Below are 203982 nucleotides of genomic sequence, written 5' to 3'. Positions count from 1 at the left end.
GGACCAGCCCCGTACTCCCAGTAACGTCCGCTACACACTCAAAGCCACCAAGCACCCCACCTGACCTGCACTGACGCGCTAACTCACCGGCATTGCAGGTCAAGTGCGGTTTTCTGGTCCGGCGACGTGCGCGAGCGTCCGTGGTTGTGCGGGGTTGTTGCCGTCGCTACTGCCGTCAGACGGTTCAGCCCAGGTACGGCTTCTGGCGCTGTTCCAGGAAGTGCTGGAGCCTGAGTCGTTGGGTGTGGTGCATCGACAACTCCTCGATCTCTTCCGGCGGTACAAACCAGAGTTCGGTGGACTCGTCGGAGATTGCCAGTTGGCCGCCGGTGATGCGGGCGGTGAAGCAGACGTTGAACTGGCGGCGGACCTCGCCGTCGGTGTAGGCGATGATGTGTTTCGGGTCGGTGTAGGTGCCGACCAGGCCGGTGATCTCTACGTCGAGGCCGGTCTCTTCCTTGACTTCACGGACGGCCGTGCCTGGCAGGGAATCGGTGAGGTCCATACCGCCTCCGGGCAGGGCCCATAGGTCGTTGTCGCGGCGGCGCTGGAGGAGGATGCGCCCGTGGTCGTCGGTGACGACGGCGGACGCGGCGACGACCATGCTGTTCGGCTTGGGCGCGTTCGGCTCGTCGTAGTACTCGGTGCGGGCCACGGTCAGCCTTCCTCTCGTACGGGGGTTGCCGTCGTCCACACCGCGTCGAAGCTCTCGGCGTAGGTGTCGAACATGCCGCCTGCCTCGTGTCGGCGAAGATGCCACACGGGGGCGGCGTACGCGTTGACGCCCCAGACATGGGCGTTGACGAGTTGCTGGTCGTCGGCTCGGTAGAGGGAGTTGTAGAGCGTGGTTTGGTGGGTGCGGACTTGGATGCCCGGGGTGCTGGCGAGCGGCCTGTAGTGCATGAGTGCGAGGCGGCAGCGGGATTCGATGCCGTGGCCGAACCGCTCCTCTCGGCCGCGGGCTTGGACGTTGTCGCTGTCAGGGTCCCCGATCGCGATACGGACGGTGCAGCCTTCGGCGGCGCGTTCGGTGAGGAGTTCGTTCAGTCGCGGGTACGCCTCGTGGAGGAAGACTGCCGCGTAGACGAGGATGTCGATCCGTTCCCGGGCCTGGGCCGTCAGGCCGGTGAACGTCGAAACGGGGAGGTCGGCCCGCTGCTCGTAGAGCGCCACCAGTTCAGGGCTGATGGCGCGGGCGGGGCGGGCCTGGCGGAGCGCCGGCCAGAGTGCGTGCACGTCTTCTCCCAGGACCTTGGCCGCCTGGAGGGCGGTGGCACGACGTGGGATACGCCCGAGGTTCACCCAGCGCTCGACCGACTTGGGGTCGACCTCAACCTGCTGAGCGAGTGCGGCGTACGTCCAGCCTCCCGCCGCCATGACGGCTCGTAGTCTCTCGTTCGGCACGAGTCTCCCCCTTCGTCTCAGGACGGCACCAGGGACGTTCTACACGGTGCGGGACGTCCCGGAGTGGGGTTTGGTGGAGGTTCCTTCGTCCCGGTGACCGGCGTGAGGATCGGTGCCGACCCTGCGGCACCGACAGGCCCAGGGGCCCGCATCAACGCCGCCGAGGAGCGTCAACGTGCGAATGAGCGCCACCCCATGTGTTCCCGCCCTGCGACTGGACGCCCGGTCGCGCGCCGCCTCGCCGGGGTGGTCACGATGACGGTCCCCACCCCTGATGCCGACGGGCACACCGCCTCGCCCGACGCCGGCGCCCTGGTGGTCGACCGGCGGAGCGGCAAGGTGGGCGTGGTGATGGGGCATGTGGGACCGTACGTGCAGCTTCGGCCGCCGCGCGGCGGCCGGGAGTGGGACGTGCCGCCCGAGGACGTACGTATGCCGACTCCGACGGAGGAGCTGAGCGCGAAGGTGGCCGTGGCCAACCGGAGGTGGGGACGGTGACCCCTCGCTCGGTCCTGCGCTACGAGACCTGGACGCTCCAGCCCGACCGCGAGCCGGACGCGGAGCCGGTCCTTTACGCGATGCAGTGCGCCGTGGACGGAGAGACCTCGCCGACAAGCGAGGACTTCGCCGAACCGCAGGACTGGGTCCTGCGGCACTGCGGCCAGAACCCGTCCCACCACACCTATCGGGAGATCATCACCCGCCCCTGGCGGACCTGGCGCCAGACGTGACCCGCCTCGCTCGCCCAGGCGCCGCACCGCGCTGACCACCCGACTCCCGTCCCTGCCGGGCGCAGCCGAACAAGGCTCCCCCGCACTCGTCAGCCCCGGCAGGGATGGGCCCTCCGTGCGTGCCGTGCCCAGGGCTGTGGGGGTTCTGGCCTCTGCCACAGAAAGTCAGCCCCGACGGCGGGCGCGCCGACCGACCACCCGCCACGTGTGTCTCGCTCAACCCCGCACCGGCATCAGCCCAGTTATCTCCATCGTCACGGCCCCCAGCCAGCCGGCAAGCATGGGCGTCCGGGGCGGCGCGAGCTCGCCGGGTGCTTCTCAGGCGCCAGGCCAGGCTGCTGCTGAGCGGTCGGACCGGGGCTTCCGATTGGTAGTCCGGCCCACGCTGCCGGGCTCTGCGCGCCGAGTGGTCGGCGGCCGTCGCCAGCGGGGCGGCAGACAGGAGCGGGCGGCGGTCACCGACCGCCGGCGCGCGGCGGCCCGCGCCAGCGGACCGCCTTGATCAAGTAAAGAAACTCTGAACAGCTCACCCGCTGGTCAAGCTGCCCGGGCGATGGTCAGGGCCGCTGTTGCCGGCGCTTCTTCGATTCGGCCAGCGCGGACGCCGTCGGAGAGCTGACCGTTGAAGATCCGCGCCCACGGCGTGGCGAACAGCTCCACCGGCCGCACCATCGCACCCGGCTTGAGCCCGGCCGCCAGGCCTGCCGGAATTCACCAATCTCAAGCTTTGGAAGTGGGCGCACATGCTCGGCTTCCGGGGCCACTTCTCCACCAAGTCCCGCAGCTACTCGACCACCTTGGGCGCGCTGCGCGACGCTCGCCGCGCCTGGCGCACCGAACAGGTCCGCGCCCACGCCGGCCTGCCCGAACCGGATCCGACGACCACGCTCGTCGTCGGCCACTGGGACTACCTCGGCTCGGGCTACAGCCCCGGCGCGAGCCTCCTCGCCGCCCACGTCTGGCACCGCAAGGAACAGGAATGACAGTTCACGGCCGAAGGGGGCTGCTGATGACCTCGCCCCCGCTCGCCGTCCTTCGCACAGAGGTGGCCCCGGCGCTGGAGCTGCTCACCGTGCCCCAGGTCATGGCCCGCCTCCAGCTCGGCCGCTCCGCCGTCTACGACCTACTCCGCACGGGGCAACTCGCCTCGATCACCCTCGGCCGCGCCCGCCGCATCCCCACCCACGCCCTCACCGACTTCATCCGTATTCGCCTCGAACAGGACGCCGCCTGATGACCACGCCCCGCGACACCCCTGCCTCCCGCCGCGTCCGAGCCAACGGCGACGGGACTGTCTACCAGCGCAAGGACAGCCGCTGGGAAGCGGCCGGATACGTGCTGGCCCCCGGCAACACCCGCAAGCGCATCCGCGTTTACGGCACCACCAGGAAGGAGGCCCTGGCCAAGCTCACGGAGAAGATCGCCGCCAGCAACCGCGGCCTCCCTATCCCGTCCGCGCAGGGCAGCGTGTCCGCGTACCTGACGTACTGGCTCGACGCTGTCGCCGTCCACCAGCTCCGCGAGAACACCCACACCCGCTACACCGCCGTCGCCCGGCTCTACCTGATCCCCGGCATCGGGCGGAAGAAGCTCGCCAAGCTCACCGCCAAGGACGTCCGCACTTGGCTCAATCAGCTCCGCACCACCTGCCAGTGCTGCACCCGCGGCCTCGACGCCGCCCGTGAACACCCCCGCTGCTGCGCCGCCGGAAAGTGCTGCTCCAAGCAGCTCTCGCCCCTGACCCTGGCCTACGTTCACTCCGTGCTCAAGTCCGCCCTGGAGCACGCCGTGCGTGAGGAGGAGATCCCGCGCAACGTCGCCCGCAACGTCCGTACCGGCACTCCACGGCCCCGGCGCTTCGAACCACTCACCGCCGATGAAGCCCGCCAGTTCCTCTCGCCCACGCGCGGACACCGGCTGCACGCACTGTTCGAACTCGCCCTCCACACCGGACTCCGCAAGGGCGAACTCCTCGGCCTGCGCTGGGAGGACCTCGACTTCGACGCGGGCACCGCCGCCATCCGCCGCACACTCCAGCGCACCAGCACCGGCGGGCTCACCACGCTGCCAACCAAAACGCGCGCCTCCGAACGCCGCATCGCCCTCCCCACCCGCTGCCTCCACTCGCTGAAGCACCACCACGAGCAGCAGCAGCGCGAACGGCACGCGGCAGGAACTGAGTGGCAGCACAACGGGTACGTGTTCACCACTCCCCAGGGCAGGCCGATCGACCCGCCCAACCTCACCCGCGCCTTCACCACGCTCCTCCGCAAGGCCGGCCTCCGTCGCATCCGCTTCCACGACCTCCGCCATTCGACCGCGACCCTGCTTCTGGAGCAGGGCGTCGAACTCGTCGTGATCAAGGAACTCCTCGGCCATGCCCACATCGGCGTCACCGCCACCGTCTATGCCCACGTGAGGCTCCGCCTCCAGCGAGACGCTATCGACGCCCTCTGCAGCGCGCTCGACGGCCCGACGAACACCGGGACAGGTAACGCCGACGGCGACGAACCGCCGCCCTGCGCCGCGCTCGTCCGCTGACGTTGCCGTCAACTACTGCCGTCACCCCACGCAGAAGCCCCGCCAGGACTCGCCTGACGGGGCTTCAACTTTGCTACCGATAACCAGTGCGACGGTTGCGGGATCGAGCGAAGAGGTTACGCCTCACCTCCCGCTGATCAGTCTTCATCGAGAAGACCAATGGCTTCCGGAAGCCCCAGAATTACCCTCTTGCGCTCCGGGTTCTCTTCCAGTTCGGCGCACTCAAGGACCAGGGAAGTAACTTCCCGACGCCCCTCTTCCGAGAGATCACGAAACAGGGCGGCAGCAGGTTCGAGAATGTCCGTCGCGATATCCGGATCAATATCTTCATCGTCCGTCAAGTCGATCGATACGACGAGGCTTACGAATGCGCGAACCAGGACCTTGTTGACATCCATCAGGGCACGACCCTCACTCGAATGTTGGTGATCAGGAGGCCGCCGAGGACTTTTCGAGCCCGCGCGGCCTCAGCCGCAGTGGGGACTTCCCACCGGCCGCTGTAACCGTTCTGCTCAAGCGCCAGAGATTGATTCATGGCTTGTCGGTATGTCTTGTTGAAGGTTGTGACGCTCACCTTTCGGTCGATCATCACGCCGTTGGCCGCATCAAACCCATCGAATTTGATCTGAGACAGGCGATTCCCGCCAGCCTTGTAGTACTGCAACGCCGGGGCCACGCCAGCCCTGGAACCCGCCGCCCCAGCATCATAAGCCCGCGCTGCGGAACTCATATTTGCGTTCTCGTTGACCCAATCGACGCCGCCATCGCAGTTGTGAACGAGGATCGGCGTAGCCCCCGCCAGCACATAGTACGTGTGGAGGTCATTGACGGTGAGGTTGTGGACAGTCGCATCCGGGGCCGTCCATCGTTCAATTGCCGTGATCCGGACGTAAGTGCCGGCGCTGGTCCGGAGCCATTCGCCGGACTTCAGGTCGGTGGCGTCGACCCACTCCCCCACGGCCTCCACCCAAAACGGGTGGTTGTCGGTCGCCGTGACGGAAGCGGTCTTGTCGCCCTTCTCACCGTCCGTGTCGATGGTGACCTTGACGAGGTACTTGAAGCCTTCACCGGTGATTTCTGCGGTGACGACCTCGGTCGTCGTCTCACCGGTTTCAGGATCAGTGGCCAGAACCTCGTCGCCGTTCTTGACCTTTTCGATCGGCTTCGTGGAACCGTCGGCCATCACCACCAGCGTGCCCGGCACGAAACTGTTCGGCTGGTCGATCGGACAGCTGGCGCCGCTGGACCCGCCCTCGGCGTCTCCTGCCTTGCCGTTCTCCTTCTTCCCCTTGCCCGTGACCTTCTGGGCGACGCTCTTGACCTTCTCGTTGCCCTTGGCCACCGCCTTCTTGGTCTTCTGGAGCGCGTTCCCGGTCTTCTCCGCGCCCTTCTTGGCAGCTCTGACCGCTGCCTGCTTGGCCTTCTTAGCTGCCGCCTGCGCGGCCTTCTTGGCTGCCGCCTTGGCCGCCGCCGCAGCCGCCTTGGCAGCCTCACGAGCTGCCTTCGCAGCGGCAATGATCTTTCGGGCCTTCTCCTGGGCCTTGCGCCAGGCACTGATCGCGCTGAAGGTCTTCTCGACCGCGCGCCAGATCTTCTTGCCCTTGCTGAAGACCGCGGACCACGGGATGGCGTCGATGATCAGAGAGCCGCAGGCCCATACATCGCCGCGGGAGAAGCAGTTGACGACGTCGTTCCAGCCGACGAACTCCTTGAACACGGCCCAGCCGACGTTCACGATGATCTGGGCCATCGAGGTGTGCAGCTGCTGGTTGGCCCAGGCCTCTTCGGCTGTTTCGGCGCCGCCTCCGCTGACTCCACCGCCGCCGACGGAGTCCATCATCATGCCGCTCGGGTCGGCGAAGGTGACGGGGTTGTTCTCGCAGTAGACGTACCCGTTCATCTGGACCGGGTCGGCCAGGTCGAGCATCGGGTCGGCGGATATGAAGCGCCCGGTCTCGGCGTCGTACTCACGCGCACCCAGGTGGACCAGACCGGTGGAGTTGTCGTCGTCGCCGCCGATGTAGCCCTTGTGGGAGAGCCAGTTGGCGTTCTCCTTGCGGGCCACTCCGAACGGGTCCGTCTTCTCGAACTTCACCGCGTTGCCCGCGTCGAGCTTGACGTTGATGTAGGCGGTGCCGTTCTGGTCGGTCACCTGCATCGACAACTGCTCGCCGCCACTGCCCTGCTTGAGTCGCATCACCACCGGGCCGCCGGCCTGCTGGTAGTAGCGCTCCGCGTAGTTCGGCGTCCCGTCCACGTTCACCGAGACCGTGGCCTCGCCGAGGTAGAGGGTCCGGGTGCTGGCGGTGATCGCCATCAGACGCTCGCCGGAGGGTCCGTAGACGTACTTCGTCTCGTCGGCCGGCGCCCAGGACTGGGCGGCCCCGCTCGCGTCGCACGTACCGAGCGTCAGGTCCGTACCCGCGGCCGAGTTGGCCCCGGGGACGACCAGGCACTTGCCGGACGCCATGTGCTTGAGCTTGTGACCGGACTCGACCACCGCCCACTGCTGCGCCGCGGCACCGGTGCACTTGCCGATCACGACGGCCGTACCGTCAGCCGTCGCACCGCCCTTGGGCTCCGCGCACTGCTGGAGGACCTTCAGCGCGCCCTTGGAGGAGTCCGTCGGCGAGGCGCCCTCGATCCTCAGCTGCTGGGCACGTGTGCCGTTGCAGCTGTAGAGCTGGAGCGCGGTCCCCGCGACCGTCGAGGACGACGACAGGTCGATGCACTTGCCCGACAAGCCCATCCAGGCGCCCGCACCACTTTCGCCGAAGCCGGTGACCGTCTCCAGGTTGCCGTCCCAGGTCCAGGTCAGGCCCTGCTGGTCGCCGCCGTCCGTGCGGGTCTCGGTGTTGCCCGCCTTGTCGTACGTCCGGCTGGAGGCCTCGGTGACCTTGGCCCCGGCGTCGGTCAGGTAGGTGGAGGACATCCCGGTCAGGGTGTGCGGCTGGGTGCCGTCCGCCTTTCCGTAGGTGTACTCGGTGGTGGCGTCCTTCGCCGGGTCCAGCACCGTGGTGGTCGTGCCGACGGTGCCGAGGTAGTGGTCGACCTCCTTCTTGCGGTTGCCCATCGCGTCGTACGTGTACGACTTGTGGTAACCGTCGCCGTCCGCGCCTATGGTCGGCGCGCTCGGAATACCGGCCGACGTCACCGCGCACGCGGTGTCGGACGCCGTCCACGCTTCGGTGAGCTGGCCGATCGCGTCGTAGCTGAAGCACTGGCGGTCGGTCTTGGAGTCGACCGCGTCCTCGATCCTGGTGACGTTGCCCGCCGCGTCGTACCCGTACGAACGGACGTTGACGCGGTGTCCCAGGACAGTGGTGGTGTCACTGGTGGACTCGCGGTCGGTGTACGCCTTCGTCAGCTCACCGGTGCGCTCGTCGTACAGGTTGGTCGTCCACACCCGGTTCGGGTTCTCACCCGTGACCGCGCGCAGGACCTGGCCGTAGACGCTGTAGTCGGTGTCCGCGTTGTACCAGTCGATCCCCGACGTGGAGACCGGCAGACCGTCCTCGTTGTACCGGGTGACGATCTTCTCCGGGGAGAGACCGCCCGCCGCCGGCAGCGAAGCCGACTGCAGCTGACCGGACTTGCTGTACTCGTACGCGTAGGCGTACGTCTCCTGCAGGCCGTACTGCGCCGCGATCGTCGCCGGCAGCGTCAGCTTGGTCCCGGTCGGGTCGTACTCCGGGGTGTAGCCGGTGACCGTGCTGGTGTAGGGCAGCCCGTCCGTGTAACGGGTGGTCGTGGCCGGCAGGCCGAGTCCGCCGATGACGGTGTCGTACGTGGCCGAGGTCAGCAACTCGCCCGAGGACGAGTCCTTCCGCTGCTCGGTCACCCGGCCCAGCTCGTCGTACTTCGACCAGACCTTGTTCTGCTTGCTGTCCGTGGTCGTCTCGGGCCGCCCGAGCACGTCGTACGTGGTGCTGCTCGTGCCCGTGTCCGGGTCGGTGGACGTGAGCTGCTCGCCGAGCGCGTCGTAGGTCCAGGACCAGACGTTCTTGGACGAGTCCTCGGCCTTGGTCTGGTCGCCGCGCGCGTCGAAGGAGTACGTGGTCGACCGGTACGCGGTGCGGGCCGCGTCCGTGAAGGTGTCGACCCGGACCGTCCGTCCCAGCGCGTCGCTCCAACTCCGCTGTGCCGCTCCGCCGGTGGGCGGGATGACCGTGGACCAGTCGTAGCCGTAGTCGTAGCGCGTCGCCTTGGTGGGCACGGTGGCGCCCGCCATGTACGGGGTCTCGGCAAGGATGCGGCCTTGGCCGTCGTACGTGTAGAGGGTCGCGTTCGGGATCTTGAAGTCGGAGTCGACCTCGTACATCACCGGCTGCGGCTCGCCCTCGGCGTAGTAGCCGTTGTTGGTGCGGGCGATGGTGCCGTTGGCGCTGTAGATGGTGTCGGTGATCAGGCGTCCGTCACCGACCGCCGGGTCCTGGCGCTGGCGTTCACGGCCGAGACCGTCGTACAGAACGATGGAGTTGTCGTAGCCACTGCCGTCGTCCTTCAGCGTGGAGCTGGTGACACTGACGGGCTGCCCCTCCTCGGTGCTGTACTCGAACTTCACCGAGGGGTCTTCGGTTGCGGCCTGCGAGGTTGCCCATCCGGCGGTGGTGCGGCCCAGCGCGTCGTACTGGTAGAGGGTCGTGCGCCCGTTGGCGTCGACCTCCTTCAAGGTGGTGCCGCGGCCCGGCTCCAGGTAGGTGGTGGAGGTGTGGTGCTTCGCGTTCTCCTCGGTGATCGAGTAGACCTGGCCGGTGGTCGGCGTGTAGGTGGTCTTCTCGGTCTCGTTCTTCGCGTTGGTCGTGGTCAGGACACGGCCGAGGGAGTCGTAGGTGAGCTTGGCGGTCTGCTGCCAGGCGTCACCCGTCCCGTTCAGCGACCAGGTGGTGGTCGCCGCACCCGTGGTGGGGGTGGCACCGAAGGCCAGGTCGTCGTAGGCGACCCGGGAACCGGCGACACGGGCGGAGACCGGAGCGGTCGCGGCGGCGGCGCAGGTGCCGGCCGTCGTGAGCGTCTCCTTGTCCAGGCCGATCAGGTTCTTCGCCGTGTTGTGGACGTAACTGAGCACCGAGCACGACTCGTCGCCGGTTTTGCCGGTGTCACCCAAGGATTCCACGGTGAGCGGGAGACCGTAGGTGTCGTCGTACGTGGTGTTGGTGCGCAGCGACCGCCATTGCCGCGTCTCGTTGACGTCGTAGGTGCCCGAGGAGCGGGTGGTGGTGATGGTGTGGTCGTCCAGCACCCGGTACGCCTTCAGGGCCGGGATGCCGCCGTCACGGGTCCGGCTCGCCAGCTCCACAACCTTCGGGTAGTCCACCGACCGGGAGACCAGGGTGCCGTTGTTCGCGGTGTAGTCGAGCTCCTCCGCCGTGCGGCCCTGGAGGGCGAGGTCGTCGTCGGCGATCTTGGCGCCGTCGTTGTCGTTGACGACCACCGAGCGCTTGCCGCCACCGGGGAGCGGGTCCCCGTTCATGCCACGGAAGAAGCGGACCTCGGACATCGACTGCTTACTGCCCTCGTACGTGTCCGAGGAGTCGGCGCCGCTGACCGTGCGGACCCGGCTGAAGCCGCGCCACTGGTCGTAGGTGCGGGTCTTCTTCTTGGAGAACTCGGCCTGGTTCAGGGCCCAGGCGCCCTTGGCGTCACCGTTGTCGCCGTAGACGTACGAGGTGGTGACGGGCTCGACGCCCTTGACGGCAGGAAGCTCTTCGACGTGGTCGACGACGTACTTGTTGAACCACTCGATCGACTCGTCGACCTTGTCCGGGTCCGGGTGCCAGTACGCCGGGTAGCAGAGGCCGGTGTTGGACTCGACCGCCGGGAACCCGGAGCCGCTCTTGCAGGCGCCGGTGGGCTCGCGGTAGTCGACGAAGGTCTCGCCGCCGTACTCGCTGATGATCCGCTCGACGCGCAGCCGGTCGAACGTCGGGTTCGGGTCCTTCTCACCTCGCCGTACCCGGTTCGGCATGGGCTGGGTGTTGGGGACGAAGGTGACCGGGTTCAGCGGCTCGGTTTCACCGTCGGTGCCATAGCCGGCGCGGGTGATCGAGTCCAGCCAGAGGGCGGTGCCCTCGTCCGTGCGCTCGGACGGCAGTGACTGCTGGAGGGTCCAGGAGTCGACCTTCGACAGAGCGGTGGAGCCCTGGGTGCGCTGGGTGGAGGTGGTGACCTGCGCCAGGCGCTTGCGGGTCCAGAAGGTCGGGACCGGGACGTAGCAGTCCTTGCCCGATTGGCAGAGGAGGTCGGCGGGGGTGTCGTACCAGATGTGGTTCTTCGCGAAGTCGCCCGAGGTGAAGTTCGCCTCGGAGCACGCGATGCCGTCCTCGACGAAGCAGCGCTCGTCCACCGAGAAGTCGACGCGGGCGAGCGGCGCGGCGCTGTAGAGGGTGCTGGCGCGCTGGCCGTAGTCGATGCGCTTGAGGTAGCCGCCCCGGTCGTAGGAGACCGGGGTCTTGAACTTCATGTTCTTGGCGTAGAGGGACTTCTCCTTCTCCCACCACAGGGACATGGCGCTGCCGGAGGTGTCGACGACGTAGTCGAGGTTCCAGCGCCAGCCGCGGGTGCAGAAGGACTTGGCGAAGTCGGCGTCGTAGCAGTCCTCGCCGGGCTGGTTGCCCGAGACGGGGACGGTCAGGACGGAGTTGGTGACCGGGTCGTCGGCGGCGGTGCCGTTGTCGCTCCATCCGGGGAGCTTGTGCTTGCCGAAGTAGTAGACGGTGCCGTCGCGGGTGGTGACCTCCCAGTACTCGCCGAGGGAGTCGCCGTTGCCCAGCGAGGTGTCCTTCAGCAGCCGCACCCGCGAGCCGTCACCGTTGGCGGTGACCCACTCGTTGCCCGTCTCGTCGTCGTCCTTGACCAGCTCGGTCGTGGTGCCGCCGAGGGTCAGGGTCGCGTTCTCCGAGCCCTCGCACAGGTCGCTCGTCTTGCGCTTGGTGTTGTTGCCACCCTCGGTGTCGTCCCGGCACGTCTTGTACGTCCGCGTGATCGAACCCGGGTTGTAGTCCCAGCCGTCACCGATCCACGACGCCTGGTTGTTGGTCGCCGACGTACGCCCGTCCACACCCTGCGAGCTGTACCCGAAGGACAGGCTCGGGGCCGGGCCGCCGGGGACGCTCGGCGCCTGGAGGTTGTACGTGTACGAGAACCCGCCCGAGTTGCCTCCGGCCGACCAGGAACCGGCGCTGGCCAGCGGGGTCGCGGAGAAGTCGCCCTTCGCACCGCCGCCCGCCGAGGTCGCCATGAAGACCGAGGAACCGGAGTTGGACGCGGCGCTCAGCGCCGCGATCCGGGTCAGCGGGGCCGAACCGGAGGTCGGCTTGACGTACAGGGCCTGCGAGATCGTCCCGGTCGAGGTCGCCTCGGCCGTCGTCGTCACAGGACCGGTGTCCGCCAGGTCGGCGACGTCGAGGGTCGCCTCGATGCGCCGCTCACCGTCGAGGACACCGTCGCCCTCGACATCGGTGGCCTGCGGCGCGACGACGTTGGTGGTGTCCACCTCGGTCGGCTCCGCACAGCCCTCGACGTCCGGAGTCGTCAGGAAGCACTCGGGGAACTTGACCAACTGGAGCCGGTCCGCCCAGTTCGCGCCGTACAACTCGGCGAACTCGGTGTAGTCCAGGGCCACCACCGCGTCACCCGTGGCAGCCGCGGGCGGGGTCACGGTGAAGACCAGACCCTCGACGTCGGCGGCCGAGGACTCCGCCTGGCTGGCCAACGCGACCTGCCAGTCGCCCTCCAGCGCCGTCGTCTCCTCGGCGGTCGCCGTGGCCGGGGCGCCGATCCCGATCGGCAGCGTACTGATCGGCTGCGTCTCACCCGGCGCCAGCGCGTCCACCGTCCCGGTGGCCGGCGTCGTGATGCCGGTCCCCACCGGAGCGGTGATCTTCTTCGGCTCGTAGTCCTCCGTCGGAGGCACCTCGGGCGTCGTCAGTTCGGCGAGACCGCCGCCGTCCTCACCCTCGGCCAGCTCGGCCGCGGGGAGGTCGACGAGGTCGACGCCCGCGCGGTCGTTCGGGGGCGGTGCGGCGTACGAGGCCGGCAGCATGCCGATCGTCACGGCGGTGGCGACCACCGTGATGACGCCAACTCTTGCGCGCCTGCGTCGGCGCCTCAGCGCTTGGGTGCCGGGGAGATACCCCCGGCCACTCCATGAAAGCGATCCCCACACGACGGCCGCGGCCCCCCACAGTCGATCCCGACCACCGGCCGATCCATGCGGAAGCACACGGCGCCGAAGGCTAATTGATTCGCCGAATATTCACTCACGCCTTCACAACTCGTCAAACACTTTTTGCTTCGAGTGACTTCACTCACGCATTATTTACGTTCAATTTACACTTAGCTAACCAATCGGTGACCAGAAGGGAATTCGGATTGTTTACATCAAAGTTCTACGGAGATCACCCATGGACCCCCATCCACTCACAAAAGGCGCAACTCGGCGGATGAATCGTCCCCACCTGCAGCATTTTGCTCCGATCACCGAACCAACAGGTCAAGCCAGTGCGAGCCCAACAGGTGATCCGCGTCGTCGAGCGCAACCTTGACGTGCACCCAACAGCCACTCTCACAAGGTGGGCACACCTATGGATGTCGTGTGTCTCTTCCGGCATGCTCTTGTTCCGCCCTTCTCCGTCGGGGCTGAATTCATTCCCCCTGGACTATTTCCGGGGGGAGACGGGGGCCAACAGGAAATTTTTGCGGCAGGCGTGAGCTACGGAACGCCCGGCAAACGGCTGTGCCGTTTGCCGGTGTTCTCGCGGTTGGGCGCCCGCCGTTTTTCGGGGGAGGGAATCCAGCACCGTGGAACGTCGTCGTCCCAGCCGGGCAACCGTCCGGCGCACTGCGGCGGGGGTGGCGGCACTCGTCGCGGCCGGCCTCGGTTTCGCCATGCTCGGGCCCGCCCCCGATGACCCGGTGCGCCAGTCCGCCACACCCGTGTCGCCCGCCACCGCCCCGCTCGACGAGAACGCCGCTCAGAAGCAGGCCGTCCGCACCGGGAAGCGCGTCGAGGTGACCGCCCTACGCAACGCCACTTCCACGACGTTCGCGCTGCCGAACGGCAGCTTCGAACTCACCGCGAGTGCGGCCCCCGTACGCGCCGAGGTGGACGGGGCCTGGAAGCCACTGGACTCCACCCTGGCCCGTACGAAGAACGGCTGGGCCCCTCGCGTCGCGTCGGACCCGGTGGTGTTCTCGGACGGCAGCGGCAGCACCGGCGGCAAGAGCGCCGGCACCGGCAAGGGCGCGGTGCGCACCGCATCGTTCACGGTCCCCCACAGCACGGGCACACGCGCGCTGACCGCCTCCGACGAGGAGGTGACCTACCACGATCTGGTCACCCTGATCTCCGGCGGGCACACCGTCACCATGGGGTGGCCGGGCGACCTCCCGGAGCCGGAGATCGACGGAGCCACTGCGCTCTACCGTGGGGTCCTCGACGGTGTGGACCTGCTGCTGACCGCCCGGGACAGTGGCTTCACCCACGTCCTGGTGGTCCGTGACGCCGCCGCCGCGGCAGGCCTGCGGGAGGCTGGGCTCTCCTACCGCCTGACGTCGCCGGATCTCTCCTTCCACCTCGACCCGGTGACGCAGGCCGTCACCGCCCTGGACGACACGGGGGCGGAGATCGCGGTGTCGCCGACCCCCTACCTCTGGGACTCGGCCGGTCACCCCGCCGTCACCCAGGGTGCGGACCCGCAGGCGCCCGAGCCCACCGAGGAACCGGCTCCGGCCTACTCCGAGGAGCCCGGCGAGGAACTGACCGAAGCTCCGGCCGACTCCGAGGCGCCGGACACCGACGACACCGCGGCCCCCGTGGACGACGGCCCGGCCGCCGAGGACGAGACCGCGACACCCACTCCCTCCGCCACGCCGGATCCTCAGGAGACCCTGGACGGGGGTTCCCCGGAGAGCGGCACCGCCCAGCAGTCCGCGTATCACCGTTCCGGGACGGTCACCCGGGCCGCACTGCGCGACGCCGTGCCGGCCGCCGAGTCCACGGACGTGTTCGCCCTGCCCGGTCTCGCCGGGCCGCAGATCGGTGCGAAGACCGCTCTGGGGAAGGCCGCGCTGGCGGGTGAGGGCAGCAGCTCCGCCACGCTGGACATCGTGCCGGACGAGTCGTTGCTGACCGACCCGGACACGGTCTGGCCGGTCTTCATCGACCCGTCGATCACCGGCAAGACGAAGAACTGGACGACGACGTACAAGAAGTACCCGACGTCCAGCTTCTACGACGGCGCGAACTACAACACCGGTACCACCGAAGGCCGTGTCGGCTACGAGTCGACCACCGGCGGTCTGTCCCGCTCGTTCTTCCGGCTCGGCTGGACCTCCAGCATCAAGGGCGCCACCGTCACCAAGGCCGAGATCAGGCTCTACGAGACCTACGCCTGGTCGTGCACGGCGCGCGAGATGCAGATCTGGCACACCGGCGGCATCTCCTCCAAGACCACCTGGAACAACCAGCCGTCCTGGAGCACCAAGATCGGCGCCAAGTCCTTCGCCAACGGCTGGAGTTCGGCCTGCCCGGACGCGTACGTGGTGTACGACGGCAAGTCGGTCGCCCAGACCCAGGCGAACAGCGGCGCCACCGAGCTGACCATCGGCCTCCAGGCGACCAACGAGGACTCGTCGACGTCCTGGAAGAAGTTCAAGGCCGAGGGCGAGGGCGCGCCGAAGATCGTCATGACGTACAACCGGAAGCCCGCCGAGCCCACCAAGCTCGACATCACCCCCGGCACCGGCTGCGACACCGTCAGCCCCTACCCGTCGATCGGTCTCAGCGACGTGACGCTGTCCGCCAAGTCGAGTGACCCCGACGGCGACCTGAAGTACCTCAACTTCGCGGTGTGGCAGTCCGGCAGCAGCACCCGGCTGTACGACGGCAACCGCACCGTGGACTCGACCGGCGCCGCCAGCGTGACCATCGACGGCGCGGACGGCACCGCGAGCGAGTTCACCAACGGCAAGACCTACTTCTGGGCGGTCCGGGCCCTCGACTCCTCGGGGTCCTCGTCCACGTACGGACCGCCGTCGACGGCCAACTGCGGCTTCGTCTACGACTCATCGGCGCCGAACTCCCCCGACGTCACCTCCACCGACTTCCCCGAGGACGACGGGAACGCCTCCACCTGGAGCAAGGTCCTCTTCGGCACGGCCGGCAACTTCACCTTCAGCCCGGCCGGCTCGCCCGACACGGTCAAGTACCTCTACTCGTTCAACAGCACCGCCCTGAACAACTCGGTCACCGTCGCCGCCGGCGCCTCGGCCACCGTGGCGCTCAAGCCGCTGACGGCGGGCCCTTCGGTCCTCTACGTGAAGGCCGTCGACAGCGCGGGCAACACCTCGTCCTCACCGACGATGTACGTCCACTACGTCACCCCGCGGGACAGCAAGGACGCGGCCGGAGACGTCACGGGCGACAAGGCCGCCGACCTGTATCTGCTGGACGGCACCGGCGACCTGCGGCTCTACCCCGCGACCTTCTCCGGTGACATCCACACCTCGCTCGTCGGTGCGTACAAGAACGGCGTCAGCCTGGAGGACGACCTCGACGAGGACGGCGTCTCCGACTACGGCACCTACTGGCTGGACAAGGACGGTAAGCCCGCGCTGATCACGCACAACGGTGACTTCGTGCCCGGCGACGGTGTGCAGGACCTCGTCGCGCGGATGCCCGACGGCAAGGTCTACATCTACCGGGGGGACGGCTACGGCAGCGTCGACATCGACCGGCGCACCGAGGTCAGGTTCCCGTCGAACGCCCCCGACCCGTCGACGTTCACCCAGATCCTCGCGGCCGGGGACATCACCGGCGACGGCCGGCCGGACATGCTGGCGACCGCCGGTGACGCTGTGTGGGCCTTCACCGGCTACACCGGAGGCATCTTCCAGACCGCGACCACCCTGTCCGGGGCCTCCTGGACCTCCCGCGACCTCGTCAACATCGGGGACGTGAACAAGGACGGAGCGGCGGACCTGATCTACCGCACCTTCGGTTCGGACCGTCTGCTCCTGCGCCTCGGCAAGACGGACGCGGCGGGCGGCACCAGCCTGGCCTCCCTGGGCAGCGCGGCCGCCTCCCTCTCGGGTGCCGACATCGAGTACGCCACGGGCTGGGGCGCGACCGCCTACCCGGTGATGACCGGAACCGCGGACGTCAGCCAGGACGGCATCCCCGACATCTGGGCGCTGGCCGCCGACGGCACGGTGAAGTTCTTCAAGGGCGGCGCCACCACGCTGGGCGCCCCCGTCACGGTGATCAGCGGTGGCTGGTCCGGCAAGAAGGCCATGGGATGACCCGCCGCACCTCCGTCTCCGGGCGGTACGCGCACGGCGCCGCCGTCCGCAGGATCACCGCCTGCGCGGTGTCGGCCTCGACCCTGGTCCTCGTGTCGGCCTGCTCCGTCGCCGGAAGCGGCGGCGGGGGCGGCAACGGCGGTCTGCAGCGCATGGGGGCCGCCAGCCCCGCCCCCACCGACGCCGCCGGTCTCACCGCGAAGGCCCTGAAGACCGGCAGCATCCCCGGGGCGACCGTCACCACCCCGACCGGCGCCCAGGCCCCCCGGCCCAAGGACGTCGCGGCGGACAAGCCGTGCGGGCCGCTGGCCCGCGCGGTCGCCGGCACCGCCCTCGGCTCCCCCGAGGACACCGTCTTCCGCCGGGTCACCGGCGACGGCCTCACCACCACCGTCACCCTCACCGTCTACGAGGACGAGGAGAAGGCCACCACCGCCATGACCGCGCTCTCCGACGCGGCCGACGCCTGCGCCCACGGCTTCACCCTCACGCTCTCCGGCACGGAGCACCGGGTCACCGCCGCCGCCCGGGAGCTCGCGCCCCAGGGCGCCGACCAGGCGATGGGCTTCGGTATCACGCAACGCGTCGGCGGGGCGGAGGGTACGGACAGGCCCGAGAAGATCGCCGTCATGCGCCGGGGCACCACCATCGCCCTCTTCACCACCACGGCCTCCGAGGGGACTGCGGGGACCGAAGCGACCAAGGCGGCCAAGGCCTCCGAGGGCCTCGCCGTACCGCCCGCGGTGGTCGAGGCGCAGTCCGTGGCCCTGGCCTGAACCGGCCCACCGGCTTCCTCTGCGGGCCCGCACCCCACCCGGGGTACGGGCCCGCAGCCGCGTCCGGGCGAGGCCCGCACAGCGCGACCCCACGCCCCGTCGAACCTCCCGCCCCGCGCGACCCCACGCCGCGCAACCCCGCGCCGCGCAATCCCGCCCCGCGCAACCCCACGCCCGCGTGAGGGACCCCACCCCCCGCTCCGTTCAAACTCCCGTAACAATGAATACGTGATCACAACGCCGCCCCGTGGCAGCCAGCGTCGCACCGAGCACGGGCCGACGCCCTATGTCGACCTCTCGCGCGCCGAGTGGAGTGCCCTCCGGGACAAGACCCCCCTGCCGCTGACCGCCGAGGAGGTGGAGCGGCTGCGCGGGCTCGGTGACGTCATCGACCTCGACGAGGTGCGCGAGGTCTACCTCCCGCTCTCCCGGCTGCTCAACCTGTACGTCCAGGCCACCTCGGGCCTGCGCGGCGCCCTGAACACCTTCCTCGGGGACGCGGGCAACGGCCACGGGGCGCAGCGCGGTACCCCGTTCGTCATAGGGGTCGCGGGGAGCGTGGCGGTCGGCAAGTCGACCAGCGCCCGGCTGCTCCAGGCGCTGCTGGCGCGGTGGCCCGAGCACCCCCGGGTGGAGCTGGTGACCACGGACGGGTTCCTGCTGCCGATGAAGGATCTGCGGGCGCGGGGGCTGACCTCGCGGAAGGGGTTCCCGGAGTCGTACGACCGGCGGGCGCTGACCCGGTTCGTCGCGGACATCAAGTCGGGGAAGGAGGAGGTCACCGCCCCCGTCTACTCGCACCTGATCTACGACATCGTGCCCGGCGAGCGCCTCACGGTGCGGCGCCCGGACATCCTGATCGTGGAGGGGCTGAACGTCCTCCAGCCCGCGCTGCCCGGCAGCGACGGCAGGACCAGGGTGGGGCTCGCGGACTACTTCGACTTCAGCGTGTACGTGGACGCGCGCGCGGAGGACATCGAGAGCTGGTACCTCGACCGGTTCCGCAAGCTCCGCGAGACGGCGTTCCAGGACCCGTCCTCGTACTTCACGAAGTACACCCAGGTCTCCGAGGAGGAGGCCATGGAGTACGCGCGCACCACCTGGCGGACCATCAACAAGCCGAACCTGCTGGAGAACGTGGCGCCCACCCGCAGCCGCGCCACGCTGGTGCTGCGCAAGGGCCCGGACCACAAGGTCCAGCGGCTCTCTTTGCGGAAGCTGTAGAAGGGACAGAAAAGCGGGGCGGTTCCGCAAGGAACCGCCCCGCCACGACGTGCCGTCAGAAGCCTCAGCCCAGAGCCGACTTCACCACGTCGGCCAGCCGGCCCGCGATGGCCTGGGCCTGGCCGAAGTCGGCGGCCTCCACCATGACGCGTACCAGCGGCTCGGTGCCGGACTTGCGGAGCAGCACCCGTCCGGTGGCGCCGAGTTCGCGCTCGGCATCGGCGACGGCGGCCGCCAGTTCGGCGGAGGTGGAGACGCGGGACTTGTCGACGTCGGGGACGTTGACGAGGACCTGCGGGAGACGCCGCATGACGCCCGCCAGCTCGGCGAGGGTGCGGCCGGTGGCGGCGACGCGGGCCGCCAGCATCAGGCCGGTCAGGGTGCCGTCGCCGGTGGTGGCGTGGTCCAGCACGATGACGTGGCCGGACTGCTCGCCGCCGAGCGCGTACCCCTCGGCCTTCATGGACTCCAGGACGTACCGGTCACCGACCGCGGTCTGGACGAGCTCGATGCCCTCGCGCTCCATGGCCATCTTGAAGCCGAGGTTCGACATGACGGTGCCGACGACGGTGTTGCCGCGCAGCTGTCCGGCGTCGCGCATCGCGAGGGCGAGGACGGCGAGGATCTGGTCGCCGTCGACCTCGTTGCCCTGGGCGTCGACGGCGAGGCAGCGGTCGGCGTCGCCGTCGTGCGCGATGCCGAAGTCGGCACCGTTCTCGACCACGGCGGCCTGGAGGAGGGAGAGGTGGGTGGAGCCGCAGCCGTCGTTGATGTTGAGGCCGTCGGGGTCGGCGCCGATGGTGACGACCTCCGCGCCGGCCCGGGCGAACGCCTCCGGGGAGACGTAGGCGGCGGCGCCGTGCGCCTCGTCGAGCACCACCTTGAGGCCGTCGAGCCGGTTCGGCAGGACGCCGATGAGGTGGGCGACGTACCGCTCGAAGCCCTCGGTGTAGTCGGTGACGCGACCCACTCCGGCGCCGGTGGGGCGGGCCCAGGGCGCGCCGGTGCGGTGCTGGTCGTAGACGGTCTCGATGCGGTCCTCCAGCTCGTCGGCGAGCTTGTGGCCGCCGCGCGCGAAGAACTTGATGCCGTTGTCGGGCATGGCGTTGTGGCTGGCGGAGAGCATCACGCCGATGTCGGCGCCGAGCACGCCGGTGAGGTACGCCACGGCCGGCGTGGGCAGCACACCGACCCGCAGGACGTCGACGCCCGCGCTGGCGAGACCCGCCACCACGGCGGCTTCGAGGAACTCTCCGGAGGCCCGGGGGTCGCGGCCGACCACGGCCGTGGGACGGTGCCCCTCGAAGGTGCCCGCTTCGGCGAGTACGTGCGCCGCCGCGACCGACAGACCGAGCGCCAGCTCGGCCGTGAGATCCGCGTTGGCGACCCCGCGCACGCCGTCCGTACCGAAGAGTCGTCCCACTGGTGTCCTCCGAAATGCTCCGACAACCGCAAAAGCACAACAATTAACAACAGGCAGAAGAGCGCCAACCGTCACACTTCGCCCGTATCGAGGCGCGAAGGGCCCGGATGTGCCGATGAACGTCTTATGCCGTTATACGCCCGTGAGAGGCGATAAACGAACGCCCCGACAGCACGGTGTGTGCCGCCGGGGCGAACGTGTGAAGCAGACGAGCAGGCGGGATTTAGCGCTTGCTGTACTGCGGGGCCTTGCGGGCCTTCTTGAGACCGGCCTTCTTGCGCTCGACCGCACGGTCGTCGCGGGAGAGGAAGCCGGCCTTCTTCAGCGTGGCGCGGTTGTTGTCCACGTCAGCCTCGTTCAGCGCACGGGCGACGCCGAGGCGCAGGGCGCCGGCCTGACCCGAGACGCCGCCACCCGAGATGCGGGCGATGACGTCGTAGCGGTTGTCGAGCTCGAGCACCTTGAAGGGCTCGTTGACTTCCTGCTGGTGCACCTTGTTGGGGAAGTAGTCCTCAAGGGTGCGACCGTTGATCTTCCACTTGCCGGTGCCCGGAACGATCCGGACGCGGGCGATGGCGTTCTTGCGACGGCCAAGGCCGGCGGCGGGCTGCGGGTCGCCGAAGCGGCCGGCGAGCGACTCGGAGGTGTACTCACCCTCGACGGGGACCTCGGACTCGAAGGTGGTCACCTCGGCGAAGGTCTCCTCGCCCTCGGTGCCCTCGACGGTCTCAACAGTGGTCTCGGCCACGATGCTCCTCAGATCTTTCTTATGGTCTTAGGGGGAGGCCGGAACTACTGCGCGACCTGGGTGATCTCGAACGGGACCGGCTGCTGCGCAGCGTGCGGGTGCTGGTCGCCCGCGTAGACCTTGAGCTTCGACAGCATCTGCCGACCCAGGGTGTTCTTGGGGATCATGCCCTTGATGGCCTTCTCGACGGCCTTCTCCGGGTTCTTGGAGAGCAGCTCGTCGTAGCGGACCGAGCGCAGACCACCCGGGAAGCCGGAGTGGCGGTACGCCATCTTCTGGGTCTTCTTGTTGCCGGACAGGTGAACCTTGTCGGCGTTGATGATGATGACGAAGTCGCCCATGTCCATGTGGGGGGCATAGATCGCCTTGTGCTTGCCTCGGAGGAGGTTCGCGGCCGTGGTGGCCAGACGACCCAGGACGATGTCCTGAGCGTCGATGACGTGCCACTGGCGCGTCACATCTCCGGGCTTGGGGCTGTACGTACGCACGGTCGTAGCCTTCGCTTCTTCAGTGAGTGGAGTCCTGACAAGGCCACCCGGACGATTCCACCAGCCTTGGCGGCGCTGCGGGGACGCAACCCGAGTGCCTGCCGCTGGTCATCGGCCCGGTGGACCGGCGTAAGGGCCCCTCGCGTGAGAACGACCAAGCCAATACGCATAACAAACCAGAAGAATACCCGGGGGCCCCCGCACGGGTCAAAATGGCCCCCGACCGGCCCCGTCGAACCCCCTGATTACGGGGCGGACGGGGCCCCCGGCGGAAGACCGGCGGCCGGCCGGAGACCGACGGCGCCCCGTACGAAGGCCTGCGGCGAGCCGCACGGGGATCGACGCCGCCGGCCGGGCCGGACGGCAGGACGCGGGGCCGACCGCCTACCGCGCCCGCTCGACCCGCCGCTCGTCCCACACCGGCTCGGTCGTCTCGCGCACCACGCCGTCCGAGCCGAAGACGAGGTAGCGGTCGAAGGACTTCGCGAACCAGCGGTCGTGCGTGACGGCCATCACGGTCCCGTCGTACGCCTCCAGGCCGTCCTGGAGGGCCTCCGCCGACTCCAGGTCCAGGTTGTCCGTGGGCTCGTCCAGCAGCAGGGCGGTGGTGCCGGAGAGTTCGAGGAGCAGGATCTGGAAGCGGGCCTGCTGTCCGCCGGAGAGCTTCTCGAAGGGCTGGTCGCCCTGGCGCTCCAGCTCGTACCGGCGCAGTACGCCCATGGCGGCGCCCCGGTCCTTGGCCTGCTCGCTCCAGAGGATCTCCACCAGCGTCCTGCCCAGCAGCTCCGGGTGGGCGTGGGTCTGCGCGAAGTGGCCGGCGACGACCCGGGCGCCGAGCTTGTACTCGCCGGTGTGCGCGACCGGCTCCCCGGCGAGCAGCCGCAGGAAGTGGGACTTCCCGGAGCCGTTGGAGCCGAGGACGGCGACCCGCTCGCCGTAGTAGACCTCCAGGTCGAACGGCTTCATCAGGCCGGTGAGCTCCAGCCCGGTGCAGGTCACCGCACGTACGCCGGTGCGTCCGCCGCGCAGCCGCATCCGGATGTCCTGCTCGCGGGGCGGCTCGGGGGGCGGTCCGGCGTCCTCGAACTTCTTGAAGCGGGTCTGCATGGCGTGGTAGCGGTTGGCCATGTCGGGGCTGATGGCCGCCTGTTGCCGCAACCGCAGGGTGAGGGCGCGCAGCCGGGCGTGCTCCTCCTGCCAGCGGCGCAGCAGCTCCTCGAAGCGGGCGAACCGGTCCTTGCGGGCCTGGTGGTAGGTGTCGAAGCCGCCGCCGTGCACCCAGACGTCGCTGCCGCTCGCTCCGGGCTCGACGCTGACGATCTTCTCGGCGGCCCGGGAGAGCAGCTCGCGGTCGTGGGAGACGAAGAGGACCGTCTTACGGGTCTCCTTGAGCTTCTCCTCCAGCCAGCGCTTGCCGGGGACGTCGAGGTAGTTGTCCGGTTCGTCCAGGAGCAGCACCTCGTCGGGGCCGCGCAGCAGCGCTTCGAGGACCAGGCGCTTCTGCTCGCCGCCGCTGAGGGTGCGCGCCTCGCGGTACTGCGCCTTCTCGTATGGGACGCCGAGCGCGGCCATGGTGCACATGTCCCAGAGGGTCTCCGCCTCGTAGCCGCGCACCTCCGCCCAGTCACTGAGGGCCTGCGCGTACGTCATCTGCGCGGCCTCGTCGTCGACGGTGAGGATCAGTTCCTCGGCGGCGTCCACGGCCGCCGAGGCGACCTTGATCTGCGGCTGCGCCACGGAGACCAGCAGGTCGCGGACGGTCTGTCCGTCGCGTACGGAACCGACGAACTGGCCCATCACGCCGAGCCCGCCGCTCACCGAGACCGTGCCGCCGTGCGGCTGGAGCTCGCCGGAGAGGAGGCGCAGCAGTGTCGTCTTGCCCGCGCCGTTGGCGCCGACGAGGGCCACCACGGCACCGTCGGCGACCCGGAAGGAAGCGTCGCCGAGCAGCACCCGCCCGTCCGGTAGGTAGTACTCCAGGTGGCCCGCTTCGAGATGTCCCATACCCGCATTGTCGGGTGCGCGGGCGCCGCGGCCCAACCGGATTCCCGGAGAGGCCCGCAACCCGGGCCGCTCACTGTCCGAGAACCTCTAGGATGCGCCCCATGAGCTTTGGGCATGGGGGGCCCTCCTGGGGGCCCAGGGACAGTGGGACTCCGGACTGGGCGGCGCTGGCCGAGGAGTCCGCGGCGAAGAGCAGGCGCCGGAAGTGGTTGCTGATCGGGGGCGGTGTGCTGGCGACGGCGGCCGTCGCGGCGATCGTGGCGACCGCGGTGGTGTCGGCCGGCAAGGGTGACCCGGAGGCCGGTGCGAGCGCGAGTCCGCTGCCGGGTCCGGCCGACCTGCCGCCGGAGTCCGCGGATCCGGCTCCGTCCTTCTCCTCGGTGGCCCCGGCTCCCCCGCCGGACCCGATGGACTTCATCACGGACGAGAAGAAGGACAAGCAGCCGATCACGGTGGACGGCTTCTTCCCGGGCAAGAAGCTCACCTCGGGCGACCGGGTCCACCTCAAGGGCCCGACGGCCCGCACCACGCGGTGCGCCGAGGGTACCCAGGGCGCGCTGGGCGCGGTGCTCACCAGGAACGGCTGCGACCAGCTGATCCGCGCCACGTACACCAGGGACGGCGTCGCGGTCACGGTGGGTGTCGCGGTGTTCGGTACGGAGGCACAGGCGAAGAAGGCCGTCGAGGAGTCCGCCGGAGGGGTCGCCTCGCTCAGCGGCGGCGGTGTGCCGGTCTTCTGCCGGGCCGGTGTGGTCTGCCGCCGTACGGCCAACTCCTACGGCCGGTACGCGTACTTCTCGGTGGGCGGCTTCACCGGCGGCACGAACGTCACCAAGGACGACAGGGCCGTTTTCACGGCGGGCGACGACCTGACCAATTTCACCTTCCACCAGATCCGGCACCGGGGCGAGGTCCAGGCGTCGGCCGCCGCGTCGGCCGCCGCGTCGGCCGCCGCGTCGGCCGCCACGGCCTGACCCGTCACCACCCGGCCGTCCCGTGGTCGGCCCGAGGCCGCCACAACGCGGACACCCGCACGCCGCCCCTGTATAGGGTTCAGTTCATCCGCACGGGAAACGGGGCGGGAACGGACAAGTCTGGGGTGGGCTGTGGCAGTCAAGGTGACGGTGGTTGTCCCTACGTACAACTCGGGGAGCCATATCGAGCCGTTGGTCCGCTCGATGCTGGAGCAGACGCTGTCGCCCGACGAGTTCGAGGTGCTGTTCGTCGACGACGGCTCCACCGACGACACCCCGGCGCGGCTGGCCGGGCTCGCCGCCGAGCACGCCCATTTCCGTACCACCTCGATCCCCAACTCGGGCTGGCCGGGCAAGCCGCGCAACATCGGGGTCGAGCAGGCGCGTGGCGAGTACGTCCAGTTCGTGGACCACGACGACCTGATGGCCCCCGAGGCGCTGGAGCGCCTGCACGCGATGGCGGTCCGCAACGGCTCGGACATCGTCATCGGCAAGGTGGCAAGCAACTTCACCAGCCGGGGCGTGCCCTACGGCCTGATGAGCACGACCCGCGAGAAGTGCACCGTGCGCACCGCCTCGCTCATCGACAGCCTCACCCCGCACAAGATGTTCCGGACCGCGTTCCTGCGCGAGCACGGGATCGTGCACCCCGAAGGGCCGTGGATCCTGGAGGACCAGCTCTTCCTCGTGCGTTCGTACCTGAAGGCCGAGGTCGTCTCGGTGCTGGGCGACTACGTCTGCTACACGTACTGGGCGCGCGACGACGCGGCGAACGCCGGTACCCGGGCGATGGACCCGCGCCGGTACTACGCCAATCTGCGCGAGATCATGGGCACGGTGGCCGACGGCACCGAGCCCGGCCCGGACCGCGACCGGCTGCTGCGGCGTTTCTACCGGGGCGAGATGCTCGGCCGGCTGGGCGTGCCGGCGCGCGGCGCGGTCATCGACCCGCACTTCGACGCCGACCCCTTCGAGGCGGTACGGGAGCTGGCCGACACCTTCGTCACCGACGGGATGCACGACTCGCTCGCCGCGAACCAGCGGGTCCGCTCAAGCCTGCTGCGGGCGAACAAGCCCGCCGAACTGACCGAGTACACCCGTCGGCAGACCGATCTGACCGCGCTCACCACGGTCGGAAAGGCCCACTGGGACCGCGACCGGCTGAAGGTCGCGTTCACCGCGCGGTTCGCCGAGCGGCAGGACGGGCCCGGTCTGCTGCTGGCCCGCCGGGGGGACCGGTACGTCCTCGCCCCGGCGCTCACCGACGGTGTCCTCGACGAGCCGGTCGACGTGACCGACGAGCTGAAGTCGTTCCGGGTGGACGTCCTGCTCCGGCACACGGAGACCGCGCACCTGTGGCCGGCGCTCGCCACCGTCCGGCTCACCCTGGAGGAGGAGACGGACGCGGACGGCACCGTGCTGGTGCGGCCCGTGCTGAACGGCTCCGCCTCGCTCGACCCGGTGCGCGGCGCGGGCGGCAGCCCGCTCGCCCCCGGCACCTGGGAGGTGCGGATCCGGGTGATGGGCGCCGGGTTCGACCGTACGGTGCCGCTCGGCAATGCCGGTGGCGACGCGGCGGCGCTGCCCGCCGGGGAGGTCCTGGCCGGCCACCGCACCGGTCCTGTGCTCGCCGCGGACGCCGGTGCGGACACCGGGCTGGCCCTCACGGTCGTCCCCACCACCGACAGCCCGCGTCCCCGGCCGCCGAAGGTCAGCGTCGTCGTGCCGACCGCCGGGGCCACCCCCGACGCGCTCCGCGGGACGCTCGCCTCGCTGACCGCGCAGAGCCTCGCCCAGCAGGAGTTCGAGACCGTGCTCGTCGGTGACGGCGAGGGGGAGATCCGCCCGGCGGCCGGTTCCGATCCGCGCGACGCCGGTGTCGACGCCGCGACCGGCGTCTACGTCCTCTTCATGGAGCCGGGCGACCGCCTGGCCCCGGAGGCGCTGGAGCGGATGTACGCGTACGGCATGGCCAACGACACCGACGTGGTGGTCGGGAAGCTCGCGGGCAAGGGACGTGCGCTGCCCAAGGAGCTGTTCGTCCGCGACCGGCCGCGCGCCAGTCTCGCCAAGGACCCGCTGGCCGACAGCCTCACGGTCAACAAGTTGTACGACCGCGCCTTCCTGCTCCGGCACGGCCTGCGGTTCTCCGCCGAGGGCGGCCCGCTCGCGGACCAGGCCTTCGCCGCGGAGGCGTATCTGCGCGCCGGGCACGCCTCGGTGCTGGGCAGTTACGTCTGCTACCACTACGGCCCCAAGCGGGACGTTCCGGCGCCCGCTCCCGCCGACTTCTACGCGGCGGTCGCCGGGCTGATGAAGACCACCGACAGCCTCTCCGAGCCGGGCCCCGCGCGGGACCGGCTGCACCGCCGCTGGCTCCGCGTCGAGGTACTGGACCGCATCAGCGGGAAGGCGTTCCTGGACATGGCGGAGGAGGACCGGATCTCGCTGGTCCGGGACATCCGGACCGCGCTGGCGGGCAAGGCGTCCAAGGGCGCCGTGGCGGGGCTCCCCCCGGCCCGCCGGGTCGCGGTCGGTCTCATCGAGGACGACCGGCCCGAGGACGTGGTCCGGCTCGCCCGCTGGGACAGCTCCCTCGCCTGCGCTCCCGAGCTGACCGGTTTCGTGCGACGGGAGAACGGCGTCTTCCGGCTCTCGTTCACCGGGACCCCGCGTGCGGCCGACGGGCCGGTGGGTGTGGTCACCGACGCGGACGGTGTCCACACGCTGGCCCCGGCCGGACTGCCGGAGGCCGTGCTGGACCGGTTCGCCCAGGAGCCGCTGACCGGCGGCGCGGTCCCGGAGAAGGCCACCGCCGTGCTGGTCCTGCGGGAGCGCGAGACCGGTGCCGAGTACCGGCTGGCCACCGAGTCCGAGGTACGCCGCACGGTCGAGGGCGGACTCACCGTCGCCGGTACGGCCGAGCTGGACCCCGCCTCGGCCGCCGGCGGGGACCCGCTCGACGACGGCGCCTGGGACCTCTACGTCCGGCTCACCGCGCTCGGCTGGACGAAGACCGCCCGGCTCGGCCGGGACCGGACGGTCGAGGTCTCCGAGGAGCTCACCGCCGCCCCGCACCCCGCCGACCCGGCCCGCACCATCACCCCGTACTGGACCAGGCCGCACCGCGACCTCTCGCTCCGGGTGGAGACCCCGGAACCCGCACCGGCACCGCCCAAGCAGGGCCTGCTGCGCCGGGTCGCCAAGGCCCTCAAGGGCAAGTAGCCGCCGGGACCCGGGCGTCGGGCCGCCTCAGCAGCAGCCGAAGCCGTCCGGGTCCACGCTGCCGTCGGGCAACGACCGTACGTTGCGGGCCTCCTTGGCCCGGGCGGCCAGCAACTCGTCCGCCGGGTAGGCCACTTCCTCCAGGGTGAGGCCGTGCGGCTTCACCACGTGGACGCCGGGGTCCCGCACCCTGGCCGCCAGCACCTCGGCGGGCCAGGGCGCCGGGCGCCGGCCGTCGCCCACGAACAGGGCGGCGCCGATCAGCGCGCGCACCATGTTGTGGCAGAAGGCGTCGGCCTGCACGGTCGCGGTCAGGACGCCCGACTCCTCGTCCCGCGCCCAGCTCAGCCTCTGCAGCGTGCGGATGGTCGTCGCCCCCTCACGCTTCTTGCAGTACGCCGCGAAGTCGTGCTCACCGACCATCGGCGCCGCCGCCTCGTTCATCGCGTCGACGTCCAACGGCCGGTCGTGCCAGAGGACATGGCCACGCGTCAGCGGATCGACGCCGCCGGGCCGGTCGGCCACCCGGTAGGCGTACCGCCGGTGCATCGCGGAGAAGCGCGCATTGAAGCCCGCCGGAGCCTCGACCGCCCGCCAGATCCGTACGTCCAGCGGCAGCCGCCCCGCCATGCGGCGCAGCAGCTTCTCCCGGTGCTCCTCCCACACCTCGGCCGGCAGGTCGACGTGCGCGACCTGCCCCCGGGCGTGCACCCCGGCATCCGTACGCCCCGCCACCGTCAGGTCGTGACGGCGCGAGGAGCGGGTCACCGTGCGCAGCGCGTCCTCGATCTCCCCCTGCACCGTCCGCCGGGAGGTCTGCTTCGCCCAGCCGGAAAAGTCCTTGCCGTCGTAGGACAGGTCCAGCCGTACGCGTACGGAACCGGGCTCTGGCTCGTCGCTCACCCGCGCATCCTCTCAATCCCAGAAATCGCAGAAACGGAACGGGCCCGCACCGCCCCGAAGGGTGATGCGGGCCCGAACAGTGGTGTCAGGACGCTCAGGCGTCCTTGGACTCCGCGTCGGCCTCGGCCGGCTTGGCGTCCTCGGTGGACTCGGCCTTGGCCGCGTCCTCCTTGACCGCACGCTTGGTGGCGGCCTCGGCCTCACCGGTGGCCTGCTGGGCCACGGTCAGGGCCTCGACGAGCTCGATGACGGCCATCGGGGCGTTGTCGCCACGACGGTTGCCGATCTTGGTGATACGGGTGTAACCACCGGGGCGGTTCTCGTACCGGGGAGCGATCTCGGTGAAGAGCGTGTGGACGATGCTCTTGTCCGTGATCGTCTGGAGCACCAGGCGACGGTTGTGGATGTCGCCCTTCTTCGCCTTCGTGACGAGACGCTCGGCGACGGGGCGCAGACGACGGGCCTTGGCCTCGGTCGTCGTGATGCGGCCGTGCTCGAACAGCGACTTCGCGAGGTTCGCGAGCAGCAGACGCTCGTGCGCGGCGCTGCCGCCCAGACGTGCACCCTTGGCGGGACGCGGCATGGTGTTTCTCCTTGTGTGCTGCACCGGCCGTATCAGGTACCGGTGTCAGTTCCCGTGAAGCGGTCGCTCCGCGGAAGTCCGTGGTTCGAGGACCGGGGTCCTCACGGACGGGCCGACGCCGACGCGTCGGCGTCGGCCCGTCCGGGGCGTCCTAGTACTGCTCGGTCTCGACGAAGCCCGCGTCCGCGTCGTCGTCGGCGCCGAAGGCGTCGGCGGCGGCGGTCGGGTCGAATCCGGGCGGGCTGTCCTTGAGGGCCAGGCCCATGCCGGCCAGCTTCGCCTTGACCTCGTCGATCGACTTCGCACCGAAGTTGCGGATGTCGAGCAGGTCGGCCTCGGAACGCGCCACGAGCTCACCCACGGAGTGGATGCCCTCGCGCTTGAGGCAGTTGTACGAGCGGACCGTGAGCTCCAGCTCCTCGATCGGCAGCGCCAGATCGGCGGCGAGCGCGGCGTCCGTGGGCGACGGGCCCATGTCGATGCCCTCGGCGTCGATGTTGAGCTCGCGCGCCAGACCGAACAGCTCGACCAGGGTCTTGCCGGCCGACGCCATGGCGTCACGGGGACGCATGGCCTGCTTGGTCTCGACGTCGACGATCAGCTTGTCGAAGTCGGTGCGCTGCTCGACACGGGTCGCCTCGACCTTGTACGTGACCTTGAGCACCGGCGAGTAGATGGAGTCGACCGGGATACGGCCGATCTCCTGGCCCGCCTGCTTGTTCTGGACGGCGGAGACGTAGCCGCGACCGCGCTCGACGGTCAGCTCCATCTCCAGCTTGCCCTTGCCGTTCAGCGTGGCGAGGACGAGGTCCGGGTTGTGGACCTCGACGCCGGCCGGCGGCGCGATGTCGGCAGCGGTGACCAGACCGGGACCCTGCTTGCGCAGGTACATCACGACCGGCTCGTCGTGCTCCGAGGAGACGACCAGCTGCTTGATGTTGAGGATGAGGTCGGTCACGTCCTCCTTGACGCCCGGCACGGTGGTGAACTCGTGCAGGACACCGTCGATCCGGATGCTGGTGACGGCGGCACCGGGGATCGAGGAGAGGAGGGTACGGCGCAGGGAGTTGCCGAGGGTGTAACCGAAACCGGGCTCGAGCGGCTCGATGACGAACCGGGAGCGGAACTCGTCGACGACCTCTTCGGTCAGCGACGGGCGCTGGGCGATCAGCATGCTGATGTCCTTCAGTCGTGGGCACCCACTATTTGATGCCCGACAGATACAACAAGGGTACGGGCGGTACGCCCCCGAAGGGAGGTACCGCCCGGTCCCACAGGTGTGCGTGAACACAGACGGCCGTCACCGGCCGTCATGCGTCAGACGCGGCGACGCTTCGGCGGACGGCAGCCGTTGTGCGGCGTCGGGGTGACGTCCTGGATCGAACCGACCTCGAGGCCCGTGGCCTGGAGGGAGCGGATCGCGGTCTCGCGGCCGGAGCCCGGACCCTTGACGAAGACGTCGACCTTGCGCATGCCGTGCTCCTGCGCGCGGCGGGCGGCCGACTCGGCGGCCATCTGCGCGGCGAAGGGGGTGGACTTGCGCGAGCCCTTGAAGCCGACGTGGCCGGCGGAGGCCCAGGAGATCACGTTGCCCGAGGGGTCCGTGATCGAGACGATCGTGTTGTTGAACGTGCTCTTGATGTGCGCGTGGCCGTGAGCGACGTTCTTCTTTTCCTTGCGACGCACCTTCTTGGCTGCGCCCTGACGACCCTTGGGGGGCATGTCTTACTCCAGATGGAGAGGGGAGGTGATCGGTCCTACAGCGAAGACCGCTGGTTGCTGCTCGGCCGGAAGTCCGGACCGCGCAGTGCGTCCGCTGAGGACTACTTCTTGCCCGGCTTCTTCTTACCGGCGATGGCGCGACGCGGGCCCTTGCGGGTACGCGCGTTCGTGCTGGTGCGCTGACCGTGCACCGGCAGGCCACGACGGTGGCGAATGCCCTGGTAGCAGCCGATCTCGATCTTGCGGCGGATGTCGCCCTGGATCTCGCGGCGGAGGTCACCCTCGGTGCGCAGGTTGGCGTCGACGAACTCGCGGATCTTGACGAGGTCCTCTTCGGCCAGGTCGCGAACGCGGGTGTTCGGGTTCACGCCGGTCGCGGCGAGGATCTCCTTGGACCGGGTGCGCCCGATGCCGAAGACGTAGGTGAGGGCAACCTCCACGCGCTTTTCGCGCGGGATGTCAACACCTGAAACGCGTGCCATTCAATGGCTCCAGTTGTCATATCGGGGGTCTTCCACAGTGCCGCTCCCGACCGCCGACCGTCGATGGGAGACGGTGGTACGCCCGGGTCCCCGGCCCCCGCCGGAGGTGTCGTCAGCCGTGGCTTGGACGGGCACTGCGTATGTACGTATTACGTGCGTCGCGCGAAGAACTGCGAGATGCAGGGGGTCGTGCGTCAGCCCTGGCGCTGCTTGTGGCGCAGGTTTTCGCAGATGACCATGACCCGACCGTGACGGCGGATCACCTTGCACTTGTCGCAGATCTTCTTGACGCTCGGCTTGACCTTCATGGGATGTCAGGTTCTCCGGGTCAGTGCCATCACCACGCGGAAGCGGGGTGGGGGCAAGATCTACTTGTACCGGTAGACGATCCGGCCACGCGTCAGGTCGTACGGAGAGAGCTCCACCACGACCCGGTCATCGGGGAGGATGCGGATGTAGTGCATCCGCATCTTGCCGCTGATGTGCGCGAGGACCTTGTGACCGTTCTGGAGCTCCACCCGGAACATTGCGTTCGGGAGGGACTCGATCACGGTGCCCTCGATTTCGATGGCACCTTGCTTCTTGGCCACGCTTCGCCTTTCGAATCGGCTACCTTGATCGACTCCCGCTCTGCCCGAGCGGCCACCAAGTGGACACACGGATGCACGAGAGCCGACGAGTCAGTCTACGTCAGCTGACCCCAAAAGACGAATCCGTCAAGTTTGCCCATCGGCCGTGATCCTTACGCCCGAACGGGCGAGGGGATCGGCCGGCACTCAGGCCAGCGGGTCGGGGGCGGCCTCGATGCCGTACTGGGCGAGCTTCTCGCGCCCGCCGTCGGGGGCGGTGAGCACCAGCGGGCCCTGCTCGGTCAGCGCGATGGAGTGCTCCCAGTGGGAGGACCAGCTGCCGTCGGTGGTCAGTACGGTCCAGTCGTCGCTGAGCACCTTCGTCTGCGCGGTGCCGAGCGAGACCATCGGCTCGATCGCCAGGCAGACGCCGGGGACCAGCTTGATGCCCTTGCCGCGCTTGCGGGAGACGTAGTTCAGCAGGTGCGGGTCCATGTGCATCTCGGTGCCGATGCCGTGGCCGCCGTAGTCCTCGACGATCCCGTACTTGCCGGTGGCCGGACGGGGCTGGCGGCGGATGTAGCCCTCGATGGCCTTGGAGATGTCGACGAGCCGGTTGTTCACCTTCATCGCGGCGATACCGGCCCACATCGACTCCTCGGTGACCCGGGAGAGCTCGATCAGCTCCGGAGCGTGTCCGGTGCCCACGAAGGCGGTGTAGGCGGCGTCGCCGTGCCAGCCGTCCACGATCGCGCCGCAGTCGATGGAGATGATGTCGCCGTCCTTGAGGACGGTCTTCTCGTCCGGGATGCCGTGGACGACGACTTCGTTGACCGAGGTGCAGATGGTCGCGGGGAACCCGCCGTACCCGAGGAAGTTCGACTTCGCCCCGTGGTCGGCGATCACCTTGCGCGCGACCTGGTCCAGATCGTGGGTGGAGGCGCCCGGGACGGCGGCCTCGCGGGTGGCGGCGTGAATGGCGGCGACCACGAGGCCCGCCTCACGCATCTTGGCGATCTGCTCCGGGGTCTTGATCTGCACCATTGCTGGGCGCCTCTCTGCGTCTGCGTCTGGGGGACGGGGCCGTCGCGGGGAACGGGGCTGAACCGTCATCCACGATACGGCGACAAACAGCCGGCCGCGGCGCCCTGGGGCACCGCGGCCGGCTGTGGAAGGTACTGCGTGGGTGGTGCTCAGCCCTCGTCGGACTTGAGCGCCGCCATGGCCCGCTCGGTCACTTCGGCCACCTTGCCGAGCGCGGGGACGGTCACGACCAGTCTCTGCTCGCGGTAGTAGTCGATGATCGGCTCGGTCTGCGAGTGGTAGACCTCGAGACGCGTGCGGACGGTCTCCTCGGTGTCGTCGTCCCGCTGGTACAGCTCGCCGCCGCAGACGTCGCAGACGCCCTCGGTCTTCGGCTGGTTGTACACGACGTGGAAGACGTGCGAGCTGTCGTTGCGGCAGATGCGGCGGCCCGCGATCCGCTTGACGACCTCGTCCTCGGGGACCTCCAGGTCGAGTACCGCGTCGAGGGAAAGGCCCTCGCTCTTGAGCATCTCGTCCAGCGCCTCGGCCTGGCCGACGTTGCGCGGGAAGCCATCGAGGAGGAAGCCGCCCACCGCGTCCGGCTGGGACATGCGGTCCTTGGCCATCGCGATGGTCACCTCGTCCGGCACCAGCTGACCCTTGTCCATGTAGGACCGGGCCTGCTTGCCAAGGTCGGTGCCCTGGCTGATGTTGGCGCGGAAGAGGTCGCCCGTGGAGATGTGCGGAATCGACAGGTTCTTGGCAAGGTACGCGGCCTGCGTTCCCTTGCCGGCACCAGGAGGCCCGACGAGGACGATTCGCATCAGCGGAGGAACCCTTCGTAATTGCGCTGCTGGAGCTGACTCTCGATCTGCTTCACGGTTTCCAGACCCACACCCACGATGATGAGGATGCTCGTCCCGCCGAACGGGAAGTTCTGGTTCGCACCGCCGAAGCCTGCCAACGCCATCGTCGGCACCAGAGCGATCAGGCCCAAGTACAGCGAGCCCGGCCAAGTGATCCTGTTGAGCACGTAGCTCAGGTACTCGGCTGTAGGTCGACCTGCCCGGATACCCGGGATGAACCCACCATACTTCTTCATGTTGTCGGCTACTTCTTCGGGGTTGAACGAGATCGCCACGTAGAAGAACGCGAAGAAGACGATCAGGAGGAAGTAGGACGCGATGTAGTACGGGTGGTCGCCCTTGACGAAGTGGTCCTTGATCCAGTTCGCCCAGCCCGCGTTGGAGTTGGAGAACTGGACGATCAGGGCCGGGATGTAGAGGAGCGACGAGGCGAAGATGACGGGGATGACGCCCGCCTGGTTCACCTTGAGCGGGATGTACGTGGACGTACCGCCGTAGGAACGGCGCCCGATCATGCGCTTCGCGTACTGCACCGGGATGCGGCGCTGGGCCTGCTCGACGAAGACGACGAGGCCGACCATCACCATGCCGATGAGGATGACGGTGCCGAACTCGATCCAGCCGTCGGCGAGCTTGCCGCTCTCCTTGATGGCCCACAGGGCACTCGGGAAGCTGGCGGCGATCGAGATGAACATCAGGATCGACATGCCGTTGCCGATGCCGCGGTCGGTGATGAGCTCACCGAGCCACATGACACAGGCGGTGCCGGCCGTCATCGTGACGACCATGACGATCGTGGTGAAGATCGACTGGTTGGGGACGATCTGGTCGCCCACCGAGCAGCTGCTGAACAGCGCGCCGCTGCGGGCGGTCGCCACCAGACCGGTGCCCTGGAGGATGGCCAGCGCGACCGTGAGGTAACGCGTGTACTGGGTGATCTTGGTCTGCCCGGACTGTCCCTCCTTCTTGAGGGCCTCCAGTCGGGGGATGACCACGGTCAGCAGCTGAAGAATGATGCTGGCCGTGATGTACGGCATGATGCCGAGCGCGAAGATCGTGATCTGCAGCAGTGCACCACCGCTGAACATGTTGACCAGACCGAAGAGGCTGTTGTTGCCCTTGCTGGCCTGGTCGATACAGGTCTGGACGTTCTCGTAACTCACTCCCGGTACGGGGATGTGTGCCCCGAGCCGATAGAGAACGATGATGCCGAGCGTGAAGAGCAGCTTCTTGCGCAGGTCGGGCGTCTTGAACGCCCGGGCGAACGCGGTGAGCACGGTGCCTCCTGCGACCCCCGCGCTATGCGTAGAGGTGACGGTCTTGAGGTTCGACGGATACAGAAAAGTCAGAAAGTCCCAGGGCGAGTGCCCGAGGGGTTAGCACACACAACGCACGCCACCTTACCGGCGACCATGCCCCCCTAGGAACGACCGAACGGGGATGCCTCTTGAAGAGGCATCCCCGGTCGGGTGTTCAGTACATCGAGTTGTCCGAGTTGTCTCAGACGAGCTCGGTGACGGTGCCGCCGGCGGCGGCAATCTTCTCCTTGGCGGAGCCGGAGACGGCGTCAACCGAAACCTGCAGCGCAACGGAGATCTCGCCCTGTCCGAGGACCTTGACGAGGTGGTTGTTGCGCACGGCGCCCTTGGCGACCAGGTCGGCCACCGTGACCTCTCCACCCTCGGGGTAGAGCGTCGCGAGCTTGTCCAGGTTCACGACCTGGTACTCCGTGCGGAACGGGTTCTTGAAGCCCTTGAGCTTCGGCAGGCGCATGTGGAGGGGCATCTGGCCACCCTCGAAGCGCTGCGGAACCTGGTAACGAGCCTTCGTTCCCTTGGTACCACGGCCTGCGGTCTTACCCTTGGACGCCTCACCACGACCCACACGGGTCTTGGCGGTCTTGGCGCCCGGGGCAGGCCGGAGGTTGTGGGCCTTCAGCGGGCTGTTCTCCGCCATGTCAGTCAACCTCCTCAACCGTCACGAGGTGGCGGACGGTGTGAACCATTCCGCGGAACTCGGGGCGGTCCTCCTTGACAACCACGTCGTGCAGGCGCTTGAGCCCGAGCGAACGCAGGGTGTCGCGGTGGTTCTGCTTGCTGCCGATGTACGACTTCGTCTGCGTGATCTTGAGGCTGGCCATTACGCACCAGCCCCGGCACGGGCACGAAGCAGAGCCGCGGGGGCGACGTCCTCGAGGGGCAGACCGCGGCGGGCCGCGATCTCCTCGGGACGCTGCAGGCCCTGAAGGGCCGCCACGGTCGCGTGCACGATGTTGATCGCGTTGGAAGAACCGAGCGACTTCGACAGGATGTCGTGGACGCCGGCGCACTCGAGCACGGCACGCACCGGACCACCGGCGATAACGCCGGTACCCGGGGAAGCAGGCTTGAGCAGGACGACGCCCGCAGCCTTCTCGCCCGTGATCGGGTGAGGAATCGTGCCCTGGATGCGCGGAACCTTGAAGAAGGACTTCTTCGCTTCCTCGACACCCTTGGCGATGGCCGCGGGAACTTCCTTGGCCTTGCCGTAACCGACACCGACGGTGCCGTCACCATCGCCCACCACGACCAGCGCGGTGAAGCTGAAGCGACGACCACCCTTCACAACCTTGGCGACGCGGTTGATCGCGACAACGCGCTCAACGTACGCGGTCTTCTCGGCGGCGCTGGGGCCACCGTCACGGCCCTTCCGGTCCCGCCGCTCGCCGCCACCGGCACCGCTTCCGCGGCGCTGGGGTCCAGCCATTGGAATTACCTCTCTCTGTTACGTCCGCTGTGCGTAGGAACCGGGGCTTAGAACTTCAGCCCGGCTTCACGGGCGGCGTCAGCCAGAGCGGCAATCCGCCCGGCGTACTGGTTACCACCGCGGTCAAACACGACGGCCTCGACGCCTGCGGCCTTGGCGCGCTCGGCGACCAGGGCGCCGACCTGCTGGGCCTGAGCGCTCTTGTCACCCTCGCCACCACGGATGGAGACGTCCAGGGTCGACGCCGACGCGAGCGTGTGGCCCGCGATGTCGTCGATGACCTGGGCCACGATGTGACGGTTGGAACGCGTCACGACGAGGCGGGGACGCTCCGGCGAACCGGAGACGTGCTTGCGGACGCGGATGTGGCGCCGCTTGCGGGCAGCGCGCTTGTACGCGTCGCCCTTGGCGATCTTCACGCCGTATGCCATGGCTACTTACCAGCCTTTCCGACCTTGCGGCGGATGACCTCGCCCGCGTACTTGACGCCCTTGGCCTTGTACGGGTCGGGCTTCCGCAGCTTGCGGATGTTGGCGGCTACCTCGCCGACCTTCTGCTTGTCGATGCCCTCGACGCTGAGCTTCGTGGGCGACTCGACCTTGAAGGTGATGCCTTCCGGAGCCTCGATGAGGATCGGGTGGCTGTAGCCCAGGGCGAACTCCAGGTTGGAGCCCTTCGCCTGGACGCGGTAACCGACACCGCTGATTTCGAGCGCCTTGCTGTATCCCTGGGTCACGCCGGTGATCATGTTCGCCACCAGCGTGCGGGACAGGCCGTGAAGGGCCTTGTTCTGACGCTCGTCGTTCGGGCGGACGACGTTCAGGACGCCGTCCTCACCCTTGGTGACCTCGATCGGCGCGGCAACGGTGTGCGTGAGGGAACCCTTGGGGCCCTTCACCGCGACCGTGCGGCCATCGATGGTGACGTCCACACCGGCGGGAACCTGGATGGGGAGCTTGCCGATTCGCGACATGAGCTATTCCTCCGATTCCCGACTACCAGACGTAGGCGAGGACTTCCCCACCTACGCCCTTCTTGCTGGCCTGCTGGCCGGTCAGGAGACCGTGGGACGTGGAGATGATCGCCACGCCCAGGCCGCCGAGGACCTTCGGCAGGTTGGTGGACTTTGCGTATACACGCAGACCCGGCTTCGAGATTCGCTTGATGCCGGCGATCGAGCGCTCGCGGTTCGGACCGAACTTCAGGTCGAGAACGAGGTTCTTGCCAACCTCGGCGTCCTCGACCTTCCAGCCGGTGATGAAGCCCTCCTGCTGGAGGATCTCCGCGATGTGCGACTTGATCTTGCTGTGCGGCATCACGACGGAGTCGTGGTACGCCGAGTTCGCGTTGCGCAGACGCGTGAGCATGTCTGCGATCGGATCAGTCATGGTCATGAGTTGGCCTTCGGCCTCTCTCGCCGGGGTTTCCTGTATGCGCCATCCCTCTCCCCACTCAGTGGCGGGACGGGTGCGGTGCGGGGACCTACGGCGTAGTAAGTCGGTCTTGGGCGGCAGGCGCCCAACCCTTCAAGCCTACGGCATGAAAGGAGGGGCTCCTGCCGACCAGATGCTTACCGAGAGTCTCAAGGTGTTCCCAACGCCCGGAGGGCGAGGGGAAGTTACCAGGAGCTCTTGGTCACGCCCGGCAGCTCGCCACGGTGAGCCATCTCACGAAGGCACACGCGGCACAGGCCGAACTTGCGGTAGACGGAGTGCGGGCGGCCGCAGCGCTGGCAACGCGTGTACGCGCGAACGCCGAACTTCGGCTTGCGGGCAGCCTTAGCGATCAGGGACTTCTTCGCCACGGTCAGTTCTCCTTGAACGGGAAGCCGAGGTGACGAAGGAGGGCACGACCCTCGTCGTCGTTGGTCGCCGTGGTGACCACGGTGATGTCCATGCCCCGGACCCGGTCGATCTTGTCCTGGTCGATCTCGTGGAACATGACCTGCTCCGTGAGACCGAAGGTGTAGTTACCACGGCCGTCGAACTGCTTCGGCGACAGACCACGGAAGTCACGGATACGCGGCAGCGCGAGCGACAGCGTACGGTCCAGGAACTCCCACATCCGGTCACCGCGGAGGGTGACGTGGCAGCCGATCGGCTGGCCCTCGCGCAGCTTGAACTGCGCGATGGACTTGCGGGCCTTGGTAACGGCAGGCTTCTGGCCGGTGATCGTGGTGAGGTCGCGCACGGCGCCGTCGATCAGCTTGGAGTCGCGGGCGGCGTCGCCCACACCCATGTTGACCACGATCTTGACCAGGCCGGGAACCTGCATGACGTTCTCGTACGAGAACTCCTCACGCAGCTTGCCGGCGATTTCCTCGCGGTAGCGCGTCTTGAGACGCGGCGCAGTGGTGGCAGTCATCAGATGTCCTCACCAGTCCGCTTGGCAACGCGGATCTTGTTGCCCTCGTCGTCAAAGCGGTAGCCGACGCGGGTGACGACCTTGTTGCCGTCCTTCTCCACAACCAGCTGAACGTTGCTGACGTGAATCGGGGCCTCGGTGGTGACGATGCCGCCGGTCTGCGAACCGCGAGCCGTCTGACCGGCCTTGGTGTGCTTCTTGACCCGGTTGACACCCTCGACGAGGACGCGGTCCTGAGCGGGGTAGGCCACGATGACCTTGCCCTGCTTGCCCTTGTCCTTACCGGTGATGACCTGAACCAGGTCGCCCTTCTTGATCTTCATGCTTACAGCACCTCCGGCGCGAGCGAGATGATCTTCATGAACTTCTTCTCGCGCAGCTCCCGGCCCACCGGGCCGAAGATGCGGGTGCCGCGGGGGTCGCCGTCGTTCTTCAGAATGACGGCTGCGTTCTCGTCGAAGCGGATGTACGAGCCATCCTGACGACGACGCTCCTTGACGGTGCGAACGATGACGGCCTTGACGACGTCACCCTTCTTCACGTTGCCACCGGGGATCGCGTCCTTGACGGTGGCGACGATGACGTCACCGATGCCCGCGTAGCGGCGACCCGAACCACCGAGAACACGGATGGTGAGGATTTCCTTCGCACCCGTGTTGTCGGCGACACGAAGTCGCGACTCCTGCTGGATCACGTCTGTCTCCTGATCGTCTGCCGGTTCCCGGCGGGGGCCGCTCCGTCTCCGGAACGGACCCCACCGAGCCTGGCGGAACCTGCCTGAGGGGAATCCCCCTCAGGAATTACTTGGCCTTCTCGAGGATCTCGACGATGCGCCACCGCTTCGAGGCGGACAGCGGACGCGTCTCCATGATGATGACGCGGTCGCCGACGCCGGCAGTGTTCTGCTCGTCGTGAGCCTTGAGCTTGTTCGTACGGCGGATGACCTTGCCGTACAGAGCGTGCTTCACGCGGTCCTCGACAGCGACGACGACGGTCTTGTCCATCTTGTCGCTGACGACCAGACCCTCACGGGTCTTGCGGAAACCGCGGTCGGTGTTCGTCTCAGTCACAGTCTTCTCGCTCATCAGGCGCTCTCCACCGTTTCGATGCCCAGCTCGCGCTCACGCATCAGGGTGTAGATCCGCGCGATGTCCTTACGGACGGACTTGAGCCGACCGTGGTTCTCGAGCTGACCAGTTGCCGCCTGGAAGCGGAGGTTGAACAGCTCTTCCTTGGCCTCGCGGAGCTTGTTGAGGAGCTCCTCGTCGCCCAGTTCGCGCAGCTCGGACGCCTTGGTACCGACCGACATCACGACTCACCTGCCTCGCGCCGAACAATCCGGCACTTCATCGGAAGCTTGTGAGCAGCGCGGGTAAGCGCCTCACGAGCAATCTTCTCGTTCGGGTAGGACAGCTCGAACATCACCCGTCCGGGCTTGACGTTCGCGATCCACCACTCGGGAGAACCCTTACCGGAACCCATGCGGGTCTCGGCAGGCTTCTTCGTCAGGGGACGGTCCGGGTAGATGTTGATCCAGACCTTGCCGCCACGCTTGATGTGGCGGGTCATCGCGATACGAGCTGCCTCGATCTGGCGGTTCGTCACGTACGCCGGGGTCAGCGCCTGGATGCCGTACTCGCCGAACGCAACCTGCGTGCCACCCTTGGACATGCCGCTGCGCTTCGGGTGGTGCTGCTTGCGGTGCTTGACCCTACGGGGGATCAGCATTTCGGTCAGGCCTCCGTTCCGGTGCTCTCAGCAGCCGGAGCAGCGGCGGCGGGAGCGTCGGCCTTGGGGGCCTCCGCTGCCGAGCCGGTCTGCTGCGGCTTGCGTCCACGACCGCCACGCTCGCCACCGCGGCCACCACGGCCGGCCGGGCGGTCAGCGCCGCCACGGGCCGGGCGGTTGCCTGCGCGGGCAGCGGCGTTCTCGGCGCGGACCTCGGCGATGTTCTTGACGTCGCCCTTGTAGATCCAGACCTTCACGCCGATGCGGCCGAAGGTCGTCTTGGCCTCGAAGAAGCCGTAGTCGACGTTCGCGCGGAGCGTGTGCAGGGGCACGCGGCCCTCGCGGTAGAACTCCGAGCGGGACATCTCGGCGCCGCCGAGGCGGCCACCGCACTGGATCTTGATGCCCTTGGCGCCGGCCTTCATCGAGCTCTGCATGCTCTTACGCATGGCGCGACGGAAGGAGACGCGGGAGGAGAGCTGCTCGGCGACGGCCTGGGCCACCAGCTGAGCGTCGACCTCGGGGTTCTTGACCTCGAGGATGTTCAGCTGGACCTGCTTGCCGGTCAGCTTCTCCAGCTCGCCGCGGATGCGGTCGGCCTCGGCGCCGCGGCGGCCGATGACGATGCCCGGACGAGCGGTGTGGATGTCGACGCGGACGCGGTCGCGGGTGCGCTCGATCTCAACCTTCGAGATGCCGGCGCGCTCCATGCCCTTCGTCATCATGCGACGAATGGCGACGTCTTCCTTGACGTAGTCCTTGTACAGCTTGTCGGCGTACCAACGGGACTTGAAGTCCGTGGTAATGCCGAGCCGGAACCCGTGCGGGTTTACCTTCTGGCCCATTACCGGGTTCCTTCCTTGCTGCTGACGACCACGGTGATGTGGCTGGTCCGCTTACGGATCCGGTAGGCACGGCCCTGAGCACGCGGACGGAACCGCTTCAGGGTCGGGCCCTCGTCCACGTACGCCTCGCTGATGACCAGCGAAGAGGCGTCGGTGTGGTCGTAGTTGTGTGCAGCGTTGGCGATGGCGCTGTCGAGCACCTTGCCAACCGGCACGCTCGCGGCCTGCGGGGCGAAACGCAGGACCGCCTGAGCCTCCGTGGCATCCATGCCACGGATGAGGTCCACCACTCGGCGGGCCTTCATGGGCGTGACGCGGATGTACCGCGCCTGGGCCCTGGCTTCCATGGTTGTCCCTTCGGTGTGAGTCATAGTCGTTTCCACCCCGCGCTAGCGGCGCTTCGACTTCCGGTCGTCCTTGACGTGGCCGCGGAAGGTGCGAGTCGGCGAGAACTCGCCGAGCTTGTGGCCGACCATCGACTCGGTGACGAACACCGGGACGTGGATCTTGCCGTTGTGCACCGCGATGGTGTGCCCCAGCATGGCCGGGACGATCATCGAGCGACGGGACCAGGTCTTGATGACGTTCTTGGTGCCTGCCTCGTTCTGTACGTCCACCTTCTTGATGAGGTGTCCGTCGACGAAGGGCCCCTTCTTGAGACTGCGCGGCATCTAAACCCGCTCCTAGCGCTTCTTGTTCGTCTTGCGGCGGCGGACGATGTACTTGCTCGATGCCTTCTTCGGCGAGCGAGTACGACCCTCCTTCTGACCCCACGGCGAGACCGGGTGACGTCCACCGGAGGTCTTGCCTTCACCACCACCGTGCGGGTGGTCAACCGGGTTCATCGCGACACCGCGGACGGTCGGGCGAACGCCCTTCCAGCGCATGCGGCCGGCCTTGCCCCAGTTGATGTTCGACTGCTCGGCGTTGCCGACCTCACCGATGGTGGCGCGGCAGCGGGCGTCGACCAGCCGGATTTCACCGGAGGGCATACGAAGGTGGGCCATCGTGCCCTCCTTCGCCAGCAGCTGCACGGAGGCACCCGCGGAACGGGCGAACTTCGCGCCGCCGCCGGGCCGCAGCTCGATGGCGTGGATGGTCGTACCGACCGGGATGTTGCGCAGCGCCAGGTTGTTACCGGGCTTGATGTCGGCGGTCGGGCCGTTCTCGACCCGGTCGCCCTGCTTCAGGCCCTTCGGGGCGACGATGTAACGCTTCTCGCCGTCCGCGTAGTGCAGGAGCGCGATGCGCGCGGTGCGGTTGGGGTCGTACTCGATGTGCGCGACCTTGGCCGGCACGCCGTCCTTGTCGTGACGACGGAAGTCGATCACGCGGTAGGCGCGCTTGTGGCCACCACCCTGGTGGCGAACGGTCACACGACCGGCGTTGTTACGGCCGCCCTTGCTGTGCAGGGGGCGGACCAGCGACTTCTCCGGCGTGGACCGCGTGATCTCGACAAAGTCGGCGACGCTGGAGCCACGACGGCCCGGCGTCGTCGGCTTGTACTTGCGGATACCCATGTTTTCTCAGTCCTCGGAAATATTCCGGATCCTGGACGTCCCTACCTCCGTCAGGAGGTCGGGCCGCCGAAGATGTCGATACGGTCGCCCTCGGCGAGGGTCACGATGGCGCGCTTGGTGTTGGCGCGCTTGCCGAAACCGGTCTTGGTGCGCTTGCGCTTACCCTGACGGTTGATCGTGTTGACCCCGGTGACCTTGACCGAGAAGACCGCTTCGACGGCCTGCTTGATCTGGGTCTTGTTGGAGCCGGGCGCGACGATGAACGTGTACTTGTTCTCGTCGAGCAGCGCGTAGCTCTTCTCGGACACGACCGGCTTCACGAGGATGTCGCGCGGGTCCGAGTACGTCTTGCTGGTAACGGTCGCCTCGCTCATCAGGCGTCGCTCCCTTCGGTCTCAGCGGTCTGGGGGCCAGACACGAAGGACTCGAAAGCGGCCTGGGTGAAGACCACGTCGTCAGAGACGATCACGTCGTACGTGTTGAGCTGGCCCGGCTCCAGGATGTGCACCTGGGGCAGGTTGCGCGCGGAGAGCCACGCGGCCTCGTCGGCGCGGTCGACGACCAGGAGCAGGTTGGGGCGCTCCGAGATCTTGCCGAACAGCGTCTTGGCGGCCTTGGTGGAGACTCCACCCTCGACCACGCCGGTGATGACGTGGATGCGGGAGTGACGCGCCCGGTCCGAGAGGGCACCGCGGAGGGCGGCGGCCTTCATCTTCTTCGGGGTGCGCTGCGAGTAGTCACGCGGCTGCGGGCCGTGGACGACGCCACCGCCGGCGAACTGCGGCGCGCGGGTCGAACCCTGGCGGGCGCGGCCGGTGCCCTTCTGGCGGTACGGCTTGCGGCCACCACCACGGACTTCGCCACGACGCTTGGTCTTGTGCGTGCCCTGACGGGCAGCAGCCAGCTGTGCGACAACGACCTGGTGGATCAGCGGAACGCTGGTCTTCGCGTCGAAGATCTCCGCGGGGAGCTCGACGGTACCGGCCTTGTCGCCTGCCGGCGAAAGGATGTCAATGGTGCTCATTACCTCAAGCCCCCTTGGCCGCGGTACGGACCAGTACGAGGCCGCCGTTCGGACCGGGGACCGCGCCCTTGATGAGGAGCAGACCCTTCTCCGCGTCAACCGCGTGGATGGTCAGGTTCTGGGTGGTGACGCGCTCGTTACCCATCCGACCGGCCATGCGCATGCCCTTGAAGACACGCCCAGGGGTGGCGCAGCCACCGATCGAACCGGGGGAACGGTGCTTGCGCTGGACGCCGTGACCGGCACCGAGGCCCTTGAAGTTGTGACGCTTCATGACACCGGCGAAGCCCTTGCCCTTGCTCTTGCCCGTGACGTCAACCTTGACGCCGGACTCGAACACCTCGGCAGTGACCTCCTGGCCCAGCGTGTACTCGCTGGCGTCAGGGGTGCGGAGCTCCACCAGGTGGCGGCGCGGGGTCACGTCGGCCTTGGCGAAGTGGCCCTTGAGGGGCTTGTTCACCTTGCGCGGGTCGATCTCGCCGAAGGCGATCTGGACCGACTCGTAGCCGTCGCTGTCGTTGGTGCGGACCTGGGTGACGACACAGGGCCCGGCCTTGACGACGGTCACCGGGACGACCCGGTTGTTCTCGTCCCAGACCTGGGTCATGCCGAGCTTCTCGCCCAGGACGCCCTTAATGTTCTTAGCCATCTCGCGCGTCACCTCAGAGCTTGATCTCGATGTCGACGCCGGCCGGAAGGTCGAGACGCATCAGCGAGTCAACCGTCTTCGGCGTGGGGTCGAGAATGTCGATGAGGCGCTTGTGCGTGCGCATCTCGAAGTGCTCGCGCGAGTCCTTGTACTTGTGCGGCGACTTGATGACGCAGTACACGTTCTTCTCAGTGGGCAGCGGCACCGGGCCCGCGACCGACGCACCAGTGCGGGTCACCGTCTCGACGATCTTCTTCGCCGAGGAGTCGATGACCTCGTGGTCGTAGGCCTTGAGCCGGATGCGGATCTTCTGTCCCGCCATGGCTACTAGTAGTCCTGTCTCTCGAAACGCTCTGGAACCCGGGGGTTCTCCTGACCTCCGCATCCGACCCACGCGGTCGGGCGTGTCGCATCCCCTCTACGAAAATCTCCCGAAGGAGATCCCAACCAAGGGGGTGCGGGCCCAAGGACCGCGCTGGCTCGATGAAGAGCCGATCGGGGCGGAACGCCCACCGGGTGCCTGGTCTGTGCCCCACTGACACTTCCCGGAAGATTCCCGTACTTCCGACCCGTACAGGGCCGACGAGTACTGTGGGACTCGCTTCCGGTCCTCCCGGCGGGAGGCGCGCAGCATTGACACTCAACCGAGCAACCTGGCCAGTGTGCCATACGGAAAGCGAGCCTGGCCAATCGGCCGAGGATCTTACCCCCCACGGGCGATTGCTCAAACGCGGGCACGCCCCGGCGGGCCGCTCCCGGCCCCTCCGAGCCTCGTCAATCCAGGGGTGACGGGGTTCACGCGTGTGAGGGAACGGGCCCGTCCGTACGCCCCCGCGAGCGGGCTCCCGTGTCTCCTTCGGCCCGGTCGCCCGTCACCCGGCCGCCGCGGACGCGGCACTCGGGGAGCTTGCCTCCCCGACCGGACCGCCCGCCGACGGTGGCGGCGGTGGGGTGGCGGTGGCGAGGCATGAGGGCGTCCCGGCCGCCGGCGTCGACGCGGCATGCAGGCTTTCCTGGCCGGCTGCGCGCGAGGTCCCGGTGGAGCAGACGCCCGGTCGGTCATCGCGGTGGTGACCGCGTTGTCGGGCGCGACCTGCCGGTTCAGGCGCCGCACTGCGGGGCGGAGGCCCCGGAGGGGGCTTGGGCGAAGGCCTCGGGGGCGGACGTCCCGGTGGCGAACGGCCCGTGCAGGGCAGCCCATTGCAGCAGCATGATCGTCTTGCCGTCGGCGATGCGCCCGTCCCGGGTCATGGCGAGCGCTTCCGCGAAGGGCACTTCCAGGACCTCGATGTCCTCCCCCTCCTCCTCCACTCCACCGCCGGCTCCCGTCCGGTCGGCCGCCGTGTACGGGGCCGCGAAGAAGTGGAGCCGCTCGGTGACGGATCCGGGGCTCATGTAGGCGTCGAGGACGTGGGTGAGCGGGCCGAGGGTGACACCGAGCTCCTCCGCCGCCTCGCGCCGGACGGCGGTGATCGGATCGTCCTCGTCGAGCAGCCCGGCGGCGGCCTCGACGAGCATGCCGTCGGGGTGGTCGTTGACGTACGCCGGGTAGCGGAACTGCCGGGTGAGGAGTACGACGCCCCGCCCGGTGTCGTGGGGCAGCACGACCGCGCCGTTGCCACGGTCGTACGTCTCGCGCTGCTGCGTCTCCCAACGCCCGTCGCGACGGCGGTAGTCGAAGGTGGTGCGGCGCAGGACGTGCCAGCCCCGGGAGGTGAGTTCGACGGCCTGGACCACAACGTCAGGATTGCGGTCCAGGCCGCGCCCCGCCCGATCGAGGCCGGTACGGCCCCGGTGGTCGGGAGTATCGATGCCGGGGCGGGCGGTCATGCGACCTCGCCCGGCGTACGGCGGGGGATCTCGCTCGCCTCGAAGTAGACGGGCAGGCCCCGGTCCCGGGCGGTGGCGACGTCCTGATCGGCTCCGGCGGACTCTCCGGGCAGCCGGAGTACGGCGTCGCAGTGCGCGAGCAGGCGGTGGGCCGTCGGGTAGAGGACCTCGTCCGCCAGCGGGTCGGTGGGACCGGCACCGGCGGAGCGCAGCACGGGCAGGGCGATCCACTCGCCGATGACGGGGACGTGCCCGGCGGCGAAGACCGGCCAGGCGGCGGCTTCGAGGCGGGCGAGATTGTCGGCCATGGCCTGCGGGTCGCCGTCGGTACCGGAGCGGTAGGGACCGGCGATCAGGACGAGCATGGGCTTATCGGTCATCTTGCTGGTCATGGCGACTACACTACACGCAGAAACGTGCAAGAACAGGAGAGAGTGCGCATGCTGGCTGCTGAACGACACGCCCATCTGCTCGGTCTGCTCGCCCGCGAGGGCAAGATCGTCGCCAAGGGCGTCGCCGTCGAACTGGGGATCTCCGAGGACAGCGTGCGGCGCGACCTGCGCGACCTCGCGGCACAGGGGCTGTGCCAGCGCGTCTACGGCGGCGCGTTGCCCGTGTCCCCTGCGGTGGTCGACTACGAGGCCCGGCAGAGCGTGGCTTCGGAGGGAAAGGCGAAGGTAGCCTCGGTCGCCGCGGGTCTGGTCCGGCCGGGCGGCTCACTGATCCTCGACGGCGGAACCACGGCCCTCGCCGTCGCCCGCGCGCTCCGGACGGATCTCGCCTGCACCGTGATCACGCACAGCCCGACGATCGCCGTCGCCCTGCTCGACCACCCGAAGGCGGAGCTCTTCCTGCTCGGGGGCCGCGTCTTCAAGCACTCGGCGGTCACCTGCGGCGCGGCGGCGGTGGAGGCCGCGCAGAACGTCTCCGCCGACCTCTGCCTGCTCGGCGTCACCGGCGTGCACCCCGAGGCGGGGCTGACGACCGGCGACGCCGAGGAGGCGGCCATGAAGCGCGCCCTGTCCGCGCGGGCGGCGGACACGTACGTCCTGGCGTCCTCGGAGAAGATCGGCACGGCCTCGCAGTTCCGCGTCCTCCCGTGGGAGCGGGTCACCGGGCTGATCACCGACGCCGACCCCGGCAACGCGGTGATCGAGCAGCTCGTGGCGGAGATCGGGGTGGAGATCCTGATGGCCGGCTGACGGCTGCGGACCGGTCGAAACAGCGTGCGCCGGACAGTGCGCGTGCTTCGAAAGCGTGGCCGAGCGCCTCTTGAGGGTGCGGATCAGGGCGAACGAGCCCTCCCGGTCTACCGATTCCGACACAGTGGGAAGCGCGCGACCAGGCGCGACGAGTTGGACGGGAGGGGCGCCATGGCCCTACGTTTCATCGGGAAAGATCCCGAGTCCGGCGACCACGGATCACCCGCTGTATGGGTGGACCAAGAGTCCAAGGACCTTGTGATCCAAGGGTGGACGGCTGACGAGCAGACCGTGGGCGAAAGCTCGCGGGATGTGCGAATCCCCGGACACGAATCGGTGATCAGAGTTCCGAAGCGGATGGTCCCGCTTCTCCGGGAGGCACTTCGTGTCGCAGAGTCTGACTGACTTTTCCGACCTCGTCAGGTCCGTGCGGGAGTCAGCCGTCCACCTTGAGATGCGCGATACGTACGGCGTCGAAAACGAGATCGATGGCTTCGCCGCGTGGAGACGGGGACACCGGCTTTCCGCTGAGGACCCGGCTTCCTGGTGGCGCCCTTGGCTCGACCTGGTGCAGGAGGTCACGGCCAGGGGGGTGGTGATCCGACGGGCCCGCATCGTCTCGGAACCCGTCAGTGAATACATCGCCTTCGAGCACTCGGGCACCTTCACGAACGTCGCGGCCGGGGAACAGATCCGTTGGCTGCCCCGTCGCAGCGCCTCGGACCTTGCTCTTCCGGGCAACGATTTCTGGCTGTTCGACGGCCGACTCGTGCAGTTCAACATCTTCGACGGGGTCGGCCGGTGGGTTCACACGGACCAGACGGAGGACCCTGCTGTAGCCGAACTCTGCGCGTCGGCGTTCGAAGCGGTGTGGGAACGAGCCGTCCCGCACGAGAAGTACACCGTCTGATTCCACACCGACCGGCTCATGCCCTCTTCTCCACTCTCCAGCGCCCAAGCGGCACGAGCCTCAGTGGCTGCCCGCCTGCAGGGCCTCATGCGGGAGGCCGGCCTGACAGGGCATGAGCTGGCCGTTCAGTGCGGCTGGCACAAGTCGAAGTCGTCCCGGATCGCTCGGGGAAAGACGCCTCCCTCGGACGCGGACATCCGTGCCTGGTGCGCTGCCTGCGGGGCCGGTGACCAGGCGGCTGATCTGATCGCTGCGTCCCGAAACGCCGAGTCGATGTACGTCGAGTGGCGGCAGATCCATCGAGACGGAATGCGACGGATTCACGAGCAGACCGTCCCGCTGTACCAACGAACCCGCTCCTTTCGCGTGTACGCATCCAACGTCATGCCGGGGATGCTCCAGACTCCCGGCTACGCGGCAGGGCTTCTTCGGTCCATCACTGCCTTCCAGGGGACACCCGACGACGTGGCCGACGCCGTGCGGGCCCGCATGCAAAGGTCCCGCGTCATCCGGGAGGGGAACCATCGCTTCGCCCTGGTACTCGAAGAGACGGTGCTCTACTACCGGGTGAGCGACGATGCCGCGATGGCAGCCCAGCTCGAGCACGTGCTCTCGGTGATGGGGCAGCAGAACGTATCTCTCGGCGTCATCCCGGCGAGAGCCCGCCGCACGGTCTGGCCGCTCGAAGCCTTCTACGCCTTCGACGATCAGCAGGTGGCGGTGGAGACCCTCACCGCGGAGATCAACCTGACCGCACCGGGCGAGATTTCCACGTACCTCCGAGCCTTCTCCGAACTGGCCAGGACTGCTGTGCGCGGGGCTGACGCCCGGGCTCTCATCACCAAGGCGCTCGCCACCCTCGGGTGAATCTCTGCAACCGCGTGCAACAGCGTGGGCACTCCTCAGGCGTCCTTCCTACGGTCTGTCCATCGCCCTGCGGAGTCACGGAAAGGCACACGGTGTGAGCGAACTACCGCGTACGGCCATGAGCGGACCGGTGAACCTGGCCCTTCCCCTGCCGCCCCCGAAACCGGCACCCGGCTGCGAGGTGTGCGAAGCGCTGGCCGCACAACGTCTGGCGGCGCGAGACAGGGGAGACTTGTCGGCGGCTACCGATGCCGACGTGGAGATCAGGAGCCATCCGCATAAGACGAGGCGGTCGGCCTCCTCACCCCGCACATCGGCCGCATCGACCACCTCGGCGATCCCACGTCGATCCAGTTCCTCACCGACCGGCGCGGCTCGCGGGCCTGGAGAGTCCGAGGGCCCCGGGGCACGGTCGTGCTGAAAGCCGACGACCCCGACACCGTCACCGACGACGGCCGCACCGCGGTCATCGACCATGCCCTCGCCTGCGGCCCCGTTGGCCCGCCTCGCCTGCCCTGCCGGGGCGCGCTCACCCCCACCACTGCCCACGAGATCGCCGCCGAGATTCTCGGCACCCCCGCCGAGGCTCAGTCCGGGCGCGGCCGGCCGCCGAAATCCGGAGCCTGGGCGCTTCCCTGTTCTGGTCGTGGACCGGCCATCGACCCGTTGCCTACGACGACACCCTCGACCGGGTCAAGAAGCTCGCGGTCAACGCCGAGGGACCACCCTCGCGCTGTCGGACGTACGGCCGTGGCGGTTTCCCGAGTTCGAGGAGGCCGTCGCCGCATGCCTGGCGCCCGACCTCGCCGACCACCAGACCGCCCGACCGCGCAGGAGCTGACCGCCGCTCGGTGACCCTGCGGCCTCGGAGTACCGACCGTCCTCCACCGGGTCCCGCCTGCCGGGACCCGGTGCGACGGGACCCGGTCCGCCGTGTCCCGGCCGGTGGGGACAGGGCGCTTCGGGACTCTCAAAAGCTTGAAAGAACTCGGGAAAGAACCAAACCAACCCCCTCCCCCACCGGCCGGTTCGAGAGCCGGTCCACCGGCCTCGGCATGTCCTCACCCGGACGGGTGAGTTTCGGCAACTCGGCTAGATTTTGGTCCGGTTGGCAGGCATATGCTCCCCCCAGCAGCAGGGCCATGCGCCCAGCGACAGGGGCATACGCCCCGCACCGAACATAGGACGGCCCCCGTCGGGACTGGAACTCCCGAGCGAGGGCCTGACCAATCAGGAAGCGAAGACCTTCCCACATGGATACCCAGAAGACTAGCGCGCGCCCGCGCGCCCAGGCGGTCGTTGACCGCAGCCGTACCCGGCCCTCCGGGCTGTCGCACGTGACCGTGCCGCTCACCAGCGAGTTCGTGGTGGTCGGAAACCACCTGGCGCAGCACCCCGAACTGTCGCTCGTCGCGATCGGCGTCTCGGTCCACATCCAGTCGCTGCCGCCGGGCCGACGAGTGGGCATCAAGGCACTCGCCGAGCGCTTCCAGGAAGGCGCCGAGACCATCGCGCGGGCCATGCGTGAGCTGGAGCGGTGCGGGTACCTCGACCGTCCCCGGGAGCGTGTCGGCGAGGGCCGGTTCATGACGCGGACGATCGCGTACAACCACCCCGACGCCGCCCGGCACGAACGCGCCGCGCGGACAGTCGCGGCCGAGGTCAGGGCCGCCGAGCGGAAGCCTTCCGGCGGGGCGGCCCTCGGGCGGAGATCCGCCACCGTCCCGCAGCAGCGGGCAGGCGCGGGCGCTCCGGCCGCCGCCCGGCAGTACGGCACCCGGGCCGCGCAGGGGCGGCGCGGTGCGCAGCAGCGTCCTGTACGGGCGATGTGCACGGCGGCGGACGTGCTGCGGGAGCTGTGGGAGCCGGAAGTGAGCGTTGTGGAGGTGACTGCTGCGGGGGTGGCGACTGCGAGGGTGGCTGCTGCGGGGGTGACTGCTGCGGGGGTGGCTGCTGCGGGGGTGACTGCGGGGGTGACCGAATCCGCGCCGCACGTACCCGCCCCGGTGCGGCAGGAGCCCACCCCGGCCCCGGCCCCGGCCCCGGCCCCGGCCCCGGCCTCGGCGCCGCAGGAGCAGCGTGTCGTCGTCGCCGGGGCGCGGAAGCCGCCGCCCGCTCCCGCCGCAGCCGAACCGGCGGTTGCCCCTGCCCCTGCCCCGCCGCGGCCCGACGCCGTACCCACCTCAGCCGCACCGGTGGTTGCCGGGACCGACACCCCAGCTACCGCTTCCGACAGGGCAGTTGCCACCCCCGACGCTTCGACCATCCGCGCTTCCCTCCCCCGCCCCGTACAGCCGTCCGCGCCCTCGGCCGCCGATCCGGTGCGGCACGCCATCGCCGTCGAGCTGCTCAGCGGGCTGCGCGGCAGGGACGAGCGGCTGACGCTCAGCGCGAAGGACGTGGAGAAGCTCGCACCGGCCGTGAGCCTCTGGCTGGTACGCGGGGTGGAGCTGGACACCTTGTACCGGGCGCTCCTCGACGAACTGCCGCCGGTCGTGAAGTACCCGGTCAAGTTCGTCGGCCGCCGCCTGGCCGACCGGCTGCCGCCGCCGCTTCCCGCCGAGCGCGGTCCCGGGCATCCATACGGTCCATACGGTCCCGGGCATCCGTACGGTCGCCGAGAGGCGCCCCGTACGCCCACCGTCGCGCCCCTGCAGAACTGCGACAGCTGCGATCGGGCGTTCCGCTCCTCCGCCCCGGGGCGCTGCCGCGACTGCCGGCCGGGAGACGCGCGAGCCCCGGAAGCGCGGGAAGCCCCGGGAAGCCCCGCAGCGCGGAAATCCCCAGCAGCGCAGGAAGCCCCAGCAGCGCCGAAAGCCCCAGCAGCGCAGGAAGCCCCGGTAGCGGCGGAGAACTGACAGCGGCTGAGCCGTGTTTCGCTTCCCGTCGCAGTCGGAGAACCGTGCGGCCCTTGTCATGTCACGTCACGCCCCGCAGCAGCCCCGCTCAGGCGACGCGGGACGCGAGCGCGGTCCGCAGCCGCTCGTAGCTCGGCGCCAACCGGCGCAGAGTGTCCGCGAGGGCCCGGTCGTCGCCCGTGACCAGGGGGTGTTGGAGGCCGCCGACCAGCCGCGACTGCCCGGACGCGACTGCGGCCGCATCGGGGAGCCCCAGCGAGTCCAGGCAGTGCGCGGCGTCGGCGAGTCGGCGTGCGCCGACTCTGATCGCGAAGTGTGCCAGGAACCCGCGCACGTCCACGCCGAGTCCCCCGTCGGCCTGGGCGGCCAAGGCCTCGACACCGGCGGCACCACCGAGCGTTCCCGGCGACGCCGGCCGGCCGCCGCCGCCCGCCAGCCATCGCTCCGCATCGGGCAGCGACCGTCGCAGCGCCTCCTCCGGTGTGACCTTCCGTTCCTGGACGAAGCTGGCGCGCATCACGTAAGGGGCGTCGGCATAGTCGACCGCCTTCGCCTCCCAGGCGGCGAGGAAGTCCGCGACCGGCAGCGTCGCCCAGGGATGACCGTGCGGGTCGTGGAAGACCACCATGCCGCCCTCGACCTCCAGCACGACCACGAAATGGTCGCCACCGTCTGCGGTGGGTGTGCCCGGCTGGTGGAGCAGTAGCCCCATGTCGACGGGGCCGACCAGGACGGGGCCTTGGGCGGAGGCTTCGCGCAGCCGCTCCTCAGCCTCCTCGGCCGTCCCGCCGCTGGTACGCGCGCACCGGGCGCCGAGGAGGGAGATGGCGGCGTCCAGGCCCAGATCCGGGTCCCAGCCGTAGGGGTCGAACAGCGGCAGAGTGCCGCCGATCAGCGCGAAGCCGAACGGCGAACCGGTCAGCACCTCGATGACCGCCGGGGGCGGGGCCGCCTCGCCGAGCGTCATGGCCAGGGAGTTGGCGTAGCAGTACGGGCCGGAGCCGATGTAGTGGGTCACTGTTGTCCTGTCTTCTTCGGTCAGGAGGCGATGACGGACGGCCGCAGCCGATCACCCGTGCGGTGGTGTCCGCGGGGCGATCCAGGAAGAGGGTGAACATCGCGCCATCAGTGCAGCCTCTGACACGGTGTGATGGTCAAGCCAGGGCGGTCAGCAAGCCCGCTCGATCCTCACCAGCAAGCCGTCGGCGGACGGAAGGATTCCCGGACAGGCCGGACAGGCCGGACAGGCCCTCGGCGTGCCGTTCGGCGTCTCCCGGTCGCCGACGAAGTCGCCATGGCCGGCGGATCGGTGGTGTCACGGCCGCCCGCCGGAAATCCCGTCGCCTCCCCGCCCCGCCGCTGCATAGGGTGACGGTCGCTTTTCCATCGGACGGGGGCCGACCGCATGCGTACGCACTATCCGCGCACCCCGCACCTCCCCTGGTCGCCGGGTGCCACATCCGACGACGTGCGGGTGCCGGACCTCGCGGCGCTCGCCGGGCGCGAGGTCGTGGTGACGGAGAAGCTCGACGGCGAGAACACCACGCTCTACGCGGACGGGCTGCATGCCCGCTCGCCGGACTCCGCGCACCATCCCTCGCGGGGGTGGGTGAAGGCGCTCCAGGGGCGGTTGGGTTCCCGCATACCGGCGGGGTGGCGGGTGTGCGGCGAGAACGTGTTCGCGCGGCACTCGATCCCGTACGACCGGCTGGACAGCTTCTTCTACGGCTTCTCCGTCTGGGACGGCGACCGCTGCCTCGGCTGGGACCGCACCACCGCGTTCCTGCGCGGGCTGGGTATCCCCGTACCGCCGGTGCTCTGGCGCGGGGTGTTCGACGCGCGGGCGGAGAGGGCGCTGCGGAAGCTCGCGCTCGACACCGGGCGGCAGGAGGGGTACGTCGTACGGCCCGCAGCGGCCTTCGGAGCCGACGAGTTCGGGCGAGTCGTCGCCAAGTGGGTGCGGCCGGGGCACGTGACGACGGGCACCCACTGGATGCACGCGGCGGTCGTCCCGAACGCGCTGGGCCCGTCCGCCGCCCTCTGGGACGTACGCTCCGGCGGCGCGGTCGACGCGGACGCCCTGTGCGTGGCGCTCTCCTCCGGTACGCGTACGGACCCCGCGCCCGACGTCCGTACGGCCCACGCCATGGGCACCGACGTCGTGGGCGCCGACGGCTCCGCGCTCTTCGGCGACGACCGGCTGGCCGGAGTCCTCGCGGGGCTGCTGCACCGCGAACGCCGGACCTCGATCGCGCCGCGGCTCGCCCCGGTCGTCGGGCTGGCGGCGGCCGTGCGGGTCGCCGACCTGGTGGGGCTCCACCGTTCGCTGCACCGCCCGTACCCGGACGAGGAGCGCCGGACCGGGCTGACCCGCATGTCCTGGGCGGCCGATCTGCCGACCCTGCACGCGCTCGCCGCGGCCACCGCCCCCACCGACGAGGCGCGCGGGTACGTCGAGTGGTCCGCGCTCCACGCCGAGGAGATCCGCCGGCCCGCCGGGCTGCGCGAGGTGTTCGACGGGCTGGAGCCGGACGCCGCCGACCGCTGCCTGGCGCAGGCCCGCGAGGCGTACGCGCTGGGGCGGATCTCGACCGCCGAGGAGGCGGTCGCCGCGACCTGGCGGCTGCGGTCCGGCGACTTCCCGCGCCTGGTCCTGGTGTGCGGGCCGTCCGGCAGCGGGAAGAGCACGTACGCCCGCGAACTGCCCGGGGTCACCACCCGCATCGCCCTCGACGACCTGCGCGAGGCGCGCGGCGACCGGGCCGACCAGAGCGCCAACGCCGAGGTGCTGCGGGAGGCGCTGGACCGGCTGGACCGCGCGCTGCGGCCCCGTACGACGACGGTCTGGGACGCCACCTCGCTCACCCGGGAGCAGCGCGCGCTGGTGCACGCCGCCGCCGGGCGCCGGGACGCGATGGTCACGCACGTGGTCGCGTGGGTGGGTGCGGAGGAGCTGGCCCGGCGCAACACGCGCCGCACCCATCCCGTACCGCCACAGGTGCAGGAGGCGCAGCTGCGTCGGTACGTCCCGCCCTACCCCGGCGAAGCGCACCGGACCTGGTACCTGGGCACGAGCGGGACGGTGGAGGCGAGGGCCTGATGCGGACCAGCGACGAGATCTACCACCGGATCCGGTGGGACGCCCGCTTCGATCCGGCGCGGTTCACCCTCGGGGTGGCGCAGCGCGGCCGGGAGCCGAAGCGGGTACCGATGCCGCGCTTCACTCCGGGCGGGGAGATCCCCTGGCACCGGGTGCTCTTCTTCGAGGCGGACGGCGAGACGGTGTGGGACCGGGCCTCGGGCCTGGACCGGGTGGACACGGCGGAGGCCGGGCGGGTGCGCGAGGCGCGGTCGCTGCCGTCGCCGTACTTCGCCGTCCGGACCCCGCACACCCACGACGGCCGAGCGTGGGCGCCCGCACCGCCTTCGGCCCCACTCGCCGGTTCCGCGGCCGGTTTGACCGTACTGACCTGGAACACGCTCTGGGACCGGTACGACTCCGAGCGCATCGCCACCGACCGCCGCCGCCCGCTCCTTCTCCATGCGCTGCGGGCCGCCGACGCGGACGTCATCGCCCTCCAGGAGGTCGAACCGCCGCTGCTGGAGCTGCTGGCGGGCAGCGCCTGGGTCCGCGAGGAGTACGCGTTCGGAGCCGCCCTCGACGGGCGGGACGTCACCGACTGCGGGCTGCTGCTGCTCAGCCGCCTGCCGGTGCGCGAGGCGGGGTGGCACCCGCTGGGGCGGCACAAGGCGGTCGCGGCCGTCGTGGTCGTGACGGCGGACGGGCCCGTCACCGTCGCGGTGACCCACCTCAGCAGCGACCACTCCCCCGAGGGCGCCGCCCGCCGCGACCACGAACTCGCCGACCTGGCCACGGGGTTGGCGGGCCTGGAGGGAGAGCTCCTGGTGGTCGGGGACTTCAACGACGGCGGCCCGAACCCGCAGTCGCGGCTCGGCCTGACGGACGCCTGGACGGCGGTGCACGGCCCGGACGACCGGACCCCCACCTTCGACCCCTCGGCGAACCCGCTGGCCGCCGTGGGCTCGCTCACCGGCCGGGCCTCACGGCTGGACCGGGTGCTCCACCGCCCGGGACGGCTGCGCCCGGTGGCGGCCGGGCTGGTGGGCGCGGCGCCGGACGCGACCGGCCTGTACGCCTCCGACCACTTCGGCGTACGCGTCGAACTGGCCCCGGCCGACGCCGTGATGGCCCCGGCCGACGGACTGGCCCCGGCCGACGCCGAAGCGGCCCCCGGAGCGGATTCCGAGGCGGATTCCGAGGCGGATTCCGAGGCGGATTCCGGCGTCGGCGAGACGGTCCTCCACCGGGTGGCGGCGGCGCTGCCCGGCGGGAGCGTGCACCTCGTCGGTTCGCGGCGGATCGGCGGCGCGCTGCCCGGCGCGGACGTGGACCTGGTGGCGGCGCTGCCCGGCCCGGTCGGGGCCCGGGCGCTAGGGCGTCGGCTGCCGGACGCCGAGGGGGTGCGCGAGGTGGTCGGGGCCCGGGTGCCCGGACTGCGCTTCTCCCTCGGTGGCGTACGGGTGGACCTGGTGACCGTGGTCACGGCCGGGATTGCCCCGGCCGAGGCGGTCGAGCGGCGCGAGGAGCTGGGTGCTGCCGCGGCCGTCGCGCTGAGCGCGGTGAGCGACGCGGAGGCGGTGCGCGAGACCATGGCCCCGTACCGCCGGGCGTTCACCGAGCTGGCCCACGACGTGAAGGCGTGGGCGCGGGCGCGCGGGCTGGACTCGGCTCCGTGCGGAGGACTGCCGGGCCTGGCCTGGACGGTGCTGGCGGCCAGGACCGTCCACGCGGCGGAAGCTGCGGGCGCGGCGGAGGCGACAGGAGCGGTCCGGCCGACGCGTACGGCGCTGCTGCGGCGGTTCTTCGCCCAGTGGGCGGAGTGGGACTGGGCCCGGCCCGTGGCGTACGCGGGCACCCCCGAAGTCCCCCGCACGGGAGCCGCCGTCACGGTCCTGACGCCGACCGCCCCCGTGCGGTCCTGCACCACGCAGGTGTCGGCGGCGGGCCGGGACCTGCTCGCCGAGGAGCTGTTCCGGGCGTGGGAGGTGCTGGAGACGGCGGCGGACGCCGAGCCCGTCCCGTACGCCCGGCTCTGCGCCCCGCCGCCGCTCCCCCTGCGCCACTCCGCCTGGGCGCTGATCTCCGTACGCGAGGGCGCGGACGAGGGCCGCTTCCGGGGACGGCTCCTGGCGTTCCTCGACGCCCTCGCCGGGTCCGGTTCCCCCGACACCCACGCCTGGCCGCGCCCGGTCGCCGGGGGCGCCGACGCGGGGTTCGTCCGGTACGCCGTCGGGCTCGGCGCCACTCCCCCGGACGCGCAGCGCCTCACGGAGATCGGCGCGGAGATCCTGCGCGGGCTGCCCGGCGCCCGGGTGAGCCGGACGGTGGCGCCGCCCCCGCTGGGCTGAGGGGCTGAGGGGCTGAGGGGGCTGAGGGGGCTGAGGGGGCCCCGACGCCGTTCGCCTCCACCCGCCGCCGTCCCCCGCCCGCGCCGTCGTTTCCCGCTCGCGTGGCCGACTTCGCCGACCGGACGCAGGATGGATGCTCCCGGGGGGAGTGGCACGGCTACGGCCCGACAGGAGAAAACGATGAGCGACGGCGTGTACCTGGCCTACGACTATCCGGTCCTCGGCGCCTTCTGGACCGCGATGTGGGTCTTCATCTGGGTCCTCTGGCTGGTGCTCCTCTTCCGGATCATCGCCGACATCTTCCGCGACGACGACATGAGCGGCTGGGGCAAGACCCTCTGGCTCATCGTCGTGATCGTGCTGCCGTACATCGGCGTCTTCGCGTACGTCATCGCCCGGGGCAGGGGCATGGGCAGCCGCGAGCACAAGCACGCGAAGGACCAGCAGCACGCGTTCGAGACGTACATCCGCGAGACGGCGGGCGGCTCCGCCACCCCGGCCGAGCAGCTGTCCAAGCTCTCCGAGGTACGGGCGCGGGGCGACATCTCGGACGAGGAGTTCGAGCGGGCCAAGGCGAAGATCATCGGCTGACGGACGCCGCACAGCACACCGCCGGGCCCGGTTCCCTCCCCGACGCGGGGTTCAGAACCGGGCCCGGCGGTGCTCAGCGCTCAGCCGGCTCAGCCGTTGGCCCACTCCGCCACGGTGACGACCTCGGCCTGCTTCGGGAAGACCTTCTCCGTCAGGACCCGGTGCACCTCGGGGTCGCCGTCCGCGCAGGCGTCCGAGAGGACGGTGAGCCGGTAGTCGAGGTCGGCGGCCTGGCGCACGGTCGACAGCACCACCCCGCTGGTGGCGATACCGGCGAGGACCAGGTGGCCGAAGCCGCCCGCCCGCAGCACCATGTCGAGGTCGCTGCCCGCGAAGGCGCTCACCCGCCGCTTGACGACCACGACGTCCTCCGGGCGGGGCTCCACCCGGGAGTGGATCGGGTTGGGGTCCACGCCTGCGGGCGCCGCCCGGCGACCGGCCAGACCGGCGAACATCTTGTTCCGCGGGTGGATCTCGGGGGCCCCGGGACGGAACCCGACCGTCACATGAATCACCTGCGTCCCCTCGCTCCTGGCGTGCTCGACGGCCTCCTCCACCCGGTCCAGGTAATCCGGCCCGGCAAGCCGCTCGACGATGAGCTTCTGGACGTCCATGATCAGCAGGGTCGCGCGTTCGGACATCGGGTTCCTTCTCTCGTACAGGAGTCGACGGGGGCCGATGAGAGCCGCTGAGGGGCAACGGGTGCAACGGCTGCTCGTCCGGGCGACCGTACTGCGCCGCCCCGCTCAACTCCCCGCAGGGGTGGCCTAGATACTTGACGGATGAACAACAGCACCACCGCCGTCGCCTGGGCCCTGCGCCCCGCACTCCCCGGCGACCTGGAGACCATCGCGGACCTGCGCGCCGAGGCCATGCGGCCGGACCTGGAACGCCTCGGACGGTACGACGACCACCGCGTACGCCAGCGGCTGCGCGACGCCTGGGCGCCCGAGCACACCTCGGTCATCGAGGTCGACGGAGCCTTCGCCGGAAGTGTGACCCTGCGCCCCGTCGAGCGGGGCCGCCGGCTGGAGAACTTCTACATCGCCCCCGGCGTCCAGGGGCGTGGCATAGGCACCGCGGTCCTCCGCTCGCTGCTCACCCGCGCCGACGAGGCGGGCGCGGAGGTCCGGCTGATCGTCGTCCAGGGCAGCGCGGCCCGCCCGCTGTACGAGCGCCACGGCTTCGTCGAGGAGAGCCAGGACCCGATCGACGTCCACATGGTCCGCCGGCCCGTCCGCAACGCCTCGGCGGCCGTCACCGGCTGAGGCACGGAGCACCCCGGCGTCTCGACTCCGTGAGGGCCGGGCAGCCACGGTCCGGGCGCGGACGCGCGGATGGAGCGGATGGACCCGCCCGGATCATGGGCAGGCTCCCGCCGCCCGGGCCTCCCGCCCTCGGTGATCCGGTCAACCGGAATCACAGATTCCAGGCACGTACGTGCGTACGAATCGGGCTACTGTCGCGGGGAACGAGTCAAGGAGAAGCATGAACACCCGCATCCGGACCGGTGCACTCGTCGCCGCGGCCTCCGCCCTGCTGCTGGCCACCGCCTGCACGGCCGACGGAACCACTCCCTCCGTCTCGGTCGAGGGCAAACTCGGCACGGCGCAGATCAAGGGAAAGCCGCGCAGGGTCGTCGCACTCGACAGCGCCAGTGCCGACATCGCGCTCTCCCTCGGCTTCAAGCCGACGGCCATGCCCGCCGCCGACGAGGGAGTACCCGGCGGCATCACGCCCTGGACGAAGAACGCCCTCTCCGGCAAGCAGCCCCACCTGCTCCCCGCCGGCGGGGACGTGGTCGCCACGGTCGCCTCGTACAAGCCCGACGTGATCCTGGCGACCAGGGACCGCACCCTCGCCCCCGTGTACGCGAAGCTCTCCGCCATCGCGCCCGTCGTCCACTACGCCAAGGGCCCCGACACCGACCCCTGGCAGACGAGCACCCGCCTCATCGCCAAGGCGCTCGGCGTCAAGGACCAGGGCGACCAGCTGATCAGCGCCGCCGAGCAGACCGCGCTCGACGCCCGCGCCGCCTACCCCGCCATGTCCGGGACCCGCTTCAACCTGCTGATCCACCCCATGCCCCACGGGGTCGGCGCGGTGAAGTCGCGCGAGGACACCTCCACGCGCGTGCTGCGCAGGCTCGGGATCAAGCTGAACGAACTCATCGCGCTGCTGCCCGACGCCGGCGACCCGGCACGCACCTACCTCGACTACGCCGACGTCGGCCAGGCCGACACCGACATCGTCTTCGCCACCGGCACCACGGACGCCCTCGCCACCCTGGAGAAGACCCCCGCCTTCCGGAAGATGCCGGCCGTCACCGAAGGCCGGTACATCCCGCTCGGCCCCGCCCTCGCCCAGGCCCTCGCCGAACCGACCCCGCACAGCGTGGAATGGGCGGTCGCGGAACTGGCCCCGAAGATAGGCGCGGCGGCCCTGGCGGCCCGGCGGTAACGCCACCTCCCGCCCGCCGGACGGCACAGGACAGCACAGGACAGCACAGAAGAAGGGCCCCGTCCCACCGCTCGCGCGGCGGGCCGGGGCCCTTCTCGGTGCTCAGTGAGGAGCAACCAGGTCAGACTCTCAAGTGACTACTTGAGGATCTTGGTGACCTGGCCGGCGCCCACGGTCCGGCCACCCTCACGGATGGCGAACTTCAGGCCCTCTTCCATGGCGACCGGCTGGATCAGCACGACGTTCATGACGGTGTTGTCGCCCGGCATGACCATCTCGGTGCCCTCGGGAAGGGTCACAACGCCCGTGACGTCCGTGGTACGGAAGTAGAACTGCGGGCGGTAGTTGTTGAAGAACGGGGTGTGACGGCCACCCTCGTCCTTCGACAGGATGTAGGACTGGGCCTCGAACTCGGTGTGCGGCGTGACCGAACCGGGCTTGATGATGACCTGGCCGCGCTCGACGTCCTCGCGCTTGATGCCACGGAGGAGCAGACCGACGTTCTCACCGGCCTGGCCCTCGTCGAGCAGCTTGCGGAACATCTCGATGCCGGTGACCGTGGTGGTGGTCTTCTCCTGCTTGATGCCCACGATGTCAACGGTCTCGTTGACCTTCAGGACACCACGCTCGATGCGGCCGGTGACGACGGTGCCACGACCGGTGATCGTGAAGACGTCCTCGATCGGCATCAGGAACGGCTTGTCGACGTCGCGCTCGGGCTGCGGGATCGACTCGTCGACGGCGGCCATCAGGTTCAGGACCGACTGGCCCCACTCCTTGTCGCCCTCGAGCGCCTTGAGCGCCGAGACCTTGACGACCGGCAGGTCGTCGCCCGGGAACTCGTACTCGGAGAGGAGCTCACGGACCTCGAGCTCGACGAGCTCCAGGATCTCCTCGTCGTCCACCATGTCGGCCTTGTTCAGGGCGACGACGATGTACGGAACGCCGACCTGGCGGGCCAGGAGCACGTGCTCCTTGGTCTGCGGCATCGGGCCGTCGGTGGCGGCGACCACGAGGATGGCGCCGTCCATCTGCGCGGCACCCGTGATCATGTTCTTGATGTAGTCCGCGTGACCGGGGCAGTCGACGTGCGCGTAGTGACGCGACTCCGTCTGGTACTCGACGTGCGCGATCGAGATCGTGATACCGCGCTGGCGCTCCTCGGGAGCCTTGTCGATCTGGTCAAAGGCCGAGGCCTCGTTCAGGTCGGGGTACGCGTCGTGCAGCACCTTGGTAATGGCGGCCGTGAGGGTCGTCTTACCGTGGTCGATGTGACCAATGGTGCCGATGTTGACGTGGGGCTTAGTCCGCTCGAACTTCGCCTTCGCCACTGGGTCCTCCTGGGGAGTGGTTCTGTACGCCTTGCTTCATCGGCGCCAGGTGATCTTTGCTGGGATGCCGGAACCCGGGGCATCCACCGCTTCCGCTTCCGCATCGACGGTGAATGCCCACCAGGCTCCGGTGACAAGCCTAAAGCGTGAGCTCGGGAGAGTTACTCGCCCTTGGCCTTCGCGATGATCTCCTCGGCGACGTTCCGCGGAACCTCGGCGTAGGAGTCGAACTGCATCGAGTAGCTTGCGCGACCCGAAGTCTTGCTACGGAGGTCTCCGACGTAGCCGAACATCTCCGAGAGGGGCACGAGGCCCTTCACGATGCGAGCACCGCTGCGCTCCTCCATGGCCTGAATCTGGCCACGGCGGGAGTTGATGTCGCCGATGACCTCACCCATGTAGTCCTCGGGCGTGGTGACCTCAACGGCCATCATGGGCTCGAGAATGACGGGAGAAGCCTTGCGCGCGGCCTCCTTGAAGGCCTGCGAACCGGCGATCTTGAACGCGAGTTCCGAGGAGTCGACCTCGTGGTAGCCACCGTCGAGAAGAATGACGCGGACGCCAGTCATCTCGTAGCCGGCCAGGATGCCGAACTGCATGGCCTCCTGCGCGCCCGCGTCCACCGAGGGGATGTACTCCTTGGGGATGCGGCCACCGGTGACCTTGTTCACGAACTCGTACGAGGCGTCGCCGCCCTCGATCGGCTCGATCGCGATCTGCACCTTCGCGAACTGACCGGTACCACCGGTCTGCTTCTTGTGGGTGTAGTCCAGACGCTCGACGGCCTTGCGGATCGTCTCGCGGTACGCGACCTGGGGCTTGCCGACGTTCGCCTCGACCTTGAACTCGCGACGCATACGGTCGACGAGGACGTCGAGGTGGAGCTCGCCCATACCACCGATGATGGTCTGGCCGGTCTCCTCGTCCGAGTGAACCTGGAAGGAGGGGTCCTCCTCCGCGAGACGCTGGATGGCAACACCCAGCTTCTCCTGGTCACCCTTGGACTTGGGCTCGATGGCGACCTGAATGACCGGCGCCGGGAAGTCCATGGACTCCAGGATGACCGGGTTCTTGTCGTCACACAGCGTCTCACCGGTGGTGGTCTGCTTCAGGCCCATGACGGCGACGATGTCGCCGGCGCCCACCGCGTCGATCTCCTCACGCTTGTTCGCGTGCATGCGGTAGATCTTGCCGATGCGCTCCTTCTTGCCCTTGACGGAGTTCAGCACCGCGGTGCCGGCCTCCAGGCGACCCGAGTAAACCCGGATGAAGGTGAGCTTGCCGAGGTGCGGGTCGCTCGCGATCTTGAAGGCGAGCGCGGCGAGCGGCTCGTCCTCCGAAGGCTTGCGGGTGATGACCTGCTCGGCGTCGGAGACCGCGTGGCCCTCGATGCCCTCGACGTCCAGCGGCGACGGGAGGTAGCGGACGACCGCGTCGAGCAGGGGCTGAACACCCTTGTTCTTGAACGCGGTGCCACAGAACACCGGGGTGACCGTGGTGTCCCCACCCTTGCCGGAGGCAATGGTGATGCGACGGACAGCGGCGTAGATCTGCTCCTCGGTGGGCTCGGTGCCCTCCAGGAACAGCTCCATCATCTGGTCGTCGTTCTCGGCGACGGTCTCGACGAGCTTGGCGCGGTACTCGTCCGCCAGCTCCTGGAGATCGGCCGGGATGTCGACGACGTCGTACATCTCGCCCTTGGACGCGTCGGCGGACCAGACCAGGGCCTTCATGCGGACGAGGTCCACAACACCCTGGAAGTCGGCCTCGGCACCGATCGGCAGCTGCATGACGATCGGGGTCGCGCCGAGGCGGTCCACGATCATGTCGACGCAGCGGAGGAACTCCGCGCCGGTCCGGTCGAGCTTGTTGACGAAGCAGATACGCGGAACGCCGTAGCGGTCCGCCTGACGCCAAACGGTCTCGGACTGGGGCTCGACGCCGGCAACGCCGTCGAACACCGTCACGGCGCCGTCGAGGACGCGGAGCGAACGCTCCACCTCGACGGTGAAGTCCACGTGGCCGGGGGTGTCGATGATGTTGATCGTGTGATCGACATCCTCGAGGGGCCAGTGGCAGGTCGTCGCGGCAGACGTGATCGTGATGCCGCGCTCCTGCTCCTGCTCCATCCAGTCCATCGTGGCAGCGCCGTCGTGGACTTCACCGATCTTGTACGAAACACCGGTGTAGAACAGGATCCGCTCAGTGGTGGTCGTCTTGCCCGCGTCGATGTGGGCCATGATCCCAATGTTGCGGACCTTGGCCAGGTCAAGCGAAGTGGTAGCCATAAGGCTTCAGTCTTCTCTCGGTCTCGATGTGGGTAACGACTACCAGCGGTAGTGCGCGAAGGCCTTGTTGGACTCGGCCATCTTGTGGGTGTCCTCGCGCTTCTTCACGGCCGCACCGAGGCCGTTGGAGGCGTCGAGCAGCTCGTTCATGAGGCGCTCGGTCATGGTCTTCTCACGACGGGCGCGGGAGTAACCGACGAGCCAGCGCAGAGCGAGGGTTGACGCGCGACCGGGCTTGACCTCGATCGGCACCTGGTAGGTGGCGCCACCGACACGGCGGGACTTGACCTCAAGGGCGGGCTTGACGTTCTCAAGCGCGCGCTTCAGCGTGATGACCGGGTCGTTGCCGGTCTTCTCGCGGAGGCCTTCCATGGCGCCGTACACGATCCGCTCGGCGGTGGAACGCTTGCCGTCGAGCAGGATCTTGTTGATCAGCGACGTGACAAGAGGAGAGCTGTAGACCGGGTCGATGATGACCGGGCGCTTCGGGGCGGGGCCCTTACGAGGCATTCTTACTTCTCCTTCTTGGCGCCGTAGCGGCTGCGGGCCTGCTTGCGGTTCTTGACACCCTGGGTGTCGAGCGAGCCGCGGATGATCTTGTAACGAACACCCGGCAGGTCCTTCACACGGCCACCACGCACGAGCACGATGGAGTGCTCCTGCAGGTTGTGTCCCTCACCCGGGATGTAGGCCGTGACCTCGATGCCGGAGGTCAGACGCACACGCGCGACCTTACGGAGGGCCGAGTTCGGCTTCTTCGGGGTGGTCGTGAACACACGCGTGCAGACGCCGCGGCGCTGGGGCGAACCCTCGAGCGCGGGCGTCTTGTTCTTCTCGACCTTGTCCTGCCGGCCCTTCCGGACCAGCTGCTGGATCGTAGGCACTACTTCTCCGGTTTCTGTGTGCCGTTCGTTGAAACTAACCTGGAACATCGCCGACCCACGCGGTCGGGTGTGTCGAATACTGCGGACCTCTGCCGGAAAACAACGGATGAGGCGCAGATTGCGGTGGCCCTTTCGCGGACCCGGCTTGCGGCTGAGGACACGCATGCCGAGCCCAGGCACACCCCAGGCACAAGGCTTGAGCGTACCTACCTCATCGACTTGGGTCAAAACAAATGGGGCGCGGCCGGATGCGCGACGGCCGGCCCCCCGGAGGAGACGACACCGCGGTGGCGTACGGACGACCGGTCCGGGCCCCTCGGGCAAACGTACCGCGTACGCCGTCCCCCTGATCCGTGACGGCCGGAGCGCGGACGGAGCGTGGGCACGGCGCGGGCGGAACGCCGCAGGCCCTTAGGGTGAGGCCCGCCCGCAGACCACCCCGTCGGGCACACGCGGGGCCCGCGCTCACGCGGGGACCGGGCCCGGCCGCCGCACCGTCCCGGAGAGGCCCACGCGGCCCCTCGGGGCGGGACGAGGGCCATCGGCTCAGCGTGCGCCGGCACCATCGGAGGAAACACTGTGATCAATCTCGCCGCCCCGGTCAATCCGGTCCTGCTCTCCGCCGCCCCGCTCCGGTCACCGAGCAGCGTGGCCCAGTCGATGTTCTGGGAAGCGACGGACCAGCTCTGGTACGTGTGCCAGCGTTACGTCACCGAGGGCGACCAGGCCCGTCTGCTGGTCAGCAGGCTGCGAGCCGACGGCACGCTGCTGGACTCCATGACCCTCCTGAGGGCCGGCCACGGGGCGAACATCGGTGTCGACCGCCGGAACGACGGCATCCATCTCTGGACCGACGCGCTCGTCTCCGAGAGCCTCTGGGCCCAGGCCATAGCCCGGGTCGCCTACGTGCCCGACGGCGTCGCCGACGCGTCCGACCCCCAGTCCGTCGCCCTCCACCAGCCGAGAACCGGCGTGTACCGGGTGTCGGCCACCGTCGACCCGGTCGCCCGAGAGCTGATCTTCCGGAGCCAGAGCAGCAACGTCTCCTCCGCCACCTCCGTCGCCCTCGTCGACCGCTACGACCTCGACGCGGCCGCGGAAGGGGTCTTCGAACCCCTCGGGACCGTCAGCCAGGTGTCCGACCGGACGCTCCAGGGATACGCCAGCCTCGGCGGATACCTCTACACGCTCTACGGCGACAGCGCGCAGGCCAACACCTACATCACCTGCACGGACTGGCGGTCCGGGCAGGTCGTCGGCGACCAGCACATCACCACGCTGAGTTCGCTCTCCGACCGGGAGCCGGAAGGGCTCTGCGTCTATCAGGCGGCCCCCGGGGACACGGCGTCCGCGACCCTGGCCTTCGGCTTCGCGGACGGCGTACCGGGCGGCCGCACGTTCTACGCGGCCCGCTTCCCCCATCCCGGCACGCCCGCGTGGGTCAAGGTCCCCTACGACACGTCCCTGTACGTCCCGAACAGCGACAACTACCCGCCTCAGTACCGGCTCGCCGGTGACCAGGTCCACCTGCACTTCGGGATCTCCCGCATCGACGGGAAGCCCTGGACCAACGGGGAGGTGCTGTTCCGCCTCCCGGTCCCCGCACGGCCCGACCGCACCCAGCGGCTGGTGGGGGTCGTCTCCGGCGCCGGGGTCACCGCGGACACCATGGCCGTCCGGTTCGAGGTGACCGTCGGCGGTGACGTCGTCATCTACGACGAACGTCCGCTGACCGGCTGGGTGGGCGGGGACCACAGCTTCTGGCGCTGCTGAGGCCGTTCGCCCCCGGAGAGGTGCCCGGCCCCGGCCCCGGCCACAGCCCCGGCCACAGCCACGACAGGCCGTCAGCCCCCCTCCGCCTCTCCGCCTCTCCGCCTCTCAGGCCGACACGGTCGTCGCGGTCCTCCGGGGGCGCTCCCCCACCATCCGGTCGAAGAGCCGGCCCGTGGCACCGCTCACCGCCGCGTCCAGGTGCTCGGGCTCACCGAGCGCCAGGGTCCAGGCCGGTCCGCCCGACACGGACCCGGCGCGCAGGACGAGGCGGCCCCGGCCGTCCTCGTCCACCCGTACCTCATGACCGGCCGGGTGGCCCGCGTCCGCCCCGTCCGGCCAGGGCCAGGTGCCGGCACCGGGCACCGTACGCCGGGTCAGCCGGATACCGGTGCCGAGGCCGACGGGGCGCCGGCTGAGGAGCCGGGCGGGCCGGCCGTCCGCCGCCGGAGCCAGGCGTACCCGCCCCGGGGCGCCGTCCGCGTCGAGAAGCGCCAGGCGCGTCCCGGCCCCGACCGCCGCGACGAGGCCGTCGCGCATCTCCCGCGACCAGTTCGCCTCCCGGCCCGACACCACCACGGCCGTGTGGCGGGCGGGATCGACACGCCCCTCGTGCAGGTCGAGGGCGCTCGCGTAGGTCACGTCGTACCCCGCCTCCTCCACCCAGCGCGCGAGAGCGGTGTCCTGGGGGAGCGCGGCCGGCAGACCCAGCCCGGCGTAGGGCCGGTCGAAGGACACCTGGAGGGGCCCGTCGCCGGCCGCCGGGCCGGGGGGCAGTGGCCAGGGGTTGTCCGCCTGGTAGCCGGTGAACGGCAGCACGATCAGGACGTCCGAACCGCGGGACTCCTCGCGGACGACGAAGGGGGTGAAGCTGCGGAAACCGTCCTCCGTGGTGAAGACCGCCAGGAAGATTCCCGAGACCCAGCCGGACGGGACGTCCAGCTTCCAGGAGACGGGCCAGTCGCAGGCGACAGCCCCGGTACGGCGGGAGACCGCCGGCGCGTCACGCGGACCCACCGCGACCGGTTCCCCGGTCAGCAGATGCCGTGCCCCGGCTCCGGCGTAGTGGCCCACCCGGTAGACGGAGACCGTGCACTCCTGCTCACGGTGGGACGCGAGGTGGAAATCGAGCGACGCCCCCGGCGCGACCGATGTGGCGGAAGCGTACCCCTGGATCTCGGGCTTCCGGACGGTCACCCCGCTGGTCTCCCGATGGCCGACCGACCAGGCGTCGGAACCGGTCGCCAGGTTCTCCCGCACCACCGGATTGTCCCCGCTACGCGGACTCGGACGGGCGGCGGACGCGGGGCTCGCGGCGGCGGTCGCGCCGCCGCCGGCCACGGCCGCCGCTCCGAGGAAGTGCAGCAGGGACCGGCGCGACACGTACGGCATTCGAGACCTCCACGGAGCCGTACCGGAGGGGTCGGTCCGGTACGCCGGGGCCTCTGCGGCAACGACGGCCCCCGGTCCCGTCGCTGATCACTCATCGTAGAACGCCTGTCCGACCGTTCAGGCGGTCCGGGCGATCACGAACCGGAAACGCCGCAGGGCGGCCACCCCAACGGGGTGGCCGCCCTGCGGTCGGTCGATCGGACGACCCGCTTACTGGTTGTACGGACCGTAGTCGTAGTCCTCCAGCGGAACGGCCTGGCCGGAGCCGGTGCCGAACGGCGAGTAGTCGATGTCGTCGTAGCCGACGGCCGAGTACATCGCGGCCTTGGCCTCCTCGGTCGGCTCGACCCGGATGTTGCGGTAGCGGGCGAGGCCCGTACCGGCCGGGATGAGCTTACCGATGATGACGTTCTCCTTGAGGCCGATCAGGGAGTCCGACTTGGCGTTGATCGCCGCGTCGGTCAGGACCCTGGTCGTCTCCTGGAAGGACGCCGCCGACAGCCACGACTCGGTGGCGAGCGAGGCCTTGGTGATACCCATCAGCTGCGGACGGCCGGAGGCGGGGTGTCCGCCCTCGGTGACCACACGACGGTTCTCGGTCTCGAACTTCGAGCGCTCGACGAGCTCGCCCGGCAGGAGCTCCGCGTCGCCGGACTCGATGATCGTCACGCGGCGGAGCATCTGCCGGATGATGATCTCGATGTGCTTGTCGTGGATCGACACGCCCTGCGAGTTGTAGACCTTCTGGACTTCGCCGACCAGGTGGACCTGGACCGCACGCTGGCCGAGGATGCGCAGCACGTCGTGCGGGTTGGTCGCACCGAAGGTCAGCTTCTGGCCGACCTCGACGTGGTCGCCCTCGCGGACGAGCACCTTGGCGCGCTTGGAGATCGGGAAGGGAGTCTCCTCGCTTCCGTCGTCCGGCGTGACGATGATCTTCTTGGTCTTCTCGGTCTCTTCGATCCGGATGCGGCCTGCGGCCTCGGAGATCGGAGCGACACCCTTCGGCGTACGGGCTTCGAAGAGCTCGACGACACGGGGCAGACCCTGGGTGATGTCGTCACCGGCCACACCACCGGTGTGGAAGGTACGCATCGTCAGCTGGGTACCGGGCTCACCGATGGACTGGGCGGCGATGATGCCGACCGCCTCACCGATGTCGACCAGCTTGCCGGTGGCGAGCGAGCGTCCGTAGCAGAAGGCACAGGTGCCGACCGCGGACTCACAGGTCAGGACCGAACGGGTCTTGACCTCCTCGACACCCGCGTTCACGAGGGCGTCGATGAGCACGTCACCGAGGTCCACGTTGGCCGGCGCGATGACCTTGCCGTCGATGACGACGTCCTCGGCCAGCATGCGGGCGTACACCGAGGTCTCGACGTCGTCCGTCTTGCGAAGGACGCCGTCCTCACCCTTGACCGCGATCTTCAGCTTGAGGCCGCGGTCGGTGCCGCAGTCCTCCTCGCGGATGATCACGTCCTGCGAGACGTCCACCAGACGACGGGTCAGGTAACCCGAGTCGGCGGTACGCAGGGCGGTGTCGGCCAGACCCTTACGGGCACCGTGCGTGGAGATGAAGTACTCGAGGACGGTCAGGCCCTCACGGAACGACGCCTTGATGGGACGCGGGATCGTCTCGTTCTTGGCGTTCGACACCAGACCACGCATACCGGCGATCTGACGCATCTGCATCATGTTTCCTCGGGCACCCGAGTCAACCATCATGAAGATGGGGTTCACCTTGGGGAAGTTCGCGTTCATCGCCTCGGCGACCTCGTTGGTCGCCTTGGTCCAGATCGCGATGAGCTCCTGCGTGCGCTCGTCCTTGGTGATCAGACCACGCTCGTACTGCTTCTGGACCTTCTCGTCCTGCTCCTCGTAGCCGCGCACGATGGCCTTCTTGGCCTCGGGCACGACGATGTCGGAGACCGCGACGGTCACACCGGAGCGGGTCGCCCAGTGGAAACCGGCCGCCTTCAGGTTGTCGAGCGTCGCCGCCACGATGACCTTGGGGTAGCGCTCGGCCAGGTCGTTGACGATCTCGGAGAGCTGCTTCTTGCCCACCGAGTAGTCGACGAACGGGTAGTCCTCGGGCAGCAGCTCGTTGAAGAGCGCGCGGCCCAGGCTCGTACGCAGACGGAAGGTGTCACCGGGCTGGTACTCGGGCTCGCCCTCCTCGGCGACCGGCGGCACCCAGCCACGCGGCGGGATGGTGCCCACCGGGAAGCGGATGTCGACCTTCGCCTGGAGCGACAGCTCGCGGGCGTCGAAGGCCATGGTGGCCTCGGCCGTGGAGCCGAACGCGCGGTCCGTGCCCTTGACGTTGCGGCCCTCTTCGTCCGTCGTGAGGAAGAAGAGACCCAGCACCATGTCCTGGGTCGGCATGGTGACGGGGCGACCGTCGGCCGGCTTCAGGATGTTGTTCGAGGACAGCATCAGGATGCGGGCCTCGGCCTGCGCCTCCGCGGAGAGCGGCAGGTGCACGGCCATCTGGTCACCGTCGAAGTCCGCGTTGAACGCGGTGCAGACGAGCGGGTGAATCTGGATGGCCTTGCCCTCGACCAGCTGGGGCTCGAAGGCCTGGATGCCGAGGCGGTGCAGGGTGGGCGCACGGTTCAGCAGCACCGGGTGCTCGGCGATGACCTCTTCGAGGACGTCGTACACGACGGTGCGGCCACGCTCGACCATGCGCTTCGCCGACTTGATGTTCTGCGCGTGGTTCAGGTCCACCAGGCGCTTCATCACGAACGGCTTGAAGAGCTCCAGCGCCATGGCCTTCGGCAGACCGCACTGGTGCAGCTTGAGCTGCGGGCCGACGACGATCACGGAACGCGCGGAGTAGTCCACGCGCTTGCCGAGGAGGTTCTGACGGAATCGACCCTGCTTGCCCTTGAGCATGTCGCTCAGGGACTTCAGCGGACGGTTGCCGGGACCCGTGACCGGGCGACCACGACGGCCGTTGTCGAACAGCGCGTCGACGGCCTCCTGGAGCATGCGCTTCTCGTTGTTCACGATGATCTCGGGGGCACCGAGGTCGAGGAGGCGCTTCAGGCGGTTGTTGCGGTTGATCACACGGCGGTACAGGTCGTTCAGGTCGGAGGTCGCGAAGCGGCCACCGTCCAGCTGCACCATCGGACGCAGGTCCGGCGGGATGACCGGCACGCAGTCGAGCACCATGCCCTTGGGCTTGTTGCTGGTCTGCAGGAACGCGGAGACGACCTTGAGGCGCTTGAGCGCACGGGTCTTCTTCTGGCCCTTGCCGGAGCGGATGATCTCGCGGAGGCGCTCGGCCTCCTCATCGAGGTCGAAGGACTCCAGGCGCTTCTGCAGCGCGGCGGCGCCCATGCAGCCGTCGAAGTACGTGCCGAAGCGGTCACGCAGCTCGCGGTAGAGCAGCTCGTCGCCCTCGAGGTCCTGGACCTTGAGGTTCTTGAAGCGGCTCCACACCTCGTCGAGACGGTCGATCTCGCGCTGCGCACGGTCGCGCAGCTGCTTCATCTCACGCTCGGCACCTTCGCGCACCTTGCGGCGCACGTCGGCCTTGGCGCCCTCGGCCTCGAGCTCGGCCAGGTCGGTCTCGAGCTTCTTGGCGCGGTTCTCCAGGTCGGAGTCGCGGCGGTTCTCGACCTGCTGACGCTCGACGGAGACGTGGGCCTCCAGCGACGGGAGGTCGCGGGTGCGGCGCTCCTCGTCGACGAACGTGATCATGTACGCGGCGAAGTAGATGACCTTTTCGAGGTCCTTCGGCGCGAGGTCCAGCAGGTATCCGAGGCGCGACGGGACGCCCTTGAAGTACCAGATGTGGGTGACGGGAGCGGCAAGCTCGATGTGGCCCATGCGCTCACGGCGCACCTTGGCGCGCGTGACCTCGACGCCACAGCGCTCACAGATGATGCCCTTGAAGCGGACACGCTTGTACTTGCCGCAGTAGCACTCCCAGTCCCGGGTCGGACCGAAGATCTTCTCGCAGAAGAGTCCGTCCTTTTCGGGCTTGAGCGTGCGGTAGTTGATGGTCTCCGGCTTCTTCACTTCGCCGTGGGACCAGGTCCGGATGTCGTCCGCGGTGGCAAGGCCGATCCGCAGCTCGTCGAAGAAGTTGACGTCGAGCACTTGTCGTCAATCCCTCTTTCGGGGGTTCGAGCCCCTCGCCGTGAAGCGTGGAGATGGGGCACTTCAGCAATGGTCTGAACGGGTCCCGGGAGGGCCGGCCGGATCACATGGATCCGGCCGGCCTACCCGTCAGACCTCTTCGACGCTGCTCGGCTCGCGCCGGGACAGGTCGATACCGAGTTCCTCCGCCGCGCGGAAGACGTCCTCGTCCGTGTCGCGCATCTCGATGGACATGCCGTCCGAGGACAGCACCTCCACGTTGAGGCAGAGCGACTGCATTTCCTTGATGAGCACCTTGAAGGACTCAGGGATGCCCGGCTCAGGGATGTTCTCGCCCTTGACGATGGCCTCGTAGACCTTCACGCGGCCGGTCACGTCGTCGGACTTGATCGTCAGCAGCTCCTGGAGGGCGTACGCGGCGCCGTAAGCCTCAAGGGCCCACACCTCCATCTCTCCGAAGCGCTGACCACCGAACTGAGCCTTACCACCGAGCGGCTGCTGGGTGATCATGGAGTACGGGCCGGTCGAACGAGCGTGGAGCTTGTCGTCGACCAGGTGGTGCAGCTTGAGGATGTACATGTACCCGACCGAGACCGGGTCCGGGAACGGCTCACCGGAGCGGCCGTCGAACAGGTTGGCCTTTCCGGAGGGCTGGACCAGGCGGTCGCCGTCGCGGTTCGGGATCGTGGCGTTGAACAGGCCACTGATCTCGTCCTCGCGCGCACCGTCGAAGACGGGCGTGGCGACGTTGGTGCCGGGCGCGACCTGGTCGGCGCCGATGGCCTGGAGCCGCTGGGCCCACTCGTCACCGAGGCCGGAGACGTCCCAGCCGCGGCTGGCGAGCCAGCCGAGGTGGATCTCCAGGACCTGTCCCGGGTTCATTCGGGACGGAACACCCAGCGGGTTGAGGATGATGTCGACCGGGGTGCCGTCCTCCAGGAACGGCATGTCCTCGATCGGCAGGATCTTCGAGATGACGCCCTTGTTGCCGTGACGGCCGGCGAGCTTGTCACCGTCGGTGATCTTGCGCTTCTGCGCGACGTAGACGCGGACCAGCTGGTTCACGCCCGGCGGCAGCTCGTCGCCCTCTTCGCGGTCGAAGACGCGGACGCCGATGACCTTGCCGATCTCACCGTGCGGCACCTTCAGCGAGGTGTCGCGCACCTCGCGCGCCTTCTCACCGAAGATCGCGCGGAGCAGGCGCTCCTCGGGGGTCAGCTCGGTCTCGCCCTTGGGCGTGACCTTGCCGACGAGGATGTCGCCGGCGACGACCTCGGCACCGATACGGATGATGCCGCGCTCGTCGAGGTCGGCGAGGACCTCCTCGGAGACGTTCGGGATGTCCCGGGTGATCTCCTCCGGGCCGAGCTTGGTGTCACGGGCGTCGACCTCGTGCTCCTCGATGTGGATCGAGGAGAGGACGTCGTCCTGCACGAGGCGCTGCGACAGGATGATCGCGTCCTCGTAGTTGTGACCCTCCCACGGCATGAACGCCACGAGCAGGTTCTTGCCCAGGGCCATCTCACCGTTCTCGGTGGCCGGTCCGTCGGCGAGCACCTGCTCGGCGATGACCCGGTCGCCCTCGGAGACGACGACCTTCTGGTTGACCGAGGTGCCCTGGTTGGAGCGCATGAACTTGGCGATGCGGTACGTGGTGTACGTGCCGTCGTCGTTCGTGACGGTGATGTAGTCCGCGGATACCTCCTGGACCACACCGTCCTTCTCCGCCTTCAGCACGTCACCGGCGTCGGTGGCGCAGCGGTACTCCATGCCGGTGCCGACGAGGGGCGCCTCGCTCTTGATGAGCGGGACGGCCTGACGCATCATGTTCGCGCCCATGAGGGCACGGTTGGCGTCGTCGTGCTCCAGGAAGGGGATCATCGCGGTGGCGACGGACACCATCTGGCGCGGCGAGACGTCCATGTAGTCGACCTCGGCCGGCGGCACGTAGTCGACCTCACCGCCGCGGCGGCGGACCAGGACGCGGGGTTCGGTGAAGCGCAGCTCGTCGGAGAGGGTCGCGTTCGCCTGGGCGATGACGAAGCGGTCCTCCTCGTCGGCCGTGATGTAGTCGACCTCGTCGGTGACCTGGCCGTCGGTGACCTTGCGGTACGGCGTCTCGATGAAGCCGAACGCGTTGACGCGGCCGTACGAGGCGAGCGAACCGATCAGACCGATGTTCGGGCCTTCGGGGGTCTCGATCGGGCACATGCGTCCGTAGTGGGACGGGTGCACGTCTCGGACCTCGAAGCCGGCCCGCTCACGGGAGAGACCACCCGGGCCAAGAGCCGACAGGCGGCGCTTGTGGGTGAGGCCCGACAGCGGGTTGTTCTGGTCCATGAACTGCGACAGCTGGCTGGTGCCGAAGAACTCCTTGATGGAGGCGACGACCGGCCGGATGTTGATCAGGGTCTGCGGCGTGATCGCCTCGACGTCCTGGGTCGTCATGCGCTCGCGCACGACGCGCTCCATACGGGCGAGACCCGTACGGACCTGGTTCTGGATCAGCTCGCCGACGTTGCGCAGGCGGCGGTTGCCGAAGTGGTCGATGTCGTCGGTCTCGACGACGATCGAACGTCCGGACTCGCCGACCGTCTCGGTCTCACCGGCGTGCAGCTTGACCAGGTACTTGATGGTCGCGATGACGTCGTCGGTGGTGAGCACGCCGGCGTCCAGCGGCTCGTCCGCGCCGAGCTTCTTGTTCACCTTGTAGCGGCCGACCTTCGCGAGGTCGTAGCGCTTCGGGTTGAAGTAGAGGTTCTCGAGCAGCGTCTGAGCGGCCTCGCGGGTCGGCGGCTCGCCCGGGCGGAGCTTGCGGTAGATGTCGAGCAGTGCGTCGTCCTGGCCCTGGGTGTGGTCCTTCTCCAGGGTGGCGCGCATCGACTCGTACTCGCCGAACTCCTCCAGGATCTGCTCGGTCGTCCAGCCGAGAGCCTTCAGGAGGACGGTGACCGACTGCTTGCGCTTGCGGTCGATGCGGACACCGACCATGTCGCGCTTGTCGATCTCCATCTCCAGCCAGGCACCCCGGGAGGGGATGATCTTGGCGGAGTAGATGTCCTTGTCGGACGTCTTGTCGATCGAGGAATCGAAGTAGACGCCGGGGGAACGGACGAGCTGCGACACCACGACACGCTCGGTGCCGTTGATGACGAAGGTGCCCTTGTTGGTCATGAGCGGGAAGTCGCCCATGAAGACCGTCTGGGACTTGATCTCGCCGGTCTCGTTGTTGGTGAACTCGGCGGTGACGAAGAGCGGGGCGGCGAACGTGAAGTCGCGCTCCTTGCACTCGTCGATCGAGTTCTTCGGGGGCTCGAATCGGTGGTCGCGGAACGTGAGCGACATCGACCCGGAGAAGTCCTCGATCGGGGAGATCTCCTCGAAGATTTCCTCCAGGCCGGACTTGGTGGGGACGTCTTGTCCACTGTCCAGAGCAGCCTCGACGCGAGCCTTCCAGGCGGCGTTGCCGAGGAGCCAGTCAAAACTCTCGGTCTGCAGCGCGAGGAGGTTCGGAACCTCGAGGGGCTCCTTGATCTTTGCAAAGGAGATGCGCAGCGGGGCGGTGCTGGCACCGTTGTTCGTATTCGCGGTCGAGGCGTTGCGCGAGGCGGCCAAGAGGGGGTCCTTCCGAGGGCTCGGACTCACTACGCGCGTACCGGTCCCATGCCGACACGAGGACGAAAATCCCGGTTGAGGGAGGTTCTGTCATCGATGCTCAAGCGTGGGCATGCCCCTGGTGACGGGCAGGAGGCAGCTAACAGGCAGCGCAAAGGGACAGTGTAGCCAAGCGGCACACTGATGTCCAGTCGGGGTTCTCAGAGACCCGCGTCGCTGTCAACAGCTGTTCTCAACACCTTTTCAGCCCTCGCGCGGCGTCTGCCGCGCGCTTCTTTACTTCCCGCTTCGCTCTCGATCCATGCCTCGGATACGGACCGAGATGAAGACGCGTCCTGAGAATTGCGCGCCGCGTGCGGTTCGTCAAGGCCCCCCGGCCCGCACGCACCTCCTGTGGCCGCGTCCGCGGCTGGGAGGCCCTCTCCGACGCCCTCAGGAGGCGTACGGCGATGATCACCCTACTACCCGCCGCCGGAAGAGCAAGGCAACCGCCTCGGGTACGCCGAAGGGCGACCACCCGGTCGGGTGATCGCCCTTCGCGTTCGCGACGGACCCCGCCTCACGGCAGGGGCGTCACAGGTGAGTCAGAGGACTCGTGAAGTCACTTGACCTCGACGGACGCGCCGGCGCCCTTGAGGGACTCGGCAGCCTTCTCGGCGGCCTCCTTGGCGACCTTCTCGAGGACCGGCTTCGGAGCGCCGTCGACGAGGTCCTTGGCCTCCTTCAGGCCGAGGGAGGTCAGCTCACGCACGACCTTGATGACCTGGATCTTCTTCTCGCCGGCACCCGTGAGGATGACGTCGAACTCGTCCTGCTCCTCGACGGCCTCGGCGGCGGCAGCGCCACCACCGGCGGCGGCAACGGCGACCGGGGCGGCGGCCGTGACGTCGAACTTCTCCTCGAACGCCTTGACGAACTCGGCCAGCTCGATGAGGGTCAGGGTCTCGAACTGCTCGAGCAGCTCTTCCTGGGACAGCTTCGCCATGATGGCGTCCTTCCACTAAGTCGGCAGGTGCCGGATGTATATGTCGGCGGGCGTACGAAGGGCCCGCTGGACCGCTGAGTGGTTACTCGGCAGCCTCGGCGGGCGCCGGCGTACCGGCACCGCCCTGCTCTTCCTTCTTGGCACGAAGAGCTTCCGCGGTGCGGACGAACTTCGAGGGGAGCGCCTGGAAGAGCGCCGCAGCCTGAGACTGCTTGCCCTTCAGTGCACCTGCCAGCTTGGCGAGCAGAACCTCGCGGGACTCGAGGTCCGCGAGCTTCTTGATCTCATCGGCGGACAGCGCCTTACCGTCAAGGACACCGCCCTTGATGATGAGGTTCGGGTTGTCCTTGGCGAAGTCACGAAGACCCTTCGCCGACTCCACCGGGTCACCGGTGACGAAGGCAACCGCCGTCGGGCCTGCGAACAGGTCGTCCAGCGTGTCGATCCCGGCCTCGTTGGCCGCGATCTTGGTCAGCGTGTTCTTCACCACGGCGTACTGGGCGTTCTCACCGAGCGAACGGCGCAGCTGCTTGAGCTGGGCCACGGTGAGACCCCGGTACTCGGTCAGCACGGCGGCGTTCGAGCTGCGGAACTGGTCCGCGAGCTCGGCTACCGCGGCAGCCTTGTCGGGCCTTGCCATGAGCGTCGGCCTCCTTCCGGGTGATGAGGACCGCTCAGAAGGGGCCGGGAAAGACGAAACGCCCCAGCACAAGTGCCAGGGCGCGGCTCGACCGGACGGATCCGGGAGCAGTTCCACAGTCACCTGCGCAGGTCGTCCGTCTGTACGGAACCTTCGGTCAGTGCCCCTTCTTGCGAAGGCACACCGACGACCAGCGGTCTTTGGCTTCTTCAGGAGCGTACGCGACCGGGACCGCGCGGGGCAAATCCGTCCGGAATCCGCAGGGTGCGGGAGGTTTACACCCGCACCCCGCGGGCCGCGGAAAGCCGTCGAGAGGGGGTCAGGAGAGTGCGGTGGAGGTCCGGCCGGCGATCTCCTTGAAGTCCGCCGTGTCCCCCGCGTCGGGCTTCACGACGTTCACCGGGGCGCCGTAGTCGCTGAAGTAGGAGGTGGTGTTCACGGCGCCGTTGGCGCTGTCGGCCCGCGAGGACTGTTTGATCAGCAGATCGTTCTTGTCGACCCACAGGTCGACCGTCTCCGTGGTGATGCCCGTCTTGTCCAGCTGTTCCTTGAGTCCCTTGAGCTGCTCGGCGTCGAGGCTGCTGGTCTGCGCGGAGAGCGCGGCCACGTCGACGGAACCGGAGTAGTGCGTGGTGGCCACGCCCCGGACGTCCTCCTCGCCGACCCTCTTGATGCCGCCGGACGCCAGGAGGGTCTCCACGCTCTTCTCGGGGGTGCTGTTCTGCACCTGGTCCTTGAGGACCTCCCCGGAGGCGCCGGCGATCGCGGCGAGGTCCGCGTAGCCGTAGCGGATCCAGTGCTTGCCGCCGAGGGCGGACGCGAAGGCGTCCCCCATGTTCGCGTAGTAGGCGTCCTTGAGGTACAGCGCCCGCATCGAGCCGTCGCCGCTCATCTGCTTCATGGCTTCGGCCATGGTGCCGCCGGTGTACTTGATGGTGACGTCGCCGGTCATGCCGTCGGACCAGTCCATGGATCCGGTCATCGTCATCGACATGACGGTGCCCATCTCGACGGTGCTCTCGATCGTGGCGGAGTCGGCTCCGCCGCTCTTCTGCCGCACCTTCTTGAGGGCGGCGATCGGCGACACGGCGACCGCGGCACCGGCCGGGCTCCCGTCCCCGTTCTTACCGGAGCCCGAGGCCTCGTCCGACCCGCTGCACGCCGCCACCGAAGACAGCGCCACCACCGTCACGACCGACGCGCACACGCGCCCCAGGGTCCTGCTCGTCATCACTGCCCCACCCCTCGTACGTACTGTCGTCCCGCTCGCGCACCCTTGCACAGGGGACCGACAGCGACCGACGCGGCCCCGTCCTGCCGGACCGCTCCGGATACGAGGACGGGCCCCGCAACCACATGGTTGCAGGGCCCATCCACACGCGTGACGCGGCTACCTCGTGAGCACGGGGGCTCAGACGGCGGCCGGGTCCTCCTCGACGAGGAGGTTGCGGGTGCGGTTCGAGTCCAGCGGGATGCCGGGGCCCATCGTGGTGGCCAGCGCGGCCTTCTTGATGTAGCGGCCCTTGGCGGCCGACGGCTTCAGACGGAGGATCTCCTCCAGCGCGGCGGCGTAGTTCTCGACCAGCTTCGTCTCGTCGAAGGAGACCTTGCCGATGATGAAGTGCAGGTTCGAGTGCTTGTCGACGCGGAACTCGATCTTGCCGCCCTTGATGTCGTTGACAGCCTTGACGACATCGGGGGTGACGGTGCCGGTCTTCGGGTTCGGCATCAGACCACGCGGACCGAGCACACGGCCGAGGCGGCCGACCTTGCCCATGAGGTCCGGGGTGGCGACGACGGCGTCGAAGTCCAGGCGGCCCTTCGCGACCTCGTCGATGAGCTCGTCGGAGCCGACGATGTCGGCGCCCGCGGCTTCCGCGGCCGCAGCACGGTCACCGGTCGCGAAGACCAGGACCCGGGCGGTCTTGCCGGTGCCGTGCGGGAGGTTCACGGTGCCACGGACCATCTGGTCGGCCTTGCGAGGGTCAACGCCCAGGCGGAAGGCGACCTCGACGGTGCCGTCGAACTTGGTGGTCGCGGTCTCCTTGGCGAGACGGACGGCCTCGAGCGGGGCGTAGACGCGCTCCCGGTCGATCTTCGCGTCCGCAGCGCGGAGGTTCTTGCTGCGCTTCACTGCTGCTCCTGTGTGTTCAGAGTGTGGAGTCGTGGTGCGGACCAGCGCCTGGTCCTACCACTTGAGGCCTGGGAGGCTGGACTCAGCCTTCGACCGTGATGCCCATGGAACGGGCGGTGCCAGCGATGATCTTCGACGCGGCGTCGAGGTCGTTGGCGTTCAGGTCGGGGAGCTTCGTCGTGGCGATCTCGCGGACCTGGGCAGCCGTCAGCTTGGCGACCTTGGTCTTGTGCGGCTCGCCGGAGCCCTTGTCCACACCAGCGGCCTTGAGGATCAGCTTGGCGGCCGGCGGAGTCTTGGTGATGAAGGTGAAGGAACGGTCGTCGTAGACCGTGATCTCCACCGGCACGACCATGCCACGCTGCGACTCGGTCGCGGCGTTGTAGGCCTTGCAGAACTCCATGATGTTGACGCCGTGCTGACCCAGCGCGGGGCCGACCGGCGGGGCCGGGTTGGCCGCACCGGCGTTGATCTGGAGCTTGATAAGCCCCGTGATCTTCTTCTTCTTGGGAGGCATTGCTCTCTCCGGGTCCTAGTGAGAGTGTTTCGCCGCCATTCCGGTCATCCGGACGGAGGCATACCGCACAACGATAACGGGTATAGCTGCGCAACCAAAAACCGAGCAGGTCAGACCGGCTGCGAAGCCGTTCTGACCTGCTCGGTAGGCATGTGTCCAGAAGGGGACGGATACCGTCAGTTCTTCTGGATCTGGTCGAAGCTGAGCTCGACCGGGGTCTCGCGACCGAAGATCTCGACGAGGCCCTTGACCTTCTTCGAGTCGGCGTTGATCTCGTTGATCGTCGCCTGCAGCGTCGCGAACGGGCCGTCGGTGACGGTGACCGAGTCGCCCACCTCGAAGTCGAGCACCTGGACCTCGACCCGACGGGCCGGAGCCGGCTTGCCCGCGGCCTCGGCGGCCTCGCGAGCGGCCTTCTCCTCGGCCTCGGGGGCGAGCATCTTGACGATCTCGTCCAGGGTCAGCGGGTACGGGTCGTAGGCGTTGCCCACGAAGCCGGTGACGCCGGGCGTGTTGCGGACGACGCCCCAGGACTCGTTCGTCAGGTCCATGCGCACCAGGACGTAGCCCGGGAGCTTGTTCTGGCGGACGTTCTTGCGCTCGCCGTTCTTGATCTGGACGATCTCTTCCTCGGGGACTTCCGCCTGGTAGACGAACTCCTCGACGTTGAGGGAGACGGCGCGCTGCTCCAGGTTGGCCTTCACGCGCTTCTCGTACCCGGCGTACGTGTGGATGACGTACCACTCGCCGGGCAGAGTGCGGAGTTCCTCACGCAGGGCGGCGACGGGGTCGACGGGGGCGGCCGGCTCGGCGGCTTCCTCGGACTCCTCGTCGGCGTCGTCCCCGGCGGGCTCGTCGTCGTCGGATTCGGCGGCGAGCGCCTCGTCCGCCTCGTCGGTCCCGTCGGCGTCGAGCTCGGCTTCAGCGCTCTCGTCAGCAGCTTCGACCTGGTCCGAGGACTCGGAGGACTCGGACTCCGAGGCCTCAACGATGTCGTGCTGGTCCTCGGCGGACTCGAAGGCGTCCGTCCCGGACTCGGCGGCGTCGTTCAGGTTCGGGTCAGACACGATGGCTGCTTCTTCCTGGATACAAATGGGTGGAACATGCGAAAGGGGCGCCGGTGAGGCGCCCTCCGCGGGATCAGCCGAAGACGTACTTGATGACCCGCTGGAATCCGAAGTCAATCACGGTAACGAGACCAATCATGACGACCACGAACACAATCACCACGGTGGTGTACGTGCTCAGCTGCTTGCGCGTGGGCCAGACGACCTTGCGCAGCTCGGCGATGATCTGGCGGTAGAAGAGCGCGAGACGGCCGAACGGGCCCTTCTTGCCGCGCTTGCCGCCCTTCCGAGCCTTCTTCGACTCGGGCGCTTCATCCTCAGCATCAGGCATGTCGATGGAGCCCACGGCGTCCGTCACGCTACTCACCTGATTCCGGGTCGTGGCCGTGCCGCGCCCGGTGGAGCCGCACGGCTGTGCAATGAAGTACGTACATGCGCACACATCCTGGCGAAGGAGTGTGTAGCAGGGCCGGAGGGACTTGAACCCCCAACCGCTGGTTTTGGAGACCAGTGCTCTACCAATTGAGCTACGACCCTTTGTGGTTTCCCCAACCTACCGCATGTTCCCTGGTGACCAGGAAGTCATTCCGGTGCGGCTGGTGAAGGCCAACGACAGGTGAGTGTACGTGTTCATGGGCTCCGCGTCGAACAGAAGTTGAGCGGCCCATCCGGACGGGGGTGGGCGGGGCGTGTCCCGGGGCTTCCCGGGGGTCTCGTTCCGGCCCTGGCCAGGGCCCGTACGAGGCCCCGCGGGGCCCTGTCCGGCCGTTGGAACTGCCGCGCCGAGGGGGGTCCCGGTCAGGCACCATGGGGGGCATGAGCGCTGCAACTTCTCCGTCCGAACGCCGGGTCTCGGCCCGCGTCGGCGCGATCTCCGAGTCCGCCACCCTCGCCGTCGACGCCAAGGCGAAGGCCCTCAAGGCCGCCGGCCGTCCGGTGATCGGGTTCGGCGCCGGTGAGCCCGACTTCCCGACGCCCGACTACATCGTCGAGGCCGCGGTCGAGGCGTGCCGCAACCCGAAGTACCACCGCTACACCCCGGCGGGCGGGCTCCCGGAGCTCAAGGCGGCGATCGCGGCGAAGACGCTGCGCGACTCCGGCTACGAGGTCGACGCCTCGCAGGTCCTGGTGACCAACGGCGGCAAGCAGGCCATCTACGAGGCCTTCGCCGCGATCCTCGACCCGGGCGACGAGGTCGTCGTCCCCGCCCCGTACTGGACCACCTACCCCGAGTCGATCCGGCTGGCCGGCGGGGTGCCGGTGGACGTGGTGACCGACGAGACCACCGGGTACAAGGTCACGGTCGAGCAGCTGGAGGCCGCCCGCACGGAGCGGACGAAGGTCGTGCTGTTCGTCTCGCCGTCCAACCCGACCGGCGCGGTGTACACCGAGGCCGAGGCCGAGGCGATCGGCCGCTGGGCCGTCGAGCACGGGCTGTGGGTGCTGACCGACGAGATCTACGAGCACCTCGTCTACGGCGACGCGGAGTTCACCTCGCTGCCGGCGCTCCTGCCGGAGCTGCGGGACAAGTGCGTCGTGGTCAACGGTGTCGCCAAGACGTACGCGATGACCGGCTGGCGGGTGGGGTGGATCGTCGGCCCGAAGGACATCGTGAAGGCCGCGACCAACCTCCAGTCGCACGCCACCTCGAACGTCTCCAACGTCGCCCAGGCCGCCGCGCTGGCCGCCGTCTCCGGGCAGCTGGACGCGGTCGCCGAGATGCGGACCGCCTTCGACCGCCGGCGGAAGACGATCGTGCGGATGCTCAACGAGATCGACGGGGTCCTCTGCCCCGAGCCCGAGGGCGCGTTCTACGCGTACCCCTCGGTGAAGGGTCTGCTCGGCAAGGAGATCCGCGGCCGGCGCCCGGCGAGCTCGGTCGAGCTGGCGGCGCTCATCCTGGACGAGGCCGAGGTCGCCGTCGTACCGGGTGAGGCCTTCGGCACGCCGGGTTACCTCCGGCTCTCCTACGCGCTGGGCGACGACGACCTGGCCGAGGGCGTCTCGCGGATCCAGAAGCTGCTGGCGGAGGCACGCGACTGACCTCGCGCCGAACACGGCAGGCTGCCCTCGGCCCGCGGACTTCATGTCCCGGGCCGGGGGCGCTTTTTTGTTCGCCCCCCTCCTCGAAAGGGGAAGCGGCTTCCGCTCCGGGGCACGGGTGCGGCAGGATCTTCCAATGGAGCGTGATGTACGTCTGTTGCCCAAGGCCCACCTGCACCTGCACTTCACGGGGTCGATGCGGCCCACCACCCTGCTCGAACTCGCCGACAAGTACGGCGTGCGCCTGCCCGAGGCCCTCACCGGCGGTGAACCCCCCGAACTCCGGGCGACCGACGAGCGGGGCTGGTTCCGCTTCCAGCGGCTCTACGACATCGCCCGGTCCTGCCTGCGGGAGCCCGAGGACATCCAGCGCCTGGTGCGGGAGACCGCGCAGGAGGACGTCGCGGACGGTTCCGGCTGGCTGGAGATCCAGGTCGACCCCACCTCGTACGCGCCGCTGCTCGGCGGGCTGATCCCGGCGATCGAGATCATCCTGGACGCCGTGGACAGCGCCTCCCGGGACACCGGCCTGGGGATGCGGGTGGTGATCGCGGCGAACCGGATGAAGCACCCGCTCGACGCCCGCACGCTGGCCCGGCTGGCGGTGCGGTACGCGGACCGGGGGGTCGTCGGCTTCGGGCTCTCCAACGACGAGCGCCGGGGCATGGCCCGGGACTTCGACCGGGCCTTCGCCATCGCCCGCGAGGGCGGGCTGATCGCGGCCCCGCACGGCGGCGAGCTGGCCGGCCCCTCCAGCGTCCGGGACTGCCTGGACGACCTGGACGCGTACCGGATCGGGCACGGGGTGCGGGCCGCCGAGGACCCGCGGCTGATGCGCAGGCTGGCGGAGCGCGGGATCACCTGCGAGGTCTGCCCGGCGTCCAACGTGGCGCTGGGGGTCTACGAGAAGCCCGGCGACGTGCCGCTGCGGGCCCTGTTCGACGCGGGGGTGCCGATGGCGCTGGGCGCGGACGACCCGCTGCTCTTCGGTGCCCGGCTGGCCGCCCAGTACGACCTGGTGCGCAAGCACCACGCCTTCACCGACGAGGAGCTGGCGGAACTCGCCCGGCAGTCGGTGCGCGGTTCGGTGGCGCCCCAGGACGTGCGGCGCGGGCTGCTGGACGGGATCGACGACTGGCTGGCCGCTCCGGCCGCCTGAGCGGCCCGAAGCGGCCCGAAGCGGCCCGCGCCGCCTCAGAGACCGACGCCGACCGTCACCGGTTCGTTGACTAGGGTCACGCCGAACGCCTCGCGCACCCCGGCCACGACCTCGCGGGCGAGGGCGAGGAGATCCTCGGTGGTGGCCTCGCCCCGGTTGGTGAGGGCGAGGGTGTGCTTGGTGGAGATGCGGGCGGGTCCGGTGCCGTACCCCTTGGTGAAACCGGCCTTGTCGATCAGCCAGGCGGCCGAGGTCTTGGTCCGCCCGTCGCCCGCCGGGTAGGCGGGCGGGGCGGCGTCCGGGCCGAGGCGCTCGGCGGCGCGGGCGAGGAGCTCCGCGTACTCCCGCTCGTCGAGCTCCGGGTTGGTGAAGAAGGAGCCGGCGGACCAGGTGTCGTGGTCCTCGGGGTCCAGCACCATGCCCTTGCCCGCGCGCAGGGCGAGGACGGTCTCCCGGGCGGCGGCGGCCGGGACCCGGTCGCCGGGCTCGACGCCGAGGGTGCGGGCCATCTCCGCGTACTTGACGGGCGCCGACATCCCTCCCGCGTCCTCCAGCTCGAAGCGGACGCGCAGGACGACGTACCGGTCGGGGTGGTGCTTGAAGGTGCTGTGCCGGTAGGAGAATCCGCACGCGGCGTTGGAGAGGGTGACCGTCTTCCCGGAGCGGCGGTCGTAGGCGACGACCTCGCTGATGGTGGCGGCGACCTCCTGGCCGTACGCCCCCACGTTCTGGATCGGCGTGGCACCGGCGGAACCGGGGATTCCGGCAAGGCACTCGATGCCCGCGAGCCCGGCTTCGACGGTACGGGCGACGGCGTCGGTCCAGACCTCGCCCGCCGCGAGTTCGAGGCGGGTGCCGGTGAGCTCGAAGCCGGTGGTGGCGACGCGCAGGGCGGTGCCGTCGAAGCCCTTGTCGCCGATGACCAGGTTGGAGCCGCCGCCGACGATCAGCAGCGGGGTGCCCGCGTCGTCGGCCTCGCGGACGGCCGCGATCACCTCGGCGTCGGTCGTCGCGGTGACGAGGCGGGTGGCCGGGCCGCCGAGCCGGAAGGTGGTCAGGGGGGCGAGGGGGGCGTCGTGGAGTACCTGCACGGGACCAGAGTACGGTCCGCGCCCCTGCCGACCGGGCGGGGGCGCGGACCGTACGACGGCGGGAGCGGTGGTCAGGCCGGGACGCCGAGGGCCGGGGCGGTGGGCTCGGGCTCGGGGACCGGCGAGCCGCCCCGGCGGCCGGGCACCAGCAGGGCGACGAGCGCGGCGAGCGCCACTACACCGGCCCCGATCCAGACCGCGGGCACGGTCCCGTCGGTGAACTGCTGCGGGGAGCCGTAGCCGCCCCGGGCGGAGAAGACGGAAGCCAGTACGGCGACCCCGAGGGCGCCACCGACCTCGCGCAGCGCGTTGTTGGCGCCGGAGGCGATGCCCTGCTCGCCGGGCCGGACGCTGGACATGACGAGTCCGGAGGCGGGGGCGAAGTACATCGCCATGCCGACGCCACCGATGATCAGACCGGGCAGCTGGGCGGCGTACGAGACGTCGGGGCTGAGGACCCGTGCGAAGAGCGCGAGGCCCACCGCCTGGAGCGCGAGTCCGGTGACGACGATGGGGCGTCCGCCGAACCGGTCGCTGAGGTGGCCGGCGACCGGCGCGACCAGGATCGGCATGCCGGTCCAGGGCAGCATCCGCAGTCCGGCCTCGGTGGGCGAGTAGCCGAGGGCGCTCTGCAGGAACTGGCTGAGCAGGAAGATCGAGCCGAACATCCCGAGGAACATCAGCAGGCTCGCGATGTTGATCCCGAAGAAGGCCCGGCTGCGGAAGAGCCGCATCGGCAGCATCGGGCGCTTCGCCCGGAAGCCGTGGACGACGAAGCCGGCCAGGAGCGCGCTTCCGGCGAGGAGACCGGTGAGGACGGGTGCGCTGGTCCAGCCCTCGGAGTTGGCGCTGACGAGGGCGTACACGATCCCGAAGAGGCCGCCGCTGATCAGCACGGTGCCCGGGACGTCGAGCCGGGCTCCGGGGGCGTACGACTCCGTGAGCCGCAGCCGGGCCAGCGGCAGCAGGACGAGGCCCACCGGCACGTTCAGCCAGAAGATCCACTGCCAGGAGATGTGCTCGGTGATGCTGCCGCCGATCAGCGGGCCACTCGCCACGGCCAGGCCGGTGACCGCGCTGTAGATACCGAGCACCGCGCCCCGGCGGGCGGCCGGGACGGCCGCCGTGAGGAGCGTGAGGGTGAGCGGCATCATGATCGCGGCGCCGACGCCCTGGACCGCCCGGAACGCGATGAGTTCACCGATGCCGGGCGAGAGGGCCGCCGCGGCGGAGGCGCCGGTGAAGACGGAGAGCCCGATGAGGAAGAGCCGGCGGCGGCCGAAACGGTCGCCCAGGGCCGCGCCCGTCATCAGGAGGACCGCGAAGGTGAGCGTGTAGGCGTTCACCGTCCATTCGAGCTCCTTCAGCCCGCCGCCGAGGCTCACGCGGATGGACGGCAGGGCCGTGGTCACGACGAGGTTGTCGAGCGCCGCCATGAAACTGGCGAGGCTGGTGACGACGAGAGCCCAGAGGGCTCCCCCGCGCAGAGGTGTGGGTGCGGGCTGATTCATGGTTCCCCCTGGGCGAGTGATTAGTTATTGATTACTAAGTTCTGCGGGCAGAAAGCCGGGCCGGGCGGTCCCCCGCGAACATGCTGCCCGACGGGGACGGTCGCGCTGCTCTCAGTCGGGAAACGAGGTGGAGCCGGGGACGGAGCCGGCGGGCCCGGCCTCCTCGGCTTTCCCGGTCTCGCCGGACGTCGGGCGGGCGGAGTCCCAGATGGACGACCAGACCCGGTGGCCGACGGGAAAGCCGAGCGAGGTGAGGGTGTTGATGAGCATGCCGTGGGCGAAGTAGTTCTTGGTCTCCTCGTCGTCGGCACCGAGCGCGAGGTGGACCTCGTCCCACATACGCGCCCAGCAGGCCCGCACCGAGACGCCGAACTCGTGGTCCCCGGACGCCTCGGCCGCCGCGACGGCCGCGTACGTCTGCATCTGCATGAGCAGCTTGTCGGGATCCTCGGCGATCAGCCGTCCGTACGCCGCCGCCATGCACTGGGCGGCGTCCTCGCCCTCGCCCGCCGCCAGGAGAATGCCCATGGTGTCCGTCAGGCAGCGTTCGGCGGCGGCGAGGAACATCGCCTGCTTGCTGGGGAAGAGGCGGAAGAGGTACGGCTGCGAAACGCCGACGGCCCGCGCGATCGTCTCCGTGGAGGTCCCGTCGTAGCCGCCGCGGGCGAACGCGGTGATGGCCGCGTGGATGACGCTCTCGCGCCGCTCGTCCGCACTCATTCTCACCATGGACGCAAGTTATTGCTCAATCACTAACCATGTCAAGCGGTGGTCCGGAACACGCCGAAGGGGCACCCGCCGAAGCGGATGCCCCTTCCCGTACGCCCGTGGGCGACCGTACGCGGTGCTCAGGCGAGGCGGACCACGGCGCGGGACATGCCCAGCACCTTCTGGCCGTCGCACACGGCGATCAGGTCGACCCGGACCTGGTTGTCGTCCAGCTTGGCGGCGACCTTGCCGCTGACCTCGATCAGCGCGCCCTTGTCGTCGTTCGGCACGACGACCGGCTTGGTGAAGCGCACGCCGTACTCGACGACCGCACCCGGGTCGCCGGCCCAGTCCGTGACCACCCGGACCGCCTCGGCCATGGTGAACATGCCGTGCGCGATGACGTCCGGCAGTCCGACCTCGACCGCGAACTTCTCGTTCCAGTGGATCGGGTTGAAGTCGCCGGACGCACCCGCGTACCGCACCAGCGAGGCCCGGGTGACCGGGAAGGAGCGGGACGGCAGCTCCGTACCGACCTCGACCGACTCGTAAGCGACCTTCGCCGTCATCACGCCTCCTCGGCGGCTCGCGCCACCAGCTTCGTCCAGGCCGTCACGACGTGTGCGCCGGACTCGTCGTGGACCTCGCCGCGGATGTCCAGGATGTCGTTCCCGGCCATCGACTTGATCCGCTCGATCGTCGAGGTGACCGTCAGCCGGTCCCCCGCCCTCACCGGGCGCGCGTAGGCGAACTTCTGGTCACCGTGCACGACCCGGCTGTAGTCGAGCCCCAGCTGCGGGTCCTCGATGACCTGCCCGGCGGCCTTGAACGTGATGGAGAAGACAAAGGTGGGCGGCGCGATCACGTCCGGGTGACCGAGCGCACGGGCCGCCTCCGCGTCGACGTACGCCGGATGGGCGTCACCCACCGCCTCGGCGAACTCTCGGATCTTCTCCCGGCCGACCTCGTACGCCGGAGTGGGCGGATAGGTCCGCCCCACGAAGGACTGGTCGAGCGCCATGAGCTCGCTACCTCCTGATGAAGTGAAAAAAGAGGGGCCGAGGGAAGTCGATGGAACCGGCCCACGACCCCATACAACGACACGAGGCCGCCCCCAGTGGGGACGGCCTCGTGTACGAGCCTGTTTCAGCGCGTTTCGCGGTGCGCAGTGTGCGAGTTGCAGCGCGGGCAGTGCTTCTTCATCTCAAGACGGTCCGGGTTGTTACGCCGGTTCTTCTTGGTGATGTAGTTCCGCTCCTTGCACTCCACGCAGGCCAGCGTGATCTTCGGGCGGACGTCGGTGGCAGCCACGTGAGTGCTCCTAAGACGGACGGATGGACGGATGAACGCATAAAAGAGTAGCCGATCGAAGGACCGACCCCACAATCGGCTACCGTTTGTAGCGGTGACCGGACTTGAACCGGTGACACAGCGATTATGAGCCGCTTGCTCTACCGACTGAGCTACACCGCTTTGATGAAAAGGTCCCCCTGCCGAAGCAGGGCTTCCCGATCACCAGAGCCCCAATGCGGAATCGAACCGCAGACCTTCTCCTTACCATGGAGACGCTCTACCGACTGAGCTATTGGGGCGAGCGAGGAAGACATTACACGGTTCTCCGCCGATCCCCCAAATCCGTTTCCGCGACCCCCCTCGTGGGCCCTCCCGGAGGTGGCTCCGAGGCCCCTCCAGGGCTCTGATCAGGGGCTGAACCCCGGGACGCCGAACCACAGCCGCCCCACGGAACCCCTCCGTCCGGGGCGCCCCGCACCGCCTCGCCGGTATGACTATTTCGCTCCTCCCTGGGACAGGTCGGACTCACCCCTAGGCTCGGGCCGGTTCGATCTTGAAAGCGGCCGTTCCGGCGGCGTCCCGGCACCGTTCCGGCGGCCGTCGGGGCGTGGCGGGACCACATTCCTCCCAGGAGCGCGATGCCCGACAGCCGGCCGGGGCGACCCGGCCACGACCCGGCGGACGGACCCGGCGCGGCCCCCGAGCCGCTCCTGTTGTGCGGCGCACGGCTCGCCGACGGCCGCCCGGTGGACGTCCGGGTGGCGGGGGCGCGGATCGAGGCCGTCGGGGACCCCGGCAGTCTCGGCACCCGGGGCGCGCGGGTCGACCTGCGCGGCTACCTGCTGCTCCCCGCCCCCGCCGAACCCCACGCCCACGGCGACACCGCCCTCACCGCCTCCGACTGCGACGGCGACCCGCGCGGCCCCCAGGATCTGCGCCGGCGTGCGACCGAGGCCGCCCTGCTCCAGCTGGGCCACGGCGCGACCGCGCTGCGCACCCACGTGCGGGTGGGCGGCACGCAGGGCCTCGCGCCCCTGGAGGCCGTCCTGCAGGCCCGGTACGCGCTGCGCGGGCTGACCGACCTCACGCCCGTGGCGGTCCCCAGGCGCCTCACCGGCGCTTCCGGCGGAGACGGTACGGCCCTGCTCCGGGACGCCGTCGCGATGGGCGCCGGCGTGATCGGGGGGCGCCCCGATCTCGACCCCGACCCGGACGGGCACGCGGAGCGGGCTCTCACCGTCGCCGCCGAGCACGGGCTCCCGGTGGATCTGCACACGGACGCGTCCGACCCCGCGCGGCTGGCCCGGTTCGCCGCGATGGCGGCCGACCTGAGAGCGGGTCCGGTCCCCGAGGCGGGGACCGGATCCCCGCCGCAGGGGCCGAGGGTGACCATCGGCCCCTGCGGCGGCCTCTCGCGGCTGCCGCCGGAGCTCGTGGGGCAGGCGGCCCGTCGACTCGCGGCGGCGGGAGTTGCGGTCGTCTGCCTGCCCCAGGGCTGCTGCTCCGGCGCGAAGCGCCGACTCACCGCCCCCGTACGCCTGTTGCGAGCGGCCGGCGTGATCGTGGCGGCGGGCAGCGGGGCGTTGCGCGACACGGTCAACCCGGTCGGGCGCGGGGACCCGCTGGAAGCGGCGTACCTGCTGGCCTCGCAGCACGGACTGCCCGTCAGAACCGCGTACGACGCCGTCGCGAACACCGCCCGGCAGGCGATGGGGCTGCCCGAAGTGCGGGTGGAGGCGGGCGCCCCGGCCGAACTCCTCGCCGTGCGCGGCGACGGCCTCGCGGGCGTGCTCTCGCTCGCGTACAGCCGGATCGTGGTGCACCGGGGGCGGATCGTCGCCCGGACGAGCGCGGTGCGTGAGTACTGCGATCCGGATCTCCCGGAGCCGTACGGACTGCCGCGCCAGGGCCGGCCGGGCCCCGGTCCCGGCCCGGGTTGACCAAGAGCCGGGCGTGCTCCGGGCGGGCGGGCCAGGTCCGGCGTACGGTCGTGACCATGCGCATTGTCATCGCAGGTGGACATGGTCAGATCGCACTTCGGCTGGAGCGTCTGCTCGCCGCGCGCGGGGACGAAGCGGTCGGTGTCGTCCGCGATCCGGGTCAGCGGGGGGACTTGGAGGCGGTCGGCGCCCGAGCGGCCGTGCTGGACCTCGAATCGGCCTCTGTGGACGAGGTGGCCGAAGTGCTCGAAGGCGCCGACGCCGTGGTCTTCGCGGCGGGCGCGGGTCCCGACAGCGGCGCCGCGCGCAAGGACACGGTGGACCGGGCGGCGGCGGTGCTCTTCGCCGACGCTGCCGAACGCGCGGGCGTACGGCGCTACGTCATGGTCTCGGCCATGGGCGCGGACGCCTCGCACCCGGGCGACGAGGTCTTCGACGTGTACCTGCGGGCGAAGGGCGCGGCGGACGACGCCGTACGGGCGCGCTCCGGCCTCGACTGGACGATCCTCCGCCCCGGGCTGCTCACCGACGACGCCGGCACCGGCCTGGTCCTGCTCTCCCCCTCCACCGGCCGGGGCCCCGTCCCCCGCGACGACGTGGCGGCGACCCTCGCGGAGCTGCTGGACACCCCGAGCACGGCGGGCCTGACCCTGGAGCTGATCTCCGGCAACGTGCCGGTGGCGGTCGCGGTCAGGAACGTCTCGGGGAACTGAGCGGCGGGGCCCGCGGCGGGCGTACGGAAGGTCCGCCGCGGGACCACGCGTGATCCGCGGCGGGCCCCGACAGGAGAACCCCCGGACATGAAGGAAGCCCCCGACATGAAGGAAGCCCCCGCCCACATTGCTGTGGACGGGGGCTTCCCGTTCGGTGGCGGCGCCAGGGTTCGAACCTGGGTAGGCTGAGCCGGCAGATTTACAGTCTGCTCCCTTTGGCCACTCGGGCACACCGCCTCGAACATCACTTCGAAGCCCCGCTGGGGAACTCCTTGGCGACGACGTAAACGATACCCGATGCTCAGGGGTGCTCCGCCACTCGATTGATCAGCGTCCGGACGCACGGTCAGCCTTTAGGCTTTCTCCTGCACCGCATTGCATCCCACGCTTACGCACGATCACGACGCAAGGAGCCACACGTCATGGCCGACTCCAGTTTCGACATCGTCTCGAAGGTCGAGCGGCAGGAGGTCGACAACGCCCTCAACCAGGCCGCCAAGGAGATCTCCCAGCGCTACGACTTCAAGGGCACCGGCGCGTCGATCGCCTGGTCCGGCGAGAAGATCCTGATGGAGGCGAACGGCGAGGAGCGCGTCAAGGCGATCCTCGACATCTTCGAGACCAAGCTGATCAAGCGCGGGATCTCGCTGAAGTCGCTGGACGCGGGCGAGCCGCAGCTCTCCGGCAAGGAGTACAAGATCTTCGCCACCATCGAGGAAGGCATCTCCCAGGAGAACGCCAAGAAGGTCGCCAAGGTCATCCGCGACGAGGGCCCCAAGGGCGTCAAGGCGCAGGTCCAGGGCGACGAGCTGCGGGTCAGCTCGAAGAGCCGCGACGACCTCCAGGCCGTCCAGGCGCTGCTCAAGGGCAAGGACTTCGACTTCGCCCTGCAGTACGTCAACTACCGGTGACGGGCGGGCTGTCGCCCGTCCTCCCGCTCGCGTCCTGAGGCTCCCCACGAGGTTCCCCACGGCGGTGTCGTTCCCGGCACCGCCGTGAGCCGTGTCCGGGCGCGGGACGCGTGAGCCGGATGCCTGATGTCGGATTTCCGCCAGCCGGGTCGTGCGCCGGTGGCGCAGACTCGTAGGTACGGGGCCACCACCGGGACCACTTCGGGCCCGGGTGGCGCGCGAGAGGGATGGCGGTCGATGGGCACGGTGTACACGAGGTTCGACAGCCCGCTGGGCGAGCTGCTGCTCGTCGGCGACGAGGCGTCCGGGGGCCTGCTCTCCGTGTCCGTACCGGAGCAGAAGGGCGGGGCGGTCGTCCTGGCGGGGTGGCGGGAGGCGCCGGAGGCCCTCGCGGAGGTCCGGGCACAGCTCTCGGCGTATTTCGCGGGGCGGCTGACGCGTTTCGAGCTGCCGTACGCGCCGGGGGCGGGGACGGAGTTCCAGCGTCGGGTCTGGGGGGCTCTGGAGGAGATCCCGTACGGCAGGACGGTGTCGTACGGCTGGGTGGCGGAGCGGGTCGGCGTCGCGGGGGCCGGGGTGCGGGCCGTGGGCACCGCGATCGGGCGGAATCCGCTGCTGGTGGTGCGGCCGTGCCACCGGGTGATCGGCGCGGACGGTTCGTTGCGCGGGTACGCGGGCGGGCCGGGGCGCAAGGAGCGACTGCTGACGTTCGAGGGCGCCTGGGCCGACGGCCGGGCGACGGAGGGCGCGGCGGAGCGGGAGCCCGGGCGGAACGCGGCCGGGCGGAACGCGGCCGGGCGGAACGCGGCCGGGCGGAACGCGGCCGGGCGGAACGCGGCCGGGCGGCGCTGACCGTGCCGACGGGACTGTTTCCGAGGGAACGGCGGACCGTCGCTCCCGGCGCGGTGCACGTGCCGGGGTGGCTGTCGGCCGAGCGGCAGCGGGAGCTGGTGGTGGCCTGCCGGGAATGGGCGCGGGGGCCGGTGCCGCTGCGGCACACGGAGCTGCCGGGCGGCGGGGTGATGTCGGTGCGGACGGTCTGCCTGGGGTGGCACTGGCGGCCGTACCGCTACGTCCGCACCGCCGACGACGTGAACGGCGCCCGGGTCGCGGACTTCCCCCGGTGGCTGGCCGAGCTGGGCCGGGCGGCGGTGGCCGAGGCGTACGAGGACGAGACCGCGGGGCGGGCGTACGCGCCGGACGCGGGGCTGGTGAACTTCTACGACGCCACGGCCCGGATGGGCATGCACCAGGACCGGGAGGAGCTCTCCGGGGCCCCGGTGGTGTCGCTCAGCATCGGCGACACCTGTGTCTTCCGGTTCGGTAACACGGAGGACCGGGGGCGTCCCTGGACGGACGTGGAGCTGGAGTCCGGTGATCTCTTCGTGTTCGGCGGCCCGTCGCGGTTCGCCTTCCACGGGGTGCCGAAGGTGTACCCGGGGACGGCCGGCCCGGATACGGGGATGCGGGCCGGCCGGCTCAATCTGACGCTGCGGGAGACCGGTCTCGACGACCGGTGACCGGCGGGTGGGCAGGGCGGGTCAGCGGCGTTCGCGTGAGTTGCCGAAGAGCAGCCGGTAGACGATGAGCAGCACCAGGGAGCCCGCGATGGCGGCCACCCAGGTGGCGAGGTCGAAGAAGTCGTCGTTGATGGGACGGTCGAGGAACTTCGCGGAGAGCCAGCCCCCGACGAACGCTCCGGCGATCCCGATGAGGGTCGTGATGATGATGCCGCCGGGATCGCGTCCCGGCAGCAGGACCTTGGCTATGACTCCGGCGACAAGCCCGAGGATGATCCACGCGATGATGCCCATGTGACCCGCCTACCCCTTTCCTGGTTACGGAACCAGGGACGCGCGCGGGGTCGGATCGGTTGCCCGGCGGGTCCGGCCGAGGGGCCGTCGCTACCGGGCGGCGAAGGGCTGGTCGGTGGGGACGACCTCCTTGCCGAACGGCATCAGCGACACCGGGATCAGCTTGAAGTTCGCGATGGCCAGCGGGATGCCGATGATGGTGACGAAGAGCGCGATGCCGGTCACGATGTGGCCGAGCGCCAGCCACCACCCGGCGAGGACCAGCCAGAGGACGTTGCCGACGCAGGAGGCGCCGCCCGCGTCGCGTCGGTCGACCACCATGTAGCCGAACGGCCAGAGGGCGTAGAGGCCGATACGGAACGCGGCCACGCCGAAGGGGATGCCGATGATCGTGATGCAGAGGACGAGACCGGCGGCGAGGTAGCCGAGGCACATCCAGAACCCGCACAGGACCAGCCATATGACGTTCAGGATCGTCTTCACGGTCGATGACCTGCCATCTTCTCTAGTCGGGCGATGCGCTCCGCCATCGGCGGATGCGTGGAGAACATCTTGGACAGACCCTGGCCGGGCCGGAACGGGTTCGCGATCATCATGTGGCTCGCGGTCTCGATGCGCGGCTCGGGCGGCAGCGGGAGCTGTTTGGTGCCCGCGTCGAGTTTGGCCAGGGCGCTCGCCAGGGCGAGCGGGTCGCCGGTGAGCTGGGCTCCGGAGGCGTCGGCCTCGTATTCGCGGGAGCGGCTCACGGCGAGCTGGATGACGGAGGCGGCGAGCGGGCCCAGGATCATCACGAGGAGCAGGCCGAAGATGCCGGGCCCCTCGTCGTCGCTGGAGCGGCCGACCGGGATCAGCCAGGCGAAGTTGACCAGGAACATCACGACGGAGGCGAGTGCTCCGGCTACGGAGGAGATCAGGATGTCGCGGTTGTAGACGTGGCTCAGCTCGTGGCCGAGGACCCCGCGCAGTTCGCGTTCGTCCAGGATCTGGAGGATGCCGTCGGTGCAGCAGACGGCGGCGTTGCGCGGGTTGCGTCCGGTGGCGAAGGCGTTGGGTGCCTGGGTGGGCGAGATGTAGAGCCGGGGCATCGGCTGGCGGGCGGCGGTGGAGAGCTCGCGCACGATGCGGTAGATCGTGGGGGCCTCGAACTCGCTGACGGGCCGCGCCCGCATCGCCCGCAGGGCCAGCTTGTCGCTGTTCCAGTACGCGTAGGCGTTGGTGGCGACCGCCACGAGGAGCGCGACGATCAGGCCCGTACGCCCGAAGAAGCTGCCGATGACGATGATCAGTGCGGACAGGCCGCCGAGGAGTACGGCGGTCTTGAGCCCGTTGTGCCGGCGGTGCACGGTACGCCCTCCAAATGGTGCAGCAGGGGAACCCTTGCTCGATAGGGGTCCACTTCTCAGTGGAACTTCCCGCTCTGGTCAACGCCAGGCGAGGTGAGCTAGTTCCCTTGTGCGCGGGCCCGGAGGGCGGGGCCCGCGCGGCTGAACGGCGGCGGAGGGGCGGGAAAACCCCTGGGTGAGCCGTACGGGTGGCCGCGGGGGCCGTGCGCGGGCTCCGGAGGCCGTCAGCGCTGGGCGGGGAGCTTCTGGCTGCCCGCGGGCTTCCCGGTGATCTGCTCGGCGAGCGCCACGGCGGCCGGGTCGGGCTCGACCTCGCTGGTGCAGTGGCCGCAGCGCGAGGCGATGGCCGGGATGGCGGTGTAGCAGCGCGGGCAGTCGCGCAGGGCCGCCTTGATGTCGGCGGGCTCGTCGGTCTTCTTCGCGGTGAAGCGGTCCTGGACCTTCTGCATGGGGACGACGACGCAGAAGTAGAGCACGGCGGCGGTGATGACGAAGGCGATGGCCGCGGCGATGAAGAGGCCGTAGGGGAACGTGACGCCCTCGACGTCGAACGACGCCTTGTTGAAGTCGCCGGTGCCCCGGGTGATGACGCCGATGAGCGGCACGATGAACGCGTTGCTGAATCCGGTGACGACGGCGGTGAAGGCCGCTCCCACGGCGAGGCCGATCGCCATGGAGATGACGTTGCCCCGCAGGATGAAGTCCTTGAATCCGTTCAGCACTGCGCTGTCTCCCTCGTTCCGCTCGTCGCGCTCTTCGCACCGGGTCCCGCGCCCGGTGCGTGATGTCTGCACGGAGACCCTGCCCTGTCCCGGCCCGCCGGGGCAAACCCGTGAGGTGAGGGCCGGGACGGAGGTCCGGGAACCGTCAGAAAAGCATTCCGCCGGCGAACCTCAGAACGATCTGCGGCGCCCCGGAGAGGACGAGCGCGGCGGCGGTGGTGAGGACGAGCGCGGCGACGAGGGGGGCCGGGGCGGCGGCCGTACGGCCCTCCGCGGCCACCGGGGAGGCGGCCGGGGCGGCTTCCGCCGGGCTCGGGGCGGCCTCCGCGCCCCGGAAGAGCAGCGCGGTCCACTTGAGGTAGTAGGCGAGGGCGATCACCACGTTGGCGGCCATCACGACGGCGAGCCAGCCCAGGCCCGCGTCGACGGCGGACCGGAAGACGGTGACCTTGGCGAAGAGGCCGATGATGCCCGGCGGCAGGCCGGCCAGGCAGAGCAGGAAGAAGGCCAGCGCCAGGGCGGTCAGCGGGCTGCGGGCGTGGAGGCCGCGGTAGTCGGTGAGGCGGTTGCCGGGGCTCGTACGGGCGACGAGCGCGGCGACCGCGAAGGCGCCGAGGTTCACCACGGCGTACATCAGGGCGTACGCGACGGTGGAGCCCGCTTGCAGGTCGTCGGTGTACGCGCCCGCGGCGACCGGCACCAGGAGGTAGCCGGCCTGGCCGACGGAGGACCAGGCGAGCAGGCGTACGGCGCTGCGGGAGCGGGCGGGGTCCTGGCGGAGGGCGGCGACGTTGCCGACGGTCATGGTGAGCGCGGCGAGGACGGCGAGGGCCGGTCCCCACACGTCCGCGTAGGCGGGGAAGGCGAGCACGGTGACCAGGATCAGGCCCGAGAAGCCGACCGCCTTGCCGACGACGGAGAGGTACGCGGCGATGGGCAGCGGGGCGCCGACGTAGGTGTCGGGGACCCAGAAGTGGAAGGGCGCGGCGGCGGTCTTGAAGGCGAAGCCGACGAGGGTGAGCGCCACGCCCGTCGCCGCGAGGGTGGTGAACCGGGCGGGTACGTCGTCGAGGGCCTCGGCCAGTTCGGTGAGGTGGGTGGTGCCGGTGGCCGCGTACACGAAGCTGACGCCGAGGAGCATCACGGCGGTCGCGGTGACGGACGACAGGAAGAACTTGAGGGCCGCCTCGGAGGAGCGGCGGTCGCCGCGCTTGATGCCGACGAGGGCGAAGGCGGGGAGCGAGGCGACTTCCAGGGCGACGACGAGGGTGATCAGGTCGCGGGAGGCGGGCAGCAGCGCCGCGCCGGAGGCCGAGGAGAGCAGCAGGAACCAGAACTCGCCGGCGGGCAGCTTCCGGGTGTCGTCGAGCGAGAGCAGCGCGGTGAGCAGCGCCCCGGCGAGGACCAGGGCCTGGATGACGAGGGCGAAGCCGTCGGCGGTGTAGCTGCACGCCCGTCCCGCGCCGGGGGCGGTGGCGTCCACGCAGAAGGTGGAGCGGTGGCCGCCCAGCAGCGGGACCAGGAAGGCGAGGGCGACGACGAGCCCGGCGACGGTGGCGTACCCGAGGAGCGGTTTGTGGCGCTCGGCGAGGAAGAGGTCGGCGACGAGGACGGCGAGGGCCAGCACCGCGACGACGAGGGGAGGCGCGACGGCGAGCCAGTCGACGGACTGGACGAGTCCGGCGGCCGACTCCACCTGCGTCGCTCCGGCCGGGCCCGTCGTTGCGGGGCCCGGGGCCGCTTCGGCGGCGGCGGTCACGAGGTCCGTGATCACGACTTGCCTCCTGCGAGGAGCTTCTGCACGGCCGGGTCGGTGAGTCCCAGGAGGACGGCGGGCCAGAGTCCGGCGAGGACGGTGAGGGCGACGAGCGGGGTCCAGGCGGCGAACTCGTACGGGCGGACGTCCGCGATCTCCGCGGTGGCGGCGGCCTCCGCGATGGAGACGGACTCCGTGGTGGCGACGGACTCCGCGGTGGCGACCGCTTCGGTGGCGGTGACCGCTTCGGTGACCGTGGCCACCGCGGTCGCCGTGGGGGCCGCGGGCCGGCTCCCCGGCATTCCGCCGGCGCCGAGGCCGGTGCCGCCGCCCGGGCGCGCGGGGGGTTCGCCCATGCAGACCCGGCGGACCACGACGAGCATGTACGCGGCGGTGAGCAGGGTGCCGAACGCGCCGATCGCCGTGAACGTCAGGAAGGCGGGGCGGCTGAGGCCTCCGGCCGGGTCGAAGGCGCCGAACAGGGTGAGCATCTCGCCCCAGAACCCGGCGAGGCCGGGGAGCCCGAGGGAGGCCACGGCGGCGAAGGCGAGCAGGGCGCCGAGGCGGGGCGCGCGGCCGTAGAGGGCGGCGCCGGTGGCCCCGGCGAGGGTGTCGAGGTCGGCGGTGCCGTGACGGTCCTTCACCGCGCCGACGAGGAAGAACAGCAGGCCGGTGATGAGGCCGTGGGCGATGTTGGCGAAGAGCGCGCCGTTCACGCCGGTGGGGGTCATCGAGGCGATGCCGAGGAGCACGAAGCCCATGTGGCCGACGGAGGAGTACGCGATCAGGCGCTTGAGGTCGCCCTTGGCGCCCGGACGGGCGAGAGCGAGGCAGGCGAGCGATCCGTAGACGATCCCGGCGACCGCGAGGGCGCCGAGGTACGGCGCGAAGGTGTGCATGCCCTCGGGGGCGATCGGCAGGAGCACGCGGACGAATCCGTACGTGCCCATCTTCAGCATCACGCCCGCCAGCAGTACCGAGCCGACCGTGGGGGCGGCGGTGTGCGCGTCGGGGAGCCAGCTGTGCAGCGGCCACATCGGGGTCTTCACCGCGAGCCCGATCCCGATCGCCAGAACGGCGATGACCTGCACGGACGTGGAGAGGCCGCGGCCGTTGTCCGTGGCGAGTGCCACCATGTCGAAGGTGCCGCCGTCCAGTCCCACGAGCAGCAGTCCGAGCAGCATGACCACGGATCCGAGCACCGTGTAGAGGACGAATTTCGAGGCCGCGGCCTGCTTGCCCTCGCCGCCCCAGCGGGCGATGAGGAAGTACATCGGGATGAGGACCATCTCGAAGGCGAGGAAGAAGAGCAGCAGGTCCAGCACGGCGAAGGTCGCCAGCGTGCCGGACTCCAGCAGCAGGATCAGGGCGACGAAAGCCCTCGGGGACGGGCCCGCGGGCATCTTGAAGTAGCTGTACAGCGCGCAGAGGAAGGTCAGGAGCGCGGTGAGGACGACCAGGGGGAGAGAGATGCCGTCGATGCCGAGGTGGATGCGGACGTCCAGCGCCGGGATCCAGCCGATGTCGGTGGTGGCCTGCGTCGTCGACGCGTGGTCGCGGTCGAAGCCGGCCGCCAGCGCCAGGGTGACGAGGAGGATCACGCCGGTCACGGTCACGCCGTGGCGGAGCACGGCCTGGTCGGGGTCACGGCCCTTCAGCCCGGGCGGGGCGGGGAGCAGGGCGGTGACGGCGCCCACCAGCGGGCCGACGACGGCCAGTGCCAGCAGGGCCTGCATCACGGACGGGCTGATATCGATCACGGTTCACGCCCCGGCGTTGACGTTGGCATAGACGACGACGGCGATCGTCAGGACGAGTGACCCGGCGAGCAGGGCGGAGACGTAGGTCTGCGCGTTGCCGGTCTGGGCGCGGCGGACGGCGGTGCCGAGCAGCCGTGCGGTGGTGCCCGAGCCGCGTACGTACGTGTCGACGACCTCGCGGTCCAGGAAGCGGACGAGGCGGGCGGCGGAGAGCACGGGGCGTACGAACAGCCGTGAGTAGAGGGCGTCCAGGTGGAAGCCGGCGGCTGCGGAGGCGTGCAGGGGGCCGAGCAGCAGGCGTCCGGGGTCGGCCGGGTCGGCGGCGTCCGCGATGTCGCCGTGGACGGCGGCGTGGGCGCTGATGGCCTCGGCCTCCACCAGGGCGGGTTCGGCCCGCGGGTGGGCGGTGACCGCGCCCAGGGGGTGGAGCGCGGCGTGCGCGGTGGTGTGCCGCCACGCCGCGTAGGTGACGAGTCCGCCGATGACTCCGACGCCCGTGGAGAGGACGGCGGTGGTCAGCGTCGGGGTGAGGCTGTGCCCGTCGAACCAGTCGCCGATCACCCCGACGGTCAGGCCGAAGCCGAGAGTGGGGACGGCCAGCACCCAGAGCACGGAGGTCATCGCGGCGGGCTGCCTGCCGTGGTCCGGCACGGCGGGGCCGCGGCCCCGGAAGGTGAGCAGCCAGAGCCGCACGGCGTATCCGGCGGTGAGCACGGCGGCCAGCAGCCCGGCGATCAGGATCGTCCAGCCGGCGGCGGCCGGGGCGACGTGGCGGTCGCCGAGGGCGGTGTGCTCGGCGGCGACGAGGACGGCTTCCTTGGAGAAGAAGCCGGCGAACGGCGGGATCGCGGCCAGCGCCAGCAGGGCGACGGTCATCGTCCAGTAGGCGTCGGGGATGCGCTTGGCCAGGCCGCCCATGCGGGACATGGCGGCGAGCGAGTTGGTGCCGGTGGCGTGGATGACGACCCCGGCGGCGAGGAAGAGGACGGCCTTGAAGGCGCCGTGCGACAGGAGGTGGAAGACGGCGGCCCCCCGGTCGCCGACGGCCAGCGCCCCGGCCATGTAGCCGAGCTGGCCGAGGGTCGAGTAGGCGAGTACGCGTTTGATGTCGTCCTGCGCCAGCGCGGCCAGCCCTGAGCCGACCATCGTGACGGCGGCCATCACGGAGAGGACGACGAGGGCGGCGCCGGAGGCGGCGAAGACGGGCAGCAACCGGGCCACGAAGTAGATCCCGGCGGCCACCATCGTCGCGGCGTGGATCAGCGCGGAGACGGGTGTCGGGCCGGCCATCGCGTCGGGCAGCCAGGTGTGCAACGGGAACTGCGCGGACTTGCCCGCCACCCCGGCGAGCAGCAGCAGCGCGATGACGGTGGGGTGGTCGAGGCCGCCGCCCGCGACCGCGCCGAGGATGCCGGTGATGCGGAAGGTGCCGGTGTCGGCGGCGAGTGCGAAGAGGCCGATCAGGAAGGGGACGTCGCCGAGCTTGGTGACCAGGAACGCCTTGAGGGAGGCGGCGCGCGCCTCGGGCGTCTCCCAGTAGTGACCGACGAGGAAGTACGAGCAGATGCCCATGACCTCCCAGCCGACCAGCAGCACCATCAGGTCGCCGGAGTAGACGACGAGCAGCATCGCGGAGGTGAAGAGGGAGACGAGCGCCGCGTAGGAGGGGTAGCGGGGGTCGTCGCGGAGGTACGCGAGCGAGTAGACCTGCACGCAGGTCGCGACGAGTCCGACGAGCACGGCGACGAGCACCGCGAAGCCGTCCAGGTGGAGGGCGAGGTCGATCGGCACCGAGCCGGTGGGGGTCAGCCGGGTCGAGGCGTCGATGGCCCGGCCACCGCCCTGGCCGACGGCGACGACCACGGCGAGCACGGCCGCGGCGAGCACCGGGAGGACGGCGAGCGGCCGGACGAACCCGGGGACGGTGCGGCCGAGCAGCAGCCCGGCGACGGCCCCGAGGAACGGCAGCAGGGGGACGAGGACCGCGAGGGTCGTGGTGGTCACGCGGTGGCCTCTGTCTTCCTTGCCTTCCCCGCCGGGTCGGCCGGGTCTTCGGTGGTGCCGGGAGCGCCCTCGCCGAGGGGCTCGCCGTCGCCGGCCCACTCGTCGGGGAGGGCCTCGGCGGCGTCGGTCTCGGCGGTGTCGCGGAGCCGGTCGACGTCGGAGGTGCCGCGGTTGCGGTAGACGGCCAGCACGATCGCCAGACCGATGCCGATCTCGGCCGCGGCGATGGCGATGGTGAAGAGGGTGAGGGCCTGGCCGGCGTGGAGCGAGTCGCGGAGCCAGACGTCGAAGGCGACCAGGTTGAGGTTGACGGCGTTGAGCATCAGCTCGACGGACATCAGGACCAGGATCGCGTTGCGGCGGGCGAGCACGCCGTAGACGCCGACGCAGAAGAGAAGGACGGCGAGCACGGCGGGATAGGCGAGGTGCATCAGCTGGTCCCTTCTTCGCGGGCGTCGGGGGCGGACGGGCCGGTGGATCCGGCCGCGCCTCCGGCGCGAGCCCGCCCGGTGGCGGCGGGCGGGCGGCGGTCGGGCTTGCCGCTTCCCGGCTTGCGGCTTCCCGGCGTACGGCTGCCGGGCTTGCCGCGTCCGGGCTTGCTGCGGGCGCCGGGGAGGGCGCCGCGTGTCTCGGGGTCCCGGCGGGACAGCACGATCGCTCCCACCAGGGCGGCGAGCAGCAGCACGGAGAGCGCCTCGAACGGCAGCACCCAGTGGCGGAAGAGGAAGGTTCCGGTGACGGCGGTGGAGCCCTGCGCGGGCCCGTCGAGCCCGATCCAGGTGGTGCGGAACGCGTCCACGACGACCCAGACGAGGGCCGCCGCCGCGGCGGCGGCCACGCCGAGCGCGACCCACCGGTTCTCCGAGTCGGCGTCCGGCGACCGGCCGATCGGGGCCCGGGTGAGCATCAGGCCGAAGAGGAGGAGGACCACGACGGAGCCGACGTAGATGAGCACCTGGACCCAGGCGATGAACTCCGCCGTCAGCAGGAGGTACTCGACCGCGAGGCCGCCGAGCGTGACGACGAGCCAGAGCGCGGCGTGCACCAGCTGACGGGTGGTGACGGAGACGAGAGCCGCTCCGAGGGTGACCAGGCCGACCAGGACGAACGCGATCTCGACGCCGGACGGGGAGAGGAAACCGGGGTGGGCCGCCGCGCTCGCGGCGAGTGCGGGCATCATGCCTGGCCCTCCTGGTCGCGCTGCTGCTCGGCCTGCGCCGCCTGTTCCGCCTGTTCCTCCTGGGCGCGCTGAGCTTCCTGGGCGCGCTGGGCGTCGAGCTTCTCCGCCGTCTTGCGAGCGGCGGCGAGCTCCTTCGGCTCCTCGGCGCCCGGGTCGAGCGCGGGCGGCTCCGGCACGGTCCACATCCAGTCGCGGAGCTTGTCGCGCTCGTGGGTGAGGTCGCGGATGTCCGTCTCGGCGTACTCGAACTCCGGCGACCAGAAGAGGGCGTCGAAGGGGCAGACCTCGATGCAGATACCGCAGTACATGCAGAGGGAGAAGTCGATGGCGAAGCGGTCGAGGACGTTGCGGGAACGCTCGCGTCCGCCGGGGGCGGCGGGCGGGCTCGTCTCCTTGTGCGAGTCGATGTAGATGCACCAGTCGGGGCACTCGCGGGCGCAGAGCATGCAGACCGTGCAGTTCTCCTCGAACAGCCCGATGACGCCTCGGGAGCGCGGCGGGAGTTCGGGCTGCGCGTCCGGGTACTGCGCGGTGACCGTCCGCCTGGTCATGGTCCGCAGGGTGACGGCGAGACCCTTGGCGAGGCCGGAGCCGGGGATCGGAGGCACTAGTTGATCGCCACCTTCACGATGCCGGTGAGCGCGATCTGCGCGAGGGCGAGCGGGATGAGCGTGGTCCAGGCGAGCTTCTGGAGCTGGTCCTCGCGCAGGCGCGGGAAGGTGACCCGCAGCCAGATGACGACGAACGCGAGGAGCGCCGTCTTCACCAGGGTCCAGAGCCAGCCGAGGCTCTCCCCGCCGAACGGACTGTGCCAGCCGCCGAGGAAGAGCACGGTGGTCAGGCCGCACAGGACGACGATCCCGGCGTACTCGGCGAGCAGGAAGAGCGCGAAGCGCAGTCCGGTGTACTCGGTGTAGGCGCCGAAGATGATCTCCGAGTCGGCCACCGGCATGTCGAAGGGGGGCCGCTGGAGTTCGGCGAGCCCGGCGACGAAGAAGATCAGGCCGCCGGTGATCTGCCAGGGCAGCCACCACCACTCGAACGCGTCCACGATCCCGGGCAGCGACACCGTCCCGGCGGCCATCGCCACGGAGGCGGCGGCGAGCAGCATCGGCAGCTCGTACGCGAGGAGCTGGGCGGCGGTACGGAGTCCGCCGAGCAGCGAGAACTTGTTGGCGGAGGCCCACCCGGCCATCAGCGAGCCCAGGACGCCGATCCCCATGACGGCGAGCACGAAGAAGATCCCCGCGTCGACGGCCTGGCCGACCGCGCCTTCCTGGGGCCCGACCGGGATGGCGAGCACCACCAGGAGGTACGGCAACAGCGCCACCGCGGGCGCGAGCTGGAAGACGCGGCGGTCGGCGTCGGCCGGGACCACGTCCTCCTTCTGCGCGAACTTGACCCCGTCCGCGACGAGCTGCGCCCAGCCGTGGAACCCGCCCGCGTACATGGGGCCGAGGCGGCCCTGCATGTGCGCCATCACCTTGTGCTCGGTCTGGCCGACGACGAGCGGGAAGACCAGGAAGACGACGAAGACGATGAGGAGCCGGAGGGCGACGTCGAGTACGTCGTTCACGCGGTATCGCCTCCGGAGGAACGGTGATCGGGGTCTTCGGGCACGTCGGGGGTCACTTCGGGACTTTCCGGCTCTGCGGGCTCTGCGGGCTCTGCGGGCTCTGCGGGCTCTGCGGGCTCTGCGGACGGGTGTTCCGGTTCGGGTTCCACCACGGGCTCGGGTTCCGCCACGGGCTTCGCCGCCGCGGCTCCGTCGTCGAACGCGGGGCGGGCGTGGTGCCAGGGGGCGTCAGCGTTTCCGGCCGTCCGACGCGGAGCCGGGCTCACCGGGGCGCCGGAGTCCGCCGCCGGGCCGGTCCGGCGCGTGGCCCCGGTGTCCGTCGCGGGAGTCTCCGTACCGTCCGGGGTGCTCTCCGCGCGCCGGCCGGCGGAACCGGCCGAGACGCTGCGGGACCTGCGCGCGGGGCGTGCGGCCGGTGCGCCCTCGGCCGGGGCGACCCCGCCCGGAGCCCCGGTCGGGGCCGGGGCCTCCGGGGCCGGGGCGTCCGGTCCGGCCGGAGGTGCCGCGGGGGATTCGGCCGGGGGTGCCGTCGGCGGTGCGGGCGTGGTGCGCTGGCCCGCCGAGCCCTCGGTGACGCTGCGGGCTCGGCGTACCGGTCGATCCCCGGCAGCGGCGGCGCCCGCGCGGGCGCCCCGAGCGGGGCGGGCCGGGGCGGGGGGCAGCTGTCCCTTGAGCGGGCCCCACTCGTTGGGGTCGGGTACGCCCGGCGGGAGCATGGTGCGGCGCTTCGGCCCGCCGTGCTCGGACTCGCCGGGCTCCTTGGCGCCGGGCCAGGCCTTGGCGACCCGGGCCGCGAGGACGAAGTCCTTGCGCAGCGGGTGGCCCTCGAAGCCTTCGGGCAACAGCAGGGGCACCAGGTGCGGGTGGCCCTCGAAACGGATGCCGAACATCTCGTGGGTCTCGCGCTCGTGCCAGGCGGCGCCCGCGTAGACGGCGATCGCGCTGGGCAGTACGGCCGTCTCGTGCGGGACGGTCGTACGGACCAGCAGCCGCCGGACCGTACCGGTGGAGAGCGCGGCCACGTGGGCGCCGACCTGGAAGCCGGTGCCCGGTTCGTCGACGGCGCTCAGCCAGTCGAAGTAGGTGCAGCCGAGCCGGTCGCGCGCGGTCTCCAGCGCCGCGGTCCAGGTGTCGGCGGGTACGTCCACGGTGAGCAGGTCGTACGCGTACGCGGCGGTCGCCCCCTCGCCGAAGAGCCCGGTGACGGCCTCGGCGGCGGTGGCCGCGTCGGCGTCGAGCAGCCGGTCGTACAGGTGCGCGGGGGTCTCGGAAGCGTTCACCGCGACTCCCCGGGCTCGGCGGGCGGGGCGACCAGCCCGCTGGTCAGCGCGGCGGTCGAGGGCCGTGCGGCGGGGTCCGTCGCGTAACGCTCCGCCAGGGACTCGCGGGCGATCCGGTCCTGGAGCTTGAGGATGCCCTGGAGCAGCGCCTCCGGCCGGGGCGGGCAGCCGGGTACGTACACGTCGACGGGGATGATCTGGTCGACGCCCTTCGTGACGGAGTACGAGTCCCAGTACGGGCCGCCGCAGTTGGAGCAGGCGCCGAAACTGATCACGTACTTCGGCTCGGGCATCTGCTCGTACAGCCGCTTCACGGCCGGGGCCATCTTGTCCGTCACCGTGCCCGAGACGACCATCAGGTCGGCCTGGCGCGGGCCCGGGGCGAAGGGGATCACGCCGAGCCGCATGAAGTCGTGGCGGGACATCGAGGCGGCGATGAACTCGATGGCGCAGCAGGCCAGGCCGAAGTTGAAGACCCAGAGGCTGTAGCGGCGGCCCCAGTTCAGGACCACCTTCATCGGTTCCGGCGCGAGGCGGGACAGCACGCCGAGCCGCCTGGGCTCGGGCAGCGGGACCGGCCCGGGGCCGGTCACCATCTCCTGCGTTCCGGTCGCGGGCTGCGGCTCGGGGGCCGGCAGGCTCGTCACGCCCATGTGAGGACGCCCTTCTTCCATGCGTAGAGCAGTCCCACGGCGAGGAAGCCGAGGAAGACGAACATTTCCACCAGGGTGGTCGCGCCGAATCCGGGCGCGGCGAACACGGTCGCCCAGGGGAAGAGGAAGACCGAGTCGACGGCGAAGATCACGTAGAGGAAGGCGTAGACGTAGTAGCGGACCTGGGTGTGTGCCCAGCCCTCCCCCACGGGGTCCACGCCGCACTCGTAGGTGAGAAGTTTCTCGGGCGTCGGCACCACGGGCCTGAGCAGGCGAGCCGCCCCGAAGGCGGCGGCGACGAAGAGCACGCCGACGAGGGCGAGCAGTCCGACCACCGAGTAGCTGTGGAAGTAATCCGACGCGAGAGCGGTCGGCTCCGGCAGTTCCGGCACGTCCGCCACGTCCGTTCCTCGCTCCCTCGAACCGTTCGACGACCTGTACGCACGGGAGTCTAGGCCCTGTTAAAGAGACGGTAAGCAGCCGCGTCCCGGGCGGGGAGGGGGCCGGCCGTGCGGCAGGGCCCGGGGCAGCGGGGTGCGGCGGGGGCAGCGGTGTCCGGCAGCGGGCCGGGGTGCGGCGGGACGGCGGTGCGTGGTGGGGGCCGGGGTGCGGCGGTGCGGCGGGGCGGCAGGGCGGCAGGGCGGCAGGGCATGGTGAGGGCCGGGGCGGCGGTGCGTGGTGGGGGCCGGGGCGGGGGTGGGGTTATCCCCACTTCTTCGCACCCACGAGCCCCATGGCGTGCGCGGGGGTCGGACCGGCAGGCTGGGACGCATGACGACGAGCCCCTCCGAGCCACCCCCCGAGCCACCCGCCGAGAGCCCCGCCGAGAGCCCTGCCGAGAGCGCTGCCGAGACCACCTCGGTGAGCGTCTCCGGGCCGGACGCCCTCCGGCCGCCCCGCCTGCGCCCGGCCCTCGACGTATGGACGTGGAAGGAGATCGCCCATCTGCTGGCGAACCTGCTGACCACGATCATCGGCTTCGTCTACGCGGTCGTGCTGGTCAGTGTGGGTGCCGGGCTCTCCGTCACGGTGATCGGGCTGCCGCTGCTCGCCCTCGGCATCCAGGGCTCGCGCGGGCTGGGCCGGTTCGAGCGCGCCCGCGCCCGCGTTCTGCTCGGGGTCCATGTGGGGGAGCCGGGTGCGATCGCCCGGACCCGCCGCGAGAAGGGGTTCTTCGCCTGGCTCTGGTCGGGGCTGGGCGATCCGGTGGGCTGGCGGGCGCTGCTGTATTCGTTCATCCGATTGCCGTGGGGCGTGGTGACGTTCACCGTGACGCTGGTCGGCTTCTTCGTCCTCTGGCCGGTGCTCCCCTATGTGACGCGGGCGCTCGCCAACGTGGACCGCGCGATGGTCCGGACGCTGCTGGCGCCCTCCGACGAGCTGGAGCGGCGGATCGCCGAGCTGGAGTCGGACCGGGGTGTGGTGGTGGACACGGCGGCGGCCGACCTGCGCCGGATCGAACGCGATCTGCACGACGGCGCCCAGGCCCGGCTGGTGGCGCTCGCCATGGACCTCGGGCTGGCGAAGGAGAAGCTCACCGGCGATCCGGAGGCGGCGGCCCGGATGGTCGACGAGGCGCACGGCGAGGTGAAGGTCGCCCTCCAGGAGCTCCGCGACCTGGCCAGGGGCATCCATCCCGCCGTCCTCACCGACCGGGGCCTGGACGCGGCGCTCTCGTCGATCGCCTCGCGGTGCACGGTGCCCGTCACCGTCGGCGTCGATCTGCCGGGCCGTCCGGCCCAGGCGATCGAGGGCATCGCCTACTTCACCGTCTCCGAGCTCCTCCAGAACGTCAGCAAGCACAGCCGGGCGCGCTCGGCCGCCGTGGACGTGTGGCGCGCGGGCGACCGGCTGATGCTGCAGGTACGGGACGACGGGCAGGGCGGGGCGCGGACCGGGGGCGGCACGGGACTGGCCGGTCTGTCGGAGCGGCTGGGCGCGGTGGACGGTCTGCTGGTCGTGGAGTCGCCGGAGGGCGGCCCGACGTCGGTGACCGCCGAGCTGCCGTGGCGCGACGGGGCGGCCGGCCCCGGCTGACACCGGCGGAAACAGGAGCCGGAAGCGGCGAGGAGGGCCGGGGCGCGTGCGCCCCGGCCCTCCTCCGTACGCACGACGTGCACGCCGGGGTGGGGGTAACCCCCCACCGGATACGGAGACCGCCCTCATGGTGCGGCGCGCCCGTACGGAAGAGGCTGGAGTCCTCGGCTGGGAAGCCGCGCGCGGGCCGTGACCACGGGTCCCGCGAGAACGGCATGTGAGGAACGGCCCGTCATCGGGCTCACCCATCGGGCTCGCCCATGGAGCTCACCGGAGAACGGAAACGGACGGCAGCGATGGCCACGGCATACGGATCGGACGCACGGGACGGGCAGGGCGGTGGCTCCACCGGCTCCTGGGACCGCCCCGACGAGAAGCACTTCTTCCCGGCCGTGCTCCGCGCGCCGGTCGAGTCGCGGACCTGGCGGGAGCTGCTGTACCTCCTGCTGAGCCTGCCGGTCAGCACGGTGCTCTTCGTCCTCGTGGTGACCACGGTCTCGTTGAGCGCCGGCCTGATGGTCACCTTCCTCGGCATCCCGGTGCTCGCGGCGGGCCTGGCGGTGTGCCGGGGCTTCGGCGTCCTGGAACGCCTGCGGGCCCGCGCCCTGCTGCGGCTCGACGTCACCGGCCCGGAGCCCGTACGGGGCCGTACCGGCGGGGTGTTCTCCTGGGCCGGCGCGGCGCTCCGCAGCGGCACCTCCTGGCGCCACCTGCTCTACGGGTTCCTGCACTTCCCGTGGGCGGTCTTCGCGTTCACCGTCTCGGTGACGGTGGTGACGACCGCGTGGAGCATGTTCACGTACCCGCTCTGGGCCTGGGTCTTCCCGGCGTACGTGGGTGTCGACGGCCTCCAGCTGTACGGGGACGCGACGCACCGGGTCTACCTGGACTCGGCCTTCGAGCTGACCGCGACCTGCGGTGTCGGGCTGGTCCTCGTGCTGGTGTCGCCGTGGATCGTCCGGGGGCTGGCCTCCGTGGACCGGGTGATGGTCGGCGGGCTGCTCGGCCCGTCCCGGCTGGTCTCCCGCGTGGTGGAGCTGGAGTCGGACCGGGGCGTGGTCGTGGACACGGCGGCGGCCGACCTGCGCCGGATCGAACGCGAACTCCACGACGGCGCCCAGGCCCGGCTCGCCGCCCTCGCGATGGAGCTCGGGCTGGCGAAGGAACGCCTCTCCGAGGACCCGGACACGGCGGCGCGGCTGATCGACGGGGCGCACGGCGAGGTGAAGGTCGCCCTCCAGGAGCTCCGCGACCTCGCCAGGGACATCCACCCGGCCGTCCTCACCGACCGGGGCCTGGACGCCGCCCTCTCCTCCGTCGCCTCCCGCTGCGCGGTCCCCGTCTCCGTCGACGTGGAGCTGCCGCTCCGCCCGGGGCGTGCGGTCGAGAACCTCGCGTACGTGACGGTCTCCGAGCTGCTCCGCAACGTCACCCGGCACGCGGGTGCCACCCGCGCCTCGGTCACGGTGCGGCAGACGGCCGACCGGCAGAAGGGCCACGACCGGCCCGACCGCCCGGGACACCTGGACCGCCCGGACCACCTGGTGATCAGGGTCGACGACGACGGGCGGGGCGGCGCGGACGTGACGGCCGGCGGCCAACTGGCCGGCCTCGCCGAGCGGCTGCGGGCCGTGGACGGCAGCCTCACCGTGCGGTCCCCGGCGGGCGGCCCGACCACGGTGACCGCACGGCTCCCGTGGCGGGACTGACCGGGGCGCCCGGCGAATGCGCCGGAACGCGGGTGCGCGGGGCGCGGTGGTGCGGGCAGGATGCCCGTCGTGACCGAGCAGCCGAACGTCCTCGTCCCGCCCCGCGCCGTCCTCGACGCCTTCGGAGTCGTGGGCGGCACGCCCGTCCCCCTGGCCGGCGGTCAGGGGCGGAGCGTCCTCGTCGGCGGGTACGTGTTCAAGCCCGCGGAGGGGACGGAGGCCGAGGCCGAGTGGGCCGCCTCCCTGTTCGAGGCATTGGCACCGGGCCCCGGGTTCCGTGTCCCGCGCCCGCTCCGGACCGCCGACGGCCGGAGTCTCGTGGACGGCTGGACCGCCCACGCGTTCCTGGCCGGCACACCCGGTCCGCGAGGTCACTGGGCCGACGTGCTGAGTGCGGGCCGGGCCTTCCACGCCGCGCTGCGCGGACTCCCCCGGCCAGGTTTCCTCGGCCGGCACACCCACCCCTGGGCGGTGGCCGACCGGGTGGCGTGGGGCGAGCAGGACGCCGAGGTGATCGCGGACCTCGCCGCCCCGTTCTCGGCTCTGCTGGCGCTGAGGCGTCCGGTGCGGCAGGACGCGGCCCAGCTCGTCCACGGCGACCTCACCGGGAACGTGCTCTTCGCCCCGGACCAGGTGCCCGTGGTGATCGACTTCTCGCCGTACTGGCGGCCCCCGCTCTTCGCCGAGGCCGTGGTGATCGCGGACGGACTGCTGTGGTTCGGCCTTCCGCCCGGCTACTCCTCCGGGCTCGGGTCCGGACTCCCGTCCGGGCTGCGGTCCAGCCCTCCGTCCGCGCCGGCGGCGGGCGGTGGCCACCCGGACTGGCAGCAGATGCTGATCCGCGCGCTGATCTTCCGGCTCGTCGCGGAGAGCGAGAACGCGGGGCCGGGTGGCCGGGCGCGCCCCGGGGAGGCGGACCGGTACGTCAGGGCCGCCGAGGCGGTGCTCCGGGGACCGCAGGCGCGCCGGAGGTGAACCGCCCGACCCGTGCCTCCGTGCGCTGTCCTTTCCCGACGGCCACCTCATTCACATGATCAGAATTCCCGCATTTCTCTCCGCTGGCCCGACCGCCGATCCGACCGCCGATCCGAGCCCTGATCCGAGCCCTGATCCGTCCCCTGATCCGACCGCCGCCCCGGCTATTGACCCGACGAACACCCTCAACATGCCGAAAACGCCGAGACCGGCGGGAGCGCCGAAATCCCGGGCAGGCCGAGACGTGGCCCGTACACGGATGACGGCACCGGAAACCCGGGCGACAGCAAACCACCGAATCCTCCGCCCGCACCCTTTCCCACCAGCTTCTTCTCACCCACGGATGAACACACCGCGTGCTCCGTCGACGTACATCCGTACCCCTGCGGGACATGACCGCCCCCGTTCCGCCCGCACCGCCCCGGGCTGGGATGCTGGGGGACGGAAGTGAAAACGCCGGGCGACCGGCTCAGGACGACGACAGCGGTGGGGGAAGCGGCAACGTGGAGAACAAGGTGCGCGTAGTCATCGCCGAGGATTCGGTGCTGTTGCGGGAGGGCCTGACCCGGCTGCTCACCGATCTCGGGCACGAGGTCGTCGCCGGGGTGGGGGACGCGGAGGCGCTGCTCGCGTTGCTGGCGGAGCTCCACGCACGGCAGGAGCTGCCGGACGTGGTGGTCGCGGACGTACGGATGCCGCCGACCCACACCGACGAGGGCGTCCGGGCCGCGGTGCGGCTGCGCAAGGATCACCCGGGCGTCGGGGTGCTGGTGCTGTCGCAGTACGTGGAGGAGCGGTACGCCACCGAGCTGCTGGCCGGCAGCACGCGCGGGGTGGGCTATCTGCTGAAGGACCGGGTCGCCGACGTACGGGACTTCGTGGACGCCGTGGTGCGGGTGGCCGGGGGCGGGACCGCACTGGACCCCGAGGTGGTGGCGCAGCTGCTGGGCCGGAGCCGTAAGCAGGACGTGCTGGCGGGTCTCACGCCGCGCGAGCGGGAGGTCCTCGGCCTGATGGCGGAGGGGCGGACGAACTCCGCGGTGGCCAAGCAGCTCGTGGTGAGCGACGGCGCGGTGGAGAAGCACGTCAGCAACATCTTCCTCAAGCTCGGTCTCGCGCCGAGCGAGGGCGACCACCGCCGGGTGCTCGCGGTGCTGACGTACCTGAACTCGTAGGGTCCGCGCCGGGCCGCTCCCGAGCGGTCCGGACCGCCGGTCCGCCCCTCCGAATTCCGGACACCGCGCATTCTTGAACGGTTTTCGGCGCGATCAATCCTCCCCGGAGCGGGAATGTGCGGCCCACGTCGAAAGGACGAGAACGCACAAGTCCTCCGACCTGCCACGGAAGGCTGGATTCCGCAGGAAAATCGGAGAGAACCGGCCTCCCTTCCCGACGTCCCCCATATGATCGACGGAGGAAGGCGCCCCTTACCGACGTAGTGTGGGCCGCGGGACCGCCGGCGGACCGGCTGTTCCGCAGCCGCCGCCCAAGGGAGGTCCAGTTCAGTGACCAGCCAGGTCAGTAGCCAGGCCGATACGACCGACGAGGCCGTCGTCGGGGAGCAACGTGCTCCTCGTGCGGCAAATGCGGAGGCCGGCGTGAAAGAAATCCGTCGACTGGATCGGGTCATCATTCGATTCGCCGGGGATTCCGGCGACGGTATGCAGTTGACGGGCGACCGTTTCACCTCGGAGACGGCGTCGTTCGGCAATGACCTGTCGACCCTGCCGAACTTCCCGGCCGAGATCAGGGCGCCCGCCGGGACGCTGCCCGGGGTGTCGTCCTTCCAGCTGCACTTCGCGGACCACGACATCCTCACGCCCGGCGACGCGCCGAACGTGCTGGTGGCGATGAACCCGGCGGCCCTGCGGGCCAACATCGGGGACGTCCCGCGCGGGGCCGAGGTCATCGTGAACACGGACGAGTTCACCAAGCGCCCGATGGCGAAGGTCGGTTACGCCACCTCCCCGCTGGAGGACGGTTCGCTGGAGGCGTTCAACGTCCACCCGGTGCCGCTGACCACGCTGACGATCGAGGCGCTGAAGGACTTCGGCCTCTCCCGGAAGGAGGCCGAGCGGAGCAAGAACATGTTCGCGCTGGGCCTGCTGTCGTGGATGTACCACCGGCCGACGGAGGGCACGGAGACGTTCCTGCGGCAGAAGTTCGCGAAGAAGCCGCAGATCGCGGAGGCGAACGTGGCCGCGTTCCGCGCCGGGTGGAACTTCGGCGAGACGACCGAGGACTTCGCGGTCTCCTACGAGGTCGCACCGGCTTCGAAGGCGTTCCCGACCGGTACGTACCGCAACATCTCGGGCAACCTGGCCCTCAGTTACGGGCTGATCGCGGCGTCCCGGCTGGCCGGGCTGCCCCTCTACCTCGGCTCGTACCCGATCACTCCGGCCTCCGACATCCTGCACGAGCTGTCCAGGCACAAGAACTTCGGTGTGCGGACCTTCCAGGCCGAGGACGAGATCGCCGGGATCGGGGCGGCGCTGGGCGCCGCGTTCGGCGGTTCCCTCGGGGTGACGACGACCTCGGGGCCCGGGGTGGCGTTGAAGTCGGAGACCATCGGGCTGGCCGTCTCGCTCGAACTGCCGCTGCTGATCGTGGACATCCAGCGGGGCGGTCCGTCCACCGGGCTGCCCACCAAGACCGAGCAGGCGGACCTGCTCCAGGCGATGTACGGCCGCAACGGCGAGGCCCCCGTCCCGGTGGTCGCGCCGAAGACCCCGGCGGACTGCTTCGACGCCGCCCTAGAGGCCGCCCGGATCGCCCTGACCTACCGCACCCCGGTCTTCCTGCTCTCCGACGGCTACCTCGCCAACGGTTCGGAGCCCTGGCGCATCCCGGAACCGGATCAGCTCCCCGACCTCCAGGTCACCTTCGCCACCACGCCGAACCACACCCTCGCCGACGGCACCGAGGTGTTCTGGCCGTACAAACGCGATCCCGAGACGCTGGCCCGCCCGTGGGCGGTGCCGGGGACACCTGGTCTGGAGCACCGGATCGGCGGGATCGAGAAGCAGGACGGCACCGGGAACATCTCCTACGACCCGGCCAACCACGACTTCATGGTCCGCACCCGCCAGGCGAAGATCGACAACATCGAGGTCCCGGACCTGGAGGTGGACGACCCCACCGGGGCCACCACCCTCGTCCTGGGCTGGGGTTCGACCTACGGGCCCATCACCGCCGCCGTACGGAGACTCCGCGCGGCCGGCGACACGATCGCGCAGGCCCACCTGCGCCACCTGAACCCGTTCCCGCGCAACCTCGGCGAGATCCTCCGGCGGTACGAGAAGGTCGTCGTGCCCGAGATGAACCTCGGCCAGCTCGCCACCCTGATCCGTGCGAGATACCTCGTCGACGCCCACTCCTACAACCAGGTCAACGGCATGCCCTTCAAGGCCGAACAGCTCGCCACCGCGCTGAAGGAGGCCATCGATGGCTGACACCGCCCACTCCCTCCTCCAGCTCGTCCCCAAGGCCGAGACGCCGCAGACGATGAAGGACTTCAAGTCCGACCAGGAAGTCCGCTGGTGCCCGGGCTGCGGCGACTACGCGGTTCTCGCCGCCGTGCAGGGCTTCATGCCCGAACTCGGGCTCGCCAAGGAGAACATCGTCTTCGTCTCCGGCATCGGCTGCTCCTCCCGCTTCCCGTACTACATGAACACCTACGGGATGCACTCCATCCACGGCCGCGCCCCGTCCATCGCCACCGGCCTCGCCACCTCGCGGCGGGATCTGTCGGTGTGGGTCGTCACCGGCGACGGCGACGCCCTCTCCATCGGCGGCAACCACCTCATCCACGCCCTGCGCCGGAACGTCAACCTGAAGATCCTGCTGTTCAACAACCGGATCTACGGACTGACCAAGGGCCAGTACTCCCCCACCTCCGAATTCGGCAAGGTCACCAAGTCGACCCCGATGGGCTCCCTCGACGCCCCGTTCAACCCGGTGTCCCTGGCGCTCGGCGCGGAGGCGTCCTTCGTGGCCCGGACGGTGGACTCCGACCGCAAGCACCTCACCGGCGTGCTGCGTGCGGCGGCCGACCACCCCGGCACGGCGCTGGTGGAGATCTACCAGAACTGCAACATCTTCAACGACGGCGCCTTCGAAGCCCTCAAGGACAAGGAGCGCGCCCAGGAAGCGGTCATCCGCCTCGAACACGGGCAGCCGATCCTCTTCGGCGCGGACGGTTCGAAGGGCGTCGTCCGCGACCCGGCCGGCGGCGACCTCCAGGTCGTCGCGGTCACCGAGGAGAACCGCTCCCGGGTCCTGGTCCACGACGCGCACGCCGCCTCCCCGACCACGGCGTTCGCCCTCTCCCGCCTCGCCGACCCCGACACCCTCCACCACACCCCGATCGGAGTCCTGCGCAGCGTCGAACGCCCCGTCTACGACACGCTGATGTCCCAGCAGCTGGACACCGCCGTCGAGCAGCAGGGCAAGGGCGACCTGGCCGCGCTCCTGGCGGGCAAGGACACCTGGACGGTCGTCGGCTGAGCACCGGCACCACGTCCGGCGCACCGGAGCCCGGGTTCCGCCGCCCTTCGGGGCTGCGGGACCCGGGCCCAGTCGTCCCCGTGCTCAGTCGTCCCCGTGCTCAGTCGTTCCCGGGCTCAGTCGTTCCCCGACTCCGGGCCGCGGCCTTCCCCGGTCACGCCTCGCGCGCGTCGTAGGCCGCCCGGGCGGCGGCGACCGCGTCCACCTGGTGCTCGGACCAGCGGGCCAGCCGCCACACGCGCTCGGCGGCCTCGCGCCCGAGCGGGGTGAGGGAGTAATCCACGCGGGGCGGGATGACCGGCTGGGCGTCCCGGTGCACGAACCCGTCGCGCTCCAGCGTCCGCAGGGTCTGGGCCAGCATCTTCTCGCTGACGTTCTCGATGGTGCGGCGCAGTTCGCTGAAGCGGTAGGGGCGTTCCAGCAGGGCCGCGAGCACCAGCACGCCCCAGCGGCTGGTGACGTGTTCCAGCACGACCCGGGACGGGCACATCGCGCGGTTGACGTCCGCTTCGCGGGCCGCCGCCGCAACGAGCTCTCCGGGGGTCTCCGTACGTACCGTCATGACACCACCTTACTTCAAAGTGGGTACTTCCTCAGAGTAAGTACACCTCTTAGGGTGAGTGGAGTAAACAGTCGCCATGTATCCGATAACGGGCGAATCACCCGTGCGGGATCGTGCGGAACCCTGCGCCATGAAGGAGAACCACCCCATGAGCATCGTCGTCACCGGAGCCACCGGACAGCTCGGACGCCTGGTCGTCGAGCAGCTGCTCGCCACCGTCCCGGCCGACCGGATCGCCGCGGTCGTACGCGACGAGGAGAAGGCCGCCCCGCTCGCCGCCCTCGGGGTCGAGCTCCGGGTCGCCGACTACGACCGGCCCGAGACGCTCAAGGCGGCCTTCCGGGCCGGAGACCGGGTGCTACTGGTCTCCGGCAGCGAGGTCGGCAAGCGCGTGGAGCAGCACACCGCGGTGATCGAGGCGGCGAAGGAGGCGGGCGTGGCACAGCTGGCGTACACGGGTGTCCTGGGCGGGCCGGCCGCCGACTTCCTGCTGGCCGGGGAGCACAAGGTGACCGAGCAGCTGATCCTGGACTCACGGCTGCCCTACACCTTCCTGCGCAACGGCTGGTACACCGAGAACTACACCGCGAACCTCGCACCGGTGCTGGAGCACGGCGCGGTGGTCGCGAACGCGGGCGAGGGGCGCGTCGCCTCGGCGACCCGGGCCGACTTCGCCGCCGCCGCCGTCGCCGTACTGACCGGCGAGGGCCACCTGAACACGGCGTACGAGCTGAGCGGCGACACCGCCTGGTCGCTGGCGGAGTACGCCGCCGAGGTCTCCCGGGCCACCGGCAAGGAGATCGCGTACCAGCAGGTGCCCGCCGCCGTGCACCAGGAGATCCTGGTCTCCGCCGGGCTGCCCGCGGGCTTCGCCGAGATCCTGGTCGACGTGGACGAGGCGATCGGGCGCGGTCTGCTCGCCGGTACCAGCGGCGACCTGGCCCGGCTCATCGGCCGGCCCACCACCCCGCTCGCCGTGACGGTCGCGGAGGCCGTCGCCGCAGCCTGACCGCGCGCGGGCCGCGTACGAGGCGCACGCGCGCCTCGTACCACCGGAGGATGCTCGCGTCATGACCGTTGACGCGATACGGCAATGACGCGAGGCCTCTTCCGGAGCTACCTTCATGGCGTCGGCGACCGCCGGCCCACGCATGAGGGAGGCCCCGTGGAGGGGAAGGACGAGCAGCGGGCAGGGATGCTCTACGGAATGGGCGCGTACGGGATGTGGGGCCTCGTCCCCCTCTTCTGGCCCCTGCTGAAGCCGTCGGGGGCTGCGGAGATCCTGGCCCACCGGATGGTCTGGTCGCTGGCCGTGGTCGGCGCCGCCCTGTTCGTACTGAAGCGCTGGGCCTGGATCGGTGAACTCGTCCGCAGGCCGCGCAAGCTCGCCCTGATCACCGCCGCCGCGGCCGTGATCACGGTCAACTGGGGCCTGTACATCTGGGCCGTCAACAGCGGCCACGTGGTCGAGGCGTCCCTGGGCTACTTCATCAACCCGCTGGTCACCATAGCCATGGGCGTGCTGCTCCTCGGCGAACGCCTGCGGCCCGCACAGTGGATCGCGGTGGCGACCGGATGCGCCGCCGTGCTGGTACTCGCCATCGGATACGGCCGCCCGCCGTGGATCTCCCTGGTGCTGGCCTTCTCGTTCGCGACCTACGGCCTGGCGAAGAAGAAGGTCGACATGGGCGGCCTGGAGTCGCTCGCCGCGGAGACGGCGGTCCTCTTCCTGCCGGCCCTCGGCTTCCTGCTCTGGCTCGGCGCGCGCGGCGAGACCACCTTCACCTCCGGCGGGGGCGCCGGGCACGGGCTGTTGCTCGCCTCCACGGGGCTGGTGACGGCGATCCCGCTCATCGCCTTCGGGGCGGCGGCGATCCGCGTACCGCTGTCGACGCTGGGCCTGCTCCAGTACCTGGCCCCGGTCTTCCAGTTCGGGCTCGGGGTGGCGTACTTCCACGAGGAGATGCCGCCGGAGCGCTGGGCCGGGTTCGCGCTGGTGTGGCTGGCGCTGATGCTGCTGACCTGGGACGCGCTCCGTACGGCGCGCCGCGGCCGGGCGGAGGCGCTCCGGCTCGCGGCGGCGGCTGCCGTGACCGGGGCGACGGTGCCGCCCACGGGGAGTGCGGACACCATCGCCCCGGCCACCGCGCGCAGCCCCGCCGACAAATAGTTACCCGGTTGCCTTTTTGCCTCGGTTGCGTTTTTCTTGGGGTTCCGTATCCCCGCCCGAGGAGCAGCCATGACCACCGACGTACCGGTCACCGACGTACTGATCGTGGGCGCCGGTCCCACCGGCCTGACCCTGGCGTGCGACCTCGCGCGCCGGGGGGTCGGCGTCCGGATCATCGACAGGTCGACCGCGCATCCGCGCAGCTCCCGGGCGAAGGGGCCGAACCTGCGGTCGCTGGAGGTCCTGGCGAGCCTCGGGGCGGCCGAGGAGGTGCTGGCGTCCGGGTCGCTGCCGCTGACCATGCGCAAGTACCGCGACCACGTCCCGGTCTCCGACTTCGACCCGTACGCCGAGCCCACCCCGGTCCCCGCCTCCGCCTTCGACTGGCCCCGGCTGATCGCCCAGTGGCGCCTGGAGGAGATCCTCCGCGACCGGCTGGCGAAGGACGGCGTCCGGGTCGAGCTGGGCACCGAGCTGACCGGTCTCGGCCGGCGCCCCGAGGGCGGGTCGTTGGTGACGGCCGCCCTCGCCGACGGTTCGGCCGTCGCGGCGCGGTACGTGGTGGGCTGCGACGGCGCGCACAGCCCCGTGCGCAAGCTGCTCGGCATCCCCTTCACCGGTGAGACGCAGACCGACCAGGTGATGGTCTGCGGTGACGTCGAGATCGACGCGGACGCGCTCGACCGGGACATCTGGCACCAGTGGTTCGACGCCACCGGGGCCGTGATGCTCTGCCCGATCCCGGGCACCCGGGACGGCTGGTGGTTCCAGGCGGGCCCCGAGCGGGACGCGGCGGGCGCGCCGCAGCCGCCGACCGAGGAGGGCTTCCGCCGCCTGCTCGGCCGGCACACCGGACTCCCGGGCGAGGTGCTCCGGCGCGCCACGCTGCTCTCCACGTACCGCGTCAACATCCGCATGGCCGAACGCTTCCGGGACGGCCGGGTGCTGCTCGCCGGGGACGCGGCGCACGTCCACTCGATCGCGGGCGGAATGGGCATGAACACCGGCATCCAGGACGCCTTCAACCTCGGCTGGAAGCTCGCCCACGTGCTGACCGGGCTCGCGGCACCGGCCCTGCTCGACACCTACGAGGAGGAGCGGCTGCCCGTCGCCGCCTGGACCCTGGAGTTCACCTCCGAGCGGCTGGCCGAGACGATGGCCGCCATCCGCCTCCCCGGCGGTGGGCTGGACTCGGCGATCGCCGCCGGGGAGGCGAGCGGCCTCTCCACCGGCTACCGGTGGAGTTCGCTCGCCGCCGGAGCCCCGGAGACCGGCCCCCGCGCCGGGGACCGGGCGCCGGACGCGCCGTGCCGGGCGGTGGCGACCGGTGCGCCGATGCGGCTGCACCACCTCTTCGCCGAGCCGCACCCGGTGGTCCTCGGCTTCGGCCCGGAGAGCGAGCCGGTCCTCCGCGCGGCGACGGAGGCGTACGGCGACACCGTGCGTGTCCACCGGGTGTACGGCCCCGGCGAGGCGCCGGACGGCCCCGCCGGCGTGCTCGACCACGAGGGGCGGGTCCGCGCCGCGTACGAACCCGGCGCGGACGGCACCGTCCTGGTGGTCCGCCCCGACCACCACCTCGGGCTCGTCGCCCCGGCGGTGGAGGCGTCCCGGGTGCGGGAGTACCTGGCGGTGCTGTGCGGCGGGGCGGAGACGGCCGCTCCCCGCGGGTGACCTCCACAGTTCTCCCCGGGGGCGTACGCAGGTCTCCCGGAGGTGACGTGCGCAGGGCCCCCGGTTTCGGGCCGTCCGCAGGGCTCCACGGCGTCGGCGCGCGCCGTCCGCTGGGCCGAACGGGCGTCGGAGGATCGTTTCGCCAGGGGCTCCCGGTTCCCCCGCGAGCCCACACGGGCAGATCAAGGGCACTCCCCTCGTCGGCAGCTCCGCCGGACCCCCGGCCCGTCGGCACCGGTGTCGCCCCCGCGCTCGCACCGGTGCCGGGGCACCGGCGTCGGCCCACCGACGCACCTCCTCCCGTCGCGGCGCGCGAAGGGCTGCTCCGTGCCCGCCCGGGACGACGGGGCAGCCCCGGGCGCCGTACCCGTCCCGCACGCACGTTCCCCCGGGCCGCGCGGGTGCCCCGTACAGGCGTCCGACCGGCGCCGCGCACGGGAGGCAGGGGTTCCGGTTCGCTCCGGTACGCGTTTCCCCCACGGCGCGTACCGGGGCCAATCCCCCAAGATCACCCTTTGTCCGCCGCCCTGGTGGCCGACCGCGCCCCCCACCGGCCGGAAAGCTGACCGTCGCCCCAGGTCAGCGCCGTCCGACGAAAAGCCGATCTCCCTACGCTGGAACCATGCATTCGTCACCCGCGCCCGCGCACGTCCGGGTCGCGCACACCCTCGTCGCCACGGACCTGGACGGCACCCTGCTGCTGCCCGACGACTCCGTGAGCCGCCGCACGCACGCGGCCCTCCGGCGCGCGGCCTCGGCCGGCGCCCGGCACCTGATCGTCACCGGCCGGGCGGTCCCGGGGACACGCACCCTCCTCGCGGAACTGGACTACCGGGGCCCGGTCGTCTGCGGGCAGGGCACCCAGGTGTACGACGCCGAGTCCGCCCGGATGCTCCGCTCGGTCCCCCTCGACCGTGAACTGGCCGACATGGCGCTGGGCAAGATCGAGGCGGAGGCGGGCCCGGTCTTCGCCGCCGTCGACCAGGACGGCCCGGCGGGGCTGACCCTGATCGAGGCCGGTTACCGGATGCCGCACCCGACGCTCCCCGCCCAGCGGGTAGGGCGCCGCGACGACCTCTGGGCAAAGCCCGTCATCAAGGTGATGGTGCGCCACCCGGACCTGACCGACGACGAGCTCGCCGCTCTCGGCCGGGCCGCCGTGGGCGATCTGGCGACGGTCACGATGGCCGGACCCGGAACCGTCGAACTCGCCCCGTACGGCGTGCACAAGGGCACCGGGCTCGCGGTGGCGGCGGAACTCCTGGACCTGGATCCGGCGGACGCCGTCGCCTTCGGCGACATGCCCAACGACCTGCCGATGTTCGACCTGGTCGGGCACGGGGTGGCGATGGGCAACGCCCACCCGGAGCTGAAGGCCGCCGCCGACGAGGTCACGCTGGCGCACACCGAGGACGGCATAGCGGTGGTGCTGGAACGCCTCTTCGGCTGACCGGCGGCTCATTCCACCGGCCGGTGCCTCAGGCGACCGGCCGCCCGTTCGACGGACCGACGCCGACGCCTCGGGCGACCGGCTCTCCGGACGGACTCGCTCCCTGGCCTCGGGCGGGGCCCGCTTCCGCGACCGGCGCGGTGTCCGACGCGCGGCCCGGCCCGCCGCCCTGCGCCGCCACTGCTCCCGGCCCGCGCAGCACCACGGCGACCAACGCGGCGATCGCCGCGTCGTCCTGGGGCGGCTTGCGCAGGACGTGGCGGTAGTACACCGGCCCGTAGAGCAGCTCGACCATCAGCCGCGGGTCGGCGTCCGCCGTGATCTGGCCCCGTTCCTGGGCCCGGGTGAGCAGTTCGACCGCCAGGTCGACCCGCGGGTCGACGACCAGCTCGGCGAGGTCCCGGGCGAGGTCCTCGTCGTGGTGGAGCTCGGAGAGTATGCCCGCGTACGCCGGTCCGTACGGGGGTGTGCCGAGGAGTCGTACCGCCAGTCCGATGTGTCTTCGCAGATCGGCCTCGATGTCGCCGGTGTCGGCGAACGGGGCGGCGTCGGAGAGGACGTCGGTGAAGATCTCCATCAGGATGCCGCTCTTCGCCGGCCACCACCGGTAGATCGTCTTCTTGCTGACGCCGGCCCGGGCGGCGATGGCCTCCACCGTCACCCGCCCGTAGCCCCTCTCCGTGCAGAGCTCCAGCGCCGCCTCCAGGATCGCGCGTCGGGACCGTTCGCTGCGTCGCACAGAACTCGGCAATCCGCTCATTCCGTGAGCATAGGACCCCTCTCACCACTCCTTGTTGACAGGTCGTCGCCAAAAGTCGAACATGAGCGAGGCGGAAACGGAACGTACCGTGTCGGCTCCGCCGTCAGCACCGTTCGTGCCGTTCGTGCCGCGACGAGCCGATCGGGGGACGGCTCGGCCGGCCGACGGTACGGACGGCCCGGAGCCGATCGCCCCAGCCCTCTCGCGACCGGCCCCGGTGCCCCGCGTCAGTGGTCCGCGTCCGCCGCCCGCACGAGGACGTCCCGCGTCACCGCGCCGACGTAGACCTTGCCCTGATCGGTGACGAGGGCGTTCACCAGGCGCGTGCTGAAGACCGTGCCGGAACCGAACTTCCCCGTGGCCTTGTCGCCGAAGGCGTCCAGCAGCGAGGAACTCCCCTTCGCCGACGCCAGGTCCGCACCACCGGGCGCCTCGGCCCGCAGGATCGTGGTCCAGCCCTCGCCGACCGTCTTCACACCCCCGGCGGCCCCGCCCTCGGCGCCGTCCGTGCCCTCCAGCCCGGCGAGGCCGCCGGGCAGCAGGCCCGCGAGGGGTCCGCCCTCCTTGCCCGCCGCCCCCTGGCCGGCGGCGTCCCCGGCCTCGGTCACCTTGGCGCCCTTGGGCGGGGTGAACTCGAAGACCGAGGCTGCGGGCTTGCCGAAGTCCACTTGGCTGAAGCCCACGTTGACGGCGGCCTTGCCGCCGGAGCTCGGGCTCAGGGTGAACCGCAGCGGTACGCCGTTCTCCGCGTCCACCGCGATCCGGACCGAGCCGATGGTGGAGCCGGACTGCTTCGGCTCGATGAGCAGTTGGTACGCGTCGCGCCCGGCGACCCGCACCGTGCCGTCGACGGTGACCGACGTGGTGTCACCGACCGCCTTCAGCGCCTGATCGGCGAACTGCCGGGGCGTGCCCTCGGCGGCGGCCCCGCGGCGGCTCTCCTCGTGCCCGCCCCCGCCGGTCTTCGCGTGGAAGACCTCGTCGGACCCGCTCTCGTGGGCCCAGACCTCGTCGGTGTCGTGGATCAGGCTGTACTCGGAGGAGCTGCCGAGGATGGTCAGCCGCTGCTTCTCGGGGCCGTCGGCGGCCACCTTCAGGGTGTGCGTCCCCGAGGCCAGTTCGGTCAGCCGGTCCTCGGGTGCGGCGCTCCCCGATACCCCGGCGCCCTGGCCGAGAGAGCCGACGAGGCCTCCGAGCGAGGGGATGCCGAGGTCGGTGGTGATCTTCACCGTGCCGGAGAGCCGCTGGGTGTCCGAGGCGGCGATCTTCTCGACGAGTTGCTGTGCGGTGATCTTCGGCAGGTCCGGGTCGCCGCTGTCGGCGAGTGCGGGGACAAGCCCGATGGTCGCGGCGGCCACTCCCGCCACCGCGACGGGGACGAGTGTGCGGGACGCCTTGCGGCGCATGCGATCGGCGCGCGTGGTCGCGCCGGTGGGATCGCCCTGGGTCTCCGCGCTGTCGATGGGTGCCATGGTGTGCCCTACCTCCGTGGTCGGCGGCTTCCGTCTCTGCGGTCGCGTTCGTCCACTCCCCGGCGCGTTGCTCACCCGACGCTTCTCACCCGATGGGGTCAGGAGGAGTGGTTGTTCTCCATCTGACCTCATCGGGGGATGTCACGCGTCAGCCCGCGGCATCAACTCCGCGTACGGCTCGGGTATGACGTCACTCCGCCGGAGGTACGTCCGCCCCCGGGGCTTCCCCTGTAAAACGTCAGCCCGCCCGGTGCACCACGAGGTCGCACAGCTCGGCGAGCGCCGACTTGGCGTAGCAGTCGGGCAGCGGGTTGAGGGCCGCCCGGGCGTCCTCGGCGTACCGGACGGTGACGCGGCGGGCCTGCTCCAGCGCCGGGTGGACGCGCAGCCTGCGCAGCGCCTCGGCCAGGCGGGCGTCGTCGGCGAGGTCGCCGTCGAGCAGCTCCACCAGCTCCAGGTCGTCCGGCTTGCCGTCGGCGGCGGCCTGCGCGCGGAGCAGCAGTACGGGCAGGGTGGCGATGCCCTCGCGGAGGTCGGTGCCGGGGGTCTTGCCGGACTCGTGGGAGTCGGAGGCGATGTCGAGGACGTCGTCGGCGAGCTGGAAGGCGACGCCGAGCCGTTCGCCGTACTGGGTGAGGACGTCGACGGTCCGCTCGTCGGCGCCGGACATGAGGGCGCCGAAACGGCCGGAGACGGCCATCAGGGAGCCGGTCTTGCCGCTGAGGACGTCCATGTAGTGGTCGACCGGGTCGCGGCCGTCGCGCGGGCCCACCGTCTCCAGGATCTGTCCGGTGACCAGCCGTTCGAAGGCCTCGGCCTGGATGCGGACGGCCTCGGGACCGAGGTCGGAGAGGATGTGCGAGGCGCGGGCGAAGAGGAAGTCGCCGGTGAGCAGGGCGACGGAGTTGCCCCAGCGGGCGTTGGCGCTGTCCACTCCCCGGCGGACTTCGGCCTCGTCCATCACGTCGTCGTGGTACAGCGTCGCCAGGTGCGTCAGTTCGACCACGACGGCCGAGGGCACCACGCCGGGGGCGTCGGAGTCGCCGAACTGGGACGCCAGCATCACCAGCAGGGGTCGGAACCGTTTGCCTCCGGCCCGGACCAGGTGCTGCGCGGCCTCCGTGATGAAGGGGACGTCGCTCTTGGTGGCATCGAGAAGCCCGGCCTCGACAGCGGCCAGGCCGGTCTGGACATCGGCCTCAAGAGCCTGGTCCCGCACGCGCAGCCCGAACGGCCCGACGACGGTCACGAGAGGGTCTCCTGTCTGCTGACGATCACACGAATGTCGATCTGTCGGCTGTCTTCACTCATGCCAGCGTATCCGGTCCCCTTTCGATCACCGTGGGCGGCTTCCCGCCACCGCCGGTATGTTCGGGATCGGCTCATACGATCACGAGTTGCCGCTTTGTCGCACCGCACGGAGACCGCCGGTTCGCCCGGCCGCCGGACCCGCCCACCGAGGTACACCATGCGCATCCGGACCGAGTTCCCGTACGAGACCGTCCGCGAGGATCTCCGCGTCCCGCTGCCGGACGGCACCCTGCTGTACGCACGGGTCTGGCGGCCCGTCACCGAGGAGCCGGTTCCCGCGCTGCTGGAGTACCTGCCGCACCGGCTCGCCGACGGGACGGCGCCCCGCGACCGCCAGCGCCACCCCTGGTACGCGGGCCACGGCTACGCCTCGGTGCGGGTGGACGTACGGGGCCACGGGAACAGCGGGGGCCTGCCGGGCGACGCGTACGGCGACGCCGGGGTGGCCGACGGGGTGGCGGTCATCCACTGGCTGGCGCAGCGGGAGTGGTGCTCGGGCCGGGTCGGGATGTTCGGCATCTCCTGGGGCGGGGCCGCGTCGCTCCGGCTCGCCGCGGCGGCCCCGGACGCGCTGCGGGCGGTCGTCGCGGTGTGCTCCACGGACGACGGGTACGACAACGGCGGGCAGTACTGGGGCGGCTCGGTCCTCGCCTCGGACCTGCACGCCCGGGCCGCCGGGCTGCTCGCGGCGGCTGCCGAGCCGCCCGATCCCGAGCTCGTCGGGGATGGCTGGAAAGCGATGTGGCTGGAGCGGCTGGAGTCCCTCGACCCGCTCGTCCACACCTGGCTGGCCCATCAGACCCGGGACGACTACTGGCTGCGCGCCGGCGTCCGCGAGGAGTACGGCGCGATCCGGGCCGCCGTCCTCGCGGTGGGCGGCTGGCACGATCCGTACCGCGACACCGTGCTGCGGCTGGCCGAGCACCTGGACCCGGCCCGGGTGCGCGGGCTGATCGGGCCCTGGCCGCACGGGTACCCGGACCGGGGCCGGGCGCCCGGTCCGGCGATCGGCTTCCTCCAGGAGACGTTGCGCTGGTGGGACCAGCACCTGAAGGGCCAGGAGACCGGGGTGATGAGCGAGCCCCTGCTGCGGTCCTGGATCAGCGGCTCCCACCCGCCCGCCACCCGCTACGAGACGCTGCCCGGCCGCTGGGTCGGGGATGCGACGTGGCCCTCCGCGAGCGTCACCCCGGTGGCGTACGCCCTGCGGGGCGGCGCCCGGATCGTCCGTTCGCCGCAGCAGACCGGACTGGACGCGGGCCGGTTCTCGCCGTGCGGGAACGACGCCGACCTGCCGCCCGACCAGCGCGACGAGGACGCCAAGTCGGTCGCCTTCGAGTTCCCGGTGGAGGGGGCGCCGGTCGAGATCCTGGGCCGCCCCCGGGTGCGGCTGCGGCTGACCCTGGCGGTGCCGCGCGGCCAGGTCGTCGCCCGGCTCTGCGACGTGGCGCCGGACGGCTCCTCCGCCCTCGTCACCCGGGGCGCCCTGAATCTCGCCACCCGCCACGGCCGGGACCGCGCCGAGGACTGGCCGCCCGGCACGACCGAGGACGTCACCTTCGAACTGAGCGGCATCGGGCACGCCTTCGCGCCCGGCCACCGCATCCGGCTGGCCGTCTCCTCCTCGTACTGGCCGTGGGTCTGGCCGCAGGCCGACTCGGCGGGGTTCACGCTCGACGCCGACGGCAGCCTGGTGGAGCTCCCGGTCCGCCGGCCCACCGAGGACCCGGCCCCCGTCTTCGGCGAACCCGAACAGGCCGAGCCGCTCGGCGAGGCCGTACCGGCCACCCTGGACGGGGAGCGCCCGGAGCGGCGGATCGTGCGGGACCTGGCCCGGGGCGAGTGGCGGCTGGAGGCAGACCCGCACCCGGGCGGGACGCGCTTCCACCCGGACGGCCTGGAGATCACCGAGGACGCCCTCGACACCTTCACCGTCCAGCAGGACGACCCCCTGTCGGCGCGGGCCAGGTCGGACCGCACGGTCCGGCTGCACCGGCCCGAGACGGCCTGGCGGACGGAGATCACGACCCGCTCGGAGACCGGCGCGGACGCGACGCACTTCGTCACCTCCGACGAGGTGGTCTGCAGGCACGGCGACGAGATCGTCTTCCACCGCACCTGGGAGAAGCGCATTCCGCGTACGGCCGGTTGACGGGGCGTCATGCGAGGGGCCGCTTTCCGGACGGGCTCGACCGGGTACGAGGTCCGCGTGCGGACACGGTCCGTGCGCACCGACGTAACGTGTCCCGCACAGCGACTGGAAGGCAGTACCCCATGCCCGAGCAGAGCAGCCCGCTCGACACCGACGAAGGCGACCCCTTCGGCCCGCACAACCTTCCGTACGGCGTGTTCTCCCTCCCGGGGGAGGCTTCCGCCGGGAGGCGGGTCGGTGTCCGGATCGGCTCGCACGTGCTGGACGCCGGGGCGGCGGCGCACGCGCTCGGCTCCCCGTACGCCGGGCTGCTCGCGCGGCCCAGCCTGATGCCGCTGCTCGCGGCCGGACGCACCGCCTGGCGGGACGTGCGCCGCGCGCTCACCGGGTGGCTGACCGTCCCCTCGCACCGCGCCGAACTGGAGCCGCTGCTCCACCCGGTCGACGCTGTGACGCTCCATCTGCCGTACGAGGTCGCCGACTACGTCGACTTCTACGCGAGCGAGCACCACGCCACCAACGTCGGCCGGATCTTCCGCCCGGACGGTGCCGCGCTGACGCCCAACTGGAAGCATCTGCCGATCGGTTACCACGGACGGGCCGGCACGGTCGTCGTCTCGGGCACGGACGTGGTGCGCCCGTCGGGGCAGCGCAAGGCGCCCAGCGACGCGGCGCCCGTCTTCGGGCCGTCGGTGAAGCTGGACATCGAGGCCGAGGTCGGCTTCGTGGTGGGCGTGCCGTCCGCGCGGGGCACGGCGGTGCCGCTGGCCGACTTCCGCGAGCACGTCTTCGGCGTCCAGCTGCTCAACGACTGGTCGGCGCGCGACATCCAGGCCTGGGAGTACGTCCCGCTCGGCCCGTTCCTCGGCAAGTCCTTCGCCACCTCCGTCTCCGCGTGGGTGACCCCGCTGGAGGCGCTGGACGCGGCCCGTACCGCCCCGCCCGCCCGGGACGCGGAGCTGCTGCCGTACCTCGACGACGCGGACGAGGAGGAGCCGGGCGGCTTCGACCTGCGGATCTCCGTCGCGGTCAACGGCACGCTCGTCGCCGAACCGCCGTTCTCCACCATGTACTGGACGGCGGCCCAGCAGTTGGCGCAGATGACCGTGAACGGCGCCTCGCTGCGCACCGGCGACCTCTACGGCTCCGGCACGGTGAGCGGACCCGAACCGCACCAGCGCGGCTCCCTCCTGGAGCTGACCTGGAACGGCCGCGACCCGCTCGACCTGCCCGGGGGGACCCGGACCTTCCTGGAGGACGGCGATACGGTGACCATGACCGCGTGGGCGCCGGGACCGCACGGCACCCGGGTCGGGCTCGGCGAGGTGACGGGGACGATCCGGGCGGCGGGACCGAGGTAGTCCCCGGCTCCCCCTACCGGCGTCCCGCCCGCCTGGCCCGTCCGGGATCACTCGTACTCCGCGGGCTCCTCGTCGTCCCAGCCGAATTCGGCGTCGGCGAACGGGTCGCCCGTGTTCGCCGCCGTCCGCGCGGGTGCCGGGGTGGGCGCGGGCTCGGCGGCGGTACGGGCCGCGGGGGCGTCCGCCCGGGCCGCAGGCGCCGCCGGGGTGTCCGCAGCCTCCTCCGCAGGTGCTCCGAGCCCCGCCAGGACCTCCAGCACGCCCTCGCCGTAGGTCATCAGCTTCTTCTCGCCCAGACCGCTGACCCCGCCCAGCTCGGAGAGGGACGAGGGGTGGACGGTGGCGATCTCGCGCAGGGTCGCGTCGTGGAAGATGACGTACGCCGGGACGCCCTGCTCCTTCGCCGTCGCCGCGCGCCAGGCGCGCAGCGCCTCGAAGACGGGTACGGCGGAGGCGGGCAGATCGGCGGCGGCAGCGGCCGACTTGGCGCGGCGTTCGCCCTTGGCCGCCGTCCGCTCGGTGACCCGCTTGGGCTCCTTGCGCAGCAGGACCTCGCGCTCGCGGCCGAGGACCGTGGCGCTGGCGTCGGTCAGCACGACGGTGCCGTACTCCCCCTCCACGGCGAGCAGGCCCTGGGCCAGCAGTTGGCGGACCACTCCGCGCCATTCGGCCTCGGCCAGCTCCTCGCCGATGCCGAAGACGGAGAGCTGGTCGTGGTCGAACTGGATGACCTTCGCGGTCTTGCGGCCCAGCAGGATGTCGATGATCTGCCCGGCGCCGAACTTCTGGTTCCGCTCGCGCTTCAGCCGGACCACGGTGGAGAGCAGCTTCTGCGAGACGACCGTGCCGTCCCAGGTCTCCGGCGGCACCAGGCAGGTGTCGCAGTTGCCGCAGGTGGCGGCGGTGGGTTCCTGGCCGAAGTAGGTGAGGAGCTGGGCACGACGGCACTGGACCGTCTCGCAGAGCGCCAGCATCGAGTCCAGATGGGCGGAGGCGCGGCGGCGGTGCGCCTCGTCGCCGTCGCCGCCCTGGATGAGCTTGCGCTGCTGGACGACGTCCTGGAGGCCGTACGCCATCCATGCGGTGGAGGGGGCGCCGTCACGTCCGGCGCGGCCGGTCTCCTGGTAGTACCCCTCGACGGACTTGGGGAGGTCGAGGTGGGCGACGAACCGGACGTCCGGCTTGTCGATGCCCATGCCGAAGGCGATCGTCGCGACGACGACGAGCCCCTCCTCGCGCAGGAAGCGGGACTGGTGGGCGGCGCGGGTCCCGGCGTCCAGGCCGGCGTGGTACGGCACGGCCTCGATGCCGTTGCGGCAGAGGTATTCGGCGGTCTTCTCGGTGGAGTTGCGGGAGAGGCAGTAGACGATGCCCGCGTCCCCGGTGTGCTCCTCCTTGAGGAAGGTGAGCAGCTGCTTCTTCGGGTCGGACTTGGGGACGATGCGGTACTGGATGTTCGGCCGGTCGAAGCTGGCGACGAAGTGCCTGGCGTCCGGCATGCCCAGGCGGCGGGTGATCTCCTGGTGCGTGGCGTCCGTCGCGGTCGCCGTCAGGGCGATGCGCGGGACGTCCGGCCAGCGCTCGCCGAGGACGGAGAGGGTGAGGTAGTCGGGGCGGAAGTCGTGGCCCCACTGGGCGACGCAGTGGGCCTCGTCGATCGCGAAGACGGAGACCGTGCCCCGGGAGAGGAGCGAGAGCGTGGAGTCCAGGCGCAGCCGCTCCGGCGCGAGGTAGAGGATGTCCAGCTCTCCGGCGACGTACTGCGCCTCCATGGAGCGGCGCTCGTCGAAGTCCTGGGTGGAGTTGATGAAGCCGGCCCGGACGCCGAGGGCGCGCAGGGCGTCGACCTGGTCCTGCATGAGGGCGATCAGCGGGGAGACCACGACGCCCGTACCCGGGCGGACCAGGGCGGGGATCTGGTAGCAGAGGGACTTGCCGCCGCCGGTGGGCATCAGGACGACGGCGTCGCCGCCCGCGACCACGTGATCGATGATGTCGCCCTGCTCGCCGCGGAACGACTCGTATCCGAAGACCCGGTGCAGGGTCTGCCGGGCCTCGCTCTCCACGCCGCCGGTGGCCTCGGCACCGAAGCCTCCGCCGCCGGTGGCCCCGCTGCCGGTGGCCCCGGTCACGGCCTCGGTCACATCCATGGTTCCGCCCGTCCTGCTCGTCGCTCTGTTCGCCGTCGTCCGACCCGTCCCCTTCACCATAGGCGGCCCGTACGACAACGCCGGACGGGCTTGACCTCGGCCCGTCCGGCGTCCGTGGCTGCGGTGGCTTCGCCACCGGGCCCGTACCTGTTGCTCCCGCTACCGCACGAAGATCCCCGCCTGGCTCGCCAGGTCCAGGAAGTACTGCGGGGCGAGGCCGAGCACCAGGGTGACCGCGACGCCGATGCCGATGGTGGTCATCGTCAGCGGGGACGGGACGGCGACCGTGGGGCCGTCCGCCTTCGGCTCGCTGAAGAACATCAGGACGATGACCCGGATGTAGAAGAACGCGGCGATCGCCGAGGAGATCACACCGACCACCACGAGCCCGCCCGCGCCGCCGTCCGCCGCCGCCTTGAAGACGGCGAACTTGCCGGAGAAGCCGGAGGTGAGCGGGATACCGGCGAAGGCCAGCAGGAACACCGCGAAGACGGCGGCGGTCAGCGGGGAGCGCCGGCCGAGCCCGGCCCACTTCGAGAGGTGGGTCGCCTCGCCGCCCGCGTCGCGCACCAGGGTGACGACGGCGAAGGCGCCGACCGTCACGAAGGAGTAGGCGACGAGGTAGAAGAGGACCGAGGAGATGCCCTCCGGGGTGGTCGCGATGACACCCGCCAGGATGAACCCGGCGTGGGCGATCGAGGAGTAGGCGAGCAGCCGCTTGATGTCGGTCTGGGTGATCGCGACGATCGCGCCGCCCAGCATGGTGACGATGGACACACCCCACATGACCGGCCGCCAGTCCCAGGTGAGCCCGGGGAGTACGACGTACAGCAGGCGGAGCAGCGCGCCGAACGCGGCGACCTTGGTGGCGGCGGCCATGAAGCCGGTGACCGGGGTCGGTGCGCCCTGGTAGACGTCCGGGGTCCACATGTGGAACGGCACGGCGCCGACCTTGAAGAGGAGCCCCATGAGGATCATCGCGCCGCCGATGAGGAGCAGTGCGTCGTTGCCCATGGTGGAGGCGAGGGCGGGGTCGATCTCGGTGACCGAGCCGTCGACGACGCTCGCGATGGTGGCGTACGAGACGGAGCCCGCGTAGCCGTAGAGGAGGGCGATCCCGAAGAGGAGGAACGCCGAGGAGAACGCGCCGAGCAGGAAGTACTTCACCGCGGCCTCCTGCGACATCAGCCGCTTGCGACGGGCGAGGGCGCAGAGGAGGTAGAGCGGCAGGGAGAAGACTTCGAGCGCGACGAAGAGGGTCAGCAGGTCGTTGGCGGCCGGGAAGACCAGCATGCCCGCGATGGCGAAGAGGACGAGCGGGAAGACCTCGGTGGTGGTGAACCCGGCCCTGACCGCCTGCTTCTCGCTGTCGCTGCCCGGGACGGACCCGGCCTGGGCGACGAAGGAGTCGACCCGGTTGCCGTGCGGGGCGGGGTCGAGCCGCCGTTCGGCGAAGGTGAAGACCGCGACGATCGAGGCCAGCAGGATGGTGCCCTGCAGGAAGAGCGCCGGGCCGTCCACCGCGATGGCGCCCATCGCCGCGATGTGGGCCTTGGTCGTGCCGTACCCGCCGGCGGCGAGCCCGACGACCGCGGCGAACGCGGCGGCCAGGGCGACGACCGTGAGGAGAACCTGCGTGAGGTACCGGGCCCGGCGGGGCACGAAGGCTTCCGTCAGGACGCCGAGCACCGCCGCGCCGACCACGATCAGGACGGGTGCGAGCTGGGCGTACTCGATGGTGGGGGCCGTGAACTTCACGTCCGGGGCGGCCGTCGTCACCCCGCCCGCCACGGTCCACAGGCTGTGGACAGCTGTTGCGCTCACTTGGCGGCCTCCACCTCGGGCTGGGGGTCCTGCTTCTGTACGTCGGACATGGTGTGCTGCACCGCCGGGTCGACGATCTCGGTCAGCGGCTTCGGGAAGACGCCCAGGAAGAGCAGCAGCGCGATCAGCGGGACGACCACCACCAGCTCGCGGGCCCGCAGGTCCGGCATGCCCTGGACGGTGGCCTTCACCGGGCCGGTCATGGTGCGCTGGTACAGGACCAGGACGTAGAGCGCGGCGAGCACGATGCCGGTGGTGGCGATGATCCCGGCGACCGGGTAGGCGCTGAACACCCCGACCAGGACCAGGAACTCGCTGACGAACGGGGCGAGCCCCGGCAGCGAGAGGGTGGCGAGGCCGCCGACGAGGAAGGTGCCCGCGAGGATTGGGGCGACCTTCTGCACTCCGCCGTAGTCCGCGATCAGGCGGGAGCCGCGCCGGGTGATGAGGAATCCGGCGACCAGCATCAGCGCGGCGGTCGAGATGCCGTGGTTGACCATGTAGAGCGTGGCGCCCGACTGGCCCTGGCTGGTCATCGCGAAGATGCCCAGGATGATGAAGCCGAAGTGCGAGATCGACGCGTAGGCGATCAGCCGCTTGATGTCGCGCTGGCCGACCGCGAGGAGCGCGCCGTACACGATGGAGACCAGCGCGAGGGCGAGCACCACCGGGGTGGCCCACTTGCTGGCCTCCGGGAAGAGCTGGAGGCAGAAGCGGAGCATCGCGAAGGTGCCGACCTTGTCGACGATCGCGGTGATCAGCACGGCGACGGGTGCGGTCGCCTCGCCCATGGCGTTGGGCAGCCAGGTGTGCAGCGGCCAGAGCGGGGCCTTCACCGCGAAGGCGAAGAAGAACCCGAGGAAGAGCCACCGCTCGGTGCTGGTCGCCATCTCCAGGGAGCCGTTCGCGCGGGCCTCGGCGATCTCGGAGAGCGAGAAGCTCCCGGCGACGGCGTACAGCCCGATGACGGCGGCCAGCATGATGAGGCCGCCGACGAGGTTGTAGAGGAGGAACTTCACGGCGGCGTACGAGCGCTGGGCCGCGGCGTTCTCGTCGGTGCCCGCGTGGGCCCGGTCCCCGAAGCCGCCGATGAGGAAGTACATCGGGATGAGCATGGCTTCGAAGAGGATGTAGAAGAGGAAGACGTCGGTGGCCTCGAAGGAGAGGATCACCATCGCCTCCACCATCAGGATCAGGGCGAAGAAGCCCTGGGTGGGGCGCCACCGGGAGTTGTGCGTCTCCAGGGGGTCGGCGTCGTGCCAGCCGGCCAGGATCACGAACGGGATGAGCAGCGCGGTGAGCGCGAGGAGCGCCACCCCGATGCCGTCCACGCCGAGTTCGTACCGGACACCGAAGTCGGCGATCCAGGCGTGCGACTCGGTGAGCTGGTAGCGGTCGCCGCCGGGCTCGAAGCGGATCAGCACGATCGCCGCGAGGACCAGGGTGGCCAGCGAGACGAGCAGCGCCAGCCATTTCGCGGCGGTGCGCCGCTGGGCCGGGACGGCGGCGGTGGCGATGGCACCGATCGCGGGGAGTGCCGCCGTCGCTGTCAGGAGGGGAAAGGACATGTGATCAGACCGCCCTCATCAGCAGGGTCGCGGCGATGAGGACCGCCGTACCGCCGAACATCGAGACCGCGTAGGAGCGGGCGTAGCCGTTCTGCAGTTTGCGCAGCCGGCCGGAGAGCCCGCCGACCGTGGCGGCCGTGCCGTTGACGACGCCGTCGACCAGCGAGTGGTCGACGTAGACCAGGGAGCGGGTGAGGTGCTCGCCGCCGCGGACCAGGACGACGTGGTTGAAGTCGTCCTGGAGGAGGTCGCGGCGGGCGGCCCGGGTGAGCAGCGAGCCGCGCGGGGCGAGAGCCGGCACCGGCCGGCGGCCGTACATCGCCCAGGCGACGGCGACGCCGATGACGAGCACCACCATGGTGGCGCCGGTGACGGTGGTCGCGCCGACCGGGGAGTCCCCGTGGTCGTGGCCGGTGACGGGCTCCAGCCAGTGCAGGAACCGGTCGCCGACGGAGAAGAAGCCGCCCGCGAAGACCGAGCCGAAGGCGAGCACGATCATGGGGATCGTCATCGACTTCGGGGACTCGTGCGGGTGCGGCTCGTGGCCCTCGGCGTCGGGCTGCCAGCGCTTCTCGCCGAAGAAGGTCATCAGCATCACGCGCGTCATGTAGAACGCGGTGATCGCGGCGCCCAGCAGGGCGACGGAGCCGAGGATCCAGCCCTCGGTGCCGCCCTTGGCGAAGGCCGCCTCGATGATCTTGTCCTTGGAGAAGAAGCCGGAGAGGCCGGGGAAGCCGATGATGGCGAGGTAGCCGAGGCCGAACGTGATGAAGGTGACCGGCATGTACTTCCGCAGGCCGCCGAACTTCCTCATGTCGACCTCGTCGTTCATGCCGTGCATGACCGAACCGGCACCGAGGAAGAGCCCGGCCTTGAAGAAGCCGTGCGTCACCAGGTGCATGATCGCGAAGACGTACCCGATGGGGCCGAGGCCCGCGGCGAGGACCATGTAGCCGATCTGCGACATCGTCGAGCCGGCCAGCGCCTTCTTGATGTCGTCCTTCGCGCAACCGACGATCGCACCGAACAGGAGCGTGACCGCTCCGACGATCGCGACGACGAGCTGCGCGTCCGGCGCGGCGTTGAAGACCGCGCCGGAGCGGACGACGAGGTACACGCCCGCGGTGACCATGGTCGCGGCGTGGATGAGGGCGGAGACCGGGGTCGGGCCCTCCATCGCGTCGCCGAGCCAGGACTGGAGGGGCACCTGCGCGGACTTGCCGCAGGCGGCGAGCAGCAGCATCAGGCCGATCGCGGTGAGCTTGCCCTCGCTGGTGTCCCCGGTCGCTCCGAGCACCGGGCCGAAGGCGAAGGTGCCGAAGGTGGTGAACATCAGCATGATCGCGATGGAGAGGCCCATGTCGCCGACCCGGTTGACCAGGAAGGCCTTCTTGGCGGCGGTGGCCGCGCTGGGCTTGTGCTGCCAGAAGCCGATGAGGAGGTACGAGGCGAGGCCGACGCCCTCCCATCCGACGTACAGCAGAAGGTAGTTGTCGGCGAGGACCAGGATGAGCATCGCCGCGACGAAGAGGTTGAGGTAGCCGAAGAAGCGGCGACGGCGTTCGTCGTGCTCCATGTAGCCGATCGAGTAGATGTGGATCAGGGTGCCCACACTGGTGATCAGCAGGACGAACGTCATCGACAGCTGGTCGAGCTGGAAGGCGACGTCGGCCTGGAAGCCCTCGACGGGAATCCAGCTGAACAGCTTCTGGTGCAGCAGGCGTTCTTCGGCGCCCTTGCCGAGCATGTCGGCGAAGAGCACCACGGCCAGCACGAACGACACGGCGGCGAGCAGGGTGCCGAGCCAGTGTCCGGCCCGGTCGAGACGGCGGCCCCCGCACAGCAGGACGGCCGCTCCGAGCAGGGGCGCCGCGATGAGCAGCGCGATCAGGTTCTCCACGATTCAGCCCCTCACAGCTTCATCAGGCTGGCGTCGTCGACCGAGGCCGAGTGGCGGGAGCGGAACAGCGACACGATGATCGCCAGCCCGACGACGACTTCCGCGGCGGCGACGACCATCGTGAAGAACGCGATGATCTGGCCGTCGAGGTTGCCGTGCATGCGGGAGAAGGTGACGAAGGCGAGGTTGCAGGCGTTGAGCATCAGCTCCACGCACATGAACACCACGATCGCGTTCCGCCGGATCAGCACCCCGCAGGCGCCGATGGTGAACAGCAGAGCTGCCAGGTAGAGGTAGTTGACGGGATTCACTGGGTGTCCTCCCCGTTCCCGGCACGGTCGGTGGGGCTGCTCCCCGTCGAGGCCGCCCCTGCCGCTGCCGCTCCGCGGGCGGAGAGGGCGGTGGGGCGTCCGAGCCGCTCGCCGGACCGCTGTTCCAGGGCCTTGAGGTCGGCGAGCGCCTCCTCGGAGACGTCGCGGATCTGGCCGCGGTCGCGCAGGGTGCGCATCACGGTCAACTCGGACGGGGTGCCGTCGGGCAGCAGACCGGCGATGTCCACGGCGTTGTGCCGGGCGTAGACGCCGGGGGCGGGCAGCGGCGGCAGGTGGTTCGAGCGGACCCGGGCCTCGGACATCTCCCGCTGCGTCCGGGCGCGTTCGGTGCGTTCCTTGTGGGTGAGCACCATCGCCCCGACCGTCGCGGTGATGAGGAGGGCGCCGGTGATCTCGAACGCGAAGACGTACTTGGTGAAGATGAGGTTGGCGAGTCCCTCGACGTTCCCCCCGTGCACGGCGTTGGCGGTGCCGAGGCCGTTGAAGCTGTTCAGGGAGGCGTTGCCGATGCCGGCGACGAGCAGCACCCCGAAGCCGAGACCGCATCCGGCGGCCAGCCAGCGCTGGCCCTTGAGGGTCTCCTTCAGCGAGTCCGCGGCGGTGACGCCGACGAGCATCACGACGAAGAGGAAGAGCATCATGATCGCGCCGGTGTAGACGACGACCTGCACGATGCCGAGGAAGTACGCGCCGTTGGCGAGGTAGAACACCGCCAGCACGATCATGGTCCCGGCGAGCGAGAGCGCGCTGTGCACGGCCCGCTTCATCAGGACGGTGAAGAGGGCGCCGAGCAGGGCGACCGTACCGAGGATCCAGAACTGGACGGCCTCGCCGGTCGAGGTGGTGGAGGCCGCTGCGGCCAGAGCGCTCATGCGCCCGCTCCCCTCTGACCGTGCGCACCGTGTCCGTGGGAACCGTGTCCGTGGCCCGCGTGCTCGTGCGACGCGGCCGCTTCGGCCTCGGAGCCGGGCACCACGGCGGCGTCGTCGGGGGACTCGGGCTTCTCCCCCTTGGTCACCGCCCTCTGGCGCTCGGTGCCGGGGGCGGCCTCGGTCACCAGGCCCCGGTAGTAGTCCTGTTCGTCCATGCCGGGGAAGATCGCGTGCGGGCTGTCGACCATGCCCTCCTCCAGTCCCGCGAGCAGCTCGTCCTTGGTGTAGATGAGGCTGGCGCGGGTGGTGTTGGCGAGCTCGAACTCGTTGGTCATCGTGAGCGCCCGGGTGGGGCACGCCTCGATGCAGAGACCGCAGAGAATGCAGCGCGCGTAGTTGATCTGGTAGACGCGGCCGTACCGTTCGCCCGGGGAGTACCGCTCCTCGTCGGTGTTGTCGGCGCCCTCGACGTAGATGGCGTCGGCCGGACAGGCCCAGGCGCACAGCTCGCAGCCGATGCACTTCTCCAGGCCGTCCGGGTGCCGGTTGAGCTGGTGACGGCCGTGGAAGCGCGGCGCCGTCACCTTCGGCGTCTCCGGGTACTGCTCGGTGAGCCGCTTCTTGAACATGGCCTTGAAGGTCACGCCGAAGCCGGCCACGGGGTTCTGGAACTTGTCGTTCGAAGCCGCTGGGCCCTGCGAGGGGTCTGGGGACTCAGACACGGTCGGCCTCCTTTCCGTCACTCATGTTTCCGTCACTCTGAGTATCGGGGCCACCACTGACAACGAGCTCCCGTTCGCGGCGCGGGGTGCGCCGGGGCACGGGCGGCAGGGTCTGTCCGGGCAGCGGCGGTACGGGGAATCCGCCCGCCATCGGGTCGAACTCGGGCGGCGGGCCCGCCTTCGCCTCGTCCTCGCGGCCCTTGCGGTCGCGGAAGGAGTCGGCGAGGAAGGAGATCAGCAGCACGGCGATCACGGCACCCGCGACGTACAGCACGATCTTCGAGAAGTCGTACCCCTCGTTGTTCAGGGCGCGCACGGTGGCGACCATCATCAGCCAGACCACGGAGACCGGGATGAGGACCTTCCAGCCGAGCTTCATCAGCTGGTCGTAGCGGACGCGGGGCAGCGAGCCGCGGAGCCAGATGAAGAAGAAGAGGAGCAGCTGGACCTTGACGACGAACCAGAGCATCGGCCACCAGCCGTGGTTCGCGCCCTCCCAGAAGGTGCTGATCGGGTACGGGGCCCGCCAGCCGCCCAGGAAGAGGGTCGCGGAGACCGCGGAGACCGTCACCATGTTCACGTACTCGGCGAGCATGAACATCGCGAACTTGATGGAGGAGTACTCGGTGTTGAAGCCGCCGACGAGGTCGCCCTCGGACTCCGGCATGTCGAACGGGGCACGGTTGGTCTCGCCGACCATGGTGACGATGTAGATGATGAACGAGACCGGCAGCAGGATGATGAACCAGCGGTCGGCCTGCGCCTCCACGATCTTCGAGGTGGACATCGACCCCGAGTAGAGGAAGACCGAGGCGAACGCCGCGCCCATCGCGATCTCGTAGCTGATCATCTGGGCGCAGGACCGGAGTCCGCCGAGGAGCGGGTAGGTCGAGCCGGAGGACCAGCCGGCGAGGACGATGCCGTAGATGCCGACCGAGGCGACCGCGAGGATGTAGAGCATCGCGATCGGCAGGTCGGTGAGCTGCATCGTCGTACGGTGGCCGAAGATCGCCACCTCGTTGCCGGACGGGCCGAACGGGATCACGGCGATCGCCATGAACGCCGGGATGGCCGCGACGACCGGCGCGAGGACGTAGACGACCCGGTCGGCGCGCTTGACGATCAGGTCTTCCTTCAGCATCAGCTTGACGCCGTCGGCGAGCGACTGGAGCAGTCCCCAGGGGCCGTTCCGGTTGGGGCCGATGCGCAGCTGCATCCAGGCGACGACCTTGCGCTCCCAGACGATCGCGAAGAGCACGGTCACCATCAGGAACGCGAAACAGAAGACCGCTTTGACGACGACCAGCCACCAGGGGTCGGTGCCGAACATCGAGAGGTCCTCGGCGGCCAGTGGGGCGTTGCCGGGCGCCGTGGCCAGGTGAGCGAGGCTGTTCACGCTCGCACCTCCGGTGCGTGGGCGGGGGCTGCGGTGGTGGCGGGGCCGATGCGGACCAGTCCGCCGGGGCGGGAGCCGGTCTGCGCGGGGACGCCGCGTCCGGTGGAGTTGAGCGGCACCCAGACCACCCGGTCCGGCATCTCGGTGATCCGGAGCGGGAGTTCGACGCTGCCGGCGGGTCCGGTGACGGCGAGCAGGTCGCCGTCCTTCACTCCGGTCTCGGCCGCGGTGTGTGCCGAGAGCCGGGCGACGGCGGCGTGCCGGGTGCCGGCCAGCGCCTCGTCGCCCTCCTGCAGCCGGCCGAGGTCGAGCAGCATGCGGTGGCCGGCGAGGATCGCCTCGCCGTCGCCGGGCCGGGGCAGCGGGCGTCCGCTCTCCGTCGGCGCGCTCGCGTGCCCGCCGGTCCAGCCGCCGAGCCGGTCGAGTTCGCGGCGGGCTGCGGCGAGGTCGGGCAGCCCGAGGTGCGCGTCGAGTGCGTCGGCCAGCATGTGCAGCACCCGGCCGTCGGTCGGCGCGAGGGTACGGGTCATCTGCTCGGGCTTCAGCGCCGCCTCGAACATCCGGGCCCGGCCTTCCCAGTTGAGGAAGGTGCCGGCCTTCTCGACGACGGCGGCGACCGGCAGCACCACGTCGGCGCGGTCGGTGACCTCGCTGGGCCGCAGCTCCAGCGAGACGAGGAAGCCGACCTGGTCCAGCGCGGCCAGCGCGGCGGCCGGGTCCGGCAGGTCGCGGGGTTCGACGCCCGCGACGAGCAGCGCGCCGAGTTCGCCGGTGGCGGCGGCACCGAGGATCTGGCCGGTGTCGCGCCCGTGGCGGGCGGGCAGGTCGCCGAGGCCCCAGAGGGCGGCGACCTCCTGGCGGGCGCGCGGGTCGGTGGCCGGGCGTCCGCCGGGCAGCAGGGTCGGCAGGGCCCCGGCCTCCAGCGCCCCGCGCTCCCCGGCCCGGCGCGGAATCCACACCAGGGCGGCGCCCGTGGCGGTGGCGGTGCGCAGGACGGCGGTCAGCGCGCCGGGGACCCCGGCGAGCCGTTCGCCGACGACGATGACGGAGTTCTCGCCGCGCAGCGCTTCGGCGGCGGCCGCTCCGGCCTCGTCGAGTCCGACGCCTCCGGCGAGCGCGTCCAGCCACTCGGTCTCGGTGCCGGGGGCGGCCGGCAGCAGGGTGCCGCCCGCCTTCTCCAGTCCGCGGGTGGCGTGCGAGGCGAGCGCCCAGGTCCGCAGGCCGTGCTTGCGGTGGGCCTTGCGGAGCCGGAGGAAGACGCCGGGCGCCTCCTCCTCGGACTCGAATCCGGCGAGCAGGACCGCCGACGCCTTCTCCAGCGAGGTGTAGGTGACGCCCTCGCCGTCCAGGTCGAGGCCACGTCCGGCGACGCGGGCGGCCAGGAAGTCGGCCTCCTCGCCGCTGTGGACCCGGGCCCGGAAGTCGATGTCGTTGGTGTCCAGGGCGACCCGCGCGAACTTGCTGTACGCGTAGGCGTCCTCGACGGTGAGCCGGCCTCCGGTCAGCACCCCGGTCCGGCCGCGTGCCGCACCGAGTCCCGCCGCGGCGGCGGCGAGCGCCTCCGGCCAGGACGCGGGTTCGAGGTCACCGTCGGCGTTGCGGACCAGCGGGGTGGTGAGCCGGTCGCGCTGCTGGGCGTAGCGGAAGCCGAAGCGTCCCTTGTCGCACAGCCACTCTTCGTTGACCTCGGGGTCGTTGGCAGCGAGGCGACGCATGACCTTGCCGCGCCGGTGGTCGGTGCGGGTGGCGCAGCCGCCCGCGCAGTGCTCGCAGACCGACGGCGAGGAGACCAGGTCGAAGGGGCGGGAACGGAAGCGGTACGCCGCCGAGGTGAGCGCCCCGACCGGGCAGATCTGGATGGTGTTGCCGGAGAAGTACGACTCGAAGGGATCGCCCTCGCCGGTGCCGACCTGCTGGAGCGCGCCGCGTTCCAGCAGCTCGATCATCGGGTCGCCGGCCACCTGGTTGGAGAACCGGGTGCAGCGGGCGCAGAGCACGCAGCGTTCGCGGTCCAGCAGCACCTGGGTGGAGATCGGGACGGGCTTCTCGAACGTCCGCTTGCGTCCGTCGAACCGGGATTCCGCGGTGCCGTGCGAGAGCGACTGGTTCTGGAGCGGGCACTCGCCGCCCTTGTCGCAGACCGGGCAGTCCAGCGGGTGGTTGATGAGCAGCAGCTCCATCACACCCTTCTGGGCCTTCTCGGCGACGGGCGAGGTGAGCTGTGACTTGACGACCATGCCGTCGGTGCAGGTGATGGTGCAGGAGGCCATCGGCTTGCGCTGGCCCTCCACCTCGACGATGCACTGGCGGCATGCGCCCGCCGGATCGAGGAGCGGGTGGTCGCAGAACCGGGGGATCTCGATGCCGAGTTCCTCGGCGGCGCGGATGACGAGGGTCCCCTTGGGGACGCTGGTCTCGATGCCGTCGATGGTCAGCGTGACGAGGTCCTCGGGCGGTACGGCCGCCTGTCCGCCCCCGGAGGGCGCACTCGTGGTGACTGTCATGCGTTCACCCCCCGGTGAGCGTCTTGGTCGTCGGTGTCTTTGTCGTCGGCCCAGAGGGTCGACTTCGCGGGGTCGAAGGGGCAGCCCTTGCCGGTGATGTGCTGCTCGTACTCCTCGCGGAAGTACTTCAGCGAGGAGAAGATCGGCGAGGCTGCACCGTCGCCCAGCGCGCAGAAGGACTTGCCGTTGATGTTGTCGGCGATGTCGTTGAGCTTGTCGAGGTCGCCGGGGCGGCCCTTGCCCGCCTCGATGTCGCGGAGCAACTGGACGAGCCAGTAGGTGCCTTCGCGGCAGGGCGTGCACTTGCCGCAGGACTCGTGGGCGTAGAACTCGGTCCACCGGGTGACGGCCCGCACCACACAGGTCGTCTCGTCGAAGCACTGGAGCGCCTTGGTGCCGAGCATGGAGCCGGCGGCGCCGACGCCCTCGTAGTCGAGGGGGACGTCGAGGTGCTCGTCGGTGAACATCGGGGTGGACGAGCCGCCCGGGGTCCAGAACTTGAGGCGGTGCCCGGCGCGGATGCCGCCGCTCATGTCGAGCAGCTGGCGGAGCGTGATGCCGAGCGGGGCCTCGTACTGGCCGGGGCTGGTGACGTGGCCGCTGAGCGAGTAGAGGGTGAAGCCCGGGGACTTCTCGCTGCCCATCGACTTGAACCAGTCCTTGCCGCGCTGGAGGATCGCGGGAACCGAGGCGATGGACTCCACGTTGTTCACCACGGTGGGGCAGGCGTACAGACCGGCGACCGCGGGGAAGGGGGGCCGCAGCCGGGGCTGGCCGCGCCGTCCTTCGAGGGAGTCGAGGAGCGCGGTCTCCTCGCCGCAGATGTACGCCCCGGCGCCCGCGTGCACGGTCAGTTCGAGATCGAGGCCGGGGCCGAGGGCGTCCTTGCCGAGGTATCCGGCCGCGTACGCCTCGCGGACGGCTTCGTGCAGCCGCCGCAGGACGGGCACGACCTCGCCGCGCAGGTAGATGAAGGCGTGCGAGGAGCGGATCGCGTAGCAGGCGATCACGATGCCCTCGATGAGGCTGTGCGGGTTGGCGAAGAGGAGCGGGATGTCCTTGCAGGTGCCGGGCTCCGACTCGTCGGCGTTGACGACGAGGTAGTGCGGCTTGCCGTCGCCCTGGGGGATGAACTGCCACTTCATCCCGGTGGGGAAGCCGGCGCCGCCGCGTCCGCGCAGTCCGGAGTCCTTGACGTACGCGATGAGGTCGTCCGGCGTCATGGCGAGGGCCTTGCGCAGGCCCTCGTACCCGTCGTGGCGGCGGTAGCTCTCCAGCGTCCAGGGTTCCGCTTCGTCCCAGTGGGCGGAGAGGACGGGGGATAGGAGCTTCTCCGGGCTGGTCCCGTTCCTGTCGATCTCGGCGGCCAAGGTCATCACTCCCCCTCCTCGGCTGCGGGTCCGGCCGGGTGGTCCGGGTCGGAGGCCGATGTCTGCTGCGGTGCGTCGTGCGAGCTGAGGTGCTCGGACGGCGAGGGGTCGTGCGGCTGGTCCGCGGGGACGTCCCGGCGCTGGGCGACGACCCGGTGTCCGGGCGCGGTCTCACCCTTGGCGAGGCGGAGCCCGACCAGGGACGCGGGTCCGGCGCCGCCGCTCGCGGCGACCGCGCCGGGGCGCTCGTCGGGGAACCCGGCGAGGATGCGGGCGGTCTCCTTGTACGAGCAGATCGGGGCGCCCCGGGTGGGTTCGACGGTTCGCCCGGCGATGAGGTCGTCGACGAGCTTCGTCGCGCTCTCGGGCGTCTGGTTGTCGAAGAACTCCCAGTTCACCATCACGACGGGCGCGTAGTCGCAGGCGGCGTTGCACTCGATGTGTTCGAGGGTGACCCTGCCGTCGTCGGTGGTCTCGTCGTTGCCGACACCCAGGTGCGTCTTGAGCCGGTCGAAGATGGCGTCGCCGCCCATGACGGCGCAGAGGGTGTTGGTGCAGACGCCGACCTGGTAGTCGCCGCTCGGCTTGCGCCGGTACATCGTGTAGAAGGTCGCGACGGCCGTGACCTCCGCCGTGGTGAGCCCGAGGAGTTCGGCGCAGAGGGCCATGCCCGTACGGGAGACGTACCCCTCCTCGGACTGGACGAGGTGGAGCAGCGGCAGCAGCGCGGAGCGGCTGTCGGGGTAGCGGGCGATCACCTCCCGCGCGTCCGCTTCGAGCCGGGCCCGTACGTCGTCGGGGTAGGCGGGGGCGGGGAGCTGCGGCATCCCCAGACTGACCTCTTGATTCGCTGCGGTCACCGGTCGACGCCTCCCATCACGGGGTCGATGGACGCGACGGCGACGATGACGTCGGCGACCTGGCCGCCCTCGCACATCGCCGCCATGGCCTGGAGGTTGGTGAAGGACGGGTCGCGGAAGTGGACCCGGTAGGGGCGGGTGCCGCCGTCGGAGACGACGTGCACGCCGAGCTCGCCCTTGGGCGATTCGACGGCGACGTACGCCTGCCCTGCGGGGACCCGGAAGCCCTCGGTCACCAGCTTGAAGTGGTGGATCAGGGCCTCCATGGAGGTGCCCATGATCTTCTTGATGTGTTCGAGCGAGTTGCCGAGCCCGTCCGGTCCGAGCGCGAGCTGCGCGGGCCAGGCGATCTTCTTGTCGGCGACCATGACCGGGCCGGGTGCCAGCCGGTCCAGGCACTGCTCGACGATCCGCAGCGACTGGCGCATCTCTTCCACGCGGATGAGGAAGCGCCCGTAGGAGTCGCAGGTGTCGGCGGTCGGCACGTCGAAGTCGTACGTCTCGTAGCCGCAGTACGGGTCGGTCTTGCGCAGGTCGTGCGGGAGGCCGGCGGACCGCAGGACCGGGCCGGTGGCGCCGAGTGCGACGCAGCCGGTGAGGTCGAGGTAGCCGACGTCCTCCATGCGCGCCTTGAAGATCGGGTTGCCGGTGGCGAGCTTGTCGTACTCCGGCAGGTTCCGCTTCATGGTGGTGATGAAGGAGCGGATCTGGTCGACCGCGCCGGGCGGCAGGTCCTGGGCGAGGCCGCCGGGGCGGACGAACGCGTGGTTCATCCGGAGCCCGGTGATCAGCTCGAAGAGGTCGAGGATCAGCTCTCGGTCGCGGAACCCGTAGATCATGATCGTGGTGGAGCCGAGCTCCATGCCGCCGGTGGCGATGCACACGAGGTGCGAGGAGATCCGGTTCAGCTCCATGAGCAGGACGCGGATCACGCTGGCGCGGTCGGGGATCTGGTCCTCGATGCCGAGGAGCTTCTCGACCGCGAGGCAGTACGCCGTCTCGTTGAAGAACGGCGTCAGGTAGTCCATGCGTGTGACGAACGTGGTGCCCTGGGTCCAGTTCCGGAATTCGAGGTTCTTCTCGATGCCGGTGTGGAGGTAGCCGATGCCGCAGCGGGCCTCGGTGACGGTCTCGCCGTCGATCTCCAGGATCAGCCGCAGCACGCCGTGCGTGGACGGGTGCTGGGGCCCCATGTTGACGATGATGCGTTCGTCGTCGGACTTGCCGGCCGCCTCGACGACCTCGTCCCAGTCGCCGCCGGTGACTGTATATACAGTCCCCTCGGTCGTGTCGCGGGGCGTTGCGTGGGAAGTGGTCATCAGGAGTACGACCTCCGCTGGTCCGGAGCCGGGATCTGGGCGCCCTTGTACTCGACGGCGATGCCGCCGAGCGGGTAGTCCTTGCGCTGCGGGAAGCCCTGCCAGTCGTCCGGCATCATGATCCGGGTGAGCGCGGGGTGCCCGTCGAAGACGAGCCCGAAGAAGTCGTACGCCTCGCGCTCGTGCCAGTCGTTGGTCGGGTAGACCGCGACCAGCGAGGGAACGTGCGGGTCGCTGTCGGGCGCGGACACCTCCAGCCGGATCAGCCGGCCGTGGGTGAGGGACCGCAGGTGGTACACGGCGTGCAGCTCGCGGCCCTTGTCGCCGAGGAAGTGGACCCCGCTGACGCCGGTGCAGAGCTCGAAGCGGAGCGCCGGGTCGTCGCGCAGGGTGCGGGCGACGGTCACGAGGTGCTCGCGCGCGATGTGGAAGGTCAGCTCGCCGCGGTCGACCACGGTCCGCTCGATGGCGTTCTCGGGTGCGAGCCCCTGCTCGTCCAGCGCGCCTTCGAGCTCGTCCGCCACCTCGTCGAACCAGCCGCCGTACGGGCGGGGGCTCGCGTGCGGCAGCCGTACCGTCCGGACGAGCCCGCCGTAACCGGAGGTGTCGCCGCCGTTGTTGGCGCCGAACATCCCCTTCCGTACGCGGATGACCTCGCCGCCGTCGCCCCGGGGGGTGGGGAGGGCGGCACCGTCGGCGCCGTTCCGGCCGTCGGCGTTCTGGCCGTTCGTACCGTTGGCGGCGTTCTGGCCGTTGGCGTTCTGGCCGTTCGTACCGTTGGCGGCGTTCTGGCCGTTCGTACCGTTGCCGGGGTCCTGGCCGTCGGCTGCGGCGCCGTTGCCGCCGCTGGGGTTGTCGCTCACCGGAGGAGCCCCTTCATCTCGATCAGGGGGAGCGCCTTGAGGGCCGCCTCCTCCGCCTCGCGGGCGGCTTCCTCCGCGTTGACCCCGAGCTTGGAGCCCTGGATCTTCTGGTGGAGTTTGAGGATGGCGTCCATCAGCATCTCGGGACGCGGCGGGCACCCCGGCAAATAGATATCGACGGGGACAATGTGGTCAACACCCTGAACAATGGCGTAATTGTTGAACATGCCGCCCGATGAGGCACAAACCCCCATGGAAATGACCCACTTGGGATTCGGCATCTGGTCGTAGACCTGCCGCAGTACGGGCGCCATCTTCTGGCTGACCCGTCCGGCGACGATCATCAGGTCCGCCTGGCGCGGCGACCCGCGGAAGACCTCCATCCCGAAGCGGGCGAGGTCGTACCGCCCGGCTCCGGTCGTCATCATCTCGATGGCGCAACAGGCGAGGCCGAAGGTGGCGGGGAAGACGGAGGACTTCCGTACCCATCCGGCGGCCTGCTCGACAGTGGTCAGTACAAAGCCACTTGGCAGTTTCTCTTCGAGTCCCATGTGCCCCTCAGCCCCTCAGTCCCATTCCAGGCCGCCGCGCCGCCACACGTACGCGTAGGCGACGAAAACGGTGAGCACGAAGAGCAGCATCTCCACGAGCCCGAACATCCCCAGGGCGTCGAAGGTGACGGCCCAGGGATAGAGGAAGACGATCTCGATGTCGAAGACGATGAAGAGCATCGCCGTCAGGTAGTACTTGATGGGGAAGCGACCGCCTCCGGCGGGAGTCGGAGTGGGTTCGATACCGCACTCGTACGCTTCGAGCTTTGCCCGGTTGTAGCGCTTGGGGCCGATAAGCGTGGCCATGACCACGGAGAAGATCGCAAACCCTGCCCCGAGGGCGCCGAGCACGAGGATGGGCGCGTAGGCATTCACGCTCCTCGCTCCTTCCAGTCGTCCTTGACCGTTGGACCGCATCGGGCGACCGGCTCCCCGCCTCACCAAGATCGTGCACATGTGAGGCAGTTCACAAGCCCGACTGCCCCGCATACTATGCCCGCCATCCTGTGATCTGCGACACGGGGTACACCAACGCCTTTGTGATCTCCACCACCTGACGAACGATCATGAAGTCAGATGAGCAGAGATGTTCATACGAGAAGCGGCCAAGTGATCACGAGCGGTGACAATCGAAGGTGTTACCGCTGGTCAACGCAGTGGCGCACTATCAACCGATCCCCGCTGCGCGCAAATTGGCAATGGACAGGTACGGGTGATATAGGGATTCGCCGGATTCGATGCCACTCGGACGAGGGATTGCGCGGAACGATGTGGACATCGCCCCGCAAGAGCGAACTAACGGGCGTACGGGGCACGGAGAGGCGCCGGGGCGGGGCGATCCGGGGGTGGCGGAATGAGCCCGAGTCGACAGGAGTCGTCCGGAAGCCCGCCGCAGGGCGAGTCTGTGAACGCGGGCACGAGCGTCGGGGCGGGCCTCGGCACGAGCCTCGGGCCAGACCTCCGGGCGGACCCCCGGACAGACCACCGGACAGACCTCCGGGCGGACCACCGGACAGACCTCCGGGCGGACCTCCGGGCGGACCCACGGGGAGCGTCGAGTGCGGGTGTGCGCCCTCGCTCCCGGCCGCTCCGGCACGAGTGCGCGGACCCCTCGCCGAAGCCCAGCCGCCACGCGCGGAGCGGACGCGGCGCCCGCGCGTGCGGTTGCCCTTCACAGGCGGCACACACAGTGACCTGCATCACGTCGAACCTGCGCCAAATCAAGCGGGCTTGGCCACCGGGGTGAACAGATGGTAAGCGACGGGCAATTCGGGCGTATTGCCAAAACCCCGTGATCACGGCGTTATAGAAGGGTGTCCAATTTGCCCGTTACGGGGTCAATAAAGGTTCTACGCAAGCGGATTCTCAGATTCCGGACGTAACTGTGGCGCAACACACGTTTCTTGATGGGAGCCGTGCAGCCCTGATAGCGCTAGTACTCATGTCCCACACCGCTCACATACCCAGCCACCGGAAGCCCCGTCAGCGATCGTCCAGGACGACGCTGCGGGCCGGAGTTGCCGGTGGCGTGCTCAGCACCATCGCGGTCGCAGGCGCTGCCGGCCCCGCGCAGGCCGAGCCGGTGACCCAGACCATCGAGATGCCCACGATCACCGTCGGGCTCTCCACCGCGCTCGACGCCTCCGTACAGGCAACGCAGCAGGTCGCCCTCGACCTCCAGACGCGTGCGTCCGAGGACGCCGCGGCCGAGAGCGCCGCCAAGACGGCGACCAAGGCCAAGGCCGAGGCCGTCCGCAAGGCCGAAGCCAAGAAGAAGGCCGAAGCCGCCGCGAAGGCCAAGGCGGAGGCCGAGGCCGAGGCCAAGGCCAAGGCGGAGGCCGCCGCGCGCGCCTCCCGCAGCACCGCGCGCACCACGCTCAGCGCCTCTTCCGGCTCCTCCGCCACCGCGACGACCATTGCCGCCTCCTCGTCCTCCTCTTCCTCGTCGAGCGTCTCCGGCTCCGCCGCCGCGGTGGTCGCCTTCGCCAAGGCGCAGGTCGGCGACGCGTACGTCTCCGGCGGCACAGGCCCGAACTCGTGGGACTGCTCGGGCCTCGTCCAGGCCGCGTACGCCTCGGTCGGCGTCAGCCTGCCGCGCGTCTCGCAGGACCAGTCGGTGGCCGGTACGCAGGTCTCGCTGAGCAGCCTCCAGCCCGGCGACATCCTCTACTGGGGCAGCGCGGGCAGCGCGTACCACGTGGCGATCTACGTGGGCGGCGGCCAGTTCGTCGGCGCGCAGAACTCCAGCACCGGCACGGTCCAGCGCGACCTGAGCTACGACCAGCCGACGGGCGCGGTGCGGGTGCTCTGAGCGGTTGGGCCGGCGGTCGGCGTTGAACACGGACGTCTCTCGCCGGCCGGCTCGGACTGAGTGCGTTCACTGATTCACAAGCTCGCTGATTCACGAGCTGGCTGATTCACGAGCTGGCTGACGGCTCGCCGTCGAGCCAAGCACGACCAAGGGCCGTCCCTCCCCGTTCGGGAGGGGCGGCCCTTGGTGCGTTGGGGCCTTGCTGTGTTGGAGCCCTGCGGTGTTGGGCGGCGGTGGCGTGGAGGCGGATCTGCGAGGGCGGCGGCGACGCGGGGTGGCCGCTGGGTACGCTCGGGGAACCCGGGGCGAAGCGGCCCCCTTCTACGGTGAGGTGACGGACCGCAAGGTGCATTCGAAGCCAAGGAGGCAGAATGCACCAAATGCCGGACTCGGTGAAGTTGGCCTCCAGCGGCCTCCCCGCTTCGTAACGCCGCACGTCAGGAAGAGTGCTCCCCGCGCGTGCGGGGATGGTCCCCGCCACCGCTGGAAACCGGCACGCCACCCGCGGTGCTCCCCGCGCGTGCGGGGATGGTCCCGGTCGTGCCGCTGCCGCGCTCGGTGCGAGTCAGTGCTCCCCGCGCGTGCGGGGATGGTCCCTGCCCGGCGGTCAGGGTGACGCCTGTACTGCTGTGCTCCCCGCGCGTGCGGGGATGGTCCCGTCCGAGCGAAGGGAGCCGCAGGTGCGCGGTTGTGCTCCCCGCGCGTGCGGGGATGGTCCCACCGACCGCCCGGACCAGTAGTGCTGCGGGGAGTGCTCCCCGCGCGTGCGGGGATGGTCCCTTCGGGCACGAGCTCCTGGCCGACGACGCCGGGTGCTCCCCGCGCGTGCGGGGATGGTCCCACTGCGGCTGCCGGTGCTGGGTCGCTGGTGGTGTGCTCCCCGCGCGTGCGGGGATGGTCCCGCTGGCGTTCTCCTCGGCCAGCTTGGCGAGCGGTGCTCCCCGCGCGTGCGGGGATGGTCCCTCGCCGACTTCCTTGACAACGTATTCTTCTACGTGCTCCCCGCGCGTGCGGGGATGGTCCCCGTTCTGCTGCTGCCGACGCACCCGCACTGACGTGCTCCCCGCGCGTGCGGGGATGGTCCCCAGACCCGGAACATCGCCACGTTCATCGCCGTGTGCTCCCCGCGCGTGCGGGGATGGTCCCGTCGCTTCGACCCGAGGAAGCGGTGGCACAGGGTGCTCCCCGCGCGTGCGGGGATGGTCCCACGACGTACCGGCGCGCGGTCAGGACGGTGACGTGCTCCCCGCGCGTGCGGGGATGGTCCGCAGTGTCACCCGGAATCCCGCGCCCCACCGCCGTGCTCCCCGCGCGTGCGGGGATGGTCCCGTCGCAGTGAGCCGGGCGTTCAGGACGGCATTGTGCTCCCCGCGCGTGCGGGGATGGTCCCAACCACCGGGTTAACAACCCAGCGCTCTTTCCGTGCTCCCCGCGCGTGCGGGGATGGTCCCGAAGCGCAGGTCGCGTTCATGTGCCCGGCCGTGTGCTCCCCGCGCGTGCGGGGGATGGTCCTGAGGGGCATCTCGGCGGCGGTCGGCTCGAAGTGTGCTCCCCGCGCGTGCGGGGATGGTCCCGGGTGGACCACGGTCCTAGGCCAGTACCGCTCGTGCCACCCGCGCGTGCGGGGATGGTCCCAATTCCGCCGGTACTCCAAAGGTTCTAGACAGGTGCTCCCCGCGCGTGCGGGGATGGTCCCGAGCACTCCGCCGCCCTGGTGAGTGTGGGCCATGTGCTCCCCGCGCGTGCGGGGATGGTCCCATCCCACGGTCGTACGGAGACAGCGGCGTACGGTGCTCCCCGCGCGTGCGGGGGTGGTCCCGTCGATCTCCCACCCGGTGGTGACGTACCGTCGTGCGGAGATGGTCCCGCTGCGGCCATCACTGTCCCCGACGCGGTGCGGTGCTCCCCGCGCATGCGGGGATGGTCCCGTCTCCCCGGCCTGGGCGTAGAGCTGACCGGTGTGCTCCCCGCGCATGCGGGGGTAATCAATACGGCGGCAACAGCTTCGCGGGGATGGTCCCCGCTTGACCGGGCAGACGCCTGCTCCCCGCGCGTGCGGGGGTCAGCCCCGCCAACGGCTGCTGCGACAAAGCCGACGTGGGGCGCTCCCCCGCCCGGCCTTCGTACACAACATTTCCAAAGCTCCTGAAGGGCGGGTCCGCAAGCGAACCCGCCCCCGGTGGACCCCTGCTGCCCAGCCGCCCACCCCTCCGCTCGACTGCCAGTCGGGGTGGGCGGAGGCCAGTGGCCCCGGACGAGGAACTACGCCGGTAGCCGCTCCAGGAGCCAGCCACCGAGCTGCTCGGTGATCCGGGTGTGCCCGGTGGTCTCGGACGAGCAGAGGAACTCGTCGAGGTCGCTCTCCTCCGGCGGCAGCTCGTCGACGTTCGCGTAGAGGTCGTCCGGCTGGTCGATGTCGCGGATGGCGACCGCGCTCACGGTGGGGACGAAGCAGATGTCGGGGTGGTTCAGTTCGATCTCGGCGCCGAACTTCTCCAGCATCGCGCCGAGGATGCCGTACGAGTCGAGTGTGCCGCCGGGCGCACCGTCGAGCTCCGGGAAGCCACTGGTGGTGACGGTCTTCTCGGCCGCGGGAAAGAGCCGCTTCAGTTCGGCGACGACGACCTCGTGGCCTTCGCCCTGGGTGTAGAAGGTGGTGCCGGGGTAGATCAGCCGGCCGACGCTGGCGAGCGCGACCTGGCCCGGGTTGACGGCCAACCCCTGACCGTCGCCACGGCCGTTGGCCACCGCGATCAGGCGGGGGCGCTGCGGCCAGAATCCGACCGAGCGCAGCTCCGCGAGGAACTTTTCGCGCTCGGGGGCGACTTCGACGCTCCCGGTCTCCCGGTCGTAGTGGCGCCAGAGCATCTCGCGCGCGGCCGGGCTGTCCATCTGCCGGGCGAACTTGTTGGCCAGCGGGATGAAGTAGGAGAAGGCCTGGAGCCCGATGGGGATGACGGCGCCCCGGTGCGGGCTGTCGTAGGAGAAGTAGAGGGCCGTCTGGTGGTCGATGCCCTGGCCCTCCAGCTTGGCGAGGACGTAGCGGGTGATGATCCCGCCCATGCTGAAGCCGCCCACGGTCAACGGGGCATTGCCCTCCCGCTCCGCGATGGTGCGCTGGATCGCGGCGGTGACGGTCTTGGCGTTGTCGAGGAGGGAGGCGCTGCGCTCGTCGTAGCCGATGAGGACGACGTCCCGGCCGGACCGGCGGATCTCCGTGAGGAGGGCGTACTCGCCGCCGTCCAGGCCGAGGAAGAGCTTCTCCAGGTCGGACGGGCCGAGGTTGAAACCGTCGGCCAGGAGGACCGGCCGCCGGATGCCGCCGTTGTTCTCGCCGTAGAAGACGTGGGCGAAGCCGTTCGGGAGCTCCCACTCCTCGTCGGGCCGGGGCGCCGGGACCGTGATCGGCGCCTCGGCGTGGGCCGTCCCCCCGACCGCGAACTCGCCGACACCTTGCTCAGCCTGCTGACCGGACAATGTGATGCTCCTCCGTCTGCGCACGCCCCAGCGGCCCACCGGAACAGTGGGCACGGAAACTGAGGGACGTCACCGAGACAGGGCTCATCATGAGCAGGCCCGGAAGCCCCAGGCGAGAGGATGCGTCCCGGTTCATCCCTATAGGGGAAGTGGGATGTGCAGGTTTACCGACCTCCGCCCACCCCCAGTGCCGTCCCCCTCCGCACGAGCCGCCCGCACCCCGCACCGGCCCCTCCCCCCGAGCCGTCCGTACCCCGCACCGGCCCCTCCCCCCGAGCCGCCCGTAGGCCCTGGCGTCGCCCGCCCCCTCTGCCGCCACAGGGTCAGCCCTGCGCCGACACCATCTTCTCGATCTGCTCCACCACGAAGTCGGGCCGGTCCTTCGGGACGTCGTGCGAACTGCCGGTCGCGGTGACCAGCGTCCGGTTCGGCGCCTGCTTCGCGAACGTCGCGGCGGCATCGCGCCAGCGTTGGGCGTCCTCGGGCGAGCCGTCGAAGGGGGTCTTCTCGGACACGATGACGTCTGCGGGGACGCTGTCCGGCCAGGACATCTTGTTGTAGGCCTGGTGCGCCGGGGTGAAGTTCTCGGCGGTCTGGATTAGTTGGCGGTTCGCGGGCGTGTCGGGGTCCTTCTTCGCGGCGTCCACCTCCGGCTGGCTCGCGGCGGCGAGCCGGGCGATCTCCTGGTCCGTGAAGAAGGGGGGCAGGTTGGCGTCGACGAGTACGGAGCCGGAGACCATCTTCGGGTTCTCGCTGGTGAAGTACGTCGCGACCTCGCCGGCCTGCGAGTGGGACACCAGGATCACGTCCTTGGTGACCCCCAGTTCGGTGAGCCCCGTCTTCAGATCACTGACGGCGCCTTCCACGTCCCACGGACCGGGCACTACCTCACTCTGGCCGAGGCCGGCCCGGTCGTACGTGATGACCGTCGCCCCGGTGTCCGCGTGGAGACGCGGGGCGATGTCCTTCCAGTACGAGGAGTCCTCGCCGCCTCCCGAGTCGAGGACGATGGCCGGCCCGCGACCTGCGGTGATGTGGAACGCGACGCGGTGGCCGGCACTGTCGATCATGCGCAGCTTCGACGCGTCCGCCTGCCCCGTTCCGGAGGACGTGGAGGCGGTTGCCTTCGGGCTCGCCTTCGGGGCGGCGGAATTCTCCTCGCCGCACGCCGTGACGACCCCGGCGGTGACCGCCAGCAGGGCTACGGCGGACAGCGCGCGGCGGGTACGCCGGTGGGACGGGCGGATACGTGACATGGGTGGTCCTCGGTGCCTGGGCCTGAACGGTGATCGGATGCAGTCGGATGGCGATCGATTGCGATCCGATGCAATCCATCCTGCGGCGGCGCCCGTCCCGGGAACATCCGGTTGGCACGCCGATCGGTGGTGCTGCTGGGACCAGGGAGCGGGGTGGGGATATCCCCCGGAACGGCCTGCCCGGACGGGCGGCCGACCGACCAACCGGCCGCCGACGCTGCGCGCCACGCCATTCTTCCGATCGAGTACGGCTACGGGGCGGGCTCCGGTACGGGTGCCGTCAACACGAACCAGACCGTCTTCGTCTGCCGCGTTCCTCGCCCCTGCACGGTGGCCCCCCAGCGCACGGCCAGCCGGTCCACGATGAGCAGCCCACGGCCGCTCTCCGCATCGGGCCCCGGGGCGGTGAGCGGCAGCGGGTCCGGCTGGTCGTCCGTCACGTGAACCCGGACCTGGTGCGGGGCGATCGCCACGTCCACGCGGATCAGCCTGGACCGTGTGTGGCAGTACGCGTTGCCCACCACCTCGCTCACGCACAACCGGGCGTCGTCAACCAGGCCGGGATGCCCGGTCACTCGCAAGAGCGATGCCACGAAGTCCCTCACCAACTTGGAGGCGTGGGCGTTGTTGGGCGCCACCACCCGGTAACGGTCTCCGCGTCGGGGAAGGGCACCCTGCGGCGGTGCGGGCGGAGGCGGAGTTGCTACGACGGTCATGACGAGGATCTCCCTGCGTGAGCCGGTCTCCAGTACTCGCGCCCTGACTCCGAGGTCGCGGCCTCAGCCGCAACATGTATGCGGACCTTCGACGCGTATGCGGGTGCATTTCGACCGTCGAAGGCGCTCATCTGGCGCTTGCGCAGGACCATAGGGCCCAAACAAGCACCGGAGCAAGGTTGCCCCTCCATATTCACGCGGTCGAGTGGACCTCCGCACCTCCACCGCGCGAGACTGTGGCCAGAACAGGGGAAGGTGACATGCCACCGAGGGACAACCCGACCGCACGCCAGGCGCGCTTGGGTGCGGAGTTGAGAAAGCTGCGCGAGCGAGCAGGGAAGACCGCCCGCGATGCCGCAGGGCTCATCTCCACCGACCAGGCGCGGATCAGCCACATCGAAGCCGGTCGCAGCGGCGTCGGCGAGGAACGCATCCGACGCCTCGCCAGCTTCTACGGCTGCGACGACAGCGCCTTGATCGACGCGCTCTGCGCCATATCCCGTGAACACCGTGGGCAGTTCTGGTGGGACGAATACCGCGGCATCCTCGCGCCCGGCTTCCTGAACATCGCGGAACTGGAACACCACGCCCACCACATGCGCTGCCTGCAGTCCGTCACCCTGCCGGGCATCCTGCAAACACCGGCGTACGCCCGCGCACTGTTCGACGGGGTCCTGCCAAAGCTCCCCGCCGACGAAGTGGACGCACGCGTCGAGCATCGACTTCGTCGACAGGCAGTCCTCGACCGCGAGAGCCCTCCGGAGTTCGAGGCCATCGTCCACGAGGCCAGCCTCCGCATGCGCGTGGGCGGCCGTGCGGTGGCCCGCGAACAGTTGGAGCACCTGCTGAAGGCGACCGAGCGGAGGGCCGTGACCGTACGAGTGATCCCCTTCGCCAGCGAGCAGTTCGTGGAGGTCACCCAGACCGTGCTGTACGTCGGCGGCGTCGTACCCGAACTGGACACCGTCCACATCGACGCTCCGTTCGGTGGCATCCATCTCGATGCAGCGGCGGACCTGCGCAGATACCGCATGCAGCTCGACTTCGCCCAGGACGTGAGCCTGTCACCGGAGGAGTCACGGAGCTTCATTCACCACATCGCCCGCGACATGTGAGAATCCGGAGCATGAACGCTGAGATCGAGTGGCAGAAGTCGTCCTTCTCCGGAGGCGGTGGCGAGCAATGCGTCGAAATCGCAGAACTGGCCGGCCAGATCCTGATGCGTGAGAGCGACGATCCGAGCATCGTGACCGTGACGAGCCCAGCGAAGTTCGCCGCGTTCATCAAGGGCGTCAAGGCAGGCGAGTTCGACCACTTCGCCCTGTAGGACGCATCTGCCCAGGCATCGCGCGAGAGCCCCCAGCCGCCTGGCTGGGGGCTCTCGCGCATGACCACGACATGGATGCTCCGGAACACCCTTGCACCATGCCCAGGAGTAACGCTAGCGTCACCTTAGGTCGCCGAGGCGGTCGCCCCGCACGGCTCGACCGCGCCCTGAACAGACACGCCGCGCCACGCCCGCAGCCACGTAGGCGTGGACGCACCCCTGCCCCGACGCTGCGATCGGACGGTCCACCATGCCCAACTCGCTCCGGACAACCCCCAGGCCCGCCGTGGCGCACCGGCGGGCCGGGTTACGTTTCGAAGTGCTCCGTTACGGACCCGCGAGCGGCTTCCTGCCCGAACCAGTGGACCTCCGCGTCCTGCCGGAGCCGCTCGATGCCATCCGCGTCATCCGCAGTCAGCTCCGCGCAAGTCAGGGCCTCGGTCTGCCGCCGCACGAGGCCGACAAGGCGCGCCGGTGGGCGGACAGCGGTGGCTGGATTCCAGCCCTCGGCGCGCTGTACCGGGGCGAGCCCTGCGGGTTCGTGCTCAGGCTCCGCAAGGGCCGCCACCTGGAGTGGAACGTGCGCCCGTTGACGTACGTACAGCTGTCGCCCGTCGGGTGCGACGCGCACCGCACCCCGTGACCGCACCCAAGGGCCGGCCACCGGGGACCAGCCCCGCCGACCGGCCTCACTGGCCGGCCCCGCCAACCGGCCCCATTCACAGCCTCCCCCTGACTACCAGGTGCAGGGCTTCCCCAAGTCCTTGACGCTGTCGGACAGTTCGACCGGCACCGTGGGCCAGCCCGCGTGCTGCCAGTGCGCGATGCGCCAGCTCAGCCGCCGGGGCCAGAGCGCGGTCCCGGGCAGGTCCGCGACCGGCATCCACACGGGTCGGCCGCCGTAGTTGTCGAGCTTCTCCTCGGCGCCGACCTCTCCCTCGGCGTGTACGAGGAAGTAGTGCTGCCGGGTCCCCTCCTTCCAGACCCGGGCCACCTCCCCCGCCACGCTCCCGCCGAGGGCGGTCTCCTCCCACAACTCCCGCACCACCGCCTCGTGCAAGGTCTCCCCCGCCTCCACGCCGCCGCCGGGGATCTCGTACCAGGTGTAGCGGCGGTCGGACTGCCGGATGAGGAGGATCCGTCCGTCGCGGATGACGATCGCTCCGGCCCGTACGCGCCTCGGCACGGAGGTGGTCGGGTCCGCCCACCGCGCCGGACCGCTCTTCGGGCCGCCGACCGCCCAGTCGCGGAGTACTGCCTCCGCCGTGCCGACCGGCCGGATGCGTACGTGCAGCGCCTCCGCGAGGGTGAGGGTCCGGCGGCGGCTCCCGTCCACCGGTTCCCCGGCGCGGGGCAGGTGATAGAGGCCCTCCTCCGTCGGATCGCTCGTCAGGACCAGGGCATCGTCGTGGTACCGCACGTCAGCTCTCATGGACCCGATGGTGTGCAACGCCCCGACGCGGCGCAAGGCATTAGCCGGCCGAGGCGACGCAGCCCGCCCACATGTCCGCAGGAACCGATCAGGCGCTCACGTCGACCGGGCGGTAGGTGCACACGTTCACCCCGGCGGGACTGGTGACCGTCGAGACCAGTTCCAGGGTGCGCAGGCCGCCGTCCGCCGGGAAGATCGTCTTACCGCCGCCGAGCAGCACCGGCATGATCATCAGCCGCAGCTCGTCGACCAGGCCCGCACCGAGCAGGGTCCGGGCGAGGGTGGGACTGCCCATGACCGCCAGATCACCGCCCTGGGCCTCGCGCAGCGCGCGGATGCGGCCGACCGCGTCGTCGCCCGGGACGAGCGTGGTGTTCGCCCACGCCAGTTCCTGGGCGGAGAGCGTTTTCGACACCACGTACTTGTCGATGGTGTTCATCCGGTCGGCGAACGGATCGCCTGCCCGGTCCGGCCACGCCCCGGCCATGGCCCGCCAGGTACGACGCCCGAAGAGCAGCGCGTCCGCCTTGGCGAGGACGTCGTCGAAGGTCCCGCCCACGATCTCCGGGTCGAAGAACGGGTGCGACCAACCGCCGTGCGCGAACCCGCCGTCCGTGTCCTCCTCCGGACCGCCCGGCGCCTGCACGACGCCGTCGAGACTGATGAATTCACTGATGACAATGCGCACGGGCTCGCTCCCTGGTCTTCCGTCCGGTCTTCCACCGGCTTGATGTCGTCCACCACGGTGTACGTGAGGAAGACAGCTCGACAGGCGAAAACTCATCGCGGCGCGCCGGCCGGGACCGGACGGGACACCGACGGGGCGGAACAGGGCGGAACAGAGCGGGACCGGACGCACCGCGCCCGGTCCCGTCCCCTGCCTCAGGCCCGTGCCTCAGGCCTTCGGCGCCACCTTCGAGAGCCCGTTGATGATGCGGTCCATCGCGTCGCCGCCCGTCGGGTCGGTGAGGTTGGCCAGCATCTTCAGGGTGAACTTCATCAGCAGCGGGTGGGTGAGGCCGCGCTGCGTGGCGATCTTCATGATCTTCGGGTTGCCGATGATCTTCACGAACGCGCGGCCCAGCGTGTAGTAGCCGCCGTAGGTGTCCTTGAGGATCTTCGGGTAGTTGTGCAGGGCCAGTTCCCGCTGGGCCGGTGTCGCGCGGGCGGTGGCCTGCACGATGACGTCGGCGGCGATCTGGCCGGACTCCATGGCGTACGCGATGCCCTCGCCGTTGAACGGGTTGACGAGGCCGCCGGCGTCACCCACGAGCAGCAGGCCCTTGGTGTAGTGCGGCTGGCGGTTGAAGGCCATCGGGAGGGCGGCGCCGCGGATGGGCGTCGTCATGTTCTCCGGGGTGTAGCCCCAGTCCGCGGGCATCGAAGCGCACCAGGCCTTGAGGACCTCGCGCCAGTCCAGCTCCCGGAAGGCGGACGAGGAGTTGAGGATGCCGAGGCCGACGTTGGAGGTGCCGTCGCCCATGCCGAAGATCCAGCCGTACCCGGGCAGCAGGCGGTCCTGCGGGCCGCGCCGGTCCCAGAGTTCGAGCCAGGACTCCAGGTAGTCGTCGTCGTGGCGGGGCGAGGTGAAGTACGTACGGACCGCGACGCCCATCGGGCGGTCCTCGCGGCGGTGCAGGCCCATGGCGAGGGAGAGCCGGGTCGAGTTGCCGTCGGCGGCGACGACCAGCGGGGCGTGGAAGGTGACCGGGGTCTTCTCCTCGCCGAGCTTGGCGTTGACGCCGGTGATGCGGCCGGTGCGCTCGTCGATGATCGGGGCGCCGACGTTGGCGCGCTCGTACAGCCGCGCGCCGGCCTTCTGCGCCTGCCGGGCGAGCTGCTCGTCGAAGTCGTCGCGCTTGCGCACGAGGCCGTAGTCCGGGTACGAGGCAAGGTCGGGCCAGTCGAGCTGGAGGCGGACGCCGCCGCCGATGATGCGGAGGCCCTTGTTCCGCGACCAGCCGGCCTCTTCGGAGATGTCGATGCCCATGGACACCAACTGCTTGGTCGCGCGCGGGGTGAGACCGTCGCCGCAGACCTTCTCCCGGGGGAACGCCGTCTTCTCCAGCAGCAGGACGTCGAGCCCGGCCTTGGCGAGGTAGTACGCCGTCGTGGAGCCGGCTGGGCCCGCTCCGACGACAATCACGTCCGCGCTGTGTTCGGAGAGGGGCTCGGTCACGGTCGGATCTCCCGAAGACTCGAAATCGCGTGCCGCGGGGCACCGGTCCCATGCAGTCTATGGGGACCGGCAGATCAACTTACCGAAGGGCTCCCCGATGACGATCGCGCCTTCCTCCCACCCGGCGGTCCAGCTGCGGGTCCCCACCGACGAGGACGCCTTGAGCTGGTACCGGGTCTTCGACGACCCGGAGGTGATGGAGTTCCACGGCGGCCGGAGCGCGGAGTTCTCGGTGTACGAGGAGCTGACCGCACGCCAGCGCCGGCACGACGCCGAACTCGGCTTCTGTCTCTGGACGGTGACCGACGAGGCCGGCGAAGTGCTCGGCTTCACCGGCGCGCAGCCCTGGCCGCACCCCGGCTTCGGACCGGTCGGAGCGATCGAGATCGGCTGGCGGCTGGGCCGCGCCGCCTGGGGCCACGGGTACGCGACCACTGCCGCCCACGCCACGCTGGAACGCGTACGGGCGGCGGGCGTCGCCGAGGTCGTGGCGATGATCGACTCGCGCAACCGCCGCTCGGTCGCGGTGGCCGAGCGGCTGGGGATGCACCACGCGGAGTCGTACGAGATCACCACCGGAGTCCCGCGTACGGCGCTCTGCTACCGGCTGGAGCTGGGAGGAGCGCCGGGGGCGTGACCGCCTGACGGGACCCCCACTCGGCACCCGGAACCACCTGCCGCGCGCACGGGGGGCGTGCGGGTGCCGCCCGTTTCCGTGCGTGTGCGCGGCTGCGGCACTCGGGCGTGTGCGGTTGGCCGCGGCACTCGGGCGCGCGCGTGCGCGGCTGGGGCACTCGGGCGCGTGTGCGCGGCTGCGGCACTCAGGCGCGTACGCCCCGGTGGAGCGCGACCACGCCGCCGGTGAGGTTGCGCCAGGCGACGCCCGACCAGCCGGCCTTCTGCAGCAGGGTCGCGAGTCCGGCCTGGTCGGGCCAGGCGCGGATGGACTCGGCGAGGTAGACGTACGCGTCCGGGTTGCTGCTCACCGCGGTGGCGAGAGGCGGCAGCGCCTTCATCAGGTATTCCATGTACACCGTGCGGAACGGCGTCCAGGTGGGCTGCGAGAACTCGCAGATCACGACCCGGCCGCCGGGCTTGGTGACCCGGTGGAGCTCGCTCAGGGCGGCGGCGGTGTCCTGGATGTTGCGGAGCCCGAAGGAGATGGTGACCGCGTCGAAGGTCTCGTCCTTGAACGGGAGCTTCGTCCCGTCGCCCGCCGTGAACGGCATCCAGGGGTGGCGCTCCTTGCCCACCTTCAGCATGCCGATCGAGAAGTCGCAGGGCACGACGTAGGCACCGGCCTGCGCGAAGGGCTGCGAGGAGGTGGCCGTACCGGCGGCCAGGTCCAGGATCTTCTGCCCCGGGCGCGCGTCGACCGCCTTGGCGACCTCCTTGCGCCAGAGCCGGGCCTGTCCGAGCGAGAGCACGTCGTTGGTCAGGTCGTACCGTCGCGCCACGTCGTCGAACATCGAGGCGACTTCGTGCGGCTGCTTTTCCAGGGATGCTCGGGTCACCCTCCCATTCAAGCAGCCCGCTCCCCGCGACCCGACGGCGGCGCCGCCCGGTCGCCGCGCCTCCGTACGTGAGCACCCCGGAAACCCCGTGCACGGCGCCCGGAAAAGTTCGTGGGCCGCGCACGGAAACGTCATGGGCAGCGCACGGAAACTTCGTGAAATTCGTCCTCAACCTTTCGGCTGCGGGAGCACTCAAGAAGGGGTGAAGAACGACAGAGGTGAAGACGACAGAGACGAGGGGGAAAGATGAGCACATCACGAGGCCGGGATTCCACGCCCGTTTCCGGCCGCACCCGTGCACCGGCGCAGGGCCTGGCGGCCCAGGATTTCGAGGAGTTCGCGCGCGCGGCCCAGCGCGGGCTGTACCGCACGGCCTATCTCCTCTGCGGTGACGCGGAGACGGCCCGGGACCTGACACAGACCACGCTGGCGAAGCTCTTCCAGCACTGGCGTCGGGTGGTCGCGGCCGAGCACCCGCAGGCGTACGCCCGCACGGTCCTCACCCGTACCTACCTCGCGGAGCGGCGCCGCCGTCTCCGTGATCTGCTCGCCCACTCCCGTGCCGAGCCGGTCCCTGATCCCGTGGGGCCCGAGCTGACGGTGACGCTGCTCTCCGCGCTCTCCGAACTGCCGCCGCGCGCCCGGGCGATGGTCGTCCTGCGGTACTGGGAGGACCTGAGCGTCGAGACGGTCTCCCGGCTGATGCGGTGCAGCGAATCCACGGTCAAGAGCCAGTGTTCACGCTCGCTGGCCCGGCTGCGGACGCGGCTCGGCGACGCCCACCTCTATTCCCGCCAGGCATGAGACACCCGAACACGAAGAGGAGTACGACCATGCTGACCGACCCCACGGACTTTGAACGGGAGACCAGCGCGGCGCTGCTCAGGGCCGCCATGGAGCACGCCTCCGACCAGGCCCAGCCGCCTGGGGACCTGGTGGCCGGTGCGGTGGCCCAGGGGCGCCGGCGTCGTGCCCGCGCCCAGGTCGCGATGGGCGCCGGGGTGACCGCCGCGGTGGCGCTGGGAATCTTCGCGGTGACGGCCCCCTGGTCGAGCGGGGCCCCGGCCCAGGCCACGGGGGTGGGGTCCGTCCCGGAATCCGGCCGGGCTCCCGGTCCGGGCTCCGATCCCAGCGCCGAGTACCGCACGCCCGTGCACGTGGTGCCCTCGCCCGGCGAGTCCTCGATGGCGGGCCTCCCGGCCGCCGAGCGGAAGCGGCAGCAGAGGTTCCAGCAGACCGCCGCGACCACCCTGGACCACCTGCTCCCCGGCACCGGCACGATCCGGCCGGTGGACCTGCGGGTCGATCAGTACCAACTGACGGACGGTTCAGCGGTCTTCCCGCTCACCTTCTCCGTGCGACCTGAGGGTAAAGGTGAGGACCACCACGCGGCTGCGTGCGTGAGCGACCCGGCGAAACACCTCACCTGCCGGGAAGTCGTGTTGCCCGGTGGCATACACGCGACCGCCCGGACCGCAGCCGTGAACTCCCTGGACACCACGGGCATCAGCGTCGAGTTCGGTTACGGCGACAGCCTGGTCGAGATCAGCGTCTCGCCGGACGACCTGCACGCCGTCTCGGCGCCGGTCACGGTGGAGCAGTTGACCACGGTCACCGGCGACGCCGACTTCATGCGGCTCGTGGCATACGCCGACAAGCACCCGATGGAGGAGGAACGGACCACCGTCGTCGGCGGCTGACGCAGCCCCGTACGGCCCCGGAGGGGGGCCGGGCCGTCAGCGCCGCCGGTGGACCATCCGTCCGCCGAGGACGGTGACGACGCAGCTGGCCGCGCCCTCCCTGAGGAGCGTTTCCTCGTCGGGGGCGTCGAAGACCGCGAAGTCCGCGGCCCGGTTCTCTGCGTCGAGTGCCGGAGCTGCGAACGCCTCGGCTGCCGTACGAAGCAAGTCGAGCGGGTCCAACGAGGCCCGCGTACCGGTCTCCTCGGCCGGCGCCCCGCCGAGGAGCCGCATCCCGGACCGCTGCACCGCGTCCGCCACCGCGGGCCTGCTGAGCGGTCCCACCACGGCGACGGTGCCGTGGGCGAGCATCCGCTGCACCCCGCGCCGCGCACTCGCGGCCCACCGGCTGTCGTCCATGTTCACGCCGTCGAGCGCCGCGCCGGTCAGGGGCTCGGTGCCGAGGGCCTCCGACTCCCGGGGGTCGGGGTGGTAGGCCCGTTCCAGCAGCGCGCTGCCCCGCGGCTGGACGAGCCCGGGCGTCAGCAGCCCTGGCCACCGGCGCACCCGGGCCGTCGGATGTTCGGTAGCAAGGTCCTCGTACGGGCCGACGGCCGCGAGTGCTCCGTCCCTGACGAGCACCGCACCACCGGCGACCGCCCGCCGCCCGGGGCCGGGCAGCAGCAGATCGGCGGCATGAATCGTCAGCACGGTGAGCACCTGGCCCGGAGCGGTCGGGGGAAGACGGAAGGAGGACGGAATGCCGGTCGCGCGGCAGAACTCAGTTGGCGTCGAGGAGCTTCAGCTCGGGGTGGGCGGTGCCGCCCTCGATGGCCGTGGACGAGATGTGCGAGACGACACGGTCGTCGACCGGGTCCAGCGCCGGGTCCTCGTGGACGACCAGGTGCTCGTACGTCGTGGCGCGCTGCGCGGGCACGCGGCCGGCCTTGCGGATCAGGTCGATGATCTCCAGGCGGTTGGAGCGGTGCTTGGCACCCGCGGAGGAGACGACGTTCTCTTCCAGCATGATCGAGCCGAGGTCGTCCGCGCCGTAGTGCAGCGAGAGCTGGCCGACCTCCTTGCCGGTGGTCAGCCAGGAGCCCTGGATGTGCGCGACGTTGTCCAGGAAGAGGCGCGCGATGGCGATCATGCGGAGGTACTCGAAGAGCGTCGCGTGCGTGCGGCCCTTCAGGTGGTTGTTCTCCGGCTGGTAGGTGTACGGGATGAAGGCGCGGAAGCCGCCCGTACGGTCCTGCACGTCACGGATCATGCGGAGGTGCTCGATGCGCTCGGCGTTGGTCTCGCCGGTGCCCATCAGCATGGTGGAGGTGGACTCGACACCGAGGTTGTGCGCGATCTCCATGATCTCCAGCCAGCGCTCACCGGACTCCTTGAGCGGAGCGATGGCCTTGCGCGGGCGGGCCGGCAGGAGTTCGGCGCCGGCACCGGCGAAGGAGTCGAGGCCGGCGGCGTGGATGCGCTGGATCGCCTCTTCGGCGGACACCTTGGAGATCCGGGCCATGTGCTCGATCTCGGAGGCGCCCAGCGAGTGGATCACCAGCTGCGGGAACGCCTTCTTGATGGCGGAGAAGTGCTCCTCGTAGTACTCCACGCCGTAGTCCGGGTGGTGGCCGCCCTGGAACATGATCTGGGTGCCGCCCAGTTCGACGGTCTCCGCGCAGCGGCGCAGGATGTCGTCGAGGTCGCGGGACCAGCCCTTGGCGGTGTCCTTCGGCGCGGCGTAGAACGCGCAGAACTTGCACGCCGTGACGCACACGTTGGTGTAGTTGATGTTGCGCTCGATGATGTACGTCGCGATGTGCTCCGTACCCGCGTAGCGGCGCCGGCGCACGGCGTCGGCCGCCGCTCCGAGCGCGTGCAGCGGGGCCGACCGGTACAGGTCGAGCGCCTCCTCCGCAGAGATCCGCCCGCCCTCGGCGGCGCGGTCGAGGATGGGCTGAAGGTCGGCCTTCTCGGTCACCGGGCTGTCACCTTTCGGCGGTGTTTCGACGGATCCACGGACCGAATCAGCCTACGCCAGCCCTTGCCGTGTTCAGCGGCCGGACCGGCTGAGCGTGCCGGTGGGAAGTCCGGCGGCCTCCTCGTAGGACCGGTAGGCGAGGGTTCCGTCGTCGTTGAGGGTGAAGGTCAGCTCCGCCTCGGCCCCGGTACAGAAGAGGCTGGCCGAGCTGTCGGCGACCGAGCGCTCATGGATCTTCAGCACCTTCTCGGTGCCGGAGGAGAGCGTCCCGACACTCGAACAGGAGACCTGCGAATCGAGGAAGGTGATCGACTGGGTCATCCGTACCACGTCCTGCCCCTTCTTCCCCTCGGTGAAGACAGCGGTGAGGATGCCGTGCGAGGCACCCGAGCGTTCGAGCGTCGGCCCGGACCAGGTCCCCACGAACACCTTGGGCAGGGCCGCGATCCCGTCGCCCTTCCCCCCGCCCCCGCCCCCGCTCCCTTCGCCGTCACCGGGATCGCCGCCGCCGGGAGCGGGCGGCGAGGACGTGCCGCCGGAAGGCGTGCCCGAGCCGGTGCCGGTGGAGGGGCCCGTGGTCGAGTCGGTGGGGGCGGAGGAAGAGGTGGCGGGCGGCGAGGCGGCGCTGTCGGTGCTGCGCTTGTCGGCGTCACGGGAGCCGCCCCAGGGCACCAGGTCGCCGAGCATGCCCGACGTCAGTCCCACGACGGCCAGCGCACCGGCGACGGCCAGCGCGACAGTGCAGCTCACCCTTCGCCCTGCCCGGGCCCCGGGCCGTTGCTCGGGCAGCCTGTCGGCACTCACGGAGACGGAGAACCGCGGCCCGGGCGGGGAGAGGGGCGGGTCCGACGGGGAGCGGTCCGGGGAGCGGTCCCCGGACCGGTCGGCCGGCAGCGGGATCGGGGGACCGAAGACGCCGAGAGCATCGGCGGACGGGGCGCCGACGGACTGTGCACCGGAGGACCGCGCTTCGGAGGATTGGGCTTCGGAGGACTGGGCTTCGGCGGGCTGGGCGCCCGCGTGCGCGTTCTCCTCGCCGCTGCCGTCTGCGGCTGCCGTCGTACGGCCCCCAACGCCTCGCCTGTCGGCGGGAGGTACGTCGAGCGAGGCGCTGCTGAAGGGCACGGGGCCGGACAGCACCGGACCCTCCTGGGGTTCGAGGTCGAGCAGCGCCACGGCGTCCCGGCTCACCTCATGGACGAGCGCGGCGGGCAGCCAGCCCGCCGCCACCAGCGCCGCCGCGCCGACGGGGGCAAGAGCGCGGGCGACGTCGGGCGGCGAGGGCCGGACGTCCGGGTTCTTCGCCAGGCACGCGGCGATGAGGTCCCTCAGTTCGCCCTGGAGATCGCCGAGTTCGGGCTCCTCGTGGACCACCTTGTACAGGAGCACGGCGGAGGAGTCGCCGGGGAAGGGTGCGGAGCCGGTGGCGGCGTACGCGAGAACCGCGCCGAGCGAGAACACGTCGGCCGCTCCGGAGACGTCACCTCCCCGGATCTGCTCGGGTGCCATGTAGCCCGGCGACCCCACGGAAACCCCGGTGGAGGTGAGCGAGACGGTGGCGCCGAGGGCCCTGGCGATGCCGAAGTCGATGAGTCGGGGCCCGTCGAGGGCGAGGAGGACATTGGAAGGCTTCACGTCACGGTGGACGATGCCCTCCTGGTGCACGGCCCCCAGGGCCTCCGCGAGGCCGCCGCCCAGCGCCCGCACGGCCTGCTCGGGCAGCGCGCCGTGCCGGGTCACCGCCTGCGAGAGGGACGGCCCCGCCACGTAGCCGGTCGCCACCCACGGCACCGGCGCGTCGGGGTCGGCGTCCAGAACGGGAGCGGTCCACCGGGCCCCGACGCGCCGCGCGGAGTCCACCTCGCGCCGGAACCGGGCCCGGAACTGCTCGTCGAGGGCGAAGTGCGGGTGCACCACCTTTACCGCGACCGTGCGGCCCCCCGCGCTCCGTCCCAGGTAGACCCGTCCCATGCCGCCCGCGCCGAGTCTGCCGAGCAGCCGGTAGGCGCCAATGGTGCGCGGTTCGCCGGCTTCCAGCGGCTGCATGGCAATTCCCCCTGTGAAGCGACCGGACCTCGACCGAAGCGTAAGGGGTGCCCGTCGCCCGGTCACAGGAGAACGTTCCACCGGTTCCCCCGACCGGAAGGCATGCCCCTCCGCAGGTTACGGAATGCCGAATTCCGCTTTTGCGCGCCGCTGCCCGTCGCCCCCGGGACAGCGAAACAGCTCGACCTCGCCGGCGACTTCCTCGACAGGAGAGGAAAACGAAAGAGTTACCGCCGAGCAGAGAAAACATGAGCAGAAAGAGAAGAACGGGGAACCGGAACGCACGAAAACACAGGACGTCGAGGTATCGGCGAAGAAACCAACCCGCAGGAATGAGGGAAAAGGAAACGCGGGTGATCCGGCAGGAACATCGACGGGAAAGAATGGAACTCATCCGGTCCGCACACCGAAGGCCCCTCGTCACCCGGCCATTCCGGTGGAGGGGTGAGAGAGGCGACCCGCGCGGGAGTCCCGGACGGAGCCCCGTACACCTCCGTACGCCCTCCGCTGCTCTGCGGCCCGCTTTCACCTCGGGCGTCCCGTACCGCCCTTGAGAACGACGCGTTGGAGAATCGGGCGTTCTGGAAGAAAGCCGCGAAAGACAGTGAAAGTCGAGAAGTGAGAGGAAGGTGCGTGAGAGGGCGAAGAACGCGAAAAGGAAGGAACGGATCGGCGCCGAATCGGGCCGCCCCGACGGACCGGGCCGTACGAGCGCCCGCACGCCGAGGCCGCGCACGGGGCCGGCTCTCCGGGGACAGCCCGAGGCCGCCATCGGGGGTCGCCCTGAGGTCGCCCCAGGGGTCGCACCAGGAGGAGCTCCGGGAGGGCGGTGGCTACCCGTCCGCGCGCATGCGGAAAAGCGCGTATCGGCCGGACCGCATGGGCGGCGGACGGTACGCGCTCACCGCGGCGACGGGACCGCGTGCGCGGGCCGCGGTGAACGGTCTGGAACCGTCAGGCACGGGGCATGCGGGACCCGGGAGACGCGGGGCCAAACCGGAACCAGCCTCGACACCGCCGCCCGGACACCCGGGCGACCCTGTCCGCCGCCCGGACACCCTGTCCGCCGCCCGGACACCCGGGCGGCGCGGGCGGCGCGGGCGGCGCGGGCGGCGCGGGCGGCGCGGGCGGCGCGGGCGGCGCGGGCGGCGCGGGCGGCGCGGGCGGCGCGGGCGGCGCGGGGTCAGCTACCGAGCAGCTCGACGTGCACGTCGTCGGGGTAGCCGGTGGCGCCGCCGGTACGCCGGGCGAACTCCTTCACGCCCGCGAGCTGGTCGGGGCCGAAGCGGAAGTCGAGGGTGGTGAAGTACTTCTCCAGCACCTCGGCGTCGAAGGCTTCCCAGCGCGCGGCCTGCTCGGCGACCTTGGCGACCTCTTCGAGGGACACGTCCCGCGAGGCCAGGAACGCCTGGTGCACCTTGTCGACGTACTCCGGTTCGGCGGCCAGGTAGTCCTTGCGGGCGGCCCAGACGGCGAAGACGAACGGCAGCCCGGTCCACTCCTTCCACATCTGGCCGAGGTCGTGGACCTGGAGGCCGAGACGCGGGGCGTCGTGCAGGTTGGCGCGGAGTGCGGCGTCGCCGATCAGCACGGCGGCGTCCGCCTCCTGCATCATCGCGGCGAGGTCGGGCGGGCAGGTGTAGTAGTCGGGCTGCACCCCGTAGCGCTCGGCGAGCAGCAGTTGAGCCAGCCGGACGGACGTGCGGGAGGTCGAGCCGAGGGCCACCCGCGCCCGGTCGAGCTGCTCCAGGGGTACCTGCGACACGATCACGCACGACATGACGGGGCCGTCGCAGCCGACAGCGATGTCGGGGAAGGCAACCAGGTCGTCGGCGTTGCGCAGGAACTCCACCAGGGTGATGGGGCCGATGTCCAGGTCACCCTTGACCAGCTGCTCGCTGAGCTTCTCCGGGGTGTCCTTCGACAGCTCCAGATCGAGCAGGGTCCCTGTCCGTGCCAGCCCCCAGTAAAGGGGAAGGCAGTTCAGGAACTGGATGTGGCCGACGCGGGGCCGGCTGCGGCGATGGCCGCCTTCGACGGGAGAGACGGTTGAATTGTCCACATCGCGAGGCTAGACCTGCGTCCGGGCGGCAGCACCACCGGGGCGATCGGAGAGCGATTGGAGGGCGATCACAGCAGCGCTCACAGGGCCATCGCCAGACGAACAGCCCAGCCCGCCCCCTACCGGCAGCCCAGCCACAACCGACGGCCCAGCTCCCTACCGACAGCCCAACACGCGTCAGTCCCGCACCGACAGCCCCCACCGACAGCCCCCACCGGCAGTCCCGCACCGGCAGTCCCGGTCCGGCAGCCTCGGATCGACCGTCCCGGTCCGGCAGCCTCGGACCGATGCCTGCGGCCGGTTCACCGGCACCGGCTCACGGCCCCGCTCCGGGACCTCTCCCCCGAGGCGTCCCGCCCCACTTCCCGCGCCTCTCCGCACCACGTTCCGCGCCCCCTCACGCCCCCCGCCGCCGCCCTTCACGCGCCCCTCCGTACCCCTCCACGCGGACCGCCTCGGATCGCCCCCGCACCAGCGCTCGCGACCACCTCCGCACCCACCTCCGCACTTGTCCCCGCACTCACCGCGCGACGTGCCGGTCACCTATCGGATCGCCCAATCAAACATTCGAGTGAAGTGATCTTTCCCTCTACCGCTCCCCAGAGGCTGCGTGCTAGGCTCGCCCGCAAGTTGCAGTTTGGTTTCCCTTGCAGTACAAAGCCTGCGGATCATGTAACCCGCAGGCTTTTGTAGTTTTCAGACTTCTTTGCAGGTTCTGGAGCAGGGCAACCCTTTGGCCCAAGGAGGGCTTTATGGCTACCGGAACCGTCAAGTGGTTCAACGCTGAAAAGGGCTTCGGCTTCATCGCCCAGGACGGCGGCGGCCCGGATGTCTTCGTTCACTACTCCGCGATCAACGCGTCCGGGTTCCGCTCCCTCGAGGAGAACCAGGTCGTGAACTTCGACGTCACTCAGGGTCCGAAGGGCCCGCAGGCTGAGAACGTCACCCCGGCCTAGTTGCCCGGGTCGGCCGATCGCGGCCGGTAAGCAGTACCCAAGGAGCCCCGCCCCCTTTGCTTCGGCAAGGGACGGGGCTCCTGCCATTCCCCCGCCACACGTCCCTCCCCATAAGCCGCCCTCTCCATAGGCCGCCCTCCCCGTAAGCCGCCCTCTCCATAGGCCGCCCTCCCCGTCCGTCGCCCTCTCATAGGCCGCCCTCTCCTTCCGTCGCTGTCTCCACCCTCCGGTATCTCCACCCGCCGCCGCCCTGTTCCGCGCCACCCTTGACCCTCACACCGTGTGAAGCCGTGCACTCGGAGACATCATGTTCACCATCGGAGATTTCGCCCGGTACGGACGGGTATCGCCGCGCATGCTGCGCCACTACGACGCGATCGGGCTGCTGCGTCCGGACCGTACCGATCCGGCAAACGGCTACCGCTTCTACGGCGCCGCCCAACTCGCCCGCCTCAACCGCGTCATCGCCCTCAAGGACCTCGGCTTCACGCTCCAAGAGGTCGGGAGCATCCTCGACGACGAGATCACCGCGCAGGAGCTGCGCGGGATGCTGCGGCTGCGGCGGACGGAGCTGGAGGCGGCGATGGCAGGGGCGGCGGCCCGGCTGAACCAGGTGGAGGCGCGACTCCGGTCGATCGAGAGTGAGGGACGCATGGACACCGACGACGTCGTCATCAAGCAGGTTCCGGCGGTGCGGGTCGCCGAGCTGACCGGCACAGCCGCCGGCTACCGGCCGCAGGACATCACCCCGGTGATCGTCCCCCTGTACGAGCGGCTGTTCCCGTTGCTGGCCGCGGCGGGCCTCACGCCCTCCGGCCCGGGAATCGCCCGGTACGAGGACGCCCCTGGCGGGAACGCCGCGGTGGGCGCGGTCCTCGTGCACGCCGGGGTGACCGTTTCCGCGCCGGTCGGGTTGGTCGGCGACAGTGGTGTCCGGGTGGTGGAGTTGCCCGCGTTCGAGGCGGCCACCCTCGTGCACCGGGGCTCGATGGACTCCGTTCTCACCACGGAGCAGGTACTCGCCCGTTGGCTGGACTCCAGCGGTCACCGGTCCGTCGGTTACATCCGGGAGGTCACCCTGGAGTGCCCCGAGGAGAAGGAGAAGTGGGTGACCGAGCTGCAGCAGGCGATCGTCCAGGCCTGACCCCGCGTCCGCGACCCCGTCCCCGTAACCTCGCGCCCGCCACCCCGTCCCCGTAACCTCGCGCCCGCGACCCCGCCCGGCTGGGGCCCACCCCCGCGCCCCGGCCGGACCTTCACGAGAACGCCTGGCCGACGCCTGGGCGACGCCCCGTCACCCCCGTCAACCCGCGGTTCGCAGGGCAAGGTTCCGCGATCGATGTCGAAGCCTTGTGCAGAGCGTCACGCAGTGCTGACGGGGTAGCCCGCGACAAGGCAGACTGTCGACAGCGGTATCAACGGTACGGAGCGATCCGGAAGCGCCCTCACGTCACACCCGGGTGCTCCCCCGCGTCCCGGTGCCGGCGACCACAGCAGGACCGGGCGGGGCGAAAGCAGGACAGGGGGCATCAATGGACCGCGACCACGGGCCACGCGTGCGCGTTCCGGAGCAGCGCGCCACGCACGGGCCGGTGTCCGGGGCCGCACCGCCCCCCGCGCCGGACGCCCGCGCCCACGACGAGGCCGACGACCGGGTTCTCGCATCCACACCCGCATCCACACCCGAACCGGCTCCCGCCCCCGAACCCGAGCCCGAGCCCGCTCCCCCGACCACACCCGTACCCGCGTTGCACTTCGCCGTCCTCGGGCCCGTACGCGTGCGGCTCGGTGAGACTCCGCTGGCCTCCGGGTCCCCGCAGCAGCGTGCCCTGTTGGCGGCACTCCTCCTCCGCGACGGCCGTACCGCGACCGCCTCCGAACTGATCGACGCCATCTGGGGCGAGGAGTCGCCACCCCGGGCGTTGGCGGCGATCCGTACGTACGCCTCCCGGCTGCGCAAGGTGCTCGGGCAGGACGTGCTGGTCAGCGAGTCGGGCGGCTATGCGATCCGGCTGCGCGAGGGTTGCCTCGACGTGCGTCTGGCCCAGGAGTGGGTGAGTGCGGCGGAGAAGGCACGGGCTTCCGGCGAACGGGCGCGGGCCCGGGATCTGATCGCCCAGGCCCTGGCCTCGTGGGACGGCGAGACGCTGGCCTCGGTGCCCGGTCCGTACGCGGAGAACCAGCGCACCCGCCTGGAGGAGTGGCGTCTCCAGCTGACCGAGGCCCGGCTCGACCTGGATCTGGAGCTGGGTCACCACGCGGAGGCGGTCTCCGAACTCACCGCACTCACCGCCGCGCATCCGCTGCGGGAGCGGCTGCGCGAGTTGTTGATGCTGGCGCTGTACCGCGGCGGCCGGCAGTCCGAGGCGCTCGCGGTGTACGCGGACACCCGGCGGCTCCTCGCGGAGGAGCTGGGGGTCGATCCGTGCCCCGAACTCTCGCGGCTCCAGCAGCGGATCCTTTCCGCCGACGAGGAACTGGCCCGTCCGGTCGAGGACTCCGCACCGGTGGTGCCGGCAGCCGTGCGTCCCGCCCAGCTTCCGGCCGCGGTGGCGGACTTCACCGGCCGCGAGTCCTTCGTGCGTGAGCTCGGCGACCGGCTGGCGACGGCCGAGGGCTCGGTGATGGCGGTGTCGGCGCTGGCGGGCATAGGGGGCGTCGGCAAGACCACGCTGGCCGTGCACGTCGCCCATCGGTCGCGGAACCACTTCCCGGACGGCCAGTTGTACGTGGACCTCCAGGGCGCGGAGGCCCGGGTCGCCGAGCCGGAGACCGTGCTCGGTGCGTTCCTGCGCGCCCTGGGCACACCGGAGTCGGCGATTCCGGACTCGCTCGACGAGCGGGCCGCGTTGTACCGGTCGGCGCTCGACGGCCGCCGGGTCCTGGTCCTGCTGGACAACGCCCACGATGCCGCGCAGGTGCGGCCGTTGCTCCCCGGGACTCCCGGGTGTGCCGCCCTGGTGACGAGCCGGGTGCGGATGATCGACCTGGCCGGGGCGCATCTGGTGGATCTGGACGTGATGTCTCCGGCGGAGTCCCTGCAGCTCTTCACCCGGATCGTCGGTGAGGAGCGGGTGGGCGCGGAGCGGGAAGCGGCTCTGGACGTGGTGGCCGCCTGCGGGTTCCTGCCGCTGGCGATCCGTATCGCCGCCTCGCGGCTGGCCGCGCGCCGTACCTGGACGGTGTCGGTGCTGGCGGCCAAGCTCGCCGACGAGCGGAGCAGGCTGGACGAGCTGCGGGCGGGCGATCTCGCGGTGAAGGCGACGTTCGAGCTGGGGTACGGCCAGTTGGAGCCGGCCCAGGCCCGTGCGTTCCGGCTCCTCGGTCTGGCGGACGGCCCCGACGTGTCGCTGGCGGCCGCGGCGGCGCTCCTCGATCTGGAGCCGCACGTGGCCGAGGACATCCTGGAGTCGCTGGTCGACACCTCCTTGCTGGAGTCGGCCGCACCGGGGCGTTACCGGTACCACGATCTCGTCCGCCTGTACGCCCGTGCGTGCGCCGAGCGCGACGAGCATCCTCCCGTGGAGCGGGAGCGGGCGCTCTCCCGGCTGATCGACTTCTACCTCGCGACGGCCGCGGGCGTGTACGCGCTGGAGCGGCCGGGCGACCGGCTGGTGGACCATCTGGAGCCCACCGGCCGGGCGGGGCTGGCCTTCGCCGACCGGCACGCGGCGCTGGACTGGCTGTACGCGGAGGCGGCCACGATCCTCGCCTGCGCCCGCCAGTCCGCCGGGGCCGCGACCTTGCGGCGTGCGGTGGACCTGTTGTGGGCGGCGCTGGACCTCGGGGAGTCGGGTGCCAACGCGAAGGAGTACGAGACGACGGCACTGGCGCTGCTGGGCGCTGCCTCGGACTGCGGTGACCGCCGGGCGGAGGTTCGCGCACTGGTCACCCTGGCGGATGTGCACCACGCCTCGGGGCGCTTCGACCAGGCCGAGCAGGAGGCGGCGCGGATCATGGCCCTCGTCGATCCGGCGCTCGACCCGCTGCCGGGGTGCTGGGCCTCGAACGCGCTCGGGATCATGGCGCTCTACCAGAGCCGTCACGACGACGGCGAGACGTACTTCTCCCAGGCCATCGACGCGTTCCAGCTGGTCGGGGACCGGCCGGGCGAGGCGAGCGCGCTGTGCAACCTGTCCCGTATCCACCTGGCGACCGGCCGTACCGGCAGCGCGGTGGAGTTGGCGCAGCGTGGCACGGACATCTACGACGGCATGGGCCATGCCCTGCGGAGTGCCAACGGCCGTTACGCCCTGGGCATGGCACTGACCGAGAGCGAGTCGTTCGCCGATGCCACGGACCGGTTGCAGGAGGCGTTGGCGGTCTTCCGCGAGAGCCGGCAGCGGCTGTGGGTGGGGATGACGCTGTTCCGTCTCGCGGAGGTCGATCTCGCGGCCGGGCGGGCGGTGCAGGCCGCCGCCGGGGCCGAGCAGTCGCTGACCTCGCTGCGCGGCATCGGGGGCGACTGGCGGAAGGCCAACGTGCTCACCGTGCTGGGCCAGGCCCTGGTGCGGATCGGCCAGTTCGGCCGGGCGCAGGTCTGCTGGCGCGAGGCGCTCGGGATCTACGACGGGCTGGGCTCCCACGAGGCGGCGGATGTACGCGCGCTGCTGGACCGGTTCGCCTCCGTGCTGCCCGCCTGACGCCCTGGCACCCGCGTACGACGTCGGCAGCGGACGTTCATCATTCGTTTATCGCGGACCGGCACTCTTCCTTCTAGTCGGTCCGTCGCGTCGGGGGGCAGACGGGGCGACAGCGGGCCGTGGCATTAAGGTGAGCGGCTCTTGGCGAGGCCCGTACGGCAGTCGATTTTCGGGGGAACTGCCGGACGGGCCTCGTCCACCCGATACGAAAGATCACAGGGGAGCGGAACATGGCGGACACCAAGAAGGACTCAGAGCTCACGACCCAGGACATGCACGCCACCGGCACCGAGGTCGCCGCCGAGGAGCTGACCACGCTGGACATGCACGCCACGGGGACCTCGAAGCTGCTGACCGCGCAGGCCACGGGCGGTACGGCGACGACCGACGACATGCACGCCACGTCGGAGCCCGTCACCTGACAGACCTTTTTCGGTACGGGGGCCCGGGGCTCGGGGGAGCCGCGGGACACGGGGGAACGGCCGCGGTGGCGCGGAGGGGGAGCCACCGCGGCCGTCGTGCGTCCGGAACCGGAACCGAACCGGCAGCGGCAGCAGAACCGGAGCCGGAGTGGAGGACATGACCGGGAGGCCCGTCGCGACAGAGTCGCGACGGGCCTCCCGGTCATGTCCGTTCGGGGCGTCAGTGGGCGAGGACCGCCGTGACGTCGCAGCGGTACACCTCGTCCACCTTGGCGGGGGACGCCATGGGCACCGTGAACGTCTTCGGGTCGAGTCCGTCGACGGCGTCGAGTGCGACCTTCTTGTGGGCCGTGTCGAGCAGGTTGCCCGCGGAGTCGAAGAACGTCACGGTGATCGCGACCTTGGAGTTGCCCCGACCGGTCGGGGTGAGTTCGATCTCCGAGGACGTCACCGCCTTGCGTGAACCGTCCGCCGGCCGGGCGCACGTGACCACGCGCGCGGTCGGGTCGGAGCTGACCGACGGCGTGTAGCCGGTGGTCGGATCGTCCGTGGGCGTGCTGTAACCGGAACTCGATCCGGAGCCCGAACCCGAGCCGTCGTCATCGTCGTCATCGTTGTTGCCGGTGGTGCTGTGGTAGCCGCCGTTGGACGACCTGGAGCTGGAGCAGCCGCCGCCGGAGCCGTGGCTCGACCCGCTGTGGCCGTGTCCGTGACTGGACTTGGAGAACCCGGTGAGTGAGAGCACCACCACCGCCAGGACCGCCGCCAGTTTCATCTGTTGCCGCATCATGGATGCAGCCCCCCTCGTGTCTCGTCATTCTTCTTCGCGACGCCTTTTCCCGGCGCCTTCTCCCGACGTTCGTTTCCGGACCAGCATCGGGGCGAAGGCCCCGTGCCGAGTCATGACCCTGTCACGAATTGGTCATGGTGTACCTGGCGGCGCCGAAACCCATGGGCGAGGCGGACCGGAAGCGGCTCCCAGGACGGGCGTAAGGCTCACAGGACGGACGTACAACGGCGTGCGGACCAGGGGGCGCGGGGGCCAGGGGGCGTGCGGAGCAGGGGGCGTGCGGACCAGGGGGCGCGGGGGCCAGGGGACGTGAGGGGCAGGGGGTGAGGCACCGCTTCGAAGTCGCGGAGGCGGAGCGTCGGGCGTAGCGTCGAGAGCGAGAGCGTTACGCAGATGTCCGCGCGTGCGCCGTCGGTACGTACGCGCACATGGCGCAGGAGGCTGACGATGATCCGCAACGTCCTCGGCTCCGTGGTCGCTCTCGTAGGAGCGGCGGCCGTCGTCCTGAGCCCCTTCCGTGACTGGTACGACGGCCGCCCCGGGCACGATTACCGTGTGCGGGACCTCTTCGAGGGGATCACCACCACCTCGTCGGCGGTGATGGTCTCCTTGTTCCTGCCCTTCCTCGTCGTGGCGGTGCTGGCCCTCGCCGGGGTCGTGCTCCGCTCGCGGCTCGTGGTGGCGCTCGCCGGGGTGGTCGCGCTCGGCTTCACCGTGCTGTGGATGGTCCGCCAGGGGCAGGCGACGGGGAGCCTGACGGTGGACCCGGACGGTTCCGGGCTCCAGTGGGGGGTGGCGCTCGCCCTGGGCGGCGGCCTCCTGTTGCTGATCGGGTCCCTGGTGATGTCGGGCCGCCGCCGACGCGTGCGCGGACGGGACGCGGGTACGGGCGCCCCGGACCACGACGCGCGCACCGCGCCGTACCCCACCCCCGGGTACGAGCACCCGGACACGTGGCCGCCCACGCAGGAGCCGGGCCCGTCCACGCAGACGAGCCCGTATCCCGAGCCGGAACCGGACCCGTACACCGGTCCGGAGGACCCGCGCCGGCACGACGGCTAGGACCTGAGCGCCGCACACCACGCAGAGGACCTGCGCGCCGCACACCACGCAGAGGACCTGCGCGCCGCACGCCACGCGGAGGACCTGCGCGACACGGCCGACGCGCGGCAGGAGCTCCCCCATACCGCGCCCGGTTGTTCCCGGTCTCCTACCGCGCGCGGTTGTTCCCAGTCCCCTACCGCGCCCGGTTGTTCCCGGTCCCCTACCGCGCCCGGTTGTTCCCGGTCCCCGTGCCTTTCAGCGCGTCCAGCGCGTAGACGCACCGGTCCTTGCTGCACGCGTAGACGACTCCGGCGCGGGCGACCGGGGAACCGGTGATCTCGCCGCCGGTGGCGAGCTTCCAGCGCAGGGTGCCGCCCGCCGCGTCCAGGGTGTAGAGGACGTGGTCGGCGGAGCCGAAGTGCACGCGCCCGTCCGCGACGACGGGGCTGCCGACCACGTCGCCGCCGGCCGCGAACCGCCACTTCGGGGTGCCGGTGACCGCGTCGAGGGTGTAGAGCGCGCTGCCGCTGCCGACGTGCACGTTCCCGCCGGTGACCAGCACGGGTTCGACGGAGTGGCGGGCCTCCGTGGCGATGCGCCAGCGGTCCTTGCCGTTCGCGGCGTCGAGCGCGTAGACCGTGCCGAGGTAGTCCGCGAGGTAGACGCCGCCCCCGGTCACCGCCGGGCCGGGCGCGAACGCGGGCGGCGAGAGGAAGACGGCGGGCGCCTCGAAGTGCCAGCGCACATGGCCCGAGACGCTCTCCACGGCCAGCACCCGGGTGCCCGCCGCGACGTAGACGTTGCCGTCCGGCGCCGGGGTCACCCGGACCGGGACGCCGCCGCAGGAGGCCGCGTCGCCGACGGGGTACGACCAGCGCTCGGAGCCGGTACGGGCGTCGAGCGCGCGCAGCCGGGCGTCCTGCCAGACGTACGCGGTCCCGTCGTGGAGCGCCGGACCGGCCTCCGCCGTCTCGAAGTCGGTCTGGGCCCCGGCGGTCTCCCACAGCTGTTCGCCACCGCCCGCGTCCCACGCCTGGACGCCGCCGCCCCGGGTGCCGGTCAGGAGGGTGCCCCGGTCGGCCTTGAGGGAGTAGACCCAGGCGTCGGTCCGCCGCCGCCACCGTTCGGTGCCGCTCACGGCGTCCAGCGCGTAGAGGGAGGGGCCGTCGGAGGCGTGGATCGTCCCGCCGTCGACGGCCATCGCCCAGGCCACGTCCCGGGTCTTGAACTGGCGCCGGCCGTTGCCGATGTCGAGCGCGTGGATCTCGAAGGACGTGACGTAGAGCAGGCCGCCCGCGACGACCGGAGTGCCCCAGACGTCGTTCGACATGCGGAAACGCCAGGGGCGCCAGCGGTCCGGTGCGGCGGGCGCCGCCTCGGGGGCGGTGGCCGGCGCGGGTACGGGCGCGGTGACCGGGGCCGGGAGCGCACCGGCGAGCCCGGCGGGCGGGCGGACCCACCCGGTGGCGGCGGCCGGGTGCGCGGCGGCGGCGCCCCGGATCTCGGCGGCGCGCGGTCCGGGCCCGATCGCGGCCTTCGCGCCGATCAGGTGGACGGGCCCGCCGTCCGTGGAGGGCGCCGCCGCCTGGGGGCCTGCCGAGGGGCCGGGGCCCACGGGCAGGGCGGGCCGGGCGGGCGGCGGGGGCACCGGGGCGGTCTCGGGCAGCCGGTTGGTGTCCCAGTCGCCGACCGGCGGTCGCGGGGGCGGCGGCGGGGCCACCACCTGCGCGGGGGCGGGTGCCATGGTGCGTCCGCCGCCGCGCCGCCGCTCGATCATCGCGGTGGCCCGGCCGGGCAGCCAGGCCGACGCGGTGCCGCTGTCGTCGCTGCCCGAGGCGAACAGGTGGGGGGCGAGCTGCGCCTGGAGGTCGGCGGGGCTGGGGCGGCGGGTCGGGTCCATCTGCATGCAGGACTCGATCAGCGGGCGGAGCTCGTCCGGCAGCCCTTCGGTGTCGGGGCCCTCGCGCAGGAGCATGAACACGGTCTCGACCGGGTTGGCGCCGTGGAAGGGCGCGTGGCCGGTGGCCGCGAAGACGAGGGTCGAACCGAGCGAGAAGATGTCGCTCGCGCCGGTGACGCTGCGCGAGTCGCGGGCCTGCTCGGGCGACATGTAGGCGGGGGTGCCCACGGCGACGTTGGTCATGGTCAGCCGGGTGTTGGACACCCCGGAGGCGATGCCGAAGTCGATGACCCGGGGGCCGTCCTCCACGACGAGCACGTTGGACGGCTTCAGGTCGCGGTGGACGAGCCCGGCACCGTGGATGGACTGGAGGGCCTCGGCGATGCCGGCGGCCAGCCAGCGGACGGCCTGGGTGGGCATGGGCCCGCACTCGTTCACTATCTCTTCGAGCGAGGGGGCCGGTACGTACGCGGTGGCCAGCCACGGCACGGCGGCGCGCGGGTCGGCGTCCACCACGGCGGCGGTGTAGAACCCGCTCACCGCGCGGGCGGCCTCCACCTCGCGGGTGAACCGGACGCGGAAGAGCTGGTCCTCGGCGAGCTCGGTGCGGACGGTCTTGATCGCCACCCGTCTGCCCGACGCCGAGCGTGCGAGATAGACGAGCCCCATGCCGCCGGCCCCGAGCCGTCCCAGCACCTCGAACGGGCCGATCCGTCTCGGGTCGTGCTGCGTCAGCTGTTCCACTTGCCTGCCACCTCCCCGTACGAGCCCTGGTCCCACGACCCCGGCCCGCGAATTCCCGCCCCGTGCGGCGTCTCACCACCGGGCACCACCTGGCGGTGCGCACCCCGATTCTTCCTGGCGCGGCCCCCAGTTGCGAACCCGGGGGCGGATCGGGGTGTCATCAGCACGTGTCGGTGGCAGGAGGGCGGGGCGCGCCGCTGTGGGAGCGGGCCCGCACAACCGCCGTACGGGCGAAGGACCGGAGTGCGCGGCGCGCGAGCGGGGACGAAGTACGCCGGAGCGGAACGGCGTTGTACGGTCCGGCGCATTCCGGACACACGGGTCCGGCGCCTCCGGGCGGGACACGAGCGGGGGCGTGCACAGCACCGCTGTGCACGCCCCCTGTCCGCGCGGAACGCGGGCCGGCCCTCCGGTGATGTCCCGTCAGTACCGGCCGCTGAGCTGCGGCACGGCGTCCGGAGCCGGGTCCTGCCCGGCGGCCGGGTCGCGGCGGGCCAGCTTCTCGCCCTCGATGTCGACCTCGGGCAGGATGCGGTCGACCCAACGCGGCAGCGTCCAGGCGTGCTTGCCGAGGAGGGTGAGGACGGCCGGCACGATCGTCATGCGGACGACGAAGGCGTCCAGGGCGACGGCGACCGCGAGGGCGAAGCCCAGGGCCTTGATGATGGCCTCGTGCGAGCCGATGAAGCCGGCGAACACCGAGATCATGATGAGGGCCGCGGCCGTAACGACCTTCGCGCTGTGGTGGAAGCCGGTCTCGATCGCCGTACGGGGGTCGGCGCCGTGGACGTACGCCTCGCGCATCCGGGTCACCAGGAACACCTGGTAGTCCATGGCGAGTCCGAAGACGATGCCGACCAGCAGGATCGGCATCAGGCTCATGATCGGTCCGGTCTGCTCCAGGCCGACGAGGTCCTTCAGCCAGCCCCACTGGAAGACCGCGACGAGCGAGCCGAGCGAGGCCAGCACGGAGAGCAGGAAGCCGAGCGCCGCCTTGACCGGCACCAGGATCGAGCGGAACACCAGGATGAGGACGAGGAAGGCGAGCCCGACGACGAGGACGAGGTAGGGCGCGATGGCCGCGCTGAACTTGTCCGAGACGTCGATGTTGAGCGCGGTGGTGCCGGTGACCATGGCGCGGGCGCCGTTCTCGGCGTGGGACTTCCCGGCCAGCGAGCGGATGCTCGCGACCAGGTCCTTGGTGGCGTCGGTGGTCGGTCCGCTGCCGGGGACGACGGTGATGATCGCGGTGTCGCCGGCCTTGTTGAAGGCGGCGGGCGACACGCCCTTCACGTCGGGCAGCGCGGCGATGTCCTTGCCGAGGGAGGCGGCGGTGCCGGCCGCGGTGGCCGGGGTGCGGTCGTCGACGGTGACGATCAGGGGCCCGTTGAAGCCGGGGCCGAACGACTCGGACAGCAGGTCGTACGCCTTGCGCTGGGTGGACGAGGGGGCCTTGGAACCGTCGTCCGGCAGCCCGAGCTTGAGGTCGGTGGCGGGCAGCGCGAGGGTGCCGAGGGCGACGACGGCGAGGACCAGGACCGCGGCGGGCCGGCGCATCACCAGGGCTATCCAGCGACGGCCGACCGTGACCTTGGCGGCCGGGGCGGCAGCCGGTACGGCGGCGGCGCGCTTGCGCGCCCTGCCGAGGACCCGCTCGCTGCCGAAGCTCAGCAGGGCGGGGACCAGGGTGATCGCGACCAGCACGGCGATGACGACGGCACCGGCGGCGGCGAGGCCCATGGCGGTGAGCAGCGGCAGGTTGACGACGGCGAGGCCGGCGAGGGCGATGATCACGGTCACGCCCGCGAAGACGACGGCGGAACCCGCCGTTCCGTTGGCGCGGGCGGCGGCCTCCCGTGCGTCGTAGCCGTCGGCGCGTTCGGCGCGGTAGCGGGACACGATGAAGAGCGCGTAGTCGATGCCGACGGCGATGCCGAGCATCGAGGCCAGCGAGGAGGTGCTGCTGTCGAGTTGGAAGGTGGCGCTGACCGCGGTGATCACCGAGGTGCTCACGCCCACCCCCACCAGGGCGGTGAGCAGCGGGAAGCCCGCGGCGACCAGCGACCCGAAGGTGATGACGAGGACCAGGGCGGCGAGCAGGAACCCGATCGCCTCCGCGGTCATCGACTGCTCGGGTTCGGCGAGGGCGTCGCCTGAGGCCTCCACCGTCAGGCCCTTGTCACGGCCGGCGTCCAGCGCCTCGTCGATGCCGGTGTGGTCGGCGTCGGTCAGGTCGGCGGCCCCGACGGTGTAGGTGACCTGCGCGTACGCGGTGAAACCGTCGGCGCTGACCGTCTTGGCGGCGAAGGGGTCGCTGACCTGCGCGATGCGGGAGGAGGAGCCCTTCAGTTCCGTCAGGACCTTCTCCATGGCGGCCCGGTTGCCGGCGGCGTCGATCCGCTGCCCCTCCGGTGCGCGCACCACGACCCGGGCGCTCGCGCCCTCGGCGTTGGCGGCGGGGAACTTCTCGTCCAGGAGGTCGAAGGCGCGCTGCGACTCCGTCCCGGGCAGCGACAGGCCGGCGGACGCCGTGTTCGTGGTGCCGGCGGCGACGGCACCGACGGCACCGAGGACGACGGCCCACAGGAGGACGACCAGCCAGCGCCGCCGGAAGGCGAAGCGGCCGATCCTGTGCAGGAAGGTAGCCATGAGAGTGGAGGACTCCGTAAGTGGTGCGTGCGTGCGCGTGGTGCGGGCGCACGGAGAAGAGCCAGGGACTGGACGGTCTGAACGGTCCGGAGGTTCAGAACGGCCTGGAAGTCAGGACGGCCTCGACGTTGAGGAGCCTTGATGCGGGGAAACCGTGACGCCGGGGATCCGTGGTTCCCGTGCCGCGCGGGGACTCCGGGAACCACGGCGGTACCGGCCCCCGTCCCCACGGGCGGCGGCACCCCGGTACCGTCACCGCGTGCGACGGTACGACCGCCGTCGGCCGTACTCGGGGGAGGGCACGGCCGCCGGTGATCACCATGGTGTCGCGTGCGGGCGTCCGGGCGTGTCGGCCGCAGGTACCGTTCGGTGTCCGGTCTGTCGGTCATTCGGCCGACACCGCCCGCCGGACGGCTCCTTACGCTGGTGCGCGTGGACTGGCATCTTCCGTTTACTCCGGCCGTCAATCGGCTCATCGTCGTGTTCGGCCTGCTCGCCTTCGCACTGACCTGGGTGGCGGACCTCGCGCTGCTGAGCTTCGCGCCGGACGCGTTCTCCCTCGCGACCAACTGGCTGTCCGTCCTGGTCAGCGGACCGCTCACGATGCTGGCCGTAGCCGAGCCCCGGCGCACCCGGTTCCCCTTCGCCGCGAGCCGCCTCGCGCCACCGCTGCTGCCCCGCGTCTGGTGCGTCGTCGCAATGTCGCTGACGCTGACGGGCCTCTGTCTGGCCGCGCCGCCGAAGGAGTCGTCCATCGGCATGCTGGAGTGCGCCGGCCTGCTCGCGCTGGTGATCCGCACCCTCGCGCAGACTCCGAGCGCACGGAAGGCGGCCACCTCGGCGGCGGCCCTCAGCCTCGCGGTGCTGGCGCTGCCGGTACGGATGAGACTGTGGTCGGTGATCGTCCCAGGGGGTTACGTCCTGACGGTGGCGCTCGCCATCACCATCACCCTCGGCTGCGCCATCCGCGCCCTGGAGGCCCGGCGCCGCCGCAACATCGCCGACGTCCGGCAGGCCGAACGGCTGGCGCTCGCCCGCGACCTGCACGACCTGATCGCCCACCACATGACCGGCATCATCGTCCAGGCGCACGCGGCGACGGCCATCCACGCCACCGCCCCGGAGAAGGTCGAGCCGATCCTGCGGAACATAGCCCAGGCCGGTACCGAGACCCTGGAATCGATGCGCCGGCTGGTACGGGTGCTGCGCGAGGACAGCCACGTACCGCAGCGGCCGGGCGATCTGCTGAGCGAGCTCTCGGAGCTGACGGCCGCCCACTCCGCGCCCGCCACGGCCGGTGCGCCGGCCGCCGCCGCCCGGCTGGAGGCGACCGCCGCGGCGCGTACCGCGCATCTCACGCCGGAGGTGGAGATCTCCGCGTACCGGGTCGCGCAGGAGGCCCTCACCAACGTCCGCCGCCACGCCCCCGGAGCCCAGGCCGCCGTACGCCTCGACGCGGACGCGGCGTGGCTCTGGGTCACGGTCACCAACGGCGCCTCCCCCAAGGGCTTCCCGTCCGGGAACAACAACGGCTTCGGCGGGCACGGCGGCTTCGGCCTCATCGGGCTGCGCGAACGCGTGGAGGCCCTGGACGGAACCCTGCGGACCGGCCCGCTGCGCGACGGCGGGTGGGAGGTACGGGCGGGCTTCCCGCTCCAGCCGCCGGCCCCCGCGCCCACGGCCACCACCGTGTGCGGCGGCTCTCCGTGGGCCGTGTGAAGGCTGTCCGGCGATTGCGTGCCGCTCAACCGCGCGGCCGGACCACGCCCCGCTCCCAGGCCCACGCGGCGACCTCGACCCGGTTGCGGGCGTCCAGCTTGGCCTGGATGCGGCCCAGGTAGGTCTTGACCGTCGACAGCGACAGGAACAGCTCGTCGCAGATCTCCTGGTTGGTACGGCCCACCGCGACCAGCCGCACGATGTCCCGCTCCCGGGTGCTGAGCAGCCCGTGCGGCTCCGGGCCCGGCGCGGACGCCGAGGGCGTCGCGGGCTCCGCGCCCTGTTCGGCGCGCTCCAGGCGCCGCAGCAGCCGCACCGTCACCGCCGGGGACACCAGCGCGTCGCCGCGGGCCGCCGCGTGGACGGCCTCCACCAGCAGGGCAGGGGTGGCGTCCTTCAGGAGGAACCCGCAGGCCCCGTTGCGCAGGGCGCCGCGGACGTAGTCGTCCTGGTCGAAGGTGGTGATCACCACGACGTTCATCGGGTCGGCCACTCCGGGGCCGGCCAGCAGCCGGGTCACCTCGAGGCCGTCCAGCCGCGGCATCCGGATGTCGGCCAGCACCACCCTCGGCCGCAGCCGGCGGGCCAGCTCCACGCACTCGACGCCGTCGGCCGCCTCGCCGACCACCTCGATGCCCGGCTGCGCCTCCAGGATCAGGCGGAACCCCGCCCGGACCAGTTCCTGGTCGTCGGCTATCACCACGTCGATCTTCGTACCGGACACGGGCCCGTCCTATCACGGAGCGCTACGGGACCACCGGGGCGGGCGGCGGTGCGGCGTCAGACGCGGGCGTCGAGGCGGTGCTGCAGGGAACCGTCCGGCCCGAAGACGTCCATCTGGTAGCCCTTCTCCGGCGAGAGCCCCTCGTGCTCCGCCAGATAGCGGGTGACCGACTCCCTGAGTTCCTGGAACGGCCGGTCGTCCTCGTCCGGGTCGTGCGTCCACACGGTCAGCAGCGGTACCCCGTCTCCGTCGGAGCCGCGCCCGATGCCGTACACGTCCGCCGCCCCTCCGGCCCGGCGGTACCGCTCCGCCAGCCGCGCGGCGGCGTCGGGCGCGACGGTGGTGGTCGCGACGGGTCCCGGTGTCCCGGCACTGTCCTCCCGTGCCGCCCCGGAGTCGGCGGTGCAGCCGGTCAGCAGCGCGGCGCATCCGACACAGACGAGTACGGCCCGGCGGGCGAGGTTTCCCATCGCACCAGTGTGGGCGGATTCCCTTACGGCATACGTGAGTTGCGGCCACCATGACGCGAAACCGCCGGATCACCGGGCGCGTACGGCCGGCACCTCGCCCGGGCCGCCGCCCGTCCCCCCAGGGCTGCGGGACAGCCCTCAGGGCAGCATCGGGTCCGCCGGCTGGAGCACGGCGAACGCGGCGCTCTGGTCGTCCTGGAACGCCGCCATCCGCCCGTACGGGATGTCGAACGGTACGGCGGTGACGCGGCCGCCCAGCTCTGCCACCCGTTCGGCGGTGCGGTCGCAGTCGGCGACGGCGAAGTACGTCAGGAAGTGGCTGGGCATCATCTCGGGGAAGGCGTCCGTGATGACGCTCCGGCCGCCGATCGCGGTGTCGGGTCCGGGGGTGGCGCCGGGCGGGGACCACATGCGGAAGTCGATGCCGCTCCCGGCCGTCCCGGCGTCCCCGCCGGCGGAGGCGTCCAGGTCGGTGCTCCGGAAGCCGAAGACGTTGGCGTAGAAGGGGTCCACCCGGTCGGGGCGCCGGGTGTAGAGCTCGGTCCAGCAGTACGAACCGGGTTCGTTCTGCTTCTGGAAGCCCGGCCGCTCATCCGCCTGCCACAGCCAGAAGGCGGCGCCGTCCGGGTCGACGGCCTGCGCCAGAATCCCGGCGTGGCCCGCGCGGACGGGGTCGGTGATGATCTGGCCTCCCTCCGCGCGGATCGCGTGGACGGTCGCCCGGATGTCGTCGGTGGCGAAGTGGACGCCCCAGGTGGTGGGCATCCGGCCGTCCGTCTTGGCGGCGAGTGCGGCGACGAGCCGGCCTTCGCTGTAGGCGTCGGCGAAGGGCATCCCGTCCCCGGCGCGGAAGGTCCAGCCGAAGAGCCCGCCGTAGAAGCGCTTGCCCGCTTCGAGGTCGGAGAGGTGCACCTCCACCCAGCAGGGCACGGAGTGCGCGAATGCCGCCATGGGCCGGGTCCTTCCCTCGCCGGGAGCGCGCGGCCCCGCCGCGCGGCCGGGCGCGTCACGTGTGCGTGACACCTGCACCCCGCCAACGTAACGGCGCCCGCGCTCCCCCGCCCGCCGGTGAGCCCGCCGGTGAGCGGCGGTCACGGCTCACGGCAGGGCGGGTACGACGCCGATGGCCGCGCGGATCTGCGAAAAGGCGGGTTCATCGGGTTCGGGTTCATCGGGTATGGACGTCATTTCCGTTCCCGCCGGGAATGGTCCTGCGGACGGACTCGCCCCGCATCGGGCGAAAGTTGTCCACCGAAGTTGTCCACAGGCTGTTGATAACACTTAACGATCCGACCAAGCGCCCTGGGGACCTCGGGCGGACACCCGCGCCGCAGGGGCCTCAGAAGTATCCGTCCAACGTTCCGGAGCGCGCCTAAAAGATGGCCGAAATACCACCCGTCGCCCTCTGCGCGCTGGGTAATTCCCCATTTGCACTCGGCCGAATCGCGCTCCGTTCACCCGTCGGTAAGCTGACGGCATGACAGGACAAGTACGCACCGTCGACGGCCGCGTGGCCGGTCGACGCGGCCAGGCGACGCGGCAGAAGCTGCTCGACTGCCTCAGCGAGATGCTCGGCTCCTCGCCGTACCGGGACGTCAAAGTCATCGACGTCGCACGGAAGGCGGGGACTTCACCCGCGACTTTCTACCAGTACTTCCCGGACGTGGAAGGCGCCGTCCTCGAAGTCGCCGACGAACTGGCCAAGGAGGGCACCGGGCTGAATGAACTGGCCTCCGGACGCTCGTGGGTCGGTAAGGCAGGCTGGCAGGCGGCCGAGGAACTCGTCGACGGATTCCTCGACTTCTGGCGACGCAACGACGCGATTCTTCGCGTGATCGACCTCGGTTCGGCCGAGGGCGACAAGCGGTTCAACAAGATCCGCGTGAAGATCCTCGGTTCGTTCACCAACTCCCTGACGGACGCGGTGAAGGATCTTCAGGGCAAGGGCAAGGTCGACAAGGACGTCAACCCCGCCGCGGTGGCGGGATCGCTCGTCGCCATGCTGGCCGCCGTCGCCTCGCACCAGAAGGCCCTGACCACGGGCACGGGCGTGAAGGCCGGCGAACTCCGCCCGAACCTTGCCCTGTTGGTGCACCTCGGCGTCACCGGCAAGAAGCCGACGAAGTAGGCGCCCGCGACGGAGATCCACCCCCCTTCACCGGGCGGCGAACGGCCGACCCCGGACGTCCGGCATCCTGTCTCACCGACGGCGGGCCACACGCGCGATGTGGCCCGCCGTCGGTGTACCCGGGACATGCCGCGCCCGGCGTCCCGCGCCCCCTCCTCCGCCACGGCCTGCTGCAATGGCGCCATGAGCGACGACGACGCGTCCCGCACCGACGCACACACGGCCTTCCTCCGCCTGCTGCACGCCCAGCGCGTGTGGGACACCGAGCTGCCCGGATTCGATCCGGCGACCGCACCCGACGCCCCCGTCCCCCTCTTCCACGCCTGGTTCGCCGAGGCCGTGGCCGCCGGGCAGCCCGAGCCGCACACCATGGCGCTGGCCACCGTGGACGCGTACGGCCACCCGGACGTGCGGACGCTGATGCTGCACGACGCGGACGAGCGCGGCTGGCGCTTCGCGACGCACGCCACCAGCGCCAAGGGCCACCAGCTCGCCGCCCACCCGCACGCGGCGCTCACCTTCTACTGGCCGGTGCTGGGCCGGACGGTACGGGTGCGGGGGCCGGTCGCCCTCGGGTCGCCCGAGGAGAGCCGGGCCGATCTGCACGCCCGCTCCACCGGCGCGCTCGCGTCCGGCCTGGTCGGCCGGCAGAGCGAGGTCCTGGACGACCTGGCGGAGCTGGCCCGCGCCTCCGACGCCGCGTGGCGGCGGGCGCGGGACGAACCCGAGGCGGAGGTGGCGAGCTGGCAGCGGTACGTCGTCCAGGCGCACGAGGTCGAGTTCTTCCAGGGCGACGCCCGCCGCCGCCACGTACGGCTCCGCTACCGCCGCCGGGGGGCGGGGTGGGTGCGGGAGCTGCTCTGGCCGTGACGGCCCCGGAGACGGAGGGCGGCCCCGGCAGCCGCCCCCTACGGGCCGAGCCCCCGGGTATGGCGCACGGCCTCCCGCACCAGAGCGCAGAGACGGGCGGTTCCTTCGGCCTGGGGGATGTCGGCCTGCCAGGCGTCGACGGAGAACCACTCGCCGTCGGTGAGCGGCGGAAGGCTGCCTCCCGGGGCGAGGTTCTCGGGGGGACTGGCCACCCGGACCAGAACGATGCCCGTGCCGTACGCGACCGCCGCGGCCACACCTCCGGCCGAGAGGACGGGCACACCGTAGGCGGACCCCACCGGATGGCCCGACGCGAGGACGATGAAGCGTTCCTGCAGATCAGGGTGGGTGTGCAGCTGCCACCCGTCGAGGTCCATGTCGTGCGGGCCGCCGGGCCGAGCGGCCCGTGCGCGGAGGTGGTCGAGCAGCGCGAGGTTCTCGGGGCGGTCCGGGTCCGGAGGTACGGGTGTCCTGCGTCCTCTCCGCGTCATACGGGCGACGGTAGCGGCGCTGCGCCACCCGTGACAGGGGAAGCGCGGGTCGAGTGCCTCGCCCGGTCCGCGCGACGCCGGAACCCTGCGTTCCGGGCCTTCGGGCCGCCGCAGCACACCGGACCAGAGGTGCAGCTCCGCTTTGTCGGCGGTTCATCCAGGGTTTGCCCCTTGCTCGTCCGGCAAAAGCAGGCTCATCCCCATGAACACCATGAACCGCGCCAAGGTCTCCGCGGCCGTCGCCGCCGCCGCCCTGCTCGTCGGGGCCGGCGCCTCGGCCGCTTCGGCCGCCCCCCACCACGCTTCCGCCCACCGGGGCAAGCCGTCCGCCTCGCACGAGCGCGAGCAGCACCAGCAGCGGATACCGTTCACCGCCGCGAACGTCACGGCGAACGACGACGGTTCGTACACCCTGTCCTGGACCGCCCCCGGGGTCCGCGACGTGGTCGTCAAGGCGAACGGCAAGGTCGTCGCCAAGGGCGGCAGCCACGCCACGGTCACCGTCGAGCACCTGCCGGCCGCCGACCGCCAGTGGTTCGACTTCGTCCCGTCGAAGGGCGGTTCGCTCCACCTCGCGGACCGGGAGATCACACTCCAGGGCGCGGTCAACTTCCGTGACGCGGGCGGCTACCGCACCAGCACGGGGCAGTGGGTCAAGATGGGCGAGGTCTACCGCTCCGGGGCCCTGAACACCCTCACCACCGCCGATGTCGCCAAGCTGAACCGGCTCGGCATCAAGGTCGACTTCGACCTGCGCACCGCCGGTGAGCGCACCTCCGCCCCGGACACCGTGCCGGCCGGCGCGACGTACGTGGTCGCCGACGTCATCGGTGGCGACATCACCTCGGCGATCGACCTGTCCTCGGCCGAGAAGTCCGCCCAGTACATGGTCGACGGCGAGAAGTCGATGGTCAGCTCGGCCACCGGCAAGGCCGCCTACCAGCTGGTCTTCGCCGGTCTCGCCGACGACGACCAGCACGCGGTGCTCTTCCACTGCTCGGCCGGCAAGGACCGCACGGGCTGGGCGAACGCCGCCCTGCTGACCGCGCTCGGCGTCCCGAAGGCCACGGTGATGCAGGACTACCTGGCCAGCAACACCTACCGCGCCGAGGCGAACGCCGCCGCGCTGGCCGCGATGCCCGCCGACATGGCCGCCGCGTACAAGCCGATGCTGGACGTCCGCGCCGAGTACCTGAACTCCGGCTTCGACGAGGTCAAGGCCACGTTCGGCTCGTTCGAGAACTACGAGAAGAAGGGCCTCGGCCTCTCCTCGAAGGAGATCAAGGAGCTGAAGTCCTCGCTGCTCGTCGGCTGACGGCGCCGCGCACCCGGGCATCGCCCCGGAACGCGGCGGGCGGACGCGTCGTCGTCCGCCCGCCGCGCAGGCGTCTCAGCAGTAACTCCAGGTCCCACTGACGTAGTTCAGGTTGTCCGAGGACATGTAGCCGATGTTGGACGTGGAGTCGCCCTTGACCCTGCCGAGGAACCACAGCACGCCCGAGTCGGGGTTGATGGCACCGCACCACACGTAGAAGGTGGAGCCGCTGCTCACGGAGCGGACATTGGCGCACACCGCGCCGACGCCCACCTTCAGGTTGTACGTGCCCTTCATGGTGGTTTCGAGACTGGAGTTGTTCGTCACGTTCGTTCCCCAACAGGTCGCGGCCTCCGCCGCCTGTGCCGAGCTCGCCGCGGCGAACCCGGACACGCCCGTCAGGAGCGCGGTGGCCACGAGCACCGCCCCGGCCTTGCGCTTGATCTGCCGCATTCCCATGGTGACTCCTTCATTCCTGGATCCAGGACCGTCTCTCGCCGCCGGAACGGAGGGACCGGCCGCGGCCTTCGCCCGTACACCCGGACGGAGCCCGCGCCGGGCCACCCCGGTGGGCGTGTCATGTACGCCCCTCGGCGTGCGGGAACGACTCTTCACGAGGCGATGACAGAAGTCTTTGGTGGTCCGCGCAGTGGTCTTGGCGCCGGACGCACTACGCGCCGTGGCGGGCGGCCCGCTGCCGGTAGTCCCGTGGCGGCATCCCGTGGGCGGCGCGGAACGCCCGGCTGAACTCCGCCGGGTGCTGGAAGCCCCACCTGGTCGCGATGGTGCGGAGGGATTGGTGTCGCAGCAGGGGATCGAGCAGGTCCCGTCGGCATCGTTCGAGCCTGCGTCGGCGAATCCAGGCGGAGACCGTGCTGACGCCGCGCTGTTGGAAGAGGAGATGCAGGTACCGCACGGAGATGTGGTGTGCGGCGGCGATGAGGGCCGGCGACAGCTGCGGGTCGCTCAAGTTGCGCTCGATGAACGAGTGGATGCCGGCCAGCAGCGCCCCTTGACGGTGCTCGGCGGGGACGGCATCGACCACGTCCAGGTGCTGCCCGAGAAACGCGGTGACCAGATCGAGGGTGACCGCGTCCAGTCGTACGGCGTCGCCCGGCCCGAGAGCGGCTCCCTCGGCGGTCAGACGGGTGAGGAAATGCGACAAGAGCGCGCCCGTGCCCCCGTCACCGGGGAGCGGGGTCGCCAGCAGGCGATCGACCTTGGCAGGAGGAAGGGGGAATCCGGCTCGCGGCCAGCTCACGATGATGCCCTCGACGGCCGCTCCGGCCGCCGCGTGGACCTGGGCGTCGGACGGACGGGAGCTGTCGTACAGCAGGAGATCTCCGGCCCTCACAGCCGTGTCACGCCCTCCGTGACAGATGCTCTGGCCCCCCTTGAGAGCAAGGCACAAGTGGTACACCTCCGGGTCCGACCGGCGGATCAGCGCCGGTGTGCGGCGCGCCCGCAACGACGGGTAGGACAGCGCCGCCACCTGCGTGGCCCCGAGTGAGAGCAACCGGAGGCAGGCCCGGAAGTCGTCGGCCCGCTCGGGGACGATCACGGTGGGTGACAGCGCCTGCGAAGTCAGGTCCCGCCACCATTCCAGGCGTTCACCCACCGGTAAGTCATCACTGCGGAAAACGGTCTCGATCATCCAGCCCCCTCCAGATTGACCATGTACCGTCACGCTAGCAACGCACGGCCGTGTCCTCGCGCCATTAATCCGCCGGGCGTTCCGCAGCGCGCCCGAGCGCGGCGCCCGTCGACCGGGCGCTCTGTGCGGACCCGCGGCAGGACGGCTTCCTCCGGCGTCACGCCCGCCTCACGACGCCTCGACCAGGTCCACGACGAAGACGAGCGTCGAGCCCGGCGGGATCAGCGACGAGGGCGACTGCTTGCCGTAGGCGAGGCCCGGCGGGACGACGAGCTCGCGCCGGCCGCCGACCCTCATCCCCACGATCCCCCGGTCCCAGCCCTTGATGGCCCGGCCGCCGCCGATGGCGAACTTGAACGGCTCGTCCCGTTCCCAGGAGGAGTCGAACTCCTTGCCCGTCGCGAAGGTGACTCCGACGTAGTGGACCCGGACCACCTGGCCGCGCTTCGCCTCCTTCCCGTCGCCGACGACCAGGTCCCTGATCCGCAGTTCGGCGGGCGGATCGCCCACGGGGCGCTCGATCTCGGGCTTCGACATGGCGGCCTCTTTCCTGTTCGGTCCGCGTGCTCCGGGAGCCCGCGTACGGACAGCCCTCGAGTGATCACGCTATCCGGCGGGCCCCCTCCCGGGACGTGTCCCCTTTTCGCCGGGGAGGAGCACCATGGAGTCAGAGAAGGCATGTGCGGCATGGGAGGCACCGATGGCCAGAGCCCGTTCCCGTTACGCCCCCGACCGGGGGCTGACCACGCGCATGGTGTCGACCATGTTCTTCATCGGCCTGCTGTACGTGGTCCTGGTCGGGGTGCTGCTGGCCGTACTGCCCGGCTCCTGGGCGGTGATCCTGATCATCACCGGCGGCCTGTTCGTCGTGCAGTTCTGGTTCAGCGACAGGATCGCCGCGTTCGGGATGGGGGCCCGCGAGGTCACCCCCGAGGAGGCGCCCGAGCTGCATGGCGCGATCGACCGGATCTGCGCGCTGGCGGACATGAAGAAACCCCGCGTCGCCCTCGCGCGGAGTGACGTGCCGAACGCGTTCGCCACCGGCCGCAACGAGAAGTCGGCCCTGGTCTGCGCGACCACCGGGCTGCTGCGAAGACTGGAGCCCGAGGAGCTGGAGGGCGTCCTCGCGCACGAGATGTCGCACGTCGCCCACCGCGACGTGGCGGTGATGACCATCGCGTCGTTCCTGGGCGTGCTGGCGGGGATCATCACCCGGGTGGCCCTGTGGGGCGGCTTCGCCCGGAACAGCCGCGGCAACGACCCGGCGGGCATCATCGTCATGCTGATCCCGCTGATCAGCGCGGTCGTCTACGCGCTCAGTTTCCTGCTGACCCGGCTGCTCTCCCGCTACCGCGAGCTCTCCGCCGACCGCACCGCCGCCCTGCTCACCGGCCGCCCCTCGGCGCTCGCCTCCGCGCTGACGAAGGTGAGCGGGCAGATGGCGCGCATACCCACGGAGGACCTGCGGAAGGCTGAGCCGTACAACGCCTTCTACTTCGTCCCCGCCTTCTCCTCGAAGGAGAGCTTCAGCCGGCTGATCTCCTCGCACCCGACGCTGGAGCAGCGCCTCGACCAGCTGGCCCGCATCTCCGCCGACCTGTCCCGCCCCTGAAACGCCCTGCCCCGCACGTCCTGGAGGAACCTCCGTGGGTCTGTTCGACGCGATCCTCGGCCGGAGCAAGCCGGTCCGCCCGGATCTGGACCAGCTCTTCGCCGTACCGTCCGCCGCCCTGACCCTCCAGGCCGCCACCGGCTTCACACCGTCCGGCCTGGGCTCGGTCTGCTTCGCGGGGGTGGAGGGCGCCAACTTCGCACGCCTCCAGCAGGACGTACGAGAGCTGCTGGACGCGGACACGGCCCGGGGCGGGGTGCCGGTGGAGTTCAGCCAGGACGCGTACGGCTACACCTGGCTGCTCGCCCAGCAGCCGCCGGAGGACCCCGCCGCCCTGGTCAACGACCTGCACGCGGTGAACACCCTGCTCCAGGACGGCGGCTTCGGCCCGCACCTGCTCTGCTCGCTGATCGGCTTCCGAGACCCGGAGGGCCGCTCGCTGGCGCTGGTGTACCTCTACAAGCGCGGCACCTTCTACCCGTTCGCCCCGGCTCCCGGCGGCGCGGAGAAGCGGGACAACGGCCTGGAGCTCCAGGTCCGCGCCGCCCTCGGGGACGACCTCCGGGTGGAGAAGGAGCTGGCCCGGTGGTTCCCGGTGTGGGGCGCGCCGGGCCTGTGAACCCTACGCGGGTGGGTACGGGAGCGAGCGGTACGGATCAGGCGCCGACGGTCCCCGCGAGGAACGCGGTCCAGGCGTCGGGGGCCACGGCGAAGGTCGGGCCGTCGGTCACCTTGGAGTCCCGGACGTGGACGGCCCGGGGACAGGCGGCCACCTCGACGCACTCGCCGCCTTCATTGCCGCTGTAGCTGGACTTGCGCCAGTCGTACGCGACCTCGATGCAGGCATCCCCTTCGTTGCCGCTGTAGCTGGACTTGAACCACGCCAGTCCGGAACCGGTGCTCACAACTGCCCCGCCTTCTTCTCGATGAGCTCGGCGGACTCCCAGGGGTTGAGCGCCTGGGCCCGCAGCATGCCGAAGAGGTCGAACAGGTCGCTTACCTGCTCGGGTTTGGAGATCAACCTATCCCCGCCCTGCGCCTCCACATACACCAGACTGCGGCCCTCCGCCGTGTTCATCAACTGCATCGGCCCCATCAGTCCTGCGTGGGTGTGCTGGTCGGAGGGAACGACCTGCACGGTCAGATGGTTCAACCGCTCGATGCAGTCGAGAAGATGGAGCAGCTGCTCCTTCAGCACCGCCGGTCCGCCGAGGGCCTTCTCCAGGATCGACTCCTCGATGACGAAGCCGACGCGGGGAGAGTTGTCCCTGGCCAGCACCACCTGTCGTTCGAGTCGCGCCCCGACGTGCCGAACGATCTCGTCCTCGGTGTACGCGGGTGTGCGGGACCGGTAGACGGCGTACGCGTACGCCTCCGTCTGCAGGAGCCCCGGAATCAGCATCGTCTCGTAACCGCTGATCACACGCGCATCTCTCTGCAACCTCGCCCAGTTCAAGAAGCGGGGCGAGTACTTCTCCTCGTCCACCAGCTCGACGCACGCCTTCAGCGCCCCGCCCGCGTCGAACACCCGGTCGGAGTCGTGCAGGAACTCCAACGACGGGATGCGTTCGGCGCGTTCGTAGGCTCCCATCAGCGATTCGGAGATCAGCAGGCGGTCCGCCGACTCCTTCTGCGTGAGTCCGGCGCGCGTCCGATGGATCCGGATCAGGTCGCCCACGAGCCGTCGTACTCCCGAGGGCTCACCACTCGTTCCCACAGCCACCGCCTTCCTCACCACATCACGCGATGTGGACCGTGTCGTACTGGTCACGCTAGGCAACCGGCGGGATTCTCGTAGCCATGACGAGCAAGAATCTCCCCGAATGGGTCCCCGTGGCCGGACATCAACTCCGCCTGTCCGGAATTCACTTCGACGCCATTCGGTTGAAGGGCGTACGAGGCGAGGCGGTCGTCCACCACCTGATCACGCTCACTGCGGGTGAGCCCGGTCCGGTGGTGCGGGAGGTCGCCGGGGCGCGGTGGACGTACTTCCTGATCCCTCCCGGGTCGAGCAAGGAGTTCGACTGGCCGCCGGGAGCCACCTGTTACGGGCCGGCCGCCCGGGACCACTGGGTCGGCATCCCGGGCGTCGAGGGGAACACGTACCCGTTGAGCTGGCGGTGCGGTGCGCCGGAGGAGGACGAGTACGTGGATCCGGAGCTGCTGCACGGCCTGGTGCGGGCGCAGTTGGCGTGGGAGGAGTCGGAGGAGGCGCCGGAGTGAGCGCCGGGGGACGCCGGACGCCGCACCGCCCCTGGCGCCGGCTCCGACCTCGGCGGTTGGCCTCACTCCCCGTTACGCTGACTCGAACATATCGAACGGGGCACTTCGTGATCGCTTTCTGTCAGTTCCTCTTCCTCATATCCCTGGTCGTCCTCCTCGTCTCCGGCGTCCGCCATCTGCGGCAGAGGCCGTTGCGGGCGCGCGGCGAGCAGGTGATGGCGGAGGAACGGCGCAGGACGGTGCCGAACGACGGGCGGGTCTCCATCCAGTACGCGTACCTGGACCGGAGCGGCAACGAGTACACCAAGTGGCGGCACGGGGTGTCCGTCGAGCCGGCCGGTCCGCTGGTGGGAGTGGTGTACGACACGCAGAAGCCGGCGCGTGCCGAGTTCACCGCCCTGCTCCCGGAGAGCCCCCGGCCGAAGCGCGTCTTCCTGCTCTGCGTGCTGGTACTGGCCGTGGTCTGCTTCGTGCCGGGGTGGATCGTACCGAGGCTCTGAGCCGCCCCGCGTCATGGCTGACAGGCCCTCAAGCAGCCGTTGACCGTGATCGATTCGCAACGGATTCCGTTCTCCGTCGAGACCCATTCAGGTACCACCCGATTAGGCTCGACGCTCATGTCCGACACCGCGCCCGACAACGGCAGTTCCGCTCGTCCCGCCGCGATTCCGGCCTCCATCGACCGTACGGAGGACCGTCCCGTCTACGTGATCGGGGGCGGGCCGGGCGGGCTGGCGGCTGCCGCCGCGCTGCGCGCGGAGGGGATGCGGGTCGTCGTGCTGGAGAAGGCGCCCCAGGTCGGCGCCTCCTGGCGGGGGCACTACGACCGGCTGCATCTGCACACCACCCGACGCTGGTCGGCGTTGCCGGGGCTGGCCATGCCCCGGAAGTTCGGGCGGTGGGTGTCCCGGGACGACGTGGTGCGCTACCTGGAGAAGTACACCGAGTTCCACGAGCTGGAAGTGATCACGGGCGTCGAGGTCTCCCGCATCGACCGGGCGCCGGACGGGGCCGGGTGGGTGCTCTCCGCGACCGGTGGGCGGTTGCTCACGGGGCGCGCGGTGGTGGTCGCGACGGGCTTCAACCACACGCCGCACCTACCCGATTGGCCCGGCCGGGGGGCGTGGGCCGGGGAGCTGGTGCACGCGGCCCGGTACCGCAACCCGGCACCGTACACGGGCCGGAGCGTGCTCGTCGCGGGGATCGGGAACACCGGCGCGGAGATCGCGGTGGACCTGGTGGAGGGCGGGGCCCGCGAGGTGCGGATCGCGGTGCGTACGGTCCCGCACATCGTGCGGCGTTCGACGGCCGGGTGGCCCGCGCAGGCGACCGGCATCCTGGTGCGGCGGCTGCCGGTGTGGCTGGTCGACCGGACGGGCGCGCTGATGGCGCGGGTCGCGGTGCCGGACCTCGCGGCGCAGGGGCTGCCGCGCCCCACCACCGGGCTGTATTCGCGGGTGAAGGACGGGGCGATCCCGGTGCAGGACGTGGGGCTGATCGACGCGGTGAAGGCGGCTCGGGTACGGCCGGTCGCGGCCATCGCCTCGTTCGAGGGCACGGACGTGGTGCTCACCGACGGGACGCGGCTGACGCCGGACGCGGTGATCGCGGCCACCGGCTACCGCCGGGCGCTGGAGGGGCTGGTCGGGCATCTCGGGGTGCTGGACGGGCGGGGGCGGCCGGTGGTGCACGGTGCCAGGTCGCCGCGGGAGGCGCCGGGGCTGTACTTCACCGGGTTCTCCAACCCGATCAGCGGAATGTTCCGCGAGATGGCGCGGGACGCGCGACGTATCGCACGGCGGATCGCCCGTTCGCCGCGCTGATGGCGTCGGCCGTCGCGACGACGGCGCTCGTCCCGGCGAGCCTCTCCCTCAGCTCCGCGGTCCTGGGGTCGTCGGTGCCCAGGGCTCTCGCGCAGTCGGTGAACGTCCGCTTCAGCAGGGCGATCGCGCGGTCCGGGGCCCCGGTGACGCAGTGGGCCGCCGCGACCTGGGTCAGGGCGAGCAGCGTCTGCTCGTCGTACGGGCCGAGGACCCGGGCGCAGTCCGCGGCGAGCCGGAGGTACTGGCGCAGCGCCTCCTGTGCGTCTCCCGCGACCAGCACGGTCTGGGCAAGGTAGTGCCTGCCTGAGAGGGTCTCGGGGTGGTCCTTCCCGAGGGCTCGCTCCAGGCGGGTGAGATTGTCCGCTCGGAGCGTCCGCGCCCGGTCGGACTCTCCCGCCTCCAAGCAGGCCGCCGCCAGGTGGTGGCCGGCGCGGAGGGTGTCGAGGTGGTCCTCGCCGTAGAGCCGGGAACGCGTCGCCAGGTCCTCCTCGAAGAGCGGAACGGCCCTGCTCAGGTTCCCCGACGTCCGGTATGCACAAGCGAGTCGGAACCGCGCGATCAAGGCCTGCGGATGGTCACCACCGAGATGGTGTGCCGCGTCGAGGTTCTGCCGGAACATGACGATCGCGCGTTCCGGGTCGCCGTCCAGCAGGTGGACATCCGCGAGATGGCAGCGGGCGGCCAAAGTCGCGGGGTGCCGCTCTCCCAGGACGCGCAGGTACTCGTCCAGGTTCACGCGGAGCGTCTCGACCGCCTGGGCGATGTCGCCGGCCGCCTCACGGGCATGGCCGAGGGCGTCTCGGGCGGCGAGGGTTTCGAGATGGTCCTCCCCCAGCACGCGCAGCCGGTCGGCGAGCACACGCCCGTGCATCACGAGCGCCTCGCCGATGTCCCCTCTCCTCTCGTGGACGTGCGCGAGCCCGGACCTGATGGCCAGGGCGAGCGGGTGTTCGTCACCGTCGGCCCGGATCACGTCGGCGAGGATGCGTGCGTACAGCCTCTCCGCCCGGTCCAGGTCCCCGGCCTTGTACGCCGCCGTGGCCAGGTTGGCCCGGAGGATGCGGGAGTTCGTGTCCTCGTCGCCCACGACACGACGGCTGCCGGCCAGGACCACCTCGTACAGCGCCGCCGCCTGCTCAGGTTGCTCCAGCCCCACGAGGACTTCGGCCAGGTCGGCCCGGCAGTTCATCACCGCCGGATCGTCCTCGCCCAGGGCGGCGACCAGTCCGTTCAGCGCCCGGCGGTAGTGGACGGCGGCCGGCTCCAGGACGACCTGCTCCTTGAGGAACCGGGCCGCCCAGCTCAGCAGGTGGGCCGTCGCTTCGGAGTCGTCCTCGGGCGCGGTGTGCTGGGCCAGAGCCTCGGCGTGCGCGAGGAGTGCCCGCCCCAGCGGCCAGAGGTCCGGCCGCTCCTCGTCGGGAACGGTCCTGAGCAGTCCCTCGGTGGCCCGCTCCCGCGCCTCCGCCACCGCGTCCGCCGCGCGGTGCGGGTCGTCCGGGTCGGGGGTCCGCGCGAGGGCCTGCACCAGGCGGTGCACGGAGAGGGTGCCGTCCGGTCCGGCGGTGATCATGCTGTGGGCCACCAGCCGCCCGATCGCCTTGGCCAGTAGGGGAGGCGGGGCGGGTCCGTCCAGCAGGGTGCGGGGGATGTGGTCGGGGGCGTACCAGGCGAGGGTGCGCAGCACGTCGCCGGCGAGCGGGGTGTCGGCGAGGCGGTCGAGAGTGATGCGCCAGACGCGGGCCACCGTGCGGTCCGCGTCGGTGGTCTCCGCGCCGGTGGCGTACGTCTCGGCGGGCCAGGAGCACAGCATGCCCAGGTACTCGCGCGGGGTGGTGCCGTTCTCGTGGCAGTACGCGGCGGCCTGCTCCACCGCGAGCGCCAGGTGGCCGAGCTCCTCGCACACCTCGGCGGCCCCGTCGGTGTCGCGGGGCCCGGCCTGTGTGAGGACCCGGCGGAACAGCTCGACGGACTCGGCGGGGGCGAAGACGCCGAGCCGGACGGTGGTGGCGTCCAGCTGGTGCCAGCCGGTGGCGAGGCGGGTGGTGACCAGAACCCTGCCACCACCACCACCGAGCCGGTCGAGCAACGGGCGTACGCCGTCGGGGTGGTTGACGTTGTCGAGCACGACGAGCCAGTCGTCGTGGGCGGCGAGCCAGCCGAGGGCGCGTTCGCGTTGGAGCTCCTGCGGGAGTCCGGTCAGCCCCGGCTGGAGGGCGCGGGCGAGTCCGGCGAGGCCCGCCTCGACCCCGGCGGGGCTGTCGGCGCCGATCCACCAGCGGAGCCGCGCCGTTGAGCGCGTCGCGGCCCAACGGGCGGCGAGGGCGGACTTGCCGACCCCGCCGAGGCCGCTCACCGCCCGCAGCACCACACCGCCGGGCGCCTCGAAAGCGGTGTCCAGCGCGTCGAGTTCGGCGGAGCGGCCGACGAAGAGGGCGCCGTGCGGCAGGTTCGAGAGCCCGCTGTCCGCCGCGTCTCCGGGGATGGGGCCGTACGCCTCGACGGGCGGCAGGGTGGCGTTCTCGACGTGCAGGGCGACGGAGTTGAGGATGTCCCGCCCGGCCGCGTTGGCCCCCGCACGGGCGGAGACGGGCGGCGGCTGCGGGGTGTCCGGGCCGGGCGGCGCCTGCGGGACATCCGGGCCGGTCGGCGGCTTGCGCTTCACGAGCCGTGCCGGGCGGTGGAGCCGTCGATGTCGCCGCCGGCCGCGTTCGAGCCGCCGGTGGCGGTGATGCCCGGGGCTTCCGTACCCGCTGCGGAAGCGGCGCCGGGCGCGATGTCGTGCGCCGAGGCGGAACGGATGCTGCCGCGTGCCGCGTTGGAGCCGCCGGCCGCCCGTACGGGCACGGGAGCGGGTACGGGCGCGGTGGGCGTACCGGCGCGGAGCTGCCGGAACGCCACCCCCAGCGCGACGACGCCCACCGCCGAACCGACCACGCCCGCGATCTGGCTCGACCGCTCCAGGTCCGCCGCCGTCACCCAGACCAGCAGTCCCGCGGCCACCGCCGCACCGGCCCCGGCCAGCAGCCACCAGGTCGTCCTGCTCACTCCGCGCCTCCCCGTCATGGGGGCATTCTCGCGCCGAGCACCGCTTCTGGCACGGGAGTTGGCGTGTGCGATCCGTAACGCTCAGGCCGCCGTCACCACAGCCTTCCCGCTCACGGGCAGGGGCGTGCGGCGGACGACGAGGGACATCAGGGCGGCGACCGCGCACAGCGCCCCGGCGGCGTACCAGACGACGTCGTACGAGCCGAAGGCGTCCCGGGCCACTCCGCCGAGGAAGGCGACCACGGCCGCCCCGATCTGGTGCGAGGCCAGCACCCAGCCGAAGACGATCGCGCTGTCGTCGCCGTACTGCTCCCGGCAGAGGGTGATCGTCGGCGGGACGGTGGCGACCCAGTCCAGACCGTAGAAGACGATGAAGAAGACCATCGGCGGGTGCACCGTGGGCGCCATCAGCATGGGCAGGAAGAGCAGCGAGATCCCGCGCAGCGCGTAGTAGACGGCGAGCAGCCGGCGGGAGTCGAAGCGGTCGGTGAGCCAGCCGGAGAAGACCGTGCCGAGGATGTCGAAGACCCCGATGACGGCGAGCAGCGAGGCGGCGGCGGTGACCGGCATGTGGTGGTCGTGGGCGGAGGGCACGAAGTGGGTGCGGATCAGGCCGTTGGTCGAGGCGCCGCAGATCGCGAATGCCCCGGCCAGCAGCCAGAACTGTCCGGTGCGGGCCGCGTCGAAGAGCACCCGCAGAGCCCTGGTCGCGGCGCCCCGGGTGGGAGCGGGCTTCGCCGCGTACGTACCGCCGTAGGGGGCGAGGCCCACGTCGGCGGGGTGGTCGCGCAGCAGGAACCAGACGAGCGGGACGACGACGAGCGCGGCGAGCGCGACGGTCACCGAGGCGGGGCGCCAGCCGTGCTCCTTGACGATCCAGGCGCAGAGCGGCAGGAAGACCAGTTGGCCGGAGGCGCCGGCGGCGGTGAGGATGCCGGTGACCAGGCCGCGCCGGGCGACGAACCAGCGGTCGGTGACGATCGCGGAGAAGGACATCGCCATGGACCCCGTACCGAGGCCGACCAGCAGGCCCCAGTAGATGAGCAGTTGCCAGGAGGCCGTCATCCAGACGGAGCCCAGCGCCCCGGCCGCCACCACGGTCAGCGCGGCGGCCACCACCCGCCGGATGCCGAACCGGCCCATCAGCGCGGCGGCGAAGGGGGCGGTGACCCCGTACAGCGCGAGGTCGACGGAGACGGCGAGGCCGATCTCGCCGCGCGACCAGCCGAACTCCGCGTGCAGCGGGTCGATGAGGAGACCCGGCAGCGCGCCGAAGGCCGCGCCGCCGATGATCGTCACGAAGGTGACGGCGGCGACGATCCAGGCGCGGTGGATCCGGAGACCGGCCGGAAGGCGGGATGGGCGGGAGGGCGTCGAGCGGCGCGCGGCCGGGGCGGGGGGCCGGCCGCCGCTCTCGTCCCGGGCGGCGCTTTCGGTTGTCTGGGTCACGTGTCACAGGATCCGGCGCGGGAGGGGGCGCGGGCGAGTGGCCTGAGAGTCACCCGTCGAAGGGATCGGGCCACGTCCTCCGTGGGCGACGGCGAGATCGACTGCGGCGGCCCCCGGTCGGAGACGTACTCCCCCGGCAGCCCGGACGTCTGCGCGCAGGAACGCCGGTGGCCGGAGCTCGTCGGTGTTCTCGGCCTCTCGGTGCCCTTCGCGGTGACCGGGCCGCACGCTGGGTATCTCCCCCGCCCGGCCCCTCACCCGGCGCGTTCCAGCCGGCTGATGGGGCGCGCGCCGAGCAGGGCGACCACGACGAAGAGGTTGACCACCGCGCCCGCGAGCAGCAGCCGGGACGTACCGACCGCCTCGGCGACCGGTCCGGCCAGGGCGCGGCCCGCCGCGACCATCAGGAGCGAGCCCGCCACGTCGTAGGCGTGCAGGCGGTTCAGGGCTTCGGGCGGTACGTGCGTCTGGACCGTCGTGGACCACATCACCAGCCAGAACGCCGAGGCCGCGCCCGCCAGCAACTGGCCCGCGCCGAGCACCGCGACCGGTAGGTCCAGGCCCAGCACCACCAGGTTCACGGCGACCGCAGGGAGCGCCAGCGCCCCTGCCGCCAGCGGGCGCCGGGGGCGCAGCCGGAGGGCGAGCAGCCCGCCGACGACGCTGCCCGCGCCGCTGACCGCCATCATCGCGCCGTACGTTCCCGAGCCGTGGCCCTCGGTGATCCGGACGGCCGTGAGCGGGAGGCTCGGGCCGAGCACGGCGAAGCCGTACACCGTCCAGATGACGATCACTCCCCAGAGCCAGGACCGGGCGCGGAATTCCCGCCATCCGTCGACCAGTTCGGCCAGGAACCCGCCGCGTGGGGCGTCGTCGTGCGGGGCGGGAGCGAGGCGCATCAGGAAGAGGCAGACGCCGGAGACGCCAAAGGTGGCCGCGTTCGCCACGTACACCGCTCCGGCGCTCGCCAGTCCGACCAGGACACCCGCGAAGGCGGGACCCGCCATCGTCATCAGGGCCTCGGAGACCCGGAGCACCGCGTTGGCCCGCTGCACGTCGGTGGAGATCCGGGGCACGGTCGAGGCGACGCCCGGCTGGAAGAGCGCGGCGCCGACGCCCGCGACCGCGCTGAGCGCGCAGACCGCCCAGAGCGGCGGGTTGCCGGTGGCGAAGAGAACCGCCAGCACCGAGGCCCCGGCCAGCCGGAGGGCGTCGGCGGCGACCATCATGCGGCGCGGGGTGAACCGGTCGGCGAGCACTCCGCCGAAGAGGACGAAGACCGCCAGCGGGGCCATCCACGCGGCGAGCGCGTACCCCACGGAGGAGGTGGGGCGGCCCGCGCCGAGCAGTCCGGCGGTGAGCGCCACGGGGATCATGCCGTCCCCGAAGAGGGCGACGGTGCGGGCGACGAAGAAGTACCGGAAGTTGGGGTTCCAGAGCGGGGCGGCCGAGCCGGCCCCGTCCCCCGGTCCCGCCGACGACACGGTCGGGTCCGGCCGGTGGGCCGGAGGGCGCGGGGCGTGTACCGTCCCCCCGTCAGCGCGGGCGGGAATACGGGTGCTGTTCTGATGCTTGTCGCTCACACCGCAGAGGTGTACCAGGCGAAGGTCTATACCACTAGGCCGAGCCGGACGGTTCGCGTCGGATCAGCGGGCGCCGCCCGCCCGGCGGGGATGGCCGGACAGGCCCGGGGAACGAGCCGAGGAGGTCGTCGTGCCGCATCGGGTGGTCGTGCTCGCCCTGGACGGATTGCTCC

182 protein-coding genes, 4 tRNA genes, 3 pseudogenes and 1 CRISPR repeat array (1 of these 190 cut by a window edge) are annotated in these 203982 nt (G+C 70.7%); of the genes and pseudogenes, 61 read left to right on the top strand and 128 right to left on the bottom strand.

Annotated elements, in window-relative coordinates; all coding sequences use genetic code 11:
• Positions 1 to 184 precede the first annotated feature (184 nt).
• Positions 185 to 655: an NUDIX domain-containing protein gene (locus tag ACFZAX_RS07800; protein WP_390960056.1), complete on the bottom strand. Its 471-nt coding sequence runs from the start codon at positions 653 to 655 to the stop codon at positions 185 to 187.
• Between the two features lie 2 nt (positions 656 to 657).
• Complete coding sequence (locus ACFZAX_RS07795) at positions 658 to 1377, bottom strand: XRE family transcriptional regulator (protein ID WP_390960084.1); 720 nt, start codon at positions 1375 to 1377, stop codon at positions 658 to 660.
• A 282-nt stretch (positions 1378 to 1659) separates the two neighbouring features.
• On the opposite strand from ACFZAX_RS07795, the gene ACFZAX_RS07790 reads away from it, so the two are divergent.
• Both ACFZAX_RS07790 and ACFZAX_RS07785 read left to right on the top strand, forming a co-directional pair.
• On the top strand, positions 1660 to 1902 hold the full coding sequence (locus ACFZAX_RS07790; RefSeq protein ID WP_390960055.1) for a hypothetical protein: 243 nt from the start codon (positions 1660 to 1662) through the stop codon (positions 1900 to 1902).
• Positions 1890 to 2135 carry a hypothetical protein gene (locus tag ACFZAX_RS07785; RefSeq protein ID WP_004000830.1) on the top strand — a complete coding sequence of 82 codons (246 nt, stop codon included), beginning with the start codon at positions 1890 to 1892 and terminating at the stop codon, positions 2133 to 2135. Before ACFZAX_RS07790 ends, ACFZAX_RS07785 begins: the two co-directional genes overlap by 13 nt.
• Positions 2136 to 2672: 537 nt before the next feature.
• On the opposite strand, the gene ACFZAX_RS07780 is transcribed toward ACFZAX_RS07785, so the two are convergent.
• Positions 2673 to 2795 carry a hypothetical protein gene (locus tag ACFZAX_RS07780; RefSeq protein ID WP_390960054.1) on the bottom strand — a complete coding sequence of 41 codons (123 nt, stop codon included), beginning with the start codon at positions 2793 to 2795 and terminating at the stop codon, positions 2673 to 2675.
• A gap of 41 nt (positions 2796 to 2836) precedes the next feature.
• Here ACFZAX_RS07780 and ACFZAX_RS07775 point away from each other — a divergent pair.
• The 3 genes and pseudogenes from ACFZAX_RS07775 to ACFZAX_RS07765 form a co-directional block, all read left to right on the top strand.
• A pseudogene (locus tag ACFZAX_RS07775) lies at positions 2837 to 3118 on the top strand (replication initiator); the annotation flags it as partial.
• Positions 3119 to 3144: 26 nt separating this feature from the next.
• Positions 3145 to 3369, top strand: a complete 225-nt coding sequence (locus tag ACFZAX_RS07770) for a helix-turn-helix domain-containing protein (protein WP_390960083.1) — start codon at positions 3145 to 3147, stop codon at positions 3367 to 3369.
• On the top strand, positions 3369 to 4676 hold the full coding sequence (locus ACFZAX_RS07765; RefSeq protein ID WP_390960053.1) for a tyrosine-type recombinase/integrase: 1308 nt from the start codon (positions 3369 to 3371) through the stop codon (positions 4674 to 4676). The genes ACFZAX_RS07770 and ACFZAX_RS07765 overlap by 1 nt, the downstream gene beginning before the upstream one ends.
• Before the next feature lie 137 nt (positions 4677 to 4813).
• Here the strand turns inward: ACFZAX_RS07765 and ACFZAX_RS07760 are convergent, their stop codons facing one another.
• Together ACFZAX_RS07760 and ACFZAX_RS07755 are read right to left on the bottom strand one after the other, a co-directional pair.
• A complete protein-coding gene (locus ACFZAX_RS07760) occupies positions 4814 to 5074 on the bottom strand; it encodes a hypothetical protein (RefSeq protein ID WP_390960052.1) in 261 nt (86 codons plus the stop codon).
• Positions 5074 to 12747 (bottom strand): polymorphic toxin-type HINT domain-containing protein, encoded by a 7674-nt coding sequence (locus tag ACFZAX_RS07755; protein ID WP_390960051.1) that lies wholly within the window; start codon positions 12745 to 12747, stop codon positions 5074 to 5076. The genes ACFZAX_RS07760 and ACFZAX_RS07755 overlap by 1 nt, the downstream gene beginning before the upstream one ends.
• Positions 12748 to 13478: 731 nt before the next feature.
• Between ACFZAX_RS07755 and ACFZAX_RS07750 the strand changes: the two genes are divergently transcribed.
• The 3 genes from ACFZAX_RS07750 (at position 13479) to coaA (ending at position 18979) form a co-directional block, all read left to right on the top strand.
• Entirely contained in the window at positions 13479 to 16979 is a 3501-nt protein-coding gene (locus ACFZAX_RS07750; protein WP_390960050.1) for an FG-GAP-like repeat-containing protein, read from the top strand.
• Positions 16976 to 17755 (top strand): hypothetical protein, encoded by a 780-nt coding sequence (locus ACFZAX_RS07745; protein ID WP_390960049.1) that lies wholly within the window; start codon positions 16976 to 16978, stop codon positions 17753 to 17755. The genes ACFZAX_RS07750 and ACFZAX_RS07745 overlap by 4 nt, the downstream gene beginning before the upstream one ends.
• A 228-nt stretch (positions 17756 to 17983) precedes the next feature.
• Positions 17984 to 18979: a type I pantothenate kinase gene (gene coaA, locus ACFZAX_RS07740; protein ID WP_390960047.1), complete on the top strand. Its 996-nt coding sequence runs from the start codon at positions 17984 to 17986 to the stop codon at positions 18977 to 18979.
• Positions 18980 to 19043: 64 nt separating this feature from the next.
• Here coaA and glmM read toward each other — a convergent pair whose 3' ends face one another.
• From glmM to ACFZAX_RS07720, 4 genes are all read right to left on the bottom strand, one after another.
• Positions 19044 to 20402, bottom strand: a complete 1359-nt coding sequence (glmM, locus tag ACFZAX_RS07735) for a phosphoglucosamine mutase (RefSeq protein WP_390960045.1) — start codon at positions 20400 to 20402, stop codon at positions 19044 to 19046.
• A 223-nt stretch (positions 20403 to 20625) separates the two neighbouring features.
• A complete protein-coding gene (rpsI, locus tag ACFZAX_RS07730) occupies positions 20626 to 21150 on the bottom strand; it encodes a 30S ribosomal protein S9 (protein WP_266705178.1) in 525 nt (174 codons plus the stop codon).
• Positions 21151 to 21194: 44 nt separating this feature from the next.
• Positions 21195 to 21638, bottom strand: coding sequence for a 50S ribosomal protein L13 (gene rplM, locus ACFZAX_RS07725; RefSeq protein ID WP_266705180.1), 444 nt, complete (start codon positions 21636 to 21638; stop codon positions 21195 to 21197).
• A gap of 384 nt (positions 21639 to 22022) precedes the next feature.
• A complete protein-coding gene (locus tag ACFZAX_RS07720; protein WP_390960042.1) occupies positions 22023 to 23642 on the bottom strand; it encodes an ATP-binding cassette domain-containing protein in 1620 nt (539 codons plus the stop codon).
• A gap of 101 nt (positions 23643 to 23743) precedes the next feature.
• Between ACFZAX_RS07720 and ACFZAX_RS07715 the strand changes: the two genes are divergently transcribed.
• Together ACFZAX_RS07715 and ACFZAX_RS07710 are read left to right on the top strand one after the other, a co-directional pair.
• Positions 23744 to 24616: a hypothetical protein gene (locus ACFZAX_RS07715; protein WP_390960040.1), complete on the top strand. Its 873-nt coding sequence runs from the start codon at positions 23744 to 23746 to the stop codon at positions 24614 to 24616.
• 150 nt (positions 24617 to 24766) lie between these two features.
• Positions 24767 to 27841, top strand: a complete 3075-nt coding sequence (locus tag ACFZAX_RS07710; RefSeq protein ID WP_390960038.1) for a glycosyltransferase — start codon at positions 24767 to 24769, stop codon at positions 27839 to 27841.
• 27 nt (positions 27842 to 27868) lie between these two features.
• Here ACFZAX_RS07710 and truA read toward each other — a convergent pair whose 3' ends face one another.
• The 33 genes from truA to ACFZAX_RS07545 all read right to left on the bottom strand — a co-directional run bounded on the left by truA (position 27869) and on the right by ACFZAX_RS07545 (position 47077).
• Positions 27869 to 28744, bottom strand: a complete 876-nt coding sequence (gene truA / locus ACFZAX_RS07705) for a tRNA pseudouridine(38-40) synthase TruA (RefSeq protein ID WP_390960036.1) — start codon at positions 28742 to 28744, stop codon at positions 27869 to 27871.
• Between the two features lie 94 nt (positions 28745 to 28838).
• A complete protein-coding gene (gene rplQ, locus ACFZAX_RS07700) occupies positions 28839 to 29327 on the bottom strand; it encodes a 50S ribosomal protein L17 (RefSeq protein WP_327176181.1) in 489 nt (162 codons plus the stop codon).
• 151 nt (positions 29328 to 29478) lie between these two features.
• On the bottom strand, positions 29479 to 30501 hold the full coding sequence (locus tag ACFZAX_RS07695; RefSeq protein ID WP_024755423.1) for a DNA-directed RNA polymerase subunit alpha: 1023 nt from the start codon (positions 30499 to 30501) through the stop codon (positions 29479 to 29481).
• Between the two features lie 143 nt (positions 30502 to 30644).
• Positions 30645 to 31049 carry a 30S ribosomal protein S11 gene (rpsK, locus tag ACFZAX_RS07690; protein WP_003956432.1) on the bottom strand — a complete coding sequence of 135 codons (405 nt, stop codon included), beginning with the start codon at positions 31047 to 31049 and terminating at the stop codon, positions 30645 to 30647.
• Positions 31050 to 31150: 101 nt separating this feature from the next.
• The gene (gene rpsM / locus ACFZAX_RS07685; RefSeq protein WP_266705192.1) at positions 31151 to 31531 is read right to left on the bottom strand and encodes a 30S ribosomal protein S13; all 381 of its coding nucleotides are present in this window, start codon (positions 31529 to 31531) and stop codon (positions 31151 to 31153) included.
• 194 nt (positions 31532 to 31725) lie between these two features.
• The gene (gene rpmJ, locus ACFZAX_RS07680; protein ID WP_009740505.1) at positions 31726 to 31839 is read right to left on the bottom strand and encodes a 50S ribosomal protein L36; all 114 of its coding nucleotides are present in this window, start codon (positions 31837 to 31839) and stop codon (positions 31726 to 31728) included.
• 60 nt (positions 31840 to 31899) lie between these two features.
• Complete coding sequence (gene infA / locus ACFZAX_RS07675) at positions 31900 to 32121, bottom strand: translation initiation factor IF-1 (protein ID WP_014047798.1); 222 nt, start codon at positions 32119 to 32121, stop codon at positions 31900 to 31902.
• 186 nt (positions 32122 to 32307) lie between these two features.
• Complete coding sequence (gene map / locus ACFZAX_RS07670; RefSeq protein ID WP_390960032.1) at positions 32308 to 33144, bottom strand: type I methionyl aminopeptidase; 837 nt, start codon at positions 33142 to 33144, stop codon at positions 32308 to 32310.
• A 149-nt stretch (positions 33145 to 33293) separates the two neighbouring features.
• A complete protein-coding gene (locus tag ACFZAX_RS07665; RefSeq protein ID WP_390960031.1) occupies positions 33294 to 33950 on the bottom strand; it encodes an adenylate kinase in 657 nt (218 codons plus the stop codon).
• Complete coding sequence (gene secY, locus ACFZAX_RS07660) at positions 33950 to 35269, bottom strand: preprotein translocase subunit SecY (protein ID WP_327176184.1); 1320 nt, start codon at positions 35267 to 35269, stop codon at positions 33950 to 33952. The genes ACFZAX_RS07665 and secY overlap by 1 nt, the downstream gene beginning before the upstream one ends.
• A gap of 223 nt (positions 35270 to 35492) precedes the next feature.
• Positions 35493 to 35948 (bottom strand): 50S ribosomal protein L15, encoded by a 456-nt coding sequence (rplO, locus tag ACFZAX_RS07655; protein WP_266705201.1) that lies wholly within the window; start codon positions 35946 to 35948, stop codon positions 35493 to 35495.
• A 1-nt stretch (position 35949) separates the two neighbouring features.
• Positions 35950 to 36132 (bottom strand): 50S ribosomal protein L30, encoded by a 183-nt coding sequence (rpmD, locus tag ACFZAX_RS07650; protein WP_219611742.1) that lies wholly within the window; start codon positions 36130 to 36132, stop codon positions 35950 to 35952.
• On the bottom strand, positions 36132 to 36737 hold the full coding sequence (gene rpsE, locus ACFZAX_RS07645) for a 30S ribosomal protein S5 (RefSeq protein WP_266705207.1): 606 nt from the start codon (positions 36735 to 36737) through the stop codon (positions 36132 to 36134). Before rpsE ends, rpmD begins: the two co-directional genes overlap by 1 nt.
• A gap of 47 nt (positions 36738 to 36784) precedes the next feature.
• Entirely contained in the window at positions 36785 to 37168 is a 384-nt protein-coding gene (gene rplR, locus ACFZAX_RS07640) for a 50S ribosomal protein L18 (protein ID WP_266705209.1), read from the bottom strand.
• Between the two features lie 2 nt (positions 37169 to 37170).
• Entirely contained in the window at positions 37171 to 37710 is a 540-nt protein-coding gene (gene rplF, locus ACFZAX_RS07635; protein ID WP_327176185.1) for a 50S ribosomal protein L6, read from the bottom strand.
• A 22-nt stretch (positions 37711 to 37732) separates the two neighbouring features.
• Complete coding sequence (rpsH, locus tag ACFZAX_RS07630; protein ID WP_266705211.1) at positions 37733 to 38131, bottom strand: 30S ribosomal protein S8; 399 nt, start codon at positions 38129 to 38131, stop codon at positions 37733 to 37735.
• Positions 38132 to 38355: 224 nt separating this feature from the next.
• Positions 38356 to 38541: a type Z 30S ribosomal protein S14 gene (locus ACFZAX_RS07625; protein ID WP_030368403.1), complete on the bottom strand. Its 186-nt coding sequence runs from the start codon at positions 38539 to 38541 to the stop codon at positions 38356 to 38358.
• A gap of 2 nt (positions 38542 to 38543) precedes the next feature.
• Positions 38544 to 39101 carry a 50S ribosomal protein L5 gene (gene rplE, locus ACFZAX_RS07620; protein WP_006126888.1) on the bottom strand — a complete coding sequence of 186 codons (558 nt, stop codon included), beginning with the start codon at positions 39099 to 39101 and terminating at the stop codon, positions 38544 to 38546.
• On the bottom strand, positions 39101 to 39424 hold the full coding sequence (rplX, locus tag ACFZAX_RS07615; protein ID WP_003966949.1) for a 50S ribosomal protein L24: 324 nt from the start codon (positions 39422 to 39424) through the stop codon (positions 39101 to 39103). Before rplX ends, rplE begins: the two co-directional genes overlap by 1 nt.
• 2 nt (positions 39425 to 39426) lie before the next feature.
• Positions 39427 to 39795 carry a 50S ribosomal protein L14 gene (gene rplN, locus ACFZAX_RS07610; RefSeq protein ID WP_003966950.1) on the bottom strand — a complete coding sequence of 123 codons (369 nt, stop codon included), beginning with the start codon at positions 39793 to 39795 and terminating at the stop codon, positions 39427 to 39429.
• A 106-nt stretch (positions 39796 to 39901) separates the two neighbouring features.
• On the bottom strand, positions 39902 to 40186 hold the full coding sequence (gene rpsQ / locus ACFZAX_RS07605) for a 30S ribosomal protein S17 (RefSeq protein WP_275493827.1): 285 nt from the start codon (positions 40184 to 40186) through the stop codon (positions 39902 to 39904).
• On the bottom strand, positions 40186 to 40410 hold the full coding sequence (gene rpmC / locus ACFZAX_RS07600; protein ID WP_275493826.1) for a 50S ribosomal protein L29: 225 nt from the start codon (positions 40408 to 40410) through the stop codon (positions 40186 to 40188). Before rpmC ends, rpsQ begins: the two co-directional genes overlap by 1 nt.
• Positions 40410 to 40829, bottom strand: a complete 420-nt coding sequence (rplP, locus tag ACFZAX_RS07595; protein WP_014047785.1) for a 50S ribosomal protein L16 — start codon at positions 40827 to 40829, stop codon at positions 40410 to 40412. The genes rpmC and rplP overlap by 1 nt, the downstream gene beginning before the upstream one ends.
• 5 nt (positions 40830 to 40834) lie before the next feature.
• Complete coding sequence (gene rpsC, locus ACFZAX_RS07590; RefSeq protein ID WP_327176188.1) at positions 40835 to 41674, bottom strand: 30S ribosomal protein S3; 840 nt, start codon at positions 41672 to 41674, stop codon at positions 40835 to 40837.
• Positions 41674 to 42021: a 50S ribosomal protein L22 gene (gene rplV / locus ACFZAX_RS07585; protein ID WP_004571827.1), complete on the bottom strand. Its 348-nt coding sequence runs from the start codon at positions 42019 to 42021 to the stop codon at positions 41674 to 41676. The genes rpsC and rplV overlap by 1 nt, the downstream gene beginning before the upstream one ends.
• Before the next feature lie 42 nt (positions 42022 to 42063).
• Complete coding sequence (gene rpsS, locus ACFZAX_RS07580) at positions 42064 to 42345, bottom strand: 30S ribosomal protein S19 (RefSeq protein WP_003966956.1); 282 nt, start codon at positions 42343 to 42345, stop codon at positions 42064 to 42066.
• Between the two features lie 12 nt (positions 42346 to 42357).
• Complete coding sequence (gene rplB / locus ACFZAX_RS07575) at positions 42358 to 43194, bottom strand: 50S ribosomal protein L2 (RefSeq protein WP_390960024.1); 837 nt, start codon at positions 43192 to 43194, stop codon at positions 42358 to 42360.
• 50 nt (positions 43195 to 43244) lie between these two features.
• Positions 43245 to 43568, bottom strand: a complete 324-nt coding sequence (gene rplW, locus ACFZAX_RS07570) for a 50S ribosomal protein L23 (RefSeq protein WP_327176189.1) — start codon at positions 43566 to 43568, stop codon at positions 43245 to 43247.
• Complete coding sequence (rplD, locus tag ACFZAX_RS07565; RefSeq protein WP_266705246.1) at positions 43568 to 44218, bottom strand: 50S ribosomal protein L4; 651 nt, start codon at positions 44216 to 44218, stop codon at positions 43568 to 43570. Before rplD ends, rplW begins: the two co-directional genes overlap by 1 nt.
• A gap of 4 nt (positions 44219 to 44222) precedes the next feature.
• Positions 44223 to 44867: a 50S ribosomal protein L3 gene (gene rplC / locus ACFZAX_RS07560; protein ID WP_014047781.1), complete on the bottom strand. Its 645-nt coding sequence runs from the start codon at positions 44865 to 44867 to the stop codon at positions 44223 to 44225.
• Between the two features lie 13 nt (positions 44868 to 44880).
• On the bottom strand, positions 44881 to 45189 hold the full coding sequence (gene rpsJ / locus ACFZAX_RS07555; RefSeq protein ID WP_003948644.1) for a 30S ribosomal protein S10: 309 nt from the start codon (positions 45187 to 45189) through the stop codon (positions 44881 to 44883).
• Positions 45190 to 45968: 779 nt separating this feature from the next.
• The gene (locus ACFZAX_RS07550) at positions 45969 to 46697 is read right to left on the bottom strand and encodes an NUDIX domain-containing protein (protein ID WP_390960021.1); all 729 of its coding nucleotides are present in this window, start codon (positions 46695 to 46697) and stop codon (positions 45969 to 45971) included.
• The gene (locus tag ACFZAX_RS07545) at positions 46694 to 47077 is read right to left on the bottom strand and encodes a DUF4406 domain-containing protein (protein ID WP_390960082.1); all 384 of its coding nucleotides are present in this window, start codon (positions 47075 to 47077) and stop codon (positions 46694 to 46696) included. The genes ACFZAX_RS07550 and ACFZAX_RS07545 overlap by 4 nt, the downstream gene beginning before the upstream one ends.
• A 60-nt stretch (positions 47078 to 47137) precedes the next feature.
• Between ACFZAX_RS07545 and ACFZAX_RS07540 the strand changes: the two genes are divergently transcribed.
• The 4 genes from ACFZAX_RS07540 to ACFZAX_RS07525 all read left to right on the top strand — a co-directional run bounded on the left by ACFZAX_RS07540 (position 47138) and on the right by ACFZAX_RS07525 (position 52534).
• Entirely contained in the window at positions 47138 to 47899 is a 762-nt protein-coding gene (locus ACFZAX_RS07540) for a DeoR family transcriptional regulator (RefSeq protein WP_390960019.1), read from the top strand.
• A gap of 385 nt (positions 47900 to 48284) precedes the next feature.
• Positions 48285 to 48809 carry a DUF6879 family protein gene (locus ACFZAX_RS07535; protein ID WP_390960017.1) on the top strand — a complete coding sequence of 175 codons (525 nt, stop codon included), beginning with the start codon at positions 48285 to 48287 and terminating at the stop codon, positions 48807 to 48809.
• 18 nt (positions 48810 to 48827) lie between these two features.
• Positions 48828 to 49676 carry a Scr1 family TA system antitoxin-like transcriptional regulator gene (locus ACFZAX_RS07530; protein WP_390960016.1) on the top strand — a complete coding sequence of 283 codons (849 nt, stop codon included), beginning with the start codon at positions 48828 to 48830 and terminating at the stop codon, positions 49674 to 49676.
• 1253 nt (positions 49677 to 50929) lie between these two features.
• Complete coding sequence (locus ACFZAX_RS07525; RefSeq protein WP_390960014.1) at positions 50930 to 52534, top strand: hypothetical protein; 1605 nt, start codon at positions 50930 to 50932, stop codon at positions 52532 to 52534.
• Between the two features lie 88 nt (positions 52535 to 52622).
• Here ACFZAX_RS07525 and ACFZAX_RS07520 read toward each other — a convergent pair whose 3' ends face one another.
• Positions 52623 to 53552 (bottom strand): hypothetical protein, encoded by a 930-nt coding sequence (locus ACFZAX_RS07520; RefSeq protein ID WP_390960013.1) that lies wholly within the window; start codon positions 53550 to 53552, stop codon positions 52623 to 52625.
• 387 nt (positions 53553 to 53939) lie between these two features.
• Here ACFZAX_RS07520 and ACFZAX_RS07515 point away from each other — a divergent pair, with 387 nt between their 5' ends.
• The 3 genes from ACFZAX_RS07515 (at position 53940) to ACFZAX_RS07505 (ending at position 58555) form a co-directional block, all read left to right on the top strand.
• A complete protein-coding gene (locus tag ACFZAX_RS07515; protein ID WP_390960011.1) occupies positions 53940 to 55634 on the top strand; it encodes an RNA ligase family protein in 1695 nt (564 codons plus the stop codon).
• Entirely contained in the window at positions 55634 to 57964 is a 2331-nt protein-coding gene (locus ACFZAX_RS07510) for an RNA repair domain-containing protein (RefSeq protein WP_390960008.1), read from the top strand. The genes ACFZAX_RS07515 and ACFZAX_RS07510 overlap by 1 nt, the downstream gene beginning before the upstream one ends.
• Positions 57965 to 58144: 180 nt before the next feature.
• Complete coding sequence (locus tag ACFZAX_RS07505; protein ID WP_390960007.1) at positions 58145 to 58555, top strand: PLDc N-terminal domain-containing protein; 411 nt, start codon at positions 58145 to 58147, stop codon at positions 58553 to 58555.
• An 89-nt stretch (positions 58556 to 58644) separates the two neighbouring features.
• On the opposite strand, the gene ACFZAX_RS07500 is transcribed toward ACFZAX_RS07505, so the two are convergent.
• Entirely contained in the window at positions 58645 to 59196 is a 552-nt protein-coding gene (locus tag ACFZAX_RS07500) for an isochorismatase family protein (protein ID WP_390960005.1), read from the bottom strand.
• Positions 59197 to 59337: 141 nt separating this feature from the next.
• Here ACFZAX_RS07500 and ACFZAX_RS07495 point away from each other — a divergent pair, with 141 nt between their 5' ends.
• Together ACFZAX_RS07495 and ACFZAX_RS07490 are read left to right on the top strand one after the other, a co-directional pair.
• Positions 59338 to 59823, top strand: a complete 486-nt coding sequence (locus tag ACFZAX_RS07495) for a GNAT family N-acetyltransferase (RefSeq protein WP_390960003.1) — start codon at positions 59338 to 59340, stop codon at positions 59821 to 59823.
• Positions 59824 to 60043: 220 nt separating this feature from the next.
• Complete coding sequence (locus ACFZAX_RS07490) at positions 60044 to 61015, top strand: ABC transporter substrate-binding protein (RefSeq protein ID WP_390960001.1); 972 nt, start codon at positions 60044 to 60046, stop codon at positions 61013 to 61015.
• Positions 61016 to 61152: 137 nt separating this feature from the next.
• Here ACFZAX_RS07490 and tuf read toward each other — a convergent pair whose 3' ends face one another.
• The 4 genes from tuf to rpsL all read right to left on the bottom strand — a co-directional run bounded on the left by tuf (position 61153) and on the right by rpsL (position 65518).
• On the bottom strand, positions 61153 to 62346 hold the full coding sequence (gene tuf, locus ACFZAX_RS07485) for an elongation factor Tu (protein ID WP_327176205.1): 1194 nt from the start codon (positions 62344 to 62346) through the stop codon (positions 61153 to 61155).
• Between the two features lie 161 nt (positions 62347 to 62507).
• Positions 62508 to 64634, bottom strand: coding sequence for an elongation factor G (gene fusA / locus ACFZAX_RS07480; protein WP_390959998.1), 2127 nt, complete (start codon positions 64632 to 64634; stop codon positions 62508 to 62510).
• A 39-nt stretch (positions 64635 to 64673) separates the two neighbouring features.
• Positions 64674 to 65144, bottom strand: coding sequence for a 30S ribosomal protein S7 (rpsG, locus tag ACFZAX_RS07475; protein ID WP_219611728.1), 471 nt, complete (start codon positions 65142 to 65144; stop codon positions 64674 to 64676).
• A gap of 2 nt (positions 65145 to 65146) precedes the next feature.
• Positions 65147 to 65518: a 30S ribosomal protein S12 gene (gene rpsL / locus ACFZAX_RS07470; protein ID WP_003948652.1), complete on the bottom strand. Its 372-nt coding sequence runs from the start codon at positions 65516 to 65518 to the stop codon at positions 65147 to 65149.
• Positions 65519 to 66097: 579 nt separating this feature from the next.
• Here rpsL and ACFZAX_RS07465 point away from each other — a divergent pair.
• Positions 66098 to 67291 (top strand): hypothetical protein, encoded by a 1194-nt coding sequence (locus ACFZAX_RS07465; RefSeq protein WP_390959995.1) that lies wholly within the window; start codon positions 66098 to 66100, stop codon positions 67289 to 67291.
• A gap of 105 nt (positions 67292 to 67396) precedes the next feature.
• Here ACFZAX_RS07465 and ACFZAX_RS07460 read toward each other — a convergent pair whose 3' ends face one another.
• The 11 genes from ACFZAX_RS07460 to ACFZAX_RS07410 form a co-directional block, all read right to left on the bottom strand.
• Positions 67397 to 68680 (bottom strand): N,N-dimethylformamidase beta subunit family domain-containing protein, encoded by a 1284-nt coding sequence (locus ACFZAX_RS07460; protein ID WP_390959993.1) that lies wholly within the window; start codon positions 68678 to 68680, stop codon positions 67397 to 67399.
• A gap of 210 nt (positions 68681 to 68890) precedes the next feature.
• Positions 68891 to 72790 carry a DNA-directed RNA polymerase subunit beta' gene (locus ACFZAX_RS07455; protein ID WP_390959991.1) on the bottom strand — a complete coding sequence of 1300 codons (3900 nt, stop codon included), beginning with the start codon at positions 72788 to 72790 and terminating at the stop codon, positions 68891 to 68893.
• Between the two features lie 129 nt (positions 72791 to 72919).
• Positions 72920 to 76405, bottom strand: coding sequence for a DNA-directed RNA polymerase subunit beta (rpoB, locus tag ACFZAX_RS07450; protein ID WP_390959989.1), 3486 nt, complete (start codon positions 76403 to 76405; stop codon positions 72920 to 72922).
• A 601-nt stretch (positions 76406 to 77006) separates the two neighbouring features.
• Entirely contained in the window at positions 77007 to 77390 is a 384-nt protein-coding gene (gene rplL, locus ACFZAX_RS07445) for a 50S ribosomal protein L7/L12 (RefSeq protein WP_390959987.1), read from the bottom strand.
• Positions 77391 to 77472: 82 nt separating this feature from the next.
• The gene (gene rplJ / locus ACFZAX_RS07440) at positions 77473 to 78030 is read right to left on the bottom strand and encodes a 50S ribosomal protein L10 (protein ID WP_327176212.1); all 558 of its coding nucleotides are present in this window, start codon (positions 78028 to 78030) and stop codon (positions 77473 to 77475) included.
• A 319-nt stretch (positions 78031 to 78349) separates the two neighbouring features.
• Entirely contained in the window at positions 78350 to 79261 is a 912-nt protein-coding gene (locus ACFZAX_RS07435; RefSeq protein ID WP_390959985.1) for a hypothetical protein, read from the bottom strand.
• A 180-nt stretch (positions 79262 to 79441) separates the two neighbouring features.
• Positions 79442 to 80164: a 50S ribosomal protein L1 gene (gene rplA / locus ACFZAX_RS07430; protein WP_390959982.1), complete on the bottom strand. Its 723-nt coding sequence runs from the start codon at positions 80162 to 80164 to the stop codon at positions 79442 to 79444.
• 82 nt (positions 80165 to 80246) lie between these two features.
• Positions 80247 to 80681: a 50S ribosomal protein L11 gene (rplK, locus tag ACFZAX_RS07425; protein WP_073740413.1), complete on the bottom strand. Its 435-nt coding sequence runs from the start codon at positions 80679 to 80681 to the stop codon at positions 80247 to 80249.
• Positions 80682 to 80857: 176 nt separating this feature from the next.
• Entirely contained in the window at positions 80858 to 81748 is an 891-nt protein-coding gene (nusG, locus tag ACFZAX_RS07420; RefSeq protein ID WP_390959981.1) for a transcription termination/antitermination protein NusG, read from the bottom strand.
• A gap of 73 nt (positions 81749 to 81821) precedes the next feature.
• The gene (gene secE / locus ACFZAX_RS07415) at positions 81822 to 82106 is read right to left on the bottom strand and encodes a preprotein translocase subunit SecE (RefSeq protein WP_327176216.1); all 285 of its coding nucleotides are present in this window, start codon (positions 82104 to 82106) and stop codon (positions 81822 to 81824) included.
• A gap of 106 nt (positions 82107 to 82212) precedes the next feature.
• A tRNA-Trp gene (locus ACFZAX_RS07410) sits at positions 82213 to 82285 on the bottom strand.
• 279 nt (positions 82286 to 82564) lie between these two features.
• Between ACFZAX_RS07410 and ACFZAX_RS07405 the strand changes: the two genes are divergently transcribed.
• Together ACFZAX_RS07405 and ACFZAX_RS07400 are read left to right on the top strand one after the other, a co-directional pair.
• Positions 82565 to 83791, top strand: a complete 1227-nt coding sequence (locus ACFZAX_RS07405) for an aminotransferase class I/II-fold pyridoxal phosphate-dependent enzyme (protein ID WP_390959978.1) — start codon at positions 82565 to 82567, stop codon at positions 83789 to 83791.
• 136 nt (positions 83792 to 83927) lie between these two features.
• Positions 83928 to 84950 (top strand): adenosine deaminase, encoded by a 1023-nt coding sequence (locus tag ACFZAX_RS07400; RefSeq protein ID WP_390959976.1) that lies wholly within the window; start codon positions 83928 to 83930, stop codon positions 84948 to 84950.
• Between the two features lie 35 nt (positions 84951 to 84985).
• Here ACFZAX_RS07400 and ACFZAX_RS07395 read toward each other — a convergent pair whose 3' ends face one another.
• From ACFZAX_RS07395 to ACFZAX_RS07360, 8 genes are all read right to left on the bottom strand, one after another.
• Entirely contained in the window at positions 84986 to 86041 is a 1056-nt protein-coding gene (locus ACFZAX_RS07395; RefSeq protein ID WP_390959974.1) for a UDP-N-acetylmuramate dehydrogenase, read from the bottom strand.
• Between the two features lie 71 nt (positions 86042 to 86112).
• Positions 86113 to 87552: a DHA2 family efflux MFS transporter permease subunit gene (locus ACFZAX_RS07390; RefSeq protein ID WP_390959972.1), complete on the bottom strand. Its 1440-nt coding sequence runs from the start codon at positions 87550 to 87552 to the stop codon at positions 86113 to 86115.
• Positions 87553 to 87663: 111 nt separating this feature from the next.
• Entirely contained in the window at positions 87664 to 88272 is a 609-nt protein-coding gene (locus tag ACFZAX_RS07385) for a TetR family transcriptional regulator (protein WP_390960081.1), read from the bottom strand.
• A gap of 128 nt (positions 88273 to 88400) precedes the next feature.
• Positions 88401 to 88829 (bottom strand): MaoC/PaaZ C-terminal domain-containing protein, encoded by a 429-nt coding sequence (locus tag ACFZAX_RS07380; RefSeq protein WP_390959970.1) that lies wholly within the window; start codon positions 88827 to 88829, stop codon positions 88401 to 88403.
• Positions 88829 to 89281, bottom strand: a complete 453-nt coding sequence (locus tag ACFZAX_RS07375) for a MaoC family dehydratase N-terminal domain-containing protein (protein ID WP_390959968.1) — start codon at positions 89279 to 89281, stop codon at positions 88829 to 88831. Before ACFZAX_RS07375 ends, ACFZAX_RS07380 begins: the two co-directional genes overlap by 1 nt.
• A 125-nt stretch (positions 89282 to 89406) precedes the next feature.
• Positions 89407 to 89571 carry a 50S ribosomal protein L33 gene (gene rpmG, locus ACFZAX_RS07370; protein ID WP_003956487.1) on the bottom strand — a complete coding sequence of 55 codons (165 nt, stop codon included), beginning with the start codon at positions 89569 to 89571 and terminating at the stop codon, positions 89407 to 89409.
• Between the two features lie 89 nt (positions 89572 to 89660).
• Positions 89661 to 89733: transfer RNA gene (locus tag ACFZAX_RS07365), tRNA-Met, on the bottom strand.
• A gap of 46 nt (positions 89734 to 89779) precedes the next feature.
• A tRNA-Thr gene (locus tag ACFZAX_RS07360) sits at positions 89780 to 89852 on the bottom strand.
• A gap of 339 nt (positions 89853 to 90191) precedes the next feature.
• On the opposite strand from ACFZAX_RS07360, the gene ACFZAX_RS07355 reads away from it, so the two are divergent.
• Both ACFZAX_RS07355 and ACFZAX_RS07350 read left to right on the top strand, forming a co-directional pair.
• Positions 90192 to 91493 carry an amidohydrolase family protein gene (locus tag ACFZAX_RS07355; RefSeq protein WP_390959966.1) on the top strand — a complete coding sequence of 434 codons (1302 nt, stop codon included), beginning with the start codon at positions 90192 to 90194 and terminating at the stop codon, positions 91491 to 91493.
• A 56-nt stretch (positions 91494 to 91549) separates the two neighbouring features.
• A complete protein-coding gene (locus ACFZAX_RS07350; RefSeq protein ID WP_390959964.1) occupies positions 91550 to 92206 on the top strand; it encodes an NAD(P)H-binding protein in 657 nt (218 codons plus the stop codon).
• A 155-nt stretch (positions 92207 to 92361) separates the two neighbouring features.
• Here the strand turns inward: ACFZAX_RS07350 and ACFZAX_RS07345 are convergent.
• Positions 92362 to 92443 (bottom strand) — tRNA-Tyr (locus ACFZAX_RS07345).
• 185 nt (positions 92444 to 92628) lie between these two features.
• Here ACFZAX_RS07345 and ACFZAX_RS07340 point away from each other — a divergent pair.
• The 3 genes and pseudogenes from ACFZAX_RS07340 to ACFZAX_RS07330 all read left to right on the top strand — a co-directional run bounded on the left by ACFZAX_RS07340 (position 92629) and on the right by ACFZAX_RS07330 (position 94637).
• Positions 92629 to 93117, top strand: a complete 489-nt coding sequence (locus ACFZAX_RS07340) for a YajQ family cyclic di-GMP-binding protein (protein WP_275493775.1) — start codon at positions 92629 to 92631, stop codon at positions 93115 to 93117.
• Between the two features lie 237 nt (positions 93118 to 93354).
• Positions 93355 to 93843, top strand: a pseudogene (locus tag ACFZAX_RS07335) (methylated-DNA--[protein]-cysteine S-methyltransferase); the annotation flags it as partial.
• Positions 93844 to 93971: 128 nt separating this feature from the next.
• The gene (locus ACFZAX_RS07330; protein ID WP_390959961.1) at positions 93972 to 94637 is read left to right on the top strand and encodes an alpha-ketoglutarate-dependent dioxygenase AlkB; all 666 of its coding nucleotides are present in this window, start codon (positions 93972 to 93974) and stop codon (positions 94635 to 94637) included.
• Between the two features lie 21 nt (positions 94638 to 94658).
• On the opposite strand, the gene ACFZAX_RS07325 is transcribed toward ACFZAX_RS07330, so the two are convergent.
• The 14 genes from ACFZAX_RS07325 to ACFZAX_RS07260 form a co-directional block, all read right to left on the bottom strand.
• Complete coding sequence (locus ACFZAX_RS07325) at positions 94659 to 94931, bottom strand: GlsB/YeaQ/YmgE family stress response membrane protein (RefSeq protein ID WP_327176228.1); 273 nt, start codon at positions 94929 to 94931, stop codon at positions 94659 to 94661.
• Between the two features lie 90 nt (positions 94932 to 95021).
• Positions 95022 to 95414: a YccF domain-containing protein gene (locus tag ACFZAX_RS07320; protein ID WP_328721247.1), complete on the bottom strand. Its 393-nt coding sequence runs from the start codon at positions 95412 to 95414 to the stop codon at positions 95022 to 95024.
• Positions 95411 to 96274, bottom strand: a complete 864-nt coding sequence (gene htpX / locus ACFZAX_RS07315) for a zinc metalloprotease HtpX (RefSeq protein ID WP_390959958.1) — start codon at positions 96272 to 96274, stop codon at positions 95411 to 95413. Before htpX (ACFZAX_RS07315) ends, ACFZAX_RS07320 begins: the two co-directional genes overlap by 4 nt.
• 224 nt (positions 96275 to 96498) lie before the next feature.
• Positions 96499 to 96996: an MscL family protein gene (locus tag ACFZAX_RS07310; RefSeq protein WP_390959956.1), complete on the bottom strand. Its 498-nt coding sequence runs from the start codon at positions 96994 to 96996 to the stop codon at positions 96499 to 96501.
• Positions 96997 to 97141: 145 nt separating this feature from the next.
• On the bottom strand, positions 97142 to 98770 hold the full coding sequence (locus ACFZAX_RS07305) for a proton-conducting transporter membrane subunit (protein WP_390959954.1): 1629 nt from the start codon (positions 98768 to 98770) through the stop codon (positions 97142 to 97144).
• Positions 98767 to 100488 (bottom strand): NADH-quinone oxidoreductase subunit M, encoded by a 1722-nt coding sequence (locus ACFZAX_RS07300; RefSeq protein WP_390960080.1) that lies wholly within the window; start codon positions 100486 to 100488, stop codon positions 98767 to 98769. The genes ACFZAX_RS07305 and ACFZAX_RS07300 overlap by 4 nt, the downstream gene beginning before the upstream one ends.
• 27 nt (positions 100489 to 100515) lie before the next feature.
• Positions 100516 to 102516: an NADH-quinone oxidoreductase subunit L gene (locus ACFZAX_RS07295; protein ID WP_390959952.1), complete on the bottom strand. Its 2001-nt coding sequence runs from the start codon at positions 102514 to 102516 to the stop codon at positions 100516 to 100518.
• Positions 102513 to 102947, bottom strand: a complete 435-nt coding sequence (gene nuoK, locus ACFZAX_RS07290) for an NADH-quinone oxidoreductase subunit NuoK (RefSeq protein WP_390959950.1) — start codon at positions 102945 to 102947, stop codon at positions 102513 to 102515. Before nuoK (ACFZAX_RS07290) ends, ACFZAX_RS07295 begins: the two co-directional genes overlap by 4 nt.
• Positions 102947 to 103696: an NADH-quinone oxidoreductase subunit J gene (locus ACFZAX_RS07285; protein ID WP_390959948.1), complete on the bottom strand. Its 750-nt coding sequence runs from the start codon at positions 103694 to 103696 to the stop codon at positions 102947 to 102949. The genes nuoK (ACFZAX_RS07290) and ACFZAX_RS07285 overlap by 1 nt, the downstream gene beginning before the upstream one ends.
• On the bottom strand, positions 103693 to 104304 hold the full coding sequence (locus tag ACFZAX_RS07280; RefSeq protein ID WP_390959946.1) for a 4Fe-4S binding protein: 612 nt from the start codon (positions 104302 to 104304) through the stop codon (positions 103693 to 103695). The genes ACFZAX_RS07285 and ACFZAX_RS07280 overlap by 4 nt, the downstream gene beginning before the upstream one ends.
• Entirely contained in the window at positions 104304 to 105272 is a 969-nt protein-coding gene (locus ACFZAX_RS07275) for an NADH-quinone oxidoreductase subunit H (RefSeq protein ID WP_390959944.1), read from the bottom strand. Before ACFZAX_RS07275 ends, ACFZAX_RS07280 begins: the two co-directional genes overlap by 1 nt.
• Positions 105269 to 106552, bottom strand: a complete 1284-nt coding sequence (locus ACFZAX_RS07270) for an NADH-quinone oxidoreductase subunit C (RefSeq protein WP_390959942.1) — start codon at positions 106550 to 106552, stop codon at positions 105269 to 105271. Before ACFZAX_RS07270 ends, ACFZAX_RS07275 begins: the two co-directional genes overlap by 4 nt.
• Complete coding sequence (locus ACFZAX_RS07265; RefSeq protein WP_390959940.1) at positions 106549 to 107205, bottom strand: NADH-quinone oxidoreductase subunit NuoB; 657 nt, start codon at positions 107203 to 107205, stop codon at positions 106549 to 106551. The genes ACFZAX_RS07270 and ACFZAX_RS07265 overlap by 4 nt, the downstream gene beginning before the upstream one ends.
• Positions 107196 to 107597, bottom strand: coding sequence for an NADH-quinone oxidoreductase subunit A (locus ACFZAX_RS07260; protein ID WP_390960079.1), 402 nt, complete (start codon positions 107595 to 107597; stop codon positions 107196 to 107198). Before ACFZAX_RS07260 ends, ACFZAX_RS07265 begins: the two co-directional genes overlap by 10 nt.
• A gap of 379 nt (positions 107598 to 107976) precedes the next feature.
• Here ACFZAX_RS07260 and ACFZAX_RS07255 point away from each other — a divergent pair, with 379 nt between their 5' ends.
• From ACFZAX_RS07255 to ACFZAX_RS07230, 6 genes are all read left to right on the top strand, one after another.
• On the top strand, positions 107977 to 109242 hold the full coding sequence (locus tag ACFZAX_RS07255) for a sensor domain-containing protein (protein ID WP_390959938.1): 1266 nt from the start codon (positions 107977 to 107979) through the stop codon (positions 109240 to 109242).
• A 296-nt stretch (positions 109243 to 109538) separates the two neighbouring features.
• Positions 109539 to 110951, top strand: a complete 1413-nt coding sequence (locus ACFZAX_RS07250; RefSeq protein ID WP_390959936.1) for a sensor domain-containing protein — start codon at positions 109539 to 109541, stop codon at positions 110949 to 110951.
• 69 nt (positions 110952 to 111020) lie between these two features.
• Complete coding sequence (locus ACFZAX_RS07245; RefSeq protein ID WP_390959934.1) at positions 111021 to 111926, top strand: aminoglycoside phosphotransferase; 906 nt, start codon at positions 111021 to 111023, stop codon at positions 111924 to 111926.
• A 515-nt stretch (positions 111927 to 112441) separates the two neighbouring features.
• Complete coding sequence (locus ACFZAX_RS07240) at positions 112442 to 113101, top strand: response regulator (protein WP_390959932.1); 660 nt, start codon at positions 112442 to 112444, stop codon at positions 113099 to 113101.
• 330 nt (positions 113102 to 113431) lie between these two features.
• Positions 113432 to 115378, top strand: a complete 1947-nt coding sequence (locus ACFZAX_RS07235; protein WP_390959930.1) for a 2-oxoacid:acceptor oxidoreductase subunit alpha — start codon at positions 113432 to 113434, stop codon at positions 115376 to 115378.
• Complete coding sequence (locus tag ACFZAX_RS07230) at positions 115371 to 116432, top strand: thiamine pyrophosphate-dependent enzyme (RefSeq protein ID WP_390959929.1); 1062 nt, start codon at positions 115371 to 115373, stop codon at positions 116430 to 116432. The genes ACFZAX_RS07235 and ACFZAX_RS07230 overlap by 8 nt, the downstream gene beginning before the upstream one ends.
• Before the next feature lie 154 nt (positions 116433 to 116586).
• Here ACFZAX_RS07230 and ACFZAX_RS07225 read toward each other — a convergent pair whose 3' ends face one another.
• Positions 116587 to 116994, bottom strand: a complete 408-nt coding sequence (locus tag ACFZAX_RS07225) for a winged helix-turn-helix transcriptional regulator (RefSeq protein WP_390959927.1) — start codon at positions 116992 to 116994, stop codon at positions 116587 to 116589.
• Positions 116995 to 117142: 148 nt separating this feature from the next.
• On the opposite strand from ACFZAX_RS07225, the gene ACFZAX_RS07220 reads away from it, so the two are divergent.
• The 4 genes from ACFZAX_RS07220 to ACFZAX_RS07205 all read left to right on the top strand — a co-directional run bounded on the left by ACFZAX_RS07220 (position 117143) and on the right by ACFZAX_RS07205 (position 122288).
• The gene (locus ACFZAX_RS07220; protein ID WP_390959924.1) at positions 117143 to 118003 is read left to right on the top strand and encodes an NmrA family NAD(P)-binding protein; all 861 of its coding nucleotides are present in this window, start codon (positions 117143 to 117145) and stop codon (positions 118001 to 118003) included.
• 156 nt (positions 118004 to 118159) lie between these two features.
• On the top strand, positions 118160 to 119164 hold the full coding sequence (rarD, locus tag ACFZAX_RS07215; RefSeq protein ID WP_390959922.1) for an EamA family transporter RarD: 1005 nt from the start codon (positions 118160 to 118162) through the stop codon (positions 119162 to 119164).
• Positions 119165 to 119233: 69 nt separating this feature from the next.
• The gene (locus ACFZAX_RS07210) at positions 119234 to 120838 is read left to right on the top strand and encodes an FAD-dependent monooxygenase (protein WP_390959920.1); all 1605 of its coding nucleotides are present in this window, start codon (positions 119234 to 119236) and stop codon (positions 120836 to 120838) included.
• A gap of 622 nt (positions 120839 to 121460) precedes the next feature.
• Complete coding sequence (locus tag ACFZAX_RS07205) at positions 121461 to 122288, top strand: Cof-type HAD-IIB family hydrolase (RefSeq protein WP_390959918.1); 828 nt, start codon at positions 121461 to 121463, stop codon at positions 122286 to 122288.
• A gap of 181 nt (positions 122289 to 122469) precedes the next feature.
• Here ACFZAX_RS07205 and ACFZAX_RS07200 read toward each other — a convergent pair.
• The 3 genes and pseudogenes from ACFZAX_RS07200 to ACFZAX_RS07190 all read right to left on the bottom strand — a co-directional run.
• Positions 122470 to 123048, bottom strand: a pseudogene (locus ACFZAX_RS07200) (TetR/AcrR family transcriptional regulator); the annotation flags it as partial.
• Positions 123049 to 123275: 227 nt separating this feature from the next.
• The gene (locus ACFZAX_RS07195; protein WP_390959916.1) at positions 123276 to 124520 is read right to left on the bottom strand and encodes an outer membrane lipoprotein carrier protein LolA; all 1245 of its coding nucleotides are present in this window, start codon (positions 124518 to 124520) and stop codon (positions 123276 to 123278) included.
• Positions 124521 to 124758: 238 nt separating this feature from the next.
• Complete coding sequence (locus tag ACFZAX_RS07190; protein WP_390959914.1) at positions 124759 to 125769, bottom strand: polyprenyl synthetase family protein; 1011 nt, start codon at positions 125767 to 125769, stop codon at positions 124759 to 124761.
• 219 nt (positions 125770 to 125988) lie between these two features.
• Between ACFZAX_RS07190 and ACFZAX_RS07185 the strand changes: the two genes are divergently transcribed.
• Complete coding sequence (locus ACFZAX_RS07185) at positions 125989 to 127983, top strand: CocE/NonD family hydrolase (protein WP_390959912.1); 1995 nt, start codon at positions 125989 to 125991, stop codon at positions 127981 to 127983.
• Between the two features lie 122 nt (positions 127984 to 128105).
• Positions 128106 to 129344: a fumarylacetoacetase gene (gene fahA / locus ACFZAX_RS07180; RefSeq protein WP_390959910.1), complete on the top strand. Its 1239-nt coding sequence runs from the start codon at positions 128106 to 128108 to the stop codon at positions 129342 to 129344.
• A 47-nt stretch (positions 129345 to 129391) separates the two neighbouring features.
• On the opposite strand, the gene recQ is transcribed toward fahA, so the two are convergent.
• The 15 genes from recQ to ACFZAX_RS07105 form a co-directional block, all read right to left on the bottom strand.
• Positions 129392 to 131494 carry a DNA helicase RecQ gene (gene recQ, locus ACFZAX_RS07175; RefSeq protein ID WP_390959908.1) on the bottom strand — a complete coding sequence of 701 codons (2103 nt, stop codon included), beginning with the start codon at positions 131492 to 131494 and terminating at the stop codon, positions 129392 to 129394.
• Between the two features lie 159 nt (positions 131495 to 131653).
• Positions 131654 to 133318 carry an NADH-quinone oxidoreductase subunit NuoN gene (nuoN, locus tag ACFZAX_RS07170; RefSeq protein ID WP_390959906.1) on the bottom strand — a complete coding sequence of 555 codons (1665 nt, stop codon included), beginning with the start codon at positions 133316 to 133318 and terminating at the stop codon, positions 131654 to 131656.
• Positions 133315 to 134886, bottom strand: coding sequence for an NADH-quinone oxidoreductase subunit M (locus tag ACFZAX_RS07165; RefSeq protein WP_390959904.1), 1572 nt, complete (start codon positions 134884 to 134886; stop codon positions 133315 to 133317). Before ACFZAX_RS07165 ends, nuoN begins: the two co-directional genes overlap by 4 nt.
• Before the next feature lie 4 nt (positions 134887 to 134890).
• Positions 134891 to 136786: an NADH-quinone oxidoreductase subunit L gene (nuoL, locus tag ACFZAX_RS07160; RefSeq protein WP_390959902.1), complete on the bottom strand. Its 1896-nt coding sequence runs from the start codon at positions 136784 to 136786 to the stop codon at positions 134891 to 134893.
• An 11-nt stretch (positions 136787 to 136797) separates the two neighbouring features.
• On the bottom strand, positions 136798 to 137097 hold the full coding sequence (gene nuoK, locus ACFZAX_RS07155) for an NADH-quinone oxidoreductase subunit NuoK (RefSeq protein ID WP_266705390.1): 300 nt from the start codon (positions 137095 to 137097) through the stop codon (positions 136798 to 136800).
• On the bottom strand, positions 137094 to 137990 hold the full coding sequence (locus ACFZAX_RS07150) for an NADH-quinone oxidoreductase subunit J (RefSeq protein ID WP_390959899.1): 897 nt from the start codon (positions 137988 to 137990) through the stop codon (positions 137094 to 137096). Before ACFZAX_RS07150 ends, nuoK (ACFZAX_RS07155) begins: the two co-directional genes overlap by 4 nt.
• Positions 137987 to 138712 (bottom strand): NADH-quinone oxidoreductase subunit NuoI, encoded by a 726-nt coding sequence (gene nuoI, locus ACFZAX_RS07145; RefSeq protein ID WP_390959897.1) that lies wholly within the window; start codon positions 138710 to 138712, stop codon positions 137987 to 137989. Before nuoI ends, ACFZAX_RS07150 begins: the two co-directional genes overlap by 4 nt.
• Positions 138705 to 140108, bottom strand: coding sequence for an NADH-quinone oxidoreductase subunit NuoH (gene nuoH / locus ACFZAX_RS07140; protein WP_390959896.1), 1404 nt, complete (start codon positions 140106 to 140108; stop codon positions 138705 to 138707). The genes nuoI and nuoH overlap by 8 nt, the downstream gene beginning before the upstream one ends.
• A complete protein-coding gene (locus ACFZAX_RS07135) occupies positions 140105 to 142612 on the bottom strand; it encodes an NADH-quinone oxidoreductase subunit G (RefSeq protein WP_390959894.1) in 2508 nt (835 codons plus the stop codon). The genes nuoH and ACFZAX_RS07135 overlap by 4 nt, the downstream gene beginning before the upstream one ends.
• Positions 142609 to 143988: an NADH-quinone oxidoreductase subunit NuoF gene (nuoF, locus tag ACFZAX_RS07130; protein ID WP_390959892.1), complete on the bottom strand. Its 1380-nt coding sequence runs from the start codon at positions 143986 to 143988 to the stop codon at positions 142609 to 142611. Before nuoF ends, ACFZAX_RS07135 begins: the two co-directional genes overlap by 4 nt.
• A complete protein-coding gene (nuoE, locus tag ACFZAX_RS07125) occupies positions 143988 to 144809 on the bottom strand; it encodes an NADH-quinone oxidoreductase subunit NuoE (protein ID WP_390960078.1) in 822 nt (273 codons plus the stop codon). Before nuoE ends, nuoF begins: the two co-directional genes overlap by 1 nt.
• Positions 144810 to 144838: 29 nt before the next feature.
• Positions 144839 to 146161, bottom strand: a complete 1323-nt coding sequence (locus ACFZAX_RS07120; protein WP_327176264.1) for an NADH-quinone oxidoreductase subunit D — start codon at positions 146159 to 146161, stop codon at positions 144839 to 144841.
• Positions 146161 to 147024, bottom strand: coding sequence for an NADH-quinone oxidoreductase subunit C (locus tag ACFZAX_RS07115; RefSeq protein WP_390959890.1), 864 nt, complete (start codon positions 147022 to 147024; stop codon positions 146161 to 146163). Before ACFZAX_RS07115 ends, ACFZAX_RS07120 begins: the two co-directional genes overlap by 1 nt.
• On the bottom strand, positions 147021 to 147575 hold the full coding sequence (locus tag ACFZAX_RS07110) for an NADH-quinone oxidoreductase subunit B family protein (protein ID WP_111337185.1): 555 nt from the start codon (positions 147573 to 147575) through the stop codon (positions 147021 to 147023). The genes ACFZAX_RS07115 and ACFZAX_RS07110 overlap by 4 nt, the downstream gene beginning before the upstream one ends.
• A gap of 15 nt (positions 147576 to 147590) precedes the next feature.
• A complete protein-coding gene (locus ACFZAX_RS07105) occupies positions 147591 to 147950 on the bottom strand; it encodes an NADH-quinone oxidoreductase subunit A (protein WP_266705409.1) in 360 nt (119 codons plus the stop codon).
• Between the two features lie 1066 nt (positions 147951 to 149016).
• Here ACFZAX_RS07105 and ACFZAX_RS07100 point away from each other — a divergent pair.
• A complete protein-coding gene (locus ACFZAX_RS07100; RefSeq protein WP_390959887.1) occupies positions 149017 to 149886 on the top strand; it encodes an NlpC/P60 family protein in 870 nt (289 codons plus the stop codon).
• Between the two features lie 446 nt (positions 149887 to 150332).
• Positions 150333 to 151955: a CRISPR direct-repeat array (repeat unit 29 nt; unit sequence GTGCTCCCCGCGCGTGCGGGGATGGTCCC).
• Positions 151956 to 152148: 193 nt separating this feature from the next.
• Here the strand turns inward: ACFZAX_RS07100 and ACFZAX_RS07095 are convergent.
• The 3 genes from ACFZAX_RS07095 to ACFZAX_RS07085 all read right to left on the bottom strand — a co-directional run bounded on the left by ACFZAX_RS07095 (position 152149) and on the right by ACFZAX_RS07085 (position 155335).
• Positions 152149 to 153363: a lipase family alpha/beta hydrolase gene (locus ACFZAX_RS07095; RefSeq protein WP_390959885.1), complete on the bottom strand. Its 1215-nt coding sequence runs from the start codon at positions 153361 to 153363 to the stop codon at positions 152149 to 152151.
• Positions 153364 to 153686: 323 nt separating this feature from the next.
• Positions 153687 to 154619, bottom strand: a complete 933-nt coding sequence (locus tag ACFZAX_RS07090) for an alpha/beta fold hydrolase (RefSeq protein WP_390959883.1) — start codon at positions 154617 to 154619, stop codon at positions 153687 to 153689.
• 251 nt (positions 154620 to 154870) lie between these two features.
• A complete protein-coding gene (locus ACFZAX_RS07085) occupies positions 154871 to 155335 on the bottom strand; it encodes an ATP-binding protein (RefSeq protein WP_390959882.1) in 465 nt (154 codons plus the stop codon).
• Positions 155336 to 155595: 260 nt separating this feature from the next.
• Here ACFZAX_RS07085 and ACFZAX_RS07080 point away from each other — a divergent pair, with 260 nt between their 5' ends.
• The 3 genes from ACFZAX_RS07080 (at position 155596) to ACFZAX_RS07070 (ending at position 157305) form a co-directional block, all read left to right on the top strand.
• Positions 155596 to 156450, top strand: a complete 855-nt coding sequence (locus ACFZAX_RS07080; protein ID WP_390959880.1) for a Scr1 family TA system antitoxin-like transcriptional regulator — start codon at positions 155596 to 155598, stop codon at positions 156448 to 156450.
• A gap of 11 nt (positions 156451 to 156461) precedes the next feature.
• Entirely contained in the window at positions 156462 to 156662 is a 201-nt protein-coding gene (locus tag ACFZAX_RS07075) for a DUF397 domain-containing protein (RefSeq protein ID WP_390959878.1), read from the top strand.
• A gap of 319 nt (positions 156663 to 156981) precedes the next feature.
• Entirely contained in the window at positions 156982 to 157305 is a 324-nt protein-coding gene (locus tag ACFZAX_RS07070) for a hypothetical protein (protein WP_390959876.1), read from the top strand.
• Positions 157306 to 157398: 93 nt separating this feature from the next.
• Here the strand turns inward: ACFZAX_RS07070 and ACFZAX_RS07065 are convergent, their stop codons facing one another.
• From ACFZAX_RS07065 to ACFZAX_RS07055, 3 genes are all read right to left on the bottom strand, one after another.
• A complete protein-coding gene (locus ACFZAX_RS07065) occupies positions 157399 to 158094 on the bottom strand; it encodes an NUDIX domain-containing protein (RefSeq protein WP_390959874.1) in 696 nt (231 codons plus the stop codon).
• A gap of 88 nt (positions 158095 to 158182) precedes the next feature.
• Positions 158183 to 158782: a dihydrofolate reductase family protein gene (locus ACFZAX_RS07060; RefSeq protein ID WP_390959872.1), complete on the bottom strand. Its 600-nt coding sequence runs from the start codon at positions 158780 to 158782 to the stop codon at positions 158183 to 158185.
• A 207-nt stretch (positions 158783 to 158989) separates the two neighbouring features.
• On the bottom strand, positions 158990 to 160273 hold the full coding sequence (locus tag ACFZAX_RS07055) for a geranylgeranyl reductase family protein (protein WP_327176274.1): 1284 nt from the start codon (positions 160271 to 160273) through the stop codon (positions 158990 to 158992).
• A gap of 97 nt (positions 160274 to 160370) precedes the next feature.
• Between ACFZAX_RS07055 and ACFZAX_RS07050 the strand changes: the two genes are divergently transcribed.
• The gene (locus ACFZAX_RS07050; RefSeq protein WP_390959869.1) at positions 160371 to 160910 is read left to right on the top strand and encodes a GNAT family N-acetyltransferase; all 540 of its coding nucleotides are present in this window, start codon (positions 160371 to 160373) and stop codon (positions 160908 to 160910) included.
• A 184-nt stretch (positions 160911 to 161094) separates the two neighbouring features.
• On the opposite strand, the gene ACFZAX_RS07045 is transcribed toward ACFZAX_RS07050, so the two are convergent.
• Positions 161095 to 161787 (bottom strand): demethylmenaquinone methyltransferase, encoded by a 693-nt coding sequence (locus ACFZAX_RS07045; protein ID WP_390959867.1) that lies wholly within the window; start codon positions 161785 to 161787, stop codon positions 161095 to 161097.
• Positions 161788 to 162033: 246 nt separating this feature from the next.
• Between ACFZAX_RS07045 and ACFZAX_RS07040 the strand changes: the two genes are divergently transcribed.
• Both ACFZAX_RS07040 and ACFZAX_RS07035 read left to right on the top strand, forming a co-directional pair.
• On the top strand, positions 162034 to 162591 hold the full coding sequence (locus tag ACFZAX_RS07040) for a SigE family RNA polymerase sigma factor (RefSeq protein ID WP_390959865.1): 558 nt from the start codon (positions 162034 to 162036) through the stop codon (positions 162589 to 162591).
• 29 nt (positions 162592 to 162620) lie between these two features.
• Positions 162621 to 163487, top strand: a complete 867-nt coding sequence (locus ACFZAX_RS07035) for a hypothetical protein (protein ID WP_390959864.1) — start codon at positions 162621 to 162623, stop codon at positions 163485 to 163487.
• 36 nt (positions 163488 to 163523) lie between these two features.
• Here ACFZAX_RS07035 and ACFZAX_RS07030 read toward each other — a convergent pair whose 3' ends face one another.
• The 4 genes from ACFZAX_RS07030 to ACFZAX_RS07015 form a co-directional block, all read right to left on the bottom strand.
• Positions 163524 to 164177, bottom strand: a complete 654-nt coding sequence (locus ACFZAX_RS07030; protein WP_390959862.1) for a hypothetical protein — start codon at positions 164175 to 164177, stop codon at positions 163524 to 163526.
• A gap of 70 nt (positions 164178 to 164247) precedes the next feature.
• A complete protein-coding gene (gene mqnC, locus ACFZAX_RS07025) occupies positions 164248 to 165447 on the bottom strand; it encodes a cyclic dehypoxanthinyl futalosine synthase (protein WP_390959860.1) in 1200 nt (399 codons plus the stop codon).
• Positions 165448 to 165519: 72 nt separating this feature from the next.
• Positions 165520 to 167493 carry a protein kinase gene (locus ACFZAX_RS07020; protein ID WP_390959858.1) on the bottom strand — a complete coding sequence of 658 codons (1974 nt, stop codon included), beginning with the start codon at positions 167491 to 167493 and terminating at the stop codon, positions 165520 to 165522.
• A 1183-nt stretch (positions 167494 to 168676) separates the two neighbouring features.
• The gene (locus tag ACFZAX_RS07015) at positions 168677 to 169555 is read right to left on the bottom strand and encodes an MqnA/MqnD/SBP family protein (protein WP_390959856.1); all 879 of its coding nucleotides are present in this window, start codon (positions 169553 to 169555) and stop codon (positions 168677 to 168679) included.
• Between the two features lie 752 nt (positions 169556 to 170307).
• Here ACFZAX_RS07015 and ACFZAX_RS07010 point away from each other — a divergent pair.
• The 4 genes from ACFZAX_RS07010 to ACFZAX_RS06995 all read left to right on the top strand — a co-directional run bounded on the left by ACFZAX_RS07010 (position 170308) and on the right by ACFZAX_RS06995 (position 175576).
• On the top strand, positions 170308 to 170511 hold the full coding sequence (locus ACFZAX_RS07010; RefSeq protein WP_003967102.1) for a cold-shock protein: 204 nt from the start codon (positions 170308 to 170310) through the stop codon (positions 170509 to 170511).
• A 307-nt stretch (positions 170512 to 170818) separates the two neighbouring features.
• Positions 170819 to 171655, top strand: coding sequence for a MerR family transcriptional regulator (locus ACFZAX_RS07005; RefSeq protein WP_390959854.1), 837 nt, complete (start codon positions 170819 to 170821; stop codon positions 171653 to 171655).
• Between the two features lie 388 nt (positions 171656 to 172043).
• Positions 172044 to 175154: a BTAD domain-containing putative transcriptional regulator gene (locus ACFZAX_RS07000; protein WP_390959853.1), complete on the top strand. Its 3111-nt coding sequence runs from the start codon at positions 172044 to 172046 to the stop codon at positions 175152 to 175154.
• Between the two features lie 230 nt (positions 175155 to 175384).
• Positions 175385 to 175576, top strand: coding sequence for a hypothetical protein (locus tag ACFZAX_RS06995; RefSeq protein ID WP_390959851.1), 192 nt, complete (start codon positions 175385 to 175387; stop codon positions 175574 to 175576).
• A gap of 220 nt (positions 175577 to 175796) precedes the next feature.
• On the opposite strand, the gene ACFZAX_RS06990 is transcribed toward ACFZAX_RS06995, so the two are convergent.
• A complete protein-coding gene (locus tag ACFZAX_RS06990) occupies positions 175797 to 176366 on the bottom strand; it encodes a hypothetical protein (protein ID WP_390959850.1) in 570 nt (189 codons plus the stop codon).
• Positions 176367 to 176813: 447 nt separating this feature from the next.
• Between ACFZAX_RS06990 and ACFZAX_RS06985 the strand changes: the two genes are divergently transcribed.
• The gene (locus ACFZAX_RS06985) at positions 176814 to 177428 is read left to right on the top strand and encodes a hypothetical protein (protein ID WP_390959848.1); all 615 of its coding nucleotides are present in this window, start codon (positions 176814 to 176816) and stop codon (positions 177426 to 177428) included.
• 202 nt (positions 177429 to 177630) lie between these two features.
• On the opposite strand, the gene ACFZAX_RS06980 is transcribed toward ACFZAX_RS06985, so the two are convergent.
• Positions 177631 to 180054 (bottom strand): PQQ-binding-like beta-propeller repeat protein, encoded by a 2424-nt coding sequence (locus ACFZAX_RS06980; RefSeq protein WP_390959846.1) that lies wholly within the window; start codon positions 180052 to 180054, stop codon positions 177631 to 177633.
• 423 nt (positions 180055 to 180477) lie between these two features.
• Positions 180478 to 182703, bottom strand: a complete 2226-nt coding sequence (locus ACFZAX_RS06975) for an MMPL family transporter (protein WP_390959844.1) — start codon at positions 182701 to 182703, stop codon at positions 180478 to 180480.
• A 432-nt stretch (positions 182704 to 183135) separates the two neighbouring features.
• Between ACFZAX_RS06975 and ACFZAX_RS06970 the strand changes: the two genes are divergently transcribed.
• Complete coding sequence (locus ACFZAX_RS06970; protein WP_390959842.1) at positions 183136 to 184422, top strand: histidine kinase; 1287 nt, start codon at positions 183136 to 183138, stop codon at positions 184420 to 184422.
• Between the two features lie 25 nt (positions 184423 to 184447).
• Here ACFZAX_RS06970 and ACFZAX_RS06965 read toward each other — a convergent pair whose 3' ends face one another.
• From ACFZAX_RS06965 to ACFZAX_RS06955, 3 genes are all read right to left on the bottom strand, one after another.
• Complete coding sequence (locus ACFZAX_RS06965; protein WP_390959840.1) at positions 184448 to 185146, bottom strand: response regulator; 699 nt, start codon at positions 185144 to 185146, stop codon at positions 184448 to 184450.
• Positions 185147 to 185202: 56 nt separating this feature from the next.
• A complete protein-coding gene (locus tag ACFZAX_RS06960; protein WP_390959838.1) occupies positions 185203 to 185616 on the bottom strand; it encodes a hypothetical protein in 414 nt (137 codons plus the stop codon).
• Between the two features lie 138 nt (positions 185617 to 185754).
• Positions 185755 to 186567 (bottom strand): VOC family protein, encoded by an 813-nt coding sequence (locus ACFZAX_RS06955; protein WP_390959837.1) that lies wholly within the window; start codon positions 186565 to 186567, stop codon positions 185755 to 185757.
• A gap of 526 nt (positions 186568 to 187093) precedes the next feature.
• Between ACFZAX_RS06955 and ACFZAX_RS06950 the strand changes: the two genes are divergently transcribed.
• Entirely contained in the window at positions 187094 to 187744 is a 651-nt protein-coding gene (locus tag ACFZAX_RS06950) for a TetR family transcriptional regulator (protein WP_390959835.1), read from the top strand.
• A gap of 183 nt (positions 187745 to 187927) precedes the next feature.
• A complete protein-coding gene (locus ACFZAX_RS06945; RefSeq protein ID WP_390959833.1) occupies positions 187928 to 188614 on the top strand; it encodes a pyridoxal 5'-phosphate synthase in 687 nt (228 codons plus the stop codon).
• Between the two features lie 38 nt (positions 188615 to 188652).
• Here ACFZAX_RS06945 and ACFZAX_RS06940 read toward each other — a convergent pair whose 3' ends face one another.
• Positions 188653 to 189105: a hypothetical protein gene (locus ACFZAX_RS06940; RefSeq protein WP_390959831.1), complete on the bottom strand. Its 453-nt coding sequence runs from the start codon at positions 189103 to 189105 to the stop codon at positions 188653 to 188655.
• 202 nt (positions 189106 to 189307) lie between these two features.
• Here ACFZAX_RS06940 and ACFZAX_RS06935 point away from each other — a divergent pair, with 202 nt between their 5' ends.
• Positions 189308 to 190420: a tyrosine-protein phosphatase gene (locus ACFZAX_RS06935; protein WP_390959829.1), complete on the top strand. Its 1113-nt coding sequence runs from the start codon at positions 189308 to 189310 to the stop codon at positions 190418 to 190420.
• Between the two features lie 75 nt (positions 190421 to 190495).
• On the opposite strand, the gene ACFZAX_RS06930 is transcribed toward ACFZAX_RS06935, so the two are convergent.
• The 3 genes from ACFZAX_RS06930 to ACFZAX_RS06920 form a co-directional block, all read right to left on the bottom strand.
• Positions 190496 to 190879, bottom strand: a complete 384-nt coding sequence (locus ACFZAX_RS06930) for a hypothetical protein (RefSeq protein WP_390959827.1) — start codon at positions 190877 to 190879, stop codon at positions 190496 to 190498.
• A gap of 211 nt (positions 190880 to 191090) precedes the next feature.
• Positions 191091 to 192074 (bottom strand): helix-turn-helix domain-containing protein, encoded by a 984-nt coding sequence (locus tag ACFZAX_RS06925; RefSeq protein WP_390959825.1) that lies wholly within the window; start codon positions 192072 to 192074, stop codon positions 191091 to 191093.
• Positions 192075 to 192242: 168 nt separating this feature from the next.
• Positions 192243 to 192611 (bottom strand): FKBP-type peptidyl-prolyl cis-trans isomerase, encoded by a 369-nt coding sequence (locus ACFZAX_RS06920; protein WP_390959823.1) that lies wholly within the window; start codon positions 192609 to 192611, stop codon positions 192243 to 192245.
• Positions 192612 to 192774: 163 nt separating this feature from the next.
• Between ACFZAX_RS06920 and htpX (ACFZAX_RS06915) the strand changes: the two genes are divergently transcribed.
• A complete protein-coding gene (gene htpX / locus ACFZAX_RS06915; protein ID WP_390959821.1) occupies positions 192775 to 193686 on the top strand; it encodes a zinc metalloprotease HtpX in 912 nt (303 codons plus the stop codon).
• A 34-nt stretch (positions 193687 to 193720) separates the two neighbouring features.
• Complete coding sequence (locus ACFZAX_RS06910) at positions 193721 to 194305, top strand: hypothetical protein (protein ID WP_390959819.1); 585 nt, start codon at positions 193721 to 193723, stop codon at positions 194303 to 194305.
• A 37-nt stretch (positions 194306 to 194342) separates the two neighbouring features.
• On the opposite strand, the gene ACFZAX_RS06905 is transcribed toward ACFZAX_RS06910, so the two are convergent.
• The gene (locus tag ACFZAX_RS06905; RefSeq protein WP_390959817.1) at positions 194343 to 194591 is read right to left on the bottom strand and encodes a DUF397 domain-containing protein; all 249 of its coding nucleotides are present in this window, start codon (positions 194589 to 194591) and stop codon (positions 194343 to 194345) included.
• Positions 194588 to 195364, bottom strand: a complete 777-nt coding sequence (locus tag ACFZAX_RS06900) for a Scr1 family TA system antitoxin-like transcriptional regulator (protein WP_390959815.1) — start codon at positions 195362 to 195364, stop codon at positions 194588 to 194590. Before ACFZAX_RS06900 ends, ACFZAX_RS06905 begins: the two co-directional genes overlap by 4 nt.
• A gap of 122 nt (positions 195365 to 195486) precedes the next feature.
• Here ACFZAX_RS06900 and ACFZAX_RS06895 point away from each other — a divergent pair, with 122 nt between their 5' ends.
• From ACFZAX_RS06895 to ACFZAX_RS06885, 3 genes are all read left to right on the top strand, one after another.
• A complete protein-coding gene (locus tag ACFZAX_RS06895; RefSeq protein ID WP_390959814.1) occupies positions 195487 to 195909 on the top strand; it encodes a hypothetical protein in 423 nt (140 codons plus the stop codon).
• A gap of 107 nt (positions 195910 to 196016) precedes the next feature.
• Entirely contained in the window at positions 196017 to 196409 is a 393-nt protein-coding gene (locus ACFZAX_RS06890; RefSeq protein WP_390959812.1) for a DUF3592 domain-containing protein, read from the top strand.
• Between the two features lie 117 nt (positions 196410 to 196526).
• Positions 196527 to 197732 carry an NAD(P)-binding domain-containing protein gene (locus ACFZAX_RS06885; protein WP_390959810.1) on the top strand — a complete coding sequence of 402 codons (1206 nt, stop codon included), beginning with the start codon at positions 196527 to 196529 and terminating at the stop codon, positions 197730 to 197732.
• Here the strand turns inward: ACFZAX_RS06885 and ACFZAX_RS06880 are convergent.
• The 4 genes from ACFZAX_RS06880 to ACFZAX_RS06865 all read right to left on the bottom strand — a co-directional run bounded on the left by ACFZAX_RS06880 (position 197659) and on the right by ACFZAX_RS06865 (position 203710).
• Entirely contained in the window at positions 197659 to 200394 is a 2736-nt protein-coding gene (locus tag ACFZAX_RS06880) for a tetratricopeptide repeat protein (protein ID WP_390959809.1), read from the bottom strand. The genes ACFZAX_RS06885 and ACFZAX_RS06880 overlap by 74 nt on opposite strands.
• Positions 200391 to 200777 carry a hypothetical protein gene (locus tag ACFZAX_RS06875; RefSeq protein WP_390959807.1) on the bottom strand — a complete coding sequence of 129 codons (387 nt, stop codon included), beginning with the start codon at positions 200775 to 200777 and terminating at the stop codon, positions 200391 to 200393. The genes ACFZAX_RS06880 and ACFZAX_RS06875 overlap by 4 nt, the downstream gene beginning before the upstream one ends.
• Positions 200778 to 200858: 81 nt before the next feature.
• Positions 200859 to 202226, bottom strand: coding sequence for an MFS transporter (locus ACFZAX_RS06870; RefSeq protein WP_390959806.1), 1368 nt, complete (start codon positions 202224 to 202226; stop codon positions 200859 to 200861).
• A gap of 254 nt (positions 202227 to 202480) precedes the next feature.
• Positions 202481 to 203710 carry an MFS transporter gene (locus ACFZAX_RS06865; protein WP_390959804.1) on the bottom strand — a complete coding sequence of 410 codons (1230 nt, stop codon included), beginning with the start codon at positions 203708 to 203710 and terminating at the stop codon, positions 202481 to 202483.
• Positions 203711 to 203939: 229 nt separating this feature from the next.
• Here ACFZAX_RS06865 and ACFZAX_RS06860 point away from each other — a divergent pair, with 229 nt between their 5' ends.
• Positions 203940 to 203982: the 5' portion of a helix-turn-helix domain-containing protein gene (locus ACFZAX_RS06860; protein ID WP_390959803.1), read on the top strand. It continues 950 nt past the right edge of the window; the window shows 43 of its 993 coding nt (coding positions 1-43); the start codon lies at positions 203940 to 203942; the stop codon falls past the right edge of the window.

This window comes from Streptomyces sp. NPDC008125 (genome assembly GCF_042957125.1).
Classification (GTDB): domain Bacteria; phylum Actinomycetota; class Actinomycetes; order Streptomycetales; family Streptomycetaceae; genus Streptomyces.
This window is presented reverse-complemented; position numbering and strand designations above follow the sequence as displayed.

Bases quoted from the DNA above. Each gene is read 5' to 3' on its own strand.
- ACFZAX_RS07795 (WP_390960084.1), bottom strand. From the start codon at position 1,377: ATGGCGGCGGGAGGCTGGACGTACGCCGCACTCGCTCAGCAGGTTGAG.
- ACFZAX_RS07790 (WP_390960055.1), top strand. From the start codon at position 1,660: ATGACGGTCCCCACCCCTGATGCCGACGGGCACACCGCCTCGCCCGAC.
- ACFZAX_RS07770 (WP_390960083.1), top strand. From the start codon at position 3,145: ATGACCTCGCCCCCGCTCGCCGTCCTTCGCACAGAGGTGGCCCCGGCG.
- ACFZAX_RS07765 (WP_390960053.1), top strand. From the start codon at position 3,369: ATGACCACGCCCCGCGACACCCCTGCCTCCCGCCGCGTCCGAGCCAAC.
- ACFZAX_RS07760 (WP_390960052.1), bottom strand. From the start codon at position 5,074: ATGGATGTCAACAAGGTCCTGGTTCGCGCATTCGTAAGCCTCGTCGTA.
- ACFZAX_RS07745 (WP_390960049.1), top strand. From the start codon at position 16,976: ATGACCCGCCGCACCTCCGTCTCCGGGCGGTACGCGCACGGCGCCGCC.
- ACFZAX_RS07720 (WP_390960042.1), bottom strand. From the start codon at position 23,642: ATGGGACATCTCGAAGCGGGCCACCTGGAGTACTACCTACCGGACGGG.
- ACFZAX_RS07715 (WP_390960040.1), top strand. From the start codon at position 23,744: ATGAGCTTTGGGCATGGGGGGCCCTCCTGGGGGCCCAGGGACAGTGGG.
- rplQ (WP_327176181.1), bottom strand. From the start codon at position 29,327: ATGCCGCGTCCCGCCAAGGGTGCACGTCTGGGCGGCAGCGCCGCGCAC.
- ACFZAX_RS07695 (WP_024755423.1), bottom strand. From the start codon at position 30,501: ATGCTGATCGCCCAGCGCCCGTCGCTGACCGAAGAGGTCGTCGACGAG.
- rpsK (WP_003956432.1), bottom strand. From the start codon at position 31,049: ATGCCCCCCAAGGGTCGTCAGGGCGCAGCCAAGAAGGTGCGTCGCAAG.
- rpsM (WP_266705192.1), bottom strand. From the start codon at position 31,531: ATGGCACGCGTTTCAGGTGTTGACATCCCGCGCGAAAAGCGCGTGGAG.
- rpmJ (WP_009740505.1), bottom strand. From the start codon at position 31,839: ATGAAGGTCAAGCCGAGCGTCAAGAAGATCTGCGACAAGTGCAAGGTG.
- map (WP_390960032.1), bottom strand. From the start codon at position 33,144: ATGGTGCAGATCAAGACCCCGGAGCAGATCGCCAAGATGCGTGAGGCG.
- ACFZAX_RS07665 (WP_390960031.1), bottom strand. From the start codon at position 33,950: ATGCGAATCGTCCTCGTCGGGCCTCCTGGTGCCGGCAAGGGAACGCAG.
- rplO (WP_266705201.1), bottom strand. From the start codon at position 35,948: ATGGCGGAGAACAGCCCGCTGAAGGCCCACAACCTCCGGCCTGCCCCG.
- rpmD (WP_219611742.1), bottom strand. From the start codon at position 36,132: ATGGCCAGCCTCAAGATCACGCAGACGAAGTCGTACATCGGCAGCAAG.
- rpsE (WP_266705207.1), bottom strand. From the start codon at position 36,737: ATGGCTGGACCCCAGCGCCGCGGAAGCGGTGCCGGTGGCGGCGAGCGG.
- rplR (WP_266705209.1), bottom strand. From the start codon at position 37,168: ATGGCATACGGCGTGAAGATCGCCAAGGGCGACGCGTACAAGCGCGCT.
- rplF (WP_327176185.1), bottom strand. From the start codon at position 37,710: ATGTCGCGAATCGGCAAGCTCCCCATCCAGGTTCCCGCCGGTGTGGAC.
- rpsH (WP_266705211.1), bottom strand. From the start codon at position 38,131: ATGACCATGACTGATCCGATCGCAGACATGCTCACGCGTCTGCGCAAC.
- rplE (WP_006126888.1), bottom strand. From the start codon at position 39,101: ATGACTGCCACCACTGCGCCGCGTCTCAAGACGCGCTACCGCGAGGAA.
- rplX (WP_003966949.1), bottom strand. From the start codon at position 39,424: ATGAAGATCAAGAAGGGCGACCTGGTTCAGGTCATCACCGGTAAGGAC.
- rpsQ (WP_275493827.1), bottom strand. From the start codon at position 40,186: ATGAGCGAGAAGACTGTGACTGAGACGAACACCGACCGCGGTTTCCGC.
- rpmC (WP_275493826.1), bottom strand. From the start codon at position 40,410: ATGTCGGTCGGTACCAAGGCGTCCGAGCTGCGCGAACTGGGCGACGAG.
- rplP (WP_014047785.1), bottom strand. From the start codon at position 40,829: ATGCTGATCCCCCGTAGGGTCAAGCACCGCAAGCAGCACCACCCGAAG.
- rpsC (WP_327176188.1), bottom strand. From the start codon at position 41,674: ATGGGCCAGAAGGTAAACCCGCACGGGTTCCGGCTCGGCATTACCACG.
- rplV (WP_004571827.1), bottom strand. From the start codon at position 42,021: ATGGAAGCCAGGGCCCAGGCGCGGTACATCCGCGTCACGCCCATGAAG.
- rpsS (WP_003966956.1), bottom strand. From the start codon at position 42,345: ATGCCGCGCAGTCTCAAGAAGGGGCCCTTCGTCGACGGACACCTCATC.
- rplB (WP_390960024.1), bottom strand. From the start codon at position 43,194: ATGGGTATCCGCAAGTACAAGCCGACGACGCCGGGCCGTCGTGGCTCC.
- rplW (WP_327176189.1), bottom strand. From the start codon at position 43,568: ATGAGCGAGGCGACCGTTACCAGCAAGACGTACTCGGACCCGCGCGAC.
- rplD (WP_266705246.1), bottom strand. From the start codon at position 44,218: ATGAGCACCATTGACATCCTTTCGCCGGCAGGCGACAAGGCCGGTACC.
- rplC (WP_014047781.1), bottom strand. From the start codon at position 44,867: ATGGCTAAGAACATTAAGGGCGTCCTGGGCGAGAAGCTCGGCATGACC.
- rpsJ (WP_003948644.1), bottom strand. From the start codon at position 45,189: ATGGCGGGACAGAAGATCCGCATCCGGCTCAAGGCCTACGACCACGAG.
- ACFZAX_RS07550 (WP_390960021.1), bottom strand. From the start codon at position 46,697: ATGACCGCCCGCCCCGGCATCGATACTCCCGACCACCGGGGCCGTACC.
- ACFZAX_RS07545 (WP_390960082.1), bottom strand. From the start codon at position 47,077: ATGACCGATAAGCCCATGCTCGTCCTGATCGCCGGTCCCTACCGCTCC.
- ACFZAX_RS07540 (WP_390960019.1), top strand. From the start codon at position 47,138: ATGCTGGCTGCTGAACGACACGCCCATCTGCTCGGTCTGCTCGCCCGC.
- ACFZAX_RS07530 (WP_390960016.1), top strand. From the start codon at position 48,828: ATGCCCTCTTCTCCACTCTCCAGCGCCCAAGCGGCACGAGCCTCAGTG.
- ACFZAX_RS07525 (WP_390960014.1), top strand. From the start codon at position 50,930: ATGGATACCCAGAAGACTAGCGCGCGCCCGCGCGCCCAGGCGGTCGTT.
- ACFZAX_RS07515 (WP_390960011.1), top strand. From the start codon at position 53,940: ATGCGTACGCACTATCCGCGCACCCCGCACCTCCCCTGGTCGCCGGGT.
- ACFZAX_RS07510 (WP_390960008.1), top strand. From the start codon at position 55,634: ATGCGGACCAGCGACGAGATCTACCACCGGATCCGGTGGGACGCCCGC.
- ACFZAX_RS07505 (WP_390960007.1), top strand. From the start codon at position 58,145: ATGAGCGACGGCGTGTACCTGGCCTACGACTATCCGGTCCTCGGCGCC.
- ACFZAX_RS07500 (WP_390960005.1), bottom strand. From the start codon at position 59,196: ATGTCCGAACGCGCGACCCTGCTGATCATGGACGTCCAGAAGCTCATC.
- ACFZAX_RS07495 (WP_390960003.1), top strand. From the start codon at position 59,338: ATGAACAACAGCACCACCGCCGTCGCCTGGGCCCTGCGCCCCGCACTC.
- ACFZAX_RS07490 (WP_390960001.1), top strand. From the start codon at position 60,044: ATGAACACCCGCATCCGGACCGGTGCACTCGTCGCCGCGGCCTCCGCC.
- fusA (WP_390959998.1), bottom strand. From the start codon at position 64,634: ATGGCTACCACTTCGCTTGACCTGGCCAAGGTCCGCAACATTGGGATC.
- rpsG (WP_219611728.1), bottom strand. From the start codon at position 65,144: ATGCCTCGTAAGGGCCCCGCCCCGAAGCGCCCGGTCATCATCGACCCG.
- ACFZAX_RS07460 (WP_390959993.1), bottom strand. From the start codon at position 68,680: ATGCCGTACGTGTCGCGCCGGTCCCTGCTGCACTTCCTCGGAGCGGCG.
- rplL (WP_390959987.1), bottom strand. From the start codon at position 77,390: ATGGCGAAGCTGTCCCAGGAAGAGCTGCTCGAGCAGTTCGAGACCCTG.
- rplJ (WP_327176212.1), bottom strand. From the start codon at position 78,030: ATGGCAAGGCCCGACAAGGCTGCCGCGGTAGCCGAGCTCGCGGACCAG.
- ACFZAX_RS07435 (WP_390959985.1), bottom strand. From the start codon at position 79,261: ATGACGAGCAGGACCCTGGGGCGCGTGTGCGCGTCGGTCGTGACGGTG.
- rplK (WP_073740413.1), bottom strand. From the start codon at position 80,681: ATGCCTCCCAAGAAGAAGAAGATCACGGGGCTTATCAAGCTCCAGATC.
- ACFZAX_RS07405 (WP_390959978.1), top strand. From the start codon at position 82,565: ATGAGCGCTGCAACTTCTCCGTCCGAACGCCGGGTCTCGGCCCGCGTC.
- ACFZAX_RS07400 (WP_390959976.1), top strand. From the start codon at position 83,928: ATGGAGCGTGATGTACGTCTGTTGCCCAAGGCCCACCTGCACCTGCAC.
- ACFZAX_RS07390 (WP_390959972.1), bottom strand. From the start codon at position 87,552: ATGAATCAGCCCGCACCCACACCTCTGCGCGGGGGAGCCCTCTGGGCT.
- ACFZAX_RS07385 (WP_390960081.1), bottom strand. From the start codon at position 88,272: ATGAGTGCGGACGAGCGGCGCGAGAGCGTCATCCACGCGGCCATCACC.
- ACFZAX_RS07380 (WP_390959970.1), bottom strand. From the start codon at position 88,829: ATGACGGCGAAGGTCGCTTACGAGTCGGTCGAGGTCGGTACGGAGCTG.
- ACFZAX_RS07375 (WP_390959968.1), bottom strand. From the start codon at position 89,281: ATGGCGCTCGACCAGTCCTTCGTGGGGCGGACCTATCCGCCCACTCCG.
- ACFZAX_RS07355 (WP_390959966.1), top strand. From the start codon at position 90,192: ATGCCCGACAGCCGGCCGGGGCGACCCGGCCACGACCCGGCGGACGGA.
- ACFZAX_RS07350 (WP_390959964.1), top strand. From the start codon at position 91,550: ATGCGCATTGTCATCGCAGGTGGACATGGTCAGATCGCACTTCGGCTG.
- ACFZAX_RS07340 (WP_275493775.1), top strand. From the start codon at position 92,629: ATGGCCGACTCCAGTTTCGACATCGTCTCGAAGGTCGAGCGGCAGGAG.
- ACFZAX_RS07325 (WP_327176228.1), bottom strand. From the start codon at position 94,931: ATGGGCATCATCGCGTGGATCATCCTCGGGCTTGTCGCCGGAGTCATA.
- ACFZAX_RS07300 (WP_390960080.1), bottom strand. From the start codon at position 100,488: ATGCAGGCCCTGCTGGCACTGGCCGTCGTCGGCCCGCTGGTGGGCGCC.
- nuoK (WP_390959950.1), bottom strand. From the start codon at position 102,947: ATGCACCTCGCCTATCCCGCCGTGCTCGCCGTCCTTCTCTTCTGCGTC.
- ACFZAX_RS07285 (WP_390959948.1), bottom strand. From the start codon at position 103,696: ATGATGCCCGCACTCGCCGCGAGCGCGGCGGCCCACCCCGGTTTCCTC.
- ACFZAX_RS07265 (WP_390959940.1), bottom strand. From the start codon at position 107,205: ATGGGCGTGACGAGCCTGCCGGCCCCCGAGCCGCAGCCCGCGACCGGA.
- ACFZAX_RS07255 (WP_390959938.1), top strand. From the start codon at position 107,977: ATGACGACGAGCCCCTCCGAGCCACCCCCCGAGCCACCCGCCGAGAGC.
- ACFZAX_RS07250 (WP_390959936.1), top strand. From the start codon at position 109,539: ATGGCCACGGCATACGGATCGGACGCACGGGACGGGCAGGGCGGTGGC.
- ACFZAX_RS07230 (WP_390959929.1), top strand. From the start codon at position 115,371: ATGGCTGACACCGCCCACTCCCTCCTCCAGCTCGTCCCCAAGGCCGAG.
- ACFZAX_RS07225 (WP_390959927.1), bottom strand. From the start codon at position 116,994: ATGACGGTACGTACGGAGACCCCCGGAGAGCTCGTTGCGGCGGCGGCC.
- ACFZAX_RS07220 (WP_390959924.1), top strand. From the start codon at position 117,143: ATGAGCATCGTCGTCACCGGAGCCACCGGACAGCTCGGACGCCTGGTC.
- ACFZAX_RS07210 (WP_390959920.1), top strand. From the start codon at position 119,234: ATGACCACCGACGTACCGGTCACCGACGTACTGATCGTGGGCGCCGGT.
- ACFZAX_RS07205 (WP_390959918.1), top strand. From the start codon at position 121,461: ATGCATTCGTCACCCGCGCCCGCGCACGTCCGGGTCGCGCACACCCTC.
- ACFZAX_RS07195 (WP_390959916.1), bottom strand. From the start codon at position 124,520: ATGGCACCCATCGACAGCGCGGAGACCCAGGGCGATCCCACCGGCGCG.
- ACFZAX_RS07185 (WP_390959912.1), top strand. From the start codon at position 125,989: ATGCGCATCCGGACCGAGTTCCCGTACGAGACCGTCCGCGAGGATCTC.
- fahA (WP_390959910.1), top strand. From the start codon at position 128,106: ATGCCCGAGCAGAGCAGCCCGCTCGACACCGACGAAGGCGACCCCTTC.
- recQ (WP_390959908.1), bottom strand. From the start codon at position 131,494: ATGGATGTGACCGAGGCCGTGACCGGGGCCACCGGCAGCGGGGCCACC.
- ACFZAX_RS07165 (WP_390959904.1), bottom strand. From the start codon at position 134,886: ATGTCCTTTCCCCTCCTGACAGCGACGGCGGCACTCCCCGCGATCGGT.
- ACFZAX_RS07150 (WP_390959899.1), bottom strand. From the start codon at position 137,990: ATGAGCGCTCTGGCCGCAGCGGCCTCCACCACCTCGACCGGCGAGGCC.
- ACFZAX_RS07135 (WP_390959894.1), bottom strand. From the start codon at position 142,612: ATGACAGTCACCACGAGTGCGCCCTCCGGGGGCGGACAGGCGGCCGTA.
- nuoF (WP_390959892.1), bottom strand. From the start codon at position 143,988: ATGACCTTGGCCGCCGAGATCGACAGGAACGGGACCAGCCCGGAGAAG.
- nuoE (WP_390960078.1), bottom strand. From the start codon at position 144,809: ATGCCGCAGCTCCCCGCCCCCGCCTACCCCGACGACGTACGGGCCCGG.
- ACFZAX_RS07120 (WP_327176264.1), bottom strand. From the start codon at position 146,161: ATGACCACTTCCCACGCAACGCCCCGCGACACGACCGAGGGGACTGTA.
- ACFZAX_RS07110 (WP_111337185.1), bottom strand. From the start codon at position 147,575: ATGGGACTCGAAGAGAAACTGCCAAGTGGCTTTGTACTGACCACTGTC.
- ACFZAX_RS07100 (WP_390959887.1), top strand. From the start codon at position 149,017: ATGTCCCACACCGCTCACATACCCAGCCACCGGAAGCCCCGTCAGCGA.
- ACFZAX_RS07090 (WP_390959883.1), bottom strand. From the start codon at position 154,619: ATGTCACGTATCCGCCCGTCCCACCGGCGTACCCGCCGCGCGCTGTCC.
- ACFZAX_RS07085 (WP_390959882.1), bottom strand. From the start codon at position 155,335: ATGACCGTCGTAGCAACTCCGCCTCCGCCCGCACCGCCGCAGGGTGCC.
- ACFZAX_RS07080 (WP_390959880.1), top strand. From the start codon at position 155,596: ATGCCACCGAGGGACAACCCGACCGCACGCCAGGCGCGCTTGGGTGCG.
- ACFZAX_RS07075 (WP_390959878.1), top strand. From the start codon at position 156,462: ATGAACGCTGAGATCGAGTGGCAGAAGTCGTCCTTCTCCGGAGGCGGT.
- ACFZAX_RS07065 (WP_390959874.1), bottom strand. From the start codon at position 158,094: ATGAGAGCTGACGTGCGGTACCACGACGATGCCCTGGTCCTGACGAGC.
- ACFZAX_RS07050 (WP_390959869.1), top strand. From the start codon at position 160,371: ATGACGATCGCGCCTTCCTCCCACCCGGCGGTCCAGCTGCGGGTCCCC.
- ACFZAX_RS07040 (WP_390959865.1), top strand. From the start codon at position 162,034: ATGAGCACATCACGAGGCCGGGATTCCACGCCCGTTTCCGGCCGCACC.
- ACFZAX_RS07035 (WP_390959864.1), top strand. From the start codon at position 162,621: ATGCTGACCGACCCCACGGACTTTGAACGGGAGACCAGCGCGGCGCTG.
- ACFZAX_RS07020 (WP_390959858.1), bottom strand. From the start codon at position 167,493: ATGCAGCCGCTGGAAGCCGGCGAACCGCGCACCATTGGCGCCTACCGG.
- ACFZAX_RS07010 (WP_003967102.1), top strand. From the start codon at position 170,308: ATGGCTACCGGAACCGTCAAGTGGTTCAACGCTGAAAAGGGCTTCGGC.
- ACFZAX_RS07005 (WP_390959854.1), top strand. From the start codon at position 170,819: ATGTTCACCATCGGAGATTTCGCCCGGTACGGACGGGTATCGCCGCGC.
- ACFZAX_RS07000 (WP_390959853.1), top strand. From the start codon at position 172,044: ATGGACCGCGACCACGGGCCACGCGTGCGCGTTCCGGAGCAGCGCGCC.
- ACFZAX_RS06995 (WP_390959851.1), top strand. From the start codon at position 175,385: ATGGCGGACACCAAGAAGGACTCAGAGCTCACGACCCAGGACATGCAC.
- ACFZAX_RS06990 (WP_390959850.1), bottom strand. From the start codon at position 176,366: ATGATGCGGCAACAGATGAAACTGGCGGCGGTCCTGGCGGTGGTGGTG.
- ACFZAX_RS06985 (WP_390959848.1), top strand. From the start codon at position 176,814: ATGATCCGCAACGTCCTCGGCTCCGTGGTCGCTCTCGTAGGAGCGGCG.
- ACFZAX_RS06975 (WP_390959844.1), bottom strand. From the start codon at position 182,703: ATGGCTACCTTCCTGCACAGGATCGGCCGCTTCGCCTTCCGGCGGCGC.
- ACFZAX_RS06960 (WP_390959838.1), bottom strand. From the start codon at position 185,616: ATGGGAAACCTCGCCCGCCGGGCCGTACTCGTCTGTGTCGGATGCGCC.
- ACFZAX_RS06955 (WP_390959837.1), bottom strand. From the start codon at position 186,567: ATGGCGGCATTCGCGCACTCCGTGCCCTGCTGGGTGGAGGTGCACCTC.
- ACFZAX_RS06950 (WP_390959835.1), top strand. From the start codon at position 187,094: ATGACAGGACAAGTACGCACCGTCGACGGCCGCGTGGCCGGTCGACGC.
- ACFZAX_RS06945 (WP_390959833.1), top strand. From the start codon at position 187,928: ATGAGCGACGACGACGCGTCCCGCACCGACGCACACACGGCCTTCCTC.
- ACFZAX_RS06940 (WP_390959831.1), bottom strand. From the start codon at position 189,105: ATGACGCGGAGAGGACGCAGGACACCCGTACCTCCGGACCCGGACCGC.
- ACFZAX_RS06935 (WP_390959829.1), top strand. From the start codon at position 189,308: ATGAACACCATGAACCGCGCCAAGGTCTCCGCGGCCGTCGCCGCCGCC.
- ACFZAX_RS06930 (WP_390959827.1), bottom strand. From the start codon at position 190,879: ATGGGAATGCGGCAGATCAAGCGCAAGGCCGGGGCGGTGCTCGTGGCC.
- ACFZAX_RS06925 (WP_390959825.1), bottom strand. From the start codon at position 192,074: ATGATCGAGACCGTTTTCCGCAGTGATGACTTACCGGTGGGTGAACGC.
- ACFZAX_RS06920 (WP_390959823.1), bottom strand. From the start codon at position 192,611: ATGTCGAAGCCCGAGATCGAGCGCCCCGTGGGCGATCCGCCCGCCGAA.
- htpX (WP_390959821.1), top strand. From the start codon at position 192,775: ATGGCCAGAGCCCGTTCCCGTTACGCCCCCGACCGGGGGCTGACCACG.
- ACFZAX_RS06895 (WP_390959814.1), top strand. From the start codon at position 195,487: ATGACGAGCAAGAATCTCCCCGAATGGGTCCCCGTGGCCGGACATCAA.
- ACFZAX_RS06885 (WP_390959810.1), top strand. From the start codon at position 196,527: ATGTCCGACACCGCGCCCGACAACGGCAGTTCCGCTCGTCCCGCCGCG.